The following is a 223969-nucleotide window of genomic DNA, read 5'->3' as shown; positions in this document are numbered from 1 at the left end:
CGGCGAGGTGGTTCGCCCACCCCTGGGCGACACCCTGCAGGTGGGTGTTGTACGCCACCGGAGGGAGACCGTTCGCCTGACGGAAGACGTTGAGCAGCGCGAACAGCGTGGTGCGGGCCGTCCCGGTGTCGCCGGCAGGCGGTGTCGGCGTCGGGGTGGGCGTCGGCGTCGGCCGCGGGGTGGGGGTCGGCGTCGGCGTGGGCTTCGGAGTCGGCGTCGCGGACGGCGTGGGGCTCGGCGTGGCGCTGGGCGAGGGGCTCGGCGCCGGCGTCGGGCTGGTCGAGGGGCTCGGGCTCGGCGACGGGCTGGTCGACGGGCTCGGGCTCGGCGTGCTGCCCTCCTCCGGAGAGGCGGGCTCCTCGGCCGACTCCTCCGGCGCGGGCTCCGGCTGCGACTCGGCCGGCATCTCCTGCACCGGCTCCTCGACCGGCTCCGGCTCGACGGGCTCTGCGGCCTCAGCCGGCTCCGTGGGCTCCTCGACCGGCTCGGCTGCCGGCTCCTCGGTCACCTCGGGCGCCGGTGCCGGCTCGGTGGTGGGCTCGGGCTCGGGGAGGGTCTCCTCACCGGCGTCGGGCACGAGGACGGGGCTGTCCCCGCCGGGCGTCGACACCGGGCTCTCGTTCATGACGACCGCGGGCGCGGCCTTCTCCGGGCGCTGCGCGCGCGAGGCGAGTGACTCCGTGCGGGCCTTGGAGACGTCGGCGGCCGCGGCCAGGGTGGCCTCGGCGGCGCGCTCCTGGGCGGCGTGGTCGGCGAGGGAGATCGTGATGTCCGCGCGCTCCGCCGTCGTCGTCACGATCGTGCCGCCGGTCATGTGCGCCGGCATGCCACTGGCCTCGAGCGGGAGGAGGACCCAGGCCGGCAGCGTCGGGGCTGCGGTGACCGTGCTCGCCAGCACCGTGAGGGTGAGGGTGAAGGAGGCGGCGACGGCGCCCACGCGTGAGGCGGTGCGGCGCGAACGGCGTGCGCCGGACCGTGCCTGTGCGTCAGATGCCACGACGGATCCTCCACCGCCTGCGCCCGACGGCGCCCCTGCCCATCACTAGCCGAGGCGTCGACGGAGGGAGGGTGCAGCGGGCCGTCGAGCCGTGTGTCCGCGCTCAGGGTAGTCCCGCCCGCCTCAGATGTCACATCAGTAACACGAGTAACACCCGTTGCGCCCGCTGCTGCACCCGCAATGCACTGTGCGCCCGCTCGGTGACCGTGCGCCCCGTAGACCGGGCGCACAGTGCACCGGACGGGCGCACAGTCGAGGATGGAGCGGGTCAGACCACGCCGTAGAGGCGGTCCCCGGCGTCGCCGAGACCCGGCACGATGTAGGCGTTCTCGTCCAGACGCTCGTCGACGGCGGCGGTGACGATCTTGACCTCACCGCGCGTGCCGACCGCCTGCTCCACGGTCCGCAGGCCCTCGGGCGCGACGAGCAGGCAGATGGCCGTGACGTCGCGGGCACCGCGCGCCAGGAGGTACTCGATCGCCGCGATGAGCGTGTTGCCGGTGGCGAGCATGGGGTCCAGGACGAACACCTGGCGGCCGCTGAGGTCCTCGGGCAGCCGGTTGGCGTAGGTGATGGCCTCGAGAGTCCGTTCGTCACGCTGCATGCCGAGGAAGCCGACCTCGGCCGTGGGCAGCAGGCGGGTCATGCCGTCGAGCATCCCCAGACCCGCGCGCAGGATCGGCACGACGAGCGGCCGCGGCGCCGCGAGGTGCGTTCCCGTGGTGCGCGCGACCGGCGTGGTGATCTCCACCTGCTCGGTCTGCACCTCGCGGGTCGCCTCGTAGGCGAGGAGGGTGACGAGCTCGTCGACGAGCAGCCGGAAGGTGGGCGACTCGGTGCGCTCGTCCCGCAGGACGGTGAGCTTGTGGGCGATGAGCGGGTGGTCCGCGACGTGCAGGCGCATGTGTAGAACGTACCGGTGCCTGGGCGAGGACGTGGAAGATGGGACCCATGGCACCGTGGACCGTGGCGATGAACACCGCCCTGGAGCTCGCCGAGCAGGCGCTCGCGGGCGGGGACGTGCCGGTCGGCGCCGTCGTCCTCGACCGTGACGGGCGCGTGCTCGCGACGGCGCACAACCGCTGCGAGGTCGACCGTGACCCCACCGCTCACGCCGAGGTCCTCGCCCTGCGTGCCGCGGCCGCCGCCACAGGGGACGTGCGGCTCGAGGGCTGCACGCTGGTCGTCACGCTCGAGCCGTGCACGATGTGCGCCGGCGCGGTGGTGCTCTCGCGGGTCGCGAGGGTCGTCCTCGGCGCCTGGGACCCCAAGGCCGGCGCGTGCGGCTCGGTGCGCGACGTCGTGCGGGACTCGCGGCTCAACCATCGCGCCGAGGTGGTCGGCGGCGTCGAGGAGGAGCGCTCGGCCCGCCTGCTCCGCGAGTTCTTCGCCGCCCGCCGCTGACCCCCGCCCGCCACCGGCAGTGACGAGGCCGTGGGCGACGGCTCAGCTGTCGAGGGGCAGGGGGCGCAGCGTCCGGGCGAGGTAGGGCAGCGCGACCGTCGTGCTCACCTCGACCTTCGCCGTCGCGAGGTCGTCGCCCCGGGTCGCGCCCCGGGTGAGGATGACCACGGGTTTGCCCGACTTGGCCGCCTGACGCACGAAGCGCAGCCCGGACATCACCGCGAGCGAGGATCCCGCGACGAGCAGGGCGTCGGCCTCCTCGACGATCGCCCGGGCGCGCTCCACCCGCTCCTTCGGCGTCGTCCCGCCGAAGAAGACGACGTCGGGCATGAGGGTGCCGCCGCAGCGGGGGCAGGGCGCGACCCGGAAGTCGGCGGTGCTCTCCAGGGCGGCGTCGGCGTCCGGGGCCACCTCGACGTCGTCGACGTGCCGCTCCCGCCAGCCCGGGTTGAGTGCGGACAGCGCCTGGTCGTGCGCCTCGCGGGAGAAGGTGCGCCCGCAGTCGCGGCACACCACCTGGTCGTAGCGGCCGTGGAGGTGGACGACGTTGCGCGAGCCGGCCTTGACGTGGAGCAGGTCGATGTTCTGGGTGACGATCCCGTTGACGGTGCCCTCGTACTCCATGAGCGCCAGGGCGGCGTGGCCGGCGTTGGGGGAGACGTCCCGCAGGTGGCGCCAGCCGAGGTGGTTGCGCGCCCAGTAGTGGCGGCGGTGGGCGTCCGTGGCGAGGAACTCCTGCAGCGTCATCGGGCGCCGCGGCGGCGAGCCGGGACTGCGGTAGTCGGGCACGCCGGAGTCGGTCGACAGCCCCGCACCGGTCAGCGCCGCGACCGTCGCCCCGGACAGGAGCTCGACGACGGGAGCCAGTGCGGCCGGGACGTCCGCCGGTTCGGGACGGGCGGCGTCGGCCGGTGGGGCGACGATGAGGGGGCGTTGCGAGTCCACCAGGCCGAGGCTAGCCCCGGCCCCACGGGTCCGCTCAGCCGGCGAAGGTGCCGATCTGCTCGCGCAACGACTGGACCATCGCCGCGAGCGTGGAGTGCTCGCCGGTGGCCGTCGTGATGGTGCCCACCTGCGTGTCCATCTCCCGCACCAGCTCGGCGATCCGGGCGATCGTCTCGCCGGCCTCGTGGGCGGACGCGATGGCGGCCTCCATCTGCGCGCCGATCCGCGCGGCGGACGTTGCCGTCTCGTCAGCCAGCGAGCGCACCTCGTGGGCGACGACGGCGAAGCCCCTGCCCGCGTCACCTGCCCGCGCCGCCTCGATGGTGGCGTTGAGGGCGAGCATCCGGGTCTGCGCGGCCACGGTGGTGATGAGGGTGACGGCCTCGGCGGTGGCGGCCGAGGCATCCTCGAGCTCGCGCATGGTGCCCAGGGCCGCATGCGCCTCACCGACGGCAACCGCCGTCGAGCTCGCCAGGCTGCTGGTCGAGGTCGCGACCTCACCGAGGTCGGCGGTGACCTGCGCCGACGCCGCGAGCGCGGAGTCGGCGAAGCGCGTCCGGGCGTCCACCTGCTCCGCGAGCCGGCGGGCACCGTCCTCCATCGACGCGCGGCCGGCATCGATCCGTGCGGCCCCCTCGCGGAAGCTGCCCGGCATGCCCTGCTGGAGGAAGCGGCGGTGGAAGCGACCGGACGCCGCGGCGGCGAGGGCCGCCTGCGACTCCCGGACGAAGGCGTCGGTGACGTCGAGGAGCCGGTTGACGCCGTCGCGCAGCGCACCGGTCTGGACACCGCCGCCCGGCACCCGGACCTCGAGGTCACCGGCCGCAGCGCGCTCGACGACCGCGATCACGGCGGCCTGGGCCGCGCGGCTGGCGGCGAGCTCCGCCTCCAGCTCGGCGATCCGTGCGGTGTCCTGCTTGCGGCTCATGCCTCTCCCTCCGCGACGAGCTCCCACACCAGCTCGTCGTAGGGTCGCCCGCCCAGCAGCTCCTCGAGCGCAGCCCGGGACGCCGCGGCCGCGTCCACGGCCCGCCGGTGCCCGGCCTCCGCCGCGCGCATGCGGGCGTAGAGGTGTTCGACCCGGGCCACGGCCGCGGGCGCGGGGGAGCGGCGGCTGGAGTGGTAGCCGACGACGGTGCCGCGCGTGTCGCGGGTGGGAGTGACGTGGGCCAGCACCCAGTAGTGGGCGCCGTCCTTGGCGAGGTTGTTGATGTAGGCGAAGATCTCGTCCCCGCCCTGGATGCTCTCCCAGAGCAGATGGAACAGGCCGCGGGGCGTCTCCGGGTGGCGGATGAGGCTGTGCGGCTGGCCGAGGACCTCGTCCTCCGCGTACGCCGAGACCCGGAGGAAGACGTCGTTGGCGTAGGTGATCCGCCCCCTGAGGTCGGTCTTGGAGACGATGATCTCGTCCTCGCCGAAGGTTCGCGCCACTCCCGTGGGCGTCGTCGCTCGCACTGGTCGGGCCTCCCTCTCCGGCGGACTGGTCCCCCGCCATGCCGAGACGATCGGACCGTCCGACCCCGTCCTGAGGGAAGCGACGTGAGGCGAGGCCCACAGGAGCCGACCTGCCGGGGATTCGTCGCATCGACGGGCGGGCCGGTACACTCGATCGCCGAGGTAGCGTGTCCGAGCGGCCGAAGGTGCAGCACTCGAAATGCTGTGTGGTGCAAGCCACCGTGGGTTCAAATCCCACCGCTACCGCCAGCGCGGCCCGGGTCCCCCAGCGGGGGCCCGGGCCGTTGCCGTTCCTCAGTGCGCGTAGCGCTGGACGAAGTTCGTCAGCACCTTCCCGGCGGCCGAGACGTCGGCGGCCGCGACCTCGCGGTGGACGGCGTCGAAGTCGTCGGGGTCGAAGTAGCCGGCGTGCCGGTAGACGGTCATCCGCTCGACCAGCGCCTCGAGGGTGAGCTCGGGGTGGAACTGGGTGCCGTAGAGGTTGGTGCGCACCCGGAACATCTGCACCGGGCAGTGCTCGGAGGTGGCGAGGATGACCGCGCTCTCCGGCAGGTGCGTGCAGGCCTCCTTGTGCCCGACGAAGGCCTGGAAGGACGTCGGCAGACCCTCGAGGACCGGGTCGGCGCGGCCCTCGTCGGTCAGCGTGATGACCGGCGCGCTGATCGGCTCGGCGTAGGTGCCGTCCAGGACGCCGCCGATGTGGCGCGCCAGTGTGCCGATGCCGTAGCAGGCACCGAAGAACGGGAAGTCCCGCTCGACGAGCACGTCGAGCAGCCCGCTCAGCTCGGCCTCCACACGGCGCTGGGTGTCGCTCTTGTGCTCGTCGGGGACCGAGCTGGTGAAGGGGCTGCCGCCGAGGATGATGCCGGAGTAGGCGTCGAGGTCGAGGTCCGGCAGCGGCTCCGACTCGAGCCGCAGCCACTCGAGCTCGCCCTCGGCGAGTCCGCCCAGCGCGAGCATCGACGCGTGCTCGGCGTCGGCGGCGTCGTCCTCGGAGCGGGTGGAGATGAGCAGGAACGGCTTCACGTCCGCAGGTTACCTGCGGGACGCGGCTCGCTCAGAGGAGTGTCCGCGCGGACAGGAACAGGAGGAACAGCCCTGTCCACACTGCGGTCATCGCGTAGCCGAGGGCCAGCGCGGCCACCGCCAGGCCGCGACCGCCGTCGTAGGAGGTCCGCAGCCGGTGCAGGCCCAGGTGCCCCAGGGCGATGGCGAACAGGCACAGCCCCGGCACGACCACCCCGAGGACCCCGAGCACCATCGCGGCGACCGCGACCCGGTCGTTGCGGTAGGCGGGGCTCTCGTACCCGGCTCCGCTCAGCACCCTGTCGCGGTGGCGCTCGCTCGTGCCGAACGCGGACGACGACGGCGTCACGGACGGCGACGGCGCCCGCGTGGCCCCGTAGGGATCGCCCCCCGGCCCCGCAGGACCGGCCGGGGCGTAGGGCTCCGCGCGGGGCGTGCCGTCGTCACGCCCGGGTGCGCGCCACTGACCGTCGTCCACGCGCCAAGGATTGCACGCTGGGACACGACCGGGGCGGGGGCCGCGGTGGCGCTAGTCTGCGCGGCGGCGTACACACCTGCGGAAGGGCACGGACATGGCGATCTGGACGGTTCACGGCGACGGGGTCCGAGTCGGGCCGGGCGAGGTGGTCGGCCCCCGCGAGCGGCTCAGCTGGCCGCGCACCATCGGGATCGGCGCCCAGCACGTCGTCGCGATGTTCGGCGCGACCTTTCTCGTCCCGCTCATCACGGGCTTCCCGCCGTCCACCACGCTGTTCTTCTCCGCCGTCGGCACCATCCTGTTCCTCGTCATCACCCGCAACCGCGTGCCCAGCTACCTCGGGTCGAGCTTCGCGTTCATCGCCCCCATCGGCGCGGCGACCGAGGTGGGCGGGATGTCGGCCGCGCTGGGCGGCATCCTCGTCGTCGGCGTGCTCCTCGCGCTCGTCGGGCTGCTCGTCCACGTCGCCGGGTCCCGGTGGATCGACGTCGTCATGCCCCCGATCGTCACGGGCACCGTCGTCGCCCTCATCGGCTTCAACCTCGCGCCGAGCGCCTGGAACAACGTGCAGCAGGCCCCGGCGACGGCGCTGGTGACCATCGCCGTCGTCGTCCTCGTCACGGTGCTGTTCCGCGGGATCCTCGGGCGGCTCGCCATCCTCGTCGGCGTGCTCGCCGGCTACGCCGTCGCCGTCCTGCGCGAGGAGGTCGACTTCACGCGCGTGGACGAGGCGGCCTGGTTCGGGCTGCCGACCTTCACCGCGCCGAGCTTCGACCTGTCCCTCATGGGCCTGTTCGTGCCCGTCGTCATCGTCCTCATCGCCGAGAACATCGGCCACGTGAAGTCCGTCGCCGCGATGACGGGCGAGAACCTCGATGACGTGACCGGCCGCGCGCTCCTCGCCGACGGCCTGGCCACGACGCTCGCCGGCGCCGGCGGCGGCTCGGGCACGACGACCTACGCCGAGAACATCGGCGTCATGGCCGCGACCCGCGTCTACTCGACCGCCGCCTACGGGGTGGCCGCCGTCGTCGCGCTCGTCCTCAGCATGTCCCCGAAGTTCGGCGAGCTCATCAACACCGTCCCCGCGGGTGTCCTCGGCGGCGCCGCGACCGTCCTGTACGGGATGATCGGCGTGCTCGGTGCGCGCATCTGGGTGCAGGCCAAGGTCGACTTCTCCGACCCCGTCAACCTCACGACGGCCGCCATCGCCCTCATCGTCGGCATCGCGAACTACACGTGGGTGGCCGGGGACCTGCGCTTCGAGGGCATCGCGCTCGGGACCGCCGCGGCTCTCGGGGTCTACCACGTCATGCGGGCCCTGGCCCGGTGGCGCGGCACCAGCGCGGAGCCGGCGAGCCCGGCCTCGGTGCCGGACGCCTCTCTCCGGGACTGAGCGGACGGACCGAGACCCGTCCCTGGCAGTGTCCTGATACGAAGTGCCGCAGGGTGGGGCTTGCCCGACACGTGTCCCGGCGTGTCGTGAGTGTGTCCCGGACTTCGGATCAGAACAGCGACGGCGGACGGCGGCGGGGGCTCAGCCCTCCTCCGGCGCCTCCTCGTCCTCGGCCGGGTCGCTCGGGACGGTGACGGGCGTGCAGCCCGGCGGCGGCGGGAGGGGCTGCTCGGGGTCGATGGCCGTCTCCTCGGGTGCCGGCACCTCGCTGAAGGACCCGCCGAGGACGACGTCGATGGTGGCGTCCTCGCGTCCGTCCAGCGTCACCGTGGAGCCGGGGACGATCTGGGCGACGGTGTAGGCGGCCTGCAGACCGCGCGGCCCGCTGACGATGTTGGCGACGCCCTCGAGGTCGCCGCCGTAGTTCGACTCCTGGGAGATGACGACGCCGTACTGGGCCAGGCCGCTGGCGGTGCGCGCGGCGAGACCGGTCTCGTCCGTCGCGTTGTAGACGTTCGCGGTGATCTCGCTGTAAGGCGCCGGGAGCGCGTCCGCGGGCGGGCAGGGCACGCTCGAGCGGGCCGCCTCGGTGGGCGCGGGGGAGCTGAAGGGGCGCGAGAAGGGGGAGGGGACCACGTTGCCCCACATCGCGGCGGCCACCAGCGCCACCGCGAGCATCGCGGTGATGAGGATCCCGAAGATCAGGGTCTGGCGCTGCTGGAGATGGCGGCGACGGGCGGCACGACGGCGCGCGGCCTCGGCTGGGTCAGTCGTCACAGAGGCCAAGGTAGTGCGTGGGGGCGTGGCGGCGTGAACCCGTCACGGCGCGGACGGCGCGTCCGGGAAGGTCAGCCGGTGGACAGGACCGTCCCGTCGACGTCCAGCTCGAGCACCCGGGCGTGGACGTGGAGGCGCTGCTGGAGGGCCGCGCGCAGGGCCCGGTGCAGGCCGTCCTCGAGGTAGAGGACGCCGCGCCAGGAGACCACGTGGGCGAAGAGGTCGCCGTAGAAGGTGGAGTCCTCCGCCAGGAGGTGGTGCAGGTCGAGCTCGCGCTTGGTGGTGACGAGCTCGTCCAGCCGGACCTGCCGCGGTGCCACCGCGGCCCAGTCCCGGGTGGTCTCCACACCGTGGTCCGGGTAGGGACGGCCGTCGCCGACTGCCTTGAAGATCACCAGTCGATAGTAGGGCGCGAGCGAGCCGGCCGGGAGAGGCGAACGGGCCCGCCGGCTCACCGGCGGGCCCGTTCCAGGGCGGAGGATGGGGGATTCGAACCCCCGAGGGCGTTAACCCAACACGCTTTCCAAGCGTGCGCCATAGGCCACTAGGCGAATCCTCCTGGCGGATCGAGGGTACCCGAGGACGGCCCCCGGATCGAACCGCCGGCGCCCAGGTGTGCGCCATCCCTCATCCGGGCCCTCGTCCGCGACCGCGGGTGGACCGGTCCGCGACGTCCGTTAGACTTGGCGGCGACCCCTCGTGCGGCGTCACCTCACTGAACTCCCCCAGGGCCGGAAGGCAGCAAGGGCAGGTGAGCTCTGGCGGGTGCGCGAGGGGTCCTCTCATGTCTGCACAGGGGGGCGCGAGGAAGGGTCCCGGGCGCCTAGAGTCGTCGGGTGAGCACCGCCCTGTACCGCCGCTACCGCCCCGAGACCTTTGCGGACGTCATCGGGCAGGAGCACGTCACCGACCCGCTGCGGGCCGCGCTGCGCTCGGACCGCATCACCCACGCCTACCTCTTCTCCGGCCCTCGCGGCTGCGGGAAGACGACGTCGGCCCGCATCTTCGCGCGCTGCCTCAACTGTGCCGAGGGGCCGACCGACTCCCCCTGCGGTGTCTGCCCCAGCTGTGTCGAGCTCGCGCGCGGCGGTGCCGGCTCGCTCGACGTCGTCGAGATGGACGCGGCGTCGCACGGCGGTGTCGACGACGCGCGCGAGCTGCGGGAGCGGGCAGCCTTCGCCCCCGCCCGCGACCGCTACAAGATCTTCATCATCGACGAGGCCCACATGGTCACCAGCCAGGGCTTCAACGCCCTGCTCAAGCTGGTCGAGGAGCCGCCGGCGCACGTGAAGTTCGTCTTCGCGACGACGGAGCCCGAGAAGGTCATCGGGACCATCCGCTCCCGCACCCACCACTACCCCTTCCGGCTCGTGCCTCCCGAGCGCCTGCAGTCCTACCTCGAGGAGCTGTGCACGGCCGAGGGTGTACGGGTGGCCACCGGCGTGCTGCCGCTCGTCGTCCGGGCGGGCGGCGGCTCGGTGCGTGACTCCCTGTCGGTGCTCGACCAGCTCATCGCCGGCGCCCAGGACGGCGAGGTCAGCTACGAGCGCGCCGTCGCCCTGCTCGGCTACACCCACGCGACCCTCCTCGACGACGTCGTGGACGCCCTGGCGGCCCGCGACGGCGCGAGCCTCTTCCGCGTGGTGGACCGGGTCATCGACTCGGGCCACGACCCGCGGCGCTTCGCCGAGGACCTGCTCGAGCGGATCCGCGACCTCGTCGTCATCGCCGTGTCCGGGGAGCACGCCGTCTCCGTGCTGCGCACGCTGCCCACGGACCAGTTCGAGCGCATGCGGGTCCAGTCCCAGCAGCTGGGTCCGGCCGAGCTCAGCCGCGCCGGTGACCTCGTCAACGACGCCCTCACCGAGATGAGCGGCGCGACCTCCCCTCGCCTGCAGCTCGAGCTCATGTGCGCGCGGCTGCTCCTGCCCGGCGCGGACGACGCCGCCCGCGGTCACGCCGCCCGCCTCGACCGCATCGAGCGCCACCTCTCCGGTGGTGGGGGAGCCCCGGCCGCTCAGCCGGCACCCGCTCCGGCCCCGCCCGTGCAGGCCGCGCCTGCTCCGGCGGCGCCCGTGCAGGCCGAGCCCGCGCAGCCCGCACCTGCTCCGGGGGCGCCTGCCGAGGCCGCGTCCTCTCCTGGGCGTGCCGCTCCGGCGCCCGCCGCCGCGCGACCGGCGCCCACCCCGGCGGCGGAGTCCGACCAGGGAGCGCCGAGCTCGGCTTCCACCGAGAGCGCCGCGGAGCCCGCGCCCCGGCCCGCGCAGGCGCCGGCCCGTCCGGAGCCCACCGACGGCTCCCACGAGGGCGACTCCCGGCAGGAGCCGAGGACCGGGGCCCAGGAGGCGCCGGCGCGTCAGGCTGGGGCCGAGCGCCCGCAGCAGGAGGAGCCCCGTGAGGCGGAGGGGTCCGCCCGTCCGGCTCCCGACCCCGCGCGCGAGCGGTCGGCGGCCACCGAGCAGCGGTCGGGACCCGCGCGGGAGCAGAGCCCTGCGCCCGAGAGTCCTGCCGCCTCCGCGCCTCAGCCTGACGAGCGCCACGAGCAGGCCGAGGCCCGGCCGGGCACGGGCTGGGGTGGCGCCGCGTCGGGTCCGCCCGCGACCCCCGCCCGCGGTGACGCGCCGAGCGCGAGCGCTGCGCCCGCTCCGGCCGGTGCGGACGCCGACCTCATCCGGCGCCGGTGGCCCGAGGTGCTCTCCACCCTCGCGCGCTTCAAGCGCACCACGTGGGCGCTCGTGTCCCAGAACGCCCAGGTCGGCGAGGTCTCCGGTGGGGTGCTCCACCTCGCCTTCGCCACCTCCGGCCTCGCGCACACCTTCGGCAGTGGTTCCCACAGCGAGCACCTCCAGCGCGCGCTGCTCGAGACGCTCGGCGTCCAGCTGCGCATCGAGCCGGTGCTCAGCCAGGCGGCCGAGGGCGGCAGGCAGGGGGAGGCGCCCTACTCCGCCCCCGCGCCCGTGGCCTCCACCGCGTGGGGTGCGCCCGAGCCGGACCCCGGCGCCGACGCATGGGCTGAGCCCGCGCCCGAGCCGCCGGCCTCCTCCTCCTGGGGAGGCGAGCCAGTCGCGGACACCCGGCCCCCAGCTGTCGGCCCCGACACCCGGGCCCCGCAGTCCGCCGCGTCCCCAGCCCCCACCGGCTCGCCGTCGCCGTCCGCTCCGCGTCGTGACGGGGCGAGCCCCGACGGGCGGCCGGCCGAGGCGCCGCGTGGTGCGCCGTCCTCGCCCAGCGCCCCCGACCCCGCGCCCGCCGCGCGGATCGCGCCCGCCGACGACGTCCCGAGCATGGACGACCCGGACGCCGAGCACTCCGGGCTCGTCGGGGCACCCCTCATCGAGCGCATGCTCGGCGGGACGATCATCCACGAGGAGTAGCCGCGCCGTCCCCCCGGTGTCACCGGGGGGACGTACGCTGTCCAGGTGTACGAAGGCGCGGTGCAGGACCTCATCGACGAGCTCGGTCGACTCCCCGGGATCGGGCCCAAGAGCGCCCAGCGGATCGCGTTCCACGTGCTCTCGGCAGAGGCCGCGGACGTCGAGCGGCTCGCGCACGTCCTCACGGAGGTCAAGAGCAAGGTCCGCTTCTGCGAGGTGTGCGGCAACGTGTCCGAGGGCACCCGCTGCCGGATCTGCCTGGACCCCCGCCGCAGCGACGACGTCCTGTGCGTCGTCGAGGAGGCCAAGGACGTCGTCGCCATCGAGCGGACCCGGGAGTTCCGCGGGAAGTACCACGTGCTCGGCGGCGCCATCAACCCGATCAACGGCATCGGCCCGGACAACCTCCGCATCCGCGAGCTCATGACCCGCCTGGCCGACGGCGAGGTCACCGAGGTCATCCTCGCCACGGACCCCAACATCGAGGGTGAGGCCACCGCCACCTACCTCGCGCGCATGCTCCGCGGCATGGGGATCCCCGTGTCCCGGCTCGCCTCCGGGCTGCCCGTGGGCGGGGACCTCGAGTACGCGGACGAGATCACCCTGGGCCGGGCCTTCGAGGGACGCAGGAGGATCGATGCCTGAGAACGAGACAGCGGAGGTCGCCGACCTCCACGCCCTGGCCGGCGCGATGGCGGCCGAGTCCGAGCGCTTCCTCGAGACGGTCACCCAGGTGGCCGCCGGCGGCCACCCGGACCTCGCCATCTCCCTGCTCCTCCTCGCGCTCTCCGACCTCAGCGCCGCCGGCGCCCGCCTCGGTGCCGTCACCGACGTCGTCCCGCCGCAGCGCTTCGAGCCCGACGACGGCGAGGAGCCCGACGCCGACCCGCTCCGGCTCGGTCTGGCGAACGTCTTCGAGGGCCTCGACGAGTACCGCGAGGTCCCCGACCCGCTCGTCGACAACGTCTCCGTCTCCGGCATGCTGTCCGCGGACGTCGCCGAGGTTGCCCTCGCGCTGCGCCGCGGCCTCATCCACCACCGCGCGGGGAACGTCATCGAGGCGCTGTGGTGGTGGCAGTTCTCCTACCTGTCCAACTGGGGTGACCGCGCGGCTGCCGCGCTGCGCGCCCTGCTGTCGGTGCTCTCCCACGTGCGTCTCGACGTGCCCGCCGACGTCGCCGCCGACGCCCAGTTCGACGCCCTCCACGCCGACGGCGAGGCCTGACCCCACGGTCCTCGCACGGGCCTCGCAGGCACCGTGCGGCAGGATGGGCGCGTGCCCCTCGAGCTGGACGTCCTCGGTCTCGTCCTCCTGATCCTCGCCGGCTTCACGGCCGGGTGGGTGGACGCCGTCGTCGGGGGCGGTGGCCTCATCCAGCTGCCGGCGCTCCTGCTCGTCCCCGGCATCAGCCCGGTCCAGGCGCTGGCGACCAACAAGGTCGGCTCGATCATGGGGACGTCGGTCAGCGCCCTCACCTACTACCGGCGAGTGGGCCCGGACCTGCGCACGGCGGCGCCCATGGCGCTGGCCGCGCTCGCCGGTGCCTTCGGCGGTGCGGTGCTCGCCGCGCAGATCCCCGGCGAGCTCTTCACCCCGATCATCCTCGTCGTCCTCCTCGGGGTGGCCGGCTGGACGATCGCCCGCCCGCGGATCGGCGCCCAGACGGACCTGCGGTGGAGCGGGCGGGGACACCACCTGGCGGCCGCGTCGCTCGGCCTGGGAATCGGCGCCTACGACGGGCTGCTCGGGCCCGGGACCGGCACGTTCCTCGTCATCAGCCTCGTCTCCGTGCTCGGGTACGCGTTCCTGCCGGCCTCCGCGCTGGCCAAGATCGTCAACTTCGCGACGAACGCGGGCGCGCTCATGTTCTTCGTGCCGCACGGTGCGGTGCTGTGGGGCCTGGGCCTGGCGCTGGGGGCAGCGAACCTCACCGGCGGGTACCTCGGCGCGCGGATGGCCGTGGCGCGGGGCAGCGGCTTCGTCCGGGTGGTCTTCCTCGTCGTCGTCCTCGCCCTCGTCGCGCGGCTGGGCTGGGACGTGCTCAGCGGGTGATCGTTGGCACAGTCTTTCCAGTCAGCGGACACGCAGATGACCGAGATCTGAGATCGATCTACACTGTGCTGCGTTCTCGGGGCCGCGCCCCTCCGGCCGGTTCCCCCTGTACCCAACCAGCGGAGCCCTCTCGTGCCCCTTGTCGTGCAGAAGTTCGGCGGATCCTCCGTCGCCGACGCCACCAGCATCAAGCGCGTCGCGAAACGGATCGTCGAGACCAAGGAGGCCGGCAACGACGTCGTCGTCGTCGTGTCGGCCATGGGTGACACGACCGACGAGCTGCTCGATCTCGCCGCGTCCGTCACCGCTAAGCCTGCCGAGCGTGAGCTGGACATCCTCCTCACCGCCGGCGAGCGCATCTCCATGGCGATCCTCGCGATGGCGATCTCCGAGCTCGGTGTCCCCGCCCGTTCCTACACCGGCCAGCAGGCCGGCGTGCTCACCGACGCCGCCCACGGCAAGGCCTCGATCGTCGGCGTCGTGCCCGAGCGCATCGCCCGCACCATCCAGGACGGCGGCGTCGCGATCGTCGCCGGCTTCCAGGGCGTCTCGGAGACCCAGGACGTCACCACCCTGGGCCGCGGCGGTTCCGACACCACCGCCGTCGCCCTCGCGGCGGCGCTGAACGCCGACGTCTGCGAGATCTACACCGACGTCGACGGCCTGTTCACGGCCGACCCGCGCATCGTGCCCTCCGCCCGCCAGATCACCTCGATCACCAGCGAGGAGACCCTGGAGATGGCGGCGCACGGCGCCAAGATCCTGCACCTGCGAGCGGTCGAGTACGCCCGCCGCTACGGGGTGCCCATCCACGTGCGATCCTCCTTCTCCTCCAAGAGGGGGACCTGGATCGGCCACGACGACTCCCAGAGCGAGGAGAGCAGCATGGAAGACCCGATCATCGCCGGGGTCGCCCACGACCGCAGCCAGGGCAAGATCACCGTCATCGGGGTCCCCGACGTCCCCGGTGCCGCGGCCCGCCTGTTCGCGGTGGTGGCCGGCGCCGGCGCGAACGTCGACATGATCGTCCAGAACGTGTCGTCCGCGGCCACCGGGCTCACCGACATCTCCTTCACGCTGCCCGAGGCCGACGGCGAGGCCACCATCGCCGCGCTGCGCGCCGCCGCCGGGGACCTCGGCTACGCCGACCTGCGCTACGACGACCAGATCGGCAAGGTGTCGCTCGTCGGTGCGGGCATGCGCTCCCACCCGGGTGTGTCCGCCAAGCTCTTCAACGCGCTCTTCGACGCCGGCATCAACATCGAGATGATCTCGACCTCGGAGATCCGCATCTCGGTCGTCACCCGCGCCGACGTGCTCGATGACGCCGTGCGCGCCGTCCACACCGCGTTCGACCTGGACAGCAGCGAGTCCGAGGCCGTGGTCTACGGAGGGACGGGGCGATGAGCACGCACGCAGCAGACCGCGCCGGCGTCACGCTGGCCGTCGTCGGCGCCACCGGTCAGGTCGGCGCCGTCATGCGCGACATCCTCGAGCAGCGCGACTTCCCGGTCGCGGCCATCCGCTACTTCGCCTCGGCGCGCTCGGCCGGCACGACCCTGCCCTGGAAGGGCCAGGACGTCGTCGTCGAGGACGTCGCGACGGCGGACCTCGGCGGCATCGACATCGCGGTGTTCTCCGCCGGCGGCGCCACCTCCAAGGAGCACGCGCCGCGGTTCGTCGCGGCCGGCGCGCTCGTCGTGGACAACTCCTCGGCGTACCGCAAGGACCCGCAGGTGCCGCTCGTCGTCTCCGAGGTCAACCCGCACGCGCTGGAGGAGATCCCCACGGGGATCGTCGCCAACCCCAACTGCACGACCATGGCGGCGATGCCCACGCTCAAGGTCCTCCACGAGGAGGCCGGCCTCAAGCGCCTCGTCGTCTCCACCTACCAGGCCGTGTCCGGCTCGGGCGTCGCCGGGGTGCGTGAGCTCGACACCCAGGTGCGTGCCGCCGTCGAGCAGGACACGACGGCGCTCGCGCAGGACGGCTCGGCCGTGACCCTTCCCGAGCCGCAGACCTACGTCGCCCCGATCGCCTTCGACGTCGTCGCCCTCGCGGGCAGCATCGTCGACGACGGGAGCGAGGAGACCGACGAGGAGCAGAAGCTCCGTAACGAGTCCCGCAAGATCCTCGACCTGCCCGGGCTCGCCGTCTCCGGCACCTGCGTGCGCGTGCCGGTGTTCTCCGGCCACTCGCTGTCGATCAACGCCGAGTTCGAGCGTCCGATCTCCGCCGAGCGTGCCCGCGAGCTCCTCGCGGACGCGCCGGGCGTCGAGCTCGCCGACGTCCCCACGCCGCTGGGGGCGACGGGCAAGGACGCGACCTTCGTCGGGCGCATCCGCCAGGACCAGAGCGTCGAGGACGGCCGCGGGCTGGCCCTCTTCGTCGTCGGGGACAACCTGCGCAAGGGCGCGGCGCTCAACACCATCCAGATCGCCGAGCTCCTCGCGGCGAAGCTCCTCGCCACCGCCTGACCCCACCCACCCCCACCCCCACCCCCACCCCACCCACCCGCCGAGTACGCACCAACGGTCACCAGCGGGCGCCTGTCGCGCCCGTGTGGTGACCGTTTGTGCGTACTCGGGAGGGCTAGGGCGAGAGGTGACGCTTCACGAAGTCGAGCTGGACTCGCATCTGGGCCACCCGCTCGGCCGTCACGTGGGAGCCGTGGCCGCCGCCGTACTGGTAGAGCTCGACGACCCCGCCCCGCTCCCGCAGGGCGCTCTCGTAGCGCTGCACCTGCCGCAGCGGGCAGCGCGGGTCATTAAGTCCTGCCAGCAGCAGCACGGGCGCCCGCACGGCGTCGACGTAGGTGATGGGGCTGGCGGCGGCGTAGGCCTCGGGCACCTCCTGCGGCGAGCCGCCGAGCAGCGCCCGGTCGACGGCCTGGAGGGTGGCCAGCTCGTCCTCGTAGGCGGCGACGTAGTCCGCCACGGGCACGTCGGCCAGGCCCAGCGCCCACCGTCCCGGCTGGGTCCCCACGCCCAGCAGGGTGAGGTAGCCGCCCCACGACGCCCCGGTCAGCACCGAGCGCCGCGGGTCCAGCGTCCCCTCGGCCACGAGGCGGTCGTGGACGGCCGCGATGTCGGCCAGCTCGGCCCGCCCGACGTCGCCCTCGATGGCGTCGCGCCACCGGGTGCCGTAGCCGGTCGAGCCGCGGAAGTTCACGCTGAGGACGGCGAAGCCGTGGTCCACCCACGCCGCCAGGGTGGGGGAGAAGGAGTCGGTGCGGTGGTCGGCCGGACCGCCGTGGACGTCGACGACCACCGGGTACGGCGCCGCGCCCGTCGAGGGCAGCCGCAGGAGCGCGTGGACGTCCCCGCCGGGCCCCGGCACGTCGACGTCGCGGACCCCGACGGAGGGGCGCGGACGAGGGCCCACCGGCGCGAGGAGGACGGCGCCGGTCCGGGTGGTGCGGACGCTGGGCGGCTCGGCGGCCGAGGACCACGAGTACCAGACCTCGCCGTCGGGGCGCGCCGTCGCGCCGTCGACGGTCCCGTCCGCCGGTCCGACGAGGGTGCTGCGCCCCGTGCGCAGGTCGTGGCGGTGCAGGCGTGTGCGCGCCCGGTGGTCGACGGCGAGCAGCACGGCGTCCCCGGACGGGAACCACGTGGCGTCGGCGACCTCGCCGTCGACGTCCAGGGCGAGCTCGCGCCACGCGCCGCTGAGCACGTCCCACACCGCCGCCCGCGGCGTGCCGGTGCGCTCGTGGAGGACGAGCAGGCGCGAGTCACCCGGCAGCGGCGGGAAGTCGAGCGCCCACAGCCCGCGCCCCGGGCCGTCGTCGAGCTCGGCGACGGTCGCGGCCGTGTCCGCCGACAGCACCCGCAACGCCGGGTGGCGGGGGTCGCCGCCCTCCGCGTGCCCGACGACGAGGAGGTTGCCGTCGTCGCTCAGCGCCGCCGCCTCGGCGTCGTGGTCCCCGGCGTACAGGAGCACCGGGGCGGAGGTCGCCGAGAAGGTGTCGAGGAAGACCTGGTGGATGGTCGTGCCGGCGTCCGGGTCGGTGCGCCCGACGACGCCCGTCCCGTCGCGCGAGAGGTGCAGGCCTGCCTGGTAGCCGGGCGGCAGGGGGATCGGTGTCTCGGTGAGCTGCCCGGGCGGGGAGCCGAAGGGCTGGCGCCGCCAGGTGCCCCACTCGTCGCCGTCGGTGTCGTCGAACCACCACAGCCACCGGCCGGCGGGGTCGATCGTCGCGTCGGTCGTCCCGGCCGCACGGTCCGTGGCCGCCACGAGACGGCCGGTGCTCGCCTCCCAGGAGTGCACCTGTGGGCGCCCGTCGACGGTCGCGACGACGCACGCGCGGTCCGGCGCGTCCGGCGCCCACTCGGGGACCTCGAGCTCGGGTGCGCGGAAGCGCTGCTCCCAGGCAGGGGGCGGCCACCCGCCCGGCGAGCTGCGCCCGGCGCGGGTGCGCGGGCCGCGGGAGCGTGACAACCTCGACATGCGCCCAGCGTAGGTCGGCGGCTCGCGCGTGAGACGGAATAGTTGACGGCGCCACGTGTTGACCCGCAGACAACCCCGATCGACAGGAGTGAGCATGGCAACCACCGACGTGACCGCGACGACCCTCGAGCAGACCATCACGGACAACGACATCGTCCTGGTGGACTTCTGGGCGGACTGGTGCGGCCCGTGCAAGCAGTTCGCGCCGGTCTACGAGAAGGCCTCCGAGAAGCACGAGGGGATCGTCTTCGCGAAGGTCGACACCGAGGCCGAGCAGCAGCTCGCCGCGCAGGCCGGCATCACCGCGATCCCCACGCTCATGGCCTTCCGTGAGGGCGTGCTCGTGTTCTCCCAGGCCGGCGCCCTGCCCGGCCCGCAGCTCGAGCAGCTCATCGACCAGGTCAAGGGCCTGGACATGGAGGAGGTCCGCGCCAAGGTCGCCGAGGCCCAGGCGGAGCAGCAGGCCTGAGACACCCCCGGCCGCGTCCGCGCCGTCGCCACCGGGCGGCGGCGGACGCTGCCACGTCCCCCGGTGAGGTGAGATGAGACGCGTGTCGTGGGCCGTGGCCTCGCTCGCGACGGTGGCCGCGCTGCTGGGGGCGGCCGCGCCGACTCCCATGCCGGAGCCCCGGGATCCCTGGGCGGCTCCCCGGATGCTCGGCGGAGCCCTCGTGCCGGGAAGCGGGAGCCAGGCCGGCCGCGGTAGCGAGGCCGACGGCGACCGCGAGCACTGGCGCCCGCCCGCCAAGTCCCCCACGCTCACCTTCCTCGCCGAGCAGGGTGGGCTGTGGCGCACCGAGGTGCCCCGCGACGCCGGCGGCCGCCTGCGCACCGTTCCCGGTGCCACCGCCGCCCCGCACGAGGCGGAGCGTGTCGTCAGCGTGCGCGTGGAGGTCGAGACCGGGCTGGGGGTGGACGGGCGCGAGTTCGCCCGCCAGGTCATGACCACGCTCAACGACCCCCGGGGGTGGGGCCACGACGGCTCGGTCGTCTTCGCCCGCACCGACGGCGAGGCGGACATCGACCTCACGCTCGCCTCACCGGCCACGACCGACGAGCTGTGCGCGCCCGTGGACACCGGCGGCACCGTCTCGTGCGGCCGGGTGGGCTACGCCGTCCTCAACGCGGTGCGCTGGGCGCAGGGCGCCGAGCCCTTCCTCGAGGCCGGTGGAACTGTTGCCGAGTACCGCCAGTACCTCGTCAACCACGAGGTCGGCCACGTGCTCGGCCACGGTCACGTCGGCTGCCCCGACCCCGGCGAGCGGGCCCCCGTCATGGTCCAGCAGACCCTCGACCTGGACGGCTGCCGGCCCAACGGTTGGCCCGCCGGCTGACGCCGCTGCATACGACGAAGGCCCGGAACCTTACGGTTCCGGGCCTTCTACCGGTCGGGGTGGCGGGATTCGAACCCACGACCTCCTCGTCCCGAACGAGGCGCGCTACCAAGCTGCGCCACACCCCGGTAAAGCCAGATCAGGATAGCGGAGCACGTGCCCGGGAGTGAAACCGCCAGCCCGCCGTGTGAGGCATGTCGCTATTCGCCGGCCACGAGCTGGAGGAGGCTGACCTCCGGCCGGCACGCGAAGCGCACCGGCGTGTACGGGGAGGTGCCCATCCCCGCCGAGACGTTGAGCCAGGCGGAGGACCCCCCGCCCGGCGCGTCGGGCCGCGGCCCGGGCCATCCGTGCAGACCGCTGGCGCGCTCCCGGTCGAGGTCGCAGTTGGTCACCAGCGCGCCGTAGCCGGGGACGCGGAGCTGGCCGCCGTGGGTGTGGCCCGCGAGGATGACCCCGCAGCCGTCGTCGGCCATCTGGTCCAGCACCCGCGTGTACGGCGCGTGCGAGACCCCGACGTGGAGGTCGCCGTGCTCGCCGTCGGGTGCGGGGAAGTGGTCGCGCTCGAGGTGGGGGTCGTCGACGCCGACGAAGGACAGCCGCTGCCCGGCGACGTCGAGACTCCCACGGGTGTTGGTGAGGTCGAGCCAGCCGCCCGAGCTCAGGACCTCGACGAGCTCGTCGGTGGGCAGCGTCTGCGGCTCGTCGCTCGTCGTGCTCCGCCGGGACGAGGGCATGAGGTAGCGGGCCGGGTTCTTCGGCTGGGGGGCGTAGTAGTCGTTGGAACCCAGGACGAACACGCCGGGGACGGTGAGCAGCTCACCCAGGGCGTGCGCCAGGGAGGGGACCGCGCGCTGGTGGGCGAGGTTGTCCCCGGTGGAGACGACGAGGTCCGGTTCGAGGTCCGCGAGCCGGCGCACCCACTCCTGCTTGAGCCGCTGCGTGGGCGTGAGGTGGAGGTCCGAGACGTGCAGGACCCGCAGCGGCCGGCTGCCGGGCGCGAGCACGGGCACCACGTGGGTGCGCACCGTGAACAGGCGCGTCTCCGTCACGGCCCAGGCGAGACCGCCGACGGCGGACAGCGCAGCGGTGCCCGCCAGTCGCCCGATCACGCTCAGCCCCGACCGCCACTCGTGTAGATGGTCACCGTCTCCCCGCGGCGGGCGCTGCTGCCCGCCTCGGGGACGGTGGCCACGGCCAGGCCCTCGGGCCAGCCGGAGTCGACCGGGTAGCCCATGGTGGTGTTGAAGCCGGCGTCCTCGAGCGTCTCGCGAGCGTCCTCGACCGTCTGCCCGCCGATGCTCGGCACGCGCAGGAACTCCCCGCGCACGACGCTGCTGTCAGCCTCGTCGAACTCCTCGATGGGCATGTCCTCGGTGGCCTCGAGCATGTAGTCCTGCCACGTCGGAGCGGCGATGAGTCCGCCGTAGACGCTCTCCACCCAGCGGCCGTTGATGATGATGTCGACCATGGGCTGGTCACCGTTCGCGTACCCCATCCACACGGCGCTGGAGATCTGCGGGGTGTACCCGACGAACCAGGCGTGCTTGGCGTCGTTCGCCGTGCCGGTCTTGCCCGCGGTCGGCCGGGGAGGGATGCGGGCGGGGGACCCGGTGGAGTCCCACTCCGGGCCCATGACCGCCTGCAGGGCGTGGGTGACGCCGTCGACGACGTCCTCCTCGAGCACCCGCTGGCAGTCCGAGGGCGGCACGGGGATCTCCTCGCCGTTGCGGTCCACCATGCTCGTGATGGCGACCGGCTCGCAGTAGACGCCCTCAGCGGCGAGGGTGGCGTAGGCGTTGGCCATCGACAGCGGGGTGACGGTGTTGGTCCCGAGCACCATGGCCGGGTTGGGCGTCAGCTCGGAGCCGTCACCGGTGCGCACCCCCATGTCGGCGGCGACGTCGGTGATGTCGCACAGGTCCATCTGCTGCGCCATGACGACGAAGGAGGTGTTGACCGACTTCCGCGTGGACTCGAGCACCGTCTCCACGCCGCCGCCGAAGCCCTCGAGGTTCTTCGGCTCGTAGTCCTCCGGGCCGGCGTAGTCCCCGCACGAGATGGTCCAGTCCTCGCGCGGGAACACGCGGTTCGCGGAGTTGACCCTGTCCATGAGGGAGTGGCCCTCGCGCAGCCACTGCACGAGGGTGAACACCTTGAAGGTGGAGCCCGACAGGAAGCCGGAGCCACCGCCGTGCGACTGGCCGACGTTGTAGTTCACCTGGGTGGCGCGGGGGTCGTCCTCGGAGGCCACCCCGTACCGGGTGTTCTGCGCCATCGCGTAGATCCGCCCGGTGCCCGGCTCGATCGAGGACAGCGCCATCGAGATGCCGGACTCGTCCTCGATGGGGATCGAGTCGGTGACGGCCTCGAAGGCCGCCTCCTGCTTGTCGGGGTCGAGGGTCGTGTGGATCTCCAGGCCGCCACGGTTGAGCAGCTGGCGACGGTCCTCCACCGACTCCCCGTAGGCCTCGTTCGTGAGGATCTCGTTGACGACGTACTGGCAGAAGTAGGCGGCGTTGCCGGCGACGGCGCAGCCGCGGGGTGTGTCCTGGACGTCGAGCATGTCCGCGATGGGGATCGCGACGGCCTCGTCGAACTGCTCCTGCGTGATGACGTCGAGGGAGCGCATCCGCGCGAGCACGGTGTTGCGGCGTTGCTCGGCGTTCTCCGGGTTGCTCACGGGGTCCCACTTGGCGGGGTTCTGGGTGATGCCGGCGAGCATCGCCGCCTCGGGGATGTTGAGGTCCGCGGCCGTCTTGTTGAAGTAGTGGTGCGCGGCGGACTCGATGCCGTACTGGGAGGGCCCGAACTGGGCGATGTTGAGGTAGCCGGTGAGGATCTCGTCCTTGGACCGCACCTTCTCCAGGGCGATGGCGAGCCGGGCCTCGCGCAGCTTGCGGGCGATGCCCGCGGCGCCGTCGGTCTCCGTGGCCGCCTGGTAGAGCTCCGGGTCGTTGGTGACCCGGCTCTCCTCGACCTGGATGTTCTTCACGTACTGCTGCGTGAGCGTCGAGGCCCCCTCGAGCTCGCCGCCACCCACGTTGCGGGCGACGGCGCGCATGATGCCCTCGGGGTCCACGCCGCCGTGGTCGTAGAAACGGTGGTCCTCGATGGCGACGACGGCGTCCTTGACGTGCTGCGAGATGTCCTCGAAGCCGACGACCACGCGGTTCTCCGCGAAGAAGACCGCCATCTCGTTGCCCTGGGCGTCGAACATGACGCTCTGCTCCGAGGGCTCGTCGATCTCGATCTCGGTGGGGATGTCGCTGAACAGGTCCGTGGTCGCGTTCCCCACGGCGCCGACGGAGCCGACGGCGGGCAGGAGAAGTCCTGCCGTCAGCACTCCTCCGGCCACGGCGATCAGCAGGAACGCGATCATCATGGCGACGAGCTGGACAGGGCGGACGGCGCGCCCGCGCGGCATGGGACGTGAGGCCATGGCTCCAGGGTACGGCGCCTGCCCCGAGCAGGGCCGTACGGTGGGGCAGGTCACGCGAGTTTGTCCAAGGATATGGACATCCGGCGTGCGACATGTGACGATCTCGCCAAGGTCACGATGACGTCATAGCTCTTCCAACTCTCCACAACGAGGGCTAGCGTCGGGACACAGACGAACGGCAATGATGCCGTGGGAACGCAGGAGGTGGGGCATGACCACTCACGAGGACCAGACGTGGGCCGCGCGCGCCGCGTGTCGGGCGATCGCGCCGGACGAGCTCTTCGTCCGCGGGGCGGCGCAGCGGGCCGCGCGGGAGCTGTGCTTCCGCTGTCCGGTGCGGATGGAGTGCCTGGCCGATGCACTGGACGCGCACGTCACCTTCGGGGTCTGGGGCGGGCTGACCGAGCGCGAGCGTCGCGCGCTGCTGCGCCGCTACCCCGAGGTGCACTCCTGGGCCGACCGTCTCAGGGACGAGGAGGACGAGATCATCGCCGAGCTCCGCGCCGACCGTGCGCCGCGCATCCTCGCCAAGATCCGGCAAGCCTAGGATGGCGGCATGACGACCTGGGAGTACGCGACCATTCCTCTGCTCATCCACAACACCAAGGCGATCCTCGACCAGTGGGGCGCCGACGGCTGGGAGCTCGTCCAGGTGGTGCCGGGTCCCACGCAGAACCCGGTCGCCTACCTCAAGCGCCCCAAGGCATGAGCGTCGCCCGGCGTCTCCAGGAGCTGGGTCTCTCGCTGCCGCCGGTCGTGCCGCCGGTCGCGAGCTACGTGCCTGCGGTCCGTCACGGTGACCTCGTGTGGACCTCGGGCCAGCTGCCCATGGTCGACGGCGCGCTGCCCGCGACCGGCAAGGTCGGTGACGGCGAGGGGCTCGTCCCGCCCGCACAGGCCACCGAGCTCGCGCGCGTGGCGGCGCTCAACGCCCTCGCGGCCGTCGCCGCGAAGGTCGGCAACCTCGACGCCGTCGTCCAGGTGGTCAAGGTGGTCGGCTACGTCGCCAGCGACCCGTCCTTCACCGGGCAGCCCGGCGTCGTCAACGGTGCCTCGGACCTCCTCGGCGAGATCTTCGGTGAGGCCGGGCGGCACGCGCGCAGCGCCGTCGGCGTCAGTGCCCTCCCGCTCGACGCGCCGGTCGAGATCGAGCTCGTCCTCGCCGTCGCCTGACACACGTCCGCACCCCCTCGCACACATACGCCGAGAGCTGAGTTGTTCCGCGGAACAGCTCAGCTCTCGGCGTATGGGGAGTGGGTGTGTGTCTGTACGTGTGCGGGGCGGGTCAGCGGGCGCGGCGCTTGAGGCGCTCGAGGTCGAGGATCTGCACGGCCCGGCCCTCGAGGCGGATCCAACCGCGGGAGATGAAGTCCGCCAGGGACTTGTTGACCGTCTCGCGGGAGGCGCCGACGAGCTGGGCCAGCTCCTCCTGGGTGAGGTCGTGGGCCACCCGCAGGCCGTCGGGGGTCTGCTCGCCGAAGCGGACCGACAGGTCGAGCAGCGCCTTGGCGACGCGGCCGGGGACGTCGGAGAACACGAGGTCCGCGAGGGCCTCGTTCGTGCGGCGCAGACGGCGGGCCAGCGCGCGCAGCATGTGCTTGGCCAGCTCGGGTCGCGTGTCGAGCAGGTGCATGAACGGGTCGTGCTGCAGCTCGAGCAGGCGGGCGGTGGCGACGGCGGTGGCCGTGGCGGTCCGCTCACCCGGCTCGAAGAGCGTGAGCTCACCGAGCAGCTCGCCCGGGCCGAGGATGGCCAGCAGGTTCTCCCGGCCGTCGGTCGAGCGGTGACCGAGCTTGATCTTGCCCTCGATGACGAGGAACAGGCGGTCGCCGGGGTCACCCTCGTGGAAGAGGGTCTCCCCGCGACGCAGGCTCACCTCGTGCATGGCCTCACGCAGGGCCGCTCGAGCGTCGTCGTCGAGGGAGGCAAAGAGGGGCACGGAGCTGATCGCGGAGTCGTCCACGTTTTGCTTCCTTTTCACGTCGGTGTCGGCGGCCGGGCCGGAGCCCATGGCGACCATCCTGCCACCGAGAGCAAGCTGCCGCCCGTAACCTGGGCCGGTGAGCACCGACCTGCCGCTCGCCGAGCGTGGCCCGGCACCCGCCGTCGAGGTCGACGACGTCCTCACCGCGGAGTGGCCCGACGCCCGCTGCGAGCTCGACTTCACCGCCCCCTTCGAGCTCCTCGTCGCCACCGTCCTGTCGGCCCAGACGACGGACGTGCGCGTCAACGCCGTGACTCCCACGCTGTTCCGGCGGTGGCCCGGACCGGCCGAGCTCGCGGCCGCGAGCCAGGAGGAGCTGGAGGAGGTGCTGCGGCCGCTGGGCTTCTTCCGGGCCAAGGCGACCTCGCTGCGCGGCCTCGCGGCGGCGCTGCTCGCCGACCACGGCGGGCAGGTGCCGGCCGACCTGGACGCGCTCGTCCGGCTGCCGGGGGTGGGCCGCAAGACCGCGAACGTCGTGCTCGGCAACGCCTTCGACGTCCCGGGCATCACGGTGGACACCCACGTCGGGCGGCTCGCCCGCCGCCTGGGCTGGACGGAGAACAAGGACCCGGTGAAGGTGGAGCGGGACATCGCCGACCTCGTGCCACCGGAGCGGTGGACCATGCTGTGCCACCGGCTGATCTTCCACGGGCGCCGCGTCTGCCACTCACGCCGGCCCGCCTGCGGCGCCTGCGTGTTCGCCGACGTGTGCCCGAGCTACGGGGTGGGGGAGACCGACCCGGAGCTCGCCGAGGGCCTGGTGCGCCGCCCGGGCTGACTCCGGTCAGTCCGGGAGGGCGGCGAGGAAGTCGAGGAGGAGGGCGGTGACGGCCTCGGGTGCCTCCTCGGGCAGCAGGTGCCCGGCGCCCGGGACGACGGCGGTGCGCAGCTGACCCCGCACGTGGGCCGGGTCCGCGGCATAGGCGGCGGCCGGGCTGAAGCGGTCGGCACCCCCGCGCACGCTCAGCACCGGCACGGTGACCGGGTGGGCCATGGCGGCGAGGTAGCGCCGGCCGTCCGGGCGCGGGGTCGAGCGCACGAGCCAGCGCAGGTGCTCGAGGCTCGTGTGGGCGACCGACGGGAGCCGGACCGCGGCCTGGTAGGCGCGCAGCTCCTCGGGCGGCAGCACGCGGCCGGGCGCCGAGAGGTCCGTGAGGACGCGGGAGACGAGGTCACCGCGGCGCAGCGCGTGCTCCGGGAACCACGGCACCTGGACGCGGGCGAGGAAGGCGCGGGCCCGCGGGCCGAGGTGGTTGCGCGGCCGCAGGAGCGGCACAGGGTGCGGGGCGCTGAGGACGGCGACGGCGCGGGTGACGCGGGGCTCGAGCACCGGCATCGACCACGCGAGCAGCCCGCCGAAGCTGTGACCCGCGACGACCGCCCGCTCGCGGCCCAGTGAGCGGATCACGCCGCCGACGTCGGCGGTGAGCACCGGCGTCGCGTGCCCGCCCGGCGGCTTGTCCGAGCCGCCGAAGCCGCGGACGTCCATCGCTGCGACGCGGTAGCCGGCGTCGGCCAGGGCCGTCAGCTGGTGGCGCCACGCCCACCAGAACTGGGGGAAGCCGTGGAGCAGGACGACGAGCTCACCGGCCTCCGGGCCGGCGAGGACGACGTGGAAGCGCGCCCCGTTCGCCGGCACGAACCGGTGCTCCCACGGTCCGTCCTGCCACACCACACCCTGCGCACTCGCCACGCGAGGAGCCTAGACGACGCTCCACCCCACCCCTGCGTCCCCCACACGTGAGCGCCGAGAGCTGAGTTGTTCCAGGAACAACTCAGCTCTCGGCGTGAGGGGGGTGGGGCTACTCGCGAGGGGCGGGGGGCTACTTCTGAGGGGCGGTGGGCTACTTCTGCATGCCGGCGCTGATCTGGGCCATGACTGTCGAGTCGGCCAGGGTCGTCACGTCGCCGACCTGGCGGTTCTCGGCGACGTCGCGCAGGAGACGGCGCATGATCTTGCCGGAGCGGGTCTTGGGGAGCTCGGGGACGACGAGGATCGAGCGCGGCTTGGCGATCGGCCCGATCTCCTTGGCCACGTGCGCCCGCAGCTCGGCGATGTGGTCCTCGGCGCTCGCCTCGCTGGCGGCTGCGGCCGCCTCGCCACGCAGGATGACGAAGGCGACGACGGCCTGGCCGGTCGTGTCGTCGCTGGCCCCGACGACGGCGGCCTCGGCCACCGTGGGGTGGGAGACGAGCGCGGACTCGATCTCCGTCGTCGAGAGGCGGTGGCCCGAGACGTTCATGACGTCGTCCACGCGGCCGAGGACCCACAGGTCGCCGTCCTCGTCCTTCTTGGCGCCGTCGCCGGCGAAGTAGATGCCGGGGAAGCGGGACCAGTACGTGTCGTGGAAGCGCTGCTCGTCTCCCCAGATGCCGCGCAGCATGGCCGGCCACGGCTCGGTGAGGACGAGGTAGCCGCCCGAGCCCGCGGGGACGGGCTCGCCCTGCTCGTCGACGACGTCGGCGCTGATGCCGGGCAGCGGCGTCTGGGCGGAGCCGGGCTTGGCGGCGGTGACGCCGGGCAGCGGGGAGATCATGATCGCGCCCGTCTCCGTCTGCCACCACGTGTCGACGACGGGGGTGCGGTCACCGCCGATGACGCGGCGGTACCAGACCCACGCCTCGGGGTTGATCGGCTCACCGACCGAGCCGAGCACGCGCAGGGAGGACAGGTCGAAGCGGCCCGGCTCCTCCTCGCCCCACTTCATGCACGTGCGGATCGCGGTGGGCGCGGTGTAGAGGAGCGTGACCTTGTACTTCTCGACGATCTCCCACCAGCGGCCCTTGTGCGGGGTGTCGGGCGTGCCCTCGTACATCACCTGGGTGGCGCCGTTGACGAGCGGGCCGTAGGTGACGTACGTGTGCCCGGTGACCCAGCCGATGTCCGCGGTGCACCAGTAGACGTCGGTCTCCGGCTTGAGGTCGAAGACGTTGCGGTGGGTGTACGCGGACTGGGCGAGGTACCCGCCGGTCGTGTGGAAGATGCCCTTGGGCTTCCCGGTGGTGCCGGAGGTGTAGAGGATGAACAGCGGGTGCTCGGCCTCGACGTCCACGGGCGCGAAGTCGGTGTCCTGGCGGGGGACGACCTCGTCCCACCACACGTCGCGGCCCTCGGTCCAGGCCACGTCCTGCCCGGTGCGCCGGACGACGAGGACCTTCTCCACCGGCGTGTCACCGCTGGCGAGGGCGTCGTCGACGGCGGGCTTGAGGGCGCTCGCCTTGCCGCGCCGGTAGCCGCCGTCGGCGGTGATGACGACCTTCGCCGACGCGTCGTTGATGCGGGTGTGCAGCGCCTCGGCGGAGAAGCCGCCGAAGACGACGGAGTGCGGGGCGCCGATGCGCGCGCAGGCGAGCATCGCGACGACGGCCTCGGGGATCATCGGCAGGTAGATCGCCACGCGGTCACCGGTCTGCACGCCGAGCTCGGCGAGGGCCGCGGCGGCGCGAGCCACCTCGTCGCGCAGCTGTGCGTAGGTGATCGTGCGGGTGTCGCCCTGCTCGCCCTCCCAGTGGATGGCCACGCGCTCGCCGTTGCCGGCCTCGACGTGCCGGTCCACGGCGTTGTAGGCGGCGTTGAGCCGGCCGTCACCGAACCAGCGCGCGCGTGGCGCGTCGGACCAGTCGAGGACCTCGGAGAAGTCCGTGGACCAGGTGAGCAGCTCGCGGGCCTGCTCGGCCCAGAACCCGAGGCGGTCGGCCGCGGCCCGGTCGTAGAGCTCCGCGGTCGCGTTCGCCTGGGCGGCGAACTCGGGGCTCGGCGGGAAGCGGCGCTCCTCGACGAGCAGGTTCTCCAGTCCGCCTGCCGCTGCGTCAGCGCTGGTGTGGTCAGCCATGATTCCTCCGGACGACGTCGTTCGTTGCCATTGCCGTGCCCCCGTATGGCCGGGATCACATCGGCGCACGTCCCCGAATGTACCGTCCGTGCGGCGTCGACGGGCGCGGCGACCAGGACGCCGGCGGCGGGCGGGACGGGCAGGCGTGGGGATGCTTCGGGGCACCCCACCGGGGGTCACGGGGCCGGGACCGGCGCGAGAGCGGGGCGCCGGCCGCCGACGGACGGAGCAACGGGCCGGTCGCGGGAGTCCCGTGGCCGGCCCGTTGACGTGCGCTCAGGCCTCGACGGCGGGGTGCACCTCGCGGCGGCCCTGACGGCGGGCGCCGTGGGAGACGACGCCGACGAGCACGAGGGCGACGCCGACGACGACGAGCCGACCCGTGCTGCCCGAGGCGACGAGGTGGTGGGCGACGTTGTCGCCGAAGTCGCCGAAGTCGCCGAGGTCCGCGAGCCACGACTCCACCGGCTCGAGGAGGTCCTGCGTCCACGCCGGCACGGCGAGGAAGGGCACCCCGACGACGATGACGAGCGCGCCGGTGACGATCGCGCCCACAGAGCTCCACCGGGCCGCGAGCAGGACGACGGCGAGGACGAGCAGGCCGCCGGCGAGCTCGAGCAGGGCCGCGACGTTGAGGTTCGCGGTGTCCCACGGGTTGCCCTGCGGGAGCGTGAGCCGTGCGCCGGCGTCGGCGAGGAGGTACCAGGCGACCGGCGTGAGGAGCAGGCTGAGCAGGATGGTGAGCACATGCGCCTTCGCCCGCGAGGGCGGGCGGGTGTGGGCGGTCGTGCCCTCCAGGAGGACGTCACGCTCCGGCCGGGCGCGCTCGTCCTCGGCCGGGTGCTCCGCGGGGCCGGCGGGGGGCGCCGGGGGAGCGGTGGCGCCGGCGGCGCCCGCACCCGCGGCCGCGCCCGTCAGCCACGGCGCGGGGGTGGTGGCCGTGCCGGTGTGCTCGGGCTCGGGCTCGGGCTCGGGCTCGACCGGACGGTCGCCCGTGAGGTAGGTGGCGCTGCGGTGCTCGGCGAGACCGGACCGCGGCACCGGACGCTCGGCCTGGTGCGTGCGCAGCACCTGCGTGCGGTCGGTGTCGCCGACGGCGGGAGGCTCCTCCCGGTCGGTGGTGGCGGTCGAGCCGGAGTGGCCGCCGGCCGCGTCGCCCGCGGCACGATGCTCGCCGTCCGCGGGGACCGGCTCGGCCGGGACCGGGTGGGGCTGGTCCTCCTCGCCCGGCGGCTCGGGCGTGGTCGAACCGGGGCGGGCGCCGTCGTCGGCGAGCCAGGCGGCGTCGTCGGCGGGCGGTGCGGGGTCTAGGCGCTGCGACCAGGGTGCGTCGGTCGGTGCTTGGACCGTGCTGCCGGCGTCCGCCGGTCCAGCGTCGGTGCTCGCCGGCTCGACCGGCTCGTCGGGGTTGTCGCGCTCATAGGGGTTGTCGGACACGTCGCCTCCTCGGGTCTGCGGTCCTCAACGTAGCGAGGCGTGAACGCCGGGCAGGGGGCGGCGCGCCGGTCAGCGCGCGGTGCGCCGCCACGTCCGCCACGCGAGGGCGGCGAGGAGGACGGTCCCCATGGCCACCGCCGCCGGCGCGCCCGGCCGGCGACGTGGTCGGACCGGCACCGGGCGGGTGAAGTCGCGCACGAGCCAGCCCTGGGCGATCGCGTGGCGGCGCAGGGCACGGTCCGGGTTGACGGCCACCGGGTTGCCCACCGCCTCGAGCATCGGCAGGTCGGTGACGGAGTCGCTGTAGGCGGTGCTGGCGGTGAGGTCGTAGCCGCGCTCGCGGGCGAGCTCGCGGATCGCCGTCGCCTTCGTCGGCCCGTAGGCGTAGAACTCGAGCTGGTCGGTGAAGCGGCCGTCGGTGACGACGGGCCGGGTGGCGATGACGTGGTCGGCACCGAGCAGCTCCCCGATCGGGCGCACGACGACCTCGCTCGACGCCGAGACGACGACGACGTCCTCACCCGCCGCCCGGTGCTCGGCGATGAGCTCGAGCGCCTCCCGGTAGACGACCGGACGCACGTGCGTGTCGACCGCCGCGGCAGCCACGGCCTCGGTGCGCGCCGCGTCCCAGCCGAGGGAGACACGTGCCAGGCGCTCCTTCATGCGCTCGGTCTGGTCGTGGTCGGCCCCGAAGGAGAGGTAGCCGAGCTGGGCGTACAGGCCGCGCAGCGCCCCGGCGCGGGTGAGCAGCCCGGCGGCGTAGAACGCCTTGGACAGCGCGAGGGACGAGGAGCCGGCGATGACGGTCTTGTCGAGGTCGAAGAACGCCGCCGGACGTCCCGGGGAAGTGTGTGGCACGAAGAACCTCCTGCCCCGACCCTAACGGCCCGGTCCGCGGGCGCCCCGAGGAGAGTCTGTCCGACAGGTGAGACGTGCGCTCGTCGTCGCCCGAGCGGGAGGGCTAGATTGCGCGGCACCACCGACGCCGGTGGCCTGACGACGAGGGGACCCGATGGCAGAGCGGACAGCGGCACCCGAACGTGAGCAGTGGACCGGCCAGTACGGCTTCATCCTGGCCGCGGTCGGATCGGCGGTCGGCCTGGGGAACATCTGGCGGTTCCCCGGTGTGGCCTACGAGAACGGCGGCGGCGCCTTCCTCGTCCCCTACCTCGTCGCCCTGCTCACGGCAGGTGTGCCGATCCTCCTGCTCGACTACTCCCTCGGGCACCGCTTCCGCGGCTCGGCGCCGGCGGTGTTCCGGCGGCTGGGGAAGGGCTTCGAGCCGCTCGGATGGTTCCAGGTGGCCATCTCCTTCATCATCGCCACCTACTACACCGTGATCGTCGTGTGGGCGATCAGGTACATCGGCTTCTCCGTCGACATGGCCTGGGGCGAGGACCCTGCGGCCTTCTTCACCGGTGACTTCCTCCGGTACAGCGGCGCCGGCCTGAGCACCGACTACGTCGGCGGGATCTTCTGGCCGATGCTCGTGCTGTGGCTCGTCGTCCTCGCCGTCCTCGCGCTCGGCGTCCAGCGCGGGCTGGAGCGGGCGAACAGGATCTTCATCCCGCTGCTCGCCGTCCTCTTCCTCATCATGGTCGTGCGGGCCCTGTTCCTCGAGGGCGCCGCCGACGGGCTCACCGCGTTCTTCACCCCGAACTGGGAGGCGCTGGGCGACCCGAACGTGTGGATCGCCGCCTACAGCCAGATCTTCTTCTCGCTGTCGATCGCCTTCGGCATCATGATCACGTACTCGAGCTACCTCAAGCGGCGGTCGAACGTCGCCCCCACCGGGTACGTCGTCGCCTTCGCGAACTCCTCCTTCGAGCTCCTCGCCGGCATCGGCGTCTTCGCGACCCTCGGCTTCATGGCCGCCCAGCAGGGCGTGGCGGTGGGCGAGCTGGAGAACCTCACCGGTCCGATGCTCAGCTTCGCGACCTTCCCGCAGATCGTCTCGATGATGCCCGGGGGACCGATCTTCGGGATCCTCTTCTTCACCTCGCTCGCGCTCGCGGGTTTCACCTCCCTCATCTCGATCCTCCAGGTCGTCTCGGCGGCCTTCCAGGAGAAGTTCGGGCTCAGCCGCGTCCAGGTCTCCCTGCTCATCGGTGGCCTCGCGGCGGTCATCTCGCTCGCGCTGTACTCCTCGACCTCCGGCCTGGCCGTGCTGGACACCGTGGACAAGTACACGAACGAGGTGGGCGTCGTCCTCTCCGCGATCGCCACCTGCGTCATCGTCACGCTGGGCGCCCGTAGGCTGCCCGAGCTGCGCGCCCACCTCAACGCCGTGTCGACCGGTCACGTGGGCCGCTGGTGGAGCGTGCTCGTCGGGGCGATCGTCCCCATCGCGCTGACCGTGATGCTCGTGACGAGCCTGAGCACCCTCCTCGGCGAGCGGTACGAGGACTACCCGTTGGCCTTCCTCAACATCGCCGGGTGGGGCACGCTCGCCCTCATGGCCGTCGCCGCTCTCGTGTACACCCTCATCCCGTGGCGCCGCCCCGTCGACGACTTCACCCCCGAACCGCTGTCAGCGTCCCAGGAGGCCCGGCGATGACCCCCCTCGCGATCGTCTTCATGCTGCTCGCCATGCTCATCATCTGGGGCGGTCTCACCGTCGCCATCGTCTTCCTCGCCAAGCACCCCCTCGAGGACGACGACGCTCCCGCGGGCAGGCCCGGCCCCTCCCGAGCGCCCCGGCGCTGAGCCACCGCCGGTCCCCAGGGCCGGCTCGCGGGCGACTCCTCCCCAGCCGAGGGCCGTGCCCGCCCCGACGTGCCCCGGCTTCGTCATCCTCGAGGTGAGAGGAGGGCGAGCATGGAGGCAGCGGTACGGGCGGTGCTCCGCTCGGGGGACCGGCACGTCATCGAGCGGGTGCGGCGACTGTGCGTCCTCGCGGGCGTGGAGCTGGACGTGCGCCCGCCCGGCAGCGATCCGCCGGCGGTGGCGGCGGTGCTCCTCGACGACCGCGGTGACGCAGCCGGCCCGGCCTGGCGTGGGACCGCGGCTGCCGGGGAGGTGCTCGAGCTCGGTGACGGCGGGCTGCACCTGCCCGCGGACGCCGAGGTGGTGCTCGACGCGCTCAGCCGCGCGGCCGCACCCCGCCGCGCTCGGGTGGTCGGGGTCGTGGGCGCCGTCGGCGGGGTGGGGACCTCCGCGCTCGGTGCCGTGCTCGCGCGGCTGGCGGTGGACGCCGGGCGGACGACGGCGCTGGTCGACCTCGACCCCGCGGGCGGAGGGCTCGAGGTGCTCCTCGGGGTCGAGCACGACCCCGGCCCGCGATGGTGCGACGTCCTCGCCGAGCGTGGCGGCTTCCCACCGGACCGGCTCATGGCCGCGCTGCCCCAGTGGCTCGGTGTGCGGGTGCTCTCCTCGGACGTCCGCGGGGGTGTGGCCGGCGGGCACCCGGTGGCGCTCGACGCCGTCGGCGCGCTGACCAGGGCGGCCGACGCCGTCCTCCTCGACCTGCCCCGCGCGGTGCTGGCGCCGGGCGCGGACCGGGAGTGGCTGGCGCTGTGCGACGAGACGGTCCTGCTCACCGCCTGCGACACCCGGGCGGCCGCTGCTGCCGCGGCGGCGGTGGGCGTCCTCGGTGAGGTACGGCTGGTGGTGCGCGGACCGGCGGCGGGCACCCTGCTGCCCGAGGACGTCGCCGACGTGTGCGGGCGCCCGCTCGCCGCGGTGCTCCGCCCCGAGCGGGCGTTCACCGCCGGTGTCGAGCGCGGCCTGTCCCCGGGCGACCAGCGACGGGGGCCGCTCCTCGCCACCGGGCGCCGCCTGCTGCGGACGGTGGGGCTGGGCCCGTGACCACGGTGGCCGACGTCCGCGCGGCCGTGGCCCGCGGCGGGGGCGAGGCCGACGGCGCGACGGTGAGCGCCGCCGTCGTCGCGGGCTCGGCTGTGCAGGGGTGGCGGGCGCTGCTCGAGCTCGACTCCCGCGCCCGGGCCGCGCTCGTGGGTGCCGGTGAGCTGCAGGACCTCCTCGAGGACCCGCTCGTGACGGACGTCCTCGTCAACGGGGCGCGGGGCGTGTGGGCCGACCGCGGCCGGGGGCTGGTGCCCGTGCTGCTCGAGCTCGGCGGTGAGGCCGAGGTCCGGGCGCTGGCCACGAGGCTGGCGGCGGCGTGCGGGCAGCGGCTCGACGAGGCGTGCCCGGTGGTCGACGGTGCGCTGCCCGACGGCACCCGCCTCCACGCGGTGCTGCCACCCGTCTCCGCCGACGGCACGCTCATCAGCCTGCGCACCCAGCGCGGGCGGGCGCTGACCGTCGAGGAGCTCGTCGCCGGTGGCACCGTCGCGCCGCCGCTCGCCGACGTCCTGCGGGGCCTGGTCACCACGCGCGCCAACGTCCTCGTCAGCGGCGCCGCCGGGGCGGGCAAGACGACGCTCCTTGCTGCGCTGCTGTCCACCGTGGGCCCGCACGAGCGCATCGTGTGCATCGAGGAGGCAGTCGAGCTGCGGCCGGACCACCCGCACGTGGTCCACCTCCAGGTGCGCCGGGCCAACGTCCAACGGGCCGGCGGCGTCGAGATGGCCGAGCTGGTCCGGGCGGCCATGCGGATGCGGCCCGACCGCCTCGTCCTCGGGGAGTGCCGCGGCGCCGAGGTGCGCGAGGTCCTCGGCGCCCTCAACACCGGGCACGACGGCGGCTGGGCCACCGTCCACGCCAACGCCCCGGCCGACGTGCCCGCCCGGCTCATCGCTCTGGGGTCCCTCGCCGGTCTCGGCGAGCACGCCGTCGCCGTCCAGGCGGTGAGCGCCCTGGACGCCGTCCTCCACGTCACCCGCACCGAGGGCGGGCGGAGGCTGACGGAGGTCGGCGTGCTCGCCCGCCGCGGGCCGGAGCTCGTGTGCGACACCGCGCTGCGCGTCACCGCCCGCGGGGAGGTGCGGGAGGGGCCCGCGTGGCCGGCGCTCGCGGACCGGCTCGACCAGCGGGAGCGGGCATGACCCTCCTCGTCCTCCTGGCCGTGCTCGTCGCCCTCGCGTGGGCTCCCGGACGACCGACCCCGCGCGTGCGGGACGGGCCGTGGGCGGGCCGGGTCCGGCGCCTGCTGCGCGGACGGCGGCGGGTGCGGCGGCTGGACCTCGCCGTCGTCGTCACCGAGGTGGCGAGCCGGCTGCGGACCGGCGCCACCCCGGAGGCTGCGTGGGCCACGACGGTAGGTCGGCTGCTCGGCCCGGCCGCGGTGGTCGACGGCGTCGGGCCGGGCGGCGCGGCCGGAGGCGAGGACGGCGTCCCGCCGGCGCTGGCCCGGCTCGTCACCCACTGCGCTGGCGATCCTGCGGCTGCCGCCGCGGTCCGGACCGTGGTCGCTGCCAGCCGGCTCACCCACACCCTCGGCTCCCCGCTGGCCGAGGTGCTCGACCGCTGCGCCGTGACGGTGACCGAGGCGGAGCAGGCACACGACGCCCGGAAGGTGGCCCTCGCCGGGCCACGCTCCACCGCGCGCATCCTGGCCGGGCTGCCGCTCCTGGGGCTGCTCCTCGGCGCCGGCCTCGGAGCCGACCCGCTCGGCTCCGCGACCGACGGTGGCTGGGGGACCGCCAGCGTGCTCACCGGGCTGCTCCTGCTCCTCGCGGGGCGGCGGTGGACCACCGCGCTCGTCACCGCCGCGGAGGCACCGGGGCACGCGGTGCGACGGCGCTCGCGGGCGGCGGCGCAGCGGTGAGCGCCGTTCTCGCGCTCGCGGCCGCGCTGGCCGTCGTGCCCTGGCTGCTGACGCGGCCCGGCGCCCCTCGCCCGGCACGCGGGAGACGACGGCGGCAGCAGCGCACCCCTGCCGTGGCCGACGCCGTGGTGCTCCTCGACCTCCTCGACGTCGCCCTCGCCTCCGGGGCCTCCGTCCCGGGGGCGCTGGCCGCCCTCGCCGTGGCGACGGCCCCCGACCCGGTCGCGGCGCAGCTGCGGTCCGCGGCCACGGCACTGCGCCTGGGAGCCACGTGGCAGGAGGCGTGGCAACCCTGCCCGCCGGTCCTCCGCCCCCTCGCGAGCGCCCTGGAGCCGGGCTGGACCGAGGGCGTGGACCCGTGCCCGCTCGTGCGCCAGGCCGCCGCCTCGATCCGCTCCCGCCGTCGCCAGGAGGCGCAGGAGGCCGCGGCGCGCCTCGGTGCGCGCCTCGTGCTGCCGCTGGGCCTGTGCTTCCTGCCGGCATTCGTCCTGCTCGCGATGGCTCCGGTGCTGCTCTCGGGCGTCGGGTCCCTGCTGGCGCGCTGAACCCCAGGTCCGGCTCACGAGAGCACCGTGCACAGAAGCGGGACCGGTCCAGACGGCGGGTGCGGGAGGCGACCCACAGTGGGTGGACCGGCTGACTCGCAGCCGGACCGACGAAAGGACAACCATCATGCGCTGGGCACGAACCGCACGTGTGTCGCTGCAGGCCCGCCTGCGGACACTTCGCCAGACGGCCGAGGCCGGTATGGCCACCGCCGAGTACGCCATCGCCACGCTTGCCGCGGCGGGCTTCGCCGGGCTGCTCCTCGTCATCCTGCGCAGCGCCGAGGTGCGGGGCTTCCTCCTCGGCATCATCCGCCAGGCCCTCCAGGTGGGATGACGTGGGCGGCGGGGCAGGACGTCTCCGGGTACGCCCCAGGGCCGAACGGGGCGCGGTGACGGCGGAGCTGGTGCTCGTCCTGCCCGCCGTCGTCATGGTGCTGCTCGTGTGCTGCACCCTGGGAGCGGCCGTCCTCGGGCAGGTGCGCTGCGCCGACGCCGCACGTGCTGCCGCCCGTGCGGCGGCGATCGGTGAGTCGGCGGCCGTCGTCTCGTCCGTCGCCCGTGAGCTCGCCGGCGCGGACGCCGAGGTGAGCGTCGAGACCGACGGCTCGTGGGTGGAGGTCGTCGTCTCCCGTGCGGTCGCCCCCGGGGTGCTGGGCGCCGGCACGCTGGAGGCGCGGGCCAGCGCCCGGGCCTGGGTGGAGCCGGGACCGTGAGCGGGCGGCGCCCCGGCTCCCCAGCGGCCGCAAGGCCGGGGGAGCGGGGATCGGGGACGGTCCTCGGGATCGGGGTGGTCGCCGTCGCGCTCGTCCTCCTGGTGGCCGTCGCGGCGCTCGGGCAGGTGGTCGCGGGCCGGGGGCTCGCCCAGGCCGCCGCCGACCTCGCCGCGCTGGCCGCGGCGGAGCGTCTGCACGTGCCCGGTGCGGGAGCCGGCGCCTGCGCCGTGGCCGCGAGGGTCGCGTCCGTGCACGGGACCACCCTGGCCGGCTGCGCCGTCGAGGGGACGGAGGTGACCGTCGAGGTCGCCCGTGACGTCGGCCCGGGGCTGGTGGCGCGGGCGGGCGCCCGTGCCGGACCTGCGCGGCGGGGTGGCCGGCCGTCCGCCGCTACTCGGGGCAGGCGGCGACGAGGAAGCGCAGCACGCGCACCGCCGCGGCCTTGTCGAGGGGGGAGTTGCCGTTGCCGCACTTGGGCGACTGCACGCAGCTCGGGCAGCCGTCGGCGCAGCCGCAGCCGGCCACCGCCCCGAGGGTGGCCTCCAGCCACTCCCGGGCGGCCCGGAAGCCGCGCTCGGCGAAGCCAGCGCCGCCGGGGTAGGCGTCGTGGACGAAGACCGTGGGCACGAGCGTGTCCTGGTGGACGGCGGTCGACAGACCGCCGAGGTCCCAGCGGTCGCAGGTGGCGACGATCGGCAGCAGCCCGATGGACGCGTGCTCGGCGGCGTGGAGAGCGCCGGGCAGCACGTCCGCGCCCACGCCGACCTCCGCCAGCGCCTCCGCGCTGACCGACCACCACACCGCGCTCGTCCGCAGGACGCGCTCGGGCAGGTCGAGGGGGTAGCTGCCGACGATCTCCAGGCCCGGCAGGCGCCGCCGGTCGAAGCCGGTCACCTGGGAGGTCACCTCCACCGCTCCGCGGGACCACCGCACGGTGGCTCCGCCGGGGTGGGGCCACCCGGCGTGCTCCTGCTCCTCGATGATCCGCACGGTCGTGGCGCTACGGGCCTTGGTCCGGTAGGACACCTCGGGCTCGGCGTGGACGAGGGCGACGTCGTCGGCGAGCGAGTCGACGACGAAGGTGCGGCCCTGGTGGACGTAGACGGCGCCCGGGTGAACCGTGCCGTCGGCACGCGCGCCGTCGACCGTGCCCAGCACCCGGCCGGTGCCGGCCTCGACCACCTGCACCGGCTGGCCGTGCCCACCGCGCAGGTCGGTGAGGGAGGAGGGCTGCTCGGGCCGGGCGAAGTTCCAGAACCAGCCGTTCGGGCGGCGGCGCAGGAACTCCTGGGCGGTGAGCAGCTGGAGCAGGGAGTCGTCGGTCAGCCCGAAGCGCGCCAGGTCCGCCTCGGTGAGCGGGACCTCCGAGGCTGCGGCGCACAGGTGCGGGGCCAGGACGTAGGGGTTCGCGGGGTCGAAGGTCGTCACCTCCACCGCCTGGCCGAAGACCGCCTCGGGGTGGTGGACGAGGTAGGCGTCCAGCGGGTCCTCCGAGGCGACGAGCACCGCGAGCCCGTCGCGCCCGGCGCGTCCGGAGCGGCCCGCCTGCTGCCACATCGACACGCGCGTGCCCGGCCAGCCGGTCATGACGACGGCGTCCAGGCCGGAGACGTCCACGCCCAGCTCGAGCGCGTTCGTCGTCGCCAGCGCGAGCAGGTCCCCCTCGCGCAGGGCACGCTCCAGGGAGCGGCGCTCCTCGGGCAGGTAGCCGCCGCGGTAGGCGGCCACGCGGTCGGACAGGCCGGTGCCGGCGAGCTGGTGCTGGATCTGCTCGGCCACCGCCTCGGCCCCGTAGCGGGAGCGGACGAAGGCGAGCGTCCGCGCGCCCGCCCGCACGAGACGGGCGACGAGGGCGGACGCCTCGCTCGAGGCGCTGCGCCGCGGGCCGGCGGCGTCGATCTCGGTCTGCTCCTCGGGCAGCGCGACGCCCTCGCCGGGCCACTGGCGCCCCTCCCGGGTGAAGCCGGGCTGCCACAGGACGATCGTGCGGGTGCCGCTGGGCGCCGTGTCCTCGACGACCGCGTGCACCTCGGCCGGGTCCACCCCGATGAGCCGCGCGCCGGTCGCGGCGGGGTCCCCCGTCGTCGCCGAGGCGAGGACCACCGTGGGCCGCGCGCCGTAGTGCTCGGCCACCCGCAGCAGGCGGCGCAGCACGAGGGCCACGTGCGCCCCCAGGACGCCCCGGTAGGCGTGGCACTCGTCGACGACGACGAAGCGCAGCCCGCGCAGCAGCCGCTGCCAGCGCCGGTGGCGGGGCAGCATCGAGAAGTGGAGGAAGTCGGGGTTGCTCAGCACGATGTCGGCGTGGTCGCGGGCCCAGTCGCGCTCGGCGAGCGGGGTGTCACCGTCGCACGTCGTGGCCCGCACCCCGCGCAGCGCCGCCGCGTCGAGGAGTCGCTCGAGCCCGGCGAGCTGGTCGGCGGCGAGCGCCTTCGTCGGTGAGAGGTACAGCGTCGTGGGGCGGCGGGCGTAGCCGGCGATCCGGCCGGAGCCCGGGCCCGCGGCCGCCTCGGCCCCTTCCCGCACGGCGCTGATCGCCGGCAGCCACGCCGCCAGCGACTTGCCCGAGCCGGTGGCCGTGGCGATGACGGTGTGCGTCCCCGACCAGACCGACTCGGCGGCCTCCACCTGGTGCTCCCAGGGCGCCTCGACCCCCATCCGGCGGTAGCCGGCGACGAGGTCGGCGTCCGCCCACACCGGCCAGCTGCCCGTGCGCCCCGGCCGGGCCGGGATGCGCTCGACATGGAGGAGCCGGTCGTCGCCCTCGCCGAGCTGGTGCAGGAGGGGGAGGAACTCGGTCACCCTGCCATCATCGCCCCGCGGGGGCCGCGAGGTGGAACGGGAACTGGACGGAGGGACGAGCGGGGTCGTCCGACAGCGCGATTCTCGCGTCCTCGCGGCCCGAAGTGCTCGGCAGGAGCCATACGACGTGCGTAGACTCCGGGCACGTCAAAGCGCGGCGGTTGCGCCGCATGAACGCCGCCGAGCGCTGACACTGCTGTGAGCGCCGGTGGGCACTGCCGAGGAGGGCGGATGCTCGAGCTGAGTGCATCAAGTCTGGTCATAGTCGGGGTCATCGCGGGCGTCGCGGTCATCGCGCTGGTCATCGCGGTGGTGCTGCGGGGGCAGGTGCTCGCGGCCGACGAGGGCTCGGTCCGGATGAGAGAGATCGCCCAGGCGATCCAGGAGGGCGCCCGGGCCTACCTCAACCGGCAGTTCCGGACGCTGGCGCTCTTCGTCGTCGTCGTCCTCGCCCTGCTGTTCCTGCTGCCCGGTGACGGCGGGATCAAGGTGGGGCGCGCCGTGGCGTTCGTCTTCGGTGCCGGGTTCTCGGCCGCGATCGGCTACCTCGGCATGTGGCTGGCCGTGCGCGCCAACCTGCGCGTGGCCGCCTCCGCCCAGCACCCGGGCGGCCGCCGGGAGGGCGCCCGGATCGCGTTCCGCACCGGCGGTGTCGTGGGCATGTCCGTCGTCGGCCTCGGCCTGCTCGGTGCGGCCGGCGTCGTGCTCATCTTCCAGGGTGACGCGCCGGCCGTGCTCGAGGGCTTCGGCTTCGGCGCCGCCCTGCTCGCGATGTTCATGCGGGTGGGTGGCGGCATCTTCACCAAGGCCGCCGACGTCGGAGCGGACCTCGTCGGCAAGGTCGAGCAGGGCATCCCCGAGGACGACCCCCGCAACGCCGCCACCATCGCCGACAACGTCGGCGACAACGTCGGTGACTGCGCCGGCATGGCCGCCGACCTCTTCGAGTCCTACGCCGTCACGCTCGTCGCCTCCCTCATCCTCGGCAAGGCAGCCTTCGGGGAGCAGGGCATCATCTTCCCGCTCATCGTCGCGGCCATCGGCGCCGTCGTCGCGGTGCTCGGCGTGGCCATCACCCGGGTGCGGGGCACGGAGGACGCGCTCACGACGATCTACCGCGGCTTCTACATCTCCGCGCTCGCCGGGGTGGCCCTCGCGGCGCTCGCGGCCTTCCTCTACCTGCCCTCCACCTTTGGCGCCATCACCGGGGTGAGTGAGGAGCTCGCCGACCACGCGGGCGACCCGCGGCTCATCGCCGCCGCCGCCGTGACGATCGGGGTCGTGCTCGCGGGCGTCATCCTGTGGCTGACCGGCTACTTCACCGGCACCACCTCCAAGCCCACCCTGCACGTGGCCAGCACCTCCCGGACCGGCGCCGCGACCGTCGTGCTGTCCGGCATCGGGGTCGGCTTCGAGTCGGCCGTCTACACCGCCGGCATCATCGCCGCCGCGATCTGCGGCGTGTTCCTCCTCGCGGGCGGCTCGGTGTGGCTCTCGCTCTTCCTCGTCGCGCTCGCCGGCTGCGGCCTGCTCACCACCGTCGGCGTCATCGTCGCGATGGACACCTTCGGGCCGGTGTCGGACAACGCCCAGGGCATCGCCGAGATGTCCGGGGAGGTCGACGAGGAGGGCGCGCAGATCCTCACCGACCTCGACGCCGCCGGGAACACGACCAAGGCCATCACCAAGGGCATCGCGATCGCCACGGCGGTCCTCGCCGCCACGGCGCTGTTCGGCTCCTACGCCGATGCGGTCGCCACCTCGCTGCAGGACATCGTGGACTCCGGCAAGGAGGTCGGCGGCGGGGTCATCACCTCGATGCTCGCCTACGACATCATCTCCCCGGTCACGCTCGTGGGCGTCATCCTCGGCGCCGCCACGGTCTTCCTCTTCTCGGGCCTGGCGATCGACGCCGTGACCCGCGCGGCCGGCGCGATCGTCTTCGAGGTCCGCCGCCAGTTCCGCGAGAACCCCGGCATCATGACCGGCCAGGTCCGGCCCGAGTACGGCCGCGTCGTGGACATCTGCACCCGCGACTCCCTGCGTGAGCTCGCCACTCCCGGGCTGCTGGCCGCCTTCGCCCCGATCGCGGTGGGCTTCGGTCTCGGCGTCGGTCCGCTCGCCGGCTTCCTCGGCGGGTCGATCGCCGCCGGCGTCCTCATGGCGGTGTTCCTCGCCAACGCCGGCGGGACGTGGGACAACGCGAAGAAGCTCGTCGAGGACGGTCGGTACGGTGGCAAGGGGTCCGAGGCGCACGCCGCCGTCGTCATCGGCGACACGGTCGGTGACCCCTTCAAGGACACCGCCGGCCCGGCCATCAACCCGCTCATCAAGGTGATGAACCTCGTCGCGCTGCTCATCGCGCCCGCCGTGGTCCAGCTCAGCGTGCCGGCCGACGCCAACCACGTCCTGCGGATCGGGATCGCCTCGGCGGCCGCCGCGGTGGCCTTCGGCGCCGTCATCGCCTCCCGGCTGCGGGCGGCGAAGGCGGACCAGGAGAACGAGGCCCGGGCCGAGGTCGCCTCCGCCCGGGCACGCTGACCGGGTGTCGCAGCCCGCACGCGCGCCCTTCCCGCACGCGTCGAGAGCCGGGTCTCTCCGGAGAACCCGGCTCTCGGCGTGGACCGGGGCCCGTCCCGCTGGGATCAGCTGTCGGCGGGAGGGGGGCCCAGTCGAGGGGACTCGCACCGGGCGAAGTCGCCGCTGCGACCCGCGTGGTAGGAGAACTCCCGGCCCTCGGCAGCGAGGACGAGACGGGCGCCGGGCACCTGGGCCTGGGTGTAGCTCATCCCCGGCTGCGGGCAGCCGAGCGCGCCGTCGGGCCAGGTGACGTCCTCGTGGCTCACCACGCTGACCGCGGCCGGGTCGAGGCCGAGGTGCTCGGCCAGGTCCGCGACAGCCGCCTCGACCTGCGGCGTGCGCTCCACGGCGGGGTCGGTGGTCGGCGGCGCGGTCGGGACCACGGTGGGCAGCTCGTGCGACGACGGCGTCTCCCCCGACGGCCCACCGGGCGAGGACTCGCCACCGCACGCGGCGAGGAGGAGGACGACGACGGCGAGGGCGGCGGTCCGCGCGCGGGTGGCCCTCACAGCCCCAGCCCCTCCCCGACGGCGACGAGCTGCTCACGCAGCGGCGCGGCCCGCTCGGCGAAGGCGCGCTGCGCGGCAACGTACTCCGCGCGGCCCTCGGCCGTCTCGATGGCGACCGGTCGGTATCCCAGGACCGTGACGTCGTAGGGGGAGGCCCGCATGTCGAGCACGCGGATGTCGCGGGCCAGCTCGACGCAGTCGAGGAGCAGCTCGCCGGGACAGGCGGGGCCGAGGGTGAGGGCCGCGCGCATGAGGTCCATGTTCGCGTGGAGGCAGCCGGGCTGCTCGAGCTGGGGCTGGGTCTCCCGGGTGGGCTGCAGCCGGTTGACCGGTCGCGCGGCGGGGGTGAAGAAGCGGAAGGCGTCGAAGTGGGTGCAGCGCACCGGGTGCGCCTCGACCACCTCGTCCGTCCCCCGGGGTCCCAGCCGCAGCGGGAGGTCGTGACGCCGTTCGGCCGCGGGCTGACGGTAGACCATCGCCCACTCGTGCAGGCCGAGGCAGCCGAGGTGGGCGGGCCGCGCGGCCGTGGCGCGCAGGATCGTGAGGAGCTGGCGCAGCGCCGCGCCGCGGTCGGCGACGAAGGCGTCCGCGTCGAGCCGCACCCCGCCGTCGGGCGTGCGCGCGTGCCAGCGCCACCCGGCCCGGGCGGCCAGCAGCTCGTCGTCGTCGGCGAGGAGGGTCACCCCGGTGCCGGGGTGCCAGCGGTCGAGCCGTCCGGCGCGGATGGCGTAGTAGTCGAAGAGGAAGTCCTCGACCGGGTGCTGCTCGCCGCGCGAGCGGCGTTCCCGGTGCGCGCCGGTGAGCGCCAGGGCGCGCTCCCGGTGGCGCGTCTCGCGCGTGAGCCACTCCGGCGCCGTGAGCGCCCGGGCCGCCACCGTCTGCACCGTCATGCCCCCAGCCTAGGCACCTCACCCCCGCGCGCCCCCCGCGCGCCCCTCCTGACGCCGAGAGCTGAGTTTTTCACCGGAACAACTCAGCTCTCGGCGGTGCAGGGGTGGTTACGGGGCCATCCGGCGGCGGTGGGCCAGGGCACCGGCACCACCGAGCACGGTGAGCAGGGCCAGGCCCGCCAGGGCCACCACCGGGGCACCGGTGGCGGGGAGCTGCCCGCCACCCGGTCCAGCGGTGGGCGGCGCGGTCGCGTCGGGGCTCGTGGGCGCCGTCGTCGGCGAGGGCTCCTCGGTCGGCTCCTCGCCGGGCGTCGTCGGCTCCGGCTCGGGCAGCGGCTCGGTGACGAGCCACCAGTTCTCGACGAAGAAGTCCGCCGGGTCGATGACACCGCGCTCCTGGGCCCACTCGATGAGGAGCTGACGGATCTCGAGCAGCTCGTCGTAGACGACGGGGGCGTCGGCCACGTGGGGGAAGGCACCGCCGCCGCTCTGCCGGTAGTTGTTCACCGCCATGACGAACACGTCGTCGTCGGCCACCGGGGTGCCGTCCGGGTGGGAGAGGCCGGTGATCCGCTCGCCGACGGGCTGGGAGATGTCGATGGAGTACTCCAGCCCGGAGATGACGTCGTAGTTGTAGTCCGGGACGCCCTCGGGACGGTCGGGGTAGACGGCGTTCGTCCCGGTCTCGGGGTCGAACTCAGCACCCTCCTCGACCTGATTGAAGTAGCGGGCCGAGTACTCGAGGTAGTCGCGCAGCTGCGCGCCGGTGAGCTCGACGGCACGCAGGGTGTTCTCGTAGATGTACAGGCCGGCGATGTCCCGGATCGTCACCTCTCCCTCGGGGAACACCGCGGTGCGCGAGAACGGGGACGCCTGCGAGATCACGGTCGCGTCCGCGTGCTCGGTGCCCTCCAGTGCGGCCTCGACGGTCGTCTGCTGGACGTGGTTGATGAAGTCGATGATCGGGGTGTCCTCGTAACGGGACGTGGCGGCGGGCAGCTCGGTGACCGACTGCGCGACGGGTGTGTTGACGTAGTCGACGGTGGCCGCGTGCTCGTCGGCCAGCAGCTCGACGAGCTCCGGGTCCTCCTCGGTCTTGGTGCCGTAGTGCGCGACGGCGGTCGGGGCCTGGCCCTCGGACCAGTCGACCTCCCAGCCGTCCTCACCCTCGGGAACGAGATTGAGCGTCGTCTCGGTGACCGACCGCGCCCAGGAGCTGGGCTGCGTCATGAGCACCGGCTCGCCGTCGACGTTCTCGAGCACCTGGGAGGGGATGTCCTGGTGGGTGTGGCCGGCGACGAGGACGTCGATGCCCGGCACGAAGTGAGCGATGTTGTTCGTGACGTCCTCGTGCAGCGCGGCGGGGTCGTAGTCCTCGTTCTCGACGTTGCCGAGCCCCGTGTGGGCGATGACGACGACGACGTCGGCCTGCTCCTCGACGACCGGCACCCACCGCTCGGCGGCGGTCACCATGTCCTGGAACTCCAGGACGCCCTCGACGTGCTGCTGGTCCCAGATCCGCACGCCCGGGGTCACCAGGCCGATGACGCCGACCGTGACGTTCTCGCCGTCGATGGTGCGCTCCACGAGCTCGTAGGGCTCGTGGTAGGGCTCGTCGGTGCCTGCGCGCAGGACGTTGGCACCAAGTAGCGGGAAGTCGAGGTCCTCCTCGTAGGCGTCGAGCATGTCGAGCCCGTAGTTGTACTCGTGGTTGCCGACCGTCTGGACGTCGTAACCGATGTGGTTGAAGGCCGCCGCCATCGGGTGCGTGCGCTCGTCGTCGAGCACCTCCTGGGCGCCGTCGCCCATGCCGTAGTAGTAGGTCAGCGGGGTGCCCTGGATGGCGTCGCCGTTGTCGACGACGACGACGGACTCCGCGCCCTTCTCCTCACGGACGTCGTCGACGACCGTCGAGACCCGGGTCAGCCCGAGCGAGTCGTCCTCGGGAAAGGGCTGGTTACGGAAGTAGTCCCAGTCGTAGACGTGACCGTGGACGTCGGTGGTGGCCAGCAGGGTGAGCTCGAGCCCGTCCGGCTCGACGGGCTGGCCGGCGGCGGGTGCGGCCGCCGCGGCCAGGAGGAGCGCCGCTGTCGTCGCGGCGGGAACTGCTCTGCGTGTGCGCAATGTGGTCCTTCCAGACGGGTGTGGACGTGTCCTGCCGCCGCACGGGCCGGTCGGGCACGCCACCGGCAGGCGCTCGAAGGCTAGCGCCCCGCTGTGACGCGGAACACCCCCGTACCCTCGGGTCCATGCCCAGCCCTCGCCCGCCCCGCCTGCCCGCCGCGCTCGCCTACGGCCTGCGCGCCGACCTCGCGGCCGGCTTCACCCGCGCCGCCGTCGACGACGCGCTCGGGCCGGTCGCCGCCGCGGCCCTGCAGCGGGAGGAGCCCGTCGCCGCCCGCCGCGCCACGGAGGGTGCGAGCGAGCCGGCGGCGGTCCTCGCCCGGCTCTTCCTCCTCGGCGTCCCCGTCACCCGGGCGGCACTGGACGCGGCCCTGCCGCGCACGACGACGGCGGGAGCCGCCGTCGTCGGTCTCGTCACCGCGGCGGGGGAGGCCCCCGACGACGAGGTGCGTGCCGCCGTCGACCTCCGGCCCTACGAGGCGAGCGACGCGGCCGGCGAGGCCCGCTGGTGGCTCGCCTCGGACCTCGGTGAGCTCGTGACCGGCCGCAGCCTCCACGCCGACCACGTCCTCGGGATCGGGGGCGCCTCCCTCACGCTGGCTCGTCTCACCGTGCGCGACCACCGGCCGCGGGTCCTGGACCTCGGCACCGGCTGCGGCGTCCAGGCGCTCCACGCGTCCCGGCACGCCGACCACGTCCTGGGCACCGACGTCTCGCGGCGCGCCCTCGACTTCGCCGCCTTCAACGCCGCGCTCGCCGGGACGCCGTTGGAGCTGCGCGAGGGCTCGCTGCTCGAACCGGTCGCCGGGGAGCGGTTCGACCTCGTCGTGTCCAACCCGCCCTTCGTCATCACCCCGCCGGCCGCCCACGCCGCGGGCCTGCCGGTCATGGAGTACCGCGACGGCGCGAAGCCCGGCGACTCGCTGGTCGCCGACCTCGTCTCCGGGGTCGGTGCGCACCTGGCGCCCGGGGGCGTGGCCCAGCTCCTGGGCAACTGGGAGCACCACGCCGGGGAGGACTGGCGCGAGCGGGTGGGCGGCTGGCTGGAGGCCGCGGGCACCGACGGGTGGGTGGTCCAGCGGGAGGTGCAGGACCCCGCCGAGTACGCCCACACCTGGCTGCGCGACGGTGGGCTACGGCCCGGCAGCGCGCTGTTCGACGCCGCGCTGTCCGCCTGGCTCGACGACTTCGCCGCCCGGGGCGTGGAGGCGGTCGGCTTCGGCTACCTCGTCCTGCGCCGCCCGGCCGAGGAGTCCCGCCCGCGCTGGCACCGCGTCGAGGACGTGACGACGCCGGTCCACGGCCCGCTCGGCGGGCACGTCGCGCACGTGCTCGCCACCCAGGAGTGGCTGGCCGCGCACGACGACGCGGCGCTCGCCGCGCAGCGCTTCCGCGTGCCCGACGACGTCACCGAGGAGCGCCACCTGCGCCCCGGTGAGCCGGACCCGCGCGTCCTCCTCCTGCGCCAGGGCGGCGGGTTCGGGCGCACCTACCAGCCGGGCACGCTCGTCGCCGGGGCCGTCGGGGCCTGCGACGGTGAGCTCACCCTCGGCCAGATCGTCGGCGGGCTCGCGGTCGTCCTGGACCAGCCGGCCGACGCCGTCGCCGCCGAGGTGCTCCCGGCCGCCCGCGACCTCCTCCTCGACGGCCTCCTCGTGCCCGCCGACGACTGACCGGGCGGCGGTGGACGCCGCCGGAGGGAGTACGTTCCCCGCATGGACCAGCAGGGCCCGTACACCTTCCGGGCGGTCAACCTCCAGGGGTGGCGCGACCTCACCTTCCTGCACTGGCCCTACGCGCCGGAGGTCGTGCAGGCGCTCCTGCCGGAGGAGCTGAGCGTCGAGACGGTCGACGGCCGCGCCTGGGTCGGCGTCGTCCCGTTCCGGATGGACCGCGTCCGGCTGCCGGGCCTGCCGCCGCTGCCGTACCTCTCCTCCTTCGCCGAGCTCAACTGCCGCACCTACGTGCGCCACGCCAACGGGACGAGCGGCGTCTGGTTCTTCTCCCTCGACGCGGCGCGGCTGTGGATCGTCGCGGCGGCGCGCGTCCTCGGGCTGCCGTACATGTGGTGCCGCGGCAGGGTCGACGGCGATGCGTCCGGCTCGGTCCGCTACCGCAGCGACCGCCTCCTGCCGGGGCGCGCGCCGGTCCGGGTGCGCGCCGAGGTCGAGGTCGGTGAGCCCGTCGGCGACGCCGACGACCTCGCCCTGTTCCTCAGCGCACGGTGGTGGGCCTTCAGCCGGCGGGCGGGCAGGCTGTGGCAGGTTCCCGTGGAGCACCCGGTCTGGCCGCTGCACGAGGCACGCGCCGTCGTCGTCGACGTCGACGAGCTCGTGCGCGCGGCGGGGCTGCCCGCGCCGACAGGTGCTCCGCTCGTCCACTTCTCCCCGGGGGTGGCCACCCGTCTGGGGCTGCCCCGAGCGAGCTGACCCCGGCACCCGCCAGTCCCATCGGGTACCGTCACCCCGACACGCCCCCTGTGGACAGAAGGAAGGTAGGCGGTGACAGGTTCCCGCAAGCTCGTGATCGTCGAGTCGCCCGCGAAGGCGCGCACCATCGGCGGATATCTCGGGCCGGAGTTCGACGTCGAGGCCAGCGTCGGACACATCCGCGACCTGCCTCAGCCCTCCGAGCTGCCCGCCGAGATGAAGAAGGGCCCCTTCGGCAAGTTCGCCATCGACGTCGAGGGCGACTTCGAGCCCTACTACGTCGTCGACGCGGACAAGAAGAAGAAGGTCACCGAGCTCAAGCGCGCACTCAAGGACGCCGACGAGCTCTACCTCGCCACCGATGAGGACCGCGAGGGGGAGGCCATCGCCTGGCACCTCCTCGACGTCCTCAAGCCGAAGGTGCCGGTCAAGCGGATGGTCTTCCACGAGATCACCAAGGAGGCCATCGCCCGCGCGCTGGAGAACACCCGCGAGCTCGACGAGCGCCTCGTCGACGCCCAGGAGGCCCGCCGCATCCTCGACCGCCTCGTCGGCTACGAGGTCTCCCCGCTCCTGTGGCGCAAGGTCCGCCCCCGCATCTCCGCCGGCCGCGTCCAGTCCGTCGCCACCCGGATGGTCGTCGAGCGGGAGCGCGAGCGCATGGCCTTCCGCGCCGCCTCCTACTGGGACGTCAAGGGCACCTTCACCGGCGACGACGGCGGTGGCACCCGTCCCTTCGAGGCACGTCTCGTCGCGCTCGACGGCGCGAAGGTCGCCACCGGCCGCGACTTCGGCGACGACGGCCTGCTCACCGCCGCGGCCCGCAAGAACCAGGTCGTCCACCTCGAGCAGGCCACCGCCACGGCGCTGGCCGAGGCGCTGGAGCAGGCACCCGCACGGGTCGCCTCGATGGAGACCAAGCCCTACACCCGTCGTCCCGCCGCGCCCTTCACCACCTCCACGCTGCAGCAGGAGGCGAGCCGCAAGCTGCGGATGAGCTCCCGGGAGACCATGCGCACCGCGCAGGGGCTCTACGAGAACGGCTTCATCACCTACATGCGTACCGACTCCTCGGCGCTGTCGCAGCAGGCGATCGCCGCGGCCCGGGCGCAGGCGACCGAGCTGTACGGCGCGGACTACGTCCCGGCCAAGCCCCGGTTCTACGCGCAGAAGTCCAAGGGCGCCCAGGAGGCGCACGAGGCGATCCGGCCCGCGGGCGACTCCTTCCGCACCCCCGCTCAGGTGGCCGGCCAGCTCACCGGGGCCCAGTTCCGCCTCTACGAGCTCATCTGGAAGCGCACCGTCGCCTCCCAGATGGCCGACGCCAGCGGCTCCACCGCCACCGTGCGGCTGCGTGCCGACGCCGCGCTGCCCGACGGCACCCGGAAGGCCGAGCTCAGCGCCTCCGGCACCGTCATCACCTTCCGCGGCTTCCTCGCCGCCTACGAGGAGGGCCGCGACGCCGAGCGCTACGCCGAGGCCGGCGCGCAGGACAAGGAGACCCGCCTGCCGCAGCTGTCCGAGGGGGACCCGGTCGGCACCGAGTCCGTCCGCGCCGAGGGGCACGAGACCACCCCGCCGCCGCGCTACACAGAGGCGAGCCTCGTCAAGGTGATGGAGGAGCGCGGCATCGGCCGTCCCTCCACCTACGCGGCGACGATCTCCGTCATCACCGACCGCGGCTACGTCGAGCGCCGCGGTCAGGCCCTGGTGCCCACGTGGCTCGCCTTCTCGGTGGTCCGCCTGCTCGAGGAGTACCTCCCGCGGCTCGTCGACTACGACTTCACCGCCTCGATGGAGTCCGACCTCGACCAGATCGCCGCCGGCCAGGAGGACCGGGTCGAGTGGCTCGCCCGGTTCTACCGCGGTGAAGGGGAGCGCGAGGGGCTGCGCACCCAGGTGGAGGGCCTCGTCGACATCGACGCCCGCGCCGTCAACAGCATCGACATCGGCGAGGGCATCACGCTGCGCGTGGGCCGCTACGGCCCCTACCTCGAGACCACCGAGGAGGAGGGCAAGCGCGCCTCCGTGCCCGACGACGTCGCCCCCGACGAGCTCACCGTGGACAAGGCCCGCGAGCTGCTGGCCGCCAGCGCCGAGGACGGGCGCGAGCTGGGGACCGACCCGGAGACCGGGCACACGATCATCGCCAGGACGGGCCGCTACGGCCCCTACGTCACCGAGGTGCTGCCCGAGCCGGAGGAGCCGGCGGCCGCCGAGGGCGCGAAGAAGCCCGCGAAGAAGAAGGCCGCCCCCAAGCCGCGCACGGCGTCGTTGTTCAAGACCATGCAGCTCGAGACGGTGAACCTGGAGGACGCGCTGCGGCTGCTGTCCCTGCCGCGCGTGGTCGGCACCGACCCGGAGTCCGGTGAGGAGATCACCGCACAGAACGGCCGCTACGGCGCCTACCTCAAGAAGGGCACCGACTCCCGCACGCTGCCCGAGGGCGAGGACCAGATCTTCGAGATCACCCTCGAGGAGGCTCTCGAGCTGTACAAGCAGCCCAAGCGGGGCCGTGGTGCCACCGCCAAGCCGCCGCTGCGCGAGCTCGGCGAGGACCCCGTCAGCGGCAAGCCCGTCGTCGTCAAGGACGGCCGCTTCGGCCCGTACGTCACCGACGGCACGACCAACGCCACCCTGCGCAAGGACGACGACGTCGAGACGGTCACGCCCGAGCGCGCCTACGACCTCCTCGCCGAGAAGCGGGCCAAGGCGCCGGCCAAGAAGACGACCACCCGCAAGACGCCCACCCGCAAGCCCGCCGCCAAGAAGGCGCCCGCGAAGAAGAAGGCCTGACATGGCGTCGTCCTCGCAGCCGACCGTCGACTCCCGGCACTTCGTCGTCATGGCGACGGTCAGCGGCCTCGTGCTCGCCGCCACCGTGCTGCTGTGGGTCGTCGACGTCGTGCCCTTCGGTGTCTTCCTGGGCGTGCTCGTCGCGGTCGCGGTGGCCCAGGCGGTCGTCGTCATGCTGCTCCTGCGGGGCGCGAGGGAGCGTGCGAGCCGCGCCGACCGCCTCCCCGGTGGCGCCTCGACCATCGGCCCGGACAGCCCGGGCGCCCGGTACGGCTACGACCCGATGGGTGACCTCGGCCAGGGCGGACGCCGCTAGCCTCCTCCCATGACCTCGACTCTCGAGCTGACCTCCGCCCCTGACCCCCTCGACGCGCCGCCGCTGCGCTGGGGCATCCTCGGCGCGGGCGGCATCGCCCGCACCTTCGCCCGGCAGGTGCCCGCTCACAGCAGTGGCCGCGTCGTCGCCGTCGGGTCCCGTGACGGCGCCCGGGCCGCCGCCTTCGCCGAGGAGCACGGGATCGACCGCTCCCACGCCGGCTACGACGAGCTGCTCGCGGACGGCGACGTCGACGCCGTCTACGTCGCCACACCGCACAGCGAGCACCGCGACCACGCGCTGCTCGCGATCGCCGCGGGCAAGCACGTGCTCGTCGAGAAGGCCTTCACCCGCAGCGCTGCCGAGGCCCGGGAGGTCTTCGCGGCCGCGGAGGAGCGGGGCGTCTTCGTCATGGAGGCCATGTGGACCCGCTTCCTGCCGCACGTCGTCGCCATCCGTGAGCTCGTGCGCAGCGGCGCCATCGGTGACGTCGTCGCGCTCCACGCCGACCACGGGCAGCGGCTGGACCAGGACCCGGTCGGGCGCCTGCTCAACCCCGCGCTCGCCGGCGGGGCCCTCCTCGACCTCGGCGTGTACCCGGTGTCCTTCGCCCACGACCTGCTCGGCACGCCGGACGGCGTCGTCGCCTCCGGCACGCTCACGGAGACCGGTGTCGACGGCCAGGAGACCGTGCTCCTGCAGTACGGCGCCCGGACGCAGGCCGTGTGCTCCTCGACGCTCTGGGCCGGCACCCCCTGCCGGGCCGCCATCAGCGGGTCCGAGGGCGTCATCACGATCGACGGGCCGTTCTACGGCGCGACGAGCTTCACCGTCACCCGAGGCGACGAGCAGGTCACCGTCCGCCCGCGCCACGAGGGCGGCTTCCAGTACGAGGCCGCCGAGGTCGCCCGGTGCGTCGCCGAGGGCCGCCGGCAGTCGGCGACGATGAGCTGGGACGACACGATCGCCGTCCTGGAGACGATGGACGAGGTCCGCCGCCAGCTCGGGGTCGTCTACCCCGGGGAGTAACAACTCAGCGCTCGGCGGGTGGGGGGCTGGTTCTCCCCGGGTGGGGGGCTGGTTCTCCCCCGGGTGGGGGCTGGTTCTCCCCGGGGTGTGGGCGGTGGGCCGGGGTGCCGGGGGCGCTCGTTAGGCTGAGGCGGTGACGACCCATGCACCGCCCCTGTTCATCGCCCTCGAGGGTGGGGACGGCTCGGGCAAGAGCACCCAGGCCCGGCTGCTGCGGGAGTGGCTCGAGGCCCGGGGGCGTGCGGTGGTCCTCACCCGGGAGCCTGGCGGCACGGACCTGGGTCGCACCCTGCGCCGTGAGGTGCTCCACGGCGAGGACCTCGACCCGCGCACCGAGGCCCTGCTCTACGCCGCCGACCGTGCCCACCACGTCCACACGCTCGTGCGGCCTGCCCTGGCGCGTGGCGCCGTCGTCGTCACCGACAGGTACATCGACTCCTCCGTCGCCTACCAGGGCGCCGGCCGCCGGCTCGGCCGCGAGGAGATCCGCGGGCTGTCGATGTGGGCCACCGGGGGCCTGCTGCCCGACCTCACCGTCGTCCTCGACCTCGACGCCGCCACGGCCGCCGCACGCCGCTCGGGCGAGCCTGACCGCCTGGAGCGGGAGCCGTCCGCCTTCCACGAGGAGGTGCGCGCCGGGTTCCTCGACCTGGCGGCCGCAGAGCCGGGCCGCTACGCGGTCGTCGACGCGTCCCTGCCGCCGCAGGACGTCCACCGCGCCGTCGTCGCGCGCCTCAGCCCGTTGCTGGGGGCCGACCGATGAGCGTGTGGGACGACGTCGTCGGCCAGCGTGAGGCGGTGCAGACCCTGCGCACGGCCGCCGAGGCGGCCCGCGGGATCGCCGCCGGGGGCGACTCGCGCGGGACGGGCATGACCCACGCCTGGCTCGTCACCGGCCCGCCCGGCTCGGGCCGGTCGGTCGCCGCTCGAGCCTTCGCCGCCGCCCTCGCCTGCACCGACCCCCTCGAGGTGGGCTGCGGACACTGCCACGGCTGCACGACCACCCTCGCCGGCACCCACGCCGACCTCCAGGTCATCGCCACCGAGCGGGTGAGCTTCCGCATCGAGGACATGCGCCCGATCGTCTCCGACGCCCAGCAGGCGCCCTCACAGGGGCGCTGGCGGGTCATGCTCATGGAGGACGCCGACCGCATGGTCGAGCGCACCTCCAACGTCCTGCTCAAGGCGATCGAGGAGCCGCCGCCCCGCACCGTGTGGCTGCTGTGCGCGCCGAGCCCGCAGGACCTCATCGCCACCATCCGGTCCCGCTGCCGGGCCGTCTCCCTGCGTGTCCCGGCCGCGGAGGACGTCGCCGAGCTGCTCGTGCGCCGCGACCGCATCGACCCGCGCATCGCCCTCATGGCCGCGCGCGCCGCCCAGAGCCACGTCGGGGTGGCCCGGCGGCTGGCCACCGACCCGCAGGCCCGGGAGCGGCGCCGCGCCATCCTCACCGTCCCGAGCCGCATCCGCGGCGTCGGTGACGCCGTCCTCGCTGCGGCGGACCTCGTCGAGCTCGCCCAGGCCGAGGGGAAGGCCGCCACGGAGGAGCGCGACGCCGCCGAGCGCGCCGAGCTGCTGCGCACGCTGGGCGCCGAGGGCGAGACCCGGCTGCCGCCCGCCGTGCGGTCCCAGGTCAAGCGCCTGGAGGACAACCAGAAGAGCCGTGCCACGCGCGCCCAGCGGGACGTCCTGGACCGTGCGATGGTCGACCTCCTCTCGCTCTACCGCGACGTCCTCGTCGTGCAGCTCGGCGCCGAGGTGCCCCTCGTCAACACCGACCTCGATGCGGAGGTGCGTGCCCTGGCCGGCGACTCCACCGCCGAGCAGACCGTGCAGCGGATGGACGCCGTGGGAACCGCTCGGACCCGCCTCGGGGCGAACGTCGCGCCCCTGCTGGCGGTCGAGGCGATGATGGTCGAGCTCCGTCCTCAGGCGGGCACGGCCCGCTTGTAGAGTGACGCCGGTGAGCCGGATCCTGCGCGCGAGCCTCGCGCTCGTCACCGTGACCGCCCTCGTCGCCTGCAGTGCGAGCGAGGACCCCGACGACGGCGCCACCGCCGAGGAGTCGCGCTCCCCGCGCACCGACGAGCCGATGCCGGAGGTGCCCGCCGGGCTCGAGGACGTCTACGGGCAGTCCCTCACCTGGGAGGAGTGCGGCAACGGCTTCGACTGCACCGACGTCACCGTGCCCCTCGACTGGGAGGAGCCCGACGGCGAGTCGATCACCCTCGCCGTCAAGCGTCGCGCAGCCGGTGACGAGCCGGTCGGCTCGCTCCTCGTCAACCCCGGCGGTCCCGGAGGCTCCGGGGTCCAGCTCGTCGAGTCCGCCCCGCTCATGTTCTCCGCCGACCTCCTCGACGGCTACGACATCGTGGGCTTCGACCCGCGCGGTGTGGGCGCCTCCACCCCGGTGGAGTGCGTGAGCGACGCTGAGCTCGACGAGATCCGCTCGGAGGACTTCGACACGAGCACCGAGGAGGGGCTCGCCGCGTTCACCGCGGCCGCCGACGAGCTCGCCGCGGCCTGCGAGGAGAACAGCGGCGAGCTGCTCGCCCACGTCGACACCGTCAGCGCCGCCCGCGACCTCGACGTCCTGCGCCACGTGCTCGAGGAGCCCCGCCTCGACTACCTCGGCTACTCCTACGGCACCCACCTCGGCGCCGTCTACGCCGACCTCTTCCCCGACAACGTGGGGCGGATGGTCCTCGACGGCGCGATGGACCCCTCGCTGGGCAGCGACGAGATCGTCCGGGGCCAGGCCAAGGGCTTCGAGCGCGCGATCCGCGCGTACGCCGAGGACTGCCTCGCCGGTGACGGCTGCCCCCTCAGCGGGGACGTCGACACCGCCGTCGGGCAGGTCCAGGACCTTCTCGAGCTGGCCTCCCACACACCGCTGGACACGGGAACCGACCGCGAGCTCACCGCCCCGCTCATGTTCTCCGGCATCATCATGCCGCTGTACGACGACGCGTACTGGATGCTCCTCACCTCCGCCCTGGACGCGGCGATGAACCAGCAGGACGGCTCCCAGCTGCTCCTCCTCGCGGACCTCGCCGCCGAGAGGGAGCAGGACGGCACGTACCTGACGAACTCGAACGAGGCGAACATCGCGATCAACTGCATCGACTACCCCGTCGAGGGCGGGACCGAGGACTGGCGCGAGCAGGCCGCCGAGCTGGAGGAGATCTCCCCCACCTTCGGGTCGGCCCTCGCCTACGGGGACGTCACCTGCTCCGCATGGCCGCACGAGCCGCGCGTCGAGCGGGCCCCGGTGGACGCGGCCGGCGCCGGGCCCATCGTCGTCATCGGCACGACCGGCGACCCGGCCACCCCGTACGCGTGGTCCGAGCAGCTCGCCGAGCAGCTGGAGTCCGGCGTGCTCGTCACCTACGAGGGTGAGGGGCACACGGCCTACGGGCGCGCCGGGGACTGCGTGACCGACGCCGTCGACCGCTTCCTGCTCGAGGGCACCGTGCCCGAGGACGGCCTCGTCTGCTGACTTTGGTTCACGGGGCTCACCCCGGTACAGTGGTCCGCGCTGCCCCGCGCGGGCTGCGCCGCCTTAGCTCAGTCGGCAGAGCGTCTCACTCGTAATGAGAAGGTCGTGGGTTCGATTCCCACAGGCGGCTCCACCCCCTCCGGCGGACGTACCATGACCATATGGACTACGTCGTGGCGCTGCTTCCCTCCATCGGACTGGCGATCATCTTCGTCGTCGTGCTGCGCGCCATTCTCTTCGCCGACCGTCGTGAACGAGCGGCAATTCGAGAACTCGAGAAGAAGATGGACAACTCGGCTTCACTCGTCGCACACGACGACATTCCCACGGAGCGTGACAATTCTGATTCGCGGAATTAGTGTGTGCGCATCGCTATTCGGCAGGGGGTAGCGGGAGCGAACATCGCTGCGGCCCTCAGGGGCTGAGAGGTACAGGAAGAGAATCAGATGGTGCAGAAGGTCATGGTCACTCTTATCGACGACGTGGACGGGACTCCGGCGGACGAGACGGTCCTCTTCAGCCTTGACGGTGTGAACTACGAGATCGACCTCACGACCGACAATGCCGCCAAGCTGCGTGACGCTCTCGCCCCCTGGGTGGGTCACGCCCGCCGGGCCGGCGGACGACGGACGAGCGGGGGCGCCCGCTCGGGGCGTCGCTCGAGCGGCGGCGGTGGGAGCAACGACGCCGCGAAGGTCCGCGAGTGGGCCCGCGCCAACGGTTACACGGTCTCCGACCGCGGCCGTATCCCGGCCGAGGTCACCGAGGCCTACGCCAAGGCGAACTGACGCGACAGGGCCACGGACCAGCCGGTCCGTGGCCCTCTCACGCGTCCACGGGACGAAAGGCACCGCGACGCTGCGGCCGCCATGGGTGATGATGGGGACATGACATACACCCTTGTGCTGCTCCGTCACGGCGAGAGCGACTGGAACGCGAAGAACCTGTTCACCGGTTGGGTGGACGTCCCGCTCTCGGAGAAGGGCACCGAGGAGGCGCTGCGCGGTGGCGACCTCCTCGTCGACGCCGGCATCGAGCCCGACGTCGTCCACACCTCCCTTCTCCGCCGGGCCATCATGACGGCGAACCTCGCGCTCGACCGCGCAAATCGTCACTGGATTCCGGTCAAGCGCCACTGGCGCCTCAACGAGCGTCACTACGGCGCTCTGCAGGGAAAGAACAAGAAGGAGATCCGCGAGGAGTACGGCGAGGAGCAGTTCATGCTCTGGCGCCGCTCCTATGACGTCCCGCCGCCGGCCATCGAGCCGGGCTCGGAGTTCTCCCAGGACACCGACCCGCGTTATGCCGGTGAGCCCATTCCGGCCAGTGAGTGCCTCAAGGACGTTCTCGAGCGCGCGCTGCCGTACTGGGAGTCCGACGTCGTCCCGGACCTCAAGGCCGGAAAGACCGTTCTCGTGGCCGCGCACGGCAACTCGCTGCGCGCGATCATCAAGCACCTCGACGGCATCGACGACGACACGATCTCCGGCCTCAACGTGCCCACCGGCATCCCGCTCCTGTACGAGCTGGACGAGGACTTCAAGCCGACCACCCCCGGTGGCCGCTACCTCGACCCGTCCGCTGCGGAGGCGGCGATCGCCGCGGTCGCCAACCAGGGCAAGTAGCACCAGGTACGACGAAGGGGGCCGGCCTCAGCCGGCCCCCTTCGTCGTACGTCAGCGCTCGCCGGCGGCGTCGTCGCGGGCGACGGAGTTCGTGAGGTCACCGGTGACGAGGTAGCTCGTGCGGCGGGCCACGGAGACGCCGTGGTCGCCGAAGCGCTCGAAGTAGCGGCCCAGGAGCACGCCGTCGACCATCTGCTGCTTGGTCATCTCGACCTCGGGGTCGAGGAGGATCGTGAAGGTCTGCTTGTGCAGGGCGTCCAGCGCGTCGTCGTCACGCTCGACGCCGGCGGCCAGCTCGAGGTCGCGGGTCGCGAGGAGGTCGCTGACCTGGTGGGCCACCTTCGTCGCGGCCTCGCCCATCTGGGCGAAGATCTCCTGCATGGCGGGGCTCGGCGCCACCTCGGGGTAGCGTCCACGGGCCACGTAGGCGATGTGGCGGGCGAGGTCGCCCATCCGCTCGATGGTCGCCGACATCCGCAGCGCCGCGATGACGACGCGCAGGTCGGTGGCGACCGGGGCCTGGCGGGCCAGCAACGAGATGCACTGCTCGTCCAGGCTGCGCTCGATCTCGTCGATCTGCTCGTCGGCACGGATGACCTGCTCGGCCAGCTGGAGGTCGGCGGTCTGCAGCGCGGTGGAGGCCTTCTCGATCGCGTCGATGACCAGCCGGCTCATCCGCTGGAGGTCCTCACCGACCTGGGCCAGCTCCTGCATGAAGATCTCGCGCACGTTCGCTCTCCTCGGTCTCGTCGTGATCCCACCGTAGCGTTCCAGGGGACGGTGAACGACAGGTGGCGTCTCGGTGAACGGCAGGGGGTCCGCCCGGACGGCGGGGCTCGCGGGCCCTGGAGGGGCTTACGCTCGGACACGTGGAGGGGATCTGGCCGATCGTCGTCGGCACACTGGTAGGGATCGCCGTCGGCGCCCTCGTCCGTGGCGTCCTCGCCGGGCGAGCACGCCGCGCGCCGGCCGTGGTGCCGAGCGCGGAGGGCGTGAGCAAGGACGCTCGGGAGATGCTGCGGGCGCTCACGTCCACGGTCCTCGTCCTCGACGCGAACGGTGGTGTCCTCCAGGCCAGCCCCTCGGCCTACAGCTACGGCCTCGTGCGCTCGGGACGCGTCGTCTCGCCGGCCGTCACCGAGCTCGTCGAACGCGTCCGCGCCGACGGTCTGCCGCACGAACGAGAGCTCAGCCTGCCGCGTGGGCCGCTCGCCGGCGCGGGGGAGATGATCTTCCAGCTGCGCGTCGTGCCGCTCAGCGAGGGCCGGGTCCTCGTCGTCGGGGACGACCACACCGCCTCCCGCCGGCTGGACCAGGTGCGGCGCGACTTCGTGGCCAACGTTTCCCACGAGCTCAAGACGCCCGTCGGGGCCCTCGCCCTGCTCAGCGAGACCGTGGAGGAGGCGGCCGACGACCCCGTGGCCGTGCGCCGCTTCACCGCCCAGATGCGGCGCGAGTCCCGGCGACTGACCGCGCTCGTCCAGGAGATCATCGACCTGTCCCGGCTCCAGGAGCCGGACGCTCTGGTGAACTCCGAGCTCGTCGACGTCGACGCCGTCGTCGCCGAGGCTGCCGACCGGGTGCGCGTCGAGGCGGAGTCGCGGCGCATCACCCTCGCCGTCGGCGGACAGGGCGGCCTGCACGTCTTCGGCGACGCCGATCTCCTCACCACGGCGGTGCGCAACCTGCTCGACAACGCGCTGCGCCACTCCGACCCGCTCGGACGCGTGTCCGTGGGCACCGCACGCGACGGCGACAAGGTGCGCATCGCCGTCGTCGACCAGGGCGAGGGGATCCCGGCCGCCCAGCAGGAGCGGATCTTCGAGCGCTTCTACCGCGGCGACCCGGCCCGCGCCCGCCGCACCGGCGGGACCGGCCTCGGCCTGAGCATCGTCAAGCACGTCGCCGCGGACCACGGCGGCGAGGCGGAGGTGTGGTCAAAGCCGGGTGCCGGCTCGACCTTCACCCTCGTCCTCCCGCTCGCCGACCCCCCGACGACGGCGTCCCCCACCGATCCCGCCCCGCCCCCTGCGACAGGAGTGCCGAGACAACCATGACCACGATCCTGCTCGTCGAGGACGAGGAGTCCTACCGCGAGCCGCTCACCTACCAGCTCGAGCGCGACGGGTACGAGGTCGTCGCCGTCGACAACGGCCTGGACGCGCTGTCCGCCTTCGACCGCGCGAGCCCCGACCTCGTCCTCCTCGACCTCATGCTGCCCGGCATGTCAGGGACGGAGGTGTGCCGCGAGCTGCGCCGGCAGGGCAACACGCCCGTCATCATGCTCACCGCCAAGGACGACGAGTTCGACAAGGTCCTCGGCCTCGAGCTGGGCGCCGACGACTACGTGACCAAGCCCTACTCCTACCGTGAGCTCGTCGCCCGCGTCCGGGCGGTGCTACGGCGGGGGAGCGAGGCCGGCAGCGAGGAGTCGGCGGGCGTGCTCGAGGTCGGTCGGGTGCGGATGGACGTGGGGCGCCACGAGCTCGTCGTCGACGGCGAACCGGTGCGGATGCCGCTGCGGGAGTTCGAGCTCCTCGAGGTGCTCATGCGCAACGCCGACCACGTCCTCACCCGCGGTCAGCTCATCGACCGCGTGTGGGGCGCGGACTACGTCGGGGACACCAAGACCCTCGACGTCCACGTCAAGCGGATCCGGGCGAAGATCGAGCGGGACTCGTCCTCGCCGGAGATGCTCCTCACCGTCCGCGGCCTGGGGTACAAGCTCGTCGCACCGGGGCAGACCCCGTAACCTGTCGTTCTGCTGCTGGACGCTCAGCGACACGACAGGGGACGGGATGATCAAGGGCACGGGACGACGACTCGCGGCCGGGGCGGCGGTCCTCGCGGTCGCCGCAACCGCGTGCGGCACGGACAGCACCTCGATCGCCGGTGCCGGCGCCTCCTCCCAGGAGATCGCGATGCAGGCCTGGCTGGCCGGCCTGCACGACCTGCGGCCCGAGATCCTCGCCTCCTACGACCCCACCGGCTCCGGTGCGGGCCGCGAGATGTTCATCACCGGTGCCGTCGACTTCGCCGGGACCGACGCCCACCTCGACGAGGAGGAGGCGGCGGAGGCCGAGGAGCGCTGTGAGGGCGGGGAGGTCCTGGAGCTGCCGCTGTACATCTCCCCGATCGCCGTCGCCTACCACCTGCCCGGGCTGGACGTGGAGCACCTCCAGCTCGCGCCCGAGACGATCGCCGGGCTGTTCGACGGCCGCATCGAGCGGTGGGACGACCCTGCCATCGCCGCGACCAACCCCGGCGTCGAGCTGCCCGACCTGCCGGTCGTGCCGGTCAACCGCTCCGACGACTCCGGCACCACCGAGAACTTCACCGAGTACCTCGCGCAGGCCGGCGGCGCGGCCTGGCCGCACGAGCCGAGCGGCACGTGGCCGCGCGCGGGCACCCACTCGGGGCAGCAGAACGTCGGCATGGTCTCGACGCTCGAGGCCGCCGAGGGGACCATCGGCTACGTCGACGCCTCCCAGGTGACCGAGGACCTCGGCACCGTCGCTGTGGGCGTGGGTGAGGAGTTCGTGCCGTTCTCCCCGGAGGCCGCGGCCGCCGTCGTCGACGCCTCCCCGCCCGCGGAGGGCGCGAGCGACACGCGGCTCATCATCGAGCTCGACCGCGCCACCGACGCCACGGGCGCCTACCCCGTCGTCCTCATCTCCTACACGATCGCCTGCACCCGCTACGACACCGAGGAGAAGGCCGAGTCGGTGCGCACCCTGCTCAGCTACATCGCCAGCGAGGAGGGTCAGGCGCGCGCCGCCTCACCGGAGGTGGCCGGTGCGGCGCCCATCTCCGCCGGCCTGCGGGAACGGGTCATGGCCGCCGTCGACCGGATCGAGGGACCGGCCGCCGGCTGACGCCGGTCACGGCACGTAGTCGGCGTACTGCGGGAGCGTCGAGTCGAGGACCGGCACGTTGGCCGAGACGGTGCCGTGGCCGGAGGCCTCGACGAGGCCCTCGGCGTTGGCGCCCGGCGGGACGGGGACGGACGGCACGACGACGATCTCGTCGACGCCCAGCACGACGTGGTCGGTGGCGGGGACGGGGACCTGGATGCCGCCGTCGCCGATGGTCAGCGACATGACGACGTCCTCCTCGGTGTCGTTGACGAGGCTGCCGAACACCTGGCCCTCGCCACCCTCCTCCTCGGACAGGACCATGAGGTTCTCGGCCCGGAGCTCCTCGGTGACCTCGACCCGCACACCGTCGCCCGCGTTGTACAGCTCGGCGGTCTGGATCGGGGTCATCACGCTGCAGCTGGCGACGAGCGCGGAGGCGCCGAGCAGTGCGGCGCCACGAAGCAGGTGGTGGAAGCGGGCCAAGACGGTCTCCTTCGTCGACGTGTCCCCCCAGGCTACCGGGCCGCAGGCCCCGTCCGCGCGGTCGCCCGCGCGATCCCGGCCACGCGCGGAGACCTGCCGGCCACGGGGCCGAGCCATTCCGCGGAACCCGCGGAATGGCGCCGTTTCCGCGTGCTAGAATAGGTACTCCTCGCGACCAAGGAGCATGACCACTATGACCTTCACCGTCGGTGAGACCGTCGTTTATCCCCACCACGGAGCCGCCCTCATCGAGGCGATCTCGAAGAAGGTCATCAGGGGCGAGGAGAAGCTCTACCTCAAGCTCCGGGTGGCCCAGGGTGATCTCACGATCGAGGTTCCCGCGGACAACGTCGACCTCGTCGGGGTCCGCGACGTCGTCGGCAAGGAGGGCCTGGAGCGGGTCTTCGAGGTGCTGCGCGCGCCCTACACCGAGGAACCGACGAACTGGTCGCGCCGCTACAAGGCGAACGTCGAGAAGATCGCGTCCGGTGACGTCATCAAGGTCGCCGAGGTCGTGCGCGACCTGTCCCGCCGCGACCAGGACCGCGGCCTGTCGGCCGGGGAGAAGCGCATGCTCGCCAAGGCCCGCCAGATCCTCGTCTCCGAGCTGGCCCTCGCCGAGCGCACCGAGGAGGACAAGGCCGAGGCCATGCTCGACGACGTCCTCGCCTCCTGACCCAGGTGCGTTGCGCCGCGGTCCTCACGGCTGCCGGCTCGGGCACCCGGCTGGGGCACGCCCTGCCCAAGGCCCTCGTCCCGCTCGGCGGGACCCCGCTCCTCGTCCACGCCGCGCGTGGGCTGGTCGCCTCCGGGGTGGTCGACGGCCTCGTCGTCACCGCCCCTGACGGTCATCTCGGGGAGGTGGCGTCCCTCTTCCCGGGGGGTCGCGTGCCGGGCAGCGACGTCCCCGTCCGGGTGGTTCGCGGTGGCGCGACCCGGCAGGCCTCCGTCGCCGCCGGCCTCGCCGCGCTCGACGACGTCGCCCCCGGCTGTGACGCCGTCCTCGTCCACGACGCCGCCCGCTGCCTCGCCGGGCCCGACCTCGTGCGCCGTGTCGTCGCGGCGCTGGAGGCGGGCCACCGCGCCGTCGTGCCGGGCGTGCCCGTGACCGACACCGTCAAGCGGGTGGTGGACCTGCCGGGAGGCGGTGCACGCGTCGTCGAGACGCCCGAGCGGTCCGCGCTGCGTGCGGTGCAGACGCCGCAGGGCTTCACCCGCGAGCTGCTCGAGCGGGCGCACCGGCTCGGTGCCGAGCGCGCCGCTGACGAGACCCGCGCCGTCTCGGACGACGCGGGTCTCGTGGAGTCGCTGGGCGAGGAGGTCCACCTCGTGCCCGGTGAGGCGGCGGCGCTGAAGATCACGACGGCCGCCGACCTCGAGCTGGCGGAGCGGTTGCTCAGCTCGTCCTGACGACCCGGGTTCCGCCGGCGAAGTTGTCGTGCCAGCCCTGCCGGGTGGCGGTGTTGTTGCTGATCGTCACGAGGATGGTGATGACAGCGGCCAGGGAGAGCAGGGTGCCCACCCACCCGAGCGCCGGGACGACGCCGATGATGCCGACGGCGGTCCACAGGTTTCGCTTGAGCGCCTCGGTCGTCGTGGGGTTGCCGCCGCCGGGTCCGACGGTCCTCACCTTGACGAGCATCTTGCCCAGCGTCTGCCCCCGGGCGGACTCGAGGAGCACGAAGTACCCGAGGGTGACCGCGGTGGTGACGACGGTGACGAGCGCCAACGTGCCGTAGTCGACCTGGCCGGTCATGAGGACGTTCGCGAAGGCGTCGGCGCCGAGGAGCCAGCCGATGATCCCGTTGACGACGGTGAGGATGATGTTGTCGATCAGCCGCGCGATGACGCGGGTGCCGAGATCGGCCGGCTGACCGGCGGTGGAGAAGTCCGGCACCTGCGGCGCGTAGTACGGCTGCTGGCCCTGCGGCTGCTGGCCGTGCGGTGGCTGCTGGCCGGAGTGCTGCTGCCCGTACGGGGTCTGCTGGCCGGAGGGCTGTTGCCCGGCCGGCGGCTGCTGACCGTAGGGCGGCTGCTGACCGTAGGGCTGCTGACCGTGGGGAGGTTGGCCGGCGGGCGGCTGCTGGCCGTAGAGGCCACCGCCCTGTCCGGGCGGCGGCGGGGGCGGCGGCGGGATGGAGCCCGGGCGCGGGGGGTTCTCGCCGGAGGAGGGGCCTCCGGTGGACGACTCGCTCATGTCAGGCCTTTCGCTGGATCGGGTCCCTGCCATGCTAGTGACCGGCGGCACACCGGTGGCCGTGTTGCTCGGCTACGGGAGCGCCCTTCCGTCACTCAGCGGGCGACGAGAGCGGTGGCGACGGCGAGCAGGCCCTCGCCGCGGCCGGTGAAGCCGAGCCCGTCCGTCGTCGTCGCCGACAGGCTGACGGGTGCCCCGACGGCGCGGGACATCGCCTCGGCGGCCTCCTCCCGGCGGCGGCCGATCCGCGGCCGGTTGCCGACGACCTGGACGGCGACGTTGCCGATCTCGAAACCCGCCTCGCGGACGAGGGCCGCGGTGGCGGTGAGGAGCTCGGCGCCGGACGCCCCCGCCCAGCGCGGGTCGGACGTGCCGAAGCGGGACCCGAGGTCGCCCAGGCCCGCTGCCGACAGGAGCGCGTCGCAGGCCGCGTGCGCGGCGACGTCGCCGTCGGAGTGTCCCTCCAGGCCGACCTCACCGGGCCACTCGAGGCACGCGACGTGGAGTGGACGGTCGCTGCCCTCGCGGGCGAAGGCGTGGACGTCGGTCCCGATCCCGGTGCGCGGCAGCATGGTCGCCAGGGTAGCGAGGCTCAGGCGGGCATCGGCTCGTGCAGGGCGCTCTCGCTGCGCACCTTCACGCGCACGGGCAGGAGCAGCAGCAGCCCGACGCTGAGCACCGCGACGATGCCGAGGATGCCCCAGTGCTCCGCGTCCGCCGCGCTCCGGCCGGTGACCGCGGCACCGACGGAGATCGCCAGCGCGAAGGACGCGGGCGCCAGGAAGCTCACCGCGCGGCCGGTGGTGGCGTACAGCCCGAAGAGCTCGCCCTCCTTGCCCTTGGGGATGAGCCGCGCGAGGAAGGTGCGGGAGGCCGACTGCGCCGGTCCGACGAAGATGCACAGCACGAGGCCGAGGGACCAGAAGACGACGGCACCGTGGTCGTGGAGGAGGAAGACGCCGATGCCGGCGAGGATCATGGCGACGAGCGAGCCGACGATGACCCGCTTGGGGCCGAGCCTGTCGTCGAGGGCGCCGAAGGCGATCGTGGCGACCCCCGCGACGAGGTTCGCCGCGACGCCGAAGACGATGACCTCGCCGCCGTCGAAGCCGAAGACCGTGGCCGCGACGACGCCACCGAAGGTGAAGACGCCGGCCAGGCCGTCGCGGAAGATCGCGCTGGCGCCGAGGAAGAACACGGTGTGGTGGTCCTGGCGCCACACGTTCCGCACCGAGCTGAGGAGCAGGCGGTAGGAGCCGACGACGCCGAGTCGGGGCAGTGTTCCGCGGGAGGAGCGGTCGTCACGGATGGTGAAGATGACCGGCAGGGAGAACAGCAGGGTCCAGCCGGCACAGATGAGCATCGCGACGCGCACGTCCATGCCGTTGTCCGACGTGATGCCGAAGAGGCCGACCTCCGGGCTGATGAGCCCGAAGTAGATGACGAGGAGGAGGACGATCCCGCCGATGTAGCCCAGCCCCCAGCCGAGACCCGAGATCCGGCCGATGGTCCGCGGCGTCGAGATCCCGTTGAGCATGGCGTAGTAGTTCACCGAGGCGAGCTCGAAGAAGATGTTGCCGACCGCGAGGAGCACCAGGCCGAGCCACAGGTTGCTCGGGTCCGGCGCGACGAGGAAGAGCGACGCGGAGATGACGACGACGACCATCGTGTTGACGGCCAGCCAGAAGGTCCGCCGTCCCGACCGGTCCGAGCGGAGGCCCGCCACCGGTGCGCACACCGCGATGAGCGCGCCCGCGGCGGCCAGCGCCCAGCCCAGCTTCTGCGAGGCGCCGGGCCCGAAGAGGTCGGCGTCGGTGATGTACACGGTGAAGACGAAGGTGGTGATGACGGCGTTGAAGGCCGCCGACCCCCAGTCCCACAGGCTCCAGGCGTAGACGGGCCAACCGAAGCCCTGGCGGCGCTGCGTGGGACGTGGTGTCACGGGCCGGGTGGTCACGGGACTGACGTTAGCGCCCCACGGTGACGTCCGGCACCGCACCGCGGCGTCCAGGCCCTGCGCCGGTAGCCTGGGGCACGTGAGCCTGCGACTTCATGACTCCGCCACCCGGTCGGACCGCGAGCTGGTGCCCCTCGTCCCCGGACGGGTGAGCATCTACCTCTGTGGCGCCACCGTCCAGGGGGCACCGCACGTGGGTCACCTGCGCTCGGGGATCGCCTTCGACGTGCTCGCCCGGTGGCTGCGCCGTCGGGGCCTGGAGGTCACCCTCGTCCGCAACGTCACCGACATCGACGACAAGATCCTCACCAAGTCCACCGAGGCCGGGGTGCCGTGGTGGGCCTGGGCCTACCGTTTCGAGCAGGAGTTCACCGCCGCGTACGACGCCGTCGGGGTCGGCCGTCCCACCTACGAGCCGCGTGCGACCGGGCACGTGACCGAGATGGTCGCTCTCGTCGACCGGCTCGTCGAGCGCGGGCACGCCTACCGGGGCGAGGGCGCCAACGTCTACTTCGACGTCCGCTCCTTCCCCGAGTACGGCGGTCTGACCCGCCAGCTGCTCGAGAACATGTCGACCCTCGACGAGGAGGAGGCCGGCGACAAGCGCGACCCCCGCGACTTCGCCCTGTGGAAGACCCCCAAGGACGGCGAGCCCGCCTCCGCCGCCTGGGACACCCCCTACGGGCGCGGGCGCCCCGGTTGGCACCTGGAGTGCTCCGCCATGGCGCACCGCTACCTCGGGGAGAGCTTCGACATCCACGGCGGCGGCATCGACCTGCGCTTCCCCCACCACGAGAACGAGGTGGCCCAGTCCCGTGCGGCCGGGTACGGCTTCGCGCAGCACTGGATGCACAACGCCTGGGTGACCGTGGGCGGGGAGAAGATGAGCAAGTCGCTGGGCAACTCGCTCGTCGTCTCCGCCGTCCTCGAGCGCGTGCCGGCGGTCGTGCTGCGCTTCGCGCTCGGCACCGTCCACTACCGCTCGACGGTCGAGTTCTCCGAGGACTCCCTCGCCGAGGCGACGAGCACGTGGGAGCGGCTCAGCGGCTTCGTCACCCGCGCCGTCGAGCGCGTGGGGCAGGTGCCCGCCGAGGAGGTGACGGGCCGGCCGATCTCCGCGCTGCCGCCCGCATTCGTCGCCGCGATGGACGACGACCTCAACGTGTCCGCCGCGCTCGCCGCCGTGCACGAGCAGGTGCGTACGGGCAACAACGCCCTGACCGCCGGTGAGGACAGCGTCGTGTGGCAGGCCCAGCTCCAGGTGCGCTCGATGCTCGACGTGCTGGGGCTGGACCCGCTCGCGGCGCCGTGGGCCACGGCCGCCGGCGCCGACGACGCCGCCCGCGAGGCGCTGGACGTGCTCGTGCCCGTCGTGCTCGCCGAGCGCGCGGACGCCCGCAGGACCAAGGACTGGGCCCGCGCCGACGCGCTGCGGGACCAGCTGCAGGCGGCGGGCATCATCATCGAAGATTCACCCGACGGTGCCAGATGGCAGCTGGGGACGAGAGGAGGCCGTTGATGGCCGGGAACTCCAAGCGCCGAGGCGCAGTACGCAAGGCCGGGTCGAAGAAGGGGGCGACCGTCGGCAGCGGCGGCAAGAACCGCCGGGGCCTCGAGGGGCGCGGGCCCACGCCCAAGGCCTCCGACCGGCCCTACCACCCGGCGGCAGCCCGCAAGGCGGCCGCCGAGAAGCGGGAGGGCCGCGGGGCGTCGGCGCGCAAGCCGGCGGCACGCCCGAGCAGCGGGCGCGAGCTCGTCGCCGGCCGTAACGCGGTTCTCGAGGCGGTGCGGGCCGGTATCCCGATCGACCACGTCTACCTCGCCGCCCGCGTCGACTCCGACGAGCGCCTGGGCGAGGTGCTGCGCACCGTCACCGCCCGCAACACCCCGCTCCTCGAGGCGAGCAAGAGCGACCTCGACAAGCTCACCGACGGCGGCAACCACCAGGGCATCGCCATCCAGGTGCCCCCCTACGAGTACGCCGACCCGGCCGACCTCCTCGGCCGCTTCCCGGGCAGCGCGCCGCTCATCGTCGCCCTCGACGGTGTCACCGACCCGCACAACCTCGGTGCGGTCCTCCGCTCCGCCGGGGCCTTCGGGGTGGACGGCGTGCTGGTCCCCGAGCGTCGCTCGGCCGGCGTCACCGCCACCGTGTGGCGGGTGTCCGCCGGCGCCGCCGCACGCGTGCCGGTGGCGCGGGCGACGAACCTCGTGCGGGCGCTGCAGGACTACAAGAAGGCCGGCTGCTTCGTCGTCGGGCTCGACGGGGAGGCGCCCACGACGGTGGCCGAGCTCGAGCTCGCCACCGAGCCGCTCGTCGTCGTGGTCGGGTCCGAGGGCAACGGGCTGTCGCGGCTCGTGCGCGAGACGTGCGACGCGATCGCCGGCATCGAGATCTCCTCGAGCGTGGAGTCCCTCAACGCCGCCGTGGCCACGGGCATCAGCCTCTACGAGATCGCCCGCATCCGCGCCACCCGCTGAGCCGCGCACGGCGGCCTGCCCGCAGACCGCCGCTGATCTGATCCGAAGTCCGCGACACGCGGACGACACGCCGGGACACCCGTCGCCCAGGCCGGGCACCTCCGGACCTTGGATCAGGTCAGCAACACCTCGGTTCCCTCACAGGAGCCGGTGGCGTGCGGTGCATCCACCGCCAGGGCTCCGGCTGCCGCGCGGTACGTCGGGCGAGGGCCACCGTTTGCCGGGTGGACGTGGTCGATCGGCTGTGGACGTACGGCGGGGCGGGCAAACGCTCGCAGGTCGCCCGCTCGCGGCCGGAGCAGCGTGCCGTCGCGGCGGCGGTCGCGGCCGGCGAGGTGCGTGAGCTCGGCGGGGGATGGCTGGCCGTGCCGCAGGCCGAGCCGTCCGTGGTCATCGCCCGATGCCTCGGGGCGGCGGTGACGTGCGTGAGCATCGCGCCCTTCTACGACCTGCCCGTCCTCTCCGATCCGGATCGCCCGCACGTCTCGCTGCCCCGCGGTCGCGGCATGCGGGAGGCCCGCCTGCCCGTGCGTGTGCACCGCGAGAGCGGCTGGACGGCGCCTCCGCCGACGGGCTCTCCGCTGGCGCCGCTGGCGGACGCCCTGGCGCGTGTGCTGCGCTGCAGGCCGGTCGAGGAAGCGGTGGTCGTCGTGGACGCTGCCCTGCGCAAGCACCTCGTGACGAGGCAGGAGGTCCGCCGCACGCTCGTCGGTCCCGGCAGCCCTGCGGCGCTGGCGACCCTGGAGCGCTGCAGCCCCCGGAGCAGGTCCGCGATCGAGAGCCTCGCACGGCTCGCCCTCGAGGACGCCGGGCTGGAGGTGTCCCCGGGCGTGGACATCGACGAGGTGGGCGAGGTCGACCTCCTGGTCGAGGGGCGCGTCGTCGTGGAGTGCGACGGCTTCGCCTACCACTCCGGGCGCAAGGCCTACCGGGAGGACCGGAGGCGCGACAGGGTGCTCGTCGCCAAGGGCTACCTCCCCCTGCGCTTCACCTGGGAGGACATCATGAACGATCCCACCGTCGTGGTGACCGGCGTGCTCCGCGCGCTCGGCAGGGCGTGACGCTGTGCTGATCCGAAGTCGGCCGAGACGCCGCCTGGGCGCCAGGTGTCCCGGCGTGTCGTGCGCGTGTTGCGGACTTCGGTGCGAAACGGCGACAGGCCCGCGGCGCGGCGGCCGTGCTAGAAGTCGTCGGGGCGGGGGACATCGGCGCCGAGGAAGGCGCGCTCGTCGGGGCGGTGGCGCAGGACGGCCTCGACGTAGGACTTCACCGCCTCGGGCAGCGGGACGTCACGCTGCTGCTGCTCGGAGATGAACCACCGGTGCTCGAGGACCTCGTGGAAGATCTCGGCGGGCTCGAGCTTCCCGCGCAGCTCGCGCGGGATGGCGCGGACGGTGGGCTCGAAGACCTTGGCCAGCCAGTCGTGCGCGACGAACTCCTCCTCCTCGCCCTGCCGGTCGGTCGCGGCACGGTAGGCGTCGAGGTCGTTGAGCATGCGCCGGGCCTGGTTCTCCTGGACGTCCAGGCCGGTCAGCCGCATCATCCGGCGGTGGTGGTGGCCGGCGTCGACCACCTTCGGCTGGATCTGGACGCTCGTGCCGTCGACGTCGGTCGTGATCGACAGCTCCCCGACGTCGTAGCCGAGGTCGTTGAGGCGGTCGATGCGGGCGGCGACCCGCCAGCGCTCGCCGGTGTCGAAGGACTCGGAGTCGGTGAGCTCGCGCCACAGCGTGGTGTACCGCTCGGCGATTCGGTTGCCGACCTCGATGGTGTCGACGTCCTCGTCGAGGATCTCCCCGGCCTGAAGGTCCATGAGCTCGCCGATGATGTTCGTGCGGGCGATGTCGAGGTCGTACTCGCGCTGGCCGATCGTCAGCTCGGGCTGGAACTCGCCGGTCTCGGCGTCGACGAGGTAGGCGGCGAAGGCGCCGGCGTCACGCCGGAACAGCGTGTTCGACAGGGAGACGTCGCCCCAGTAGAAACCGAGCAGGTGGAGCCGCACGAGGAGCACCGCCGCGGCATCGATGAGGCGGGTGGCGGTGTCCGGGCGCAGGTACTGGGAGAACAGCGCGCGGTAGGGCAGCGAGAACTGGAGGTGCTCCGTGACGAGCACGGAGTCCAGCGGCTCACCCTGCGGCGTGGCGCGGCCGGTGATGACGGCGAGCGGCTGCACCGACGGCGCGTCGAGCCGGTTGAGGTTGCGGAGCATCTCGTACTCGTGGAACGCCACGGTCTCGCCGATCTCCTTGACGGCGATGACGCGCCCGGAGAGCCGCACGAAGCGCACGACGTGGCGGGAGATGCCGCGCGGCAGTGCGGCGAGCACCGACTCGGGCCACTCCTCGAGAGCCACCTCCCACGGGAGGTCGAGGAGGGCAGGGTCGAGCCGCGCAGCGGTGATCTCCAGGGACTGTGCCATCAGCTCCGACTCCTCGTGACGTGCCGCAGGGGCGAACCCGACCGTATCGGGTCCGCCCCTGCGATGCGCTGGCGCGTCAGTTGGGCAGACGCTCGCCCGTGGACACGGCGAAGTTGTGCTGCTCGCCCGCGCGGATGCGGGCGTGGATCGTGTCGCCCTTCATCGGCACGTCACGCGGGTCGATGCGCACGATGATCTGCGAGTCGCCCGCGCCCGAGGTGATGTGCGACGCGAGCTCCTGCGAACCGGCCAGGCGGCCGTAGACGAAGGCGTCCGAGCCGAGCTCCTCGACGAGGTCGACGGTCACCGGGATCGCGCCCTCGGTGCCGGCGGACACCCGGTCCAGCGACTCGGGGCGGAAGCCGACGACGATCTCGCCCTTCTCGTCGCCGCTCATCGCGCTGATGGTCTCGCGGCTCAGCGGCATGCGGACGTCACCGAGCACGGCGGCGCCGTCCTCGATGCGGAAGGTGCCGAGGTTCATCGCGGGGGAGCCGATGAAGCCGGCGACGAAGACGTTCGCGGGACGGTCGTACATGTCGCGCGGGGTGCCGACCTGCTGGAGGACGCCGTCCTTGAGGACCGCGATGCGGTCGCCCATGGTGAGGGCCTCGGTCTGGTCGTGGGTGACGTAGACCGTGGTGACGCCCAGGCGGCGCTGCAGCGAGGCGATCTGCGTGCGGGTCTGCACACGGAGCTTGGCGTCGAGGTTCGACAGCGGCTCGTCCATGAGGAACACCTGCGGCTGGCGGACGATCGCGCGGCCCATGGCCACACGCTGACGCTGACCACCGGAGAGGGCCTTGGGCTTGCGGTCGAGGTACTCGGACAGGTCGAGGATCTTGGCGGCCTCCTCGACGCGCTGGCGGATCTCGGCCTTCGGCTTGCCGGCGATCTTCAGCGCGAAGCCCATGTTGTCGGCCACCGACATGTGCGGGTACAGCGCGTAGTTCTGGAAGACCATCGCGATGTCGCGGTCCTTGGGCTGGACGTCGGTGACGTCGCGGTCACCGATGAGGATCCGGCCGGAGTTGACGTCCTCGAGGCCCGCCAGCATGCGCAGCGAGGTCGACTTGCCGCAGCCGGAGGGGCCGACGAGCACGAGGAACTCGCCGTCGGCGACGTCGAGGTTCAGTGCGTCCACGGCCGGGCGCTCCGTGCCCGGGTAGACGCGAGTGGCGTTGTCGAACGTGACTGATGCCATGGTGGTGTACATCCCTTCACCGGCAGGTACGTGCCGGACGATCCGTTGTGAAGAGTGCAAGGTGTCTGCCTTGACACTGGCCCGACCGCGGGGATCGGCGACCACCGAGGCTGGGCTGGGGCCAGTGTGACACAGGAGGGGTGTCGGGCGGCACAGCCGCAGGTCCCGGTGTGGCCGGGCTCACACGGCCTCGCGCAGCTCCAGGAGGCGCAGGAGGACGGCGGCCATCTCCTCCGGGTCGGCGACCCGGTAGCCGGCCGCGGTCGTTCCGCCGCCCACCTTGATCCCCACGTCCTGCGGCTCCAGGACGGCGAAGGCGTCCTCGTCGGTGACGTCGTCCCCGGCGAAGAGCACCGCCTGGGGGGCGACGTCGGCGCGCAGCTCGGCCACGGCGTCGCCCTTGGTCGCGTGGACGACCGCCAGCTCGACGACGGACTTGCCCTCCTGCACACGCAGGCCCGGGCGGGTGGCCGGTCCGGCGAGGACGGCGTCGGTGAGGGCGGCGGCGTCCTCGGGAGTGCACTGCCGCGAGTGCACGACGACGGACGCCGGCTTGGTCTCGACCCAGGCGCCCTCGTAGCGGGCGGCGAGGTCGGTGGTCTCGCGAAGGGTCTCGGCGCGCAGGGCCGCCTGCTCGTCGGTGAGGGCGAGCGGCTCGGTGACGAGCTCGGGCAGCTGGTTGGGGGACAGGCCCACGTGCCCGCGCTGCGCGCCGTGGCTGCCGACGATGCGCGTGCCGACCGGGACCTCGGCGAGGGAGACCAGCGAGGTGGCCTCGCGTCCGGAGATGAGGGCGACGTGGACGCCGGGCAGGGCGTCGAGCCGGGCGAGTGCCTCGACCGCGGCGGGCACGATCCGCGACTCGGCGGGGTCGTCGACGAGCGGCGCGAGCACGCCGTCGAAGTCGAGCGCGACGAGGATCGAGGGCTGGGCAGCGAGCTCGCGCAACGCCTGGTCGAGGATCTCCTCGACGTGCTGGACGAACAGGGGGACGTCGACCCCGGGGCCGGGGACGCCCGGGTCGTGGCTCTCGCTCATGCCTCGCTCCTTCCGGTGGACAGGGCACTGAGGAAGTCCTCGGCCCAGCGTTGGACGTCGTGCTCGACGACGCGGCGGCGCAGTGCCCGCATCCGCCGTCGCCGCTCACGCGGCTCCATGCCGATGGCCCGCATGATCGCGGTCTTGGTGCCGTCGATGTCGTGCGGGTTGATGAGCAGCGCCTGGCCGAGCTCGTCGGCGGCACCGGTGAACTCGCTGAGCACGAGGACGCCTCCGAGGTCGCGCCGGGCGGCGATGTACTCCTTGGCGACGAGGTTCATGCCGTCACGCAACGACGTGACGAGCATGACGTCGGCCGCGAGGTAGAGGGCAGCCATCTCCTCGGCGGGGTAGGAGTGGTGCATGTAGTGGACGGCCGGCTTGCCCAGGACGCCGTAGTCGCCGTTGATGCGCCCGACCGTCACCTCGATCTCGTCGCGCAGCTGGCGGTACTGGTCCACCCGCTCGCGGGAGGGGCTGGCGATCTGGACAAGGGTCGTCTCGGGCGGGTGGGCACGCCCGTCGGCGAGCAGCTCGCCGAAGGCCTTGAGCCGGTGCCGGATGCCCTTGGTGTAGTCGAGGCGGTCCACGCCGAGGAGGAGGACGTCGGGGCTGCCGAGCTCCTGGCGGATCTCGACGGCGCGCTGCTGCACCGGCTCGCTCTGGGCGAGCTCGTCGAACGCCGCGGTGTCGATGGAGATCGGAAAGACGCCGGCGCGCACCCGGCGCTCGGGCCGCGACCACCGGGCGCCGACCGTGACGGCGCGGCCCTTGGTGGTGAGCGGCGTGAGGCGACGTACGGCACGCATGAAGTTCGAGGCGTCCGAGGAGCGCTGGAAGCCGATGAGGTCGGCACCGAGAAGCCCCTCGACCACCTGCCGCCGCCAGGGAAGCTGGCTGAAGATCTCGACCGGCGGGAACGGGATGTGGTTGAAGAAGCCGATGCGCACGTCGGGCCGCAGCATCCGGAGCACGGACGGGACCAGCTGAAGCTGGTAGTCGTGGACCCACACGGTGCCGCCCTCGGCCACCGCCTCGGCCGCGGCGGCAGCGAAGCGGCGGTTGACGGCGACGTAGGCGTTCCACCACTTGCGGTGGTACTCCGGCGGCACGATGACGTCGTGGTAGAGCGGCCACAGCGTGCCGTTGGAGAAGCCCTCGTAGTAGTCCGCGATCTCCTGCTCGCTCAGCGTGACGGGCCACACGCGGATGCCGTCGGCCTCGAAGGGGTCGAGGGACAGGTCGGGGCTGCCCGCCCAGCCCACCCAGGCCCCCTCGTGCTGCCGCATGACGGGCGCGAGCGCCGTGACGAGGCCGCCGGGGGAGCGGGACCAGTCGACGGCGCCGTCGGCGTCGAGGGTGATGTCGACGGGAAGGCGGTTGGCGACGACGACGATCGAGTGCTCACCGGCAGGCATCAGGTGCTCAGTCCTCCTAGGGAATCCTGCTGCCGAGGCTACCCGGGGCCGCGCGCAGCGGCATGGGGAGGACGGTGCCGGCGGCCGGCTGGGTAAGTTGTCGCCATGCAGGGGATCGACGGCTACCACCTCGTGCGGCGCATCGGCGCCGGCGGGATGGGCACGGTCCACGAGGCCCTCGACGCCGAGGGCAACCGGGTGGCGGTCAAGGTGCTCCACGAGTCGATCGCGGCCGACCCCGCGGCCCGCGACCGCCTGCGCCGGGAGGTCGAGCTCCTCCACCGCGTCCGCGGGCAGGGGGTGGCCCGGGTGCTGGACGCGGAGGTCGACGGCGTCACCGCCTTCGTCGTCACCGAGCTCGTCGACGGGCCCACCCTCGAGGACGACGTCCGCGAGCACGGGCCGCTGGACGCCGAGGAGCTCGGCGGGCTCGCCCACGGGCTCGCCGCAGGCCTGCGCTCCATCCACGCCGCCGGCGTCACCCACCGCGACCTCAAGCCGGGCAACGTCATGCTCGCCCCCGACGGCCCCGTCATCATCGACTTCGGCATCGCGCAGGTGGCCGACGACGTGCGCCTCACCCAGACGGGCATGGTCACCGGAACCCCGGGATACCTCGACCCGGAGGTCCTCGCCGGTGCCGACCCGGGGCCCGACGGCGACTGGTGGGCGTGGGCCGCCGTCCTCACCTTCGCGGCCACCGGGCGTCCCCCCTTCGGCCGCGGGACGATGCAGGCGGTGCTCGGCCGAGTGAGCACCGGCATCGTCGACACCGCCGGGCTGCCCGACGACGTCGCCGCGGCGCTCGCGGCAGCGCTGGACCCCGCGCCGGAGCGCCGCCTCCCGCCGGAGGAGCTGCTCGCCGCGGTCGACGGGGACTGGGACCGGCCCGCTCTCACCGCCCTGCTCGCCCCGCCGCCCCCGTCCGTCCCGCGGACCTCCGTGCTTCCCTCCCCTCGTCCGCCGTCGTCCGAGACGCGGGTGCTCCCGCCCGTGGTCGACGAGCCCTACCCGGGGATGCAGCAGCCGTGGCAGGCGGCGCCGCAGCAGGCGTGGCAGCCGGAGTCGCAGCGCCCCTGGCAGCCCGAGCCGCAGTACCCGGCGCCCGTGCAGCAGCACCCGCCGGTGCAGGCCCCGCCGGGATGGGGCTCCGCCGCGCCGCTCGAGCCCCCGGAGTGGGCCCGGCCGCCGCGGCGACGGACCGGCGCGGTGGCCGCGCTCGGCCTCGGGCTCAGCGCGCTCGCGCTCGTCGCGCCGGGATCGTGGCTGGTCGGGCTGGCAGCGCTCCTCGTCGTCCTCGGTGCGGTGGGACGGGGGACCCGGCGGCTGCGGGCGGGCCGGCTGCGGCGCGGCCCGCGGCGCTCCGACGCTGCGCGGGCCTGGCTCGGCGCGCCCGCCCACCTGCTGTGGGCGGCCGGCGCGGCGCTCCCGGGAGTGCTGCTCGCCGTCGTCGTCGCCGGTGGGGGCTGGTGGGCGGCGCACGGCATCGGCGTCGCCAGCGGCTCGGCCACGCCGGCGCTGACCTGGGCCGCAGCGGCGGCCGGGCTCGCGCTCGCGTGGGTCGCCCCGCCGTCCGCGTCCGCACGGGAGGGGGCGCGTGCGGTCCTCGGCGGGCTGCCGGTGCCGGCGGTGCGAGCGGTCGTCCTGGCGGCGCTCACGACGGCGGCGGTGCTGGGCGTCGTCGTCCTCGCCGGGAACGCACCCGACCCGGTGTGGTCCCCGCTTCCCGAGCCGGCCTGAGGCCGTCATCCGAGATCGTCACCGTGATGATCGCCACGCGGCGGGCGCGGCACGTACGCTGACCCGGTGCCCCACACCCGTCCGCTCGCGCGTCATGGCCTCGTCCTGGCCGTGGCCGCGCTGCTGCCTGCGCTCGCGGCGCTGCTCAGCGGCACGGTGCACGTCGCCCGGTGCGTGAGCGTGCCCGGCGGGATCGCGCACGTGGGCCTCAACCTCGCCCTGCTGCGCCCCGCGGCGGAGTGCCCGACGACGGGTGTCGCGCTGGGCGGGGAGGGCGAGCAGGTGCTCACCGCCGTCGTGCTGCTCACCGTGCCGATGCTGCTGCTCCACGCCGGCGTGCTCGCCGGCAGCTGGGGAGCGGGCGCCGTCGTGCGGCGGTCGCTGGCGCGGCTCGCCCGGCTCACGCCGTGGCGCCGACAGCCGGTGCCACGGCCGGTCGTCGTGCCCGCCCGCCTGAGCACCGCCGTCGGGACCCTCACGGTCCCCGCGTGGCGCACGCCCGCGGCCGTCCCGCTGCTGCGCGGACCGCCGGCCGGCCTGCCGGCCTGAGCTCTCCCTCCCGCCGCGGGGACGAGCGCGGCCGCACGGCGGACCGCCACACCCACGGGCGCAGCACGCCCACCCCAGACCAGGAGATCCCATGTCCAACGCCAAGGTGAACAAGCAGCAGGAGCGCCGCGACGCCGCGCGCGAGCAGGCCCGCAAGCTCCGCGAGGCGCAGCAGCGTCGCGAGAAGCGCAACCGCCTGCTCATCATCGCCGGCGTCGTCGTCTTCATCGCGATCGTCGCCGCCGCTCTCTTCGCCATCATCAACTCCCGCAACGCCGACCCGCTCGAGGGGGTCGACTCCCAGCCCGCCGGCGCCATCGAGAGCGGTGCGATCCAGGTCGGTGCCGACGGCGTCGGCTCGGTGAGCGAGGGCGCGCCCGTCGTCGACGTCTACCTCGACTACCTGTGCACCCACTGCTGGACCTTCGAGAACGTCAACGAGGGTGTCCTGGAGGAGCTCGCCGCGAACGGCGAGGCCACGGTGAACTACCACCCGATCGCCTACATCAGCGGCTCCGACTTCAACGTCCGCGGTGCGAGTGCCCTCGCGGAGGTGGCGACCCAGTCCCCCGAGCACTTCGGGGAGTTCAACAACCAGCTCTTCGCCGCCCAGCCCGAGGGGGGCGCGACCCCGCTGAGCAACGAGCAGATCGCCGACGCCGCCCGCGAGGTGGGCGTCCCGGAGGAGGTCATCGAGACCTTCGACGACGTCCGCTACAGCGACTGGGTCCAGGGCGCCACCGAGCAGGCGCGCCGCGACGAGATCGGCGGCACGCCCACCGTGCTCATCGACGGTGAGCCCTTCACCGGCTGGCAGCAGCCGGGCGGGCTGGCCCAGGCCGTCACCGACGCCGGAGCCTGACCCTGGCACCACGTCTGGCAGACTTCTCGGGGCGGGGCCCGTGCGGCCCCGCCCCGGTGGGCAGGTCCCGTCCCGTGGACGGGCCCCGCCCCCGCCGCCTTAGCTCAGCTGGTAGAGCACCCGCCTTGTAAGCGGACGGTCGTCGGTTCGATTCCGACAGGCGGCTCAGGACGTGACGTCAGATCCGCGTCGATGGTGTCTGGTGCCGTGCGCAGGTGGACGAGGAGCGACGTCGCACGGCGTGAATCCCGAGCACGGTGAGAGTCCTGGCTCCCACACGGTCGGGATCCGTCGGCCCTGACCGGCGTGAGAAGGCCCTCGCTGACAGCCCCGTGGCTGCCGCGAGGGCCTTCCTGCTCACGTGCACAGCAGCCGTGTTCTCAGGCCGCGGCGCGAGTACGGCGAGTCGCAGGTCGGCGCGTGTCGCGGCACGCGCGGAGGTCGCGACCGAGGTCCAGCGACGTTGGGGGAGGATGGGGGGGCCGCCAACCGAAGGGACTCATCCGTGGCCGCATGGTCGACACAGACCCAGCTGGGCAAGCAGCTCGGGCTGGACGCCCGCCAGGTGGGGACGAGGCTCACCGAGCTCGGGCTGAAGTCCGGCTCGACGGCCACGGAGTCCGCCGTGTCCCGGGGCCTGGCGAAGAAGACGGCCATGCGGGACGGCACGGAGTTCTACGTCTGGTCCACCGCGGAGGTCCTCGCCCTTCTCGGCGGCCCGCGGGAGACGGCGACGACCGTCACGCCGGCGACGACGGACCACTCGGCCTTCGACCTCGTCTACGCGACCGACGGCTCGGCCATCCGCAACCCCGGGCCCACGGGCTGGGCCTGGGTCAACCAGCGCACCGGGGAGACCGGCGCCGGCGGCCTGAGCCACGGCACCAACAACATCGGCGAGCTGCTCGCGCTGCGCTACGCACTCGAGCACGCCGGGCCCGACGGTGACCTGCTCGTCCGCGCGGACTCCAAGTACGTCATCAACATCGCCACCACGTGGGGACGCGGATGGCAGCGCCGCGGCTGGAAGAAGGCCGACGGCAAGGTCCCCGAGAACCTCGAGATCGTCCAGACGATCATCGCGCTCATCGACGCCCGCACCGGGCGCACCGAGCTCGAGTGGGTCAAGGGCCACGCCGGGGACCACTTCAACGAGATCGTCGACCAGCTCGCCAACGCGGAGGCGCGCGCGGCCGGGTGACACCCGCCAAGGCCTGCGGGTCACCCTCACGTGGGCATGGACCGGCCACGTCGCTTCTGCCGGGAGCCGTCCTGATCGTCCTGGCGCCCGCTGCACGCGGGGACACCGCCGGTGCCGGGTCTCGTCACAACCGCCACAGCATCATCGTCGACCAGTGCCGCTCGAGTGCGCTGAGGAAACCGGCACCCCAGCCCGTGGACCGGGCCTGTCGAGGCTCGCCGCCGCTCGGGGGCGGACCGGCTGGTGGTGGGTCCGGTGTCTCGGGTGGCAGCGGCGGTGCCACATCGGGCCGCTGGGTCATCACCATGCGGTTCACCCCTCTTGATCACACCGGCAAAACGGTATTGCCGGTGTAACACTGTGGTCCCACTCACGCACACCTGTCAAGCGCGTACGCTGGTGTACCTGGAGGTGTTTCCATGGACGACGAACAGGCTGTCCCGGCCGCGGTGCGGCTCGTACGCGACTTCGTCAACACGCGCGAGCCGCAGACCGACGAGGAGCAGCTGTCGACGCCCGGCAACGTGGCCGCCTGGTTCGCCGGCCGCGGCCTCCTCCCTCCGGGCGCGGGCATGACGACGACGGACCTGGACCGTGCCGTGGCCGTCCGTGAGGGCCTGCGGCAGGTCCTGCTCGAACATGCCGGGCACGACCCCGAGCGCATGCGCCTGGATCGGCTGGAGCACGAGCTGGCCGCCGTTCCGGTGCGCGTCACGATCGGTGTGGGCGGCCCCCGGCTCGTCGGCTCCACATCCGAACCATGGCACCTCGCGCTCGCCGGGCTCCTCGACGCCATCCGCTGCAGCGCCCAGGACGGCACCTGGCCCAGGCTCAAGGTCTGCGCGCGAGACACCTGCCGGTGGGCGTTCTACGACGCCTCCCGCAACCAGGCGCGGCGCTGGTGCTCCATGGCCGGTTGCGGCAACCACGTCAAGATGAAGCGCGCGTACGCGGTCCGCAAGCAGCGAACTGCCGGGGCCGCCTGACGATCCCCGCGCGGCGCGTCAGGCGGCCGCCCTCCTCGACGAGGTCTGTGATTCCCTGCGGCACACTGCGTCCGGTACCGGTGACCAGCCCGTGAACTCTTGCGGGCGGGTTCCTGAACGACGGCTCCTGGTCCCGTCCGGGCTCATAGCGTGGGTGGTGGCTCATCGGCACCGCACCCCGGAGACACGCATGACGGCCTTCCGCAAGGGGCACCTTGGCACCCCGCTCGCCTCTGACCTCGGCCGGAACCGCGACCGGGTGGAGCTCTCACGGTGAGGGTCGTCGCGCACCGCGGCAACTCGGCCGTCGCACCGGAGAACACCCTCGCAGCGATCGCCTCGGCGATGGCGTGCGGGGCGGACAGCGTGGAGATCGACGTCCGGCTCACCCTCGACGGCGTGCCCGTCGTCATCCACGACGAGACGCTCGACCGCACGACCGACGGGTCCGGACCCGTCTCGGCCACCCTCGCTGCCGAGGTCACCGCCCTGGACGCGGGCGCGTGGTTCGGGGAGACGTTCGCCGGCGAGCCCGTTCCCGTGCTCACCGACGTCCTCGACATGCTCGCCGCGGCCGGGGACGTCGAGCTACTCCTGGAGGTCAAGGGCGCCTGGGACGCCGACGACGTACGCCGGGTCACCGCCGCCGTCGCCGACCGCGGGCTCGGTGAGCGTGTGGTGGCGCAGAGCTTCTCGGTCGCGACAGTCGCGGCGCTCGCGGCCGTCGCCCCGGGACTGCGTCGCGGACTGCTCGTCACCGAGGCGGACGACGGCGTGGTCGGCCTGTGCCGGCAGCTCCGGGCGAGCGCCTGCAACCCGCACGGGGCGGCGCTGCGGGCGTGGCCCGAGCTCGTGGACCGGGCCCGTGCCGCGGGCCTCACGGTGACACCGTGGACGCTCAACCAGCCCGCGGACTGGGCCGCGGCCCGGGACTGGGGGGTGGACGGGATCATCACCGACCGCCCCTCGGAGCTTCTCGCCTGGACAGCCGCGCCGGCCGCCTGAGACGCACACGGGACGCGCCCGCCCAGCACCTTCGCATCTGGTCGGTCCGCCGACACTGCAGGCGCTCACGGTCGTACCCGAGGTCACCAGCTGCGACGTTCGGTGACGGTGGAGGCCGAGGCCGAGTTCGTCAGTCGCCGCTGCGGGCGGTGAGGACGAGGGGACCGCTGGGGGTGACGGCGATGGTGTGCTCGCTGTGGGCGCCGCGGGAGCCGTCGGTGCTGCGCAGCGTCCACCCGTCGGGGTCGGTGCGCAGCTCGTCGGTGCCCGCCATGAACCACGGCTCGATGGCGACGACGAGCCCGGGCCGCAGCCGCAGGCCGCGGCCCGCCCGGCCGTCGTTGGCGATGTGCGGCTCCCCGTGCATCGTCCGGCCGACGCCGTGGCCGCCGAACTGCACGTTGACGCTGTACCCGTAGTCGGCGGCGACGGCGCCGATGGCGGCGGAGATGTCCCCGATCTTGTTGTCGACGACGGCAGCCGAGATGCCCGCCTCGAGCGCCACCTGCGTCGCCTCGATGATCCGCAGGTCCTCGGGCTGCGGCGTGCCGACCACCACGCTCAGCGCGGAGTCGGCCACCCACCCGTCGACGCTCGCGGCGAAGTCCACCGACAGGAGGTCACCGTCGCGCAGGCGGTAGTCGTGGGGCAGGCCGTGGAGGACGGCGTCGTTGACCGACGTGCACAGCACGTAGCCGAAGGGCCGCGCCCCGAAGGAGGGGTGGTAGTCGATGTAGCAGGACTCCGCGCCCGCCTTGCGGATCATCTCGTGCGCCAGGGCGTCGAGGTCGAGGAGGTTGACACCGACGTCCGCGTGGCGGCGCAGCTCCTCGAGCACCGAGGCGACGAAACGGCCGGCCGGGCGCATGGCCTCGACCTCGGAGGGGCTCTTGAGCTCGATCACCGCCTCAGCGTACGACCAGGCCCCGGGGTGGGACGGTGGTGGGCGCGCGGGGAGGATGGGGTCATGCGCACCCTGGGGCTGGACGTGGGGACGACGAACGTCAAGGCGGTCCTCGTCGAGGTCGCCGGGCGACGGGCCACCGTCGTCGCCCAGGCGTCCGCGCCCACCCCGGCCGGCGGGGTCGCGCTCCTGCAGACCGTCGCGCGACTCGTCGGCGAGGTGGGCGCGGACGCCGCCGCCGCCGTCGGCGTGGCGTCGATGGCGGAGACCGGGGTGCCCCTCGACGACGACGGCGTCCCCGTGGGCGACCTCGTCCGCTGGGACCCGTCGCGCGCGCGGGACCACGCGTCCGCGCTGGCAGCGACACACGGTGCCGACGCGCTCTTCGCCGCCACCGGCGTGCGGCCCAGCGGCAAGGCGCCGCTCGCGGTGTGGGCGCAGCTGCGGGCCGAGGACCCCGACCGCTGGGCGGCCATGGCGCGCTGGGCGGGCGCCGCGGACCTCGTCGTCCTCGCCCTGACCGGCCGGCTGGCCACCGACCACACGCTCGCGGGCCGCACCATGGCCTACCGGCTCCCCGGCCCCGGGGAGCCGGTCCCCGAGACCTTCGACGCCGACCTCCTCGCGGCCGTCGGTCTGCGCCCCGAGCAGCTGCCCGACGTCGTCGCGCCCGGTGAGGCCGCCGGCCGTGTCCGCGCCGGCGGCATCTGGGGGCTGCGGGCCGGGACGCCCGTCGTCGTCGCCGGCCACGACCACCCCGTCGGGGCGTGGGCGGCCGGGGTGCGGGCGCCGGGGGACGTCGCCGACTCCGTCGGCACGGCCGAGTCGGTCGTCCGGGTCCTCGCCGCGCGCCCCGCCCCGGCCGAGGTGGCCGCGGCAGGGATGAGCCTCGTGCGCACGATCGAGGGCCGGTACGAGGCGCTCGTCGCGGGCTCGGCGACGGCGGGCGCGGTCCTGGCGTGGTGGGCCGAGCGCGTGGGCGGCTTCCCCGCCCTGGCGCCCCTCCTCGACGACGCCGCCGTCCGCCCCCGTGACGCGGGGTCGCCGTTTCTCCTGCCCTACCTGCGCGGGCGGCAGGCACCGAGCCCCGACCCGCGTGCCCGCGCCGTCGTCGTCGGCCCGGCGCACGACGACGTCGAGGCCACCGCCGCCGTCCTCGACGGCCTGGCGCTGCAGGCCCGGTGGATGCTTACCGCGCAGGCGCAGCTGGCCGGCGCGGACCCGGCCGCGGGGCAGGTGCACGTGCTCGGCTCAGCCACGGCGGGCGGCTCAGCCTGGCTGCGCGCGAAGGCGGCGGCCGGTCCGGCGACGCTCCGGGCGGTCGGGGAGCGGGAGGCGGTGGCCGTCGGGGCGGCCGTGCTCGCCGCCCACCGCGCCGGTCTGGGCGAGCCGCTCGTCCTCGCCTCCGACCCCGTGGCCGTTGACCGTGACTCGGTCTACGACGCCCTGCACGCCCGTTTCGTCACTGCCGCCCTGGGCGGTGCCTGAGCTCAGGCGAGGAACTCGAGCAGTCCCTGGTGCAGGGCAGTGCCACGGTTGTCGGCGGCGGTGCGACCGAGCCGCTCGAGCTCGAGCTCGATGACGGCGTCGGTGAGCTCGGCGTCCGCCTGGGCCATCGTGCCCATGTCCATGCCGCCGACCCTGGTGGTGCTCGTGCGGCGCCGCCCGTCGTCGAGGGCGATGATCTGGTCGACGAGCTCCCGCATGGCGGCGCGGTGGTCGAGGAAGATGTCCCCCCACGGGACGGGCGCGGTTCCCGCGATGGCGCGCAGGGAGGAGGTGGCGGGCAGACCGAGCACCTGGGTGGCGGCGGCGGCCTCCGCGGCGCGCGCGAGCTCGGCCGTCTGCAGCTGAGTGAGCGCGGTGTCGATCTCGCGGGCCGCGCGGGGCAGCTGCCTCGTGCGGCCCGTCTCCAGCAGGGCACGCTCGGTCTCCAGCCGGTGCAGCAGGAGCTCGAGCACGTCACGCTCGTGCCAGAGGAACTCGGAAAGCGCGCGCATGGTCACGCCCTTCTGATTCGGTATGAGCACGTCCGTCGGAGGGGACGTGCCCACGGAGGCGGAGGGTCTCCGGTGGTTGTCGAGGATATCCGCCGCCGCCGACACCGTCCTAGGGACGGCGTCGGTCGAGTCAGCGGGGGAGCGGCGCGCGCAGCGGCTCGTCGCTGTTCTCGAGGATGGTCTGCACCGCGGCCCCGGTCGCCAGGTCGACGAGCACCGGTGCGAGGAGGTTCGCCGTGGGGGCCTGCCCCTCACCGGGGCGCACGACGACGAGGACGGCGGGGTCCGTCGTCCCGAGCTCCTCGAGGACCTCCTCGGACACGCGCGGGGCGTACTCCGGGAAGTAGGGCCGCGGGTCGACGAGAAACAGGCGGACGCCGTCGGCGTCGACCGCCCGCAGCGAGTACAGCTCCTCGGTGACGGCGCTGAGCGCGAACTCGGTGAGCGGGCTCAGCCCCGGCGGCGGGGTGACGAAGTGGAGGGCGGCCTCGGTCTCGAGGGCCGTGGTCGTGGTCGTGGTCATGGTGTCCTCGCTCATCGCAGGAAGTCCAACAGGCTGGGCTGCAGCACCCGGGAGGTCGCCCCGAGTGCCGCCTGGTAGCCGACCTCCTGGAGCTCGAGGTCGACGATCGTCTTGGCGAGGTCCGCGTCCTCGACGGAGGACAGCTGGTTGGTCAGCGCGATCTCGCGCGTCTCGAGGGCATCCTTCGCCTGGAGGACCTGGTTGTGGCGGGTCCCGACGCTGCCGACCTCACCGAGGAAGGCGTTCATCCGGGTGTCGATCTCGGTGACGAACCGGCCGACGTCCGGGTCGCCGGCCTCCACCTTCGCCGCCACCTCACGCAGGAGGGTGAACACGGACATGCCGACCGGCTCCCCCGTGGCGGCGTCGCGGACCAGCTCGCCGTCGGCGTCCACGACGTCGACACCGAAGACCTCAGAGCCGGGGGAGTCGACCCGCACCTTCGTCGTGTCCGAGACCTGGCGCAGCACCTCCGCGCCGGGCCGGCCGCTGTAGGTGACGGTCCCGGTGTCGGTCAGCGTGAAGGCCGCCTCGGTCGAGGTGCCGGCGAAGACGGAGCGGTTGAGGTAGGTGGTGTTGGCGACCTCGAGCATGCTGTCCGCGGTCGCGCGCAGCTCGGAGGCGAGGGCGCTGCGGGACGCGGCGCCCTGGGACCCGGTGCTCGCGCCCTGGAGGGTGAGGTCCCGGGCGCGGCGCAGCTGGGTGAGGGCGTCGCCGAGGGCGCCGTCCACCGTGGTGAGCCAGCTGTCGCCGTCGGCGGTGTTGCGCGCGTGCTGCGCCGTCGTCCGCTGGTCCGAGCGCAGCCGCATGGCGTCCACGGTGCCCGCGGGATCGTCGGAGGGCTTGGTGATGACCTTGCCCGTGGTGAGGCGCTCCTGGAGTCGCGCGAGCTCGGAGAGGTTGGTCTGGAGCTGGTTGAGGGACGCTCGCTGGAGCCCCTGCTGGGTGACGCGGCCGATCATCGGATTACCTTCCCACCACGCCGGTGCGGTTGATCAGGGTGTCGAGCATCTGGTCGATGGTCGTGATGACCCGGGCCGAGGCCTCGTAGGCTCGCTGGTACATCACGAGGTTGACGCTCTCCTCGTCGAGGTCGACGGCCGTCTGTGAGAGCAGCTGCGACTCGGCGGTGGTCCGCGTGCTCTCGGCGGCCTGCGCCCGACGGTAGGCGGCCCCGCTGCTCACGCCGATCTGGGTCACGGCACTGGCCCACTGCTCGCGGGCGCTGCCGAGCTCGGCGATCCGCGCGGCCAGCGTGCCGTCGATCTCGCCCGGGTTGCCCGCGACCACCTGGTCGCGGGTGACGGCGACGCTCAGGGACAGGGCGGGCGGCGTGCCGGCGGGGGAGAGCGCGAAGAAGTCGCGCGAGCTGCCGTCGGCGCCGGGCACGGAGGAGTGCAGGGCGTTGACCTCGGTCGCCAGGGTGGTGGCGACCTCGTCGTAGGTCCGCGCGAGACCGGTGACGGGACCGTCGGGCGCGATCGAGTCGATGAGGCCGACGACGCGTCCTCCGGAGGAGGCGGCCGAGTTGCCGGTCGCGGCCCACACGAGGCGTGCCGGTCCGTCCTGGCTGCCCCAGCCCTCGGCGGGCTCGGTCCCCGCGGAGGTGAGGTTCGCAAGCGTGGCGCTGCCGTGGACGGCGACGGCGTAGGAGCGGTCACCGCGCACGAGCGCGTTGCCGCTGATCATCACGTCGACGCTCCCGTCGGCGCGCTCGCGGACCTCGCCGCCGACCATGGCGGCGAGCCCGTCGAGGAGCACGCCGCGCTGATCGATGAGGGCGTTGGCGTTGTTGCCCGACACCTGGGCGTCCCGGATGCGGCCGTTGAGGTCGGCGACGGCCACGGCGGCGGTGTTGACGTCCACGGCCATGGCGTCGGCCTGTGCGCGGGTGCTGTCCCACTGGTTGGCCGCGGCGCGGTAGCCGTTGGCGAGGGACGACGCCAGGGCGGTGGCGTTCCCGAGCAGCACCGACCGGGCCGCGGCGTCGTCGGGCCGGTTGGCGACGTCGTCCCACGAGGTGAAGAACGTGTCGAGGCCGGCCGCGAGGCCGTTCTCGCCGGGCTCCTTGAGCGTCGTCTCCACGAGCGACCAGCTCTGGGCCACGACCTCGAGCCGGGCGGTGGAGGAGGTCTGGGTGCGCAGCTTGGTCTCGAGGAAGATGTCACCCAGCCGGTCGATCGACGTGATGCGGACGCCGGTGCCCTGGGCGCCGGACGTCGCGAACATCGTCGGGCCGGTCGTGCCGGTGATGGCCTCCATGCCCGCGCGCTGGCGCGTGTAGCCGGCGGTGTTGACGTTGGAGATGTTCTGCCCGGTCACCTCGAGCGCGACGCGCTGGGCGGTGAGGGCGGTGAAAGCACCGTTGAGTGCGGAGAAGGAGCTCATGGGTGACCTCTCACAGAGACTTGTCGACGAGGTGGGCGTCGGCCATGCCGCGCGACGTGCCGCCGCGCTCGTCGTAGACGTCGACGCTCTCGTGGAGGGACATGAGCGTCTCCTGCGTCGCGTGGTGGCTGGCCATGAGGAAGTCGCGGTTCGTCTCGGCGACGGTGGCGATCTCCGTGGTGAGGGTGAGGAAGGCGACACGGTGCTCGAGGAGGATCCCGTCCCACGGCGCCGGGGCCGCGGTGGCGAGGTCGAGCAGGCTTGCGCCGTCGGCCAGGCCGAGCGCCGTGACCGCCGCCGCGACCTCGGCCGCACGGGCCAGCTCGGCCGTGCGGATGAGGGCGAGGACGTCGTCGACCTCCCGGACCGCGACCGGCAGCAGCTCGGTGCGCCCGGCGGCAAGGAGCAGGTGCTCGACCTCCAGCCGGTATCGCAGCGACTCCAGCAGGTCGCGCTCGCGCCAGAGGAGGTCGGAGAGGGAGCCGAGCATTGTCACTTCTCCGTTCGGGGCCGTTGCGTTCACCATCACGGTCCTGTCCATCGGCAGGGCCGTGGTCGGTGTGAGCGTTGGGGGCACAGTTCCTCCTTGCGACAACGACTCCTTCCTTGGGATGAGACGACCGTCACAGGGTGCGCAACGCGACTGCGGGACCTCTGACCTACTCGTGCGTCGATGCAGCGGGGCAGGACCGCTTCACGGGACGGGATGTGAGCCACATCACAATATCAACGCCTTGTACTTTCGTAGGAGCAGCCACCATGCTGACCGAGTAGTCGTCACCTGTCGGGGCAATCTCGCACCGAGATCGACAGGACGACCACATTCAACGATCACAACTGCAGGGGCCCGTTCGCATTGCGGCGGGTCCCGACCTGGGGGTACGACCATGGCGCTTGAGCGTCGCGAGCAGGACGAACTCATCGAGCAGCACCTCGCGCTCGTGGGTTACCACGTGAGTGAGATGATTCGACGGGTTCCGACCCACGTGCAGCGCGACGAGCTCGCCGCTGCCGGGTCCCTGGCGCTGGTCCAGGCCGCCCGAGGCTTCAACGCCGACCTCGGTGTCCCGTTCGCGCGGTACGCCTCCACCCGTATCCGCGGCGCGATCCTCGACGAGCTGCGCGGCATGGACTGGGCCTCCCGCGGCACCCGGCAGCGCGCCCGTCGCCTGGCCGAGCTGACCGAGCGCCTCACCGGCGACCTCGGTCGCGCCCCGCGCCCGGACGAGCTGGCGCAGGCGATGGGCGTGGGTGTCGACGAGCTGCGCTCGATCCGCGACGACGCGCAGCGCCGGGTGGTCTCCCTGGACGCCGACACCACCGACGCCACGGGCAGCATCAGCGACAAGGCCCCGAACCCGGAGGAGCGCATCGTCGTCGACGAGCGCCTCCGCTACCTCACCGCCGGCGTCGGCGAGCTGCCGGAGAACCTGAGGGCCGTCGTCCAGGGGATCTTCTTCGAGGAGCGCCCCGTCGCCGAGCTCGCTGCCGAGCTCGGCGTCACCCAGTCACGGATCAGCCAGCTGCGGACCCAGGCCCTGGGCATGCTGCGCGACGCGATGAACACGGCACTGGACCCGGAGCTCGCTCCGGTCGCTTCCGACGTGCCGGGTGTCGCCGAGAAGCGCCGTCAGGCCTACTACGCCGCCGTGGCCCAGCGGGCCAGCGCGACGGCGCTGCGGACGGTGGTCGAGGTCGCCACCCCTCCGGTGATCAGCGAAGCGGTCTGAGATCGGCTCAGGATCGCGCCACGCTGGTCGATGAGACGGAGGAGACCTCCCTCCAACCGTCGAGGAGACCCGCGTGGCGCGACAGCCTGACCCGACCATCTCTGCCGTCCTCATCGTCAAGGACGAGGAGGACTATCTCGCGCGCTGCCTCGCGTCGGTGCGGTGGGCGGACGAGATCGTCGTCTACGACACCGGCTCGACCGACCGGACCGTCGAGATAGCCCGGCAGTTCACCGACGCGGTGGTCGAGGGGTACTGGAACGACAACTTCGGCGAGGCACGCAACCGGGCGCTCGAGCACGCGACGAGCGACTGGGTGCTCATCATCGACGCCGACGAGACCTTCGAGGCGAGCGCCCGCTCCGTCCGCCGGGCCCTTCGTGAGGCGCAGGCCAACTTCCTCACCGTGACGATTGCGGCGCGGGTCCTCGCGCCCGGCGCCGCGGACTCCCCGGTTGCCTCGATCCGGCTGTTCCGACGTGCCGACGGGACCTATGCCGGCGCCCTCCACGAGCAGGTCGTCAATCGTCCCGGCCGTCCGATGGTGATCCGCCCGCTGGCCGGAGCGTCCATCCGGCACGCCGGCTACGCGGAGGGGCCAGAGGCGATGGCCGAGCGCGCCTACCGCAACCTCGAGCTCGCGCAGCAGGAGCTCGCGGACGCCAGACCGAGCCGTGACGAGCGCCCCGCCGAGTACGCCATCAAGCAGGCCAACCTGGCACGCTCGCTGAGCGCCGTGGGGAGAGCGGACGAGGCACTTGAGCTTGCTGAGGAGATCCACGAGGGCGGAGCGCTCGCCGACATCGCCATGGAGCTCCTCGCGGGAGCCATGGCCCTGGCGGCGGCACGCAAGTGCGGCAAGCCCGAGCTCGCGCGGACCTGGGTCGACCGCCTCGTGGCGGTCACGGGCAACCGGGTCTGGGCCGACATCGTCCTCATGCAGCTCGCCGTGACCGAGGGCTCCGCGGAGCGCACCCTCGATGCCCTGGACTGCATCCCGACCACGATGGTCGACGCCCTCGGTCGGCGCGTGCGGCGGGTCGACTACGCCCAGTACGAGGTGTGGGCGCTGTGGAAGCTAGGACGCCGCGCTGAGGCGCTGAGTGCGGCGGAACGTGCCGCACGGGCGGGAGTGCTGCCCGGTGGACCGCGGGAGCTCGTGACCTGGCTGGGCGAGGAGGGCGTGCGCGCCTTCGCCGGTGCGCTGCCGGACGACGTGTGGCAGGTGCTGGCCGTCGTGTGCACCCAGGACACCGGCGCGGAGGGGCGTGCCGTGCTCGACGCGATGGCGCAGGTGCGCCCCACCGACCTGGCCACCCTCCTGTGCGGGAGCCGGTTGAGCTTCCCGCACGACCTCGCCGGCCTCGAGGAGGCGGCGACATGGTCCGCCCGCCTGCGCAGTGCCGGCATGGCGGAGTACTGCCCGCTCGCCGCCACAGCGACGGACGCGGACGTGCCGGCGCTTCAGCGGGCACGGGCGGCCGCGCTGGCGCTCTTCGCGTATGACGACGCGCGCGCGCTCCCGGCGCTGGAGGCCGCCCTTGGCGCGGTCGCACCGGAGGACGAGGCCGAGCTCGCGGTCCAGCTCGACGTGCTCGCTCCCGGGCTCGTCTCCCACGCCTGAGAAACTCCCCGCTCGAAACTTCTCATCACCGCTGAGGGGCGTCCGATGAGTACGTGTGATCGCCCATGGAAGGGCGATCGAGACACCACACTTCAGGAAGAAGAGGAACAACCATGGCACTCTCCGTGCAGAACAACGTCGCCGCGATGAACTCGTACCGCAACCTGGCGAACACGCAGAACGACCTCAGCTCCTCCCTCGAGAAGCTGAGCAGCGGCTTCCGCATCAACCGCGCGGCCGACGACGCCGCGGGCCTGGCGATCTCGGAGGGCCTGCGCTCCCAGATCGGTGGCCTCAACGTCGCCGTCCGCAACGCTCAGGACGGCATCTCCGTCGTCCAGACCGCTGAGGGTGCGCTCACCGAGACGCACGCCATCCTCCAGCGGATGCGTGACCTGTCCGTCCAGGCGTCCAACACCGGTGCGCTCAGTGACACCGCCAAGACCAACATCCAGGCGGAGGTCGACGAGCTCGCCGCTGGTCTGGACGACATCGCCTCGCAGACCCAGTTCAACGGTCGCGCCCTGCTCGACGGCACCTACACCGACCAGACGTTCCAGGTCGGCGCCAACGCCGGCGAGGTCATCACCGTGAACATCGCCACCGCGATGAGCTCCACGGGCCTCGGCGTGGACGCCCTCGACGTCGTGACGAACGCCAGCACCGCCATCACGACGCTCGACACCGCCATCGACACGGTCTCCAAGGTCCGTGCCGAGCTCGGTGCGAAGCAGAACCGCCTCGACCACACCATCAACAACCTGCAGGTCTCGGTCGAGAACCTCACCGCGTCGGAGTCCCGTATCCGCGACACCGACATGGCCAACGAGATGGTCAGCTACACCAGCGCGAACATCCTCCAGCAGGCCGGCACCTCCATGCTGGCTCAGGCCAACCAGATGCCGCAGTCGATCCTCTCGCTGCTGCGCTGACCGCCGCCGGGCCTGGCCCGGTAGCACTGCACGACTGACCGGCGGCCCGCTCACTCCTGGGCGGGCCGCCGGCCGCATGCCCACCACACACGCACGGGAGGTCGCCGGATGACGATCGGCATCGACGGCATGGCCAGCGGTCTGGACACGACCGCCATCATCGACGGTCTGGTCAAGATCCAGGCGAACCAGCAGGTCCTGCTCAAGAACAAGTCGACGGTCGCCTCCACGCTGGTCCAGGCCCTCCAGGGGCTCAACAGCAGGGTGGCCTCCCTCGCCACGGCAGCCACCAAGGTCGCGGATCCCGCGTCCTGGGCGGTCACCAAGGCCTCGTCGTCGTCCGACACCGTCACCGTCGCCGGCTCCGAGTCCGCCAGGGCCGGCACCGTCGCACTCGAGGTCACCCAGCTCGCCTCCGGCCAGGTCTCGCTCCTCGACCCCACGAAGCTCCAGGCGGTCTTCACGCTCGGCACCGGTGGACAGACCTACGACATCACGCCGTCCTCGCCGAACCCGGAAGACGTCGCCGCCGCGATCAACGCGCTGGCCGACAAGACCGGCATCACTGCGACGCGGGTCCGTACCGGCGGGACCGACTCCAGCCCCACCTACAGCCTGCAGCTCACCGGGAAGACCGGTGAGGCCAACAGCTTCACCGTGCACGCCGGCACCGACACGTCCGTACCGGCCCTCGCCTCGGCCGACAACGCCATCGCCACGGCCAAGGACGCCACGATCGCGATGTGGCCGGGCTCGTCCGGCAGCTATGAGCTGAGCAGCGCGACCAACACCTTCACCGACGTCCTCGAGGGCGTCGACCTCACCGTCAGCACGGTGTCCTCGGACCCCGTGACGATCACCGTCACGACCGACGCCGACGCCCAGCGCAAGCTCGCCGACGAGCTCGTCGCCAACGTGTCCGTCGTGCTGTCCGAGATCGCCTCCCGCACGCGCACGACGACGGAGACCGACAGCTCCGGCAACACCGTCGTCACCGGCGGCCTGTTCTCCGGTGACTCCGCCATCCGCTTCCTCACCAACGACATCCAGGCGGCGATGACCAACCCGGTGAACGGGCGGTCCCCGGCCGCGGTCGGCATCACCATGGACCGCTACGGCGCGGTCACTCTCGACAAGGTGACCTTCGACAAGGCGATGGCGGAGGACCCCAAGGCGACGATGGAGACGATCCAGGCCCTCGCGACGCGGGTGGGCGAGGTGGCGGAACGCGCGTCCGACAAGACCGAGGGCTCCCTCACCGGGAAGATCACCTCCCAGGAGTCAGTCGTCCGGGACCTGGGGACCCAGATCGCCAAGTGGGACGAGCGGCTCAGCGCCCGGCGCGCGCAGCTCGTCGCGCAGTTCAGCTCGATGGAGGTCCGGCTCTCGCAGCTCAACTCCACGCAGAGCTGGCTGACCAACCAGATCGCCGGCCTCAACGCCAGCAAGCAGTAGGAGACATCGATGAACCAGGCTGCCCTGCTCGCCAAGTTCCGCCGAGAGTCGCTGTCCACCGCGTCCCCGGCGCAGCTTCTCACGATGCTCTACGACCGGCTGCTCCTCGACCTCGACCGAGCTGTCGTCGCCCTCGAGTCCGGCGATCGCGCCGCAGTCAACGAGCAGCTCGGGCACGCCCAGCAGATCATCCACGAGCTGCGCTGCAGCCTGGACGTCGACGCCTGGGACGGAGGTCCGCAGCTCCTGGAGATCTACAACTACCTCTACGCGGAGCTCGTCACCGCCAACGTCGCGCACGACGCCGCCAAGGTCACCGCCTGCCGCGCGCTCATCGTCCCTCTCCGCGACGCCTGGCACCAGGCTGCTGCCATGCCCGGTACCGCCACCGCCGCCGCCGTCGCCGTCGGCTGATGGACGTCACCGCCGTGGCGCCGGACGCCTTCCGTGCCCGCTGGGAGGCCGCGCTCACCGAGCTCGAGCTCGACGTCGCCGAGACCGAGGCGATGCTCGCGGGGGACCACGTCGCCCGGCCCGCCTCGCCCTGGACCCCGCCGTCCGACCTCGGGCCGCTGCCCGAGCCGCTGCGCGCGCGTGCCGAGCTGCTCCTCGAGCGTCAGGCGGAGGTTGCCCAGCGGCTGAGCGAGGCGCTCGTCCTCAGCCGACGCCAGGCGCGGCTCACCGAGGTGCTCAGGGCCGGCGGGCCCCGCCGCCCGGTCTACCTCGACGCCGCCGGCTGACCAGCGTCCGACAAGCACCGTGTGTCTTTTCGGGTTCTCATAGGACCCGAAAGACACACGGTGTTCTGGCATGCCCGCGGGCGGGCACGACAGGAGCGCCGACCGCCGGTGTCCCGGGGGCAGCGGGAGGCACCGGCCGTCGGCGTCCGGGGGCGTGCCCAGTCAGCCAGAGAGTCCGGTCGCGCTCAATGGGGAGAACTCCCCATCAATCCCTCACACGTCCCCGACGGCTGCCGATCAGGGATGGGTGAGCACGGATAGCTCGCCACCAGGCCACGGATCGGCCGCACGTACCGCAGTTTCACTAAGGGGTTAGACCCACGTGTTCGATTCAGTGACCTCCGTGGCGATGAAGAGCGCCCTCGACGCGCTCTCGCTGCGCCAGCGAGTCATCGCCGACAACATCGCCAACGTCAACACCCCCGGCTTCCTCGCCGGGCGGGTGCAGTTCGAGGACGCCCTCGCCAACGCGGTCCGTACCGGCCGCGACGCCGGCGTCGAGGCGAGCGTCGACCGCTCCCTCGAGCCGACGCGCGAGAACGGCAACAACGTCAACCTCGACACCGAGACGCTGGCGAACATCGACGCGAACCTGCGCTACCAGGTGGCGACCCGCTCCATCGACGGCGGGTTCACCGCCATCCGTACCGCACTCAGGAGCGCCTGATGACCTTCGACGCCATCGGCATCGCCTCGACCGGCATGACCGTCCACCGCAAGTGGCTGGACGCCGTCAGCGACAACCTCGCCAACGCCAACAACGCCAGCCCGACCGACGGCGCCGCCTTCCAGGCCCGCTACGTCGTCGCCACCGCGATGAGCTACGGCGAGCCCGCCGGCGCGCAGGTGGCCGGCATCGAGCTCGGCAACGCCGAGGGCCGCATGGTCCACGAGCCCGACCACCCCCTCGCCGACGAGGAGGGGTACGTGCGCTACCCCGACGTCGACATGTCCAGCCAGATGACCCAGCTCATCATGGCCCAGCGCGGCTACCAGGCCAGCGCGGCGGTCGTGGACCGAGCCCGGGAGAGCTACCAGTCCGCACTTCAGATCGGGAAAAACTGATGTCCGTCCCCGCGATCGAAGCCCTCACCAGCGTCGCGCCCACCGGCTACCTCGACGGCCTCGAGGCCGTCGACCCGGCCGCGAGCGACGGCAGCGCCTTCGGCTCTGCGCTCGCCTCGGCCATCGACGGCGTCAGCCAGAAGCAGGAGGTCTCCTCCGACCTCGCGCTCAAGGCCGTCACCGGTGACCTCGAGGACGTCCACGACTACACGATCGCCGCCACCGAGGCCGCGGTCGCCCTGGAGCTCACCGTCGCGCTGCGCAACAAGGCTGTCGACGCGTTCAACGAGATCATGCGGATGCAGGCCTGATGCCCGCCGCCGTCACCGGCGCGTTCGCGCGCCTGAAGGAGCGGGTGGGGGAGTTCAGCCTCCCCCAGAAGACGCTCGCCCTCATCGGGATCGCCGCCCTCGTCCTGGGCATCGTCGTCGCCACGTCGTGGGCCAACCGGCCGACGATGAGCCCGCTGTTCAGCGGCCTCTCCGGCGAGGACGCCTCCGCCGTCGTCGACCAGCTCACGGCCGCCGGCGTCACCTACGAGCTCACCGACGGCGGCGCCACGGTCCTCGTGCCCGCCGAGTCGGTCTACGACCAGCGCATCGCGCTCGCCGCCGAGGGGCTGCCCACCGAGGAGGGTGGTTACAGCCTCCTCGACGACATGGGCATGACGAGCTCGGACTTCCAGCAGCAGGTCAGCTACCAGCGCGCCCTCGAGGGCGAGCTCGCCAAGACGGTGCGCGCGCTCGACGGCGTGTCCACCGCGACGGTCCACCTCGCCCTGCCCGAGGAGAGCGTCTTCACCGAGACCGCCCCCGAGCCCACCGCCTCCGTCTTCGTCCAGGCGGAGACGGGCAAGACGATCGACTCCGGCTCCGTGCAGGCGGTCGTCAACCTCGTCTCCTCCGCCGTCGCGGGAATGGACCCGCTCAACGTGTCGGTCATCGACGCCGAGGGCGCCGTCCTCACCGCCTCCCCGGGCGGTGGCGGGCCCGACGGCGCCACCGAGTACGAGGAACGCGTCGCCGGACAGGTGCAGACCATGCTCAACCGGGTGGTCGGCGCCGGCAACGCCGTCGTGTCGGTCAACGCCGAGCTCGGCCGCGACCAGACCCAGCGCACGAGCGAGACCTTCACTCCCGCGGACGGCACCCCGCCGCTGAGCGAGTCCCGCAGCACCGAGGAGTACGAGGGCGGCGGCCAGGCCGTCGGCGGCGTGCTCGGCCCGGACAACATCGCCGTGCCCAACGGTGGGGAGGCCGGCACCTACACCCGCGAGGACGCGACGACGAACAACGCCGTCAACAAGGTCACCGAGCTGACGACCGTCAACCCCGGTGGTGTCACCCGCCAGTCCGTGTCCGTCGTCGTCGACTCCGTCGCCGCCGCCGGCATCACCGTCGAGGAGCTCGAGGACATCGTCGCCGTGGCGGCGGGCGTCGACGTGGCGCGTGGTGACCAGGTGGCCGTCGCGCAGATGGCCTTCGACACCTCGACGGCCGACGCCGCCCAGCAGGCGCTCGACGCCCAGGCGGACGCCGAGGCCGCTGCCGCTGCCGCGGCCCAGCGCGACGCCCTCATCCGCGGCGGGATCATCGCCGTCGTCCTCCTCGTCGTCCTCCTCGCCGTCCTGCGCCGCGCACGACGCGGTCGGGACCGTGAGGACATCGACCTCGGCGAGCTCGAGGTCAGCCAGCTGCCCGAGCCCGAGCCCCTCGAGCCGGACACCAGCTTCCTCGAGCCCGCCCCGGAGGTGCGCGCCATCGAGCCCGACGCCACCGAGGCAGCCCGCCTGGGCGTCGTCGCCATGGCCGACGAGGACCCGAGCGCGGTCGCCGACCGGCTGCGCCAGTGGATGGCGGTCAAGCAGTGAACCTCACCAGCCCGCAGAAGGCCGCCGTCGTGCTGCTCCAGCTCGGCCACGAGCGCGCCACCAAGGTGCTCGCCCTGCTCGAGGAGCAGGAGGTCGAGGAGATCTCCGCCGAGATCGCGCGGATGGAGACGGTGCCCTCCGCCATCGCCGACCAGGTCCTCGTCGAGTTCTACGACCAGGCCAACGGCGGCGCGCCCGTCGCCGGCCACGGGGGCCTCGAGTACGCCCAGCGCCTCCTCGAGGACTCCCTCGGCGCCGAGCGCGCCAGCCTCGTCATGGGTCGGCTCACCACCCTGCTGGCCGGCCAGCCCTTCGACTTCCTCCAGCAGGCCGAGCCCCGTCAGGTCCTGTCCCTCATCAACGGCGAGCACCCCCAGACCATGGCCGTGGTCCTCGCCCACCTGCGCCCCGAGCGGGCCTCGGCCATCATGGCCGGCCTCCCGCCGGCCGAGCGTGCCGACGTCGCGATGCGCATCGGCACGATGGAGCAGGCGAGCCCGGACGCCGTGATGACCATCGCCGACAGCCTCCAGCGGCGCGCCGGCCACGTGCTGACCGCCGGTGAGCCGACGACGGCGGTGGGCGGCATCCAGCCCCTCGTCGAGATCCTCAACCGCGCCGACCCGAGCACCGAGAAGCAGATCCTCGAGGAGCTCGGCCAGCGCGACGAGGCCCTCGCCGAGCAGGTCCGCAGCCTCATGTTCACCTTCGAGGACGTCATCCACCTCGACGACCGCGCCGTCCAGCTCGTCCTGCGCCAGACCGACACGAGCGGTCTCGCGCTCGCGCTCAAGGGCACCTCCGCGGAGCTCACCGAGAAGATCAAGCGCAACCTCTCCGAGCGCGCCCGCCTGGACCTCGTCGACGAGATGGAGATCGCCGGTGCGGTGCGCGTCTCGGAGGTCCACGACGCCCGCGGCGCCATCGTCAAGGTCATCCGCACGCTCGAGGAGTCCGGCCAGATCGTCGTGCGCCGGGACGCGGAGGACGAGTATGTCTCTTGAGGTCACCCAGGGTCCCGTGTTCACCCCGCTCCACGCCTCCCGGCCCGAGGCGGCGTCCGTGGCGGCCGGCTACTCCAGCGGGTACACCGCCGGCTGGTCCGCCGGTGCCCGGGCCGCCGCCCAGGACGCCGAGGAGCAGCGCCGCCGTGCCGCCGAGGAGCTGGCCGTCCGCGCCCAGCAGGCCGCGACCGCGGCCCAGGAGGCACTGAGCGTGCTGGCCCGGGCAGCCGAGGCCGCCCGCCACCGCGCCGCCCCCGTCCTCAGCGAGGCCCAGGGTGCGCTGACCCGCGCTGCCGTCGACCTCGCCGAGACCGTGCTGGGTGCCGAGCTCGGCGACGGCGACGCCTCCGCGCGGTCCGCGCTGCGCCGCGCGCTGTCGGTGCGCGACGAAGGCCTGGTCCGCGTCCGCCTCAACCCCGAGGACCTCGCCCACCTCACGGCGACCCTCGACTCCCTCCCGGCCGAGCTGGGCCTCCCCGCCGGCGTCGAGCTCGTCGCGGACCCCGCCCTCGGGCGCGGGGACGCGGTGAGCGAGCTCGAGGAGGGCTACCTCGACGCGCGCGTCGGTGCCGCTGTCTCCCGCGTCCGCGACGCCCTGGAGGTCACGGAGTGACCGTCCAGCTCGCCACGCCCACCGCCCGGCCCGCCGGACGCTGGCAGCGCGCCCTCACCGTCGCCCGCCCCCAGCGGGTGGGTGTGGTCCGCTCCGTCGTCGGGCTCACCGTCGAGGTGACCGGCCTGCCCCTCGCCGTCGGGGACCTCGTCGACATCGACGCCGGCGGCTGGACCGTGGGCGCCGAGGTCGTCGGCCTGGGCCGTGACTCCAGCCGCTGCATGCCGCTCGGACCGGTCGACGGGTTGCGCATCGGCGCCCCCGCCCGCTCCACCGGCCACCCGCTCACCATCGGCGTGGGCCAGGGGCTGCTCGGGCGCGTGCTCGACGGCCTGGGCCGGCCCATCGACGGCAAGGGTCCGCTGCGCGTGGAGGACTCCGTGCCCGTCACCGCGCAGGCCCCCTCCGCCCTCGAGCGTGCCCGCGTCGACCAGCCGCTGTCCCTCGGCGTGCGGGTCCTCGACACGCTCGTCACCGCCGGCCGCGGCCAGCGGCTGGGCCTCTTCGCCGGCTCCGGCGTGGGCAAGTCCTCCCTGCTGTCGATGATCGCCCGCGGCACCGACGCGACCGTCAACGTCATCGCTCTCGTCGGCGAGCGCGGCCGCGAGGTCCGCGAGTTCCTCGAGGACGACCTCGGCCCCGAGGGGCTGGCCCGCTCCGTCGTCGTCGTCGCGACGTCGGACGAGCCGCCGGTGGTCCGTCTGCGGGCCGCGTTCACCGCCACCCGCGTGGCCGAGTACTTCCGCGACCAGGGCACCGACGTCGTCCTCATGATGGACTCCCTCACCCGCGCCGCCATGGCCCAGCGCGAGATCGGCCTCTCCGTCGGTGAGCCGCCCGCCACCCGCGGCTACCCGCCGTCGACCTTCTCGATGCTCGCCCAGCTCCTCGAGCGCGCGGGGACCGGCTCGACCGGTTCCGTGACCGGCATCTACACCGTCCTCGTCGACGGCGACGACCACAACGAGCCGATCGCCGACGCCGCCCGCTCCATCCTCGACGGCCACGTCGTCCTGGACCGCAAGCTCGCCGTCACCGGCCACTTCCCCAGCGTGGACGCGATCGCCTCCATCTCGCGCGTCGCCTCCCGGGTGACGACGGCGGAGCAGCGGGCCGCGGCCACCGCCCTGCGCTCGGTCCTGGCGGCCCGCCGCCAGGCGCAGGACCTCATCGATGTCGGCGCCTACGTCGCCGGCTCCAACCCCCGGGTCGACGCCGCGGTCGCACATGCCGACGCGATCGACGCCTTCCTCCGCCAGGACGTCGCCGACACGGTCGACGCGGAGCAGTCCTGGGGCCACCTGAGCGCGCTCGTCGCGGGAATGGGAGTGATGTCATGAGGCCGTTCCGGCTGCAGAGCGTGGCCCGGCTGCGCCAGATGGAGGAGGACCGCGCGACGGCCGCCCTCGTGCAGCGCCGCGAGTTCCGACGGACCGCCGACTCCCGCACCGCCCAGGCGCTGGCTGCTCTCGACACCGCGCACCTGCCCACCGAGGTGGACGTCCTCAGCTGGCAGGCCGCCGTCGCCGCACGCGCCGCGGCCAGCGCGTCGGCCGTCGAGGCCGCGACCGTGGCCGAGCTCGCGCAGGCCGACGAGCAGACAGCGCAGGGGGAGTGGTCGGCGGCCCGCCGCCGCAGCACGACCATCGCCAAGCTCGCCGAGCGCCACCGCCTGGCCGAGCAGGACGAGGAGAACCACGCTGAGCAGGTCACGCTCGACGAGGTCGCCTCCCAGCGCATGCGCTCCCGGGAGGCCACCCGATGAGCATCGCCGCCGTGCAGGCCCGGATGGTCGAGCTGCAGAGCGCCATCAGCGCCGTCAGCCAGCCGCCCGCCACGCCCGCGACCACCCGGCCCGCCACCGACTTCGGCGGCGCGCTCGCGGCCGCGCTCACCAGCGAGACCACCACCGGCGTCTCCGCCTCGTCCGTCGCCTCGGCCCTCACGGGCGGGACGACGACGGCGGCCGCCCCCGCTGCCGCGGCCGGTGGCGTCGCGACCACAGCCGCGCCCGGCACGGGTGCCGCCCTCGTGGAGTCGGCCAAGAAGTACCTCGGCGTGCCCTACGTGTGGGGCGGGGAGAGCCTGTCCGAGGGTGGTCTGGACTGCTCCGGGCTCGTCCAGCTCGCGATGAAGGACCTCGGTGTGGACGTGCCCCGCGTGGCCCGCGACCAGATGAAGATCGGCACCGAGGTGCCCTCGATCGACCAGGCACGGCCCGGTGACCTCGTCGTCACCCGCGGCGGCGGCCACATCGGCATCTACGCCGGTGACAACAAGTGGATCCACGCCCCCTACCCGGGGGAGAAGGTCAAGCTCGCCGAGATGACGACTCCGCCCACGACCATCCGCCGCGTCCTGCCGACGGGGGCCTGATGAGCATCGCCATTCCCACCGCGCCCGCTCCGGCCCCGGCGGCCACCGGCCGTCCCGCGGCCGGCCGCAGCGGCAGCGGCGACGCCTTCGCCGCCAGCCTCGCGGCGGCGACCCTGCCCGACGACGCGGCTGGTGCCGACGCGCCCGGCGTCGAGCCCGCCACGGCGGTGCCGGGGGAGAGCAGCGAGGGCACCGAGGGCGCCGAGAGCACCTCGCTCCCGGTGCTCCCCGGGTGGACGGTCGGGACGGCGCAGGCCGAGGGCAGCACCGACAGTGTCGCCACCGCCACCGCCACCGCCACCGCCACCGCCGTGCCGGGGGCCACGACGGCCCCCACGGTCCCGGTGACTGCGACCGAGGCCCTCACCACCCAGGTGCCCGCCGGTGAGACTGCCGCACCTGCCGCACCTGCCGCTCCTGCCGCTCCTGCCGCTCCTGCCGCTCCTGCCGCTCCTGCCGCACCTGCCGCACCTGCCGCACCGGCCGATCCTGCCGCGCCTGCTGCACCCGCCACCGCCTCGGCCGCAGCCCCGGCAGCCGTCGAGGCCGTCGAGTCCGCTTCCGGCCCGCGCCCCGCGCACGGCGCCACCCCGGCCGTCCCCGGAGAGGTGCGCGCCATCGGCACCCTCCTGACGGACCCCCAGCCCTCAGCGGGCGCGGCGCAGGTGACCTCCGGCCCTCCCGCCGTCGTCGCCGCGCCCGCCGAGCCCGTGGCAGTCGCGTCCACGCCGACCGCCGTGCCGACTGCCGTCGCACCGGCCGCGGTCGTGCCGCCCGCGGCCGGCGAACAGCCGCGGACGGCGCCCGAGGGGCCCACGCTCGCCGTCGAGGGCACCCTCCGGGTCGACCAGCCGGCGCGGACGGAGGGGGGCACCCGTGCCGAGCAGCCCGCCGCGCCCGCGCCTGCTGCCCCGCCGCAGCAGCCGCTCGGCACGCAGCTGGCCTCTGCCCTGTCCCGCCTGCGCACGGCACCCGAGGGGCACCACACCCTTCATGTGCGCGTCGACCCCGAGGACCTCGGGCCCGTCCGGGTCTCGGCCCACATCGGCGCCGACGGCGTGCGCATCGAGCTGCACGGCATGACCGACGCCGCCAAGGACGCCCTGCGCGGGGCCCTGCACGACCTGCGCCGTGAGCTGGCCGCCACCGGCCTGCGGGCCGAGCTCGACCTCGGGTCCGAGAGTGACCAGCGCAACCCCGCCGAGCGACCCGCCGCCCCCGCGCGGGACGGCGAGCGTCTCGCCGCCGCCACCGCCACCGCCACGGCCGACCCGGCCCCCGCCCCCACCACGCCCGTCCGCCACGGCGGCCTGGACCTCCTCGCCTAAGGAGCACGACCATGCCCATCGACCCCGTCTCCGCGGGCTACACCCCGACCCCGACCAGCCCGGCCGCGTCCGCGCCGGCGGCGAGCGGCCTGAAGAAGGACGACTTCCTCCAGCTGCTCGTCACCTCCCTGCGCTACCAGGACCCCTCCGAGCCGCTCTCCACGAGCGAGCTCATGGCCCAGACGACCCAGCTGTCGACGATGGAGCAGCTCACCGAGCTCACCACGCTCACGCAGGAGGCCTTCCACCTGCAGATGCGCAGCTCGGCGACCGAGCTCGTCGGCAAGGACGTCAGCTACCTCGACGGTGACGGCGTGCGCCACAGCGGCGTGGTCAGTGCCGTCGACTTCTCCAGCACCCCTCCCGGCGCCGTCATCGGCGACGCCGTCGTCCCGATGAACCTGCTCGCCACGGTCGGTGCCCTGCCGTCCGCCACCCCGCCCGCCGGCGGGACCCCCACCGACCCCGCTGCCTGACCCGAAGGACACCAGACCATGCTTCGCTCACTCTTCTCCGGCATCTCCAGCCTCCGCTCCCACCAGACGATGCTCGACGTCACCGGCAACAACATCGCCAACGCGAACACCACGGGCTTCAAGGCCTCCCAGACGCGCTTCGAGGACACCCTGTCCCAGATGCTCAACGCGCCGGGCGCCCCGCAGGCCGACAACGGCGGCACCAACCCGGCGCAGGTGGGCCTCGGTGTGCGCGTGGCCGGGATCAGCACGAACTTCACGCCCGGCGCCGCCCAGCAGACCGGCCGCAGCCTCGACATGATGCTCAACGGTGACGGGTTCTTCGTCGTCAGCTCGGGCGGCGAGCAGCTCTACACCCGCGCCGGGGCCTTCACCCTCGACGGCCTGGGCCGGCTCGTCACCTCCTCCGGCGCCCAGGTCATGGGCTGGGCGGCTGACGCCGACGGCGTCGTCAACGCGAACGGACCGCTGTCCAACCTCTCGCTGCCCGTGTCGACGACGATGGGCGCCCGTGCGACGAGCACCGTCACCTTCACGGGCAACCTGCCCTCCGACGCGGAGGTCGGCACGAGCCTGCTGCGCAGCATCGACGTCCACGCCGCCGACGGCGCCGCCACCTCTCTCGACGTGCGCTACACCCTGCGCGCCAGCACGCCCGGCGCGACATGGGACGTCCAGGTCATGGACGGCGACACCGAGCTCGGTACCGGCAGCATCGCCTTCGACGCCCGGGGCGGCCTGCAGGACGTCACGGTCCCGCGCGTGACCGTCGCCGGCGCTCCGATGGACCTCGACATGAGCGGGCTCACCGGGTTCGCCTCCCTCACCACCGTGGAGGCCGCGAGCCAGGACGGTCAGGGCGCCGGCGTCCTGCAGTCCTTCTCGATGAACGCCGACGGCACCCTCATGGGCTCCTTCTCCAACGGCCTCAAGCGGGCCGTCGGCATGGTCGCCGTGGGTAGCTTCGCCAACGCCGAGGGCCTGGAGAAGGTCGGCGGCTCGATGCTGCGCGCCAGCGTCAACTCCGGTGACGTGGCGGTGGGCGCCGCCGGCGACGGCGGCCGGGGCACGCTGACCGGTGGCGCGCTGGAGATGTCGAACGTCGACCTCTCCCAGGAGTTCACCAACCTCATCATCGCCCAGCGCGGCTTCCAGGCCGGCTCCCGCATCATCACCACCTCCGACGAGCTCCTCCAGGAGCTCGTCAACCTCAAGCGCTGACGTCCGACGGGCCCGGACCCCTCAAGGTCCGGGCCCGGTGGCCGATAGGCAGTGTGCAGGGCTCATGGATGGGCCCGAAGTAACCAGGATGGAACCGACCCGTGATCACCGTGACCCGTCTGACCGGACAACCGTTCGCGATCAACCCTGATCTCATCGAACGGATCGAGTGCACTCCCGACACGATCCTCGTGCTGATGGACGGCACGCGCTACCTCGTGGCGGAGACGATGCCGGACGTCGTCGCGATGGTCCAGGAGTACCGCGCCGGAGTCATCTCCCGTGCGCTGCAGCCGGCGGAGCAGCCCCCCGCGGCCCGCCCCGAGCTGCGTCCCGTCGTTCCCCTGCCGACTCGACCCCAGGGAGAATGATGGATCCGGCAACTCTTCTCGGGCTCGCCATCGCGTTCGGTGGCGTGTTCGTGCTCATGAGCGCCGAGGGCGTCCACCTCTCGGCCATCCTCCTGCCCGGCCCGCTGGCGATCGTGTTCGTCGGCAGTCTCGGCGCCGGGATCGCCGGCGGCGCGCTGCGCGACGCCGTGCACGCCTTCAAGACGCTGCCCAAGGCCTTCACCGCCAAGGCGCCCAAGCGCGGGGCCACCATCGCCGCCGTCGTCACCCTGTCCGACCGGGCCCGACGCGAGGGCCTGCTGGCCCTGGAGGACGCGGCTCAGGACGTCGAGGACGAGTTCCTCCGCGACGGGCTGATGGCCGCCATCGACGGCGCGGACCCCGAGGACCTGCGCACCATGCTCGAGGACCGCATCGACACCAAGCGCGCCCAGGACCGCGTCGCCTCCGGCTTCTTCAACTCCCTGGGCGGGTACGCGCCGACCATCGGGATCATCGGCACGGTCATCTCGCTGGTGCACGTGCTCGAGAACCTCTCCGACCCCAGCCACCTGGGCCCGATGATCGCGGCGGCCTTCGTCGCGACGCTGTGGGGCATCCTCTCCGCGAACCTCATCTTCCTGCCGATCGGCAGCCGCCTCAAGCGCATCTCGGACCTCGAGTGCGCCCAGATGGAGATCAGCCTCGAGGGGCTCCTCGCCCTCCAGGCGGGCGCCAACCCGCGCACCGTCGGTGAGCGCCTGCGCAGCATGGTCCCGGCCAGTGAGCTGGTCGACGACGACGCCGGGCAGGCGGCGTGAGCTCGCGCCGCCGCCGGGGCGGCCACGAGGAGGAAGAGGAGGAGAACTCCGAGCGCTGGACCGTGAGCTACATGGACATGGTCACGGTGATGATGTGCCTCTTCATCGTCCTGTTCGCCATCAGCCAGGTCGACCAGGTGAAGTTCAACGAGCTGCGGGAGTCCCTCGCCGCCGGTTTCGGGGACGCGTCCGCCTCCGTCTCCGTCGTCGACGGCTCGAGCGGAGTGCTCGACGGCGCGGACACCCCGTCGGTCGACGTCGCCCCGGTCGACGGCGCGGCCGGCATCTCCCCGCTGGACGGCAACCCCCAGCAGCTGGCGCAGGCGGAGGCCCGAAACCTCGACGCGGTCCGCGAGAGCATCCGCACCGAGCTGGAGAGGGCAGGGCTGGAGGACGAGGTCCGCTTCGCGATCACCGAGCGCGGCCTCGTCATCGGCCTCGTCAGCGAGAACACCTTCTTCTCCCCGGCGAGCGCGGCCATGCCGCGTACGTCTCTCGAGGTCGTCGACACGATCGCCGCGACCCTGCGGCCGCTGGACAACGACATCCTCCTCGAGGGCCACGCCAACCCGCTGCCCTACACCGAGCCCTACGAGACCAACTGGGAGCTCTCCGCGGACCGCGCCACCAAGGTGCTGCGCCGGATGGTCGAGCACGAGGGGATCGCCCCCACCCGGGTGCGCGCCATCGGCTACGGCGACGCCTACCCGGCGGCGGAGGGCCCCGACGCCCTCGACCTCAACCGGCGCGTCGACGTCGTCGTCCTGAGCAACGAGCCCGAGACGGTCCGCACCCTGCTGCCCGAGGCCGCACACGACATGGAAGGAGCCTGACATGGCCGAGAAGCGCGTGATCGGGGCCCAGTCCCGCAAGATCGGAGGTGGGCAGGCCGCTGCGGCGCCCGCACCTCCGGAGCCGGAGGCAGCCCCCCGCCGGGGGCGCGGCCGGCTGCTCATCGTCCTGGCGGCCGTCCTCGCCGTCCTCGCCGCCGGGGCCTTCGTCTTCCTCCGCCCCACCGAACCGGCCGTGCCCGCGGAGCCCGAGGTGGGTGACACGGTCACCATCGAGCCACGGAACATCAACCTCGCCGACGGCCACTACCTGCGGCTCGGCTTCGCGATCGAGCTCGTCGCGGAGGTCGAGGAGGTCGCGACGGCGCACGCGACGGACATCGCCATCGCCCTGTTCACCGGCCGGACCATCGCCGAGGTCAACGACCCCGAGCGGCGCGAGGAGCTGAAGTCCGAGCTGTCGGAGCGGCTCGTCGAGGCCTACGACGGAGAGGTGCTCACGGTCTACTTCACCGACTTCGTCACGCAGTGACACCCCGCGCGCCCGGCGGCTGACGCCGGGCGCGCGGTGACTCCTCAACATCGGCTGGGCGCCGCCGATGGGGACATACGTGACGGTTCCCCACTCTCCCCACGCCGACGGTACGGTCGTCTACGACTTCCGCCGGCCGATGACACTGGCGCGCGAGCACGCGCGCACCCTCGAGGTCGCGCTCGGCACCTTCGCGCGCCAGTGGTCCAACCAGCTGATGGCGCGCCTGCGTGTGCCCACCCAGGTGTCCCTCGACACGGTGAGCCTGAGCACGTACGACGACTACGTCAGCGGCCTGCCCTCGCTCACGACGCTCGTCGTGTGCGCCGTCGGCCCCAACCGGCGCCCGGCCATCATGCAGTTCCCGCTGGAGACCGCGCTCACCTGGGTCGACCAGATGCTCGGCGGCCCCGGGAAGCCCGGCGCCGTCCCCACCCGGGAGCTCACCGAGATCGAGCAGGCGCTCCTCGGTGACCTCATGCTCCGTGTGCTGGGCGACCTCAACTACGCCTTCGAGGGGATCATCCCCATCGACGTGCAGCTGCGTCACATCCAGCACTCCCCGCAGGTCCTCCAGCTGATGACGGCGACGACGACCGTCATCTCCGCGCGCTTCGACATCTCCGCCGGTGAGCAGCACGCCACGGCGTCCCTCATGGCCCCGGCCGAGGGCATCATCGCGGCGCTGCGCGAGAGCAACGCCCCCGACCAGCGCAGTGCCGCGCAGGAGGTCGCCGAGCAGCAGCAGCGCGAGCTCCTCGACCGCGCCGTGCAGAACGCGCCCGTCGAGGTCGCCGTCCGTCTGGCCGCCGTGCCCGTCCACCCCAGGGAGGTCGTCCACCTCGCCGTGGGCGACCTCCTCCCGCTTCACCACCCCCGTACCCAGCCCATGGACGTCGTGGTCGGTGACCGCGTCCTCGCCCAGGCCGTCGCAGGGACCAACGGCTCCCGCCTCGCCGGGCTGGTAGTCAACGTCAAGGAGAACTCATGAGCACCACCACCGTCGACACCCACGCCGTCGCCGAGGAGCTCGCGCGGCTGCTGCCCTCGTCGCAGCCGCTCGTCGCCCGCCCCGCCGAGGCCGGTGAGCGCCCGGCCCCCGAGGCCGTCGCGGTCGTCGCCAGCTTCGTCGGGCAGGGCAGCGCCGAGCTCGTCGTCGTCGCCGAGGAGGCCGTCGCGGAGGCGATGGCCGGCGCTGCGGCGCTGACCCTCGCCGAGGCGCTGCGTCCCGCCCTCGAGGCCGCCTCCCAGCAGCTCGGCGCGGGCGTGCTCAGCGCCGCCGAGGAGCGCCCCGCCGGGGACGCGCTCACCGGTCGTGACGTCCAGCTCTTCGCCCTCACCTCGGGCAGCGGTGTCCAGGCCTGGTTCGGGATCCGCACCGTCTCCACCGTCGCCCCGGTGAGCAGCGCCCCGCTCACGCCGGGCAGCATGCGCGTCCTGTACGACGTCGAGCTCACGCTCACCACCGAGATCGGCCGCACCCGTATGCCGCTGCGTGACGTCCTGGCCCTCACCCCCGGGACCGTCCTCGAGCTCGACCGGGCCGCCGGCAGCCCCGCCGACGTCATGGTCAACGGCCGCCTCGTCGCCCGCGGTGACGTCGTCGTCGTGGACGAGGACTACGCGGTGCGCATCACCGAGATCGTGTCGGAGACCGCGGCCCAGTGAGCGACACGCTCGAGCTCGCGCTGCGGGTCACGGTCTCGCTGGGACTCGTCCTCGCGCTGCTGTGGTTCCTCGCCCGGCGGATGGGCGCCGGTGGGGGCGCCGTCCGTCGGCTGCCGATCACCGTCCTCGGCCGGCAGAACCTCGGACGCCGTTCCGGCATCACCGTCGTCGACGTCGCCGGGCGGACCCTCGTCCTCGGTGTCAGCGACACCGAGGTCCGCCTCCTCACCGAGCTCGAGTCCGCCCCCTTCGTCCTCGAGGACGACGGCGTCCAGGGCCCGGAGTCCTCCGTGCCCGCGCCGATCTCCACCCCGCCCTCCGCCCTCGGCGGCTCCGTCCTGTCCCCGACGGCGTGGCGCACCTCGTGGCAGGTCCTGCGCAGCCGGGTGCGCCGATGAGCGCCGCGGTCTCCCGCCCCCGCGCGGCCTGGCTGCCGCGGGTCCTGGCGGTCCTCGTCCTCGTCGCGGCCGCGCTCGTCCTCGGCACCTCCCTCGCGCACGGCGCCCCGCTGCCGCCCGACGACCCCACCGCGCCGGCAGAGCCGACCGAGCCGGGCCTGGGCATCGACGTCGACGTCGCCGGGAGCACCCCCTCCACGTCGATCATCGCGCTCCTCGCGCTCACCCTGCTCGGTGTCGCGCCGTCGCTGCTCCTCATGATGACGAGCTTCACGAAGATCTTCGTCGTGCTCGCCCTCACCAGGAACGCGCTGGGGCTCCAGGGCGTGCCCCCCAACCAGGTGCTCGCCGGGCTCGCGCTGTTCCTCTCGATCTTCATCATGTCCCCCGTGCTGGGTGACGTGAACGGCGCCGCGGTCCAGCCCTACCTCGACGGGCAGATCGACTTCGCCGCCGCCCTCGAGGCGGCCCAGGTGCCGCTGCGGGAGTTCATGGTCGGCCTCACCCGGGAGGAGGACCTCGCGCTGCTCACGCGCGCCGCGGACATGCCCAACCCGGAGAGCGCCGAGACCGTGCCCATGCAGACGCTCATCCCCGCGTTCATGCTCTCCGAGCTGCGCGCCGCCTTCATCATCGGCTTCGTCGTCTTCGTGCCCTTCCTCGTCATCGACCTCGTCGTCGCCTCCGCGCTCATGGCGATGGGCATGATGATGCTGCCGCCCTCGATGATCTCGCTGCCCTTCAAGATCCTGCTGTTCGTCCTCGTCGACGGCTGGGGCCTCATCATCACGCAGCTGGTGGGGAGCTACTAGTGGACACCGCAGGCGTCATCGACATCGCCACCCTCGCGCTCGGGCTGGCCGCCAAGCTCGCCGCCCCGCTCCTCGTCACCGCGCTCGTCGTCGGCTTCGCCGTCTCCCTCCTCCAGTCGGTCACCCAGATCCAGGAGATCACCCTGAGCTTCGTGCCCAAGGCGATCGGCGTCGCCGTCGCGATCGTCGTGTGCGGCAACTGGATGATCTCCGAGCTGGTCGTCACCACCCACGAGCTCTTCGACCGGATCCCCGGTCTGCTGGGCGGCTGAGGCGTGGACGCGGCACTCGTGGTGCTCCCCGTCATCCTCGCGGCCGTGCGGGTGACCGTCTTCCTCGTCATCGCCCCGCCCTTCAACCACCGGGCGATCCCCGGGACCGTCAAGGCGATGCTCGGGGTGGGGCTGGCCCTGGCGCTCGCCTCCTCCATGACCGTGCCGGTCGAGGTGACCGCCGCGACGCTCATCGCGATGGCGCTGTCGGAGGCCGTCACCGGCGCCGGGCTCGGCGTCCTCGTCTCGCTCGTCTTCTCGGCGGTCCAGTCCGCCGGGCGCCTCATCGACATGCTCGGCGGCTTCGAGCTCGGCCAGGCGCTGGACCCCATGACGATGACCAGCAGCGGCCCCTTCGGCCGCTTCTACCAGCTCATCGCCGTCGTCCTCCTCTTCGTCTCCGACGGCTACCAGCTCGTCGTCGGTGGGCTGGCCCGCAGCTTCGACGCGCTGCCCCTCGGCGCCATGCTGGATCTCGGCGCCCTCGCCGGTCAGCTCACCGAGGGCGTGAGCCAGCTCTTCCTCGCCGCCATCCAGGTCGCCGGGCCGCTCATCGCCGTCCTCTTCCTCGCCGACGTCGGACTGGGCCTGCTCACCCGCGTCGCCCCGGCCCTCAACGCCTTCGCCCTCGGCTTCCCGCTCAAGATCCTCATCACCCTCACGCTCGGCTCGATCACGCTCGCGGCGCTGCCCGGCGTCGTCGACTGGCTCACCGACCAGGCCATCCGTGGCATCGGGGAGGTCGTGCGATGAGCAAGACCGCCGGTGAGAAGAGCGAGAAGGCCACTCCGGAACGGATGAAGAAGGCCCGCAAGGACGGGAGCCTGGGCAAGTCCCAGGACCTCACCGCGTGGGTCGTCGTCGGGGCGGGCGTCCTCACCATGCCCATGGTCGTCGCGCGCGGGTCGGACGCCGCCGCAGGTCACGTGCTCGGGCTGCGCGAGGTCATCGCGGCGCCGGAGCCGGCCCTCGCCGTGCGCGCGCTGGGGGAGGGGCTGCTCAGCGCCATCATGGCCGTCGCGCCGCTCCTCGCCGTCGCCGCGCTCGCGGCCGTCGCCGCGGGCGTCGCGCAGGGCGGGGTGCACATCTCCACCAAGAAGCTCAAGCCCCGCTTCGAGCAGTTCAACCTCGCCAAGGGGGCCAAGCGGCTCTTCGGCCCGCAGGCGTGGTGGCAGGGCGTCAAGGCGTTCCTCAAGACGCTCGTCGTCGGCGCCGTCCTGTACTCCGCCGTCGTCGGCCTCATCCCGATCGTCGCGCAGTCCGGCCAGCTGTCGGTCATGCAGATCCTCGGCGAGGTCGGCTCCCGGATCCAGACCCTCCTCACGTGGGGCGTGGCCGCTGGCCTGGCGCTCGCCGCCGTCGACCTCCTCGTGGTCATGCGCCGCAACCGCAAGACCACGCGCATGTCCAAGCAGGAGGTCAAGGACGAGCACAAGCGCTCCGAGGGCGACCCGATGATCAAGGGCCAGCGCCTGGCCAAGGCCCGCGCGATGAGCCGCAACCGCATGCTCGCCGCCGTGGCCGACGCCGACGTCGTCGTCGTCAACCCCACGCACGTCGCCGTCGCGCTGCGCTACGAGCCCGGCAAGGGCGCCCCACGCGTCGTCGCCAAGGGCCAGGGCCACCTGGCCGCCAAGATCCGTGAACGCGCGGCCCAGCACCGGGTCGCCGTCGTCCAGGACATCACGCTGGCCCGCACGCTCAACGCGATGTGCGAGGTCGGCCACGAGGTCCCCGACTACCTCTACGAGGCCGTCGCACGCGTCCTCGCCTTCGTCATGTCCCTGCGCCGTCGTGGCGCCGCCACCGGGACCCACCGCATGCCCCAGTCCAGGAAGGACAGCCGATGAAGAACGGCAAGGTCACCCAGTTCGCCGCCCCGGCCGCCGTCGTCGGGATCATCATGCTGCTCGTCATCCCGCTGCCGGCGCCGCTGCTCGACCTCCTCATCGCGGTCAACATCATGGGCGCGATGCTCGTGCTGCTCACGACGATGTACATCAAGAAGTCCCTCGACTTCTCGATCTTCCCGGCGCTCGTGCTCGTCATGACGCTGTTCCGGCTCGGACTCAACGTCGCCTCCACCCGCCTCGTGCTGCGTGACGGCTACGCGGGTGAGGTCATCAACGCCTTCGGGCACATCATCGTCGGCGGCTCGATCGTCATCGGCCTGGTCATCTTCCTCATCCTCGTCGTCATCCAGTTCGTCGTCATCACCAACGGCGCCGGGCGCGCGGCGGAGGTCGGGGCACGGTTCACCCTCGACGCCATGCCCGGCAAGCAGATGGCTATCGACGCCGACCTCAACGCCGGCGCCATCGACGACGACGAGGCCCGCCGCCGCCGCGCGGAGGTGGCCTCCGAGGCCGACTTCTACGGCGCGATGGACGGCTCCGCGAAGTTCGTCAAGGGCGACGCGATCGCCGGCATCATCACCACGGTCATCAACCTCGTCGGCGGGTTCGTCATCGGCATGGTCCAGCTCGGCATGAGCGCCGGCGAGGCCATCGAGACCTACTCCCTCCTCACCGTCGGTGACGGCCTCGTCACCCAGATCCCCGCCCTCCTCATGTCGGTGGCCACCGGCCTGGTCGTCACGCGGGCGACGTCGGACTCCGACATGGGCACGATGGCCACCTCCCAGCTCGCCCAGTCGCGCACGGCCCTGATGATCGCCGGGGGCGCTGCCGTGGTCCTCGCGCTCGTGCCCGGCATCCCCAAGATCCCCTTCATCCTCGTCGGTGCGGCCCTGCTCCTCCTCGCCCAGCGGATCAAGGCCAAGGAGACGGAGGTCGCCGACGCCGAGACCGCCACCGAGACCGCCGCGGCGCTGCAGCCCGTTGCGGAGACGCCCGAGGCGCTCATCGAGCAGATGCGCGTCCACGCGCTCGAGGTGCTGCTCGCCCCCGACCTCGTCGACATGGTCGGCGGGTCGGCCGACCAGGACCTGCTCGGGCGGGTCCGGGCGCTGCGCCGCAAGACCGCCCTGGAGATGGGGTACGTGCTGCCCCCGGTGCGCACCCGGGACTCGGTCGACCTGCCCGCCGGCACCTACGCCATCCGGCTCTCCGGAGTCGAGGTCGCGCGCGGCACGGCACCGCGCGGGCGCGTCCTCGCCCTCGGCGAGGGCCTCGAGGGGCTGCCCGGCAGCACCGTCGTCGAACCGGTCTTCGGCCTGCCCGGCAAGTGGATCCCCACCGAGCTGCGGCACAGCGCCGAGATGGCCGGGGCTACGGTGGTCGACCGCGTGTCCGTCCTCATCACCCACCTCTCCTCGGTGGCCTCCACCCACGCCGACCGGCTGCTCGGCCGCGAGGACGTGCGGGTGCTCGTCGAGGGGCTCAAGCAGACCAACCCCTCGGTGGTCGAGGAGCTTGTTCCCGCCGTGCTCAGCCTCGGTGAGGTGCAGCGGGTCCTCCAGGGGCTGCTCGCCGAGCAGGTGCCGATCCTCGACCTGGGCCGCATCCTCGAGGCGCTCACCCTGCGGGCGAAGGTCTCCACCGACGCGGAGGGACTCGTCGAGGCGGCGCGCCAGGCGGTCGCGGACGTCATCGTCGACCGGCAGCGCGAGGGCGGCGTGCTGCGCGTCCTCACCCTCGAGCCGGCCACCGAGCAGCTGCTCCTGGAGTCCCTGCGGCCGGGGGAGGGCGGCACGCAGATCTCGCTCGCGCCGGACCGGGTCGAGGGCCTGCTGGCCTCGCTCCGTGCCCAGGTGGAGACGCTCGAGGCGACCGGCCGCCAGGCGGTCCTCGTGTGCTCGCCGGCGATCCGCCCGGCGCTGCGCCGGGTGGCGGGACTGGCGGTCCCGCGCCTTCCCGTGCTGTCCTACACCGAGGTGACGGGCACGTCGCTGACCATCGAGACCGTGGGAGCCGTGGGTGTCGGACAGGCGATTGCTGCTTGACGGTCCCGACCTGACCGAGCTCCTCGCGCGCGCGGGGCAGCTCGGCGGCCGGGTGGTGCGCGCCCAACGGCTGCGCAAGGGCCTGCTCATGCGCCAGTGGTACGAGGTGACCGTGGCGGTGCCCGACCCGCAGGTCGCCCCGCCCACCCGGCTGGCGGCCCGTCGGGCACCCGCGCCGGCGCGGCCGGTGGCACCTCCCGCGGGCATCGGCGACCTGCTCGGCGCCGCCGAGGCGGCCGAGCGGATGGAGTCGGAGGCCAGCAGGGCGGCACGCGCGGCGGGCGCCAGGTCGGCCAAGAGCCAGCGCGGACGGTAAGGTCGAGCGCGTGCTGGTACTGAGCCGCAAGGTCGGCGAGCAGATCGTCATCGGCGAGGACATCGTCCTCACCGTCGTCGATGTGCGCGGCGACACGGTCCGGCTGGGCATCGCCGCCCCGCGGCACGTGACGGTCAACCGGGCCGAGGTGCTCCGCGCCGTCGAGGAGGCCAACCGCGACGCGGCCCGCGCAGGCGACGAGGACCTCGATGCACTCCGTTCCCTGCGCCCGCCCACGACCGAGGGCTGAGCGCCAGGCTGCCCGTCGGCCGAGCCGAGTGAGGTTGCCGGCAACCGCTCAACACCGGGCGTGTCCTGCCGAAGGTTCTTGGGTGTGCGCAGGAAGCGCACGAAGCGCTGCGTGGCACCGGCGAGATCGTCAGGACGGGCACTGGTCGACGATGGCCGGACCGGGTCGGTGAGGTCGCCGACGGCTTCCTGACGGGTTCTCGGTGGTGCCGGGCCGCCCGGACGCAAGGACACCCGCATGGTCGCGTTGGCTGCCGAACGCTCGAGCACTCCCCACGAGCACGCCTCCCGTCACCCCTCGGTGCCCGCGGCGCCGACGCCACGGCGGCGTCGCCGCTTCGCCGACACACGCATCGGCACCAAGTTCGCCGTGCTCGTCGGGGTGGTCGTCCTCTCCCTCGGCGGGCTCCTCACCGCGACGGTCGTCGGCAACGCCAGCGTCGAGCGCGCCAGCGCCCGGGTGGCCCTCGAGGAACGCATCCAGGAGAGCGTGCTGCTGCTCGACACCCGCGCCAGCGAGCTCAAGGTCAGCGCCTACATGGTGCTGGTTCGTGACGACCCCGAGGAGCAGGTCGTCGCGCTCGAGGAGGACACCGCCACGGTCGAGGAGCTCCTCGGTCGGCTGACGGCTCTGCCGCTCGAGGGGGCGCGTGCGGCGGAGGTGAGGGACCTGGAGACCGCCTTCCGCGAGTACCTCGCGACGACGGCGGCGTTCATCGACGACGCCATCGCCGACTCGGCGGGCACGGCATCACGCTGGGAGGAGATCCAGGCGGCCAACGCCCTGACCGACGACGCCGTGGCGGCCGTAGCCGACGGGGCCGCGGCCGACACGGCCGCCGCGGGGGAGGACCTCTCCGACGCGATGGTGACGGCACGGTCCGTCAGCCTCGCCGTCGCAGTTGTCGGTCTGGCCCTCGTCCTCGGTATCAGCTGGCTCACCCAACGCTCGGTGACCCGCCCCGTGGGCCGGATGCACACGGCGCTCCAGGCGATGGCGGCCGGGGACCTGACCGTGCGCGCGGGGGTCGACAGCGCCGACGAGGTCGGTCAGATGGCGCAGGCACTGGACACCGCACAGTCGAACCTCCGGGCGCTCGTCGGTGAGGTCTCCGGGACGGCGCAGGCGGTGGCAGCGGCCGCTGAGGAGCTGTCGGCCGGCGGGAGCCAGCTCGGCTCGACCTCGGAGGAGACCTCGACCCAGGCAGGTGTGGTGGCAGCCGCCGCCGGGCAGGTGTCGAGCAACGTGCAGACGGTCGCGGCTGGGGCCGAGCAGATGGGAGCCTCCATCCGGGAGATCGCGCAGAGCTCGAACGACGCGGCCCGGGTCGCCCACCAGGCGACCGGGGTGGCGGCGGCCACGAACGAGACGGTGGCCAAGCTGGGAGTGAGCTCCCAGGAGATCGGGGACGTCGTCAAGGTCATCACCTCGATCGCCGAGCAGACCAACCTGCTGGCGCTCAACGCCACGATCGAGGCCGCGCGCGCCGGCGAGGCCGGCAAGGGCTTCGCGGTGGTGGCCGGGGAGGTCAAGGACCTCGCTCAGGAGACGGCCAGGGCCACCGAGGACATCGCCCGGCGGGTGGCCGCGATCCAGGTCGACACCGCCGGCGCGGTGGACGCGATCGAGGACATCTCGCGCATCGTCGGACAGATCAACGACTACCAGCTCACCATCGCCTCGGCGGTGGAGGAGCAGACGGCGACGACCAACGAGATGGCGCGCAGCGTGACTGAGGCCGCGACGGGCTCCGGGGAGATCGCGACGAGCATCACGGGGGTGGCCACCGCCGCGGTGACGACGACCGAGGTCCTCGGCCAGCTCAACGGAGCGGCCGACGAGCTCGCCCGGATGTCAGCCGACCTGCAGGCCCGCGTCGCGCAGTTCACGCACTGAGCCGGAGACGTTCCTCGGGACGGACGTCTCACAACGGCGGCGCCCCTGCCGACGGGTGGGGTGTGCGCAGGATGCGCACGGCCGTCCCGCGTCACCGCGACTGCCCGGCGCCGTGGGCCGAGCCCACGGACCGCCGGTGCCCCCTGCAGGACGGCCACGGACCCACAAGGAAGACCGATGTCCACAGAATCCCTCGCCCCCGCCACGAGCCGCCGCTCCCTCCGGGACGCCTCCGTCCGCGTGAAGATCGCTGCTGCCGTGGGCGTCGTCGCCCTCGTCGCCCTCGTCATCGGGGTTCTCGGTATCGCCCAGGTGCGCAACCTGGCCACGGCACAGACCGAGATGTACGAGCAGCGGGTGGAGCCGCTCAACCACCTGTCCGATGCTCGAGCGACCTTCCAGGGCACGCGGGTGCGGGTCAACGCGCTCCCTCTGCGGGATGACAACGAGTTGGAGGCCCAGCTCGTCGAGATCGCCGAGCGTGAGGCGGAGGCCATCGGGTCCCTGGAGGCCTACGGTCACTTCTTCGAGGACCGGGGTGACCTCGACGCCATGATCGCCGGAGTGCAGGCATTTCACGACGAGGTCGGCGGACCGTGGGCCGACGTCGTGCGGACGGGTGATCCCGCCGCCATGAACGCGTACTACAACGAGACGCTCGAGGTCGTCGGAGCGGACACGGCGAACCTGATGGCCGCCGCGGCCGACGACCAGGTCGAGCGCGCCGCCGCGGACCAGAGGGCCGCAGACGCGCGCGCGGCGACCACCCAGACGCTCCTCGTCGTCGTCCTCCTTGTCGGGCTGGCCCTCGGCATCGCCGTCGCCCTCGGCGTCATCCGCCAGATCATGCGGACCGTCGAGACGGTCCGCGCCGCGGTCGAGGCGCTCGGCAACGGCGACCTCACCGCCGAGCCCCAGGTGCGCACCCGCGACGAGCTCGGCCAGATGGCCGAGCACCTCGCCCGCTCGATGCGCCAGCTGCGCGGCACCGTCGGCGCGGTCAACGAGGCCGCCGTGACCATCGCCTCCGGCGCCGAGGAGCTGGCGGCGTCGACCACGCAGGTGGTCGCCGCGTCCGAGGAGACCTCTGCCCAGTCCGGCGTCGTCGCCTCCGCTGCCGAGCAGGTCAGCCAGAACGTCCACACCGTGGCGGCCGGTGCGGAGCAGATGGGCGCCTCGATCCGCGAGATCGCCCAGAGCTCCAGCGAGGCGGCCGCCGTGGCCGCCCGGGCCACCACCCAGGCCGCGGTGACGAACGAGACGGTGCAGAAGCTGGGCGCCTCGTCGATCGAGATCGGCAACGTCGTCAAGGTCATCACGACCATCGCCGAGCAGACGAACCTGCTCGCGCTCAACGCGACCATCGAGGCCGCGCGGGCCGGTGAGGCGGGCAAGGGCTTCGCCGTCGTCGCCGGGGAGGTCAAGGAGCTGGCCCAGGAGACGGCCAAGGCCACCGACGACATCGCCCGCCGTATCGAGGCGATCCAGCACGACACCGAAGGAGCCGTCGGCGCCATCGGGGAGATCACCGAGATCATCGGCCAGATCAACGACTACCAGATGACGATCGCCTCGGCCGTCGAGGAGCAGACCGCGACGACCAACGAGATGTCCCGCAGCGTGACCGAGGCCGCGACCGGGTCCACCGAGATCGCGGGCAACATCACCGGCATCGCGTCCGCCGCGGCCGACAACAGCGGCACGATGACGCAGATGAGCACCGCTGTCGCGGAGCTCGCGAGCATCTCCGAGGGCCTGCGCGCCCAGGTGTCCCAGTTCCGCGTCTGAGTCACCCCTCCGCCACGGGCGGGCCCGCCACCGGCGGGCCCGCCCGTGGCATTTCACGCCGACGTCTCACAAACGCCGCGTGGGCACCGATGGAGAGGGAGTGCGCAGGAAGCGCACAGACCGACACGGATGCATGGAGGTCCGCCGGTGGATGGCATGGATGAGATCGTCCACGAGTTCCTCGTCGAAAGCTACGAGAACCTCGACCAGCTCGACCAGGACCTGGTCGCGCTCGAAGGCGCCCCGACCTCGCGCGAGCTGCTGAGCAGCATCTTTCGCACGGTCCACACGATCAAGGGAACGAGCGGCTTCCTCGGCTACTCGAACCTCGAGAGGGTCTCCCACACGGGTGAGAGCCTGCTCGCCGAGCTCCGCGACGGCGCCCGCCGCATGGACCAGGCGACCACCGACGTGCTCCTCGCGCTCGTCGACACGCTCCGCGCGATCCTCGCCTCCATCGAGGCCGGCCGCGGCGACGACCACGACGTCGAGCCCACGATCGCGCGCATCGTCGCGGTCCAGGAGGGGCAGACGCCGCCCGAGCCGGAGCCGGTCGCCGTCGTCGAGCCGGAGCCGGTCGCCGTCGTCGAGCCGGAGCCGGTCGCCGTCGTCGAGCCGGAGCCGTCCGCCGTCGTCGAGCCCGAGCCGGTCACGCCGGAGCCGGAGCCGGAGCCCGCCGCGGAGCCGGCCCGCAAGGTCATCGGCAAGCGCCGCGCCACCGAGGCGCCCGCTGCCACCCCCGCGCAGCCGGCCCCCGCCGTCCCGGCCCCCGAGCAGGCCGAGGCCCAGCCCGAGCCCGAGCACCACCGCAACGCGGCCGAGAGCTCCATCCGCGTCGACGTCGAGCTGCTCGACAGCCTCATGCGCCAGGTCGGCGAGCTCGTGCTCGTCCGCAACCAGTTCGACCGCCTCTCCGACCGCGGCGAGGACGCCGAGCTCGCCCGCTCCGCCCAGCGGCTCAGCCTCATCGCCACCGAGCTGCAGGAAGGCGTCATGAAGACGCGCATGCAGCCCATCGAGCACGTGTGGAACAAGATGCCGCGCGTCGTGCGCGACCTCGCCTCCATGCTCGGCCGCAAGGTGTCGCTGTCCATGCTGGGCGGGGAGACCGAGCTCGACCGCTCGCTCCTCGAGGCCGTCAAGGACCCGCTCACCCACCTCGTGCGCAACGCCGTCGACCACGGCATCGAGGCGCCCGCCGAACGCGTCGCCGCGGGGAAGCCCGAGAAGGGCCAGGTCACGCTGCGCGCCTACCACGCCGGTGGGCAGGTCATCGTCGAGATCGCCGACGACGGCCACGGGATCGACCCCGACGCCGTCGCGGCCAGCGCCGTCCGGAAGGGGGTGCGCACCGAGGAGCAGGTGCGGGCGATGAGCCCGCAGGAGATCTACGAGCTGCTCTTCCTGCCCGGCTTCTCCACCGCCAAGGCGGTGACCAACGTGTCCGGCCGCGGCGTCGGCATGGACGTCGTGCGCACGAAGATCGAGGCCATCGGCGGCTCCGTGGACGTCGACTCCCAGCCCGGGGCCGGCACGACCTGGCGCCTGCGCATCCCGCTCACCCTGGCGATCATGCCCGCGCTCACCGTCACCTGCGGTGCCCGCACCTTCGCCATCGCCCAGACGAACCTCCTCGAGCTCGTCGCCGTCGAGTCCAGCCAGCTCGAGTACGTCGGCACCGCGCCGGTCTACCGGCTGCGCGGTGCGCTCCTGCCCCTGCTCTCGCTCGCCGAGGTCCTCGGCATGGAGCAGCAGGAGCAGGCCTCGCACACCATCGCCGTCCTCCAGGCCGACGAGCAGCGCTTCGGCCTCCTCGTCGACCGGGTCCTCAACAACGAGGAGATCGTCGTCAAGGCGCTGTCCTCGCGGATCAAGCAGATCGGCCTGTACTCCGGTGCCACGGTGCTGGGCGACGGCGACATCGCCCTCATCCTCGACATCCAGGCCATCGCCCGCCGCGCCCTCATCGGTGAGCTGGGCCAGCTGGTGCGCGCGAGCAGGGGCCCGGAGGTCCGCGCGAGCGGCACGGAGCAGCAGCTGCTCGTCGTCGCCATCGGCGAGGGCCGGCGCGTGGCCATCCCGCTCGCGGACGTCACCCGCCTCGAGCGGATGCCCGCCGACCGCCTCGAGCGCGTCGGGAGCCGCGAGGTCGTCCAGTACCGCGGCGACCTCCTGCCCGTCGCCCGTCTCGACCGCGTGCTGGGCGCCATGAGCTACGACCAGCCCGAGGAGCTCCTCGTCATCGTGCTCACCTCCGGTGGTGTGACGGTCGCCGTCGTCGTCGGCGAGATCGTCGACATCGTCACCGACGACCCGGCCAGCCACAGCGGGCTCGAGGACACCGGGCTCACCGGCTCCACCGTCGTCAAGGACCGGGTCACCGAGCTCCTCGACGTCAGCGACCTGCTCCACGCCGTGGGCATCGCCCCCTTCGACACCTCCGCTCTCGACGAGGACCTGGTGAGGATCTGATGAGCACCCAGTACGTGACCTTCACCCTCGGTGACAACCTCTACGGCATCGGCGTCGGGCAGGTGCAGGAGGTGCTGCCCTACCGGGCGACCGCCAGCGTGCCCCTCGCCTCCGAGGAGGTCGCGGGCCTCGTCAACCTCCGCGGCCAGGTGGTCCTCGCCCTGGACCTGCGCACGCGGCTGGGCCTGGCGCCCCGCGAGGCGAGCGAACCGATGATGGTCGTCGTCAAGCTCGGCGGGGAGCCCGTCTCGCTCCTCGTCGACGCGATCGGCGACGTCGCCGAGGTCGACGACGCCCAGTTCGAGGCCCCGCCCCAGACGCTCACGCCCGAGCTCCGCGAGGTCATCCGCGGCGCCTACAAGCTCGACGGCCGCCTCCTGCTCGCCCTCGACGTCGACGCCGTCACCGCGGCCTGACACCGACCCCCCACTTCTGGAGACTTCCATGGCCCTCCTCGCCCCCGAGCGGACGCGACCCGCACCGGCTCCGTCGCCGGTACCGGTCCAGCGCCCCACCGAGCCCCTCCCCGCCCCCAGCCGTCGACGCCGCATCAGCGACGTCTCGCTGCGCAAGAAGATCATCGGCAGCTCCCTCGGAGCCGCCGCGCTCGTCCTCAGCCTCGCCGGCGTCGCGGTCTGGGGCACCCTCAGTGCCGCGGACTTCGCGACCGAGACGCTGGAGCGTGACGTGCGCTCCGAGGAGGTCACCGGGCAGATGCGCCTGGCCTTCTCCCAGGCCCAGTTCCTCGGGGCGGCGAGCCTCCTCGTCGCCACCCCGCAGGACGCCCAGTCCGTGCTGGAGGAGCGCGATGCGCACCTCGCCGAGCTCACCACCCTCGCCGAGGAGTACCGTGCCGAGCTCGCCCCGAACGCCGAGGCGGCAACCCTCGTGGCCGACGTCGAGACCGCGGTCGAGGACTACCTCGCTGCGGCAGCGGCCACCGGTGAGCTGATCAGCAGCGGTGGCGGTCCCGGGGTCGACGAGCTGGTGGCCGAGATGGACGCGCAGGCTGCGCTCATCGCGGAGGACCTTGCCCGCGTCGCCACCATCCACGAGACGACGTCCGCGGCCGGCCTCGAGGAGATGGAGTCCACGGCGACGACCGCCATCGTCTCGGCCGTGCTGTGGGCGGCCATCGGTGCGGTCGTCATGGTGACCGGTGGCGTGCTCATCGGCCGCCGCGTCTCCCGCAACGCCCTCCAGCTCGTCCGGACGTCGACGGCGATGGCGGCCGGAGACCTGACGACCGCGACCGACATCACCGACCGGGACGAGCTCGGCCAGGTCGCCGAGGCGCTCGACGCGGCACAGCACAAGCTGCGCGAGCTCGTCGCCGAGGCCTCCGGCACCGCGCAGGCGGTCGCCGCCGCCGCGGAGCAGCTCTCGGCGAGCAGCGGCACGCTGCGGGCCACCACCGAGGGGACCTCCTCGCAGGCCGGCGTCGTCGCCGCCGCGGCCGAACAGGTCTCCGGCAACGTCCGGACCGTCGCGGCCGGCGCGGACGAGATGGGCGCCTCCATCCGCGAGATCGCCCAGAACGCCGCCGAGGCTGCCGACGTCGCCGCCCAGGCCACCGGCGTGGCCGAGACGACCAACGAGACGGTCGCCAAGCTCGGCACGTCCTCCCGCGAGATCGGTGAGGTCGTCAAGGTCATCACGACCATCGCCGAGCAGACGAACCTGCTCGCGCTCAACGCGACCATCGAGGCCGCGCGGGCCGGTGAGGCGGGCAAGGGCTTCGCCGTCGTCGCCGGGGAGGTCAAGGAGCTGGCGCAGGAGACCGCGCGGGCCACCGAGGACATCGCCCGCCGGGTGGACGCGATCCAGGTCGACACGGCCGGGGCGGTCGACGCCATCGCCGAGATCTCCCGGATCATCGGCGCCATCAACGACTACCAGCTGACGATCGCCTCCGCCGTCGAGGAGCAGAACGCCACGACCGACGAGATGTCCCGCAGCATCACCGAGGCCGCCACCGGCTCCGGGGAGATCGCCGGCAACATCACCGCCGTCGCCGCCTCCAGTGCCGCGGCCAACGACACCCTCGTCCAGCTGACGGCTGCGGCCCAGGAGCTCGCGGGGATGTCCGCCAGCCTCCAGAACCGCCTCGCCCAGTTCAGCTTCTGATCGGAGCTCCCATGTCCACCGCCCCCGTGCCCGCGCCTTCCGTGCGGCTGCGTCGCACCGGCGTCGCGACCCGGCTGTACGTCGCCTTCGGCGTCGTCGCGCTGTTCGTCCTCATCGCGGCCGGCATCGGCTACGGCGCCGTCTCGCAGCAGCGCGAGCAGTCGGAAGAGCTGGCGCGTGCCGAGTCGATCGCCCAGCTCGCCGAGGAGGCGCGTTTCCAGATCGCCGACGCGACCGGCTGGCAGGGGCTCTACCTCAGCGACGTGGCCGTCCTCGGCACCGAGGTCGGCCTCGCCGCCGACTCCTTCAACAGGGCGGGCATGGCCGAGTCGCGGCGGGCCGTGGAGGCCTGGCTCGACGAGCTCGACACCGTGGACCTGCGTCCCGCGGAGCAGGAGATCTTCGGTGGGCTCCGCCCGGCCTGGGACGACTTCTTCTCCTGGGACGCCCAGGTGGTCGAGTGGCTCGCCCTCGACACGCAGGAGGGCCGCGAGACGGCGCTCCAGTCGATCAACGACGGAGAGGCGGGCGCGGCCTACTCCACCGTGCTCACCATCGCCGACGAGGCGCAGGCGCTCGCGGAGGAGCAGGTCGCCGCTGCCCAAGACGCGCAGGCCGAGGGTCAGGCGACCGCGGTCAAGCGGCTGGTGGCCACCGGTGCCATCGGCATCGTCCTCGCGGCGCTCTTCGCCGGTCGCACCACCCGGCTCCTGCTGCGCCGGATCGCGCGCCTGCGGCACGTCGCCGACCGGCTGCGGGCGGGGGACCTCACCGCGCGCAGCGAGCTCACCCGCACCGACGAGCTCGGTGACGTCGGTGCCGCCCTCGACGAGGGGGTGGCCGCCGTCCGTGACCTCGTGAGTGCGGTCGGGGACTCCGCGCACCGGGTCTCCGGGTCCACCGGGGAGCTGGAGGCGCGCACGCAGCGCGTGGCCGGCGAGGTCGCCCAGACCTCCGCCCAGAGCGCCGCCGCCGCGGCCGCCGCCGAGCAGGTCTCCGCCAGCGTGCAGACCGTCGCGGCCGGGGCCGAGCAGATGGGTGCCTCCATCCGCGAGATCGCCCGGACCGCGGGGGAGGCGGCCTCCGTCGCCTCCCGCGCCAGCACCGTCGCGCAGTCGACGAACCGTACCGTCGGCAAGCTCGGCACCTCCTCCCAGGAGATCGGCGACGTCGTCAAGGTCATCACCTCGATCGCCGAGCAGACGAACCTGCTCGCGCTCAACGCGACCATCGAGGCCGCGCGGGCCGGTGAGGCGGGCAAGGGCTTCGCCGTCGTCGCCGGGGAGGTCAAGGAGCTGGCGCAGGAGACCGCGCGGGCCACCGAGGACATCGCCCGCCGGATCGAGACGATCCAGGGCGACGCGGGCGCCGCCGTCGGCGAGATCGACGAGATCGCCCGCATCGTCGGGGCCATCAACGACCTGCAGCTCACCATCGCCTCGGCGGTGGAGGAGCAGACGGCGACGACGAACGAGATGGGCCGAGGGCTGTCCGAGGCGGCCGCCGGCTCGGGAGAGATCGCCCAGAACGTCACCGTCCTCGCGTCCGCCGCCGAGACCCTCGACTCCGTCCTCGGCGGGATGAGCGCGGAGGTCGGCGACCTCGCGGGCATGTCCACCGAGCTGCGCGACCGCGTCGCCAGATTCGCCTACTGAGCACCGGCCGTGCCCACCACACCCACCCGCGTCGCCGCTCCGGCGCCGCGCCCGACGACCGAGAGGGGGAACCCCGCGTGAGCGTGCGAGTTCTCGTTGTCGACGACTCCGTCGTCATCCGCCGCCTCGTCACCCAGGCGCTCGCCGCCGACCCCACGATCGAGGTCGTCGGGGTCGCTGCCAACGGACGCCTGGCCCTCGGCAAGGTCGAGCAGCTCGCGCCCGACCTCGTCACCATGGACATCGAGATGCCCGAGCTCGACGGCATCTCCACGGTCCGTGCGCTGCGGGCCGCCGGCCAGCGGATGCCGATCATCATGTTCTCCACGCTGACCGAGCGCGGCGCTGCCGCCACCCTGGAGGCGCTCGCGGCCGGCGCGACGGACTACGTCGCCAAGCCGTCCGGCGTGGGAGGCCTCCAGGAGGGGCTGCGGCGGGTGGCCGAGGAGCTGGTCCCCAAGATCCATGCCCTCGTCCCGGGCCGGCGCCGCACCGAGCAGCTCACCGCGGCCCGGACCACGACGGCGGCGACCGCGACGGCGGCGCCCACCCTGACCGGCCGCGGACCCGTCCGCCTGCGCGCCCTCACCCCGCGGACCACGCCGGTGCGCGCCGTCGTCATCGGGTCCTCCACGGGCGGGCCCGCCGCCCTGGCCGAGCTCGTCGGCGGGCTGGGCGAGGCGCCGCCGGTGCCGGTGGCCGTCGTCCAGCACATGCCTGCCGTCTTCACCCGCCAGCTCGCCGACCGGCTCGACCGGATCGGGCCCGCGACGGTCGTCGAGGCCACCGACGGCGAGGCACTGCTGCCCGGGCACGTCTACGTCGCTCCCGGTGGACGCCACCTCCTCGTGGCATCCGAACGAGGCGGCCTGCGGGCCCGGCTCACCGACACCCCGCCCGTCAACTACAGCCGACCCTCCGTGGACGTGCTCTTCCGCTCCGCCGTCGCCGCGCTCGGCGGGGAGCTGCTCGCCGTCGTCCTCACCGGTATGGGTGCCGACGGCGCGGCCGGCTCCGGCCAGGTGGCCGACGCCGGTGGCACCGTCCTCGTCCAGGACGAGGCGACGTCCGTGGTGTGGGGGATGCCCGGAGCGACTGCGGTCGCCGGGCACGCCCACGCCGTCCTTCCACTACCGGAGATCGCCAGCGCAATGAGACGAGTCATGGGGGAGGCACGACGATGAGCGTGTCAGCAGAGACCTTCGGGTACGTCGCGGACCTCGTGCGCACCCACAGTGCGATCCAGCTCGCGCCCGGCAAGGAGTACCTCGTCGAGAGCCGGCTGCTGCCGCTCGCGCGGGCGAAGGGCCTGACCGGGCCGGCGGCCGTGGACAGCTACGTGCGCGACGTGCGTCGCAGCCCCGACCGTGGTGAGGTCACGCGCGTCGTCGAGGCGCTCACGACCAACGAGACCTCCTGGTTCCGGGACTCCTCGCCGTTCGCGGCCCTGCGTCAGCACATCGCGCCGGCCGCACGGGCCCAGAACGCCGGGCCGCTGCGGATCTGGTCCGCGGCCTGCTCCACCGGCCAGGAGCCCTACAGCATCGCGATGACCCTGCTCGAGTCCGGCGAGCGCCGGTTCTCGGTGCTCGCGACGGACCTGTCGAACGCCGTCCTCGCGCAGGCGCGGAGCGGGCAGTACAGCCAGCTCGAGATGAACCGTGGCCTGCCCGCGGCCATGCTCGTGCGCTACTTCGAGCGTGCGGGTGCCGGCTGGGGTGTCAAGGACGAGCTGCGCCGCGCCATCACCTTCACCCAGCACAACCTCCTCCAGCCGCCGCCGGCCGGTGGCCCGTTCGACGTCGTCTTCCTCCGCAACGTCCTCATCTACTTCGACGCCGCGACCAAGCGGGACATCCTCTCCCGCACCCGCCGGGCTATGCGGCCAGGCGCATTCCTCGTGCTCGGTGCCGCCGAGTCCATGGTGGGCATCGACGACGCGTGGGAGCGCGTCCCGACCGCTCAAGGTTCCGTCTACCGAGTGCCAGGAGGCATCTCATGAGAGCTCTCGTCATCGACGACTCGCGCGCGATGCGCCGGATCGTCTCACGCCTGCTGCAGGACCTCGGGTACACCACCGACGAGGCGGGCGACGGTGCCGAGGCGCTGGCCCTCCTGGAGGCCGACAGCGACTACGACCTCGCCTGCGTGGACTGGAACATGCCCGTCATGGACGGCCTGTCCTTCGTCTACGCCGTCCGCCAGCGCCGTGAGTGGCGCGGCATCACGCTCATGATGGTGACGACGGAGTCGGAGCACGGCCAGATCGTGCGTGCCCTCGCCGCCGGCGCCCACGAGTACCTCATCAAGCCGTTCACCCCGGACGCGCTCAAGGGCAAGCTGGAGATGCTCGGGCTCGTCCCCGCCAAGGAGACCGCATGACCGCCACGATGGCAGACCACGTCGTCACGATCGCGCAGGACATGTTCACCGCGATGATCGACGGAGAACCGGGCCTGCTCACCGACCGGGCGGACGACGTCGTCGTCCTCACCGAGCCCGTCCGCGCCTGGGTGGAGATCGAGGGCGAGCTGCCCGTGCGCACCGTCGTGGCCACCGGCCGCGACACCGCCGACCGGATCGCCCGTGCCCTGCTCGACATGGGGCCCGGTGAGCCCGTCGCCGTCCAGGACCTGCGCGACGCCCTCGGGGAGATCGCCAACGTCATCGGCGGCAACCTCAAGGGGCTCATGACAGGCAGCAACGCGCTGAGCCTGCCCGTCGTCAGCCTCGACGACACCCAGCCGGCTGGGGACCTCGTGTGGGAGCGCTCGCTCCGCTGGCACGAGGCACCCCTCGTCATCTCCGTCTGGGAACCCGACACCACCACCGACGCAAAGGAGGACACGCAGTGAGTCTGCGAGTCATCGTCGCCGACGACAGCAAGGTCATGCGGCAGATCGTCATCCGTACGCTCCGGCAGGCCGGGTACGGCGACTGGGAGGTGACCGAGGCGACCAACGGTGCCGAGGCGCTCGAGCTCGCGCTCGCCCAGCAGCCCGACCTCGTGCTCTCGGACTGGAACATGCCCGAGATGACCGGCATCGAGCTGCTCCGGGGGCTCAACGCCTCCGGGAGCGAGGTCCCGCTCGGCTTCGTCACCTCCGAGGGCTCCCCGCAGATGCGGGAGCTGGCCGAGAGCGAGGGCGCGCTGTTCCTCATCGCCAAGCCCTTCACGCCCGACGCGTTCCGCTCGACCATCGACCCCCTCCTCGCATGAGCGCCACGACTCCGCTCCCGCCGCTCAAGGAGCTGCGCGACCTCTTCACCATGCTCGTGGGGCGCGACTGCGAGATCGCCCTGGCCGAGGAGTCGGTCACCCCGGCGACCGAGCCGGGCGTCGTCGTCGGCGTCTACGTCACCGAGTTCCTCCGCGGTGAGGCGCTCGTGGCCGTGGACACGCACCTCGCGGCGGCCCTCGGTGGAGCCATCGCGCTCATCCCCGCCGCGGCCGCGCAGGCGTCCCTCGGCCCGCTGCAGGAGACCCTCCTCGAGAACGTCACCGAGGTCCTCAACGTGACCTCGGCGCTCTTCAACGTCGGCAGCGCGCCGCACCTGCGCCTGGAGTCCGTCCACGACTCCGGTGCCGGGCCGCTCCCGGCCGACGTCGCCACCTGGCTGCGCAGCTACGGCCCCCGGCTCGACACCACCGTCGAGGTACAGGGCTACGGCGGCGGTCTGCTGTCGGTGGTGCTGCGGTAGCGAGCCTGCGCTAGGAGGTCTCGACGGTGACCGGCTCCGGGTACTTCGCCCGGCGCAGGTCACCGGAGGACTGTCGGCGCAGGCGGCGCTGCACCCAGGGCAGCGCGTAGGCCTGGGCCCAGCGCGCGTTCCCCCGCCACCGGTCGGCCCGCGCCTCGGGCGGCAGCGGCGAGAGCGGGTCGTCCCACGCGTCGTGGTCGGGCGTGAGGCCCAGGCCCACGAGGGCGGCCTGGGCCACACGCTCGTGGCCCGCCGTCGACAGGTGGATGCGGTCCTCGGCCCACATGCGCCAGTCCTGGATGGCCCGCATCCCCCACAGGTCGAGCACGTGCGCGCCGTGGCGGTGGGCGATCGACCAGAGCCCCGTGTTGAGGACGGCCACCTTCGCCCGGGTGAGCCGGATGACCGGGGCACCTGCGGGATCCGAACCGGTGACGAGCAGGACGTCGGTGCCGGCCGCGCGCAGCCCCGCGACAGTGTCCTCGAGCGACCGGAGGAGGGCGTCGACGTCCGCCCCCGGGCGCAGGATGTCGTTGCCGCCCCCGGTGATCGACACGAGGTCCGGGCGCAGGTCACGCGCCGTGGGCAGCTGCTCGCTGAGGATCTGTCTGAGCAGCCGGCCGCGGACGGCGAGGTTGGCGTACTCCAGCGGAGGCTGCCCTGCTGCGGTGCGGCGGCGCGAGAGCGCGCTCGCGAGCAGGTCGGCCCAGCCGCGGTGGCGGCCAGGGTCGGTGGGGTCGGGGTCGACCATGCCCTCGGTGAGGGAGTCCCCGACGGCGACGTAGCGGGCCCAGGGCGGGGCAGTGGTGTCCTGCGTGCTCACGTCTCGATCCTGCCACCACGGGCGCGCGGCGTCAGGGCAGCGCCCAGCGGACCGGGCGGCCGCCCTGCTCCTCGAGCAGCGCGTTGGCACGCGAGAAGGGGCGCGAGCCGAAGAAGCCGCGCGACGCCGACAGCGGGCTCGGGTGCGCCGAGGCGACGACGGGCACGTCACCCAGCAGCGGACGCAGCGTCTGGGCCTGGTTGCCCCACAGGACCGCCACGAGCGGTGTCCCGCGCCCCACGAGCGCCCTGATCGCGTGCTCGGTCACCTCCTCCCAGCCCTTGCCGCGGTGGGACGCGGGCTGTCCCGGCTGCACGGTGAGCACGCGGTTGAGGAGGAGCACGCCGTCGTCCGCCCACGGGGAGAGGTCACCCGTCGACGGCGGGGGCGTGCCGACGTCGTCGACGAGCTCGCGGAAGACGTTGACGAGGCTGCGCGGGATCGGGCGGACGTCGGGCTGCACGGAGAAGGACAGACCCATCGGGTGGCCGGGGGTGGGGTAGGGGTCCTGGCCGACGATGATGACGCGCACGTCCGCGAAGGGCCGGGTGAAGGCCCGCAGCACGTCCGAGCCGGCCGGCAGGTAGCCGCGGCCGGCGGCAACCTCCGCGCGGAGGAAGCCGCCCATGGCGTGGACCCGGTCCTCCACGGGCGCCAGCGCCCGGGCCCAGCCGGGGTCGAGGATGTCGGCGAGCGGAGTCACGCCGGCAGCCTAACCGGGTGGCCGGCTCCACCCCGTGGGAGTAATGACACGGGTGTCATTCCGCCCTAGCATGGGGTGGTCGCGGCGCCGACTCGACGCGCCGGACAGGAGGAGGAGACATGGACACCGCTTACGCGCTGGGTCCGCAGGCCGCGCTCGGGGACACCGAGCGCGAGATCCTCGCCTTCGAGCGGCAGTGGTGGAAGTACGGCGGCGCCAAGGAGACGGCGATCCGTGAGCTCTTCGGGATGAGCGCCACCCGCTACTACCAGGTGCTCAACTCCCTCATCGACACCGAGGCCGCCCTGGCGACCGACCCCATGCTCGTCAAGCGGCTCCGCCGGATGCGCGACGCCCGCCAGCGCGAGCGGTCCGGGCGCCGCCTGAGCCCCTCCAGCTGAGCGTCCCGCCGCGGGCCGCGTCCGCGAACGGTTAGCCTGCTCGCGTGAGTCAGTATCCCGAGGACGAGTTCGACGTCGCCGGCCGTGATCGCGGCCCCCAGGGCGTGCACCGCGAGCCGCGGTCCCTCCTGCGCACGCTGGCGCCCTTCCTTGCCGTCATCGTCATCGTCCCGCTCCTCGCGTGGGGTGCGGTGAGCCTGCTCGGCGGTGGTGACGCCGGCCCCGGGGCCGACCCCGCGCCGGTCGAGACCACGACCGAGTCCGCCGAGCCCTCCGAGGAGCCCACCTCCGAGGAGTCGACCGACGAGGAGACCTCGCCCGAGGAGCCCACCTCCGAGGAACCCGGCGACGAGGAGACGACGCCGGAGGAGGAGACGACCGAGCCCGACGACGATCCCGTCCTCACGACGTCGATCTCCGTGCTGAACGGCGCGGGCATCAACGGCCTGGCGGGCGACGTGGCCGCCGAGCTGGGCGAGGCCGGCTTCACCACGGTGGGCGCTGCCGACTACGGCGCAGGCTCCCCGGACGTCACGACCCTCTACTACCGCAACGCCGACCTCGCCCCGACGGCGGAGGCCGTCGGTGAGCTCCTCGGCATCGACAACCTCCTCGAGGCGCCCTCCGCGACGCAGAACGTCGAGATCGCCATCGTGCTGCGGGGCGACTTCGCCGGCCGTTGACCTCCGTCTCACCGGACATTGACCGTGAGGAGCCTCACACCTAGGGTGGGGGCCGTTCCTCCACAGCGTTGTGGGGATCGCCGGGCCGGCGGTTCTCGCGACCGCCGGCCCGGCCACCTCGGCAGCGAGCCGCCCGAGTGCTTGCACTCTCGGGTGGAGAGTGCCAAGATCGAGTTAGCACTCTCGTGCTGAGAGTGACAACTGACTCGGGCCGCTCAGTGAGGTCCGCGGGCCGGCGGGACGTGACCGCCCGGCGCGCAGGCCGTCCGTCGCGGGCACTGGCCGACCCAGCCACGCTACAAGCGGAGGATCTATCCCCATGGCAAAGATCATTGCCTTTGACGAGGAGGCCCGTCGCGGTATGGAGCGCGGGCTGAACCAGCTCGCCGACACCGTGAAGGTCACGCTCGGCCCCAAGGGCCGCAACGTCGTGCTCGAGAAGAAGTGGGGCGCCCCCACGATCACCAACGACGGCGTGTCCATCGCCAAGGAGATCGAGCTCGAGGAGCCCTTCGAGAAGATCGGCGCCGAGCTGGTCAAGGAGGTCGCGAAGAAGACCGACGACGTCGCCGGAGACGGCACGACGACGGCGACCGTCCTCGCCCAGGCGCTCGTCCGCGAGGGCCTGCGCAACGTGGCCGCCGGCGCAAACCCCATCGCGCTGCGCCGCGGCATCGACAAGGCCGTCCAGGCCGTGACCGAGCAGCTCTTCGCCCAGGCGAAGCCGGTTGACTCCAAGGACCAGATCGCCGCCACCGCCGCGATCTCCGCCGGCGACCCGGCCATCGGCGAGCTCATCGCCGAGGCCATCGACAAGGTCGGCGCCGAGGGTGTCATCACCGTCGAGGAGTCCCAGACCTTCGGCCTCGAGCTCGAGCTCACCGAGGGCATGCGCTTCGACAAGGGTTACATCTCGCCCTACTTCGTCACCGACGCGGAGCGCCAGGAGGCCGTCCTCGAGGACGCCTACGTGCTGCTCGTGGAGTCCAAGATCTCCAACGTCAAGGACCTCCTGCCGCTCCTGGAGAAGGTCATCCAGTCCGGCAAGCCGCTCGCGATCATCTCCGAGGACGTCGAGGGCGAGGCCCTGGCCACGCTCGTCGTCAACAAGATCCGCGGCACCTTCAAGTCCGTCGCCGTCAAGGCCCCGGGCTTCGGCGACCGCCGCAAGGCGATGCTGCAGGACATGGCCATCCTCACCGGTGGCCAGGTCATCTCCGAGACCGTCGGCCTCAAGCTCGAGACCGCCGACCTCGACCTCCTGGGCCAGGCCCGCAAGGTCGTCGTCACCAAGGACGAGACCACCATCGTCGAGGGCGCGGGCAACCCCGAGCAGATCGAGGGCCGGGTCGCGCAGATCCGCGCCGAGATCGAGAACTCCGACTCGGACTACGACCGCGAGAAGCTCCAGGAGCGCCTCGCCAAGCTCGCCGGCGGCGTCGCCGTCCTCAAGGCGGGCGCGGCCACCGAGGTCGAGCTCAAGGAGCGCAAGCACCGCATCGAGGACGCGGTCCGCAACGCCAAGGCCGCCCAGGAGGAGGGGATCGTCGCCGGTGGTGGCGTCGCCCTCATCCAGGCCGCCAAGGACGCCTTCGAGGGTCTTGAGCTCGACGGCGACGAGGCGACCGGCGCGAACATCGTCAAGGTGGCCGTCGACGCCCCGCTCAAGCAGATCGCGGTCAACGCCGGCCTCGAGGGCGGCGTCGTGGCGGAGAAGGTGCGCCACCTGCCCGCGGGCCAGGGCCTCAACGCCGCCACCGGTGAGTACGAGGACCTGCTGGCCGCCGGCATCGCCGACCCGGTCAAGGTGACGCGCTCCGCGCTGGAGAACGCCGCCTCGATCGCGGGCCTGTTCCTCACCACCGAGGCCATCGTGGCCGACAAGCCGGAGAAGGCCTCGGCCGCTCCGGCCGGCGGTGACGACATGGGTGGCATGGGCGGGTTCTGATCCCACCCGGAGGCTGACTGGCCACGCCGGTCCGGTCACCGCCCAAGCAGAGCGCCGAGAGCCGGGCCCCTCCTCGGAGGGGTCCGGCTCTCGGCGTCCTTGGGGGCGGGCGGGCTCGGGGTGACAATGAGGGCGGGCGGTGCACCGGCACCACCCGCGAGGACGGAGGCGGAGCGTGGCGGTCCTGGTCGACACCCCGCGCTGGCCCGCGCACGGCACCCTGTGGGCGCACCTCGTCTCGGACACCAGCCTCGCCGAGCTCCACGCCTTCGCCGCCCGCTGCGGCGTGCCGCGACGCTCCTTCGACCTCGACCACTACGACGTCCCAGCCGCCCGGCACGCCGAGCTCGTCGCCGCCGGCGCGCAGCACGTCGAGGGGCGCGAGCTCGTCCGTCGCCTGCGCGCCAGCGGGCTACGCGTGCGCGCCACCGAGCGTCCTGCCCGCACCGAGCTCGCCCGGCGCTGGGCCGAGCTGCTGCCCGCCCACCCCGCGGTGGGGGAGGAGCTCGCCGTCCGCTGGAGCGAGCCGCACCGGGTGTACCACGGGGTGGAGCACCTGCTCGCCGTCCTCGACCGCCTCCGGCTCCTCGCCGATGGCGGTGAGCGGGTGAGTCGCGCCGTCGTGCTGGCGGCGTGGTGCCACGACGCCGTCCACGACGGCACCACGCCCGCCGACGAGGAGGCCTCCGCCGCGCTCGCCGCCAGGCTGCTCGGCCCCGTCGTCGGTGCCGACGACGCCGTCGAGGTGGCCCGCCTCGTCCGGGTCACCGCCGACCACGTCCCCAGCCCTGACGACGCACCCGGCCGGGTGCTGTGCGACGCCGACCTCGGGGTGCTCGGCGGCGCGCCCGAGGACTACCGCCGCTACGCCGAGCAGGTCCGCGCCGAGTACCGCCACGTGCCCGAGCCGGACTTCCGGCGCGGGCGCGCGGCCGTGCTCTCGTCCCTGCTCGACCGTCCGCGCCTCTACGTCACGCCCACCGGGGCGCGGCTGTGGGAGGAAGCCGCGCGCCGCAACGTCGGCGCCGAGCTCGCCCGGCTGCGGGCGGGGTGACTCAGCGGGCGAAGAGTCCGTGGGCGCTGGTCTCGGCGTCCGCGTAGGTGCGGGCCGCCAGGTCCAGGGCCTCGGTGATCTGGGCGAGGGACTGCTCGACCACCTGCTGGGTGGCGCGCCACTCCTGAGCCACACCGGCGAAGCTCTCGGCGGCCGCGCCGCTCCAGGTGCTCTGCAGGTCCAGCAGCTGCGTCATCATCCCCGCGACCTCCGCGTGGATGGTGCCGGCGCTGGTCCGGGCGCGTGCGGCCGCCGCCTCCACCTCGACACTGTCGACCTCGAACCGGGTCATGGTGCTCTCCCTCCGTCGGCCGCACCCTCGTGGTGCGGCGCTGAGGACGACGCTAGGAGCGCGGCGGCTTGGGCGGTGGCCGGAAGAGCGCGCTTGGGGACGGCGCCGCCTCGTCCGGGTGCTGTGCGGCAGCGCGCTCGCGCCGCTTGCGCCGGATGCGGCGCCGCAGCTCGAACTCCGGATCGCGCTCGATGCCGGACCGTCCCCGCTCGCCGTCCCCGGGCGGGTCCGCCTCGTCCGGGGTGGCAGCGGAGCGGGGAGTGCCGCCACCCGGCGCGGCGCCCGGGGCAGGTGGGGCGGCCGGCTGCGGCGCGGGGGCCGGCGCATCGCGCGGGTCCGTCGTCGCCCCGGCCGGACGGGCCGCGGGGGCGGCGGGGGAGGCAGGCGCCGCGGGGCCGCGGCTCGGCCAGCTCGTCGCGGTCCCCGAGCGGGGGGAGCACTCCTCGGCCGGGTACTCCGTGCCGCCCAGCTCGGCGAGCCGGGTGCGCAGGTGGCTGAGCTCGGCCGTGAGGTTCTCCCGCGCCGGCTCCTCCCACGCCAGGCTGAACGGGCTGACGAAGAGTCGCCGCCGGCGCAGCAACCGGGTGAGGATCGCCAGCCGCGAGGCGACGTAGTCGGGCTCGGGGATGTGGGCGTACTCCTCGCGGATCGCACGCTTGTAGGCGGCGTAGCGCTGCGGCTCGACGGCCAGCGTGCCGAGGTCGGCGTCGCACAGGGCGAGCGCGTCGACGTCGTGCTCGTCGGCGTCGTGCCGGGCGAGGGCGCGGACCAGCTCCTCGACCCGCTCGGTCACGGCGTCGGGGACACCCAGTTCAGTCAGCTGCTCCCGGGCCAGCTCGGCACTCGCCACCTCGTCCTCCCCACCGCGGCGCGCGTAGGCGACCTGGGCGGAGCTGTTGAAGACCGCGCCGTGGTACCAGGCCGCCAGACGGACGACGTCGGGCACGTGCGTCTCCTCGGCGAGCTCCTCGACCCGGGCGAGCACGTCGATGAGGTGGCGAAGGTTGTGGAAGCGGCGCTCCGGCTCCTGCCAGCGCTCCACGAGCTCACGCGCGGTGCGCTGGATCTGCTCGCGCGGGGCGGTCGCCCCGACGGCGACGGCGCTGCGCACGAACGCGGAGACGAGCCACTGTGGCGCGTCGGCGAGGCTCACCCGGCCCTCCCCTCATCGACTGGTCATCGTAGACCCGTCCGCGGGGTGCGTCAGCCCGGACCCGGGTACGAGTGCCGACGGGCGGGGATCACGTAGCCTGGCGGGATGCTGGACAACGTGCCCGCGACGGTCCTCACCGTCTCCACCCGGTGCAGCCGGGGGGAGCGCGCGGACGAGTCGGGCCCCCTCGCGGTGCGCCTCCTGGCCGACCTGGGCTGCGCCGTCGGGCCGGCGCGGATCGTCCCGGACGGCGAGGAACCGGTCCGCGAGGCGCTGCAGGCGGCGCTGGCCGACGGCGCGCGCGTCGTCCTCACCACCGGCGGCACGGGCGTGAGCCCCACCGACAGGACACCCGAGGCCACCGGCCCGCTGCTCGAGCGCGAGCTCGCCGGCGTCGCCGAGGCCGTGCGCCGCCACGGCACCACCCCCGCCGCCGTCCTCAGCCGCGGGCTGGTCGGGACCGTGGGCGGCGCCGTCGTCGTCAACGCGCCGGGCAGCACGGGTGGGGTGACGGACACGGTCGCCGTCGTCGGCCCCCTCCTCGGCCACATCCTCGACCAGCTGGACGGGGGCGACCACTGATGGGGGAGGTCGTGCTCACGGCGATGAGCGCGGAGCCGCTCGACCTGGCCGCGCACCTCGCCGCCGTGTCCACCTCCGCCACGGGCGCCGTCGCCACCTTCACCGGGCAGGTCCGCGACCACAGCCCCGACGCCGCCGGCCCGGTCGTCCGGTTGGAGTACAGCGCCCACCCGGACGCCGCCCGGGCGCTCGCCGAGATCGCCGGTGAGGTCGCCGCCGCCCACGACGACGTCCGCGTGGCCGTCACCCACCGCGTCGGTGTCCTCGACGTCGGGGACGTCGCCATCCTCGCGTGTGCCGCCAGCTCCCACCGCGACCTCGCCTTCACCGTCTGCCGCGAGCTCGTCGAGCAGGTCAAGGCGCGCCTGCCCGTGTGGAAGAAGCAGGTCCTGGACGACGGCAGCCACACCTGGGTGGGATCGGCATGAGCGTGACGATCTCCCCCGAGCTGCGTCGGCCGCTGGTCGACCGCTTCGGCCGCGTCCACACCGACCTGCGCATCTCCCTCACCGACAAGTGCTCGCTGCGGTGCACGTACTGCATGCCCGCCGAGGGGGTGCCGTGGCTGCACCGCGACTCCATCCTCACCACCGACGAGCTCGTCCGGGTGGCGGAGGCCGCCGCGGCGCTCGGGATCGCCACCGTCCGGCTCACCGGTGGGGAGCCGCTGCTGCGCAAGGACGTCGTCGACGTCGTCGCCCGGCTGGCGCGGATCACCGGGCCGGACGGGCCGCTCGAGCTGTCGATGACGACGAACGGCCTGCTGCTGCCCAAGCTCGCACCTGGGCTGGCGGCCGCGGGGCTGCGGCGCGTGAACATCAGCCTCGACACGCTGCGCGCGGAGCGCTTCCACGAGCTCACCCGGCGCGACCGCTTCACCGACGTCCTCGACGGCATCGAGGCCGCCCGTGACGCCGGCCTGGCGCCGCTCAAGATCAACACCGTGGCGATGCGCGACGTCAACGACGACGAGATCGTCGACCTCGTCCGCTTCGCCGCCGAGCGGGAGCTCGAGCTGCGCTTTATCGAGCAGATGCCCCTGGACGCCGGTCACGTGTGGTCGCGGGTGCGGATGGTGACGGGGGAGGAGATCCTCGAGCAGCTCGCCACCGAGTTCACCCTCACGCCGCTGCCCGGCCGCGCCTCCGCGCCCGCCGAGCGTTTCCTCGTCGACGACGGGCCCACCACCGTGGGGGTCATCCGCTCGGTGACCAAGCCCTTCTGCGGCACCTGCGACCGCGTGCGCATCACCGCCGACGGTCAGCTCCGCAACTGCCTGTTCTCCCGTGAGGAGTCCGACCTGCTCACCCCGCTGCGCGAGGGTGGCACCGACGACGACCTCGCGCGCGTCCTCCACCGCTGCATCGCCGGCAAGCTGCCGGGTCACGGCATCAACGACCCTGGCTTCCTCCAGCCCGACCGTCCCATGAGCGCCATCGGCGGCTGACCGCCGCCGCGACCGCCATCCTTGCGCCCCCTGGGTGCACCGTGCGCCCCGTAGACCGGGCGCACGGTGGACAGGGAGGCGCAAGGTGCGAGAGAGGTGGCGTCCGCCGCCCGACCCAGCGCCGTCCGCCGCCCGGCCCAGCGGCGTCCGCCGCCCGGCCCAGCGCCGACCTTGCGCCTCTTGGGTGCACTGTGCGCCCGGTAGACCGGGCGCACAGTGGACGAAGAGGCGCACAGTGCGAGGAAGGGGGCGGTCAGCCGCCGGCGAAGGGGGGCAGGACGTCGACGACGTCGCCCGCGCCGACCTGGGCGTCGTTGTCGCTCCGCACGCCGTTGACGAGGACCGAGCAGCGCTCCATCACCCGGGCCAGGCGCTCGCCGTGCCGCTCGGCCAGCGCGGCCCGCAGCTCGCCCACGCTCGCCGGCTCGACCGGCTCCTGCTCGCGTCCGGCCGCCTCGGCGGCCGCCGCGAAGTACCGCACCGTGCTCATCGTCCGTCCTCCTCGCGGTGCCACTCGCCCGAGCGGCCACCGGACTTCGACACGAGCCGGACGTCGGTGATCGTCACCGAGCGGTCCAGCCCCTTGACCATGTCGACGACGTTGAGCGCCGCGACGCTCACCGCCGTCAGCGCCTCCATCTCCACCCCGGTGCGGTCGGCCGTGCGGACGGTGGCGGTGATCGCCACCCCCTCGTCGTCGATCTCGACGTCCACGGCGACGCCGTGCACGCCGATGACGTGCGCCAGCGGCAGCAGCTCGGGGGTGCGCTTGGCGGCTGCGATGCCGGCGACCCGCGCGACGGCGAGGACGTCGCCCTTGGGGGCCGTCCCCTCACGCAGCGTCCGCACCAGCTCGGGGGAGCAGCGCACCCGGCCGGCCGCCGTGGCGGCGCGGACCGTCGGGCTCTTCTCGGTGACGTCGACCATGTGCGCGTGCCCGCGCGCGTCGAGGTGGGTGAGACTCATGTGCCCAGCGTCTCACCGTTCCCCGCGACGGGGCACGGGACGCTCGACGCGCCCGCGGCGTGCCGCACCCTCCTACAGTGGGGCCCATGCCCCTTCCGCCGCTCGTCCCGCCGGGCCCGCCGCTGGAGCGGGAGCAGGTGCTGCGCTACTCGCGCCACCTGCTCCTCGAGCAGCTGGGCGAGACCGGGCAGCGTCGGCTGCGGGCGGCCCGGGTGCTCGTCATGGGCGCCGGCGGGCTCGGCTCCCCGATCCTCCACTACCTCGCGGCCGCCGGTGTCGGCCACCTCGGGATCGTCGACGACGACGTCGTGGAGGCGACGAACCTGCAGCGCCAGGTCCTCCACACCACGGCGGACGTCGGGCGACCGAAGGTGGACTCGGCCGCCGAGCACGTCCGGGCCCTCAACGCCGACGTCGCCGTGACCCGCCACCACCTGCGGCTGGACGCGACGAACGCGCGCGAGGTGATCGCCGGCTACGACCTCGTGCTCGACGGCACGGACAACTTCCCGACCCGCTACCTCGTCGCCGACGTCTGCGCCGACCTCGGCCTGCCGCTCGTGTGGGGCTCGATCCTGCGCTTCGACGCGCAGGTCGCGGTGTTCTGGTCACGCCCGCCCCGCGAGGCCGGCTACCCCGCGGTGACGCTGCGGGACCTCTTCCCGGCGCCGCCGCCACCGGGTGCGACGCCGTCGTGCGGGCAGGCGGGCGTGCTCGGGGCGATGTGCGGGCAGGTCGGCTCGCTCATGGCGGCCGAGGCCGTCAAGCTCGTCACCGGCGCCGGGGAGCCGCTGCTGGGAAGGGTCGCCGTCCTCGACGTCCTCGCCGCCCGCTGGAGCGAGCTGCCGCTGCGCCCACGGCCCCGTCCCAGTGCCCCGTCCTCGCGCGCCGAGCTCGGCTACGACCCCCTCGGGCTTCCCGTGACCGCCCACGCCGCCGCCGTCCTCGCCGCCGAGCCCGCGCCCGCCGTCGACGACGACGGTCCCACGCTCACCGCCCGCGAGCTGGCCGAGCGGCTCGCCGCTCGGGAGCGCGGGGAGGACGACTTCGTCCTCCTCGACGTCCGCGAGCCCACCGAGCGGGCGATCGTCCAGATCCCCGGCGCGGTCACCGTCCCCCTCGAGCGGCTCGTCGCAGACCCGCGGGCGGCGGAGGCGGCCGGGGTCGGGCCGGGAGCCGCCGTCGTCGTCCACTGCCTGTCCGGTGGCCGCTCCGCGCAGGCTCAAGGCATCCTGCGCGGGGCCGGGTACGCCGACGTCACCAACCTCGCCGGCGGTGTCCGCGCGTGGGTGGCGGACGTCGACCCGAGCCTGCCGGTCTACTGAAGGGGCTGCCCGTGATCACCGTCGAGGAGTACCAGGAGCATGTGCTCGGCCGGGTCGAGCCGCTCGCCCCGCGGCGCGTGCCCGTCACCGAGGCCCACGGGCTGCGCCTGGCGGAGGACGTCATCGCCGTGCTGGCGGTCCCGCCCTTCGACAACTCCGCGATGGACGGCTTCGCCGTGCGGGCCGCCGACCTCGTCGGCGCGAGCGGGACCGCACCGGTCGCGCTGCCGGTCGACGGGGACGTCCCGGCCGGGACGACACGGCCCGTCACGGTCGGCCCGGGACGGGCCGCGCGGATCATGACCGGTGCGCCGCTGCCGCCCGGCGCGGACGCCGTCGTGCCCGTCGAGCTCAGCGACCAGCCGCCGGGCGCCGCCGCGCTCCCCGCGCGGGTGCTGCTGCGCCGCGCGCCCGAGGCCGGCGCGCACGTGCGCCGCCGCGGGGAGGACGTCCGCCCCGGTGACGTCGTCCTCGGGGCCGGCACGGTGCTGGGTGCCACCCACCTGTCCGCCGCCGTCTCCGCCGGCCACGGCGAGCTGCTCGTGCGGCCGCGCCCCCGGGTGGGGGTCCTGGCCACCGGGGACGAGCTGTGCCCGCCGGGCGTCGACCCTGGCCCGGGCCGGATCCCCGACTCCAACAGTGTGCTCGTCGCCGGCCTCGTGCGGGAGGCGGGCGGCGAGCCGGTGCCGCTCGGGTCGGTGGGCGACGACCCCGAGGCGCTGCGCGCCGTGGTCGCGGCCGCACTGCCCCGCCTCGACGCGCTCGTGACGTCCGGCGGCGTCAGCGTGGGCACCAAGGACGTCGTCAAGGCCGCCCTGTCCGGCGAGCTCGACTTCACCACCGTGGCGATGCAGCCGGGCAAGCCGCAGGGCTTCGGGCTGCTCGAGGGCCGGGTCCCGGTCTTCGCGCTGCCCGGGAACCCGGTGAGCGTCATGGTCTCCTTCCACGTCCACGTGGCTCCCGCGCTGCGGCAGCTCGTGGGCCGGCCAGCCCGCGTGCCGCTCGGGACCGCGCGCGCCGCCGTGGGTTGGCGTTGCCCGCCCGGCCGGCGCCAGTACCTGCCGGTGCTCGTCGACGACGGGCCGGTGGCGTCCGTCCGTCCCGCCGCCGCGGGCGGCTCGGGCTCCCACCTCGTCGCCTCGCTCGCGGCCGCCCAGGCGCTCGCCGTCGTCGCCGAGGACGTCGACGCCGTCGCCCCCGGGGACGAGGTCGGACTGCTGCAGTGGCCCTAGACCACGACGCCGTCGTGCTGGCCGGGGGAACCGGCCGGCGGTTGGGTGGGGCGCTCAAGCCGCAGGTCGAGGTGCTCGGACGGCGCCTGCTCGACCACGTGCTCGACGCGACGGGGGACGCGAGCCGCGTCGTCGTCGTCGCCCCGGAGGCGGTGCCGGTGCCCGACGGCGTGGCCCGCACCCTCGAGGACCCGCCCCACGGCGGGCCCGTCGCCGGGATCGTCGCCGGTCTGCGGGCGCTCGGGAGCGGAGCCCCGCTCGTCCTCCTCCTCGCCTGCGACCTGCCCGGTGCCTCGGCCGCCGTGCCCCGTCTGCTCGCCGCGGCGGAGGAGAGTGGCGCCACGGACGCGGACGGGTTGGTGCTCAGTGACGACGGGGGGCGCGAGCAGTGGTTGCTCGGGCTCTACGTGCGCTCCGCGCTCGAGGCCGCGGTCGCGTCCGTCGCCGCCGCTGGCGGGGTGCGCGGCGCGCCCGTGCGGGACCTGGTGGCTCCGCTGCGGCTCCTCGCGATCCCGGCCGCCACGGGTGAGGTGCGCGACATCGACACGTGGGCGGACCGCGACGACTACCTCCGGGAAAATACCGGGACAAATACCACCGGCCACCCGGACGAATGAACCTTAAAGTCATGCCCGTATTGCACAAGTAGAACCCTCGGCAATCCCGGCGGCAACACTCGACGAACCTGTGCATAATCGGCTCGGGGGCAGGGTCGCGCGGCCCGCCCGGACGGGAGGGCACGTGAGCAGGGACGACGTCGCAACGGAGCCGACGACGGGTGGCGCCCGCTCACCGGCGCTCATGCTCGCCCTGGCCACGGGCGGCTTCCTGGTGAACTTCTGGGCCTGGAACCTCATCGCACCGCTGGGCAACACCTACGGTGGGGAGCTGGACCTCACGGCCTTCCAGGTGTCGGTCGTCGTCGCCGTCCCGGTCATCGTGGGCTCGTTGGGACGAATTCCCGTCGGTGCCCTCACCGACCGTTTCGGTGCGCGGGTGATGTTCCCCGCCGTCAGCCTCGTGACGATTGTCCCGACGCTATTCGTCGGTTTCGTCGCGAACAGCTTCGCCATGCTCATCATCGGCGGGTTCTTCCTCGGGATCGGCGGCACGGCCTTCGCCGTCGGGGTCCCCTTCGTCAACGCCTGGTACCCACCGGCGCGTCGCGGCCTGGCCCTAGGGATCTTCGGGACGGGGACCGCGGGCACCGCCGTCGCCGCCTTCACCACCGTCGGCATCGCCGACAGCTACGGCCGTCCCGCGCCCTACGTGCTCGTCGCGGTCGTCCTCGCCTTGTACGCCGCCGTCGCCTGGGTCGTGCTGCGCGACTCGCCCGCCCGCCCGCCGGCCGCCACGGGCTCGATGCTCCGCCGGACGTGGACCACCCTCAAGATCCCCGCCACGCTCCAGCTCTCGCTCATCTACGCCATGGGATTCGGCGGGTTCGTCGCCTTCAGCGTCTACCTGCCCACGTACCTCATCAACGACTTCGGCCTCGACCGCTCCGACGCCTCCTTCCGGACTGCCGGCTTCATCGTGCTCGCCGTCGTCGCCCGGCCCGTCGGCGGCTGGCTGTCCGACCGCTTCCACCCGGTCCCGGTCCTCACCACGTGCTTCGTCGTCGCCGGCGCGATGGCGGTGCTGGCCGCCCTGCGCCTGGAGCTGCTCCCGGCGGGCACCGTCGCCTTCCTCACCATGGCCGCCACCCTGGGCGCGGCCTCCGGGGCGTGCTTCGCCCTCGTCGCGCAGGTCGCACCTCCCGGCACCGTCGGCTCGGTGACCGGCATCGTCGGTGCGGCCGGTGGCCTCGGCGGCTTCTTCCCGCCGCTCGTCATGGGCGCCGTCTACGGCGCCACCGACGCCTACACCCTCGGCTTCGTCCTCCTCGCCATCAGCGCGCTGGGCGTGGCCGCCTTCTGCTGGTGGCCCGTTCGTCGAGCCTCCCGACAGACCACGGAAAGGACCACGCGATGACGACGACGAGACCGGAGAAGCCGCAGACGGCCGCCACCGACGCGCTGCTCAGGCTCGGGACCTTCCTGCGGCGCGGGGAGGCCTCGGAGGACCTGTCCCGGCTCTTCCTCAAGGGCGGTCGGCAGGGGGACTCCTTCTACCGGGACCGCTGGAGCCACGACAAGGTCGTCCGCTCCACCCACGGCGTCAACTGCACCGGCTCCTGCTCGTGGAAGGTCTACGTCAAGGACGGGATCATCACGTGGGAGGCGCAGCAGACCGACTACCCGACGACCGGGCCGGACAAGCCGGAGTACGAGCCCCGCGGCTGCCCCCGCGGCGCCGCGTTCAGCTGGTACACCTACTCGCCCACCCGGGTGCGCTACCCCTACGTGCGCGGCGCGCTGCTCGGCATGTACCGCGAGGCCAAGGCGCGCCTCGGTGACCCGGTGCTCGCCTGGGCCGACGTCGTCGAGGACCCCGAGCGCTCGCGCCGCTACAAGCGCGCCCGCGGTCGCGGCGGCCTCGTGCGCGCCCAGTGGGAGGAGGTCATGGAGATCATGGCCGCCGCCCACGTGTACACGACCAAGCAGTACGGGCCGGACCGGCTGGCCGGCTTCACCGTCATCCCCGCGATGTCGCAGGTCTCCTACGGCGCCGGCACCCGGTTCCTGTCCCTCATGGGCGGCAACATCCTGTCCTTCTACGACTGGTACGCCGACCTGCCGATGGCCTCCCCGCAGATCTTCGGGGACCAGACCGACGTCCCGGAGTCCGCCGACTGGTTCGACGCCGGCTACCTCATCATGTGGGGCTCGAACATCCCCGTGACCCGCACCCCGGACGCCCACTTCATGGTCGAGGCCCGGTACAGGGGCCAGAAGGTCGTGGGCATCTCCCCGGACTACGCGGACAACACGAAGTTTGCCGACGAGTGGCTCGCCGTCCACCCCGGCACCGACGGCGCCCTGGCGATGGGGATGGGGCACGTCATCCTGCGCGAGTTCCACGTCGAGCGGCCCGAGCCGTACTTCACCGACTACGTCAAGCGCTACACCGACTCCGCGTTCCTCGTCTCCCTCGAGGAGCGCGACGGCGCCTACGTCCCGGGCAAGTTCCTCACCGCGGCCGACCTTCCCGAGCACGCCGACGCCGAGAACGCCGCGTTCAAGACGGTCATGCTCGACGACGGCGGCACCCCCTTCGTCCCGAACGGCACCCTGGGGGACCGCTTCGGGGAGGCAGGCAAGGGTCGCTGGAACCTCGACCTCGGCGGCCGGGACCCGGTGCTCTCCGTGCACGACGGCGACGGCGGGCGTGCCGTCGAGGTGCTTCTCCCGCGTTTCGACGTCGTCCCCGGCGCGGAGAGCGGCGACACCGGCCTCCACGTCGGAGGCACCGGCGTGCTGCGCCGCGGGGTGCCGGTCCGTGAGGTCGGCGGCCGCCTGGTCACCACCGTCTTCGACCTGCTCCTCGCCCAGTACGGCGTGGACCGTCCCGGCCTCCCCGGCGAGTGGCCGGCCGGCTACGAGGACGCGACACAGCCCGGGACCCCGGCGTGGGCGGCGGAGCACTCGGGCGTCCCGATCGCCGCGATCATCCGGATCGGGCGGGAGTTCGCGGACAACGCGCGCCGCTCCAAGGGCCGCTCGATGATCGTCATGGGCGCCGGCACCAACCACTACTTCCACTCCGACACGATCTACCGGGCGATGATCGCTCTCGTGCAGCTCACCGGCTGCCAGGGCGTCAACGGTGGGGGCTGGGCGCACTACGTGGGCCAGGAGAAGGTCCGCCCGATCACCGGCTTCCAGCAGTACGCCTTCGGCCTGGACTGGCAGCGTCCCACCCGCCACATGATCTCGACCGCCTTCTGGTACCTCGGGACCGAGCAGTGGCGCTACGACGGCCTGCCCGCACAGACGCTCACCTCACCGCTCGCCTCCGGCAAGCTCGAGGGGATGACGACGGCGGACACGCTCGTCGAAGCGACCAAGCGCGGCTGGGTGCCGAGCTTCCCCACCTTCAACCGCAACTCCCTCGACCTCACGGACGAGGCACGGGCCGCGGGCAAGGAGGTCGCAGAGCACATCGTCGACGAGCTGCGCGAGGGACGGCTGAAGTACGCCGTCGAGGACCCCGGCGCCCCGGAGAACTTCCCGCGGGTGCTCACCGTGTGGCGCTCCAACATCCTCGGCTCCTCCGGCAAGGGCAACGAGTACTTCATCAAGCACCTCCTCGGTGCGGAGTCCGCGGTCCGCAACGAGCAGTCCCCGCCCGGGCGCCGGCCGGCGTCGATGGTCTGGCGCGACGAGGCCGCCGAGGGGAAGCTCGACCTCCTCACGACGATCGACTTCCGCAACACCTCGACGACGATCTACTCCGACATCGTCCTGCCGGCCGCCACCTGGTACGAGAAGCACGACATCTCGACGACGGACATGCACCCCTTCGTCAACTCCTTCAACCCGGCCATCTCCCCGCCCTGGCAGACCCGGACCGACTTCCGGATCTTCCAGGACCTCGCCGCGAAGGTCTCCGAGCTCAGCGTCGGGCACCTCGGGGCCCGGCGCGACGTCATCGCCGCGCCGCTCAACCACGACACCGCCGACGCCCTGGCCACCCCCCACGGTGCCGTCGCGCCGCTGGAGGAGACGCCGCTCGTGCCGGGCGTGACGATGCCCAAGCTCATCACCGTCGAGCGCGACTACACCAAGACCCTGGCGAAGTTCAACGCTCTCGGCCCGCTCACCGACACCCTCGGCATGCAGACCAAGGGGGTGAAGTTCATGCCCGACAAGGAGGTCGCCGAGCTCGCCGCCCGTAACGGGCGCGTGGTCTCCGGGATCGCCAAGGGCCGCCCGTCGCTGGACAAGGACACCAAGGCGATCGAGGCGATCCTCGCGCTGTCCGGCACGACGAACGGGCGCCTGGCCACCCAGGGTTTCGAGGACATGGAGAAGCGCACCGGGACGAGGCTGGCGGACCTCGCCGCGGAGTCGGAGTCGGTCCGGGTGACCTTCACCGACGCCCAGACCCGGCCCACGAGCGTCGTCACCTCCCCGGAGTGGTCCGGCTCGGAGACCGGCGGCCGGCGGTACACCGCGTTCTCGACGAACGTCGAGCGGCTCAAGCCCTGGCACACGCTCACCGGGCGCATGCACTTCTACCTCGACCACGACTGGATGGAGGAGATGGGCGAGACTCTGCCGGTCTACCGCCCGCCCCTCGACATGCACCGGCTCTACGGTGACGCCGTCCCCGGGGACACCACCCCCACCGGGGACCCGGCGGCCGCCGGGCACGCGGAGGTCGCCGTCCGCTACCTCACGCCGCACTCGAAGTGGTCGATCCACTCCGAGTACCAGGACAACCTCTTCATGCTGTCCCTCTCCCGCGGCGGCTCGAACATCTGGATGTCCCCGCAGGACGCCGACAAGATCGGCGTGCGGGACAACGAGTGGATCGAGGCCTACAACCGCAACGGCGTCGTCGTCGCCCGCGCCGTCGTCTCCCACCGCATGCCCGAGGGCACGGTCTACATGCACCACGCGACCGAGCGCGTCGTCGACGTCCCGGTTGCCGAGACGTCCGGGCAGCGCGGCGGCATCCACAACTCCCTCACCCGGGTGCTCATGAAGCCCAGCCACCTCATCGGTGGCTACGCCCAGCTGGCGTACGCGTTCAACTACACCGGGCCCACCGGCAACCAGCGGGACGAGGTGACGGTCATCCGCCGTCGCAGCCAGGAGGTGCAGTACTGATGAAGGTCATGGCGCAGATGTCGATGGTGATGAACCTCGACAAGTGCATCGGGTGCCACACGTGCTCGGTCACCTGCAAGCAGGCGTGGACGAACCGGACCGGCACCGAGTACGTGTGGTTCAACAACGTCGAGACCCGTCCGGGCCTCGGGTATCCCCGCACCTACGAGGACCAGGAGGTCTGGGAGGGCGGCTGGACGCTCAACCGTCGCGGGAAGCTCAAGCTCAAGGCCGGTGGCCGGGCGAAGAAGCTCGCGACGATCTTCTCCAACCCGAAGATGCCGACCATCCACGACTACTACGAGCCGTGGACCTATGAGTACGACATGCTGCTCAACGCGCCCGCGGACTCGCGGCACACGCCCGTGGCGCGTCCGAAGTCGCTGCTCACCGGCGAGAACATGGACATCAAGTGGTCGGCCAACTGGGACGACATGCTCGGCGGCTCGACCGAGACGATGGCCGACGACCCCGTGCTCAAGAAGATGAACACGCAGGTGAAGGCCGAGTTCGAAGAGACCTTCATGTTCTACCTGCCGCGGATCTGCGAGCACTGCCTCAACCCCTCGTGCGTGGCCTCCTGCCCGTCGGGCGCGATGTACAAGCGCGCTGAGGACGGCATCGTGCTCGTCGACCAGGACCAGTGCCGCGGCTGGCGGATGTGCGTGACCGGCTGCCCGTACAAGAAGGTCTACTTCAACCACCAGACCGGCAAGGCCGAGAAGTGCACCATGTGCTACCCGCGCATCGAGGCCGGCCTGCCCACCGTGTGCGCGGAGACCTGCGTGGGCCGGCTGCGCTACATCGGCCTCGTCCTCTACGACGCCGACCGCGTCGCCGAGGCCGCCGCCACCCCGAACGAGCACGACCTCCTCGCCGCCCAGCGCGGCGTGTTCCTCGACCCCTTCGACCCCGAGGTCGTCGCCGCCGCCCGCCGTGAGGGCATGCCGGAGGACTGGATCGAGGCCGCCCAGAACTCCCCGATCTGGAAGCTCATCACGGACTACGAGGTCGCGCTGCCGCTCCACCCGGAGTACCGCACGCTGCCGATGGTCTGGTACATCCCGCCGCTGAGCCCCGTCGTCGACGTCGTCACCGCCTCCGGCAACGACGGCGAGGACGCGGCGACCCTGCTCACGGCGCTGTCGACGATGCGCATCCCGCTCGAGTACCTCGCCGAGCTCTTCACGGCCGGGGACCCCGCCCCGGTCGAGCGGGTCCTCCGGCGGCTGGCCGCGATGCGCTCCTACATGCGCGACATCAACCTGGGCGAGGAACCGAACGAGGGGATCGCCGCCGCCGTCGGGATGACGGGCGAGGAGATCGAGGCGATGTACCGCCTCCTGGCGATCGCCAAGTACGAGGACCGCTACGTCATCCCGTCCGCCCACGCCGAGATCAGCCGTGAGCTCGAGGAGATGGCCTGCTCGCTCGACGTCCACGGCGGACCCGGGATGGGGGGCGGCGGACCGTTCGGCACAGGCTCCGGACCCGACGTGCCCGCCACCGTGGAGAACTTCCACGCGCTCAAGGACCGCCAGACCTCGCCCTACTCGCCCTCGACGCCGGGGCGGACCAACCTGCTCAACTGGGACGGCCGCGGCGCGAGCGGGCTGTTCCCGCCTCGCGCCGACGAGAGCGAGGACGAGGTGAGCGGCTCCGCGAACGTCGCCGTCGCCATCGACGACGCGCCGTCGGAGGGCGGGGAGGACCTCCACTCCGGCGACATCGACTCCGGTCCCGCCGTGTACGACGAGGACCCGTACCCGGCGGGTGACCCCGGCCCGGAGGCGGGCGGCACCGACCGGGTGCGTGGCCGGACGCCCGGCGACGAGCCGCGACCGGGGGAGGGCCCGCGATGAGCGGCTTCATCCGTGCCCCCGAGCTCACTCCCCTCACGCCGGTGCGGCTGGGCGACCGGGACCGCGCCGTCGCGCACATGGCCGCCTCGATCCTCCTCGACTACCCGACGGCGGGGCGGCTGGCCGCGTACGCCACGGTGCGCGAGGCCGTGGCCGGGCTCCCGCAGCCTGTGCGGCAGCGGCTGTGGGGGTTCCTGGACCACGCGGCCACCGCGGGGGACGAGGCGCTGGCGCAGGACTACGTCGCGACCTTCGACCTCAAGCGCAAGTGCTCGATGTACCTGTCCTACTTCCTCACCGGGGACACCCGGAAGCGGGGGACGGCGCTCGTGCGGTTCGTCGAGGCCTACCGGGCCGCCGGCTGGGAGGTCGACCGGCCCGAGCTGCCCGACTTCCTGCCGCTCGTCCTGGAGTTCTCCGCCCGGGGCGACGCCGAGATCGCCGGCGGCCTGCTCGGCTCCCACCGGCAAGGGATCGAGGTGCTGCGCTCGGCGCTCACCTCCATGAGCAGCCCGTGGGCCGCCGTCGTCGAGGCCGTGTGCCTCACCCTGCCGCCGGTCACCGACGAGGTCCGCGACCGGTACCTCGAGCTCATCACGTCCGGACCGCCGACCGAGATGGTCGGCCTCAACGCGCTCGGGCCGCTCGAGCCCTACTCACCCGGCGGCGCCGCACAGAAGGAGGTCAGGGCATGAACGGGCTCAGCACGATCGCGTGGGTGGTCTTCCCCTACGTGTCGATGGCGGTCTTCGTCGTCGGCCTGCTGTGGCGCTACCGCTACGACAAGTTCGGCTGGACCACCCGGTCCTCCGAGCTCTACGAGCATGCGCTGCTGCGGCTCGGCTCGCCGCTGTTCCACTTCGGCATCCTCTTCGTCGCGGCCGGTCACTTCATGGGCCTGCTCATCCCCAAGAGCTGGACCGAGGCCGTGGGGATCGGGCAGGACTTCTACCACTTCATCGCCACGTACATGGGGGCGCTGGCCGGGATCATGACGATCGTCGGCCTGTCGATCCTCATCTACCGGCGCCGCAAGACCGGGCCGGTGTTCCTCGCGACCACTCGCATGGACAAGTTCATGTACGTCCTGCTCGCCCTGCCGATCCTGCTGGGTATGTGGGCGACGGTGCAGAACCAGATCGTCGCCGGCGGTCACGGCTACGACTACCGCGAGACGATCTCGCCGTGGCTGCGCTCGCTGTTCTACTTCCAGCCGCAGCCCGAGCTCATGGCCGACGTGCCCGTCCAGTTCAAGCTTCACATCGTCGCGGCCTTCCTGCTCTTCCTCGTGTGGCCCTTCACCCGGCTCGTCCACGCCTTCTCCGCACCCGTCGGGTACTCGACCCGGCCGCTCGTGGTGTACCGCTCGCGTGGCTCCGTGGCCCGCGGCACGCGCGAGCCGGGCCGTGGCTGGGAGCCCGTGGGCACCCCGCAGGACCGCAAGCGCCGCAGCAGCCCCACGAGCACCGAGCTCTGAGCCAGTAAAAACTCAGCGCTCGGCGCAGAGGGCGGCAGCCCCTCCGCCCCCCCCCCCCCCCCCCCCCCCCCTTTCGCCGAGCGCTGAGTTGTTACCCCCGCCCCCTTCCGCCGAGCGCTGAGTTGTTACCCCCGCCCCCTTCCGCCGAGCGCTGAGTTGTTACGGAGACAGGCTGGAACGTGTGGTGGCTTGCAGTCGCAGATGCGGCGGTATGCTCGCAAACATGCCGCAGTATCGGATCGGTTCCGCCGCCTCGCTGCTCGGCGTCAGTGACGACACGGTGCGCCGGTGGGTCGAGGACGGACACCTCGCCGCCGGCACCGACGATGCCGGGCGCAAGGTCGTCGACGGCGCCGAGCTGGCCCGCTACGCCCAGGAGCTCGCCGAACGACGCCAGCTGCCGGACGTCGGCGGGGTGACCAGCTCCGCTCGCAACCGCTTCACCGGGCTCGTCACCAGGGTCCGGGCCGACGGTGTCATGGCGCAGGTCGACCTCCAGTGCGGGCCCTTCCGGGTGGTGTCCCTCATGAGCGCCGAGGCGGTCGAGGAGCTCGGACTCGAGCCCGGATCGCTCGCCTCCGCCGTCGTCAAGGCCACGACCGTCATCGTGGAAGCACCCCGGGAGAACCGGTGACCCGCGGACGGGGCCTCGCCGCCGCCGTCGTCGTCGCGCTGGGCCTGGGCGCCTGTGGAGGGGCGGACGCGGGGAGCGCCGCAGCGCCGGACGAGCGCCTCACCGTCCTCGCCGCGGCATCCCTCCACGGCGTGTTCGAGGACCTCGCCGAGGTCTTCACCGAGCAGCACCCCGGCGCCGAGGTGGCCTTCTCCTTCGCGGGCTCCTCCGACCTCGTCGCGCAGCTCGACGCCGGTGTTCCCGCGGACGTGCTCGCCACCGCGGACGAGACAACGATGGCACGGGCCGTCGCGTCGGGGACCGTCGCCGAGGAGCCGGAGATCTTCGCGCGCAACGTGCTCACGCTCGTCGTCCCGAGCGGAAACCCGGCCGACGTGACCGGGTTGGACGGAAGCCTCGAGGACGTCGCCCTCGTCGTCTGCGCGCCGCAGGTGCCCTGCGGCGCCGCCACCGCCACGCTGGCCGGCCTGCACGGCGTCTCGCTCGCACCGGTGAGCGAGGAGGGCAGCGTGACGGACGTGCTCGGCAAGGTGACGAGCGGGGAGGCGGACGCCGGGCTCGTCTACCGGACCGACGCAGCCGCCGCGGGGAACGCCGTCGAGGCGGTCCCCGTCGCCCGGGCTGGAGAGGTGCTCAACCGGTACCCGGTGGCCGTCACCGCCGACGCCGCCGACCCGGAGCTGGCCGCTGCCTGGGTCGACCTCCTCCTCGGCCGGGAGGCCCAGCAGGTGCTCGACGAGGCCGGGTTCCTCGCGCCATGACCGTCACGCGGGACCGGCCCTCCGTCCGCCGGGTGCCGGGTGACCTCACCGGCGGCCTGCCGCGCTGGGCCCTCGTGCCCGCCGCCGTCGGCGTCCTGCTCATCGCCCTGCCGGTGCTCGGCCTGGTGCTGCGCGTGCCGTGGGGGCAGCTGCCCGAGCTCCTCACCTCCGAGGCCTCCCTCGCGGCGCTCGGTCTCAGCCTGCGGACCTCGGCCGCCGCCACCCTCCTCGCCGTCGTGCTCGGGGTGCCGCTCGCCCTCGTGCTCGCCTGGTCACGCCTGCCCGGTGCCCGGGTGGTACGCACCGTCGTCCTCCTGCCGCTCGTCCTGCCGCCGGTGGTGTCCGGCCTCGCGCTGCTCACCACCTTCGGCCGCCGCGGCCTGCTCGGGCAGTGCCTCGAGGTGCTCGGCATCGACATCGCGTTCTCGACGACGGCGGTCGTGCTCGCCCAGGCCTTCGTCGCCCTGCCCTTCCTCGTCATCGCCGTCGAGGGCGCCGCGCGGACGGCCGGGCGTCGGCACGAGGTCGTGGCCGCCACCCTCGGCGCCCGACCGACGACCGTGCTGCGCCGCGTGACGATCCCGCTGCTCATGCCCGCCCTCGGCTCGGGGACGGCGCTGGCCTTTGCCCGCTGCCTCGGGGAGTTCGGCGCCACGCTCACCTTCGCCGGCTCCCTCCAGGGTGTCACCCGGACCCTGCCGCTGGAGATCTACCTCCAGCGCGAGACCGACCCCGACGCCGCGATAGCCCTCTCGCTCGTGCTCGTCGTCGTCGCGGCGGGCATCGTCCTGCTCACCCAGCGCCCGCGGCGCGGTGGGGCGGCCTCGTGAGCGCGCCGGCGCTCAGCGTCCGCGCGGCCGTCCCGGAGCGGGACGTGGAGATCGAGCTCACCGTCCCGGCGGGCCGGGTCCTCGCGCTGCTCGGGCCCAACGGCGCGGGCAAGTCCACGGTGCTCGGGCTCGCGGCGGGCACGGTGCGGCCGGCCGACGGCGAGGTCCACGTCGCCGGGCGGCGGGTGGCGGGGGAGGGGGCCTGGGTGCCGCCGCACGGCCGCCGGATCTCGCTCCTCGCGCAGGAGCCGCTCCTCCTGCCCCACCTCGACGTCCTCGCCAACGTCGCCTTCGGGCCCCGGGCCCGCGGAGTGGCACGTCGCGCGGCCGACGAGGTGGCACGGACCCGGCTGGCGGAGGTGGGCGCGGAGGCGCTCGCCGAGCGGCGGGTGCACCGGCTCTCCGGCGGGCAGGCGCAGCGTGTGGCCCTCGCCCGGGCGCTCGCACCGGACCCGCACCTCCTGCTGCTCGACGAGCCCCTCTCCGCCCTCGACGTCGACGCCGCGGCCCAGCTGCGCCAGGTCCTGCGCGCGGCGCTGCGCGGCTCCGGACGGGCCGCCGTCGTCGTCACCCACGACCTGCTCGACGTCCTCGCCCTCGCCGACGACGTCGTCGTGCTCGAGGCCGGCCGTGTCGTCGAGCAGGGGACGACGGCGGAGGTGCTCGGCCGGCCGCGGTCCGGCTTCGGCGCGCGGCTCGCGGGGGTCAACCTGCTCCTCGGTGAGCGGGTGGCGGCGGACGCTGTGCGCGCCGGCGACGAGGTCGTCCACGGGCTCGCGAGCGCGCAGCCGGCGGCGAGGACCGGGCGCGCCGCCGCCGCGTTCTCCCCGCGCGCGGTGGCTGTCCACCGGACCGCCCCGGGCGGCAGCCCACGCAACGTGCTGCCGGTGCGGGTGACGGGTCTGGAGCAGCAGGGAGCCCTCGTCCGGGTGCGCGGGGAGACGGCGTCGGGCACCCGCCTGGCTGCGGACGTGACCCCGGCGTCCCTCAGCGTCCTGCGGGTCGGGGTGGGCGACGACGTCGTCCTCGTCGTCAAGGCGGCCGAGGTGGAGATCTACGACGCCTAGCCACTCGGTTCGCGAATCGCGCCACAAAGGGACTCATCAGGCAGTGAGCGAGCGCGAGGCTTCGCGTGATGCCGGCGATCCACGGCCCGTCCGGCCGTGGTTGTGGCGCGATCCGCGCGGCCCGTCTCTAGCGTGCCGATTGCCTCCGCTCGAGGACGGCCCTGACGGCAGCGACGACCACCCCCGGATCATTCATGATGTCCTCCCAGGTGAACCGCAGGGTGACGTAGCCCAGTGCGGCGAGAGCTCGGTCGCGGCGGCGATCCTCCCGGTACTCGTGCCGGCCCGAGTGGTAGCTGAACCCGTCACACTCGACGACCACCTTCCCGGCCACGACCAGGTCGACCTCGCCGACGCCCCGGATCGGGACACCTGCCTCGACGCTGTACCCCGCGGCACGCAGGGCGAGCCGCGCCAGCGTCTCGATCGCCGAGCGGCTGCGACCGTCACAGCGGTGGAGCGCCGTCCGTGCCCGGAGACTGCCGGGCCCTCCAGACTGCGGTCGATCTCCTCCACGGTGATCAGTCCGCGGTTCAGCGCGGAGTCGACCACGGTGACGGCCTCGTCCTCCGGGCAGCAGCGTAGGACCCGGGCGAGGACCTCGACCAGTGGTGCTACGGGCGGAACACGGCCGGACGGGCGGGTCCAGCTCGTCTCGCGGTGCACGACGACCGCGCGGCGGAGAGGGACTGGACGCGCGCCTCTGGCGCGCGGAACGGCCATGTGGACGCGCTCGGGAACTCTGAGCTGCTGCAGCGCGTAGAAGGGTGCCGCGCTGACACAGGTGATGGTGCCGTTGAACCGGCGGGCGGCAACGACGGCCGCATCGGCGTCCACGGCGGCGACCCAGCCACCTCCGAGGTCACGCAGCGTCTCGAGGGCCACAGCCTCCGCGAGCGCGCGTCGGTCTGCTGCCGAGCCGACCAGCTCTGAGCGGCGCGCGACGCCGCCCAGTTCCAGAAGCCTGGTGACGACGTCCATGGGGGAATGGTCGGTCTGGCGCCGACGACAGGTCGGGGGCGAGCGGCGGACTGTGGGTGGCGTCGACATGGGTGCTCACTGTGGACGGGCGACCCACGGTCCGGTCCAGGGCCCGGCGCCGACTTCCGAATCCCGCCACAAAGGCGGACCGAACGCCCGCAGGAACGAGCTCACCACGGCGTGTCGTCGGCGTGTCGCGCTGATGCCAGGACCGTTTGTGGCGGGATCTGTCAGGCGACCCGTCAGGACGGGATCGTGTCGGCTGCCGGGAGGGTGATGCGGACGGTCGTGCCGCCCCCGGGGGTGGGCAGCACCCGCGCGGTGCCGCCGTGCGCGGCGACGAGGGCCGAGACGATCGCCAGGCCGAGGCCCGAGCCGCCGGAGGAGCGGGCCCGGGAGTCGTCGAGGCGGTAGAAGCGCTCGAAGACGCGCTCGGCGTGCTCGGGCGAGATGCCCGGACCGTGGTCGCGGACCTCGACGACGACGTCGCCGCCCTGGCGCCCGGCCGCCACCTCCACGGACGTGCCGGCCGGGGTGTGCCGCACGACGTTGCCGGTGAGGTTGGACAGCACCTGGCGCAGGGCGTTCTCGTCGCCGAGGACGACCATCGCGTCCGGGCTGGGGATGCCGTCCGCCAGCGGGACGAGCGTCGCGGTGCGCCCGGGATCGAGGGCGCGCAGGTCGGCGACGGCGTCGTGGGCGAGGACGGCGAGGTCGACGGGCTCGCGGGCGAGGCGGCGGCCCTCGTCGAGGCGGGCGAGCTGGAGGAGGTCGGTGACGAGCCCGCCCATGCGGCGAGCCTCACCCTCGATGCGGGCCATCGCGGCGGGCAGCTCGGCCTCGGGGATGGCACCCATCCGGTAGAGCTCGCCGTAGCCGCGGACGGTGGCGAGCGGGGTGCGCAGCTCGTGGCTGGCGTCGGAGACGAAGCGCCGCATCCGGCTCTCGGAGGCGGCCTGGGCGGCGAAGGCCTGCTCGATCTGCGCGAGCATCGTGTTGAGCGAGTGCGACAGGCGCCCGACCTCCGTGTGCGGGTCGGTCGCGGGCACCCGCTGGGAGAGGTCCCCGGCCGCGATGGCGCCGGCGGTCTGCTCGATCTGCCGCAGCGGGCGCAGGGCCCGCTCGACGGCGAACCAGCTGAGCGCGGCCCCGAGCAGGATGATGAGCACGCCCGAGACGACGATCGTCCGCGCCACCTGGTAGGCGGTCTCGTCGGCACCCTCGAGCGGGAGGGCGACGGTGAGGGTCGTGCCGGCAGGGGCGTCCTGGACGCCGTAGGTGACGGCGCGCCACCGCTGGCCGGGCTCGTCGCTGCGCACGGTGTAGGCCTCCCCGAGGGTCGACACCGTGTCGGGGAGCTCGGGCCTGCCGAAACGGGGCAGGGTCCACTCGGCGACGATGGTGACCGGCGTGGCGCCGGGGAAGCCCAGGCTGAGGAAGTAGTCGGACGGCATGACGGATCCGGCGTCCGGGTTCGCGGCAAGCTGCTCGAGGGTGTCGATGTTGACGTTCCGTGCCGCCGTCGCGATCTGCTCATCTGTCTGCTCGAGGAGGTAGGCGCGCAGCAGCGTGCCGGTGGTCGCGCCCGCGACGGTGAGTCCCAGCCCGAGCACGACGACGACGATGAGCACGAGCCGGCCGCGGATCGGGACCGCGCTCAGGCGCTCGTGCAGGGTCATCCGGTGGGCTCGCGGAGCATGTACCCGACGCCGCGGCGGGTGTGGATGAGGGGGACCGGCTTCTCGCCGTCGGTGCCGCGGCCGTCGACCTTGCGGCGCAGGTAGGAGATGTAGGACTCGACGATCGCGCCGTCGCCGCCCCAGTCGTACTCCCACACGTGGTCGAGGATCTGCGCCTTCGACAGCACCCGGCCGGCGTTGACCATGAGGTAGCGCAGGAGCTTGAACTCGGTGGGGGACAGCTCGATGACGTGCCCGGCGCGGCGTACCTCGTGGGCGTCCTCGTCGAGCTCGAGGTCGGCGTAGCGCAGCACGCCCTCGTCCGGCTCCTGCTGCTGGGTGCGCCGCAGGATCGCCCGGATGCGGGCGACGACCTCCTCGAGGCTGAAGGGCTTGGTCACGTAGTCGTCACCGCCCACGGTGAGGCCGGTGACCTTGTCGGACATGTCGTCGCGGGCGGTGAGGAAGAGGACCGGGGTGTGGTGTCCACGCTCGCGCAGGCGGCGGGTGACGGTGAAGCCGTCCATGTCGGGGAGCATGACGTCCAGGACGATGAGGTCCGGCTCGGCCTCCACCGCGAGGTGGATCGCCTCGTTGCCGTCCGCGGCGGCGACGACCTCGAAGCCCGCGAAGCGCAGCGACGTCGTGAGGAGCTCACGGATGTTCGGCTCGTCGTCGACGACGAGCAGGCGCGCCTGGTCCCCGGTCATGCCCCAAGTCTGCCGCCCTTCCCTGGAACTTTCCTGAAAGCCCCATGAACACCCCCATCCCGCCGAGCGCTGAGTTGTTACGCCTCCCCATCTCGCCGAGCGCTGAGTTGTTATGCCTCCCCATCCCGCCGAGCGCTGAGTTGTTACGCCTGCAGACCCCAGTCCTGGCGGCGGAAGTCGATCGAGATGCCGAGCAGCTCCATGACAGCGCCCTCGAGCTGGGGAGAGCGTCCGAGGATGTCCGCCGCGGTGGCGGGGAGGACGCGCCAACGCCAGCGTCTGCGTATGTCCTTTCTGCGCGCCTCGTCGCGCTCGCGGTCGGCTACTGTCCGGAGGTGGTGCTCGGCGCCGTCGTACTCGATGCCAACGAGTGCCTCGAGGATCCCCATGTCGAGTCGATAGACCTCCCTGCCGTCCGCGTCCCGAAGACTGACCTGGACGGCTGGTCGGGGGAGGCCGGCCTCGATGAGGCGCAGGCGGCACCACGACTCAGGGACTGACTCCGTTGCGGGTTCGCACAGGTCGATGACCTCACGTGCCCGCCGGATGAAGCGGTGACCAGCCAAGCGGCCCGCCGCCTCGGCGAGCTCAGTGACGGTCGTCAGTCCGGCATGGGCCAGCGCATCGACCGCGCCGAGCCCGATGAAGCGAGGACGCCAGCGAGCGAGGTCCAGGCCTGTCCGAGTCGCCGTGGTACAGGCGATGCCGTTGATGACGACGATGTCGTCCGGGGGCAGCGCGCTGATGAAGGCGTTGACGCCGGGGTGGCGAGGCCGTATCCCGTCGAGGGGCACGAGGCACTCGAGCTTGGGGGCGCTCCGCCACCGCTCGGGCGGGCGGACGTCGAGGCCGAGCATCCAGGCCGCAGACTCGCGGGCGACCGCAGCGCCCCGGGGAAGAAGAAGGCCGACGGCGACCACGCGAGCATCGAGGTCGTCGACCAGGTGAGCTGGCAGGTAGACGCCGCGATGTGGGCGCACGAGCTCCCCTGCACGGCAGCGCTCGACGAGGTCGTTGGCCGTCAGGCCGTGTCGTCGGGCGTGTTCGTAGGTGAATGGTTCAGAGATGACGTCCATCGGTGAACGGTGGCAGCAACCGTCGAACCGGTCTCCGCCGTCTGTGAGGACGCGGGGACTTCGGGCGTGAGGCGCGAACTGTGGAGCACTGCTCCCGACACGTCGTCCCCGCGGAGTGGTTCAAGGAGTAACAACTCAGCGCTCGGCGGGTGAGGGGGAGGAACGTGGGGGCGGAGGAGTAACAAGTCAGCGCTCGGCGGGTGAGGGGGCGGGCACGTGGGGGCGGAGGAGTAACAAGTCAGCGCTCGGCGGGTGAGGGGTCGGGCACGTGGGGGCGGAGGAGTAACAACTCAGCGCTCGGCGGGTGAGGGGAGGGCGCGAGGGGGGCGGGAGGAACAGCTCAGCGCTCGCGAGAGGGAGGGCGCCGGGGGTCAGCGGGCGTCGTGGGTGAGGCGGCCGGCGAGGAGGGTGGCGGCGACGGGGACGGTACGCAGGTCGGTCGTCAGGGGGTCGGCGTCGAGGAGGACGAGGTCGCCGGGGTGGCCGGGGGCCACGGTGCCCCAGCCGTCGGTGCTCGCGGCCAGCGCCTCGGCGGGCGTGAGGCACTGGGCGGGGGTCCACGCCGGGCGCTCGTCGGCCGTGCGGGTGACGGCGGCGGCCATGGCGAGCCACGGGTCGAGCGGCGCGACGGGGGCGTCGGAGCCGAAGCGCAGCTCCGCGGCGGCGTCGAGCAGGTCGCGCAGCGGGAAGGTCCGCTTCGCGCGTCCGGGCCAGGCGGCCTCGACGAGGTCGCGGTCGTCGAGCAGGTGCGCCGGCTGCACGCTGGCGGCCACCCCGAGGGACGCGAATCGCGGCACGTCGGCCGCGGCGACCAGCTGGGCGTGCTCGACGGTCCCGCGGGCGCCCGTCGCCTCGTAGGCGTCCAGGACGATCGTCACGGCTGCGTCGCCGATCGCGTGGACCGCCGTGCTGAGACCCGCCCCGGAGGCGCGCGCCATGAGCTCGCGCAGCTCGCGTGCCGGGACCGTCTGCTCCCCGTGCCCCGCGTCGGTCCCGGCGTCGGCGCCGACGGCGGTGTAGGGCTCGTGGCAGAAGGCGGTGCGGGTGTTGAGCGCGCCGTCGGAGATGACCTTGAGGGGGCCCATGGTGAGCAGGCCCGGGCCGCCGGGCAGCGGGTCGCCGGTGCGCAGGCCGGTGGCGAGGACGTCGTCGAGGTCGTCGACGTAGACGCCCGTGCGGACCCGCAGCGAGTCGAGGCCCGCCGCCACCCGCTCGGGCCACACGCGGTGGTTGGCCGCGAACTCCATGTCGACGACGCCGACGACCCCGCGTCCCGCCGCCGCCTCCATCGCCGCGCGCAGCCCACCGTCACCGGACTGCGGCAGCCGGCCGATGGCGGCGAGGACGTCGAACCACTCGTGCTCGCGGATGAGCCCGTCACGCGGGGTCAGCCCGAGCTGGCGCATCGCCGCGCTGCTCAGCCACCCGCAGTGGACGTCACCCGAGACGAGGACCACCGGCACACCCGGTGCCGCCCGGTCCAGCGCCGTCGTCGTCGGCAGGTCGGGCCACAGCGCGTCACGGAAGCCGTAGCCCTCGACGAGCGCACCCGGGGAGGGCGGTCGGGCGGCGACGGCCGCACGCACCGTCTCGACGGCCTCGGCCGCGCTGCGCGCCGTCGTGAGGTCGATCCGGGTGAAGGACCGTGCCCACTGGCTGCTGTGGACGTGCTGGTCCCACAGCCCGGGCGCGAGCCACCGGCCGTCCGCGTCGAGCTCCTCACCCCCGGGCGCGAGGTCCGGCCCGACCTCGACCACACGCCCGTCCACGACGCGCACGTCGACGACGGCGCTGCCCGGGGAGGAGGCGCCGCGGCGGGAGGCGACCGGCACGAGCCGCGCCCGCCGCACGAGCAGGCTCCTCACGGTCAGAGGTAGCGGCTCGGGTCGAAGCTCCCCAGCGGGATGATCCGCACGCGGGGCAGCGGCGTCTGAAAGGCGCCGAGGTCGTCCTCGAGGTCGAAGATCCGCAGGCCGCGTGCGGTGAGCTCGGTGAGCTGGTGGTTGACGAACTCGCGGAAGCAGATGACGCCCACCTGGCGGCCGGCGTCGACGAGCCGCTCCACCTGGGGGAGGAAGTCGCCGTCGTGGCTGGCGAGGAGGATGTCGCCCTCGGGCAGGTCCGCGATCGCCTCGAGGGTGCGCTGGATACCGATGTCGACGACCTTCTCCGAGGAGAGGCCGGACAGCGGGATCGGGTGGAAGCTCATGGCGAGCAGCGCCTGGACGAAGCTCATCGGCATCTGCCCCGAGCTCGCGTTGAGGAAGAACAGGCCCTTGGCCGGCTGGTCGAAGGCGGCGTGGGCGAAGTCGAGGATGCGGTCCCAGCGCGGGCGCTCCTCGGGCGCCGGGCGCCGGCCGAGGACGCTCATCCCCAGGGTGGCGTCGATGTTCTCACCGTCGATGAGCAGGTACGTGCGCGGCGCGTCGGGCATGGGGTCACCTTAGCGACGAGTGGACGACGACGGCGGCTGCCGGGCCGCGTCACGGCCGAAAACGGACGTGGGGGCCCGGGTCCGTCACGGACCCGGGCCCCTACGCGGTGGTGCGGCCGGTGCGTCAGGCCTCGATCTGGCCCGTCGTCCTGCCCTGCTTGAGGGCGGCGAGGCGCAGCTCGACCTCGCTCTTGGTGCCGTAGTCCTCGAGCTCGGCGAACTGCGACTCGAGGGAGCCGGCGTTGAGCTCGGCGTGGCCGGCGACGCGCGCCTCCTCCTTGCGGACCTGCTCCTCGAAGCGGGAGATCTCCGTCGTGGGGTCCAGGACGTTGATCGAGGAGATGGCGCTCTGCACCTTGCCCTGGGCCTCGGCGGTCTTGGCGCGGGCGACGAGCTGGTCGCGCTTGGACTTCAGCTCCTCGAGCTTGCCGCGCATCTGGGTGAGGCCGGTCTTGAGCTTGTCGACCACCTCGTTCTGCGAGGCGATCATCGGCTCGGCGTCACGGGCCTCCTGCTCGGCGGCGATCTGCTTGGTGATGGCGATCTTGGCGAGGTCGTCGAAGCGCTGGGCCTCGGCGGCGTTGCCGGCGGTCCGCATCTCGTCGGCCTTGTTCGACGCGGCGAGGGCCTTGTTGCCCCAGTCGCGGGCCTCCTCGAGGTCGGCAGCGTGGTCCTGCTCGGCGAGGCGCAGGTTGCCGATCGTCACGGCCACCGCCTCCTCGGCCTCGACGATGGAGTTCGTGAAGTCGCGCACGAGCTGGTCGAGCATCTTCTGCGGGTCCTCAGCGCGGTCGATGAGCGCGTTGATGTTCGCCCGCGTCAGCTGGGCGATGCGCCCCAGGATGCTCTGCTTCTCGGTCATGGTGCTGCCCTTCGTCGTGTGGTCCTGATGGATTCTTGCAAAAGCCTGCCGTGCCGGGCGCGCGTTCAGAAGCGGCCGCCGCCTCCGCCGAAGCCGCCGCCTCCGCCGAAGCCGCCCCCACCTCCGCCGAAGCCGCCCCCACCGCCGAAGCCTCCGCCCCCGCCGAAGCCGCCGCCGCCCCAGCCGCTGTGCCTGTTGCCGCCGCCGAGGAGGATGCCGCCGAGGATGAGGGAGCCGACGTCGACGCCGCCTCGCTGCCCGCCGTAGCCACCGCCGAAGCCCCCACCGAACCCGCCGAAGGAGTTGATGTCCCGCTCGGCGAGCTGCTGGGCGGCCGCGATGCGCTGCTCGGCCTGCTGGACGAGGGCGAGGGCGCGCTCGGGGTCGCTGTCGGCGAGGTCGGCGGCCTGCTCGGCGAGCCGGGTGGCCTCGGACAGCCGCGTCCGGGCCTCGCTGCCGACGGCGCCGCGGCGGGTGCGGACGAAGTCGGAGACCGCTCCGATGCGGGCGTTGACGGCGTCGAGGCGGTGGGCGAGCTGGGTGCGGGCGCGCTCGCGGCGCTCGTCCAGCTGCCGGGATGGCGCCAGTGCGGCGTCGAGCGCGTCCTCGGCGGCGGTGAGCCGCTCGAGGGCGGCGAGCGGGTCCCCGCCCTGCCGGGCCTGGTTGCCCTGCTCGATCGCGGCGCGGGCCTCCGCCACGCGGGGCGCGACGACGCCGTCGTCGGGCGCGAGACGGGCGGCGTCCTGGATGTCGGAGCCGATGGACGCGAGGGCGGCGTCCAGGCGCTGGCCGGCCTGGGCGAGGTCGTCGCCGGCGCGGTCGACGGCGTCGAGGAGGGAGGCGGCCTGCCCGATCGCCTCCTGGGCGGTGTAGGCGGCGGCGACAGCGGCCGCCCGGTCACCGGCGTCGACGTGGCGGCGCCCCTCGGCGATGGCCTCCCGCGCCCCCTCGAGCAGGCCGGTGGCCTGCTGCGGGTTCTGCGAGATCGAGGTGAGCGCGGAGGCGGGGTAACGGGCGGCGAGCCCGTCGAGGACGACGCGCGCGGTGGGCAGGCGGCCCTCGACCTCCCCGGCGCGGATCTCCATCTCCCCGAGCACTTGCGGCGCCCGGGACTGCATGTCGCGCAGCTCGGCGAAGTGTTCCGCCTGCTCCTGGAGGGTGGTGGCGACGTCGTCGCAGAGGGTGAGGATCTCGGCCATCATCGTGCGGGCCTGGGGCTCGGTCTCGGGCTGGTCGTCGTCGAGGAGCTGGCGCACGTGGAAGGCCCGCGCGGCCTTCGTCCTGGCCTCGGCGAGCGCGTTGCTGAAGGGGTCGGTGGCCTGCAGCCCGAACTGGGCGCGGGCGAAGCCGAGCTCCTCCTCCGAGGACCGGATCGCGTCGTCGACGGCGACGAGCGCCGAGCCGGCCCGCTTGTTGAGCTCCTCGGTGGGCAGGCGCAGCGGGTGGTCGGCCGGCAGCTCCTGGCCGCGCGGACCGCGCGGGGCCCCGTCCCGCTTGCCACGGCCGCGCACCCAGGAGAAGAGCGCGATGGCCGCGATGACGAGCAGACCGATGAGGAAGATCGTGCCGAAGCCGATCCCACCGCCGCTGCTGCCGCCCGTGTCACCGACCTCGCCGCCGTCCTGCCAGTCACGCAGTCCCTCGGCGGCCGCCACGGCCGCACCGGCCCAGTTGTCCTGGCCGAGCTCGGGCTCGACCAGCTGGGAGCGGATCTGGGCGTAGCCCTCCTCCGACACCACCGCGGTGCCCCCGCCCAGGAAGTAGGCGCGGTCATCGACGGCGACGGCGAGCAAGGAGTCGTCGCTGCCCATGGTCGAGGTCTCGAAGGTCTCCTGCGCCCAGCTGTCGGCGCTCATCCCGTCGAACTCGTCGACGAAGACGACGAAGAGGGAGATGCCCGTGTCCTGCTGCAGCTCGGCGACGGCGTCCTCAACCTCCCCGGCCTCGCCACCGAGCACACCGGCGTTGTCGGTGACCCGCTCCTCGAGGTAGAGCGGCGGCTCGGCGGCCGCCGGCCCGGCGACGAGGCCGAGGAGGACGAGGAGGGGCGCGACGAGGGCGGCGCGCAGGCGCCGGGAGGAGGTCTGGCTCACCCTGCGATCTTCGCTGCACCGTCGGCGCAGCGCAATGTCCTCACCTGGGCCGGGCGATCGGGAGCTTGGTCCCCACGGCCTCACGCTCGTCCAGGACGGCGCGGCGGAAGCGGACGAGCTTGGCCGGGCGACCACCGGTGGACGTGTCCACCTCACCGGTCTCCTCGACGAGTTCCTGCTGCTCGACGAGCCGGCGGAAGTTCTGCTTGTGCAGCGGCTGCCCGGCCACCGCCTCGACCGTCGTCTGCAGCCGGCCGAGCGTGAAGCTCTCCGGCAGCATCTCGAAGACGACCGGCCGGTACTGGATCTTGGCGCGCAGGCGGCTGATGCCCGTGGCGAGGATCCGGCGGTGGTCGCGCTGCATCGGCAGGCCCGGCGCGCCGGCGCCGCCGTCCGCCTCGGGCACGAGGCCGGCCTCGTAGAGGAGCTCGTAGCGCTGGAGGGCCAGCTCGGGCAGCCACGGGTGGTCCTCGAGGCCGAAGGTCACGGCCGCGCGGAGGCGGCGCCGCTGGGCCAGCTTGTCGTCCGCCGTCGTCGTGGCCCACCGCTCCAGGGCGGGGGCGAGGACCTCCCCGATCACGCCGTCGCCCACCCGCTGGTCCTCCCAGGGGAAGTACTCGAGCCAGCTGCGCCAGCCCGGGGTGACCGCGGAGACGGTGGTGAGGCCGAGGTAGGAGATCGCGAGGACGGAGCCCGGCCCGCGGCTGCGGTCGGTGAAGGTGTAGAGCTGCTCGACGTAGCCGAGCTCGTACCCGGTCTGGCGGGTGACCCACGAGCGCATGCCGGCCTGCATGGACCCGCCGCCGGGCTCGAGCGGGCCGGAGGGCAGCAGCCGGCCGTCGGCGGTCGTGAGGACCAGCGGGACGTCGTTCTGGACCGCCGTGATGACGGCGACGAGCTCGGCGCTCACGCGCTCCTCGTCCACCTGGCCTCCCGTCGTCGTCATGTCGGCCCCCATCATGCCGGGTCGGAGGAGGACGACGTCGGTCGAGCGGGTGGGTCGGTGCGTCGCGCTAGCCTGACCGCAGCCCGTGACTGGAGGAGGAGCTCGATGGTGGACGTGGTGCGGTGGGGCGTGCTCGGTGCGGCACGGATCGCGGAGAAGGCGGTCATCCCCGCCATCCGGCGGGCCGGTGCCGGTGAGGTCGTGGCGGTGAGCTCGGCCAGCGGCCGGGCGCAGGACTACGCCGAGCGGCTGGGGATCGAGCGCCACTACGGCAGCCACGAGGAGCTCCTCGCCGACCCGGACGTCGACGCCGTCTACGTCCCGCTGCCCAACACCGAGCACGCGCGGTGGACGATCGCGGCCGTCGAGGCCGGCAAGCACGTGCTGTGCGAGAAGCCCATCGTCCAGGGCGTGGCCGAGCTCGACGCCGTCGAGGGGGCCGCCCGGCGGGCGGGCGTGCAGGTCGCCGAGGCCTTCATGTACCGCTACCACCCGCAGCTGCAGCGGGTGCGCGAGATGCTCGAGGCAGGCGAGATCGGTGAGCTCGTCACCGTCGAGTCCTCCTTCCACTTCGTCCAGGCGCGCACCGAGCCGCTCGACATCCGGTTGCGCCGCGACCTGGGCGGCGGCGCCCACAACGACATCGGCTGCTACCCGGTGGACCTCCTCGGTTGGCTCACCGGCGCCGAGCCGGACGACCTCGGCGTGGTCGCGACGGTCGAGGAGCCGGGCGGGGCGGCCACCCGGGTGTCGGTCGCCGCGCGGTACGGGGCGGTGACGGCGAACCTCCACTGCTCCTTCGACGCGGCCTTCCGCGCGGAGGCGAGGCTCATCGGCAGCGCGGGCGCCATCCACCTGCCGGACGTGTTCCGGGCGGACCAGCGGGGAGGTGTCGCGCGGATCGTCGTCGAGCGCGACGGGGCCGCGCCCGCCGTCGTCGAGGTCGAAGGGGACCAGTACGGCACGGAGGTCGCGCGCTTCGCCGAGCGGGTGCGTACCGGTACGACCGACCCGGACGACGCCGCCCTCTCCCGCCGCACCGCCGCCACCCTCGAGCGCATCACCCAACTCGCCTACACCTGACCGCCCCCGGTCGCCCCGCCCCCTCTATCGCCGAGCGCTGAGTTGTTACGGCCTCTCCGTCGCCGAGCGCTGAGTTGTTACGGCCTCTCCGTCGCCGAGCGCTGAGTTGTTACGGCCTCTCTATCGCCGAGCGCTGAGTTGTTACTCAGGGCCCAATTCCCTCGGGCGCCCATCTCGCGACCGAGTGGATGGGGCGCTTCGTGGTCCCGCGGCGGTCGTAACAACTCAGCGCTCGGCGGAATGGGGGAGTGACTCTGCTGGCGGTGTGTCGTAACAACTCAGCGCTCGGCGGATGGGGGATGACTCGCCTCGGCTGGTGGGCGGGCGTAACAACTCAGCGCTCGGCGAAGGGGGTGGGTCAGCTGTCGGCGGGCAGCGCGGTGTCGGTGAGGTCCTCGGCGTCGACGATCCGGTAGGAGTAGCCCTGCTCGGCGAGGAACCGCTGCCGGTGCGCGGCGAACTCCTGGTCGACGGTGTCGCGCGTGACGACGGTGTAGAAGTGCGCCGTCTTGCCGTCGGCCTTGGGCCGCAGCAGGCGCCCCAGCCGCTGCGCCTCCTCCTGCCGGGAGCCGAAGGACCCGGACACCTGCACCGCGACCGAGGCCTCGGGCAGGTCGATGGAGAAGTTCGCGACCTTGGAGACGACGAGCACCGGCAGCTCACCGGCGCGGAACTGCGCGAACAGCTGCTCGCGCTGGTTGACGCTCGTCGCGCCGGTGATGACGGGGGCGTCCAGGCGTGCGGACAGGTCCTCGAGCTGGTCGAGGTACTGCCCGATCACGAGCACCTGCTCCCCGGGGTGCCGGCGCACGATGTCCTCCACGACCCGCTCCTTGCCGCCGGCGGTGGCCGCCAGCCGGTAGCGGTCCTCCGCCTCGGCGGTCGCGTAGACCATCCGCTCGCTGTCGGGCAGGGTGAGCCGCACCTCGGTGCACTCGGCCGGCGCGATGTAGCCCTGCGCCTCGATGTCCTTCCACGGCGCGTCGTAGCGCTTGGGGCCGATGAGCGAGAAGACCTCGTCCTCCCGGCCGTCCTCGCGCACGAGCGTGGCGGTGAGCCCGAGCCGGCGGCGGGCCTGGAGGTCCGCCGTCATGCGGAAGATCGGCGCCGGGAGCAGGTGGACCTCGTCGTAGAGGATGAGGCCCCAGTCGCGGGCGTCGAGCAGCTCGAGGTGCGGGTAGAGGCCCTTCCGCTTCGTCGTCAGCACCTGATAGGTCGCGATCGTCACCGGCCGCACCTCCTTGCGTGCCCCGGAGTACTCCCCGATCTCGTCCTCGGTGAGGGTGGTGCGGCGCAGCAGCTCGTCGCGCCACTGGCGGGCCGAGACGGTGTTGGTGACGAGGATGAGCGTCGTCGTCGCCGATCGGGCCATCGCACCTGCGCCGACGAGGGTCTTGCCCGCCCCGCAGGGGAGGACGACGACGCCGGAGCCGCCGTGCCAGAAGGTGTCCACGGCCTCCTCCTGGTAGGGCCGCAGCGCCCACCCGTCCTGTTCGAGGGCGATCGGGTGCGCCTCGCCGTCGACGTACCCGGCGAGGTCCTCCGCCGGCCAGCCGAGCTTGACGAGCACCTGCTTGACCTGGCCGCGCTCGCTCGCGTGGACGACGACGGTGCTCGGGTCGAGCCGCTCACCGACGAGACCGGCCATCTTCCTGGACCGCAGCACCTCCTCGAGCACGGCGTCGTCCGTGCTCTCCAGGACCAGCCCGTGGGCCGGGTGAGCGACGAGACGCAGGCGCCCGTAGCGGTCCATCGTCTCGGCGACGTCGACGAGCAGGGAGTGCGGCACGGGGTAGCGCGAGAAGTCGATGAGCGCGCTCACCACCTGCTCGGCGTCATGCCCCGCGGCGCGCGCGTTCCACAGCCCCAGCGGCGTGAGCCGGTAGGTGTGGATGTGCTCCGGGGCGCGCTCGAGCTCGGCGAAGGGGGCGATCGCGCGGCGGGCGTCCCGGGAACGGGGATGGTCGACCTCGAGGAGCAGGGTCTTGTCGGACTGGACGATGAGCGGGCCATCAGGCATCCGACAATTGTCCCGCGGCCGTCGCCTCCCGTCACCCGGCCAGGTGGTGAGTTGACCGACGTTATGGCGCCCGAGAGCGTCACCGGACCTACCACTTGCGACGTTGAGGGGGGGGGTCAGTCGGAGACGGCGCTGATGCGGTGGATGGCGACGACGAGCTCGGACTCGCGGTCGAGGTCGATCATCCGGACGCGCCCGCCCTCCACGCTCACCGGGCGCACGCGTCTGCGCTCCGGCTTCCCGCTCGCGCCGATGAGGACGACGCGGACCGTGCTGCCGCTGCTCGCGGCCTCCCGGAGGGCCGCGACGGTGTGGACCGGGTCGGTCGCCGGGAGGTCGTCGCGCTGGTCGGCGCGCTCCTGACCGGAGCGCATCCGACCCACGAGCCGTTCGAGGGCGACGTCGTCGGGACCCTGCACCTGGACCTCACCGGCCCGCCGCACGCGCGGTGCCGTGCGGACACCGCGCCGGGCCTCGGTCCGCCCGGTCACCGCCGCGCCACCGGGCCCCTCGAGCACCGGGGCGGCCCCGGTGCGGCGCAGGGTCTCGAGCAGCTCCCCGGGCAGGGCGCGGCTGACGAGCGCCGTCGGTGCGATCTCCCGCAGGCCGAGGGTGGCCAGCCGCGGGTCGGCGAGGAGGGCTCGGGTGGTGGGCTCGTCGGGCGTGCGCAGGTAGCTGCCCGCACCGCCCACGCGCAGCCGCCCGTGCCGCCGGGCGGTGTCCCCCACGAGGTACTCCAGCGCCTGCGGCAGCGGGGTCCGCGAGACCGCGGCCAGCCGCTCGAGCAGGTCCGGCGCCTCCGTGCCCGCGTCCAGCGCCCGTCGCACCGACTCGGCGGTGAAGCGCACCGTGAGGGCCGCACCGCGGCTCTCGACGTCGGCCACCTGGTCGAGCAGCTCGGCGAGCTCACGCGTGGGGCGTCCGGGCACGACGGCGGTGAGGTCACCCTGGACGAGGATCTCGCCCACCGGCTCGGGCAGGTCGTGGGCCAGGGCGGCCGCGACCTCGGCCGGCTCCGCCCCGGCGGCCAGGGCACGGCCCGCCGAGCCGAGCGCCCCCGCGCCGGTGAGCCCGAGCAGCTCGGTCTCGGCGAGGACGGCCGCGACGCTCGCCTCGGGCGGCGTCGCGCGCGGCGCCTGCCAGCGCAGCACGGCGTGGACGTCGGTGGGGGCCGGTGCCGTCCCGGCGGGCAGGGAGGCGAGCACGGACAGCACCCGACGGCGCAGCCGCGCCGCCCAGCCCCGCTCCAGGCCCGGGCCGAGCGCCGCACGCAGCGTGCCGCGGTCGTCGCGGGTGCCCACGAGCCACGGCATGCGCGTGGAGGCCAGCCAGCCCTCGGCGAGCGCCACCCACCGGTCGGCGAGCTCGTCCTCGGCCCAGTCCGCTGCGGGGGCGGCGGGCCCGAGGACCGGGCGCTCGCCGTCGTCGTCGGGCCCGACGAGGCCCGCCATCGCGGCGATCTCGACGATCTCCGCCGCCTGCTCCGGGGTGGTGGCGAGGTCACCGGCGAGCCGGCGGAGCTCTCGCACCCCCAGACCGCCGCTGCGCAGCGCGGGCGCGGGCTCCTGCGTCCACTGCCGGACGACCACACCCACGAGCCGGACCAGCTCCTCGGCGGCACGCGTGGACTCGGCGGCGACGACGGCGGCCGGCCGGGTGGGTGCTTCGACCTGCGGCGGGTGCGGGTGGGGCTCGGGGTGGGTGCGCCCGGCCCGCGCGGCCAGCCCGGTCTCCAGCGGCAGTACCACCTGGGTGGCGCCGAGCCGCTGGAGGACGCCGTGGTCGAGGAGCCAGCGCGTGGCGCCGGCCGGCTCGCCGCTCGTCACGCCGACGGGCGTGCCGGTGACGAGCGCGTCGAGCACCCGGTGGGCGGCGGGAGGGGCGTCGGTGAGCACGGCGGTGAGCGCCTCGGGCGTCGTCACGGGCGTGTGCACCGTGTCGAGCGCCGCGAGCGGCGGCCCGAGCCGTGCCGGGTAGGGGCCGAGGGCCTCGTGCAGCGCGAGGACGGGCAGGCCGCCGACGACGAGCAGCAGACGCTCCAGACGCGCGTAGGCCTCGTCGACGCTCGCCGCCGCGGCCCGGTCCTCGGCACCCGTGGCGGCCCGCACGGCCGCCGCGTCCACCGGTCCCAGCCCACCGAGCGCGCACACCGACTCGGCGACCTCGAGGACGTGCTGGTCCAGACCCGCGAGCACCCGCTCGACCGAGGGCCGGGAGCAGGCGCGCGCGGCCAGGGCGGTGAGCGTCGTGGGCGGCGGCACGGGCAGGTCGGGGCGGTCGCGCAGGAGCGCGACGACGTCCGTGTCCTGCCGCCGGGCGAGCTCGGTGACGACGTCGGCCAGCCGGGCCGTCCCGCCGGTGGTCACGGGGTGGTGCCCTCGCTCTCGCCTGTGCCGGTCCCGCCGTCGTCGGCGGTGCCGGCGGGGGCCGGCGGGAGGTCGGGGTTGCCGAGCGCGTGCCACACCTGGGCGAGGGGGAGCACGCCCTGGGGACCGGACGGGTTGACCACGAGCGCCTTGGCGCGGTTGGCCACGACGAGCTGGAGCAGCGCCCCGGCCGGGAGCCGGCGGGCGCCGAAGTCGGGGTTGTAGGCGGCCACCTCGACGGGGGAGGTGAACGCGAGGAGCACGGGCTTGCCGTCGGTGCGGTCGCGCACGAGGACGGGCCCGGCGCGCCCGTCGGTCTCGGTGTGGGCGATGAACAGCTGGGTCCCCGGCTCACCCAGCGCGGTGACGAGCTCCTGGGCGGTGTGCGGGCCGGCGAGGAGGTCCTTGACGGCGCTCGCGCTCGGGGCGGCGAGGGCGAGCTCGACCTCCTTGCGGCCGATCGCGCAGGAGGGGCCGTTCGGGTCGATGAGGAACCAGCCCAGCTCCTCGGCCTTGCGGAACGTCTCGAGCAGCGCCACGCCGGACTGCGCGATGCCGGTGACCCGCTCGTCGGTCGGGGCGGCCTTGCCGCGGAACTCCGCGAGGGCCGCGTTGCTCGTGAACGCCGCGAGGGCACGGCTGCCGTCCGGCGCCGTCAGCGTGGTGAGACGCAGCTCGGGAGCCGGGGTGCCCGGCGCGGGCAGCTCCGACCCGGTCGCGTCCACGACGAGCTTCCCGCCGAGGGCCTGGCGCAGCACGTGGAGCATGCGCCGGGGGCCGGGGTCGGCGGCGAACTCGGCGACGGCGGTGCGCACGAGCGCGTTGTCCGGGGGCGTGGCCGGTGCCGGCGGGGGGACGACCTCCCCGAGCCGGGCGCTGTCGAGGACGACCTCCAGCTCCCCGGGCACCGAGCAGTAGTAGAGGAGCAGGCGCCCGTCCTCGTCGAGGAGGTCGGCGGGCTGCGCCTCGGTGAGGAGGTGGACGCGGGCGTCGGGGACCGCTCCGGTCGGGGCGCCCTGACCCTGCTCGACGACGGCGAGGACCTGACCCGCGTCGCGCGACTCGCCCAGGCGCACGATCCACGTGCCGCGGTCGTCGATGAAGGTGAGGGGGACGCCCACGGTCTCCAGCACGTCGAGGAGCCGCAGCGAGCCGCCCAGGCGGAGGCGCCGCCGTCCGGGTCGGGTGCCGTCGGCGAGCACCGGGCCGTCACGGTCGACGACGATGTCGAGGACCTCGGGGCGCGGACGGCCCCCGGGCTCGGCGATGCTCGCGACCGCCGCCCCCTCCTCCTCGGCGACGGCGGCGCCCGCACCGGCCGTCGTCCCCTCCGCGCCGCCCGGCCCGGGGACGGCGAGGCCGGCGTCGGTGATCCGCTGAGCCATCCAGCCGGGCACGGCGTCGGCGCGGCGCGGGTAGCGGGTGAGGTGGTGGACGAGGTCCGTCGCGTCGAGGGGCTCGTCGCCCTCCCGCCAGGGGGAGGGCTCGCCGTCGCGGTTGAAGCGCCCGGTCACGGTGAAGGTGGGCTCGGGCCAGCCGGTGGCGCTCAGGGTGAGCGCGGCCTCGATCCACGTGCCCTGCTCGGGCTGGGCGTTGAGGTCCTGCAGTCGTCGGGCCAGGGTGTAGGGCGGCTGGTCGGCGGTGAGGCGGCCGAGGCGGGCGGTGCGCTCCTCGCCGCGGACCTCGACGACCCGGAAGGACACGACGTCGCGCAGCGGTCGCAGCTGCATGTGCAGCTCGTCCCAGCCGGGCTCCGCGGGGAAGCTGTCGACCATCCAGCGGGCCAGCACGCTGAGGACCTCCTGCTGGACCGGGTCCGGGGACTGCTGGCTCATCTCTCGCCCTTCGCTCGCTCGGTGCGCCGGGACCTCCCGGCCCCGTCCTCCACGGTATAGCCCGGTGGCGCCCCGGCGATCGCCGGACGTGGATCGGGCCCTGCGGGGGCGCGGGGGCCGGTAAACTGGTGGTTCCTCCCGGCGGCACCGTGCCGCCTCCTCCGCCCCCTGCACCGCCCAGAGAGGTCCCATGCCCACCGGCAAGGTCAAGTGGTTCGACGCCGACCGTGGTTTCGGCTTCATCACCGCCGACGACGGCACCCAGGTCTTCCTCCACGCCTCGGCGCTGCCGGCGGACAACCCGAACCCCAAGCCCGGCACCAAGGTGGACTTCGGTCTCGCCGACGGCCGCAAGGGACCCTCCGCGCTCTCGGTGCGTCTGCTCGACCCGCCACCCTCGGTCGCCAAGGCGCACCGCCGCCCGGCCGAGGACATGGTGCCGATCGTCGAGGACCTCATCCGTGAGCTCGACCGTGCCTCCGGAGAGCTGCGCCGCGGCCGGTACCCCGAGAAGGGGCGTGGCGCGAAGCTCGCCCAGGTGCTGCGCGTCCTCGCGGACCAGTTCGACGCCTGAGCCACGGCAACTAGGATCAAGTCGTGACTGGACCCGCTGTGCTCGTGCCCCGCACCGCCCCGCCCGCCAAGGAGGCGGTGCTGGCCGGGGCCGTCGACCTCGCTCGCGACGCCGTCGTCGCCGACGTCGGTGAGGCGCAGGTCGGTGAGCACGCGGGCTACGTCGTCGAGGACTCCCGCCTCCTCACCCACGTCTTCGCCTCCCTGCTGCCCGGCTACCACGGCTGGTACTGGGCGGTGACGCTGTCGCGGCCGCCGCGCGCTCGCCGGGCCACGGTCGTGGAGGTCAACCACCTGCCCGGCTCGCAGGCTGTGCTCGCGCCCGGCTGGGTGCCGTGGTCGCAGCGGCTGCAGCCCAGCGACGTCGGCCCCACCGACGAGCTGCCCTACATCGGCGACGACGAACGGCTGGACGCCGCGTACGAGGCCACCGGCATCGACGCCGACGTCCTCGGTCCCGAGCTCGCCTACGAGGTGGGCCTGGGCCGGGAGCGGGTGCTGTCGGCCGAGGGCCGCAGCCGGGCCGCGACCCGCTGGTACGAGGGGGAGCACGGCCCCACCTCCAAGGGCGCCCGCGCCGCCGCGGCCCCGTGCTCCACCTGCGCCTTCTTCCTCCCCCTGGCCGGCTCCCTGCGCCAGGTCTTCGGGGTGTGCGCCAACGAGTGGTCCCCCGACGACGGCGGCGTCGTCAGCCTCGACCACGGCTGCGGCTCCCACTCCGAGACGGGCGAGCGCCACCGGCCCAGCGACTGGAACCCGACCGCGCCGGTCATCGACGAGCTCCAGCTCGACGTCGTCTCCGTCGCGCAGCCGCACGACCCGCCGGCCGGTGAGCCGCAGACGGGGACCACGCCCGACGCCTCGTGACCGCACGCGCGGCCGGGCGCGGGGAGCCCATGTTCCCCCTGCGTCCCGTGGTGCTGGGCGCGTTCGTGCCCTCCCTGGTCTTCGAGATCGGCATCGGCGCGATGCTGCCGATCGTCCCGCTCACCGCGACGGGGCTGGACGCCTCGCTCGCCGTCGCCGGCTTCATGGCTGCCCTCCTGCCGATCGGCCAGCTGCTCGCGGACGTGCCCGCCGGGGCGCTGTCCGCCCGGCTCGGTGACCGTGGCGCCATGCTGCTCGCGGGTCTGGTCGCCGCCGTCGGCTTCGTCGGTCTGGCGCTCGCGCCGAACCTCGCGCTCCTCGCCGTCAGCGTCCTCGTCATCGGCGCGGCCAACGCCGTGTTCAACCTCGCCCGGCACGCCTACCTCACCGAGATCACCCCGCCGCTGCGGCGCGCCCGCGTGCTGTCGACGCTCGCCGGTGTGCACCGCATCGGGCTGTTCATCGGGCCCTTCGCGGGGGCGGCCGTCATCCACGGCGCCGACGTGCGCGCCGGCTACTGGCTGGCGCTGGGCACCACGCTCGTCGCCACCGCCGTCATCGCGGCGGTGCGCCCCGAGAGGGCCGACGGCGCGGGTGCGCGACCGCGACGGGACGCACCGCCGCGGCGGTCGATGCGCTCGGTCCTCGTCGAGCACCGCCAGGTCTTCGCCACCCTGGGGGTGGCGGTGCTCCTCGTCGGTGCGGTGCGCGGGGCCCGCCAGACGGTGCTGCCGCTGTGGACCGAGCACCTCGGCCTGGACCCCGCCGTCACGAGCGTCGTCTTCGGCATCGCCGGCGCCGCCGACATGCTGCTCTTCTACCCGGCGGGCAAGGTCATGGACTCCTTCGGCCGGCTGTGGATCGGGGTGCCCGCCATGCTCACCATGGGCGTGGCGATGGCCCTGCTGCCGCTGACGACGACCCTCGGTCCCGTCGTCGCGGTGGCCGTGCTGCTCGGCCTGGGCAACGGGATGAGCTCGGGCATCCTCATGACGCTCGGGGCGGACACCGCCCCGCCCGGGGAGCGCGCCCAGTTCCTCGGGATCTGGCGTGTCTTCCAGGACGGCGGGGCAGCGCTGGGCCCGCTCGTCGTCTCCGGTGGTGCGGCGATCGGCTCCCTGGCCGCCGGCATCTGGGTGATGGCGGGCGGTGGCGGGCTCGCGACCGCCGCGCTGGCCCGGTGGGTCCCGCGCTGGTCGGTCCACGCCACCCGGACCACCCGCCGCCGCGCCGGCCTCCTGTAGCCCGGCCCGGCCCCCACCGCATCCCAGGCCCGCTACCCACGTCACCCCACCCGCGTCACCCCTACCCGCGCCGAGAGCTGAGTTGTTACTCGCCGGGCCCCGCCCCGTGGCGGGCAGCGGGGCGCTGGGGGAGTAACAACTCAGCTCTCGGCGACGGGGTGGGTCGCCGGAGGCGGGTTACCGGGTGATCTCGGTGCGGGTGAGGCGCGGGTCCTGCGGACGGACCTCGTGGACCCCGCCGACGAGCTCGACGGAGGACTCCGTCTCCCGCTCCGCGCAGCTCGGCCCGACCCACAGCTCGACGGTCCCCGGCTCCACGACCCGCACCATGCGGCGGTCGCTGAAGGCGAGGCGCGTCGTCGGGACGGTGAGGTGCACGGTGGCCTCCTCGCCGGGCTCGAGGTCGACGCGGCAGTAGCCGAGGAGCTGGGCGACCGGGCGGGTCACGGTGCCGACGACGTCGCGGCCGTACAGCTGGACCACGTCGGTCCCCGCTCGCTCGCCGGTGTTGCGCACCCGCACGGACACCTCGACGCTGCCGTCGGTCGCCACCTCGGGCGACGCCACCTCCAGCCCCGACCTGGTGAAGGTCGTGTACCCGAGCCCGTGGCCGAAGGGGAGGGCCGGGGTGGGGTCGAGGTTCGTCGTCGAGGACGGGCCGGTGAGCGCCGGGTGCAGGTAGGAGTAGGGCTGGGAGCCGGCCGACCGCGGCATGCTCACCGGGAGACGGCCGGAGGGGTTGACCCGACCGGTGAGGACGCCGGCCAGCGCGGCGCCGCCCGCCTCGCCCGGGAAGAAGCTCTGGACGACGGCGGCACACCGCTCCAGCGCCCAGTCGATGACGTAGGGGCGGCCGGTGAGCAGGACGAGCACCACCGGGGTGCCCGTGGCGAGCACCGCCTCGACGAGCTCACGCTGCACACCGGGCAGCTCGAGGTCGTCGCGGTCGCAGCCCTCCCCGACGGTCCCGCGCCCGAAGAGCCCGGACTGGTCCCCGACGACGACGACGGCGACCTCCGCCTCCGCGGCCAGCGCCACCGCCTCGGCGATGCCCGAGCGGTCGTCGTCGTCCACGGCGCACCCGGCGGCGTAGGCCGCCTCGACGCCCTCGGTGCGCAGCGCCTCGAGGACGGTGGGGGCGGGGATGCCGTCCTCCGTGCCGGGGTGCTGCGGGATGACGTGGTTGACGAAGGAGTAGCAGCCGAAGAGGGCCGGCACCCGGTGCGCGTTCGGGCCGACGACGGCGACGCGTGCCGGGGAGGCAAGCGGGAGGGTGCCGTCGTTGCTCAGGAGCACGACCGACTCCTCGGCGAGCCGCTGCGCGAGGGCGCGGTGGTGCGGCGGGTCGAGGTCGATGTCGTCCGCGGGGGCGTCGGCGGAGAAGTCCGCGTCGAGAAGGCCGAGCTCCTCCTTCTGGCGCAGCACGCGCAGCACCGCCCGGTCGACGAGCTCGACGGGCGTGCGGCCGTCCTCGATGCGTTCCCGCAGCGGCGCGAGGTAGGCGTTGCCGGTGGGCAGCTCGACGTCGATCCCGGCGGCGAGGGCCAGCTGGGCCGCGTGACCCGGGTTGGCCGCCACCCCGTGCAGGAGGTGGAGGAAGGCGACGCCGAAGTAGTCGGCGACGACGGTCCCGTCGAAGCCCCACTGCTCACGGAGAAGACCGGTGAGGATCTCCGGGTCGGCGGCGACGGGCACGCCGTCGATCTCCGTGTAGGCGTGCATGACCGAGCGGGCGCCGCCGTCGCGCACCGCCATCTCGAAGGGGGGCAGGAGGACGTCGGCGATCTCGCGGGGCCCGGCGTGGACCGGGGCGAGGTTGCGTCCGGCGCGGGAGGCGGAGTAGCCGACGAGGTGCTTGAGGGTGGCGTGGATGCCGGTGCTCTGCAGCCCGCGCACGTAGGCGGTGCCCACGGTGCCGACGAGGTAGGGGTCCTCACCGATGCACTCCTCGACCCGACCCCAGCGCGCGTCGCGCACGACGTCGAGCACCGGCGACAGGCCCTGGTGCACCCCGAGGGCCACCATCGACTCACCGATCGCGGCCGCCATCTCCTCCACGAGCGCGGGGTCGAAGGCCGCGCCCCACGCCAGCGGCGTCGGGAAGGTCGCCGCCCGCCAGGCGGCCACACCGGTGAGGCACTCCTCGTGCGCGATGGCGGGGATGCCGAGGCGGGTGTTCTCCACCAGCCAGCGCTGGGACTCCAGCAGGGCGCGGCGACCGACGGACGGCTCCACCGGGTGGGTGCCGAAGACCCGCGTGAGGTGGCCGAGCCCGTGGCGGGCGAACTCGGTGAAGCGGGGAGCCTCGTCGAGCATCGCGTCCTGGAGCGGGGCCACGACCTCGCCGTCCGCGCCGGCGCCCACCCACAGGCCGACGATCTGCGCGAGCTTCTCCTCGAGGGTCATCGAGGCGAGGAGCTCGCGCACGCGGGCGCTCGCGGGCTCCTGGTGGGCGCCGGGAGCCAGGGTGTCCGGCTGGGCGGGGACGGTGTCAGTCACAGGTGGTCCTTCGATCGGGCCCGGCTCGGCCGGGACGGGGTGGTGCCGGCCTCAGCCCTTGACGGCGCCCTGGAGGCCGTTGACGATCCGCTTCTCCGCCGCGAGGAAGAAGACGAGGGCGGGGATCATCGCCAGGGAGGTGAAGGCGAGGACACCGGCGGTGTCCTGCGCGTGCTCGGTGGAGAAGCTCGCCACACCGAGCGGCAGGGTCTGTGCCGCGGGGTCGTTGAGGACGAGGAGCGGCAGCAGGTAGGCGTTCCAGGACGCGACGAACGCGAGGACGCCGACGGTCACCATGCCGGGGCCGGACAGCGGCAGCAGGATGCGCCAGAAGAAGCCGATGCGGCTGGCGCCGTCGAGCAGCGCGGCCTCCTCCAGCTCCTTGGGCAGCGCCATGAGGAAGGGCCGCAGGATGACGACGGTCATCGGCAGCGCGAAGGCCGCCTGCGGCAGCGCCACGCCCCACACGCTGTTGGTCAGACCCAGGTCCCGCACCATGAGGAAGAGCGGGATGATCGCGACCGTCAGCGGGAAGAGCAGGCCCAGCACGAACACGAGGAAGAGCGCCTCGCGGCCCTTGAAGGTGTACCGGGCCAGCGGGTAGGCCGCCATGATCCCGAACACGGCGACGACCGCCGTCGTGATGAGCGAGACGATCGTGGAGTTGAGGGCGAAGCGCCAGAAGCTCGAGGACGTGACGACGTTCGTGTAGTTGGTCAGCACCCACGGGTCGGGCAGGCTCACCGGGTCGGCCGCGAGCTGCGCGTTGCTCCGGAACCCGCCGAGGACGGCGTAGACAACGGGGGCGAGCGTGGCGGCGACGACGACGAGCGCGATCGCGTAGACGAGCGGGTTGCCGCCGGCGAACGCGTTGCCGCGTCGGCGACGCCCGGGCTCGGCCTCGGTGGTCTCCTCCGGCGGGGAGACGGGGACCACGGCGGTCATCGGGTCACCTTCTTCCGGCTGGGACGGGGCACGTCGGTGTCGCGCCGCAGGATGAGGCGCTGGTAGGTGAGCGCGAGGACGAGGGAGATGACGAAGAGGAGGACGGCGACCGCCGAGGCGTAGCCGTACAGGCTCCGGTTGGTTCCCTGGTTGATGAGGTAGATCGCCATCGTGATCGTCGAGTTCGCCGGCCCGCCCTTGGTGAGGATCCACACCATGTCGAAGAGCTGGAGCGAGCCGATCATCGAGAGGAACCCCCAGGTGCGGATGGTCGGTCCGAGGAGGGGGACGGTGATGCGCCGCTGCACCTGCCACCACGAGGCGCCGTCGATCTGGGCGGCCTCGTAGAGCTCGGGCGGGACGCCCTGCAGACCGGCGAGGAAGAGGATGACGGCCAGGCCGAGGTACTTCCAGGTGAGGACGACCATGACGGTGTAGAGGGCGACCTCCGGGTCCCCGAGCCACACCTGGACGGCGCTGCCGAGCCCCACGGCCTCGAGAGCGGCGTCCACCGGTCCGTTCGGCTGCAGCAGCATGAACCACACGACGCCGGCGACGACCTCCGCCAGGACGTAGGGGACGAAGATGACCACCCGCAGGAAGGAGCGGCCCCACATCTCGCGGTTGAGCAGGAGCGCGACACCCAGCCCCAGGGGCAGCTGGATGAGGATCGACAGGACGACGATCGTGAGGTTGTGCATGACCGCGTCGGTGAAGATCTGGTCCTGCAGTGCGCGGGTGTAGTTCGCCAGGCCCACGAAGTCGTCGAGCGGTCCCAGGCCGTTCCAGCTGAATGCCGAGTAGCGCACCGCCTGGGCGACGGGCACGACGACGAACAGCGCGAACAGCGCCAGTGCCGGTCCGACGAAGAAGGCGATCTCCAGGCGCTTGCGCCACCGGCCGGAGAGGCGGGACGGGCCGCGCCCGTCCGGCCGTCCCGCCGGCCGTGCGGGGGCACGGCCGGCGGGACGGGGCTCCGGCAGCGTGGCAGCGGCGGCACCCGGTCGGGTCACGTCGTCTGCCACGTCACTCATCCCAGGTCTGCCGCGGCCTGGATGGCGTCGACGATGCCCTGCGCGGAGGACTGGCCGGCGAAGACGAGAGCGATCTCGTCGTTCATCGCGCCACCGACGTTCTCCCCGAAGGCGGTGTCGAAGTAGAGCTGGACGAAGGGGGCCTCGTCGCGGAAGGCGAGGAGGTCGGCCAGCGCCGGGTCGGACACGGAGTCGATCGCGGCCGGGTTGGTCGGCAGGCCCATGTCGTTCTCGGCGAAGGTCTGCTGGACCTCGTCGCTGAGCAGGTAGGTGATGAAGTCGACGCAGGCGTCGGGCGCGTCGTTCGAGCACGCCCACGCGTCACCGCCGCCCAGGGCGGCCTCCGGGTCGCCCTGACCGCCCTCGACGGCGGGGAAGGGGAACCAGCCGGTCTTGTCGCCCAGGCCCTCGTTGTCCTCGGTGAGGCCCTGCATGACGCCGGGCTCCCAGTGGCCGGCGAGCTCCATCGCGACCTGCTCGGTCGCGAGCAGGCCGGACGCGGAGGTCGGGCCGGTCTGGGCCGGGGTGGCGAGGAAGCCGGTGTTGAAGGGCTCCGTGGCCACGAGCTCCTCGAGGTCCTCGCCGGCCGCGACGAAGCACGGGTCGGAGAAGTCGAGGGAGGTGACCGCGTCGGTCAGCACGTCCTGGCTGCACTCGCGCAGCGCGAAGTAGTACCAGTAGTGCGCGGCGGGCCACTTGTCACCGGCGCCCACGGAGATCGGCTCGATGCCGGCACCCTTGAGAGCGTCGACGGCGGCGTCGAACTCCTCCATCGTCGCGGGCGGCTCGGTGATCCCGGCCTGCTCGAAGAGGTCCTTGTTGTACCAGAAGCCGACGACGCCGACCGAGAAGGGCAGGGCGTAGACGCGGTCGTCGTTGGTCCAGCCGTCGACCGACGAGCCGAGCTTGTCGATCGTGTCCGCGGCGACGTCGGTGAGGTCCTTGGTCAGGCCGGCCTCGACGTGCGAGGCCAGCTCGCCGCCGCCGCGTTCCATGTAGACGTCGGGCGTGTCCCCGGTCTGGAAGGCGGCGTCGAGGCGGGTGAGCATGTCCTCGTGCGCGAGGGGGGTGATCTCGATCGTGACCCCGGGGTTGTCCTCCTCGAAGTCCGCGGCAACCTGCTCGTAGACGCTGACACCGGGCTCGTTGTTGGAGTTGTGCCACCACGTGAGGGTGACCGAGTCGCCGTCGCCGCCGTTCCCGGTGGCATCGGGGTCCTCGCTCTCGCCACAGGCGGCGAGGAGGAGCGCGGCGCTGAGGCCAAGCGCGGTCATGCTGACTACTCGTCTGTGAAGCATGTGGAGAATCCTTCAGTCGTCGTCGACAGGGTGGCGCCAGCGTGGCAGGGGCGCGGCGGGCGTGTCAATCGTTATCGATAACGTTTTAGTAGCGGTAGAGTCTCCAGGGTGAGCGAACGGGTGACCATCACGGACGTGGCGCGCAGTGCCGGCGTCTCTGTCGCGACCGTGTCCAAGGTCATCAACGGCCGGTACGGCGTCGCCGCCGCGACGAGCGAGCGGGTGCAGGAGGTCATCTCCCGGCTCGGGTACGAGTCCTCGCTGGTGGCGCGCAGCCTGCGAAGCCGCCGCACCAACGTCATCGGGATCCTCGTCGCCGAGTTCGAGCCCTTCAGTGCCGAGATCCTCAAGGGTGTCTCGGCCGCCGTCGCGGCCACGGGCTACGACGTGCTGGCCTACTCCGGCACCGCCCACGCGGGAAGCGACGTCGGCTGGGAGCGACGCTCGCTGTCCCGGCTGAGCGGCACCCTCATCGACGGCGCCGTCATCGTCACCCCGACCGTCGTCGAGGTGCGTGATGACGTGCCCGTCGTCGCGATCGACCCGCACGAGGGCCCCGCCGGTATCGCGACCGTCGACGCGGACAACGACGCCGGTGCCGTCCTCGCCACCGAGCACCTCATCGCCCTCGGCCACCGCCGCATCGCTTTCCTCGGCGGCCGCACCGACCTGGAGAGCTCGCGGCTGCGCGAGGAGGGCTTCCGCAGCGCGATGGCGGCAGCCGGGCTGCCGGTCGACCCACGGCTCGTTCGCGTCGGTGGCTACCGGCGCGAGAGCGCCGACCAGCCCGCGCACGAGCTCCTCGGCCTGGCCGACCGTCCCACCGCCGTCTTCGCGGCCAACGACCTCATGGCGATCGCGACCATCGACGCCGCCCGCGACGTCGGGCTGCGGGTGCCGGAGGACCTGTCCGTCGTCGGCTTCGACGACGTCCCCGAGGCCGTCGCCGCCACGCCGCCCCTCACGACCGTGGCCCAGCCCATCCAGCAGATGGGTGCCGAGGCCGTCGGGCTGCTCGTGCGCCTCATCGCCGGCGACGACACCGCCCGTGCCCACGTGCGCCTGCCCACCCGGCTCGTCGAGCGCGGGAGCACCGCCCCCGCCCCGTAGCCGCGGGCGGCGCTACCGCCCGCGGCGGGCGGCGCGGCGCTGCTGGGCCACGCCCCAGAGCATGCCGAGGAGGCCCACGGCGATGCCGGTGAGGCAGATGGCCACCACGCCGTCGAGGTGGCGGCCGGTCGCCTCGAGGACGAGCACGACGACGAGCCCGACCGCCCACGCGATCGTGCCGGCGAGGAACATCGTCACCGTGTTGACGCGCATCGGCGGCAGGTCCTGCGAGCGGGTCTCCGGGATGCGCATGGCTCGATGGTAGGGGACCGGACGGCCGCGGACGGGCGCCGGGCAGCCGCCGAGCGGTCCGCCGTCGTCGCCTGCGGAGTGAGCACGCACGACGGCCGGCGGCGCGGTTCTGGCACCATGCGGCCCATGTCCACACCGGCGCCGGCGCGCACGCAGAACCCCAGCTGGATCGACCGATACTTCCGCATCTCCGAGCGCGGATCGACCATCGGCCAGGAGATCCGGGGAGGCATCGTCACCTTCTTCGCGATGTCCTACATCCTCGTCCTCAACCCCCTCATCCTCTCCACACCGGACTCCACCGGCGCCTACCTCGGCGGCGGCACCGACGAACCGAACTTCGCCGCGGTCGCCGCGGGCACCGCCCTCGTCGCGGGCCTCATGTCGATCCTCATGGGCTCGGTGGCGAAGTTCCCCCTCGCCGTGGCGGCGGGCCTCGGGATCAACGCCCTCCTCGCCTACACCGTCGTCGGCATGCCGGGGATGACGTGGGCCGACGCGATGGGGCTCATCGTCCTCGAGGGCATCCTCATCCTCGTGCTCGTCCTCACCGGGCTGCGCGAGGCCGTCTTCCGGGCCGTGCCGCAGCAGCTCAAGGTCGCGATCTCGGTCGGCATCGGCCTGTTCATCGCGCTCGTCGGCCTCGTCAACGCCGGCATCGTCCGGCCCGGCGGCACGCCGCTGCAGCTCGGCGTCGACGGCTCGCTCGTGGGCTGGCCCGCGGTCGTCTTCGTCGTCGGCCTCTTCCTCATCATCGTCCTCATGGCGCGGGGCGTGCGCGGCGCGATGCTCATCGGGATCGTCGCCGCCACCGTGCTGGCCGGCATCATCGAGGCCGTCGCGCACGTCGGGACGCAGGCGGAGGGGGCCGCGGGCGGCTGGGGGCTGACGGTTCCCGCGATCGAGGGCTCGGTCGTCGCGGCGCCGGACTTCGGCACGCTCGGCCAGTTCTCCCTCTTCGGCGCCTTCGGCAAGATCGGTGTCGTCGCCGCGCTGCTCCTCATCTTCTCGATCCTGCTCGCCGACTTCTTCGACACGATGGGCACGATGGTCGCCATCGGCGCCGAGGCCGACCTGCTCGACGAGAACGGCAACCCGCCCAGCACCCGGCAGATCCTCGTGGTCGACTCGGTGGCCGCCGTCGCCGGTGGCGCCGCGGGCGTCTCCTCCAACACGAGCTTCATCGAGTCCGCTGCGGGCGTGGGCGACGGCGCGCGCACCGGTCTGGCCTCGGTCGTCACCGGCGTCGCGTTCCTGCTCGCCGTCTTCCTCGCGCCGCTCGCCGAGTTCGTCCCCTACGAGGCGGCGACCCCGGCGCTCGTCATCGTCGGCTTCCTCATGATGCAGCAGGTCACCGAGATCAGCTGGCGGGACATGGCGATCGCCATCCCGGCCTTCCTCACCATCGTCCTCATGCCCTTCGCCTACTCCATCACCGTGGGCATCGGCGCCGGCTTCGTCGCCTACGTCGTCCTCGCCGCGGCGCGCAAGGGCGGGGCCCGCAAGGTCCACTGGCTCATGTGGGTGGTGGCGGCGCTCTTCGTCGTCTACTTCGCCCTCGGGCCCATCCAGCAGGTCCTCAGCGTCTGAGCCGTCCCTTCCTCCTCCACCTCTCCACCCTGCGCCTCTCGGTGCCACCGTGCTCCCGGTCTACCGGGAGCACGGTGGCGCGAGGGGCGCGCAGTGCGTGTGGGGAGCATCCGGCGCGCCTGGTCGCCTGTGGCACATGTCCGGAGCCGGCCCGGCGCTCGGAGAGCGCTCCTCATGACCATGCGCCCGCCGGTGCCACCATGCCGCCGATAGACCGGGCGCATGGTGGACCAGCGGGCGCAGGGTGCGAGGGTGGCCGCGGGGAGGGGCCGGCCTCAGCCCCAGAGGCGGCGGGTGGCGATCTCGGCACCCGCGGCGAGCGTCTCGAGCTTGGCCCAGGCGATCTGCGGGTGGATGCGGCCGCCCAGGCCGCAGTCCGTGGACGCGATGACGCGCTCGCGGCCCACCCCGGCGGCGAAGCGCTCGATCCGGTCGGCCACCAGCTCGGGGTGCTCGACGACGTTCGTCGCGTGGGACACGACGCCCGGCAGGATGAGCTTGCCCTCGGGCAGCTCGACGTCCTGCCACACCGTCCACTCGTGCTCGTGGCGCACGTTGCCCGCCTCGAAGGAGTAGGCGCCCGCGTTGATGTCGAGCATGGTGCTGACGATGTCGGCCATGGCGATGTCGGTGGTGTGCGGGCCGTGCCAGCTGCCCCAGCACAGGTGGAAGCGGATGCGGTCCTCGGGCAGGTCGCGCAGCGCGTAGTTGAGCGCCTCCACGCGTAGCCGGGTGAAGGCGACGTAGTCCTCGACGCTGGGCTCCGGGGTGATCTGGTCGAAGTTCTCCGCGATGGAGGGGTCGTCGATCTGGAGGACGAGCCCGGCGTCGATGATCGCGCGGTACTCCTCGCGCAGGACGTCGGCCCACGCGTAGACGAACTCCTCCTCGCTCGCGTAGTAGCGGTTGGTGATCCGGGAGGCGCTGCCGGGGGACAGGGCGGTGATGAACCCTTCCTCGGCGCCCGTGCGCTCCAGCGCTGCCGTGAGGTTGGCGATGTCCGCGGCGATCGCGTCCTGGCCGGTGTAGCTGAGCGGTCCGGTGCAGGAGGGGAAGGGGCTGGCCTTCGGGTCTCCGGTGAAGATCCCCGACGTCGGGTCCGCGTACGCCTCGGCGAACAGCGCCCGGTCGCGGCGGTGGAGGAAGCCGGTGAGGCGGGTGTCACCGGGCGCGGACCGGACGTCGGCCGTGGCCCACGAGGCGTCGTCGACGATCTCCAGGCCGCCGGTGCGCTGGAAGGAGTAGGACCACCACGCGCCGTAGTCGACCGGCGAGCTCATCGCCTTGCCGTACTCGCCGTCGCCCACGACGTCCACGCCGGCGGTCAGCTGTCGCTCGACCAGCCCGGTCACCTCGCCGCTGAGGAGCTCGGCGAAGTCGTCCGGGCCCTGGCCCGCCTGCCGGGCGGCGTTGGCCTCGAGAAGCTCGGGCGTGCGCGGCAGGCTGCCGGCGTGGGTGGTGAGAATGCGGTCGGCGCTGGAACGCACGGGTACCTCCGGGTCGTGGACGGGCGCTCCCATGCTCGCACCAGGGCCGCCCCGAGCGCCGCGTGTCCGCGTGCCGGGCGTCGTCGTCGCCGGTGTCTTGGCAGGTGAGAACGACGGCGTGGGCGACCTCACCGACGCTTCTGTTTCGTTCGCACAACTAACGATCTAGAATCGGACACATGCCAGACACCTCGCCCTCGACGACGACGGCGAGCCGCACCCGCCAGCACCCCGACCTCGCCACGGAGCTGCGCGTGACGGTCCTGCGACTGTCCCGCAAGATCCGTTCCGCCGCCGTCGTGGGGGAGCTGAGCGAGGCCCAGTACTGCGTGCTCGCCGGCCTGACCCACCACGGACCCTCGACCCCGCGTGCCCTCGCCGAGCGCGACGGCGTGCAGCCACCCACCATGACGCGCACCATCGCGGCGCTGGAGAGCGCCGGGCTCGTCGCGCGCAGCGCCCACCCCACCGACGGGCGGCAGGTGCACATCGAGCTCACCGAGGACGGTGTCGCCGTCGTCGACGAGACCCGCCGCCGCCGCACGGAGTGGATGGAGGAGATGCTGCGCCACCTCACGCCCGAGGAGCGCGCCACCGTGGAGGAGGCCGTCGCGATCCTGCGGCAGGTGGCCGACGTATGAGGTCCACCTTCGACTCGCTCAAGTTCTTCAACTACCGGCTGTGGTTCGCCGGTGCCCTCGTCGCGAACGTCGGCACCTGGATGCAGCGCGTGGCGCAGGACTGGCTCGTGCTCACCGTGCTGTCGAACGACTCCGGCCTGGCCGTCGGCATCGTCACCGGCCTGCAGTTCCTGCCGATGCTCCTGCTCAGCCCCTTCGGCGGCCTGCTCGCCGACCGGCTCCCGCGGCGACAGCTCCTCATCGGCACCCAGACGGCGCTCGGTGTGCTCGCCGCCGGCCTCGGTGTGCTCGTGCTCAGCGGCCACGCGGAGCTGTGGCACGTCTACGTCTTCGCGCTGCTCCTCGGCATCGTCACGGCCCTGGACAACCCGGTGCGCCAGACCTTCGTCGCCGAGATGGTGCCGCCGGCCAGCCTGCCCAACGCGGTGGGCCTCAACTCCGCGTCCTTCAACGCCGCCCGCCTCATCGGCCCGGGCATCTCGGGCCTGCTCATCGCCGTCGTCGGCCCGGGGTGGATCTTCATCATCAACGCGCTGAGCTTCGCCGCGACGATCTTGTCGCTCACGCTCATGCGGCGCGACGAGCTCAACGAGATGCCGCACACCTCACGCGGCAGGGGACAGATCCGCGAGGGGCTGCGCTACGTGCGGGGACGCAGCGACATCGTGACGATCATGGTCGTCGTCGGGGTCGTGGGAGCGCTGGGACTCAACTTCCAGCTCACCAGCGCCGTCATGGCCCGGGAGGTCTTCGGCAAGGGTGCCGGCGAGTACGGCGTGCTCGGCTCCATCCTGGCGATCGGCTCGCTGGGCGGGGCGCTGCTCGCGGCGCGCCGCAAGCGGCCCCGCGTGCGTCTCGTGCTCGGCGCCGCGTTCGCCTTCGGTGTCGCTTCCGGGCTCATGGCCATCATGCCGACCTACGAGCTGTACGCGCTCATGACCATCCCGGTGGGCTTCGCCTCCCTCACGATGATGACGGCGGCCAACGCCACCGTGCAGATGTCGACCGACCCGGCCATGCGGGGGCGGGTCATGAGCCTGTACATGATGGTCTTCCTCGGCACGACCCCGATCGGCGCGCCCATCGTCGGCTGGGTCGCCGAGACCTTCAGCGCCCGGTGGGCGATCGGCGTCGGGGCGATCTCGGCGATCGCCGTGTCGATGGCCGCAGCGGTGTGGGCCAAGCGGCACTGGGACGTGGAGGTGCACTACCGGCTGCGCCACCGTCCGCACCTGCGGATGGTCGGCCCCTCCGAGCGTGCCCGCTCCCGCGAGGAGGCCAAGGCCCGGCTCGGTGCCCAGGACGCCCAGAACGCCACCGGCCTCGCCTGACCGCGCCCCCCACACTCCGCAACTGGTGGGCCTTCCGACATCGAACGCGCGTGCGCCGTCGTCGACGTCACCACTCGCGACGTTGGGGGGCGGGTGAGGTCAGGACTGGTAGGCGCCCTGCCAGACACTGTCGAACGGGGTCTTGGCGCTGACGCGGGCGTGGATGCCCGCCGTGACCAGGGCCTTGGCGGTGCGGACGGCGTCAGGGACGCTCGCGCCCTTCGCCAGCTCCGCGGCGGTCGCGGCGGCGAGGGTGCAGCCGGCGCCGGAGACACGCTCCTGGCCGACCTTCGGCTCCGACAGGATCGTCACCTCCTCGCCGTCGAAGAGGACGTCGACGGCGTCGTCCCCGGGCAGCTCGACGCCGCCCTTGGCGAGCACGTACCGCGGCCCGAGGGCGTGGATCCGGCGTGCGGCCTCGACGAGGTCGTCGACCGCGGCGATCTCGTCCATGCCGGACAGCGTGCGCGCCTCGAACATGTTCGGGGTGACGACGGTGGCCAGCGGGAGCACCTGCTCACGCAGCGCGGTGTCGGTGTCGAGGGCGGCGCCGGGCTCCTGGCCCTTGCAGATGAGCACCGGGTCCAGGACGACGTGGCGCCACGGCTGGGCGCGCAGCGCCTCGGAGACGACCTTGATCGTCGCCGGGGTGCCGAGCATCCCGATCTTGACGACGTCGAGGTCGTGGGTGGCGGTGGCGGCCTCGATCTGGTCGGCGATCACCGCGGGGTCGACGGGCACGAAGCGGTGAGCCCAGTCGTTCTTCGGGTCGAAGGAGACGATGCAGGTGATCGTCCCGACCCCGTAGACGCCGAGCTGCTGGTAGGTCCGGATGTCGGCCTGGATACCTGCACCGCCGGTGGCCTCGGATCCGGCGATGACGAGGGCGAGCTGGGTCACGTTCTGCTCCCGTACGTGAGGAAAAGGACCGACCCAGGGTATGCCGCCGCGCGACGCGGCGGCACCCCGTGTCAGGCCTTTGCCCGGTACCGCCGCAGGGCCAGGCCGGAACCGAGGAGGGCGAGAGCCGCGAGCACCGCGACGCCCACCGGCGCTCCCGTGCTCGGCAGGCGACCGGGGCCCGGAGCGGCGGACGGGCTGGGCCGGGGGGTCTCCTCGTCGCCCGCGCCGCCCGTGCCGTCACCCTCCGGCGGAGCGGTGGGCGACACGGAGGGCTCGGGGGTCGGCGTGGGCGTGGGCGTCGGCTCCTCGGTCGGGTCCGGTGTGGGCTCGGGCTCGGGCTCGTCGGTCACGACAGTCCCGTCCTCCCCGAGGGTGAGGACGACCTCGTCGTCGTAGGTGCGCCGTTCCGTCCCGAGCACCGACAGGTCCTCGTCGAGCAGCGGGAAGGAGTAGACGGGGGTGAGGGTCATCGTCGCCGCGACGCCCGGCTCCGCGCTGCGCTCGAGGTTGACCTCGAGGTGCCCGTAGTGCTTGCCGCCGTCGACGAGCCGCTCACCGTCCCAGACCTCCGGCTCGGACTGGTCGGCGGACCAGACCCGGTAGGGGTTGTAGCCGAGCAGCGGCTCGGACAGCAGGTTGCCGTTCTCGTGCCGCTCACCGCGCAGCCCGTCCCCGGCGACGCCGACGTCGTAGTAGTGGATCCCCTGGCCGTCACCGTCGACGTCCACCCAGGAGCGCTCGAACATCTCCGAGTGGCCCGAGATCACGGCGGCGACCCCGTACTCCTCGAACATCTCGCTGTAGACCCGCATGGGCGTGCCGCCCTGCCCCGAGGACTCCTCGTGGTTCATCGGCAGTCCGTGCTCACCGGAGGAGTACGGGGCGTGGTGGAACTGGATGACGACCACCTGGCCACGCTCGCGCGCGTCCGCGAGCTGTTCCTGCGCCCAGTCCCACTGCACCTCGCCGGGGTTGTAGGGCGACAGGTCCGTGCCGCCGCCGGCCTCGTAGGCGGTGGAGGTGTAGCTCGACTGCGTGTCGGTGCCGGGCCCGGTGAACTCCTGGCCGGTCAGGCGCTCCTCCTCGGGGTAGTTGTCCCGGTGGTCGTCCGGCAGCCCCTTGGTGGAGTCGAGGGTGAGCACGGTGAGCGGGCCGTAGTCGAGGCGGTGGTAGTTGCTCTGGTGCTCGGGGGTGCCGTTGGCGGGCGGCGTGAAGTAGCTCCGGTAGGACGCCCGGCCGTCGATGACGGCCGGGATGGTGTACCCGCCGTCGGAGGCGCCGTAGGGCTCCCAGTTGCCCAGCGCGGTGACGACCGGCCGGCTCTGGGCGGTCTGGCCGACGTCCCCGCTGAGGTGGCGGAACCACTCGTCCCAGGCGGGCTGGAAGCCGCCGCCCTGGACGAGGTCGCCGGCGAAGAGCATGAGGTCGGGGTCGCGCTCGGCGACGATGCCCATGTTGTAGGCGAAGCCCTCGTCCTCGGTGAGCGCGTAGCGCAGGATCCGTTCCCCTTGGCGGTCCTCGGCACCGAAGGTCTGCGCCCACCGCGAGTCGGTGGCCGAGGGGCGCTCGCCGCCCTCGGCGACGGCGCCGGGAACCCACTCCCGGTGGGTCACCCGCCCCGCGGGCTCGGTCTCCGAGTCCGACATCGCCGTGAAGCGGATGTGGTCCCAGTCCTCGCGGGTGGGGGCCGTGGTCAGGGTGCTGCGGACCTCCGAGTCCCCCTGCCGCACCGTGTACTCGTACTCCGTTCCCGCCTCGAGGTCCTCGACGAGCACCTGGTGGCGGTAGCTGCGGCCCTCACGGAACCACTCACCCCACTCCGGGTTGTCGACCGCCTGCTGCCGGTTGTTGTCGGTCCAGTCGAGGTGCTCCTGGAGCTGGGGCGTGGAGGTGACCGCCTCGCGGCCGGGCAGCAGGAGCTCCCCGGGCTCCTCCTCCCAGGAGAACCAGGTGACGAGCATCGAGCCCGGCGTGGGGTTCTGGAGGTAGGGCTGGACGCGGAAGTCGTCGGTGGCGGCGCTCGCGGGCACGGCGAGGGCCGACACCGCGAGGGCGGCTGCGGCACCGAGGGCGCACGCGCGGGCGAGGCGGGACTGTCGGACTGTGACCATGGGCACATCGAAGCAGACGGGACCGACATCCACGTGTCGGGACGGTGGACGCACGGTGTCTGGCCCCGGTGGGAGATCTTGAGGGAGTCCTGAGGTGACCAGGAGGTGAGCGCAAGGACCCGTTGAGGTCACCGGCAGACAGTGGCTGCAGCGCCGGACAACCCGGCCCCCAGACCGGAAGGACGCCACCATGGCCCGCAGCACCACCACCTCCCGCCTCGCCTCCACCACGTGGAAGGCCGTCGCGGCCACCGCCGCCGGTGTCGTCCTGCTCGGCGCGGGCGGCGCGACCTTCGCCGAGTGGTCCGACTCCGAGGCCGCCGCGACCGACACCGCGATCACCTCCGGTGTCCTCGACCTCGCCGCCGGTGAGGGCCGCTGGACCAACGTCGTCGGCGCCGACGTCACGGCCGCCGTCGCGGACGGCAGCTACCTCGTCGTCCCGGGCGATGCCCTGACCTACCGCGAGACGATGACCGTCGACGCCCGCGGCGACCTTCTGCGCGGCACCGTCGCCCACAACCTCACGGGCCTCACCGGCGATGCCGAGCTGCTCGCCCAGCTCGACGCGAACGCCACCATGAGCCTCAACGGCCAGCCCGTCGAGGGCAGCTCGACCACCGTCGTCGCTGAGGACGAGAAGCAGGACCTCGACGTCGCCGTCACCGTCTCCTTCGACGAGAGCACCGCCGGACTCATTGGCCAGGGCCAGAGCGTCACGCTCGGTGGCCTGGACATCACCCTCACCCAGGCGCGCGTCACCGGCGAGTGACCCGGCTCCACCACCCGCACCGCCCCGCCCCACCAGCGACCAGGAGACCTCGATGAGCACCGCCACCGCCACTCCCGCCCGGCACCGTGTCGAGCCAGCCCCCCGCCGTCCCGGCGTCGTGCTCACGCTCGTCACCCGGGTGCTGCCCGGCGTGCTGCTCGTCGCGCTCCTCGCCCTGCTCGGGGCGCTCATCCTGGTCCCCCGGCTGCTGGGGTGGGCACCGCTCACCGTCCTCAGCGGCTCCATGGAGCCGACCATCCCGACCGGCAGCCAGGTCGTCATCTCCCCGGTCGCCGACGTCGAGTCGCTCGAGGTGGGGGACGTCGTCACCGTCATGCCCTACCCCGACGACCCCACCCTCGTCACCCACCGCATCGTCGCGCGCGCCGAGACCCCGGCGGGCCCGACCTTCACCACCCAGGGCGACGCGAACGACGTCGTCGACCCGTGGGAGGTCACCGAGACGCAGCTGCGCGGCGAGGTCCGCTACTGGGTGCCCGCCGCCGGCTACCTCGCCACCGCGCTGTCCGCCCACACCAAGGCGATCGGCACGGCCGTCATCGCCGCCGCACTCTTCGCCTACGCCGCCCTCCAGGTGGTGCGCGCCGGGCGCGAGCGCCGCACCGACGAGGACGCCGTCCTCGGCCCCGTCGTCGACCGTGAGCGCCTCACCCGCCTGGAGGACGAGGTCGGCCACGAGGCCGCCGTCGGGATGGTCGAGCGCTTCGTCGACATGCTCCCCACCCGCGTCGCCCGTCTCCACGAGGCCGTCACAGCCGGTGAGGCCCCCGAGCTGCGCGACGCCTCCCTCAGCCTGGGTGGCACGGCGTCGATGCTCGGCGCCGACAAGCTCGCCGAGGTGGCTGCCACGTGCCGCGCCGCGGACGCCGCCATGGCCCGCGAGGTCCTCGCCGAGCTCGACCGGCTCGCCGACGCGACCGGGCGCGAGCTCGTCGCCGCGCAGCGGGCCTAGCGCCGGGCGAGGATGATCGGCGCGGCCGTGCGGGGGTGGGGCAGGACCTCGACGGCGTGCTGGTAGACGCTGGACAGCAGCTCCGGCTGCAGCACCTCACCCGGAGCGCCGACCGCGGCCACCCGGCCGCGGTCGAGCACGGCCACGCGGTCCGCGTACCCCGCGGCCAGGTTGAGGTCGTGGAGGACGACGACGACGGCGTCACCCGCCGCCGCACGGTCCCTCGCCAGGCGAAGGACGAGCTCCTGGTGGTGGAGGTCGAGGGCGGCGGTCGGCTCGTCGAGGAGGACGACGCCGGCGGACTGGGCGAGGACGCGGGCCAGGGAGACCCGGGCCTGCTCACCGCCGGACAGGGAGCTGAAGGTGCGGTGGGCCAGCGCCGTCGTCTCGGTCAGCCCCATCGCGTGGGCGACGGTGGCGGCGTCGTCGTCCTCGCGGGGGGTGCGCGACCACGGGGCGCGGCCCATCTCCACCACCTGCCGGCAGGTGAAGGGGAAGGAGAGTGTGCCGCGCTGGACGAGGACGGCGCGGCGCATGGCGGCCTCCGTCGTCGTCCACCGGTCGAGGGGGCGGCCCGCGAGCGTGACGGTGCCGCCGGCCGCGACGTCGCCGCTGAGGACCCCCAGCAGCGTGGACTTGCCGGCCCCGTTGGGGCCGACGAGGGCCACGACCTCGCCGGCGCGGACGCTCAGGCTCACGTCGTCGAGGATGGTGGCGCCGCCGAGGGCGACGCGGGCGCCGTCGACGGCGAGGGCGACCTCGCCCCGCTCGAGCGGCTGGGGCAGGCGCGGACGGCGCGGGAGGAGCCTCATGCCCACCCTCCCTGGGTGCTGCGCATGCGGCGCATGAGCCACAGGAAGAACGGTCCGCCGACGACCGAGGTGAGCATGCCGAGCGGCAGGTCGGCGAAGGGGATGGCGGTGCGCGCGACGAGGTCCGCCACCGTGAGGAGCAGCGCGCCGCCGATCGCGCTGGCCGGCAGCAGCAGACGGTGGCCCGGCCCGGCGACGAGCCGTACGAGGTGCGGGACGACGAGCCCGACGAAGGCGATGACGCCGGCGAAGGCGACGCCCGCGCCGACGAGGAGCGCGATGACGACGATCGCCACGACCCGCAGCCGCTCCACGTTGACGCCGAGGTGCCGGGCCGAGCGGTCCCCGAGCGCGAGGAGGTCGAGCCGGCGTGCGAGGAGGAGCGCGACGACGATCCCGACGACGACGAAGGGCGTGACGACGGCGACCGCCTGCCACCGGGCACCGCCCAGGCTGCCGAGCTGCCAGAAGACGATCTGCTCGCGGGCGGTGGGGCTGGCGATGAAGGTGTTGAACGCGACGACCGCCGAGGCGATCGCCGTGACGGCAACACCGGTGAGGATGAGGGTGAGGGCCTCGGTGCGCCCGCCCGAGCGGGACAGGCCGTAGACGAGGAGCGTGGTGACGAGCGCGGCCAGGAAGGCCGCGAGCGGCACCGTCCACGTCCCGAGGACGTCCAGCCCGGTGACGATCGCGAGGCTCGCACCGACGGCCGCGCCGGGGGAGACACCGATGATGGCGGGCTCGGCCAGCGGGTTGCCGAACACGCCCTGCATGAGGGCACCGGCCACCGCGAGCGCCGCCCCGACGGCCACGGCGAGCGCGATGCGGGGGAAGCGCACCTGCCACAGCGCGGCGTCGCCCTGCGGGTGGCGCGGGCCGGTGACGGAGTCGAGCGGGAGGTCGACGTGGAGGCCGATGCCGCCGAGGAGCCACTCGAGGGCGCCGTCGAGGCGGTGGAGGACCGAGCCGGCGACCTCGCCCGGGGGGATGGCGAGCTGCCCCGCACCCGCGGCGACGACGCACACGGCGACGAGCGCGAGCGCGGTCCCGGTGAGGAGCCACCAGCCGCGGCCGCGGCCGACGGGCGCGGTGGGGGCCGCGGGGGCGGCGACGGCCGCGCTCACTCGTAGACCGCCTCGGCCAGGGCGGTGACGACCCGGCCGGTGCGCGGTCCGAAGCTGAGGAGGACGGTGTCGTCCATGTCGACGACCCGGCCGTCGGCCACGGCCTCGGTCTGCGCCAGGCCGGGGACGAGCGTGAGGCCCTCGGCGCCGCCCACGGACTCGAGGCCGGCGCTCATGAGGAGGAGGACGTCGGGCTGGACACCGATCATCGTCTCGGCGCTGATCTGGGTGAAGGGCCGCTCCAGGCCCGCCTCGGTGCCGACGTCGCGGGCACCGATCGCGCGGATGAGGGAGTCGGCGCCGGAGCCCGGCCCGCCGAGGAGCTGGACCATGCCGCCGCGCAGGTAGAGGAAGGCGACGGCGGGGGACCGGGCGCCCGTCGGGGCGTCGTCGAGCGCGGCGGTGATCTCCTGCTGGGTGCGCTCGACGAGCTCCTCACCGGCGTCCGGGACGCCGAGGGCGCCGGCGACGGCGCGGATGTGGGTGGGGATCGTGTCCATCGAGCGGGTGTCGTCGAAGAAGATCACCGGGATGCCGGCGTCACGCAGCTGGAGCTGGACGTCGGTGGGGCCGATGGTCCTGTCGGTGAGGACGACGCTCGGGTCGAGCGCGAGGATGGCCTCGGCGTTGAGGTCGTGCGCCCCCGGCGTGACCACGGGCAGGTCCGCGGCCTCGGGGAAGCCGGTCGAGGTGTCGCGCCCGACGACGCTGTCCCCCAGCCCGAGGGAGAAGACGATCTCGGCGAGCGTGCCGTAGAGGTCGAGGGCGAGGACCCGACTGGTGTCGGTGACCTCGACGACGGCCCCGTCGCAGGACTCGACCGTGACCGGCAGCTGCGGCGGGACGCCAGTGGTCACCGGGTCGATGGTGTCGTCGGCCACGACGGCGCTGGTCGGCGCGGTGAGCAGGTCTGCGTCACCGCTGCCGGTGCGCTCGGGCAGCGGCTCGCCGTCGTGGTCGTGGGTGACGGCGAAACCCTCGACCGGGTCCCCACAGGCCACCACGGGCTCGCCGGCGGGCGCTTCGCTCACCGCCGGAGCTGTGACCTCCGCCACGGGCGTCTCCCCGGTCGGCTGCGCCCCGCAGGCCGTCAAGGCCAGTGCGGTGGCGGCAACGGCGAGCGCGAGGCGCGCGGGAAGGCGAGTCATGTGGTTCCTCGTGAAGGGCTTGTGGCACGGATGCGGTGAAGCGGTGGTGGACAATTTACGTGACGCACCCGTAGCGTAATCGCTCGTTAGGGTTGCCTAACCTAAGTGTGCCACGAGGAGAGAGATGTCACGGACACCTGAACGTGCTGGCCAGGGCCAGATCGGCGGCCGCGCCCGCGGCCGTCTGCTCGCCGTCACGACGGCCGGGAGCGCCCTCGTGGGCGCCCTGTTCGTCGCCGCGCCGGCCGCCGCCGGCACCGCCAGCGGCCCCGACGGTCAGCAGGTGACCGTCCAGCCCTCGAGCGGTCTGGACCCCAGCGGCCAGCAGGTGAGCGTGAGCGGCTCCGGCTTCGACACCTCCAAGGGCATCTACGTCGCGCTCTGCGTCGACAACGGCGCCGGTCAGCAGCCCGGGCCGTGCCTCGGAGGCGTGGACATGGAGGGCGCCGGCGGCGCCTCGGCGTGGATCTCCTCCAACCCGCCCGCGTACGGCGAGGGGCTTGCCCAGCCGTTCACCGGGTCCGGGGGTCGCGGTTCCTTCTCCGTGACCCTCTCCGTGTCCGCCGCGGACTCCTTCACCGACTGCCTCGACCCGGCCGTCGCCCCCAACGGGTGCGTCATCGGCACACGGGCCGACCACACCCGTGGTGGTGACCGCTCGGCCGACGTCCGTGTCCCGGTGACCTTCGCCACGGGCGGCCCCGCCACGGGCGCCGACGCCGCAACCACCGGGAACGCCTCGGGCTCGGGCTCGGGTGGCGCCGCCGCCACCGAGGCGGACTCCGACGGCTCGCTCGCCACCACCGGCGTCACGGTCGGCGTGATCGCCGGCGCCGCCGCGCTCCTCCTCGCCGCGGGTGTCGCGGCACTCCGCCTCCGCCGTCGTCACTCCGCCTAGACAGGACCCCGATGAGCACCACGACCTGGCGCGCCCGCGCGCGCCGCACCCTCGCCGTCGCCACGACGACGGCGCTCGCCGCCGGCGCCGTCGTCGTCGGCACCGGCACGACGGCGCTCGCCGCCGAGCCCGCCGCGACCGTCGAGTCCGGCAGCGCCCAGTGGGGCGTGAAGGAGTCCTTCCGTCGATACCTCACCTCCCCCATCGCCCACGGCGCGGTGACGCCCGTCGCGCCGGCCGAGCAGCTCACCGACGGTCGTCTCGCCCTCGTCGCGGAGAGCGGCACCGTCGAGGGGACGTCGGCACAGGTCGACCTCGCCGGTGGGGTGTCCTTCGCCGGCCACGACATGGGCGAGGGGCCGGTCCTGGAGATCCACCTCTCCGACGTGCAGGTCGTCATCGACGGCGACGAGGGCGCGCTCCTCGCCGACGTCACGTCTCGGGAGTTCATCGACACGAGCACGCGCGGCGAGCTCGTCGAGTACGCGGACGTCGAGCTCGGCGCCATCGACCTCAGTGCCGCCCCGCTCACCGTCTCGGGCACCACGGCGTCGGTGTCCGGTGCCGCCGTGACGATGACGGAGGCGGGCGCGCCCGCGTTCGGCAACTTCTACCCCGCGGGCACCGCTCTGGACCCGCTGAGCTTCAGCGTGGAGCTCGAGCCCGCCACCGTGGCCCCGCGGGTGACGGTGCAGCCGCAGGACGTCTCGGTGGAGGCCGGCGAGGACGCCGTCTTCAGCGCGGCCGCGACCGGCGCGCCGGAGCCCACCGTCCAGTGGCAGACCCGCGCCGGCGCGGACGCCGAGTGGCAGGACGTCGCGGACGCGACCACCACCGACCTCACTCTTCCCGCCGTCACCGCGGAGCAGGACGGCACCCAGGTGCGCGCCGTCTTCAGCAACGGCACCGAGCCGGACGCCGTCACCGACACCGCCACCCTCACCGTCGCCGCGGCACCGGGGGAGCCCGAGGAGCCGGTCGAGTGGGAGCCGGCGGTCGAGGTCCTCGCCGCCGACGGCGTCACCCCGGTCGGTGACGCGGAGCTGACGTACGGGGACACGGTCGTCGTCCGAGGCAGGGGCTTCGACCCGGCGGCCAACGTCCCGGGGGCCCACCCCCCGCTCCCGCAGGACGCCCCGCAGGGCGTGTACGTGGTCTTCGGCAGCTTCGCGGACCAGTGGCAGCCCTCGCAGGGCGTCGCGAGCTCGGCTCGCGTCATCGGTGACCAGCGCTGGGCACTGACCGATGAGGTGTTCGACGGTCTCTCGGACGGCATCCAGGGTGCTCTCACGTCCCAGCGGGTCGTCATGGGCACGGACGGCTCGTTCACGGCCACGCTGACGATCAAGGAGTCCACCACCCGGCAGGGCGAGGCCGTGGACTGGCCGGAGGACGGCACCTTCGGTGTCTACACCTACCCGGCCGGTGGCGCGGTCAACCCCGACCAGGAGCTCGCGGTGCCGCTCACCGTCGTCGAGGAGCCCACCGAGCCGGAGCAGCCGGTGGAGTGGGAGCCGGCGATCGAGGTGTTCGCCGGCGACGGCGTCACCCCCGTCGGCGAGACCGAGCTGACCTACGGGGACGCCGTCGTCGTCAAGGGCACGGGCTTCGACCCGGCCGGCAACGTCGGCGGGCGCGGTGTGCCGATCCCGAGCACCCTGCCGCAGGGCGCCTACGTCGTCTTCGGCAGCTTCGCCGACGAGTGGCGCCCCTCGCAGGACGCGCCGAGCACCAACCGCGTGGTCGGAGCCCAGAAGTGGGCGCTCGCCGAGGGCGTGCTCGACCAGGTGCCTGCGAACTACCAGGGAGCGATCCGCAGCCAGTGGGTCGACATCGCCGAGGACGGCTCGTTCACTGCCGAGCTGACCCTGGGCGGCCTGGGCAAGGCCTGGCCCGAGGACGGCACCTTCGGTGTGTACACCTACGGCGCCGGCGGTGTGAAGAACGCCGACCAGGAGCTCAGCGTCCCGCTCAACTTCATCCCCGAGCCGCAGCTCGAGGTCCTCACGGCCGCCGGCACGCCCGTCGCCGACTCCCAGCTGGTCGAGGGAGACACCGTCGTCGTCAAGGGGACCGGGTTCGACCCCGCCGGGAACGTCGGTGGGCGCGGCGTCCCCATCCCGGCGGACCTGCCGCAGGGCACGTACGTGGTCCTCGGGAAGTTCGCCGAGCAGTGGCAGCCGTCGCTGGACGCGCCGACCTCCGCGCGCGTCGTCGGTGACCAGCGCTGGGCGCTGGCCGAGGACGTGCTCGACCAGGTGCCGGCGAACTACCAGGGCGCGATCCGCCGCCAGTGGGTCGACATCGCCGAGGACGGCTCCTTCACCGCCGAGCTCACGGTCACCGAGCCGGACGCCGGCTGGCCCGACTCGGGCGCCTTCGGCGTCTACACCTACGCCGCCGGCGGTGCCAAGAACCCCGCGCAGGAGCTCTCCGTGCCCCTCGACGTCGTCGCGGAGCGGACTCCGACCCTCGAGGTGACGCCCACCGAGGACATCACCGTGGGGACGGTCGTCACGGTCGAGGGCACGGGCTACGCACCGAACCGCATGATCTCCGTCGCGTTCACCCCCGACGAGACGAAGAACGCGGAGTTCGGGTGGCCCGAGGGCTGGCTGCAGCACGAGACGGTCAGCACGGACGCGCTCGGCAGCTTCAGCCACGAGGTCACCGTCCACGGCTGGGTCACCGGTACCGGCGACGACTGCAGCGAGGTCCGGTGCTACCTGGCCACCTTCAGCTCCGCCCAGCTGGCGGATGCCACGCCCGTCGACCACCGCGCCGACCGCAGCCAGGACGTCTTCGTCCCGGTCACCTTCGTCGCCGGTGCGGTCGAGCCGCAGCCGCAGCCGGACGCGCCGTCCGTCAGCGCCACCCCCGACCCCGTCCGCCTCGGTGAGAACCTCGGCATCGCCGGCGCCAACCTGCCCGCGGGCGACGTGACGGTCCAGCTCGCGCCGAGCACCGTGCCGGCCGCCGGCCACCTCGACTGGGGCGTCAAGGAGTCCTTCCGTTCCTACGTCTCCAGCCCCGTCGCCGACGGGGAGGTCACCACGGGCGGCGGCGTCACCGAGAACGACGACGAGACGTTCCGCTTCCCCGCCGCCCTCGCCGCGCAGGACGCGGCGGCCGGGACCGCGCTCGTGAGCTTCGACGGCAGCGTCGGGTTCCAGGGCCACGAGATCGACGGCGTTCCCGCCCTCGACGTCCTGCTCGAGAACCTTCGCGTCCAGGTCACCCCGGACTCGGCGGTCCTGCTCGCCGACGCGACCTCGCGCGAGTTCGCCGGTACGTCGAGCACGGGTGAGCTCGTCGAGCACGCCGACGTCGTCCTCGCGACCCTCGACCCGGACGCCTTCTCCGTCGAGGGCAGCACGGTCGCCGCGGACGGGGCCGCAGCGACGCTGACAGCCGCGGGGGTCCCCGCGTTCGGGGGCTTCTACCCGGCCGGCGAGGTGCTCGACCCCGTGAGCGCCGCCGTCGAGGTCGGCGGTGCCGTGCGGGCGGCACTCTCGCTCAGCACGGCCGAGCCGACCGAGATCGGGGTCGTCGAGGTCGGTGAGGACGGCGTCCTCGAGGCCGGGTGGTACGTCCCGAACGACTTCCCGGTGGGTGGCTATGCCGTCGTGCTGCGTGACTCGGCGGGTGCCGTCCTCGCCGCGGAGCAGCTCACCGTCCTGGCCCCCGAGCCGGGGGAGCAGCCCGGTCCCGACCAGCCGGGCGAACCGGAGGAGCCCGCACAAGGGGGTGTCGTCGTCGAGCCGGACCCGGTGGTCCAGGGCGCGACCGCCCGGATCTCGGGCAGCGGCCTCGAGCCCGGCACCCGCGTGGGCGCCGTCGTCGACGCCGCCGGAGCCCCCGGCAGCCTCGAGTGGGGGGTCAAGGAGTCCTTCCGGTCCTACATCACCGGCCCCATCGCCCACGGCTCGGTGACCGTCACGGCACCGGCCGCCGAGACCGGGAGCGGCTACGCCTTCGGTGACGGCCGGGGCAACGGGGACGCGACCGACGGCACCGCCCACTTCGGCGGCCAGGTGACCTTCGCCGGGCACGAGATCGGCGGCACGTCCCAGCTCCAGATGACGATCACCGACCCGTCGGTCGTCATCGAGGGCGGCGAGGGCTACCTCGTCGCGGACGTCACCAGCCGCGCGCTCGAGGGTGACGGCGTGGTCGACTACCCGCGGGTGCGCCTCGCCCAGCTGGATCTCGACGGCGTCGCGGTGAGCGGTGGTCGGCTCGTCGGCACGGACGTGCCCGCGCGGCTGACGGCCGAGGGTGTCCCGGCCTTCGCCGACTTCTACGAGGCCGGCGACGCGCTCGACCCGCTGACCTTCAGCGTCCCGGTCTCGGAGGGCGAGCTCGACCTCCGCGAGCTCGACGTCGCCGAGGGCGTCGTCGGGGAGGACGGCACGGTCGAGCTCACCTGGACGGCCCCCGCGGACCTCGCCCTCGGTACGCACCGCGTCGACCTCGTGACCGACGGCGAGTCGGTGGCCGACACGACCTTCACGGTCGTGGCCGCCGGTGCCGGCACGGACACCGACGACGACGGCGCAGGCCCCGGCACCACCGCCGGTGGTCCCCGTGGCGACAACCTCGCCCGGACCGGCGCGGAAGCGGCGGCCCTGACGGCCCTGGCCGCCGCCGTCGTGCTCACCGGCCTCGTGCTCGCCACCCGCAGGCAGCGCGCCTGACCCGACGGGGCCGCACCCGGGTGCGGCCCCGTCGCTCGGAGCCGAGCACGACCGAGCCCCGCGTGGTCATCCACGCGGGGCTCTGCCGTGGGGTCGGAGGCTAGGCGGAGTGCCGGCCGCCGAGGGCGGCGAAGAGGGCCGTGCTCAGCTCGAAGGCGACGTTCGACTCGTCCACGGCCGTCTCGATCTCCAGCGGGCTGAGCGCGAGGGCGTCGAGCTGCTCGCGGTACTCGTCCTTGAAGACCTTGGGCTTGGCGATCCCGGTGAAGGTGTAGAACGCCACGCCCTCCTCACCCAGCCCGTAGTGGCGCTGGACGAGCCGCTTGATGGCCTGGCCGCCCGACAGGTCACCGAGGTAGCGGGTGTAGGCGTGTGCGGCGTAGCGCGGCAGGTCTCCGGCGACCTGCGCGATGCGCTCGGCGTACGCGCGCGCCGCGGGGAGCACGTCGATGCGCTCGCGCCAGTGCCCGCCGTACAGGTAGGCGAGGTCGGCCTCGATGGAGGGGGTACGGGTGAGGTCGGCGAAGACGAGGTTGGAGCCGCGCGGTGCGCCGACGAGCTCGGCACCGGCCGCCTCGAGAGCGACGTAGATGCCGTACTGCTGGGCAGCGAGGTCGGCGTAGGCGCCCCGGTCGAGGCGCCCGTGCATGAGGTCGGTGATGAAGGGGACCGACTCGGCGCGCTCGTGGGCGGCGCGCGTGCGCTCCCGCAGCTGCGCGGAGAGGGAGTCGGTGACGAGGGACGGCGCGCTCATGGAGGGCTCCTTCGATGTCGCGCGGTGAGGTGAGCCTTACCTTAGCCGACTTTCGTTACACCCATGTTGCGCAATTCATCTGACGAAGGGATGGCGGAGCCCAGGTGGCCGAAGGAGCGGGCGAGGGAGGGTCAGAGGGCGGCGACGACGTGGTCGACGCACGCGGTCAGGGCGCGCACGTCGTCGGGGTCGACGGCGGGGAACATGCCCACGCGCAGCTGGTTGCGACCGAGCTTGCGGTACGGCTCGACGTCGACGACGCCGTTCTCCCGCAGCACCGAGGCGACCTTCGCGGCGTCGATCTGCTCGGCGAGGTCGATCGTGCCGACGACGGGGGAGCGGTGCTCGGGCACCGTGACGAAGGGGGTGGCCCAGTCCCGCTCGGCCGCCCAGCCGTAGACGATCTCGGCCGAGCGTGCGCTGCGTCCGGCTGCCCACTGCAGCCCGCCCTGGTCGCGCATCCAGTCCAGCTGCTCGGCCATGAGGACGAGCGTGGCGATCGCCGGGGTGTTGAGCGTCTGGTCCTTGCGGGAGTTCTCCACCGCGGCGGGCAGGGACAGGAACTCCGGCACCCAGCGGCCGCTCGCCGCGACCTCCTCCACCCGGGCCAGCGCCGCGGGCGACATGACGGCGAACCAGAGCCCGCCGTCGGAGCCGAAGCTCTTCTGGGGGGCGAAGTAGTACACGTCGGTCTGGTCCAGGTCGACGGGCACCCCGCCCGCTGCGGAGGTGGCATCGACGCAGACGAGGGCGCCGTAGTCGGGCACCCGCTCCACCGGGGCGAGGACGCCGGTGGAGGTCTCGTTCTGCGGCCACGCGTACAGGTCCACGCCGTCGACCGGGCCGAGGGTGGCGAGCGCGCCGGGCTCGGCGGTCTCGACGTGCGGGTCGGCGAGGAAGGGGGCACGGCGGGTGACCGCCGCGAACTTCTGCCCGAACTCTCCGAAGGCGGCGTGGGCGGCGCGCTCACGGACCAGGCCGAGGCTCGCGGCGTCCCAGAAGGCGGTCGACCCACCGTTGCCAAGGATCACCTCGTAGCCGTCTGGCGCCCCGAGCAGGTCGGCCACACCCTCGCGGACCCGGCCCACGAGCGAGCGCACCGGCGCCTGCCGGTGGGAGGTGCCGAGGAGCGTCTCACCGACGGCGGCGAGCGCCGCGACGTGCGAGGGGCGGACCTTGCTCGGGCCGCAGCCGAAGCGGCCGTCCGCGGGCAGGAGCTCGGCGGGGATCTGGATCGTCATGGCCAGATCCTCCCATCGCGCGGCCCGTCACCGCCCCCGTCGTCCATCGTCGTCGTCCACCTTCGCAGTTGGTGACTTCGAGGACGCCAGGCAAGCGCTTGCTGCAGCGCTCGACTCACCACGTGCGCGGATTCTCCGGGGGTCAGGGGGCGGGGTGGAGGGAGCGCTGGGCCTCGAGGATGTGGGCGGACCAGCCGGCGGTGCGGCCACAGATGATGAGGGCGTTGAAGAGCCGGGCCTCGAAGCCGACGTGGTCGAGCAGGAGGGCGCCCCAGAAGTTGACGTCGGCCGTGGCGGGACGTCCGGTGGTCTCGGCGATGAGCTCGCGCCCGGCCGCCTCGATGGCGAGCCCGGCGGTGAAGAGACGCACGTCGAGCTGGCGGCACACCTCCCGCAGCATGGCCGCCCGTGGGTCCTCGTGCCGCGCGCCCAGACCGGGCACCAACGCCTGCTCGCGCAGGGCGTCCGCGACCGCCGTCGTCGGTGCCACGCCATCGTGGACGCGGACCGCCACCCGGCGAGCGCGCGCGGCGGCACCGGCCTCCAGAGGACCACTGACTCCCGCGACCGCGCCCGCGAGGCAGGCGCCGACGTCCGCGCCCGTGCCCGCGGCTGTCGCAGCGATCCGGGTCGAGGGGGAGTCGGGGCCGTCCTCCGCGACGATCGTCCACAGCGCGTCCAGCGCCCGGGCGTGGTCGGCCTGGGCGTGCCCGCTCCACCGGATGAGGAAGCGCTCGGCCACCGAACGGCCCTGCTCGACCTCCCGCTGCGGGACCATCGCCAGGTCCGGCCCGCGTGCCGACTGGGCGACGAAGGACAGGGCGAGGACGGACGCGCGGGCGAGGTCCTCGCGGGCGCGCGCGGGGCTGATGTCGAGCAGGGGGCGGAAGCCCCACACCGGCGCGAGCTGGGCGATGGCGCTCTGGACGTCCACCCGGGTGTCTCCGGTGCGCACGGGCAGGGGGAAGGGCTCCGCCGGTGGCAGCGCGGGGGACTCCTCGCCGTCGACCAGCAGTCCCCACACGGACTCGAGGTGCCGGTCGAGCAGCCCGGAGACGGGGCGGCCGCGGTAGAGCGGCTCGCCGCCGGGTCCCAGGGAGTAGATCGGCGGGTTCGGCGTGGTGTGCATCACGCCGATCGTAGGCGCTCCGTGCTCATGCCCCGTCCGGGTCCTCCCCCGAGGGCAGGTCGGTGAGCATCCGGAGGAGCAGGACGCGCAGCTGGGTGGTCTCCGAGGCGGTCAGCGAGCTGCCGATGAGCGCTTCCACCGACTGCGTCCGGTCCAGCGCCGAGAGCGCGTCGCGCCCCGACGGCGTCAGGGTGACGACGTGCCGTCGGCGGTCCTCCGGGTGCGGTGCGCGGGTGATGTGGCCACTGGCCTGCAGGCCGCGCAGGACCCGGCCGATGGTCTGCTCGGTGACGTGCATCTGAGCGGCGATCTCGCGCTGGGACAGCGAGCCGCGCGCGAGGACCACGAGCACCGGCACCGACGCGTGGCTCAGGCCCCACTGGCCGAGGTAGGCGTCCCACGCGCGCTCGACGCGACGGGCGGCCGCGGACAGCAGCCGGCCCGTGGGCCACGTCTCCGGCGGCGGGAACGCGGCCCCGTCGCTGCGCGTCGGCTCCTCCTGCACTCCGGGTGAGCGGTCCGGCTCTCGGTCGGTCACGGCGTCCTTCCGTCTCGGGTTGCGCGCCTGGGGCTGCTCGATCATATTGCTAAGCGTGCTTAGTGTTAAGGGTGGGCGGCAGGCCCCCAGTCACCGTAGGTCCGACGGTCGTCGTGGCGCGGTGCTGCGCGCGCTCCTCACCGTTCTCGTCCTCCTCGCCTGGCTCGCCGTCGGTGGGCTCGGCGGCATGGCGCAGGGCTCGCTCTCGGAGGTGCAGACCAACGACCAGGCGGCCTTCCTCCCCTCGAGCGCCGAGTCCACCCGCGCCGACGAGCTCGCCGAGGAGTTCGCGGGGGACCAGCCGCTGCCGGCGCTGCTCGTCGCGACGCCCTCCGACGGCGGCGACCTCACCCCCGAGCAGCTCGCGGCGGCGGAGGAGCTCGCCCAGCAGGTGCCCGAGCTCGAGCTCGGGGACGGCCGGACGCTCGGTGACGTCCTCGAGGGGCCGATCCCGGTCGTCCCCGCCGAGGACGGCCAGGCCCTCCTCCTGCCCGTCTCGATCAACGGGGACGAGGCCGAGGAGAACGTCGGGGACACGGGGGAGCGGACGGGCAACGTCGTCGTCACGGAGCTGCGCACCCTGGCCGCCGACACGCTCGTCGACGCGGACCTCGACACGTGGGTGACCGGGCCCGCGGGCTTCGTCGCGGACCTCGGTGCCGCGTTCGGCGGTATCGACGGTGTCCTGCTCCTCGTCGCGCTCGTCGTCGTGCTCGTCATCCTCGTCGTCGTCTACCGCTCCCCGCTGCTGCCCTTCACCGTGCTGCTCACCGCGGTCTTCTCCCTGTGCGCCGCCGCCCTCGTCATCAAGCCGCTCGCGGGCAGCGGCGCCCTCCTGCTCAACGGTCAGAGCCAGGGCATCCTCTCGATCCTCGTCATCGGCGCGGCCACCGACTACTCCCTGCTCCTCGTCGCCCGCTACCGCGAGGAGCTCACCCGCAACGCCGAGCCCCGCCAGGCGATGGCCAGGGCGTGGCGCGCCTCGGTCCCGCCCGTCCTCGCGTCCGCCGGCACCGTCATCGCCGGCCTGCTGTGCCTGCTCCTGTCGGACCTCGGCTCCAACGCGAGCCTCGGGCCGGTCGGCTCGATCGGCATCGCCGCCGCCGTCCTCGGCGCGCTCACCCTCCTGCCGGCGCTGCTCCTCGTCGCCGGCCACCGCTCGCGCGCACTCTTCTGGCCGCGCAAGCCGCAGTACCGCCCGGACGCCGCGCCGGCCTCGGAGGACTCCTCGCGCCTGTGGGGCCGCATCGCCGCGGCGGTCGGTCGCCGCCCGCGCGTCATCTGGGGCACGACCGCCGTCGCCCTCCTCGCGCTCGCCGCCTTCCTGCCGACCCTGCAGGCCGAGGGCACCGGCGAGGGTGAGGTCTTCCTCAACCCGACGGAGGCGGTCGAGGGCCAGGACGTGCTCGTCGAGCACTTCGACGCCGGCCAGGTCCAGCCGCTCGTCGTCATCACCGCCGAGGACACCGCCGAGGACGCCGTCGAGGCGGTCGAGGGAGTCGAGGGCGTCGAGAGCGCACAGGTCGTGGCCGACGACGACGGCGCCCCCGTCGTCGTCGACGGACGGGTCGAGATCCAGGCCGCGACCACCGCGACGTCCGAGAGCCAGGAGGCCACGGTCGCGGCCGGCGAGGTCCGTCAGGCGGTCCGCGACGTCGACCCCGACGCGCTCGTCGGTGGGGCGGCGGCCCAGCGCCTGGACACCCAGGAGACGGCGGAGCAGGACCTGCGCACCATCGTCCCGCTCGTCCTCGCGGTCATCTTCGTCATGCTCGTCATCCTGCTGCGCGCGATCGTCGCGCCGCTGCTCATCCTCGCCGTCAACGTCCTGTCCTTCGCGGCCACGCTGGGACTGTCGGCGATCTTCTTCAACCACGTCCTCGACTTCCCGGGCGCCGACGCCTCCGTCCCGCTCTTCGGCTTCGTCTTCCTCGTGGCGCTGAGCATCGACTACTCCATCTTCCTCATGACCCGCGTGCGCGAGGAGTCGCTGGAGCACGGCACCCGCAGCGGCGTGCGCCGAGGCCTGACGATGACCGGCGGCGTCATCACCTCCGCCGGCCTCGTGCTCGCCGCCACCTTCGGTGCGCTCGTCGTCATCCCGCTGCTCTTCCTCGTCCAGCTCGCCTTCATCGTCGCCGTCGGCGTCCTCATCGACACCTTCATCGTCCGCAGCCTCCTCGTCTCCGGGCTCGTCCACGACATCGGCCGGACCGTATGGTGGCCCTGGAAGGCGCGCGTGCCCGAGGACGAGGACGACTCGACGGCGACCGCGAAGGACACGACGGCGGTGGGGAGCAGCGCATGAGTGAGGACCGGTCGGCGCTCGTGCGCCACATCGTGGTCACCGTCGCCTACGTCGTGTGCGTGGCCGGCTCGCTCGTCGGGGTCGGACTCTTCGGTGGCACCCCCATCGCCGAGGCCGCCGGCGGCGTGCTCGCCGCCGACTCCACGCACCTGGCCCCCGCCTCCTCGGCGTTCTCCGTGTGGAGCGTCATCTACGGCGGCCTGGGCCTGTACACGGTGTGGCAGTGGTGGGACCGCACCGACCCACGCCGGATCGCCTGGCTCGTCGTGGCCTCCCTCGTGCTCAACGCCGCCTGGATCCTTGCCGTGCAGGCCGGCCAGGTGTGGCTGAGCGTCGTCGTCATCGTCGCCCTGCTGGGCGTGCTCGCGCTGACCTTCCAGCGGCTGCTCGCGGTGCCGCCGCGCAGCCGGGTGGAGGCGGTGGTCGCGGACGGCACCCTCGGCCTCTACCTGGGCTGGGTGAGTGTGGCGACCTGCGCGAACACCGCCGCCGCGCTGCTCGACAGCGGCTTCACCGGTGGCGGCGCCCCCGAGTGGTGGGCCGTCGGCGTGCTCGCCGTCGTCGCCGTGGTCGGGGTCGCGCTGGCCCTGGTCGGCCGCGGACGGCTCGCGCCCGCCGCCACCATCGTGTGGGGACTGGGCTGGATCGCCGTGGCCCGCACCTCCGGCGCGCCGGAGTCCACCACCACTGCTGTCGCGGCGGTGACGGCGGCCGCCGTCGTCGCCGTCGTCACGATCGTCGTGCGGCTGCGCACGGGACTGGACACTCGAGTGGGAAGACAGGAGACCGCCACATGACCGCCTCGACCGACGACCTCGTGACGCTGCTCGCGGAGGACGGCACGGCCATCGGCACCGCCCCGCGGCCGACCGTGCACACCACGGAGACCCCCCTCCACCTCGCCTTCTCCTGCTACCTCACCGACGCCAGCGGCCGCCTCCTGCTCACCCGCCGGGCACTGAGCAAGAAGACGTGGCCCGGGGTGTGGACCAACTCCTTCTGCGGGCACCCGCGGCCGGGCGAGGACCTCACCGAGGCGATCACCCGCCACGCCCGCCACGAGCTCGGCCTCGAGGTCACCGACGTGCGCCCCGCCGTCCCGGACTTCCGGTACCGCGCCGTCGACGCGTCCGGCGTCGTGGAGAACGAGATCTGCCCCGTCTTCGTCGCGACGACCACCCAGGAGCCGGAGCCGAACCCGGAGGAGGTCGCCGAGCACCGGTGGGTCGACCCCCGCGAGGCCGTGCAGACGGTCGAGATCGCGCCGTGGGCCGTGAGCCCGTGGATGGTCGAGCAGGTCGAGCGTCTCGTGGCCGCCGGTCACCTGCCTGAGAGCGCCTCCGGATGAGCGCCCCACCGCGCGAGACGGTGGACACCGCCCCGGTGGACGCCGCGCTCGCCGGCTTCTTCGCCGACGGCACCCGCCACCTCGTGGGCGCGGAGCACACGCAGCTGTGGGCGGCGCTCCGGGACGCCTCCGCGGGCGGCAAGCGCCTGCGGCCCATGCTCTTCCACAGCGTCTACCTCGCCCTGGGCGGGCGGCAGACGGACGTCGCCGCCCGGGTGGGGGCCTCGCTCGAGCTGCTCCACACCGCGCTCGTGGTCCACGACGACGTCATCGACGGCGACACGGTCCGCCGCGGCCGGCCCAACGTCGTCGGCACCTTCGCCGCCGACGCGCGCGAACGCGGCCACGACGCCGAGCGTGCCACCCACTACGGGCAGAGCGCGGCCATCCTCGCGGGCGACCTCGCCCTCGCCGGTGCCGTGCGCGGCATCGCGCTGTGTGGTGCGCCCCCGGACACCGTCGAGCGGATGCTCGACCTCCTCGACCGCGCCCTGCACCTGAGCGCCGCCGGGGAGCTCACCGACGTGCGCCTGAGCCTCGACGGCGAGGCCGACATCCCCGCCGTCATCTCGATGGAGCACCAGAAGACGGCGGTGTACTCCTTCGAGCTGCCGCTCCAGCTGGCCGCCGTGCTCGGCGGGGCGGACGCCGAGCACGAGTCCGCGCTCACCCGGTTCGCCCGCCTGCTCGGCATCGGCTACCAGCTGCGCGACGACCTCGACGGCATGTTCGGGGAGGAGTCGGCCACCGGGAAGAGCACGGTCTCCGACCTGCGCGAGGGCAAGTGCACCCCGCTCATCGCCTTCGCCCGGACGACGCCCGCCTGGGCCCACATCCACCCCTACCTCGTCTCCGGCGTGATCGACGACGCCGACGCCGCCCGGGTGCGCACGCTCCTGGAGGAGTGCGGGGCGCGCGCCTACGTCGAGGGCCTCGCCGCAGACCTCGACCGGGAGGCGCGTGAGGCGGTCGCGCACCTGCCCGAGGCCCGGCTCCTGGACGAGTGGGCGCGAACCGTCTCCCGCGGCGCGAGGGCGGCGTGAGCCGTCCGTCCCGCCGGCCGGCCGCGGCCTCCCGGTACGACGACGTCGCCAGCCGCAGCGCCGCCGTCGTCATCGACGCGTACTCCACGTCCTTCGGCTGGGCGTGCCGCCTGCTCGCTCCCGGCGACCGCGAGCACGTGCGCAACATCTACGCGCTCGTGCGGGTGGCCGACGAGATCGTCGACGACCCCGACCAGTCCTGGTCCGCCGCCGACCGCGGCGCCATGCTGGACGCCCTCGAGGAGGACACCGGCCAGGCGCTGGCCAGCGGTCGCAGCGCCAACCTCGTCGTCCACGCCTTCGCCCGCACCGCCCGCCGCTACGGCATCGGGCCCGAGCTCATCACCCCGTTCTTCGCCTCGATGCGAGCGGACCTGTCCGTCGACGAGCACGACGAGGCGAGCCTGGCCGAGTACGTCCACGGCTCGGCGGAGGTCGTCGGACTCATGTGCCTGCGTGTCTTCGTCGACGGCGACGACGCCACCTACGAGCGCCTCGCCCCCGGTGCCGGCCGCCTGGGCGCCGCCTTCCAGAAGGTGAACTTCCTGCGCGACCTCGGCCAGGACCACGACGCGCTGGGACGCACGTACTTCCCGGGCCTGGACCCGGCGGCCTTCAGCGACGCGCACCGCGACGCGCTCCTCGACGACATCGACGCGGACCTGGACGCGGCGGAGCTGGCCCTGGTCCAGCTGCCCGCGAGCAGCCGCCGGGCCGTGCGCGTGGCCCACGGCCTGTTCAGCGAGCTGTCCCGGCGGCTGCGGGAGACCCCCGCGGCGCAGATCCGGACCGAGCGTGTGCGGGTCCCCGACCCGGTCAAGGCCCGCATCGTGCTGCGCGGGACCCTCACGGGAGGACGTCGATGACCACCGCGCCGGGGACGCGGGCCGACGCGCCCACGGCCGTCGTCGTCGGGGGCGGGATCTCCGGGCTGGCGACGGCCGCGCTGCTGGCCCGCGACGGCTTCCGCGTCGACCTCCTCGAGCAGCGCGAGGAGGTGGGCGGTCGCGCGGGCAGCTGGAGCGCGGAGGGCTTCCGTTTCGACACCGGCCCGTCCTGGTACCTCATGCCCGAGGTCTTCGACCGGTTCTTCCGGCTGCTCGGCAGCTCCAGCGCCGAGCAGCTCGACCTCGTCACCCTCGACCCGGCCTACCGGGTCTTCTACGAGGGGCACAGCGAGGCGCTGGACGTGCTGCCGGACCGCGAGGCGAACCTTGCCGCGTTCGAACGGGTCGAGCCGGGGGCCGGGCGCCGCCTGGCGCAGTACCTCGACACGGCGCAGGAGACCTACGACATGGCGCTGCGCCACTTCCTCTACACGAGCTTCACCTCGTGGCGGGACCTGGCCGTGCCGGACGTGATGCGCCGGGTGCACCGGCTGCTGCCACTCCTGGGCCGCTCGCTCAAGGCGCACGTCGCCGCCAGCTTCACCGACCGCCGGCTGCGCCAGATCCTGGGCTACCCCGCGGTGTTCCTCGGCTCCTCGCCCGACCGCACGCCGAGCATGTACCACCTCATGAGCGCCCTCGACCTCACCGGCGGCGTCCAGTACCCCCAGGGCGGCTTCACCCGGCTCGTCGAGGCCGTCGCCGGGCTCGCCGAGCAGCAGGACGTCACCGTCCGCACCGGCGCCACCGTCACCGCCGTGACGACGGAGTCCGGCCCCACGGGCAGGCGCCGCCCACGGGCCCGCGTGACGGGGGTCCGCTACCGCGACGCCGCCGGCATCGAGCGCCGCCTGCGGGCCGACGTCGTCGTCGCTGCGGCCGACCTCCACCACGTGGAGACCGAGCTGCTCCCGCCCGCCGTGCGCGAGCGCCCCGCCCGCTGGTGGGCGCGCCGGGACCCCGGCCCCGGCGGCGTGCTCGTCTACCTCGGGGTGGACGGCCGCCTGCCCCAGCTGCCCCACCACACCCTGCTCTTCACCGAGGACTGGGACCGCAACTTCCGCGACATCCGCGAGGGCCGGGTCCCGCGGCCGGCCTCCGCCTACGTGTGCACCCCCTCGCGCACCGACCCGGGTGTCGCGCCCGAGGGTGCGGAGAACGTCTTCATCCTCGTCCCGGTCCCGGCCGACCCCTCCCTCGGGCGCGGCGGGATCGACGGCGGCGGTGACCGCGCCGTCGAGGAGATCGCCGACGCCGCCATCGACCAGCTCGCCTCGTGGACCGGCATCCCGGACCTGCGCGAGCGCATCCGGGTGCGCCGGACGGTGGGACCCGGCGACTTCGCCGCGGACCTCAACTCCTGGCGCGGGGGCATGCTCGGGCCGGCCCACACGCTGCGGCAGAGCGCCTTCTTCCGGCCGGGCAACGCCTCGCGGACGGTGAGCGGCCTGTACTACGCCGGGGCGAGCACCATCCCCGGCATCGGCCTGCCGATGTGCCTCATCAGCGCGGAGATCGTGCGCGACCGGGTGCACGCCGAGATGGCACTGTGGGACTCGTGATCGCTCTCGCCTACCTCGCGGCGCTGCTCGTCCCGCTCGGCTGCATGGCCCTGCTCGACGCCCGCTTCCGCCTCGTCCTGTGGGCCGACGCCCGGCGTGGTGCCCTCGTCCTCGCCGTCGGCGTCGCGTTCTTCCTCCTGTGGGACGTCGCCGCGATCGTCTCCGGCTTCTACCACCGCGGGGAGAGCGAGGCGATGACCGGGATCATGCTCGCCCCTGAGCTTCCCCTGGAGGAGCTCGTCTTCGTCACCTTCCTCTGCTACCTCACCCTCGTGCTCCACGGCCTGGTCCTCCTGCTCCTGCGCTCGCGCCGGCGACGGACGGCGGAGGTGGGCTGAGTGAGCTACCTCCTGCTGGCGGGCCTCTTCCTCGTGCCCGTCCTCGCCACCGCCGTCGTCGCCACCCGGGTGCGGCGGCTGGGCCGGCGCTGGTGGGCGGCGACGGCGATCACGCTCGTCGCCCTCGGTGTGCTCACGGTCGTCTTCGACAGCCTGATGATCGCCGCCGACCTGTTCCGCTACGACGAGTCCCAGCTCACCGGCGTCCGGCTCCTCCTCGCGCCCGTGGAGGACCTCGCCTGGCCGCTCGCCTCGGTGCTCTTCCTCCCGGCGCTGTGGGAGCTGCTGCGCCCCCACCGGGCCGAGGAGGAGCGGGCATGACCGCCACCTCCACCGGCGCCCTGCGTCAGCTCCTCGGCTCGTCGCGGCCGGTCAGCTGGATCAACACCGCCTACCCCTTCGCGGCGGCCTACCTCATGGCGGGCGGCGGCGTGGACCTCGCGCTCGTCGTCGGCACGCTGTACTTCCTCATCCCGTACAACCTCCTCATGTACGGGGTCAACGACGTCTTCGACTACGAGTCCGACCTCCGCAACCCCCGCAAGGGCAGCATCGAGGGGATCGTCCTCGACCGCCGCTGGCACCGCACGACCATCTGGGCGTCGGTGCTGAGCAACCTGCCCTTCGTACTCGCCCTCGTCCTCCTCGGGTCGGCGGCCTCGACGGCGGTGCTCACCGTGAGCGTGCTCGCCGTCATCGCCTACTCGGCCCCCGTGCTGCGGTTCAAGGAGCGGCCCGTCCTCGACTCGCTCACCTCGAGCACCCACTTCGTCAGCCCGGCGGTCTTCGGGCTGGTCCTCGCGGGCGGCTCCCCGGTGGGTGGCGCGCTCGCCGCACTCGTCGCGTTCTTCCTGTGGGGCATGGCGTCCCACGCCTTCGGGGCCGTCCAGGACGTCACCGCGGACCGGGAGGCAGGCATCGCCTCCGTCGCGACCTGGCTCGGCGCCGCCCGCACCACCCGCCTGGCCATCGCGCTGTACGCGGCGGCCGGTGTGGTGGTGCTGGGGACCGGGTGGCCCGGCGCGCTGGCCGCCGTGCTCGTCGTCCCGTACGTCATCTCCATCTGGCCGTTCCGCTCCCTGCCCGACGAGCGCTGCGAGGAGGCCAACGCCGGCTGGCGCCGGTTCATCTGGTTCAACCTCGGCACCGGGTTCCTCATCACCCAGCTGCTCATCGCCATCGCGTGGACCCGCTGATGCCCGACGAGCACCAGCCCCGCCCCGCCACGCCGGCCGGCGTGCTCCTCACCGTCCCGGGTCCGCGTCCCGCGCGGGTCGCGGCGCAGACCGTCGCGGTCCTCGCCGTCCTCAGCGTCCCGGCGGCGCTCGCCGTCGACGTCGTCGCCGCGGCGGTGGCCCTCCTCGTGCTGGGCGGCGTCACCGTCGCGCGGGTGCTCCTCCTGCCCGCCACCCTCCAGGCGCTGCTCGGGGCCGCGCTCGTCGCCGCCGGCTGGGCCAGCGCCGTCGGGCTCTACGAGACGGTGCGCTGGGTCGACGTGCCCGCGCACCTGTTCGTCAACGGACTCATCGCCGCCACCCTCGGCATCGTCATCCTGCGCGGCGGGCTGCTCGCCGATCCCGCCACCCGCGCCGGCCGCGCCGGCATCGCGCTCACGACGGCGAGCGTGGGCGTGACGCTCGGCGTGCTGTGGGAGATCGCCGAGTGGGCCGGGTACACGTACGTCGACGAGTCGGTCTACGTGGCCTACGGCGACACGATCGGTGACCTCACCGCCGGCGGGGTGGGCTCGGTCGTCGCGGGGCTGCTCGTGGCCCGGTGGGCACGGTGAGCCCGCTGAGCGTGAGCGTCGTCATCCCGGCACGGGACGACGCGCCGGCCCTCGAGCGCTGCCTGGACGCCCTGGAGCGGCAGACGCTCGCGCCGCTGGAGGTGGTCGTCGTCGACAACGGCTCCCGCGACGCGACGGCGGAGGTCGCCCGCCGGCACGGCGCACGCGTCGTCACCGAGCCGCGGGCGGGGATCCCGATGGCCGCCGCCGCCGGCTACGACGCCGCACGCGGGGACCTCATCGCCCGTCTCGACGCCGACTCCCTGCCCGGCCCCGACTGGCTCGAGCGCGTCACCGCCGCGATGACCGACCCCCGCCGGGACGCCGTCACCGGCGTCGGGAGCTTCTACGAGCTGCCCCGCGGCGGCCGGCTCGTCTCCGCCGTCTACCTCGGCGCCTACTACGGGTTGTGCTACCTCGCGCTCGGCCACCACGCGCTGTGGGGGTCGAGCATGGCGGTGCGCCGCTCCAGCTGGCTCGCCGTGCGCGCCGCCGTGCACGACGACGACGCCGAGCTCCACGACGACCTCGACCTCGCCTTCGCGCTCGGTCCGCGCCGCCGGGTGTGCCTGGACCGGACGATCGTCGTCGGCGTCTCGGCGCGCAGCCTCGTGGGCCTGGCCCAGCTGCGGCGCCGCTTCCGGCGGGCCTTCCGCACGCTGGCCGTCAACTGGCGGGTGGCGCCGCCGTGGACCCGGTGGGCGGTGCGCCTCGGGCTGCCCGCCAAGGACGGGACGGCATGAGGGTCTGGTCGGTCCATCCGCGGTACCTCGACCGGCAGGGGCTGGTCGCGTGCTGGCGCGAGACGCTGCTGGCGCAGGCGGTGCTCGCCGGGCGGACCAAGGGCTACCTCAACCACAGCCAGCTCGTCCGTTTCCGGGCGACGGCGGACCCGGTCGCGTCGGTCTGCGCCTACCTCGGCGTGCTCGCCGTCGAGGCCGACGAGCGGGGCTACCGCTTCGACCGCAGCCGGATCGACCGGCCCGTGGCGCTCGACGCCGTCGTCCCGCTGCCGGTGACCGAGGGGCAGGTCGCCTACGAGTGGGCCCACCTGCTCGCCAAGCTCGCCGAGCGCAGCCCGGACCGCTACGCCCTCGTCCGTGACGTCACCGACGTCGCGGTCCACCCCCTCTTCGTCCCCGTCCCCGGCCCCGTCGAACCCTGGGAGAAGACCTGAGCCGGCTTCCCCCTCCCGCCCCCTCTCGCTCGGCGAGAGGAGTGGCTGGGAGGGGCACCCGTCCCCGCCCCCTCTCCCTCCCGCCCCCCTCTCCCTCCCGCCGAGCGCTGAGTTGTTACCCGTAACAACTCAGCGCTCGGCGGGAAGGGGGTGGGGGAGTGGGCGCCGCTGTCTCAGGACGGCCACGGGGGTCAGCGGGGCGGCCTATCCTCATGAGGAGGAGCGAGAGATGGGCAGCGACGTATGAGTGACCTGATCGACACCACCGAGATGTACCTCAAGACGGTCTACGAGCTGGAGGAGGAGAGCGTCGTGCCCATGCGGGCGCGCATCGCCGAGCGCCTCGGACACTCCGGCCCGACGGTGTCCCAGACGGTCGCCCGCATGGAGCGCGACGGGCTGCTCCACCTCGAGGAGGGCCGGCGCATCCGCCTGTCCGAGCTCGGCCACGAGCGGGCCACCCAGGTCATGCGCAAGCACCGCCTCGCCGAGCGCCTCCTCACCGACGTCATCGGCCTGGACTGGGAGTACGTCCACGAGGAGGCGTGCCGCTGGGAGCACGTGATGAGCGAGCAGGTGGAGCACCGCCTGGTCGCGCTCCTCGACCACCCCCACCACGACCCCTACGGCAACCCCATCCCCGGCCTGGCCGAGCTCGGGGAGCACAGCCTCGCGCCCGTCGACCCGCCCCTGCAGCCGCTGGCGGCGGTTGCGTCGGAGAGCCAGGTCGTCCTGCGGCGTATCGGGGAGCCGCTCCAGGTGGACGTCGAGCTCCTCGCCCGCTTCGCCGAGGCGGGGGTGCGTCCCGGTTCCCTGCTCAGCGTCCAGCGTGGCGCCGGCTTCGTCTCCCTCCAGGCCGAGGGCTCCGACCTCGTCCTCGACGTCGCCGAGGACGTCACCAGGCACCTCTTCGTCGACGACTGAGAAGCCCGGATTTCCGCGGTATTCGCTGCCCCACAGGTGTGAGTCGCGACACGACGGTCACATGCGTCGTAACCAGAACGTGACAATTGGCGACGCGCTCGGGTAGTGTCCGACTCGCTCCTCACGCCCTCCAGTGATGAGCCCATGGACGGAGCCCAACCCTGCCGCCGCCCGTGGTCCCAGAGAGTGACCGTCGGCAGGGGCGGGGGAACCACGTAGTGGCGGTCGGCTCCGGTCGGCCCCTAGGGGTGAAGCCCGTCCGAGAGGACGGGCCGGGTGAACTCCCATCCGAACCCGACAGCTCACCTCGTCGGCAACACAGGAGAGGCAGTTCGTGACCGCAACTATGCCTGGGGCGCGCCACCGCGCAGCGTGCCGTCCCACCACCCCCTTCACCACCATCGGCCAGGCCGTCGCCGGCCCGGCAGCTCGCCGCGGCATGCTCGTCGCCGCGTCCTCGGGGCTGGCGCTGACCATGGCGGCCAGCACCGCCGTCGCCGCGCCGGAGGGCTCCTCCCTCCCGCAGGTCGACGTCTCGGCGCTCTCGAGCCAGGCCCGCACGGCCCTGACGGTCAACCCGACCGTCTCCGTGCCCGCCGACGTCGAGTTCGCCGTCGCCGACGTGGCCGTGGCCGCGACGCCCCCGAAGACCACGGTCGCCGAGGACTCCGACCCCATCGCCGAGCACGTCGCCGCGGAGGAGGCCGCCGAGGCCGCCGCCACCGCCGCCGCCGAGGCGGAGGCGCTCGCCGCCGCCCGCTCCACGGAGACGGCCTCCCGCAGCGGTGCGTCCTCGACCTCTGCCTCCACCGCCGCCGTCGCGGAGGAGAGCGCCACCCAGGCCGCCCCCGCGCCGGCCGCCTCGGGCAACGCCATCGTCGACATCGCCTACCGGTACGTCGGCACCCCGTACGTGTGGGGTGGCGCCAGCCCGTCCGGCTTCGACTGCTCCGGCTTCACCTGGTACGTCTTCCAGCAGGCCGGCATCAGCATCCCGCGCAGCTCCAGCGCGCAGGCCGGGGCCGGCACCGTCGTCTCGGCCGCCGAGGCCCGGCCCGGTGACCTCGTGTGGTGGCCCGGACACATCGGCATCTACCTGGGCGACGGCCAGCACATCGCCGCCCGCAACCCCTCCAAGCCCCTGCAGGCCGGTCCGATCTCGCACGTCGGCCGCGGCGCCCCCACCTTCATCCGGGTGGGCTGAGCCCAGCACGCTTGCCCCGACGGGCCCGCACCGACTCGGTGCGGGCCCGTCGTCGTCCCTGCCGAAGCGCCGACACGCCGCGCCTGAGAGAGCACAATGGGGACAACGACTCCCGATCTGGAGGGTGACATGCCCCGCGAGAACGTCGTCATCGTCGGTGTGGACGGATCCGAGACCAGCACGGCAGCACTGGACTGGGCCGCGGCCGAGGCCCACCGGCTCGGGTGGCGTCTGCACGTCGTGTGCGCCTACGCGGTGCCCGCCTTCACCGTCGCGTCCCTCGACGGCGGCTTCGCGGCCGTCGACGACTCGGCCATCCAGGCCGGCGCGCAAGCGGTCCTCGACGAAGCGGTCGAGCGGGTCGGCGACGAGCTGGAGGTCACCTGCGCCCTCGAGCTCGGGGACCCGACGGGCGTGCTCGTCGAGCTCTCCCGGCAGGCGGGTCTCGCCGTCGTCGGCACCCGCGGCGGCGGCGGCTTCACCGACCGCCTGCTCGGCAACGTGTCCTCCTCACTGCCCGCCCACGCGCACTGCCCCACCGTCGTCGTGCCCCGCACACCCGAGGGGCAGCCGGGCTTCACCCCGGTGCGCCGGATGGTCGTCGGCGTCGACGGCTCGGAGTCGGCGACGATCGCCCTGCGTCGCGCCGTCGACGAGGCCGCCCTGTGGGACGCCCACCTCACCGCCGTCGCCGCCGTCCCCATCGGTGGCGGCTCGGGGTCCCTCGCCTGGCTGCCCGCCGCCGTCGACCGTGACGACGTCCTCGCCGACGTCAAGGTCGGCCTCAGCGTCGCCGTCGAACGGGCCGTCGACGGCCGTGAGGTCCGCATCAGCCAGCACGCCCTGGACGGCAACGCCGCCGCCCTGCTCGCCGAGTTCTCGACGGCGGTCGACCTCGTCGTCGTCGGCTCTCGCGGCCGTGGCGGTTTCGCGGGGCTCCTCATGGGCTCGACCAGCCAGGCCGTGCTCCACCACGCCGTGTGCCCCGTCATGGTCGTGCCCGCCCGCTCCGCCCGCGAGGAGGCCGGCCCGGCCGACGTCCCCTGGCGCCGCCGGTGACGTGTCGAGGGTCACGCGTGCCGCGCCGCCCGTGACCTCGGGCCTGCTTAGGCTCTAGGCACACCCGAGACGAAAGGGGCTGCCGTGCGGCCATCCCGCCACGCCACGCCTCGGCACTTCCTCATGTGCCGACCGACGCACTTCACCGTCAGCTACGAGATCAACCCGTGGATGCACCCCACCGTGCCGACCGACACGGATCTGGCGGTCGCGCAGTGGCAGGAGCTCCACGACACCTACGTCCGCCTCGGGCACCGCATCGAGCTCATCGACCCGGTCGAGGGCCTGCCGGACATGGTGTACGCCGCGAACGGCGGGCTGGTGAGCGACGGTGTCATGTACACCGCGAAGTTCACCTACCCGCAGCGCATGCCCGAGGGGCCCGCCTACGCGCAGTGGTTCACCGACCACGGCTACCGCGTGCACACGGCGACAGAGACGAACGAGGGCGAGGGCGACATCCTCACCGTCGGTGACTACGTCCTCGCCGGCACGGGCTTCCGCACCTCCACCGCCTCGCACACCGAGCTGCAGGAGGTCATCGGCAAGCCCGTCATCACACTGCGCCTGGTGGACCCGCGGTTCTACCACCTCGACACCGCGCTCATGGTCCTCTCGGACACGGAGATCGCCTACTACCCCGAGGCCTTCAGCGAGGGCAGCCGCCGGGTGCTGGAGCGGCTCTTCCCCGACGCCATCGTCGCGACCGAGGCCGACGCCGTCGTCCTCGGGCTCAACGGGGTCAGCGACGGCCGCCACGTCATCCACAACCCGCGGGCCACCGACCTCGCCGCGGCGCTGTCCGAGCGGGGCTTCGAGCCCATCGGCATCGACACCTCCGAGCTCCTCAAGGGCGGCGGCGGGGCCAAGTGCTGCACGCTGGAGATCCGCGCCTGAGTCGTCGCGCCCGTCAGCCCGGCCAACCGGCCTGACGGGCGCGCTCGAGCCACCCGGGGTCGAGGGGCGAGGACGGCGCGTCGGCGACGACGTCGAGCACGCGCCTCGCGTCCTCCGCGTCGACGACGCCGTCCCACAGGGTGGCGAGCACCGAGCGGGCCTCCTCGGCGGCGGACAGGAGAAAGCTGCGGGCCGCCTCGATCGCGGCCAGGGTCTGCGCCGCGCCGTCGGCGTGCTCGCGCAGCGCCCGGGCGACGTCGTCGACCCGGTCCGCGCCCCGGGTCGTCGTCGCGGCGTGGTCGAGCAGCGTGGCCTGGTACTCCTCGGCGGCGGGCGAGCGCCAGCCGATGGTCTCCCGCAGGGCGAGGAGGTCAGCACCCAGCTCGCGTGCCTGCACGCCGACGTCGTCCATCTGCCCGGCGAGCGCGTGCAGCTCCTCCGGGGTCTCAGCCGGTCCCACGGTGCTCCTTCCGGTCGGTCACGGTCGCCAGCCCGGGTCCGCGGCGGGCGGCCCGAAGCGCTCGAAGAGGCCGGAGGGGCCGGCCCCCTGGTGGGTGAAGCCGAGGTCGCGGGCGTCCAGGGCGACGCCGTCGGGCGCGGTGAGGACCGTGCTGACGTCGGTCGGGACGAAGGCCGCGGTGTCCCACCCCGCGTGGACGATGGCGTCGAGGACCGTGAGCCGCTCGCCCGGGTCCGTGCTCGACGTCGTCGCGTCGATCACGACCTGCCGTCCCCACGTGGGCCCCGAGCGCACCTGGACCCGCGCGGAGGTGACCGTGTCGAGGGCGGTGAGCTCCTCGGTCAGCCGCTCACCCTCCTCGGCGAGGTCCGGGCCGGGGTCGGGGGCCGCGGTGTCGGCGCCACCGTCGTCGGCGCAGGCGGGGGTGAGGAGCAGGAGCGCGAGGGCGCCGCAGGTCAGCAGCCGCCTCACCGGTGCTCCTGGCGCACGTCGTACTGGAAGACCTGCGCGTGACCGCCGCGCACCTGGGCGAACTGCTCCTCCAACCCCTGCAGCGCGAGCGCGAGGGCGGGGTCCTCGGCCGCCTGCGCGCTGACGAGCGCGGCGGTGTCGGCGTAGACGCGGCCGCCGTGGGCGGAGATCGGTGAGCCCGCGGTGACCCCCTCCGCGCCGTCGACGTCGCGGGTCACGGTGGTCCAGCCCGGGACACCCGGGTTGGGGCTGCCGTCGAGGCGAGGGACCGGGTCCTGGACGTGCTCGATGGACAGGACGGCGACGTCGTCGGGGATGTTCGTGCCGGCGATCGGTGACCCGCCGGTGACGACCTGCGTCACGTGCAGCCCGGTGCCCGGGTCCGCCGCGAGCGCGGCGGCGACGATCCCGCCCTGGCTGTGCCCCGCGAGGGTGACCGGTTGGGCCTGCAGCTCGGCGAGCGGGACGCCCTGCTGGGCAGCGACCTCGCTCATCGCCTGGTGCACCGCCTCGAGCACGGCCGCCTCCATCGCGGTGTCGTGGCCCGCCATGAGGCTGAGGTTCGTCCCGAGGTTGGAGGGGTTGCTCCCGGACTCCGGCGCCCAGTCCTGGGTGCCGGGGATCTCGACGATCCAGCTGTGGCCGCCCCCGCCGTCGGGCACGGCGGTGACCCGGACCTCCGAGGCGTCACCGTCACCGAGCCGGCCGATGGTGCCGAAGAGCGCGGCGAGGCTGTCTGCTGCGGCGCCGTCCGGTGCCGGGTCCGGGGTCACCACCGGGTCGCCGTCGGCGAAGAGGCCGAGCAGCCCACCGGCGCCGATGACGCCGGCCACCATCTGCTCGTAGCTCAGCGGCACCGGGGGAAAGGTCCACGGCGTGAGGACGCTGAGGACGAGCGGCACCTCGGTGCCGAGCATCCACGGGAGGCCGGCGATGATCGAGTCGGTCACCCACGGCTCGTCGTAGAGCCCACCGAGCACCGTCTCCGCGGGGTCCTCACCGACCTCGTCCAGCCACGCGGCGAAGGCGTCAAGGGTGAGCGCGTCGGCCAGGGCCTCGGGCAGCGCGTCGAGGAGGAGGGAGGTCACCGCGATCCCGCCGGCGGTGAGCAGGCCCGCGTGGAGGACGACGACGCCCGTCACGCCTCGTCCCAGGTCGGCCAGCCGTGCGAGGGCGGCATCGACCTCCTCGTAGGCGGTCGCCGAGCCGCGCAGGAAGACCGCGGCGGCCTCGTACTCCAGGGCGACCCACGCCAGCCCCTCGGGCGGCAGCTGTGCCTGGGCCACCTCGGCGAGCACTCGCCCGCCGGTCACCGGCGAGAGCACCTGGGAGGACAGCACGGCCTCGTGGGTGGCCACCGCGGCCACCCGCCATGCCAGCTCCCGGGCGGCGTCGCCCTTGTCGTCCAGCACGTCGGCCGTGGCGCGCATGTCCTCCACGCGCGCGAGGATGCCCGCCGCCCCTCCGGTGACCGTGAGGGTCACAGCACCTCCTCGGCGTGGAGAAGGCCGGTCAGTGCGGTGAGCAGGCCGTTGCGGACACGCAGGAGGTCGGTCCGGCGCAGCGTGACGCCGTGCGTCGTCGCGTCGACGAGCTCGACGACGTCCGCCTCCGTCCACAGCCACACGCCGTGGAAGGCGAGTGCGCCGTCGTCGTGACGGCGGGCCGCACTGACGCAGGCACCTCCGGTGAGCTCGGTGGAGACGGCGCCGAGCACGGACAGGGCAGAGGCCGGCAGGCCCGACAGGTGCAGGGCGACGTCCTCGCGGCCCAGCCGCAGCGCCTGCGCGATGGCGGCGGACTCGGGCCAGCCGACACGCACGGGCGAGCGGTCGGCGGGCGGACCGCCCACGTGGTGGGGCAGCGCGTGCATGACCTGCGCCAGCAACCCCCCGGCCGCGGACAGGGAGACCTCGACGACAGGTTCCTGCTCGAGCACCGTCCCCCCACCCGGGGTGCGCACCCGGCGGCGACGGCGGGCGAGGGCGGCCGTGCGCCCGGCGCTCCACGCGACGGACTCGTTGACGACGACGTCCCCGGACCAGGAGGAGACGTCGACGCGGACGTCGGACTCGAGCAGCATGAGCATCCCGAGCACGCACGACGGCGTGAGCGCGGTGACGTCGTCCCGGCGGGGAGTGTGGGTGGCCAGGCCGCGCAGCTGGAGGCTGGCCCAGGCGCGTGCCCGCTCGTCCGCGGTGAGCGGCTCGTCGGGATCGAGGCCGAAGGCCTCGGGCGCGAAGCCCACGGGCGTCACCGCAGCGGGCACGCGTGAGAGGAGGGCCCGGCGCAGCACCGTCCACTCGGCCACGTCGAGGCGGAAGTGGGCCACCCTGCTGCGAGCCTGGCGCCCCTGCTGGACCGTCTGCGCGGACATCGCGTCCCCCCTTCTCGCGCCGGGTGAGCCGCCGGCGCCTCACGCTCATCCTCACGGGCCGGGACGCCCGTGAACATGGGGAGAAGTGCCCATCGCGGCCGCCATCGGGATGATCCCTACGGTGCGCGGTCCTGCGAAGGGGGGAGCCCACGAGTCTCATCCCACGGCGGTGCGCTCGGCCGGTCGTCCGGGTGGTGGGACGGGCCCCTGGGCGGCGGGACCGGGTGCGCGCTGCGTGGTTAGCATCGCCGGGAACCATCCAGAGCAGCCGAGAGACCTGGCTCGTCGACGCTGCAGCAACCCGGCCCACGGGTGCTCCCGCCAGGACCGATGGAGGAGCCATGACGACGTCCACCACCCGCCCCGCCTGTCCCGGCCCCGGGGGGTACCCGGAACCGGACCCCACGTGGGGCAGCGCGACCCACGCCGTCCACGCCGGGCACGAGCGCACGGAGTTCCACGAGACCTCCGAGGCGCTCTTCCTCACCCAGGGCTTCGTCTACGCGGCCGCGGCCGACGCCGAGGCGGCCTTCGAGGGGGAGGCGGACCGCTTCACCTACAGCCGCTACGAGAACCCCACGGTGCGCACCTTCGAGGAGCGGCTGCGTGCCCTCGAGGGCGCCGAGGCCTGCGCCGCCACGGCCACCGGGATGTCCGCCATCTTCTCCACGCTCGCGGCGCTCGTGCGCAGCGGCTCGCGGGTGGTCGTGGGCCGGGCCGTGTTCGGCTCGACGATCACGCTCCTCGAGGACATCCTCGGCGGCTGGGGTGTGGTCACCGACTACGTCGACGCGCACGACCTGGAGGACTGGCGCCGCGCGCTGGCCACCCCCGCCGACGTCGTGCTCTTCGAGACGCCGTCCAACCCGATGCAGGACATCGTCGACGTCGCCGGGGTGAGCGCACTCGCCCACGCGGCGGGCGCCGTCGTCGTCGTCGACAACGTCTTCGCCACCCCGGTGCTGCAGCGCGTGCTGCCCCAGGGGGCCGACATCGTCGTCTACTCGGCGACCAAGCACATCGACGGCCAGGGACGGACGATGGGGGGCGCGGTCCTCGGCAGCCGGGAGTTCGTCGAGGGGCCGCTGCGACTCATCCTGCGCAACACCGGTCCGACGCTCAGCCCCTTCAACGCCTGGGTGCTGCTCAAGGGGCTGGAGACCATGCCGCTGCGGGTGCGAGCCCAGAGCGACGCGGCCCTCGAGCTGGCGCGCTGGCTGGAGACGCTGCCGCGGGTGGGCTGCGTGCGCCACCCCTTCCTCGACTCCCACCCGCAGGCGGCGCTCGCCCGCGCGCAGATGAGCGGCGGGGGCAGCGTCGTCACCTTCGACGTCTCCGTCGGCGGCAGGCCCGCGACCCGTGAGGAGACCTTCACCTTTCTCGACGCGCTGCGACTCGTCCTCATCTCCAACAACCTCGGCGACGCAAAGTCCATGGTCACGCACCCGGCGACGACGACGCACCGCCGGCTCGGTCCTGACGGCCGGGCCCGCGTGGGCATCAGTGACGCGACGGTGCGGCTGTCGGTGGGGCTGGAGGAGCCGGCAGACCTGCGCGCCGACCTCGCCCAGGCGCTCGCCGCGGTCCCAGCGGCCTGAGGGCGGCGCCGTCCCGGACCGCGCTGCGCCACCCGCCCGCTGCCGCGCTGCGCCGCCCACCCGCGGAGTGCGTGGGGTACGGGCGTGGCATGCGGGCGTGAGGCGGCCGGCGAGGGCTGGGGAGAGCGTCAGCTGCGCCGGCGGCGCTCGCGCCGGACGGACCGGTCGATGCGCCACAGCGCCAGGGCGGTCATCGCCTCGAGGGAGGGGCGCAGCAGCGCCGCCGTGAACCGGCGGGGGAGCGGCCCGCGCAGGTGGACGCCCTCCTCGGCCCAGTCGACGACGGCACGCGAGGGGCCGTCCGGCCGCACCGTGATGACGACCTCCCCGAGCAGCAGCGGCCCGGTCTTGACCAGTCGCAGCTCCCGGGGCGGGTCGGCGTGGGTGACCCGCATCCGGTCGACGAGCACGAGCGCGGAGCGGCCCACCACGTCGTCACCCGCGCGCAGCGCCCGGGCCGGGGCGTCCACGCGGGTGAGCGGGATCCAGCGGCCGTGGTGCCGCACCGCGGTGACGACGGCATAGGCCCACTCCTGCGGCAGGTCGAGCGTGCGGCTGGCCATGCGCCGAGCCTATGTGCGTCCGGCCCGGCCCGCCGAGTACGCTGGACCAGCCCCGCCTCCGTAGCTCAGGGGATAGAGCACCGCTCTCCTAAAGCGGGTGTCGGCAGTTCGAATCTGCCCGGAGGCACCGCTCCACCACGATGTCAGGCTCCCCCTTGGGCGTGAGGCAGATCACACGGAACTGTACGGAGGTCGGGTCTTGCGCTCCGACCAAAGGTGGAGCAGGATACTGCTCATAGGGCGTGACGCCTGCCCCCCGTGTGCGTCACGCCCTATCTCTATGCCCAGGCAGATCCCGCCGCTCCGGCGGGTCGTACGGACCGGCGGCGTGGCGCTGGTTAGCGTGGGGTGATGACCCCTTCACCGCTCTTCGCCCGGCCTCCCGCGGGGCCCCGCCGCAGCGGCGGACCGGGTCCCGTCGGCGTCGTCGGCGGCCGCTCCGAGAGCGGCGAGCCCGACGCCGGCACCAGTGACCGGGCGCGCACCGTCGAGGACGCCGCCCAGCAGTGGCGCGAGCGTCTCGTCGCGCTCAGCGGTGCCAGCGCCCTCTCGGACGTCACCATGCTCGGCGAGGCGGTCATCGACCTCACCGCCGCCCACCCCTCCGGGATCGCCCAGCTCTACTCCGGCCGCGCCACCCGGCTGTCCAACCTCGTGCGCGAGGGCGGGGCGCTCGTCGCTGCCCGCCGGTCGGCCCGCACCGTCGTCGCCCGCACCGACGAGCTCGCCCAGCGCTACGGGGTGGCCCCCACCTACCTCGCCGCCGGCATCGCCACGTGGACCGAGCTGCCGCCGCCCGCCCCCGTCACGGACGACGACGACGGCGGGGAAGACCCTGCCGAGGAGGCCCCCGCGACCGCCGAGCCGCGTACCGTCCGGGCGCCGGTGCTGCTGCGCCCCGTGCGCCTGGCCCCGCGCGGCGGGCAGGTCGCCGACCTCGACCTCGAGCTCGAGCCGGCCGTCGACCTCAACACCGTCCTCGTGCGCGCGCTCCGCTCGCGGGGCGTGAGCGCCGACCTCCACGCCATCGCCGCCGGCGCCCTCACCACCGACGGCTTCTCCCCGCGCGCCGCGCTGGGGCGGATCTCCTTGCTCGGCGAGGAGCACCTGCCCGACTTCACCCTCGAGGAGCGGATCCTCATCGGCCCCTTCGTCCACCCGGGCCAGGTGCTCGTCGAGGACCTCGAGGCCATGCACGACGACCTCGTCGGTCACGACGTCGTTGCCGCGCTCGCCGGGGACGAGGAGGCGCGCGCCGCTCTCGACCGGGCCCTGCCCGAGCGGGCCGGCGCCGACCGTCAGCCCCAGGCCGAGCGCGGCGTCGGGGACCTGGACCCCGACCAGCAGCGGGTCATCGAGGCCGTCGCCGCCGGTACCGACGTCTTCATCGACGCGCCCCCCGGCGCCGACGTGCCGGCGACCCTCGCCGCCGTCGTCGCGGACGCCGTCGCCTCGGGTCGCCGGGTGCTCTACGTGCCCGGCACGCGGCGCGTGGGGCGGGCGCTCGTCGAGGAGCTCGACCGGCTCGGCCTGCGCGAGCTCGTCCTGGACCTGTCCACCGACACCGGGTGGCGTGCCACCGCCCCGCAGGAGCTGCGCGCCGGGCTCGCCGCCGAGGAGCCCCCGAGCGAGGTCGACACGGTCCGCGCGGTGC

The 223969-nt window shown here is 73.5% G+C and carries 216 protein-coding genes, 6 tRNA genes, 1 other RNA gene, 1 pseudogene and 1 riboswitch (2 of these 225 only partly in view); of the genes and pseudogenes, 148 read left to right on the top strand and 76 right to left on the bottom strand.

Features of this window, described 5'->3' with window-relative positions:
• Together DSZ44_RS05785 and upp are read right to left on the bottom strand one after the other, a co-directional pair.
• Positions 1-997, bottom strand: the 5' portion of a protein-coding gene (locus tag DSZ44_RS05785; RefSeq protein WP_146237484.1) for a CAP domain-containing protein. 296 nt of this gene lie to the left of the window's left edge; only the first 997 of its 1293 coding nucleotides appear in the window; its start codon is at positions 995-997; its stop codon lies off the left edge, out of view.
• Positions 998-1265: 268 nt separating this feature from the next.
• Positions 1266-1901 (bottom strand): uracil phosphoribosyltransferase, encoded by a 636-nt coding sequence (gene upp, locus DSZ44_RS05780; protein WP_110851637.1) that lies wholly within the window; start codon positions 1899-1901, stop codon positions 1266-1268.
• 38 nt (positions 1902-1939) lie between these two features.
• On the opposite strand from upp, the gene DSZ44_RS05775 reads away from it, so the two are divergent.
• Positions 1940-2401 carry a nucleoside deaminase gene (locus DSZ44_RS05775; RefSeq protein WP_373681229.1) on the top strand — a complete coding sequence of 154 codons (462 nt, stop codon included), beginning with the start codon at positions 1940-1942 and terminating at the stop codon, positions 2399-2401.
• 42 nt (positions 2402-2443) lie between these two features.
• Here the strand turns inward: DSZ44_RS05775 and DSZ44_RS05770 are convergent, their stop codons facing one another.
• From DSZ44_RS05770 to DSZ44_RS05760, 3 genes are read right to left on the bottom strand one after another with little or no spacing between them, the layout of a single operon-like run.
• Positions 2444-3346 carry a Sir2 family NAD-dependent protein deacetylase gene (locus DSZ44_RS05770; RefSeq protein WP_373681228.1) on the bottom strand — a complete coding sequence of 301 codons (903 nt, stop codon included), beginning with the start codon at positions 3344-3346 and terminating at the stop codon, positions 2444-2446.
• A 34-nt stretch (positions 3347-3380) separates the two neighbouring features.
• A complete protein-coding gene (locus DSZ44_RS05765; protein WP_110851636.1) occupies positions 3381-4274 on the bottom strand; it encodes a methyl-accepting chemotaxis protein in 894 nt (297 codons plus the stop codon).
• A complete protein-coding gene (locus DSZ44_RS05760; RefSeq protein WP_110851635.1) occupies positions 4271-4801 on the bottom strand; it encodes a PAS domain-containing protein in 531 nt (176 codons plus the stop codon). Before DSZ44_RS05760 ends, DSZ44_RS05765 begins: the two co-directional genes overlap by 4 nt.
• Before the next feature lie 161 nt (positions 4802-4962).
• Here DSZ44_RS05760 and DSZ44_RS05755 point away from each other — a divergent pair.
• Positions 4963-5050 (top strand) — tRNA-Ser (locus DSZ44_RS05755).
• Positions 5051-5095: 45 nt separating this feature from the next.
• On the opposite strand, the gene DSZ44_RS05750 is transcribed toward DSZ44_RS05755, so the two are convergent.
• Positions 5096-5827, bottom strand: coding sequence for a glutamine amidotransferase (locus DSZ44_RS05750; RefSeq protein ID WP_110851634.1), 732 nt, complete (start codon positions 5825-5827; stop codon positions 5096-5098).
• 31 nt (positions 5828-5858) lie between these two features.
• Positions 5859-6305 (bottom strand): DUF4190 domain-containing protein, encoded by a 447-nt coding sequence (locus tag DSZ44_RS05745; RefSeq protein WP_110851633.1) that lies wholly within the window; start codon positions 6303-6305, stop codon positions 5859-5861.
• Positions 6306-6399: 94 nt separating this feature from the next.
• On the opposite strand from DSZ44_RS05745, the gene DSZ44_RS05740 reads away from it, so the two are divergent.
• A complete protein-coding gene (locus tag DSZ44_RS05740; RefSeq protein ID WP_110851632.1) occupies positions 6400-7701 on the top strand; it encodes a uracil-xanthine permease family protein in 1302 nt (433 codons plus the stop codon).
• A gap of 141 nt (positions 7702-7842) precedes the next feature.
• Here DSZ44_RS05740 and DSZ44_RS05735 read toward each other — a convergent pair whose 3' ends face one another.
• The 3 genes from DSZ44_RS05735 to DSZ44_RS05725 all read right to left on the bottom strand — a co-directional run bounded on the left by DSZ44_RS05735 (position 7843) and on the right by DSZ44_RS05725 (position 9037).
• The gene (locus DSZ44_RS05735; RefSeq protein WP_110851631.1) at positions 7843-8478 is read right to left on the bottom strand and encodes a LytR C-terminal domain-containing protein; all 636 of its coding nucleotides are present in this window, start codon (positions 8476-8478) and stop codon (positions 7843-7845) included.
• Positions 8479-8549: 71 nt separating this feature from the next.
• The gene (locus DSZ44_RS05730; RefSeq protein WP_110851630.1) at positions 8550-8873 is read right to left on the bottom strand and encodes a type II toxin-antitoxin system VapB family antitoxin; all 324 of its coding nucleotides are present in this window, start codon (positions 8871-8873) and stop codon (positions 8550-8552) included.
• Positions 8874-8952: 79 nt separating this feature from the next.
• A tRNA-Ser gene (locus DSZ44_RS05725) sits at positions 8953-9037 on the bottom strand.
• 129 nt (positions 9038-9166) lie between these two features.
• On the opposite strand from DSZ44_RS05725, the gene ffs reads away from it, so the two are divergent.
• From ffs to DSZ44_RS05690, 7 genes are all read left to right on the top strand, one after another.
• An RNA gene (gene ffs, locus DSZ44_RS05720) (signal recognition particle sRNA small type) lies at positions 9167-9263 on the top strand.
• A gap of 51 nt (positions 9264-9314) precedes the next feature.
• Positions 9315-11852 (top strand): DNA polymerase III subunit gamma and tau, encoded by a 2538-nt coding sequence (locus DSZ44_RS05715; RefSeq protein WP_110851629.1) that lies wholly within the window; start codon positions 9315-9317, stop codon positions 11850-11852.
• 45 nt (positions 11853-11897) lie between these two features.
• On the top strand, positions 11898-12497 hold the full coding sequence (recR, locus tag DSZ44_RS05710; RefSeq protein ID WP_110851628.1) for a recombination mediator RecR: 600 nt from the start codon (positions 11898-11900) through the stop codon (positions 12495-12497).
• Positions 12490-13077: a DUF5063 domain-containing protein gene (locus DSZ44_RS05705; RefSeq protein ID WP_110851627.1), complete on the top strand. Its 588-nt coding sequence runs from the start codon at positions 12490-12492 to the stop codon at positions 13075-13077. The genes recR and DSZ44_RS05705 overlap by 8 nt, the downstream gene beginning before the upstream one ends.
• Positions 13078-13128: 51 nt before the next feature.
• Positions 13129-13905, top strand: a complete 777-nt coding sequence (locus DSZ44_RS05700) for a TSUP family transporter (RefSeq protein ID WP_110851626.1) — start codon at positions 13129-13131, stop codon at positions 13903-13905.
• A gap of 132 nt (positions 13906-14037) precedes the next feature.
• Positions 14038-15312: an aspartate kinase gene (locus tag DSZ44_RS05695; protein ID WP_110851625.1), complete on the top strand. Its 1275-nt coding sequence runs from the start codon at positions 14038-14040 to the stop codon at positions 15310-15312.
• Positions 15309-16382 (top strand): aspartate-semialdehyde dehydrogenase, encoded by a 1074-nt coding sequence (locus DSZ44_RS05690; protein ID WP_110851624.1) that lies wholly within the window; start codon positions 15309-15311, stop codon positions 16380-16382. The genes DSZ44_RS05695 and DSZ44_RS05690 overlap by 4 nt, the downstream gene beginning before the upstream one ends.
• A 115-nt stretch (positions 16383-16497) precedes the next feature.
• Here DSZ44_RS05690 and DSZ44_RS05685 read toward each other — a convergent pair whose 3' ends face one another.
• Positions 16498-18354: a S9 family peptidase gene (locus DSZ44_RS05685; RefSeq protein WP_110851623.1), complete on the bottom strand. Its 1857-nt coding sequence runs from the start codon at positions 18352-18354 to the stop codon at positions 16498-16500.
• A 94-nt stretch (positions 18355-18448) separates the two neighbouring features.
• Here DSZ44_RS05685 and trxA point away from each other — a divergent pair, with 94 nt between their 5' ends.
• Entirely contained in the window at positions 18449-18823 is a 375-nt protein-coding gene (gene trxA / locus DSZ44_RS05680; RefSeq protein ID WP_110851622.1) for a thioredoxin, read from the top strand.
• Between the two features lie 73 nt (positions 18824-18896).
• Positions 18897-19688, top strand: coding sequence for a DUF3152 domain-containing protein (locus DSZ44_RS05675; RefSeq protein ID WP_110851621.1), 792 nt, complete (start codon positions 18897-18899; stop codon positions 19686-19688).
• Positions 19689-19742: 54 nt separating this feature from the next.
• Here DSZ44_RS05675 and DSZ44_RS05670 read toward each other — a convergent pair.
• From DSZ44_RS05670 to DSZ44_RS05660, 3 genes are all read right to left on the bottom strand, one after another.
• Positions 19743-19816: transfer RNA gene (locus DSZ44_RS05670), tRNA-Pro, on the bottom strand.
• Positions 19817-19888: 72 nt separating this feature from the next.
• Positions 19889-20800 (bottom strand): metallophosphoesterase, encoded by a 912-nt coding sequence (locus DSZ44_RS05665; protein WP_258369253.1) that lies wholly within the window; start codon positions 20798-20800, stop codon positions 19889-19891.
• 2 nt (positions 20801-20802) lie between these two features.
• Positions 20803-23130: a transglycosylase domain-containing protein gene (locus DSZ44_RS05660; protein WP_110851619.1), complete on the bottom strand. Its 2328-nt coding sequence runs from the start codon at positions 23128-23130 to the stop codon at positions 20803-20805.
• A 211-nt stretch (positions 23131-23341) separates the two neighbouring features.
• On the opposite strand from DSZ44_RS05660, the gene DSZ44_RS05655 reads away from it, so the two are divergent.
• From DSZ44_RS05655 to DSZ44_RS05645, 3 genes are read left to right on the top strand one after another with little or no spacing between them, the layout of a single operon-like run.
• On the top strand, positions 23342-23677 hold the full coding sequence (locus DSZ44_RS05655) for a WhiB family transcriptional regulator (protein ID WP_110851618.1): 336 nt from the start codon (positions 23342-23344) through the stop codon (positions 23675-23677).
• Between the two features lie 9 nt (positions 23678-23686).
• Positions 23687-23839, top strand: a complete 153-nt coding sequence (sp36, locus tag DSZ44_RS05650; RefSeq protein ID WP_110851617.1) for a Sp36 family protein — start codon at positions 23687-23689, stop codon at positions 23837-23839.
• Entirely contained in the window at positions 23836-24303 is a 468-nt protein-coding gene (locus DSZ44_RS05645) for a RidA family protein (protein WP_110851616.1), read from the top strand. Before sp36 ends, DSZ44_RS05645 begins: the two co-directional genes overlap by 4 nt.
• Positions 24304-24415: 112 nt before the next feature.
• On the opposite strand, the gene DSZ44_RS05640 is transcribed toward DSZ44_RS05645, so the two are convergent.
• The gene (locus DSZ44_RS05640) at positions 24416-25093 is read right to left on the bottom strand and encodes a Crp/Fnr family transcriptional regulator (protein WP_307784954.1); all 678 of its coding nucleotides are present in this window, start codon (positions 25091-25093) and stop codon (positions 24416-24418) included.
• A 97-nt stretch (positions 25094-25190) separates the two neighbouring features.
• Here DSZ44_RS05640 and nth point away from each other — a divergent pair, with 97 nt between their 5' ends.
• Positions 25191-25892 carry an endonuclease III gene (nth, locus tag DSZ44_RS05635; protein ID WP_181424542.1) on the top strand — a complete coding sequence of 234 codons (702 nt, stop codon included), beginning with the start codon at positions 25191-25193 and terminating at the stop codon, positions 25890-25892.
• 6 nt (positions 25893-25898) lie between these two features.
• Here the strand turns inward: nth and DSZ44_RS05630 are convergent, their stop codons facing one another.
• The 4 genes from DSZ44_RS05630 to DSZ44_RS05615 form a co-directional block, all read right to left on the bottom strand.
• Positions 25899-26807 (bottom strand): alpha/beta fold hydrolase, encoded by a 909-nt coding sequence (locus DSZ44_RS05630; protein WP_110851614.1) that lies wholly within the window; start codon positions 26805-26807, stop codon positions 25899-25901.
• Positions 26808-26958: 151 nt separating this feature from the next.
• Complete coding sequence (gene acs / locus DSZ44_RS05625) at positions 26959-28947, bottom strand: acetate--CoA ligase (RefSeq protein WP_110851613.1); 1989 nt, start codon at positions 28945-28947, stop codon at positions 26959-26961.
• Positions 28948-29223: 276 nt separating this feature from the next.
• Positions 29224-30384, bottom strand: coding sequence for a hypothetical protein (locus tag DSZ44_RS05620; protein WP_110851612.1), 1161 nt, complete (start codon positions 30382-30384; stop codon positions 29224-29226).
• Between the two features lie 69 nt (positions 30385-30453).
• Positions 30454-31242 carry an HAD family hydrolase gene (locus tag DSZ44_RS05615; RefSeq protein ID WP_110851611.1) on the bottom strand — a complete coding sequence of 263 codons (789 nt, stop codon included), beginning with the start codon at positions 31240-31242 and terminating at the stop codon, positions 30454-30456.
• A 154-nt stretch (positions 31243-31396) separates the two neighbouring features.
• Between DSZ44_RS05615 and DSZ44_RS05610 the strand changes: the two genes are divergently transcribed.
• From DSZ44_RS05610 to DSZ44_RS05570, 9 genes and pseudogenes are all read left to right on the top strand, one after another.
• Positions 31397-32941 (top strand): sodium-dependent transporter, encoded by a 1545-nt coding sequence (locus DSZ44_RS05610; protein ID WP_110851610.1) that lies wholly within the window; start codon positions 31397-31399, stop codon positions 32939-32941.
• The gene (locus DSZ44_RS05605; RefSeq protein ID WP_110851609.1) at positions 32938-33090 is read left to right on the top strand and encodes a methionine/alanine import family NSS transporter small subunit; all 153 of its coding nucleotides are present in this window, start codon (positions 32938-32940) and stop codon (positions 33088-33090) included. Before DSZ44_RS05610 ends, DSZ44_RS05605 begins: the two co-directional genes overlap by 4 nt.
• A gap of 111 nt (positions 33091-33201) precedes the next feature.
• On the top strand, positions 33202-34191 hold the full coding sequence (locus DSZ44_RS05600) for a CpaE-like family protein (RefSeq protein WP_110851608.1): 990 nt from the start codon (positions 33202-33204) through the stop codon (positions 34189-34191).
• Positions 34188-35333, top strand: coding sequence for a TadA family conjugal transfer-associated ATPase (locus tag DSZ44_RS05595; protein ID WP_110851607.1), 1146 nt, complete (start codon positions 34188-34190; stop codon positions 35331-35333). Before DSZ44_RS05600 ends, DSZ44_RS05595 begins: the two co-directional genes overlap by 4 nt.
• A complete protein-coding gene (locus DSZ44_RS05590) occupies positions 35330-36055 on the top strand; it encodes a hypothetical protein (protein WP_110851606.1) in 726 nt (241 codons plus the stop codon). Before DSZ44_RS05595 ends, DSZ44_RS05590 begins: the two co-directional genes overlap by 4 nt.
• The gene (locus DSZ44_RS05585; RefSeq protein ID WP_181424541.1) at positions 36052-36600 is read left to right on the top strand and encodes a type II secretion system F family protein; all 549 of its coding nucleotides are present in this window, start codon (positions 36052-36054) and stop codon (positions 36598-36600) included. The genes DSZ44_RS05590 and DSZ44_RS05585 overlap by 4 nt, the downstream gene beginning before the upstream one ends.
• 91 nt (positions 36601-36691) lie before the next feature.
• A complete protein-coding gene (locus DSZ44_RS19080) occupies positions 36692-36937 on the top strand; it encodes a DUF4244 domain-containing protein (protein ID WP_502530279.1) in 246 nt (81 codons plus the stop codon).
• Positions 36938-36992: 55 nt separating this feature from the next.
• Positions 36993-37316 carry a TadE family type IV pilus minor pilin gene (locus DSZ44_RS05575; RefSeq protein ID WP_258369251.1) on the top strand — a complete coding sequence of 108 codons (324 nt, stop codon included), beginning with the start codon at positions 36993-36995 and terminating at the stop codon, positions 37314-37316.
• Positions 37211-37618: pseudogene (locus tag DSZ44_RS05570) on the top strand (Rv3654c family TadE-like protein); the annotation flags it as partial. The gene DSZ44_RS05575 and the pseudogene DSZ44_RS05570, both read left to right, overlap by 106 nt.
• An 88-nt stretch (positions 37619-37706) precedes the next feature.
• On the opposite strand, the gene sftH reads toward DSZ44_RS05570, so the two are convergent.
• On the bottom strand, positions 37707-40118 hold the full coding sequence (sftH, locus tag DSZ44_RS05565; protein ID WP_110851604.1) for a DEAD/DEAH box helicase: 2412 nt from the start codon (positions 40116-40118) through the stop codon (positions 37707-37709).
• 231 nt (positions 40119-40349) lie between these two features.
• Between sftH and DSZ44_RS05560 the strand changes: the two genes are divergently transcribed.
• Entirely contained in the window at positions 40350-42659 is a 2310-nt protein-coding gene (locus DSZ44_RS05560; RefSeq protein WP_110851603.1) for a sodium-translocating pyrophosphatase, read from the top strand.
• A gap of 104 nt (positions 42660-42763) precedes the next feature.
• Here DSZ44_RS05560 and DSZ44_RS05555 read toward each other — a convergent pair whose 3' ends face one another.
• The 3 genes from DSZ44_RS05555 to DSZ44_RS05545 form a co-directional block, all read right to left on the bottom strand.
• Positions 42764-43207, bottom strand: coding sequence for a DUF8738 domain-containing protein (locus DSZ44_RS05555; RefSeq protein ID WP_110851602.1), 444 nt, complete (start codon positions 43205-43207; stop codon positions 42764-42766).
• Entirely contained in the window at positions 43204-44097 is an 894-nt protein-coding gene (locus tag DSZ44_RS05550; RefSeq protein ID WP_220035100.1) for a 3-methyladenine DNA glycosylase, read from the bottom strand. The genes DSZ44_RS05555 and DSZ44_RS05550 overlap by 4 nt, the downstream gene beginning before the upstream one ends.
• A gap of 108 nt (positions 44098-44205) precedes the next feature.
• Positions 44206-46221: a bifunctional metallophosphatase/5'-nucleotidase gene (locus DSZ44_RS05545; protein ID WP_110851601.1), complete on the bottom strand. Its 2016-nt coding sequence runs from the start codon at positions 46219-46221 to the stop codon at positions 44206-44208.
• A gap of 125 nt (positions 46222-46346) precedes the next feature.
• Between DSZ44_RS05545 and DSZ44_RS05540 the strand changes: the two genes are divergently transcribed.
• From DSZ44_RS05540 to DSZ44_RS05485, 12 genes are all read left to right on the top strand, one after another.
• Positions 46347-47894 carry a DUF7059 domain-containing protein gene (locus DSZ44_RS05540; protein ID WP_110851600.1) on the top strand — a complete coding sequence of 516 codons (1548 nt, stop codon included), beginning with the start codon at positions 46347-46349 and terminating at the stop codon, positions 47892-47894.
• 42 nt (positions 47895-47936) lie between these two features.
• Positions 47937-48650 (top strand): YqjF family protein, encoded by a 714-nt coding sequence (locus tag DSZ44_RS05535; protein ID WP_110851599.1) that lies wholly within the window; start codon positions 47937-47939, stop codon positions 48648-48650.
• 72 nt (positions 48651-48722) lie between these two features.
• Positions 48723-51446, top strand: a complete 2724-nt coding sequence (gene topA, locus DSZ44_RS05530; RefSeq protein ID WP_110851598.1) for a type I DNA topoisomerase — start codon at positions 48723-48725, stop codon at positions 51444-51446.
• Between the two features lies 1 nt (position 51447).
• On the top strand, positions 51448-51762 hold the full coding sequence (locus DSZ44_RS18055) for a hypothetical protein (protein WP_146237483.1): 315 nt from the start codon (positions 51448-51450) through the stop codon (positions 51760-51762).
• Positions 51763-51771: 9 nt separating this feature from the next.
• On the top strand, positions 51772-52791 hold the full coding sequence (locus tag DSZ44_RS05520) for a Gfo/Idh/MocA family protein (protein WP_110851596.1): 1020 nt from the start codon (positions 51772-51774) through the stop codon (positions 52789-52791).
• 133 nt (positions 52792-52924) lie between these two features.
• The gene (tmk, locus tag DSZ44_RS05515; RefSeq protein WP_110851595.1) at positions 52925-53554 is read left to right on the top strand and encodes a dTMP kinase; all 630 of its coding nucleotides are present in this window, start codon (positions 52925-52927) and stop codon (positions 53552-53554) included.
• On the top strand, positions 53551-54744 hold the full coding sequence (locus tag DSZ44_RS05510) for a DNA polymerase III subunit delta' (protein WP_110851594.1): 1194 nt from the start codon (positions 53551-53553) through the stop codon (positions 54742-54744). Before tmk ends, DSZ44_RS05510 begins: the two co-directional genes overlap by 4 nt.
• A 10-nt stretch (positions 54745-54754) precedes the next feature.
• Complete coding sequence (locus DSZ44_RS05505) at positions 54755-56290, top strand: alpha/beta hydrolase (protein WP_258369249.1); 1536 nt, start codon at positions 54755-54757, stop codon at positions 56288-56290.
• A 57-nt stretch (positions 56291-56347) separates the two neighbouring features.
• Positions 56348-56423 (top strand) — tRNA-Thr (locus tag DSZ44_RS05500).
• A 28-nt stretch (positions 56424-56451) separates the two neighbouring features.
• Entirely contained in the window at positions 56452-56649 is a 198-nt protein-coding gene (locus DSZ44_RS05495; protein ID WP_110851593.1) for a hypothetical protein, read from the top strand.
• 87 nt (positions 56650-56736) lie between these two features.
• Positions 56737-57078 carry a histone-like nucleoid-structuring protein Lsr2 gene (locus DSZ44_RS05490; protein ID WP_110851592.1) on the top strand — a complete coding sequence of 114 codons (342 nt, stop codon included), beginning with the start codon at positions 56737-56739 and terminating at the stop codon, positions 57076-57078.
• A 99-nt stretch (positions 57079-57177) separates the two neighbouring features.
• On the top strand, positions 57178-57915 hold the full coding sequence (locus DSZ44_RS05485) for a phosphoglyceromutase (RefSeq protein ID WP_110851591.1): 738 nt from the start codon (positions 57178-57180) through the stop codon (positions 57913-57915).
• 51 nt (positions 57916-57966) lie between these two features.
• On the opposite strand, the gene phoU is transcribed toward DSZ44_RS05485, so the two are convergent.
• Complete coding sequence (gene phoU / locus DSZ44_RS05480) at positions 57967-58644, bottom strand: phosphate signaling complex protein PhoU (RefSeq protein ID WP_110851590.1); 678 nt, start codon at positions 58642-58644, stop codon at positions 57967-57969.
• A gap of 140 nt (positions 58645-58784) precedes the next feature.
• Between phoU and DSZ44_RS05475 the strand changes: the two genes are divergently transcribed.
• Genes DSZ44_RS05475 through DSZ44_RS05465 form a run of 3 tightly spaced genes read left to right on the top strand, consistent with a single transcriptional unit; the run spans position 58785 to position 61790 of the window.
• Positions 58785-59972 carry a sensor histidine kinase gene (locus DSZ44_RS05475; protein WP_220035098.1) on the top strand — a complete coding sequence of 396 codons (1188 nt, stop codon included), beginning with the start codon at positions 58785-58787 and terminating at the stop codon, positions 59970-59972.
• On the top strand, positions 59969-60667 hold the full coding sequence (locus DSZ44_RS05470; RefSeq protein ID WP_110851589.1) for a response regulator: 699 nt from the start codon (positions 59969-59971) through the stop codon (positions 60665-60667). Before DSZ44_RS05475 ends, DSZ44_RS05470 begins: the two co-directional genes overlap by 4 nt.
• 46 nt (positions 60668-60713) lie before the next feature.
• Positions 60714-61790, top strand: coding sequence for a phosphate ABC transporter substrate-binding protein PstS (locus DSZ44_RS05465; protein WP_110851588.1), 1077 nt, complete (start codon positions 60714-60716; stop codon positions 61788-61790).
• A 6-nt stretch (positions 61791-61796) separates the two neighbouring features.
• Here DSZ44_RS05465 and DSZ44_RS05460 read toward each other — a convergent pair whose 3' ends face one another.
• Positions 61797-62255: a hypothetical protein gene (locus DSZ44_RS05460; protein ID WP_110851587.1), complete on the bottom strand. Its 459-nt coding sequence runs from the start codon at positions 62253-62255 to the stop codon at positions 61797-61799.
• 193 nt (positions 62256-62448) lie between these two features.
• Here DSZ44_RS05460 and DSZ44_RS05455 point away from each other — a divergent pair, with 193 nt between their 5' ends.
• Positions 62449-62931 (top strand): CarD family transcriptional regulator, encoded by a 483-nt coding sequence (locus tag DSZ44_RS05455; protein ID WP_110851586.1) that lies wholly within the window; start codon positions 62449-62451, stop codon positions 62929-62931.
• A 5-nt stretch (positions 62932-62936) separates the two neighbouring features.
• Positions 62937-63665: a 2-C-methyl-D-erythritol 4-phosphate cytidylyltransferase gene (gene ispD, locus DSZ44_RS05450; RefSeq protein WP_110851585.1), complete on the top strand. Its 729-nt coding sequence runs from the start codon at positions 62937-62939 to the stop codon at positions 63663-63665.
• On the opposite strand, the gene DSZ44_RS05445 is transcribed toward ispD, so the two are convergent.
• The 3 genes from DSZ44_RS05445 to DSZ44_RS05435 all read right to left on the bottom strand — a co-directional run bounded on the left by DSZ44_RS05445 (position 63652) and on the right by DSZ44_RS05435 (position 66409).
• Positions 63652-64452: an RDD family protein gene (locus DSZ44_RS05445; RefSeq protein ID WP_110851584.1), complete on the bottom strand. Its 801-nt coding sequence runs from the start codon at positions 64450-64452 to the stop codon at positions 63652-63654. The two genes, ispD and DSZ44_RS05445, sit on opposite strands and share 14 nt — an antisense overlap.
• 95 nt (positions 64453-64547) lie before the next feature.
• Positions 64548-65024, bottom strand: coding sequence for a 2-C-methyl-D-erythritol 2,4-cyclodiphosphate synthase (ispF, locus tag DSZ44_RS05440; protein WP_110851583.1), 477 nt, complete (start codon positions 65022-65024; stop codon positions 64548-64550).
• Between the two features lie 20 nt (positions 65025-65044).
• Complete coding sequence (locus DSZ44_RS05435; RefSeq protein WP_110851582.1) at positions 65045-66409, bottom strand: MFS transporter; 1365 nt, start codon at positions 66407-66409, stop codon at positions 65045-65047.
• 79 nt (positions 66410-66488) lie between these two features.
• Between DSZ44_RS05435 and cysS the strand changes: the two genes are divergently transcribed.
• The 3 genes from cysS to DSZ44_RS05420 all read left to right on the top strand — a co-directional run bounded on the left by cysS (position 66489) and on the right by DSZ44_RS05420 (position 69951).
• Positions 66489-67928: a cysteine--tRNA ligase gene (gene cysS / locus DSZ44_RS05430; protein ID WP_110851581.1), complete on the top strand. Its 1440-nt coding sequence runs from the start codon at positions 66489-66491 to the stop codon at positions 67926-67928.
• Positions 67928-68890 carry a 23S rRNA (guanosine(2251)-2'-O)-methyltransferase RlmB gene (rlmB, locus tag DSZ44_RS05425; RefSeq protein ID WP_110851580.1) on the top strand — a complete coding sequence of 321 codons (963 nt, stop codon included), beginning with the start codon at positions 67928-67930 and terminating at the stop codon, positions 68888-68890. Before cysS ends, rlmB begins: the two co-directional genes overlap by 1 nt.
• Before the next feature lie 224 nt (positions 68891-69114).
• Entirely contained in the window at positions 69115-69951 is an 837-nt protein-coding gene (locus DSZ44_RS05420; protein WP_110851579.1) for an endonuclease domain-containing protein, read from the top strand.
• Between the two features lie 119 nt (positions 69952-70070).
• Here DSZ44_RS05420 and DSZ44_RS05415 read toward each other — a convergent pair whose 3' ends face one another.
• The 4 genes from DSZ44_RS05415 to DSZ44_RS05400 form a co-directional block, all read right to left on the bottom strand.
• Positions 70071-71309: a DUF4032 domain-containing protein gene (locus tag DSZ44_RS05415; protein WP_110851578.1), complete on the bottom strand. Its 1239-nt coding sequence runs from the start codon at positions 71307-71309 to the stop codon at positions 70071-70073.
• Positions 71310-71385: 76 nt separating this feature from the next.
• The gene (locus tag DSZ44_RS05410) at positions 71386-72513 is read right to left on the bottom strand and encodes an ABC transporter ATP-binding protein (protein ID WP_110851679.1); all 1128 of its coding nucleotides are present in this window, start codon (positions 72511-72513) and stop codon (positions 71386-71388) included.
• 180 nt (positions 72514-72693) lie between these two features.
• Positions 72694-73551, bottom strand: coding sequence for a trehalose-phosphatase (gene otsB / locus DSZ44_RS05405; RefSeq protein WP_110851577.1), 858 nt, complete (start codon positions 73549-73551; stop codon positions 72694-72696).
• On the bottom strand, positions 73548-74969 hold the full coding sequence (locus DSZ44_RS05400) for an alpha,alpha-trehalose-phosphate synthase (UDP-forming) (RefSeq protein ID WP_110851576.1): 1422 nt from the start codon (positions 74967-74969) through the stop codon (positions 73548-73550). Before DSZ44_RS05400 ends, otsB begins: the two co-directional genes overlap by 4 nt.
• A gap of 105 nt (positions 74970-75074) precedes the next feature.
• Here DSZ44_RS05400 and DSZ44_RS05395 point away from each other — a divergent pair, with 105 nt between their 5' ends.
• The 7 genes from DSZ44_RS05395 (at position 75075) to DSZ44_RS05365 (ending at position 81312) form a co-directional block, all read left to right on the top strand.
• The gene (locus DSZ44_RS05395; protein ID WP_110851575.1) at positions 75075-76709 is read left to right on the top strand and encodes a protein kinase domain-containing protein; all 1635 of its coding nucleotides are present in this window, start codon (positions 75075-75077) and stop codon (positions 76707-76709) included.
• A gap of 66 nt (positions 76710-76775) precedes the next feature.
• Positions 76776-77258: a hypothetical protein gene (locus DSZ44_RS05390; RefSeq protein WP_110851574.1), complete on the top strand. Its 483-nt coding sequence runs from the start codon at positions 76776-76778 to the stop codon at positions 77256-77258.
• Between the two features lie 91 nt (positions 77259-77349).
• The gene (locus DSZ44_RS05385) at positions 77350-78120 is read left to right on the top strand and encodes a DsbA family protein (RefSeq protein ID WP_110851573.1); all 771 of its coding nucleotides are present in this window, start codon (positions 77350-77352) and stop codon (positions 78118-78120) included.
• Between the two features lie 93 nt (positions 78121-78213).
• A tRNA-Thr gene (locus tag DSZ44_RS05380) sits at positions 78214-78286 on the top strand.
• A gap of 339 nt (positions 78287-78625) precedes the next feature.
• Positions 78626-79321, top strand: a complete 696-nt coding sequence (locus DSZ44_RS05375) for a ribonuclease H family protein (RefSeq protein WP_110851572.1) — start codon at positions 78626-78628, stop codon at positions 79319-79321.
• Positions 79322-79740: 419 nt separating this feature from the next.
• Positions 79741-80307 carry a CGNR zinc finger domain-containing protein gene (locus DSZ44_RS05370; protein ID WP_110851571.1) on the top strand — a complete coding sequence of 189 codons (567 nt, stop codon included), beginning with the start codon at positions 79741-79743 and terminating at the stop codon, positions 80305-80307.
• Positions 80308-80580: 273 nt separating this feature from the next.
• Positions 80581-81312, top strand: a complete 732-nt coding sequence (locus DSZ44_RS05365; protein ID WP_110851570.1) for a glycerophosphodiester phosphodiesterase — start codon at positions 80581-80583, stop codon at positions 81310-81312.
• Positions 81313-81442: 130 nt separating this feature from the next.
• On the opposite strand, the gene map is transcribed toward DSZ44_RS05365, so the two are convergent.
• The gene (map, locus tag DSZ44_RS05360; protein ID WP_110851569.1) at positions 81443-82216 is read right to left on the bottom strand and encodes a type I methionyl aminopeptidase; all 774 of its coding nucleotides are present in this window, start codon (positions 82214-82216) and stop codon (positions 81443-81445) included.
• 63 nt (positions 82217-82279) lie between these two features.
• On the opposite strand from map, the gene DSZ44_RS05355 reads away from it, so the two are divergent.
• On the top strand, positions 82280-83704 hold the full coding sequence (locus DSZ44_RS05355) for an FGGY-family carbohydrate kinase (RefSeq protein WP_110851568.1): 1425 nt from the start codon (positions 82280-82282) through the stop codon (positions 83702-83704).
• A 2-nt stretch (positions 83705-83706) separates the two neighbouring features.
• On the opposite strand, the gene flgN (DSZ44_RS05350) is transcribed toward DSZ44_RS05355, so the two are convergent.
• The 5 genes from flgN (DSZ44_RS05350) to flgN (DSZ44_RS05330) form a co-directional block, all read right to left on the bottom strand.
• A complete protein-coding gene (gene flgN, locus DSZ44_RS05350) occupies positions 83707-84216 on the bottom strand; it encodes a flagellar export chaperone FlgN (protein ID WP_146237482.1) in 510 nt (169 codons plus the stop codon).
• Between the two features lie 130 nt (positions 84217-84346).
• Positions 84347-84754 (bottom strand): flagellar assembly protein FliW, encoded by a 408-nt coding sequence (locus tag DSZ44_RS05345; protein WP_258369247.1) that lies wholly within the window; start codon positions 84752-84754, stop codon positions 84347-84349.
• On the bottom strand, positions 84751-85701 hold the full coding sequence (gene flgL / locus DSZ44_RS05340) for a flagellar hook-associated protein FlgL (RefSeq protein WP_110851566.1): 951 nt from the start codon (positions 85699-85701) through the stop codon (positions 84751-84753). The genes DSZ44_RS05345 and flgL overlap by 4 nt, the downstream gene beginning before the upstream one ends.
• Before the next feature lie 4 nt (positions 85702-85705).
• Positions 85706-87127, bottom strand: coding sequence for a flagellar hook-associated protein FlgK (gene flgK, locus DSZ44_RS05335; protein ID WP_110851565.1), 1422 nt, complete (start codon positions 87125-87127; stop codon positions 85706-85708).
• Positions 87128-87137: 10 nt separating this feature from the next.
• Entirely contained in the window at positions 87138-87617 is a 480-nt protein-coding gene (flgN, locus tag DSZ44_RS05330; protein ID WP_110851564.1) for a flagellar export chaperone FlgN, read from the bottom strand.
• A 397-nt stretch (positions 87618-88014) separates the two neighbouring features.
• Between flgN (DSZ44_RS05330) and DSZ44_RS05325 the strand changes: the two genes are divergently transcribed.
• The 44 genes from DSZ44_RS05325 (at position 88015) to DSZ44_RS05105 (ending at position 127294) form a co-directional block, all read left to right on the top strand.
• Positions 88015-88857, top strand: a complete 843-nt coding sequence (locus tag DSZ44_RS05325; RefSeq protein WP_110851563.1) for a sigma-70 family RNA polymerase sigma factor — start codon at positions 88015-88017, stop codon at positions 88855-88857.
• A gap of 73 nt (positions 88858-88930) precedes the next feature.
• Positions 88931-90481: a glycosyltransferase family 2 protein gene (locus DSZ44_RS05320; protein ID WP_181424540.1), complete on the top strand. Its 1551-nt coding sequence runs from the start codon at positions 88931-88933 to the stop codon at positions 90479-90481.
• Between the two features lie 113 nt (positions 90482-90594).
• A complete protein-coding gene (locus DSZ44_RS05315; protein ID WP_110851562.1) occupies positions 90595-91413 on the top strand; it encodes a flagellin N-terminal helical domain-containing protein in 819 nt (272 codons plus the stop codon).
• Positions 91414-91521: 108 nt separating this feature from the next.
• Positions 91522-92868 (top strand): flagellar filament capping protein FliD, encoded by a 1347-nt coding sequence (gene fliD, locus DSZ44_RS05310; RefSeq protein ID WP_110851561.1) that lies wholly within the window; start codon positions 91522-91524, stop codon positions 92866-92868.
• Between the two features lie 9 nt (positions 92869-92877).
• On the top strand, positions 92878-93282 hold the full coding sequence (gene fliS, locus DSZ44_RS05305) for a flagellar export chaperone FliS (RefSeq protein ID WP_110851560.1): 405 nt from the start codon (positions 92878-92880) through the stop codon (positions 93280-93282).
• Positions 93282-93608: a hypothetical protein gene (locus DSZ44_RS05300; RefSeq protein ID WP_110851559.1), complete on the top strand. Its 327-nt coding sequence runs from the start codon at positions 93282-93284 to the stop codon at positions 93606-93608. The genes fliS and DSZ44_RS05300 overlap by 1 nt, the downstream gene beginning before the upstream one ends.
• 322 nt (positions 93609-93930) lie before the next feature.
• Complete coding sequence (locus DSZ44_RS05295) at positions 93931-94275, top strand: flagellar basal body rod protein FlgB (protein ID WP_110851558.1); 345 nt, start codon at positions 93931-93933, stop codon at positions 94273-94275.
• The gene (locus DSZ44_RS05290) at positions 94275-94673 is read left to right on the top strand and encodes a flagellar basal body rod protein FlgC (protein WP_110851557.1); all 399 of its coding nucleotides are present in this window, start codon (positions 94275-94277) and stop codon (positions 94671-94673) included. The genes DSZ44_RS05295 and DSZ44_RS05290 overlap by 1 nt, the downstream gene beginning before the upstream one ends.
• Positions 94673-94984, top strand: a complete 312-nt coding sequence (fliE, locus tag DSZ44_RS05285; protein WP_110851556.1) for a flagellar hook-basal body complex protein FliE — start codon at positions 94673-94675, stop codon at positions 94982-94984. Before DSZ44_RS05290 ends, fliE begins: the two co-directional genes overlap by 1 nt.
• A complete protein-coding gene (fliF, locus tag DSZ44_RS05280; protein WP_110851555.1) occupies positions 94984-96543 on the top strand; it encodes a flagellar basal-body MS-ring/collar protein FliF in 1560 nt (519 codons plus the stop codon). The genes fliE and fliF overlap by 1 nt, the downstream gene beginning before the upstream one ends.
• Positions 96540-97547 carry a flagellar motor switch protein FliG gene (fliG, locus tag DSZ44_RS05275; RefSeq protein WP_220035097.1) on the top strand — a complete coding sequence of 336 codons (1008 nt, stop codon included), beginning with the start codon at positions 96540-96542 and terminating at the stop codon, positions 97545-97547. The genes fliF and fliG overlap by 4 nt, the downstream gene beginning before the upstream one ends.
• Positions 97537-98160 (top strand): FliH/SctL family protein, encoded by a 624-nt coding sequence (locus DSZ44_RS05270; RefSeq protein WP_110851553.1) that lies wholly within the window; start codon positions 97537-97539, stop codon positions 98158-98160. The genes fliG and DSZ44_RS05270 overlap by 11 nt, the downstream gene beginning before the upstream one ends.
• Positions 98157-99500 carry a FliI/YscN family ATPase gene (locus DSZ44_RS05265; protein WP_110851552.1) on the top strand — a complete coding sequence of 448 codons (1344 nt, stop codon included), beginning with the start codon at positions 98157-98159 and terminating at the stop codon, positions 99498-99500. Before DSZ44_RS05270 ends, DSZ44_RS05265 begins: the two co-directional genes overlap by 4 nt.
• Entirely contained in the window at positions 99497-99925 is a 429-nt protein-coding gene (locus tag DSZ44_RS05260; protein ID WP_110851551.1) for a flagellar FliJ family protein, read from the top strand. The genes DSZ44_RS05265 and DSZ44_RS05260 overlap by 4 nt, the downstream gene beginning before the upstream one ends.
• Positions 99922-100536: a C40 family peptidase gene (locus DSZ44_RS05255; protein WP_258369246.1), complete on the top strand. Its 615-nt coding sequence runs from the start codon at positions 99922-99924 to the stop codon at positions 100534-100536. Before DSZ44_RS05260 ends, DSZ44_RS05255 begins: the two co-directional genes overlap by 4 nt.
• Entirely contained in the window at positions 100536-101864 is a 1329-nt protein-coding gene (locus DSZ44_RS18210; protein WP_181424539.1) for a flagellar hook-length control protein FliK, read from the top strand. The genes DSZ44_RS05255 and DSZ44_RS18210 overlap by 1 nt, the downstream gene beginning before the upstream one ends.
• A gap of 11 nt (positions 101865-101875) precedes the next feature.
• Positions 101876-102340: a flagellar hook capping FlgD N-terminal domain-containing protein gene (locus tag DSZ44_RS05240; protein WP_110851549.1), complete on the top strand. Its 465-nt coding sequence runs from the start codon at positions 101876-101878 to the stop codon at positions 102338-102340.
• 18 nt (positions 102341-102358) lie between these two features.
• On the top strand, positions 102359-103561 hold the full coding sequence (locus tag DSZ44_RS05235) for a flagellar hook protein FlgE (RefSeq protein WP_110851548.1): 1203 nt from the start codon (positions 102359-102361) through the stop codon (positions 103559-103561).
• Positions 103562-103662: 101 nt separating this feature from the next.
• Entirely contained in the window at positions 103663-103932 is a 270-nt protein-coding gene (locus tag DSZ44_RS05230) for a flagellar FlbD family protein (protein WP_110851547.1), read from the top strand.
• Positions 103932-104711, top strand: a complete 780-nt coding sequence (locus DSZ44_RS05225; RefSeq protein ID WP_110851546.1) for a motility protein A — start codon at positions 103932-103934, stop codon at positions 104709-104711. Before DSZ44_RS05230 ends, DSZ44_RS05225 begins: the two co-directional genes overlap by 1 nt.
• Positions 104708-105544 (top strand): OmpA/MotB family protein, encoded by an 837-nt coding sequence (locus tag DSZ44_RS05220; RefSeq protein ID WP_258369244.1) that lies wholly within the window; start codon positions 104708-104710, stop codon positions 105542-105544. The genes DSZ44_RS05225 and DSZ44_RS05220 overlap by 4 nt, the downstream gene beginning before the upstream one ends.
• 1 nt (position 105545) lies before the next feature.
• Positions 105546-106034, top strand: coding sequence for a flagellar basal body-associated FliL family protein (locus DSZ44_RS05215; protein ID WP_110851545.1), 489 nt, complete (start codon positions 105546-105548; stop codon positions 106032-106034).
• A gap of 79 nt (positions 106035-106113) precedes the next feature.
• Complete coding sequence (locus DSZ44_RS05210; protein WP_181424538.1) at positions 106114-107025, top strand: flagellar motor switch protein FliM; 912 nt, start codon at positions 106114-106116, stop codon at positions 107023-107025.
• Complete coding sequence (gene fliN, locus DSZ44_RS05205) at positions 107022-107702, top strand: flagellar motor switch protein FliN (protein WP_110851543.1); 681 nt, start codon at positions 107022-107024, stop codon at positions 107700-107702. The genes DSZ44_RS05210 and fliN overlap by 4 nt, the downstream gene beginning before the upstream one ends.
• Positions 107699-108100 (top strand): FliO/MopB family protein, encoded by a 402-nt coding sequence (locus DSZ44_RS05200; protein ID WP_110851542.1) that lies wholly within the window; start codon positions 107699-107701, stop codon positions 108098-108100. Before fliN ends, DSZ44_RS05200 begins: the two co-directional genes overlap by 4 nt.
• The gene (gene fliP / locus DSZ44_RS05195; protein WP_110851541.1) at positions 108097-108912 is read left to right on the top strand and encodes a flagellar type III secretion system pore protein FliP; all 816 of its coding nucleotides are present in this window, start codon (positions 108097-108099) and stop codon (positions 108910-108912) included. Before DSZ44_RS05200 ends, fliP begins: the two co-directional genes overlap by 4 nt.
• Positions 108912-109184 carry a flagellar biosynthetic protein FliQ gene (locus tag DSZ44_RS05190; protein ID WP_110851540.1) on the top strand — a complete coding sequence of 91 codons (273 nt, stop codon included), beginning with the start codon at positions 108912-108914 and terminating at the stop codon, positions 109182-109184. Before fliP ends, DSZ44_RS05190 begins: the two co-directional genes overlap by 1 nt.
• Before the next feature lie 3 nt (positions 109185-109187).
• Positions 109188-109937, top strand: coding sequence for a flagellar biosynthetic protein FliR (locus DSZ44_RS05185; protein WP_110851539.1), 750 nt, complete (start codon positions 109188-109190; stop codon positions 109935-109937).
• On the top strand, positions 109934-111034 hold the full coding sequence (locus tag DSZ44_RS05180; protein ID WP_110851538.1) for an EscU/YscU/HrcU family type III secretion system export apparatus switch protein: 1101 nt from the start codon (positions 109934-109936) through the stop codon (positions 111032-111034). The genes DSZ44_RS05185 and DSZ44_RS05180 overlap by 4 nt, the downstream gene beginning before the upstream one ends.
• Positions 111031-113088, top strand: a complete 2058-nt coding sequence (locus DSZ44_RS05175) for a flagellar biosynthesis protein FlhA (RefSeq protein WP_110851537.1) — start codon at positions 111031-111033, stop codon at positions 113086-113088. Before DSZ44_RS05180 ends, DSZ44_RS05175 begins: the two co-directional genes overlap by 4 nt.
• Positions 113078-113404 carry a hypothetical protein gene (locus tag DSZ44_RS05170; protein WP_110851536.1) on the top strand — a complete coding sequence of 109 codons (327 nt, stop codon included), beginning with the start codon at positions 113078-113080 and terminating at the stop codon, positions 113402-113404. Before DSZ44_RS05175 ends, DSZ44_RS05170 begins: the two co-directional genes overlap by 11 nt.
• A 10-nt stretch (positions 113405-113414) precedes the next feature.
• The gene (gene csrA / locus DSZ44_RS05165) at positions 113415-113654 is read left to right on the top strand and encodes a carbon storage regulator CsrA (protein WP_110851535.1); all 240 of its coding nucleotides are present in this window, start codon (positions 113415-113417) and stop codon (positions 113652-113654) included.
• 237 nt (positions 113655-113891) lie between these two features.
• Positions 113892-115550 carry a methyl-accepting chemotaxis protein gene (locus DSZ44_RS18205; RefSeq protein WP_110851534.1) on the top strand — a complete coding sequence of 553 codons (1659 nt, stop codon included), beginning with the start codon at positions 113892-113894 and terminating at the stop codon, positions 115548-115550.
• Between the two features lie 177 nt (positions 115551-115727).
• Positions 115728-117338 carry a methyl-accepting chemotaxis protein gene (locus tag DSZ44_RS05155; protein ID WP_110851533.1) on the top strand — a complete coding sequence of 537 codons (1611 nt, stop codon included), beginning with the start codon at positions 115728-115730 and terminating at the stop codon, positions 117336-117338.
• Positions 117339-117494: 156 nt separating this feature from the next.
• Positions 117495-119810 (top strand): chemotaxis protein CheA, encoded by a 2316-nt coding sequence (locus DSZ44_RS05150; protein ID WP_258369241.1) that lies wholly within the window; start codon positions 117495-117497, stop codon positions 119808-119810.
• Positions 119810-120226: a chemotaxis protein CheW gene (locus DSZ44_RS05145; RefSeq protein ID WP_110851531.1), complete on the top strand. Its 417-nt coding sequence runs from the start codon at positions 119810-119812 to the stop codon at positions 120224-120226. Before DSZ44_RS05150 ends, DSZ44_RS05145 begins: the two co-directional genes overlap by 1 nt.
• Before the next feature lie 28 nt (positions 120227-120254).
• Positions 120255-121937: a methyl-accepting chemotaxis protein gene (locus DSZ44_RS05140; protein ID WP_110851530.1), complete on the top strand. Its 1683-nt coding sequence runs from the start codon at positions 120255-120257 to the stop codon at positions 121935-121937.
• Positions 121938-121948: 11 nt separating this feature from the next.
• The gene (locus DSZ44_RS05135; protein WP_110851529.1) at positions 121949-123592 is read left to right on the top strand and encodes a methyl-accepting chemotaxis protein; all 1644 of its coding nucleotides are present in this window, start codon (positions 121949-121951) and stop codon (positions 123590-123592) included.
• 77 nt (positions 123593-123669) lie between these two features.
• On the top strand, positions 123670-124776 hold the full coding sequence (locus tag DSZ44_RS05130) for a protein-glutamate methylesterase/protein-glutamine glutaminase (RefSeq protein WP_110851528.1): 1107 nt from the start codon (positions 123670-123672) through the stop codon (positions 124774-124776).
• Positions 124773-125594 carry a CheR family methyltransferase gene (locus DSZ44_RS05125; protein WP_110851527.1) on the top strand — a complete coding sequence of 274 codons (822 nt, stop codon included), beginning with the start codon at positions 124773-124775 and terminating at the stop codon, positions 125592-125594. The genes DSZ44_RS05130 and DSZ44_RS05125 overlap by 4 nt, the downstream gene beginning before the upstream one ends.
• Positions 125591-125974, top strand: coding sequence for a response regulator (locus DSZ44_RS05120; protein ID WP_110851526.1), 384 nt, complete (start codon positions 125591-125593; stop codon positions 125972-125974). The genes DSZ44_RS05125 and DSZ44_RS05120 overlap by 4 nt, the downstream gene beginning before the upstream one ends.
• Positions 125971-126447 (top strand): chemotaxis protein CheX, encoded by a 477-nt coding sequence (locus tag DSZ44_RS05115; RefSeq protein WP_110851525.1) that lies wholly within the window; start codon positions 125971-125973, stop codon positions 126445-126447. The genes DSZ44_RS05120 and DSZ44_RS05115 overlap by 4 nt, the downstream gene beginning before the upstream one ends.
• A 2-nt stretch (positions 126448-126449) precedes the next feature.
• Positions 126450-126812 carry a response regulator gene (locus DSZ44_RS05110; protein ID WP_110851675.1) on the top strand — a complete coding sequence of 121 codons (363 nt, stop codon included), beginning with the start codon at positions 126450-126452 and terminating at the stop codon, positions 126810-126812.
• Positions 126809-127294, top strand: coding sequence for a hypothetical protein (locus DSZ44_RS05105; RefSeq protein WP_110851524.1), 486 nt, complete (start codon positions 126809-126811; stop codon positions 127292-127294). The genes DSZ44_RS05110 and DSZ44_RS05105 overlap by 4 nt, the downstream gene beginning before the upstream one ends.
• Positions 127295-127304: 10 nt before the next feature.
• Here DSZ44_RS05105 and DSZ44_RS05100 read toward each other — a convergent pair whose 3' ends face one another.
• Positions 127305-128117, bottom strand: a complete 813-nt coding sequence (locus tag DSZ44_RS05100; protein WP_110851523.1) for an SGNH/GDSL hydrolase family protein — start codon at positions 128115-128117, stop codon at positions 127305-127307.
• A 31-nt stretch (positions 128118-128148) separates the two neighbouring features.
• Entirely contained in the window at positions 128149-128820 is a 672-nt protein-coding gene (locus DSZ44_RS05095; RefSeq protein ID WP_110851522.1) for a uracil-DNA glycosylase, read from the bottom strand.
• A 119-nt stretch (positions 128821-128939) separates the two neighbouring features.
• Here DSZ44_RS05095 and DSZ44_RS05090 point away from each other — a divergent pair, with 119 nt between their 5' ends.
• The 4 genes from DSZ44_RS05090 to DSZ44_RS05075 all read left to right on the top strand — a co-directional run bounded on the left by DSZ44_RS05090 (position 128940) and on the right by DSZ44_RS05075 (position 132906).
• Positions 128940-129221 carry a DUF3263 domain-containing protein gene (locus DSZ44_RS05090; protein WP_110851521.1) on the top strand — a complete coding sequence of 94 codons (282 nt, stop codon included), beginning with the start codon at positions 128940-128942 and terminating at the stop codon, positions 129219-129221.
• A 44-nt stretch (positions 129222-129265) separates the two neighbouring features.
• On the top strand, positions 129266-129904 hold the full coding sequence (locus DSZ44_RS05085; RefSeq protein ID WP_110851520.1) for a LytR C-terminal domain-containing protein: 639 nt from the start codon (positions 129266-129268) through the stop codon (positions 129902-129904).
• 319 nt (positions 129905-130223) lie between these two features.
• Entirely contained in the window at positions 130224-131852 is a 1629-nt protein-coding gene (gene groL, locus DSZ44_RS05080; protein WP_110851519.1) for a chaperonin GroEL, read from the top strand.
• Positions 131853-132027: 175 nt separating this feature from the next.
• Positions 132028-132906 carry a DUF4031 domain-containing protein gene (locus tag DSZ44_RS05075; RefSeq protein WP_110851518.1) on the top strand — a complete coding sequence of 293 codons (879 nt, stop codon included), beginning with the start codon at positions 132028-132030 and terminating at the stop codon, positions 132904-132906.
• A 1-nt stretch (position 132907) separates the two neighbouring features.
• On the opposite strand, the gene DSZ44_RS05070 is transcribed toward DSZ44_RS05075, so the two are convergent.
• Together DSZ44_RS05070 and DSZ44_RS05065 are read right to left on the bottom strand one after the other, a co-directional pair.
• A complete protein-coding gene (locus DSZ44_RS05070; RefSeq protein WP_110851517.1) occupies positions 132908-133198 on the bottom strand; it encodes a WXG100 family type VII secretion target in 291 nt (96 codons plus the stop codon).
• Positions 133199-133250: 52 nt separating this feature from the next.
• Positions 133251-134351 (bottom strand): HD domain-containing protein, encoded by a 1101-nt coding sequence (locus tag DSZ44_RS05065; protein ID WP_110851516.1) that lies wholly within the window; start codon positions 134349-134351, stop codon positions 133251-133253.
• Positions 134352-134456: 105 nt separating this feature from the next.
• Between DSZ44_RS05065 and DSZ44_RS05060 the strand changes: the two genes are divergently transcribed.
• Genes DSZ44_RS05060 through moaA form a run of 3 tightly spaced genes read left to right on the top strand, consistent with a single transcriptional unit; the run spans position 134457 to position 136380 of the window.
• Positions 134457-134933 carry a MogA/MoaB family molybdenum cofactor biosynthesis protein gene (locus tag DSZ44_RS05060; RefSeq protein ID WP_110851515.1) on the top strand — a complete coding sequence of 159 codons (477 nt, stop codon included), beginning with the start codon at positions 134457-134459 and terminating at the stop codon, positions 134931-134933.
• Complete coding sequence (locus DSZ44_RS05055) at positions 134933-135361, top strand: molybdenum cofactor biosynthesis protein MoaE (RefSeq protein WP_110851514.1); 429 nt, start codon at positions 134933-134935, stop codon at positions 135359-135361. Before DSZ44_RS05060 ends, DSZ44_RS05055 begins: the two co-directional genes overlap by 1 nt.
• Complete coding sequence (gene moaA / locus DSZ44_RS05050; RefSeq protein ID WP_110851513.1) at positions 135358-136380, top strand: GTP 3',8-cyclase MoaA; 1023 nt, start codon at positions 135358-135360, stop codon at positions 136378-136380. Before DSZ44_RS05055 ends, moaA begins: the two co-directional genes overlap by 4 nt.
• Positions 136381-136633: 253 nt before the next feature.
• Here moaA and DSZ44_RS05045 read toward each other — a convergent pair whose 3' ends face one another.
• Both DSZ44_RS05045 and moaC read right to left on the bottom strand, forming a co-directional pair.
• Positions 136634-136870, bottom strand: coding sequence for a MoaD/ThiS family protein (locus DSZ44_RS05045; RefSeq protein WP_110851512.1), 237 nt, complete (start codon positions 136868-136870; stop codon positions 136634-136636).
• On the bottom strand, positions 136867-137346 hold the full coding sequence (moaC, locus tag DSZ44_RS05040; RefSeq protein ID WP_110851511.1) for a cyclic pyranopterin monophosphate synthase MoaC: 480 nt from the start codon (positions 137344-137346) through the stop codon (positions 136867-136869). Before moaC ends, DSZ44_RS05045 begins: the two co-directional genes overlap by 4 nt.
• Positions 137347-137432: 86 nt before the next feature.
• Here moaC and DSZ44_RS18720 point away from each other — a divergent pair, with 86 nt between their 5' ends.
• The 12 genes from DSZ44_RS18720 (at position 137433) to DSZ44_RS04985 (ending at position 152251) form a co-directional block, all read left to right on the top strand.
• Complete coding sequence (locus tag DSZ44_RS18720) at positions 137433-138671, top strand: ThiF family adenylyltransferase (protein WP_110851510.1); 1239 nt, start codon at positions 137433-137435, stop codon at positions 138669-138671.
• Between the two features lie 11 nt (positions 138672-138682).
• A complete protein-coding gene (locus DSZ44_RS18715; protein ID WP_110851509.1) occupies positions 138683-139903 on the top strand; it encodes a molybdopterin molybdotransferase MoeA in 1221 nt (406 codons plus the stop codon).
• Entirely contained in the window at positions 139894-140520 is a 627-nt protein-coding gene (gene mobA, locus DSZ44_RS05030; RefSeq protein ID WP_258369237.1) for a molybdenum cofactor guanylyltransferase, read from the top strand. Before DSZ44_RS18715 ends, mobA begins: the two co-directional genes overlap by 10 nt.
• A gap of 184 nt (positions 140521-140704) precedes the next feature.
• Positions 140705-141877, top strand: a complete 1173-nt coding sequence (locus tag DSZ44_RS05025) for an MFS transporter (RefSeq protein ID WP_110851673.1) — start codon at positions 140705-140707, stop codon at positions 141875-141877.
• Positions 141874-145620, top strand: coding sequence for a nitrate reductase subunit alpha (locus tag DSZ44_RS05020; RefSeq protein ID WP_110851508.1), 3747 nt, complete (start codon positions 141874-141876; stop codon positions 145618-145620). The genes DSZ44_RS05025 and DSZ44_RS05020 overlap by 4 nt, the downstream gene beginning before the upstream one ends.
• The gene (gene narH / locus DSZ44_RS05015; RefSeq protein WP_309146701.1) at positions 145620-147482 is read left to right on the top strand and encodes a nitrate reductase subunit beta; all 1863 of its coding nucleotides are present in this window, start codon (positions 145620-145622) and stop codon (positions 147480-147482) included. The genes DSZ44_RS05020 and narH overlap by 1 nt, the downstream gene beginning before the upstream one ends.
• Complete coding sequence (gene narJ / locus DSZ44_RS05010; RefSeq protein ID WP_110851507.1) at positions 147479-148177, top strand: nitrate reductase molybdenum cofactor assembly chaperone; 699 nt, start codon at positions 147479-147481, stop codon at positions 148175-148177. The genes narH and narJ overlap by 4 nt, the downstream gene beginning before the upstream one ends.
• Positions 148174-148959 carry a respiratory nitrate reductase subunit gamma gene (narI, locus tag DSZ44_RS05005; RefSeq protein WP_110851506.1) on the top strand — a complete coding sequence of 262 codons (786 nt, stop codon included), beginning with the start codon at positions 148174-148176 and terminating at the stop codon, positions 148957-148959. Before narJ ends, narI begins: the two co-directional genes overlap by 4 nt.
• A 223-nt stretch (positions 148960-149182) precedes the next feature.
• Positions 149183-149593: a TOBE domain-containing protein gene (locus DSZ44_RS05000; RefSeq protein WP_110851672.1), complete on the top strand. Its 411-nt coding sequence runs from the start codon at positions 149183-149185 to the stop codon at positions 149591-149593.
• Positions 149590-150354, top strand: coding sequence for a molybdate ABC transporter substrate-binding protein (gene modA, locus DSZ44_RS04995; RefSeq protein ID WP_110851505.1), 765 nt, complete (start codon positions 149590-149592; stop codon positions 150352-150354). The genes DSZ44_RS05000 and modA overlap by 4 nt, the downstream gene beginning before the upstream one ends.
• Positions 150351-151184, top strand: a complete 834-nt coding sequence (locus DSZ44_RS04990; protein WP_110851504.1) for an ABC transporter permease — start codon at positions 150351-150353, stop codon at positions 151182-151184. Before modA ends, DSZ44_RS04990 begins: the two co-directional genes overlap by 4 nt.
• Positions 151181-152251, top strand: a complete 1071-nt coding sequence (locus DSZ44_RS04985; protein ID WP_110851503.1) for a sulfate/molybdate ABC transporter ATP-binding protein — start codon at positions 151181-151183, stop codon at positions 152249-152251. The genes DSZ44_RS04990 and DSZ44_RS04985 overlap by 4 nt, the downstream gene beginning before the upstream one ends.
• 127 nt (positions 152252-152378) lie before the next feature.
• Here the strand turns inward: DSZ44_RS04985 and DSZ44_RS18710 are convergent, their stop codons facing one another.
• The 9 genes from DSZ44_RS18710 to DSZ44_RS04940 all read right to left on the bottom strand — a co-directional run bounded on the left by DSZ44_RS18710 (position 152379) and on the right by DSZ44_RS04940 (position 163032).
• On the bottom strand, positions 152379-152654 hold the full coding sequence (locus DSZ44_RS18710; RefSeq protein ID WP_258369257.1) for a PDDEXK-like endonuclease domain-containing protein: 276 nt from the start codon (positions 152652-152654) through the stop codon (positions 152379-152381).
• 820 nt (positions 152655-153474) lie between these two features.
• Positions 153475-154911 (bottom strand): sensor histidine kinase, encoded by a 1437-nt coding sequence (locus DSZ44_RS04975; RefSeq protein ID WP_110851501.1) that lies wholly within the window; start codon positions 154909-154911, stop codon positions 153475-153477.
• On the bottom strand, positions 154908-155621 hold the full coding sequence (locus DSZ44_RS04970; protein ID WP_110851500.1) for a response regulator transcription factor: 714 nt from the start codon (positions 155619-155621) through the stop codon (positions 154908-154910). The genes DSZ44_RS04975 and DSZ44_RS04970 overlap by 4 nt, the downstream gene beginning before the upstream one ends.
• A 143-nt stretch (positions 155622-155764) precedes the next feature.
• Positions 155765-156697, bottom strand: a complete 933-nt coding sequence (locus tag DSZ44_RS04965) for a type IV toxin-antitoxin system AbiEi family antitoxin domain-containing protein (protein WP_110851499.1) — start codon at positions 156695-156697, stop codon at positions 155765-155767.
• A gap of 371 nt (positions 156698-157068) precedes the next feature.
• Positions 157069-158562, bottom strand: coding sequence for an amidohydrolase (locus DSZ44_RS04960; RefSeq protein ID WP_110851498.1), 1494 nt, complete (start codon positions 158560-158562; stop codon positions 157069-157071).
• A gap of 2 nt (positions 158563-158564) precedes the next feature.
• Complete coding sequence (locus tag DSZ44_RS04955; RefSeq protein ID WP_110851497.1) at positions 158565-159131, bottom strand: NYN domain-containing protein; 567 nt, start codon at positions 159129-159131, stop codon at positions 158565-158567.
• A gap of 124 nt (positions 159132-159255) precedes the next feature.
• Positions 159256-159993: a PspA/IM30 family protein gene (locus DSZ44_RS04950; protein ID WP_110851496.1), complete on the bottom strand. Its 738-nt coding sequence runs from the start codon at positions 159991-159993 to the stop codon at positions 159256-159258.
• Positions 159994-160058: 65 nt separating this feature from the next.
• Positions 160059-162086 (bottom strand): TPM domain-containing protein, encoded by a 2028-nt coding sequence (locus tag DSZ44_RS04945; protein WP_110851495.1) that lies wholly within the window; start codon positions 162084-162086, stop codon positions 160059-160061.
• Between the two features lie 40 nt (positions 162087-162126).
• On the bottom strand, positions 162127-163032 hold the full coding sequence (locus DSZ44_RS04940; RefSeq protein ID WP_110851671.1) for an NUDIX hydrolase: 906 nt from the start codon (positions 163030-163032) through the stop codon (positions 162127-162129).
• Between the two features lie 105 nt (positions 163033-163137).
• Between DSZ44_RS04940 and DSZ44_RS04935 the strand changes: the two genes are divergently transcribed.
• On the top strand, positions 163138-164115 hold the full coding sequence (locus DSZ44_RS04935; protein WP_110851494.1) for a Gfo/Idh/MocA family protein: 978 nt from the start codon (positions 163138-163140) through the stop codon (positions 164113-164115).
• 358 nt (positions 164116-164473) lie between these two features.
• Here the strand turns inward: DSZ44_RS04935 and DSZ44_RS04930 are convergent, their stop codons facing one another.
• From DSZ44_RS04930 to DSZ44_RS04920, 3 genes are all read right to left on the bottom strand, one after another.
• Positions 164474-166135, bottom strand: coding sequence for a DNA repair helicase XPB (locus tag DSZ44_RS04930; RefSeq protein WP_110851493.1), 1662 nt, complete (start codon positions 166133-166135; stop codon positions 164474-164476).
• Positions 166136-166251: 116 nt separating this feature from the next.
• Positions 166252-168501: a helicase-associated domain-containing protein gene (locus tag DSZ44_RS04925; RefSeq protein WP_258369233.1), complete on the bottom strand. Its 2250-nt coding sequence runs from the start codon at positions 168499-168501 to the stop codon at positions 166252-166254.
• The gene (locus tag DSZ44_RS04920) at positions 168498-170336 is read right to left on the bottom strand and encodes an SseB family protein (protein WP_110851492.1); all 1839 of its coding nucleotides are present in this window, start codon (positions 170334-170336) and stop codon (positions 168498-168500) included. Before DSZ44_RS04920 ends, DSZ44_RS04925 begins: the two co-directional genes overlap by 4 nt.
• 190 nt (positions 170337-170526) lie before the next feature.
• Between DSZ44_RS04920 and DSZ44_RS04915 the strand changes: the two genes are divergently transcribed.
• From DSZ44_RS04915 to DSZ44_RS04905, 3 genes are read left to right on the top strand one after another with little or no spacing between them, the layout of a single operon-like run.
• Complete coding sequence (locus DSZ44_RS04915) at positions 170527-170910, top strand: cold-shock protein (protein ID WP_110851491.1); 384 nt, start codon at positions 170527-170529, stop codon at positions 170908-170910.
• Between the two features lie 23 nt (positions 170911-170933).
• Positions 170934-171776, top strand: a complete 843-nt coding sequence (locus tag DSZ44_RS04910) for a DUF3027 domain-containing protein (protein WP_110851490.1) — start codon at positions 170934-170936, stop codon at positions 171774-171776.
• A 29-nt stretch (positions 171777-171805) separates the two neighbouring features.
• Entirely contained in the window at positions 171806-173020 is a 1215-nt protein-coding gene (locus tag DSZ44_RS04905; RefSeq protein WP_110851669.1) for an MFS transporter, read from the top strand.
• A 177-nt stretch (positions 173021-173197) separates the two neighbouring features.
• Here the strand turns inward: DSZ44_RS04905 and DSZ44_RS04900 are convergent, their stop codons facing one another.
• The 4 genes from DSZ44_RS04900 to DSZ44_RS04885 are packed head-to-tail and all read right to left on the bottom strand — an operon-like array spanning position 173198 to position 178772.
• Positions 173198-175519: a beta-xylosidase/alpha-l-arabinosidase gene (locus tag DSZ44_RS04900; protein ID WP_373681227.1), complete on the bottom strand. Its 2322-nt coding sequence runs from the start codon at positions 175517-175519 to the stop codon at positions 173198-173200.
• 51 nt (positions 175520-175570) lie between these two features.
• Positions 175571-176464 carry a carbohydrate ABC transporter permease gene (locus tag DSZ44_RS04895; protein ID WP_110851489.1) on the bottom strand — a complete coding sequence of 298 codons (894 nt, stop codon included), beginning with the start codon at positions 176462-176464 and terminating at the stop codon, positions 175571-175573.
• The gene (locus DSZ44_RS04890) at positions 176461-177498 is read right to left on the bottom strand and encodes a carbohydrate ABC transporter permease (RefSeq protein WP_110851488.1); all 1038 of its coding nucleotides are present in this window, start codon (positions 177496-177498) and stop codon (positions 176461-176463) included. Before DSZ44_RS04890 ends, DSZ44_RS04895 begins: the two co-directional genes overlap by 4 nt.
• Positions 177495-178772 (bottom strand): extracellular solute-binding protein, encoded by a 1278-nt coding sequence (locus DSZ44_RS04885; protein ID WP_258369232.1) that lies wholly within the window; start codon positions 178770-178772, stop codon positions 177495-177497. The genes DSZ44_RS04890 and DSZ44_RS04885 overlap by 4 nt, the downstream gene beginning before the upstream one ends.
• 132 nt (positions 178773-178904) lie before the next feature.
• On the opposite strand from DSZ44_RS04885, the gene DSZ44_RS04880 reads away from it, so the two are divergent.
• Positions 178905-179906 (top strand): LacI family DNA-binding transcriptional regulator, encoded by a 1002-nt coding sequence (locus DSZ44_RS04880; protein ID WP_258369231.1) that lies wholly within the window; start codon positions 178905-178907, stop codon positions 179904-179906.
• 12 nt (positions 179907-179918) lie between these two features.
• Here the strand turns inward: DSZ44_RS04880 and DSZ44_RS04875 are convergent, their stop codons facing one another.
• A complete protein-coding gene (locus DSZ44_RS04875) occupies positions 179919-180158 on the bottom strand; it encodes a DUF2530 domain-containing protein (RefSeq protein ID WP_110851486.1) in 240 nt (79 codons plus the stop codon).
• Positions 180159-180284: 126 nt separating this feature from the next.
• Between DSZ44_RS04875 and DSZ44_RS04870 the strand changes: the two genes are divergently transcribed.
• The gene (locus tag DSZ44_RS04870; protein WP_110851485.1) at positions 180285-181748 is read left to right on the top strand and encodes an NCS2 family permease; all 1464 of its coding nucleotides are present in this window, start codon (positions 180285-180287) and stop codon (positions 181746-181748) included.
• Between the two features lie 275 nt (positions 181749-182023).
• On the opposite strand, the gene DSZ44_RS04865 is transcribed toward DSZ44_RS04870, so the two are convergent.
• Entirely contained in the window at positions 182024-183268 is a 1245-nt protein-coding gene (locus DSZ44_RS04865) for a cobalamin-independent methionine synthase II family protein (protein ID WP_110851484.1), read from the bottom strand.
• Between the two features lie 146 nt (positions 183269-183414).
• On the opposite strand from DSZ44_RS04865, the gene DSZ44_RS04860 reads away from it, so the two are divergent.
• Together DSZ44_RS04860 and DSZ44_RS04855 are read left to right on the top strand one after the other, a co-directional pair.
• Complete coding sequence (locus DSZ44_RS04860) at positions 183415-183876, top strand: MarR family winged helix-turn-helix transcriptional regulator (protein ID WP_110851483.1); 462 nt, start codon at positions 183415-183417, stop codon at positions 183874-183876.
• Complete coding sequence (locus DSZ44_RS04855) at positions 183873-185207, top strand: MFS transporter (protein ID WP_110851482.1); 1335 nt, start codon at positions 183873-183875, stop codon at positions 185205-185207. The genes DSZ44_RS04860 and DSZ44_RS04855 overlap by 4 nt, the downstream gene beginning before the upstream one ends.
• Positions 185208-185306: 99 nt before the next feature.
• Here the strand turns inward: DSZ44_RS04855 and thiD are convergent, their stop codons facing one another.
• On the bottom strand, positions 185307-186107 hold the full coding sequence (gene thiD / locus DSZ44_RS04850) for a bifunctional hydroxymethylpyrimidine kinase/phosphomethylpyrimidine kinase (protein WP_110851481.1): 801 nt from the start codon (positions 186105-186107) through the stop codon (positions 185307-185309).
• Positions 186108-186178: 71 nt separating this feature from the next.
• Positions 186179-188221 (bottom strand): purple acid phosphatase family protein, encoded by a 2043-nt coding sequence (locus tag DSZ44_RS04845; RefSeq protein ID WP_110851480.1) that lies wholly within the window; start codon positions 188219-188221, stop codon positions 186179-186181.
• A gap of 190 nt (positions 188222-188411) precedes the next feature.
• Here DSZ44_RS04845 and DSZ44_RS04840 point away from each other — a divergent pair, with 190 nt between their 5' ends.
• Together DSZ44_RS04840 and DSZ44_RS04835 are read left to right on the top strand one after the other, a co-directional pair.
• Positions 188412-188993: an alternate-type signal peptide domain-containing protein gene (locus DSZ44_RS04840; protein WP_110851479.1), complete on the top strand. Its 582-nt coding sequence runs from the start codon at positions 188412-188414 to the stop codon at positions 188991-188993.
• Between the two features lie 52 nt (positions 188994-189045).
• Positions 189046-189966, top strand: coding sequence for a signal peptidase I (locus DSZ44_RS04835; RefSeq protein ID WP_110851478.1), 921 nt, complete (start codon positions 189046-189048; stop codon positions 189964-189966).
• Here DSZ44_RS04835 and DSZ44_RS04830 read toward each other — a convergent pair.
• Genes DSZ44_RS04830 through DSZ44_RS04820 form a run of 3 tightly spaced genes read right to left on the bottom strand, consistent with a single transcriptional unit; the run spans position 189963 to position 193053 of the window.
• Positions 189963-190778 (bottom strand): heme ABC transporter ATP-binding protein, encoded by an 816-nt coding sequence (locus DSZ44_RS04830; protein ID WP_110851477.1) that lies wholly within the window; start codon positions 190776-190778, stop codon positions 189963-189965. The two genes, DSZ44_RS04835 and DSZ44_RS04830, sit on opposite strands and share 4 nt — an antisense overlap.
• Complete coding sequence (locus tag DSZ44_RS04825) at positions 190775-191905, bottom strand: FecCD family ABC transporter permease (protein WP_110851476.1); 1131 nt, start codon at positions 191903-191905, stop codon at positions 190775-190777. The genes DSZ44_RS04830 and DSZ44_RS04825 overlap by 4 nt, the downstream gene beginning before the upstream one ends.
• Positions 191902-193053 (bottom strand): heme/hemin ABC transporter substrate-binding protein, encoded by a 1152-nt coding sequence (locus tag DSZ44_RS04820; protein WP_220035096.1) that lies wholly within the window; start codon positions 193051-193053, stop codon positions 191902-191904. The genes DSZ44_RS04825 and DSZ44_RS04820 overlap by 4 nt, the downstream gene beginning before the upstream one ends.
• Positions 193054-193177: 124 nt before the next feature.
• On the opposite strand from DSZ44_RS04820, the gene DSZ44_RS04815 reads away from it, so the two are divergent.
• Both DSZ44_RS04815 and DSZ44_RS04810 read left to right on the top strand, forming a co-directional pair.
• Positions 193178-193951, top strand: a complete 774-nt coding sequence (locus tag DSZ44_RS04815) for a neocarzinostatin apoprotein domain-containing protein (RefSeq protein ID WP_220035095.1) — start codon at positions 193178-193180, stop codon at positions 193949-193951.
• Positions 193952-193962: 11 nt separating this feature from the next.
• Positions 193963-198648, top strand: a complete 4686-nt coding sequence (locus DSZ44_RS04810) for an HtaA domain-containing protein (protein WP_110851475.1) — start codon at positions 193963-193965, stop codon at positions 198646-198648.
• A gap of 100 nt (positions 198649-198748) precedes the next feature.
• Here the strand turns inward: DSZ44_RS04810 and DSZ44_RS04805 are convergent, their stop codons facing one another.
• The 4 genes from DSZ44_RS04805 to DSZ44_RS04790 form a co-directional block, all read right to left on the bottom strand.
• Positions 198749-199402: a biliverdin-producing heme oxygenase gene (locus DSZ44_RS04805; protein WP_110851474.1), complete on the bottom strand. Its 654-nt coding sequence runs from the start codon at positions 199400-199402 to the stop codon at positions 198749-198751.
• A gap of 131 nt (positions 199403-199533) precedes the next feature.
• Complete coding sequence (gene serC / locus DSZ44_RS04800) at positions 199534-200643, bottom strand: phosphoserine transaminase (protein ID WP_181424537.1); 1110 nt, start codon at positions 200641-200643, stop codon at positions 199534-199536.
• Positions 200644-200785: 142 nt separating this feature from the next.
• Complete coding sequence (locus tag DSZ44_RS04795; protein WP_110851472.1) at positions 200786-201772, bottom strand: citrate/2-methylcitrate synthase; 987 nt, start codon at positions 201770-201772, stop codon at positions 200786-200788.
• A 25-nt stretch (positions 201773-201797) separates the two neighbouring features.
• Entirely contained in the window at positions 201798-202355 is a 558-nt protein-coding gene (locus DSZ44_RS04790; protein ID WP_110851471.1) for a MarR family winged helix-turn-helix transcriptional regulator, read from the bottom strand.
• 76 nt (positions 202356-202431) lie between these two features.
• Here DSZ44_RS04790 and DSZ44_RS04785 point away from each other — a divergent pair, with 76 nt between their 5' ends.
• The 16 genes from DSZ44_RS04785 to ddaH all read left to right on the top strand — a co-directional run bounded on the left by DSZ44_RS04785 (position 202432) and on the right by ddaH (position 216846).
• The gene (locus DSZ44_RS04785; RefSeq protein ID WP_258369229.1) at positions 202432-204618 is read left to right on the top strand and encodes an MMPL family transporter; all 2187 of its coding nucleotides are present in this window, start codon (positions 202432-202434) and stop codon (positions 204616-204618) included.
• A complete protein-coding gene (locus DSZ44_RS04780; protein WP_110851470.1) occupies positions 204615-205415 on the top strand; it encodes a TspO/MBR family protein in 801 nt (266 codons plus the stop codon). Before DSZ44_RS04785 ends, DSZ44_RS04780 begins: the two co-directional genes overlap by 4 nt.
• On the top strand, positions 205412-205966 hold the full coding sequence (gene idi / locus DSZ44_RS04775) for an isopentenyl-diphosphate Delta-isomerase (RefSeq protein ID WP_110851469.1): 555 nt from the start codon (positions 205412-205414) through the stop codon (positions 205964-205966). Before DSZ44_RS04780 ends, idi begins: the two co-directional genes overlap by 4 nt.
• On the top strand, positions 205963-207009 hold the full coding sequence (locus DSZ44_RS04770; protein WP_110851468.1) for a polyprenyl synthetase family protein: 1047 nt from the start codon (positions 205963-205965) through the stop codon (positions 207007-207009). The genes idi and DSZ44_RS04770 overlap by 4 nt, the downstream gene beginning before the upstream one ends.
• The gene (locus DSZ44_RS04765) at positions 207006-207875 is read left to right on the top strand and encodes a phytoene/squalene synthase family protein (protein ID WP_110851664.1); all 870 of its coding nucleotides are present in this window, start codon (positions 207006-207008) and stop codon (positions 207873-207875) included. Before DSZ44_RS04770 ends, DSZ44_RS04765 begins: the two co-directional genes overlap by 4 nt.
• Entirely contained in the window at positions 207872-209458 is a 1587-nt protein-coding gene (gene crtI, locus DSZ44_RS04760; protein ID WP_110851467.1) for a phytoene desaturase family protein, read from the top strand. Before DSZ44_RS04765 ends, crtI begins: the two co-directional genes overlap by 4 nt.
• The gene (locus DSZ44_RS04755; RefSeq protein ID WP_181424536.1) at positions 209455-209796 is read left to right on the top strand and encodes a lycopene cyclase domain-containing protein; all 342 of its coding nucleotides are present in this window, start codon (positions 209455-209457) and stop codon (positions 209794-209796) included. Before crtI ends, DSZ44_RS04755 begins: the two co-directional genes overlap by 4 nt.
• A complete protein-coding gene (locus tag DSZ44_RS04750; RefSeq protein WP_110851466.1) occupies positions 209797-210117 on the top strand; it encodes a lycopene cyclase domain-containing protein in 321 nt (106 codons plus the stop codon). It begins immediately after the preceding gene.
• A complete protein-coding gene (locus DSZ44_RS04745) occupies positions 210114-210992 on the top strand; it encodes a prenyltransferase (protein WP_110851465.1) in 879 nt (292 codons plus the stop codon). Before DSZ44_RS04750 ends, DSZ44_RS04745 begins: the two co-directional genes overlap by 4 nt.
• The gene (locus DSZ44_RS04740) at positions 210992-211585 is read left to right on the top strand and encodes a DUF2238 domain-containing protein (RefSeq protein ID WP_110851464.1); all 594 of its coding nucleotides are present in this window, start codon (positions 210992-210994) and stop codon (positions 211583-211585) included. Before DSZ44_RS04745 ends, DSZ44_RS04740 begins: the two co-directional genes overlap by 1 nt.
• Positions 211582-212328: a glycosyltransferase family 2 protein gene (locus tag DSZ44_RS04735; RefSeq protein ID WP_220035094.1), complete on the top strand. Its 747-nt coding sequence runs from the start codon at positions 211582-211584 to the stop codon at positions 212326-212328. Before DSZ44_RS04740 ends, DSZ44_RS04735 begins: the two co-directional genes overlap by 4 nt.
• The gene (locus DSZ44_RS04730) at positions 212325-212762 is read left to right on the top strand and encodes a pyrimidine dimer DNA glycosylase/endonuclease V (protein ID WP_110851463.1); all 438 of its coding nucleotides are present in this window, start codon (positions 212325-212327) and stop codon (positions 212760-212762) included. Before DSZ44_RS04735 ends, DSZ44_RS04730 begins: the two co-directional genes overlap by 4 nt.
• A 243-nt stretch (positions 212763-213005) precedes the next feature.
• Positions 213006-213686 carry an iron-dependent transcriptional repressor DtxR gene (locus DSZ44_RS04725; RefSeq protein ID WP_110851462.1) on the top strand — a complete coding sequence of 227 codons (681 nt, stop codon included), beginning with the start codon at positions 213006-213008 and terminating at the stop codon, positions 213684-213686.
• A 152-nt stretch (positions 213687-213838) separates the two neighbouring features.
• Positions 213839-214018, top strand: a riboswitch (cyclic di-AMP (ydaO/yuaA leader).
• A 2-nt stretch (positions 214019-214020) separates the two neighbouring features.
• Positions 214021-214890: a C40 family peptidase gene (locus DSZ44_RS04720; protein WP_110851461.1), complete on the top strand. Its 870-nt coding sequence runs from the start codon at positions 214021-214023 to the stop codon at positions 214888-214890.
• Positions 214891-215019: 129 nt separating this feature from the next.
• A complete protein-coding gene (locus tag DSZ44_RS04715) occupies positions 215020-215949 on the top strand; it encodes a universal stress protein (protein ID WP_110851460.1) in 930 nt (309 codons plus the stop codon).
• 84 nt (positions 215950-216033) lie between these two features.
• Positions 216034-216846 (top strand): dimethylargininase, encoded by an 813-nt coding sequence (ddaH, locus tag DSZ44_RS04710; protein ID WP_373681226.1) that lies wholly within the window; start codon positions 216034-216036, stop codon positions 216844-216846.
• Between the two features lie 13 nt (positions 216847-216859).
• On the opposite strand, the gene DSZ44_RS04705 is transcribed toward ddaH, so the two are convergent.
• The 4 genes from DSZ44_RS04705 to DSZ44_RS04690 are packed head-to-tail and all read right to left on the bottom strand — an operon-like array spanning position 216860 to position 220154.
• A complete protein-coding gene (locus DSZ44_RS04705; protein ID WP_110851459.1) occupies positions 216860-217306 on the bottom strand; it encodes a hypothetical protein in 447 nt (148 codons plus the stop codon).
• An 18-nt stretch (positions 217307-217324) separates the two neighbouring features.
• Complete coding sequence (locus DSZ44_RS04700) at positions 217325-217777, bottom strand: hypothetical protein (RefSeq protein WP_110851458.1); 453 nt, start codon at positions 217775-217777, stop codon at positions 217325-217327.
• The gene (locus DSZ44_RS04695) at positions 217774-219261 is read right to left on the bottom strand and encodes a PGAP1-like alpha/beta domain-containing protein (protein ID WP_110851457.1); all 1488 of its coding nucleotides are present in this window, start codon (positions 219259-219261) and stop codon (positions 217774-217776) included. The genes DSZ44_RS04700 and DSZ44_RS04695 overlap by 4 nt, the downstream gene beginning before the upstream one ends.
• Positions 219258-220154 (bottom strand): type 2 periplasmic-binding domain-containing protein, encoded by an 897-nt coding sequence (locus tag DSZ44_RS04690; protein ID WP_110851456.1) that lies wholly within the window; start codon positions 220152-220154, stop codon positions 219258-219260. The genes DSZ44_RS04695 and DSZ44_RS04690 overlap by 4 nt, the downstream gene beginning before the upstream one ends.
• A 341-nt stretch (positions 220155-220495) precedes the next feature.
• On the opposite strand from DSZ44_RS04690, the gene DSZ44_RS04685 reads away from it, so the two are divergent.
• A complete protein-coding gene (locus DSZ44_RS04685) occupies positions 220496-221752 on the top strand; it encodes an O-succinylhomoserine sulfhydrylase (protein ID WP_110851455.1) in 1257 nt (418 codons plus the stop codon).
• A gap of 128 nt (positions 221753-221880) precedes the next feature.
• Here DSZ44_RS04685 and DSZ44_RS04680 read toward each other — a convergent pair whose 3' ends face one another.
• Positions 221881-222315, bottom strand: coding sequence for a hypothetical protein (locus DSZ44_RS04680; protein ID WP_110851454.1), 435 nt, complete (start codon positions 222313-222315; stop codon positions 221881-221883).
• 54 nt (positions 222316-222369) lie between these two features.
• Here DSZ44_RS04680 and DSZ44_RS04675 point away from each other — a divergent pair.
• Both DSZ44_RS04675 and DSZ44_RS04670 read left to right on the top strand, forming a co-directional pair.
• A tRNA-Arg gene (locus DSZ44_RS04675) sits at positions 222370-222442 on the top strand.
• Between the two features lie 224 nt (positions 222443-222666).
• On the top strand, positions 222667-223969 hold the beginning of the coding sequence (locus tag DSZ44_RS04670) for a PDDEXK-like endonuclease domain-containing protein (RefSeq protein ID WP_181424535.1). 2921 nt of this gene lie beyond the right edge of the window; only the first 1303 of its 4224 coding nucleotides appear in the window; it begins with the start codon at positions 222667-222669; the stop codon falls past the right edge of the window.

The organism is Georgenia satyanarayanai (assembly GCF_900116375.1).
Lineage (GTDB): Bacteria > Actinomycetota > Actinomycetes > Actinomycetales > Actinomycetaceae > Oceanitalea > Oceanitalea nanhaiensis.
This window is presented reverse-complemented; position numbering and strand designations above follow the sequence as displayed.

Excerpts from the sequence above, each read along its gene's own strand:
- DSZ44_RS05140 (WP_110851530.1), top strand. The coding sequence starts at position 120,255 with ATGGCCCTCCTCGCCCCCGAGCGGACGCGACCCGCACCGGCTCCGTCG.
- DSZ44_RS05610 (WP_110851610.1), top strand. The coding sequence starts at position 31,397 with ATGGCAGAGCGGACAGCGGCACCCGAACGTGAGCAGTGGACCGGCCAG.
- DSZ44_RS18055 (WP_146237483.1), top strand. The coding sequence starts at position 51,448 with ATGGCGTCGTCCTCGCAGCCGACCGTCGACTCCCGGCACTTCGTCGTC.
- fliF (WP_110851555.1), top strand. The coding sequence starts at position 94,984 with ATGCCCGCCGCCGTCACCGGCGCGTTCGCGCGCCTGAAGGAGCGGGTG.
- DSZ44_RS04885 (WP_258369232.1), bottom strand. The coding sequence starts at position 178,772 with ATGACCGCGCTTGGCCTCAGCGCCGCGCTCCTCCTCGCCGCCTGTGGC.
- DSZ44_RS04895 (WP_110851489.1), bottom strand. The coding sequence starts at position 176,464 with ATGACCGCCGTGGTCCCCGTCTCCCCGCCGGAGGAGACCACCGAGGCC.
- DSZ44_RS05090 (WP_110851521.1), top strand. The coding sequence starts at position 128,940 with ATGGACACCGCTTACGCGCTGGGTCCGCAGGCCGCGCTCGGGGACACC.
- DSZ44_RS05355 (WP_110851568.1), top strand. The coding sequence starts at position 82,280 with ATGCGCACCCTGGGGCTGGACGTGGGGACGACGAACGTCAAGGCGGTC.
- DSZ44_RS04905 (WP_110851669.1), top strand. The coding sequence starts at position 171,806 with ATGTTCCCCCTGCGTCCCGTGGTGCTGGGCGCGTTCGTGCCCTCCCTG.
- DSZ44_RS05345 (WP_258369247.1), bottom strand. The coding sequence starts at position 84,754 with ATGAGCGAGGACACCATGACCACGACCACGACCACGGCCCTCGAGACC.
- DSZ44_RS05055 (WP_110851514.1), top strand. The coding sequence starts at position 134,933 with ATGGGGGAGGTCGTGCTCACGGCGATGAGCGCGGAGCCGCTCGACCTG.
- DSZ44_RS04865 (WP_110851484.1), bottom strand. The coding sequence starts at position 183,268 with ATGGGAGCGCCCGTCCACGACCCGGAGGTACCCGTGCGTTCCAGCGCC.
- DSZ44_RS05000 (WP_110851672.1), top strand. The coding sequence starts at position 149,183 with ATGCCGCAGTATCGGATCGGTTCCGCCGCCTCGCTGCTCGGCGTCAGT.
- DSZ44_RS05660 (WP_110851619.1), bottom strand. The coding sequence starts at position 23,130 with ATGGCCTCACGTCCCATGCCGCGCGGGCGCGCCGTCCGCCCTGTCCAG.
- DSZ44_RS05690 (WP_110851624.1), top strand. The coding sequence starts at position 15,309 with ATGAGCACGCACGCAGCAGACCGCGCCGGCGTCACGCTGGCCGTCGTC.
- DSZ44_RS04970 (WP_110851500.1), bottom strand. The coding sequence starts at position 155,621 with ATGACCGGGGACCAGGCGCGCCTGCTCGTCGTCGACGACGAGCCGAAC.
- DSZ44_RS04930 (WP_110851493.1), bottom strand. The coding sequence starts at position 166,135 with ATGCCTGATGGCCCGCTCATCGTCCAGTCCGACAAGACCCTGCTCCTC.
- serC (WP_181424537.1), bottom strand. The coding sequence starts at position 200,643 with ATGACGATCCAGATCCCCGCCGAGCTCCTGCCCGCGGACGGCCGCTTC.
- DSZ44_RS05645 (WP_110851616.1), top strand. The coding sequence starts at position 23,836 with ATGAGCGTCGCCCGGCGTCTCCAGGAGCTGGGTCTCTCGCTGCCGCCG.
- DSZ44_RS05045 (WP_110851512.1), bottom strand. The coding sequence starts at position 136,870 with ATGAGCACGGTGCGGTACTTCGCGGCGGCCGCCGAGGCGGCCGGACGC.
- DSZ44_RS05775 (WP_373681229.1), top strand. The coding sequence starts at position 1,940 with ATGGGACCCATGGCACCGTGGACCGTGGCGATGAACACCGCCCTGGAG.
- DSZ44_RS05175 (WP_110851537.1), top strand. The coding sequence starts at position 111,031 with ATGAAGAACGGCAAGGTCACCCAGTTCGCCGCCCCGGCCGCCGTCGTC.
- DSZ44_RS04950 (WP_110851496.1), bottom strand. The coding sequence starts at position 159,993 with ATGACCGAGAAGCAGAGCATCCTGGGGCGCATCGCCCAGCTGACGCGG.
- DSZ44_RS05740 (WP_110851632.1), top strand. The coding sequence starts at position 6,400 with ATGGCGATCTGGACGGTTCACGGCGACGGGGTCCGAGTCGGGCCGGGC.
- DSZ44_RS05470 (WP_110851589.1), top strand. The coding sequence starts at position 59,969 with ATGACCACGATCCTGCTCGTCGAGGACGAGGAGTCCTACCGCGAGCCG.
- narI (WP_110851506.1), top strand. The coding sequence starts at position 148,174 with ATGAACGGGCTCAGCACGATCGCGTGGGTGGTCTTCCCCTACGTGTCG.
- DSZ44_RS04955 (WP_110851497.1), bottom strand. The coding sequence starts at position 159,131 with ATGCCCGACGCGCCGCGCACGTACCTGCTCATCGACGGTGAGAACATC.
- DSZ44_RS05465 (WP_110851588.1), top strand. The coding sequence starts at position 60,714 with ATGATCAAGGGCACGGGACGACGACTCGCGGCCGGGGCGGCGGTCCTC.
- DSZ44_RS05115 (WP_110851525.1), top strand. The coding sequence starts at position 125,971 with ATGACCGCCACGATGGCAGACCACGTCGTCACGATCGCGCAGGACATG.
- fliD (WP_110851561.1), top strand. The coding sequence starts at position 91,522 with ATGACGATCGGCATCGACGGCATGGCCAGCGGTCTGGACACGACCGCC.
- groL (WP_110851519.1), top strand. The coding sequence starts at position 130,224 with ATGGCAAAGATCATTGCCTTTGACGAGGAGGCCCGTCGCGGTATGGAG.
- DSZ44_RS05485 (WP_110851591.1), top strand. The coding sequence starts at position 57,178 with ATGACATACACCCTTGTGCTGCTCCGTCACGGCGAGAGCGACTGGAAC.
- DSZ44_RS05400 (WP_110851576.1), bottom strand. The coding sequence starts at position 74,969 with ATGCCTGCCGGTGAGCACTCGATCGTCGTCGTCGCCAACCGCCTTCCC.
- DSZ44_RS05520 (WP_110851596.1), top strand. The coding sequence starts at position 51,772 with ATGACCTCGACTCTCGAGCTGACCTCCGCCCCTGACCCCCTCGACGCG.
- DSZ44_RS05070 (WP_110851517.1), bottom strand. The coding sequence starts at position 133,198 with ATGACCCGGTTCGAGGTCGACAGTGTCGAGGTGGAGGCGGCGGCCGCA.
- DSZ44_RS05535 (WP_110851599.1), top strand. The coding sequence starts at position 47,937 with ATGGACCAGCAGGGCCCGTACACCTTCCGGGCGGTCAACCTCCAGGGG.
- DSZ44_RS05270 (WP_110851553.1), top strand. The coding sequence starts at position 97,537 with ATGTCTCTTGAGGTCACCCAGGGTCCCGTGTTCACCCCGCTCCACGCC.
- DSZ44_RS05590 (WP_110851606.1), top strand. The coding sequence starts at position 35,330 with ATGACCCTCCTCGTCCTCCTGGCCGTGCTCGTCGCCCTCGCGTGGGCT.
- flgN (WP_110851564.1), bottom strand. The coding sequence starts at position 87,617 with ATGCTCGGCTCCCTCTCCGACCTCCTCTGGCGCGAGCGCGACCTGCTG.
- DSZ44_RS04920 (WP_110851492.1), bottom strand. The coding sequence starts at position 170,336 with ATGAGCCAGCAGTCCCCGGACCCGGTCCAGCAGGAGGTCCTCAGCGTG.
- DSZ44_RS05455 (WP_110851586.1), top strand. The coding sequence starts at position 62,449 with ATGACCTTCACCGTCGGTGAGACCGTCGTTTATCCCCACCACGGAGCC.
- DSZ44_RS05125 (WP_110851527.1), top strand. The coding sequence starts at position 124,773 with ATGAGCGTGTCAGCAGAGACCTTCGGGTACGTCGCGGACCTCGTGCGC.
- DSZ44_RS05705 (WP_110851627.1), top strand. The coding sequence starts at position 12,490 with ATGCCTGAGAACGAGACAGCGGAGGTCGCCGACCTCCACGCCCTGGCC.
- DSZ44_RS05415 (WP_110851578.1), bottom strand. The coding sequence starts at position 71,309 with ATGGCACAGTCCCTGGAGATCACCGCTGCGCGGCTCGACCCTGCCCTC.
- DSZ44_RS04780 (WP_110851470.1), top strand. The coding sequence starts at position 204,615 with ATGAGTGAGGACCGGTCGGCGCTCGTGCGCCACATCGTGGTCACCGTC.
- DSZ44_RS04835 (WP_110851478.1), top strand. The coding sequence starts at position 189,046 with ATGAGCACCGCCACCGCCACTCCCGCCCGGCACCGTGTCGAGCCAGCC.
- DSZ44_RS04870 (WP_110851485.1), top strand. The coding sequence starts at position 180,285 with ATGTCCACACCGGCGCCGGCGCGCACGCAGAACCCCAGCTGGATCGAC.
- DSZ44_RS05020 (WP_110851508.1), top strand. The coding sequence starts at position 141,874 with ATGACGACGACGAGACCGGAGAAGCCGCAGACGGCCGCCACCGACGCG.
- DSZ44_RS05395 (WP_110851575.1), top strand. The coding sequence starts at position 75,075 with ATGCAGGGGATCGACGGCTACCACCTCGTGCGGCGCATCGGCGCCGGC.
- DSZ44_RS04855 (WP_110851482.1), top strand. The coding sequence starts at position 183,873 with ATGAGGTCCACCTTCGACTCGCTCAAGTTCTTCAACTACCGGCTGTGG.
- DSZ44_RS04805 (WP_110851474.1), bottom strand. The coding sequence starts at position 199,402 with ATGAGCGCGCCGTCCCTCGTCACCGACTCCCTCTCCGCGCAGCTGCGG.
- DSZ44_RS05370 (WP_110851571.1), top strand. The coding sequence starts at position 79,741 with ATGGACGACGAACAGGCTGTCCCGGCCGCGGTGCGGCTCGTACGCGAC.
- DSZ44_RS04740 (WP_110851464.1), top strand. The coding sequence starts at position 210,992 with ATGCCCGACGAGCACCAGCCCCGCCCCGCCACGCCGGCCGGCGTGCTC.
- crtI (WP_110851467.1), top strand. The coding sequence starts at position 207,872 with ATGACCACCGCGCCGGGGACGCGGGCCGACGCGCCCACGGCCGTCGTC.
- DSZ44_RS05225 (WP_110851546.1), top strand. The coding sequence starts at position 103,932 with ATGGATCCGGCAACTCTTCTCGGGCTCGCCATCGCGTTCGGTGGCGTG.
- DSZ44_RS04975 (WP_110851501.1), bottom strand. The coding sequence starts at position 154,911 with ATGACCCTGCACGAGCGCCTGAGCGCGGTCCCGATCCGCGGCCGGCTC.
- DSZ44_RS05315 (WP_110851562.1), top strand. The coding sequence starts at position 90,595 with ATGGCACTCTCCGTGCAGAACAACGTCGCCGCGATGAACTCGTACCGC.
- DSZ44_RS04845 (WP_110851480.1), bottom strand. The coding sequence starts at position 188,221 with ATGGTCACAGTCCGACAGTCCCGCCTCGCCCGCGCGTGCGCCCTCGGT.
- DSZ44_RS05105 (WP_110851524.1), top strand. The coding sequence starts at position 126,809 with ATGAGCGCCACGACTCCGCTCCCGCCGCTCAAGGAGCTGCGCGACCTC.
- rlmB (WP_110851580.1), top strand. The coding sequence starts at position 67,928 with ATGGCCGGGAACTCCAAGCGCCGAGGCGCAGTACGCAAGGCCGGGTCG.
- DSZ44_RS04820 (WP_220035096.1), bottom strand. The coding sequence starts at position 193,053 with ATGACTCGCCTTCCCGCGCGCCTCGCGCTCGCCGTTGCCGCCACCGCA.
- flgK (WP_110851565.1), bottom strand. The coding sequence starts at position 87,127 with ATGAGCTCCTTCTCCGCACTCAACGGTGCTTTCACCGCCCTCACCGCC.
- flgN (WP_146237482.1), bottom strand. The coding sequence starts at position 84,216 with ATGCGCGCGCTTTCCGAGTTCCTCTGGCACGAGCGTGACGTGCTCGAG.
- DSZ44_RS04915 (WP_110851491.1), top strand. The coding sequence starts at position 170,527 with ATGCCCACCGGCAAGGTCAAGTGGTTCGACGCCGACCGTGGTTTCGGC.
- DSZ44_RS05145 (WP_110851531.1), top strand. The coding sequence starts at position 119,810 with ATGAGCACCCAGTACGTGACCTTCACCCTCGGTGACAACCTCTACGGC.
- DSZ44_RS04745 (WP_110851465.1), top strand. The coding sequence starts at position 210,114 with ATGACCGCCACCTCCACCGGCGCCCTGCGTCAGCTCCTCGGCTCGTCG.
- DSZ44_RS05685 (WP_110851623.1), bottom strand. The coding sequence starts at position 18,354 with ATGTCGAGGTTGTCACGCTCCCGCGGCCCGCGCACCCGCGCCGGGCGC.
- DSZ44_RS04990 (WP_110851504.1), top strand. The coding sequence starts at position 150,351 with ATGACCGTCACGCGGGACCGGCCCTCCGTCCGCCGGGTGCCGGGTGAC.
- DSZ44_RS05325 (WP_110851563.1), top strand. The coding sequence starts at position 88,015 with ATGGCGCTTGAGCGTCGCGAGCAGGACGAACTCATCGAGCAGCACCTC.
- DSZ44_RS04815 (WP_220035095.1), top strand. The coding sequence starts at position 193,178 with ATGTCACGGACACCTGAACGTGCTGGCCAGGGCCAGATCGGCGGCCGC.
- DSZ44_RS05060 (WP_110851515.1), top strand. The coding sequence starts at position 134,457 with ATGCTGGACAACGTGCCCGCGACGGTCCTCACCGTCTCCACCCGGTGC.
- DSZ44_RS18720 (WP_110851510.1), top strand. The coding sequence starts at position 137,433 with ATGCCCCTTCCGCCGCTCGTCCCGCCGGGCCCGCCGCTGGAGCGGGAG.
- DSZ44_RS04830 (WP_110851477.1), bottom strand. The coding sequence starts at position 190,778 with ATGAGGCTCCTCCCGCGCCGTCCGCGCCTGCCCCAGCCGCTCGAGCGG.
- DSZ44_RS05385 (WP_110851573.1), top strand. The coding sequence starts at position 77,350 with ATGTCCAACGCCAAGGTGAACAAGCAGCAGGAGCGCCGCGACGCCGCG.
- DSZ44_RS04725 (WP_110851462.1), top strand. The coding sequence starts at position 213,006 with ATGAGTGACCTGATCGACACCACCGAGATGTACCTCAAGACGGTCTAC.
- DSZ44_RS04935 (WP_110851494.1), top strand. The coding sequence starts at position 163,138 with ATGGTGGACGTGGTGCGGTGGGGCGTGCTCGGTGCGGCACGGATCGCG.
- fliN (WP_110851543.1), top strand. The coding sequence starts at position 107,022 with ATGAGCACCACCACCGTCGACACCCACGCCGTCGCCGAGGAGCTCGCG.
- moaA (WP_110851513.1), top strand. The coding sequence starts at position 135,358 with ATGAGCGTGACGATCTCCCCCGAGCTGCGTCGGCCGCTGGTCGACCGC.
- idi (WP_110851469.1), top strand. The coding sequence starts at position 205,412 with ATGACCGCCTCGACCGACGACCTCGTGACGCTGCTCGCGGAGGACGGC.
- DSZ44_RS05235 (WP_110851548.1), top strand. The coding sequence starts at position 102,359 with ATGCTTCGCTCACTCTTCTCCGGCATCTCCAGCCTCCGCTCCCACCAG.
- DSZ44_RS05675 (WP_110851621.1), top strand. The coding sequence starts at position 18,897 with ATGAGACGCGTGTCGTGGGCCGTGGCCTCGCTCGCGACGGTGGCCGCG.
- DSZ44_RS04795 (WP_110851472.1), bottom strand. The coding sequence starts at position 201,772 with ATGCACACCACGCCGAACCCGCCGATCTACTCCCTGGGACCCGGCGGC.
- DSZ44_RS05490 (WP_110851592.1), top strand. The coding sequence starts at position 56,737 with ATGGTGCAGAAGGTCATGGTCACTCTTATCGACGACGTGGACGGGACT.
- DSZ44_RS04940 (WP_110851671.1), bottom strand. The coding sequence starts at position 163,032 with ATGACGACGACGGGAGGCCAGGTGGACGAGGAGCGCGTGAGCGCCGAG.
- DSZ44_RS04890 (WP_110851488.1), bottom strand. The coding sequence starts at position 177,498 with ATGAGTGACGTGGCAGACGACGTGACCCGACCGGGTGCCGCCGCTGCC.
- flgL (WP_110851566.1), bottom strand. The coding sequence starts at position 85,701 with ATGATCGGCCGCGTCACCCAGCAGGGGCTCCAGCGAGCGTCCCTCAAC.
- DSZ44_RS05600 (WP_110851608.1), top strand. The coding sequence starts at position 33,202 with ATGGAGGCAGCGGTACGGGCGGTGCTCCGCTCGGGGGACCGGCACGTC.
- DSZ44_RS04685 (WP_110851455.1), top strand. The coding sequence starts at position 220,496 with ATGACGACGTCCACCACCCGCCCCGCCTGTCCCGGCCCCGGGGGGTAC.
- DSZ44_RS04715 (WP_110851460.1), top strand. The coding sequence starts at position 215,020 with ATGCCCCGCGAGAACGTCGTCATCGTCGGTGTGGACGGATCCGAGACC.
- DSZ44_RS05135 (WP_110851529.1), top strand. The coding sequence starts at position 121,949 with ATGTCCACCGCCCCCGTGCCCGCGCCTTCCGTGCGGCTGCGTCGCACC.
- DSZ44_RS05605 (WP_110851609.1), top strand. The coding sequence starts at position 32,938 with ATGACCCCCCTCGCGATCGTCTTCATGCTGCTCGCCATGCTCATCATC.
- DSZ44_RS05155 (WP_110851533.1), top strand. The coding sequence starts at position 115,728 with ATGTCCACAGAATCCCTCGCCCCCGCCACGAGCCGCCGCTCCCTCCGG.
- DSZ44_RS18205 (WP_110851534.1), top strand. The coding sequence starts at position 113,892 with ATGGTCGCGTTGGCTGCCGAACGCTCGAGCACTCCCCACGAGCACGCC.
- DSZ44_RS05655 (WP_110851618.1), top strand. The coding sequence starts at position 23,342 with ATGACCACTCACGAGGACCAGACGTGGGCCGCGCGCGCCGCGTGTCGG.
- DSZ44_RS05550 (WP_220035100.1), bottom strand. The coding sequence starts at position 44,097 with ATGACGGTGCAGACGGTGGCGGCCCGGGCGCTCACGGCGCCGGAGTGG.
- DSZ44_RS05025 (WP_110851673.1), top strand. The coding sequence starts at position 140,705 with ATGCTCGCCCTGGCCACGGGCGGCTTCCTGGTGAACTTCTGGGCCTGG.
- fliS (WP_110851560.1), top strand. The coding sequence starts at position 92,878 with ATGAACCAGGCTGCCCTGCTCGCCAAGTTCCGCCGAGAGTCGCTGTCC.
- DSZ44_RS04875 (WP_110851486.1), bottom strand. The coding sequence starts at position 180,158 with ATGCGCATCCCGGAGACCCGCTCGCAGGACCTGCCGCCGATGCGCGTC.
- DSZ44_RS04860 (WP_110851483.1), top strand. The coding sequence starts at position 183,415 with ATGCCAGACACCTCGCCCTCGACGACGACGGCGAGCCGCACCCGCCAG.
- DSZ44_RS05410 (WP_110851679.1), bottom strand. The coding sequence starts at position 72,513 with ATGGCATCAGTCACGTTCGACAACGCCACTCGCGTCTACCCGGGCACG.
- DSZ44_RS18210 (WP_181424539.1), top strand. The coding sequence starts at position 100,536 with ATGAGCATCGCCATTCCCACCGCGCCCGCTCCGGCCCCGGCGGCCACC.
- DSZ44_RS05255 (WP_258369246.1), top strand. The coding sequence starts at position 99,922 with ATGAGCATCGCCGCCGTGCAGGCCCGGATGGTCGAGCTGCAGAGCGCC.
- acs (WP_110851613.1), bottom strand. The coding sequence starts at position 28,947 with ATGGCTGACCACACCAGCGCTGACGCAGCGGCAGGCGGACTGGAGAAC.
- DSZ44_RS04770 (WP_110851468.1), top strand. The coding sequence starts at position 205,963 with ATGAGCGCCCCACCGCGCGAGACGGTGGACACCGCCCCGGTGGACGCC.
- DSZ44_RS05180 (WP_110851538.1), top strand. The coding sequence starts at position 109,934 with ATGAGCAAGACCGCCGGTGAGAAGAGCGAGAAGGCCACTCCGGAACGG.
- DSZ44_RS05260 (WP_110851551.1), top strand. The coding sequence starts at position 99,497 with ATGAGGCCGTTCCGGCTGCAGAGCGTGGCCCGGCTGCGCCAGATGGAG.
- moaC (WP_110851511.1), bottom strand. The coding sequence starts at position 137,346 with ATGAGTCTCACCCACCTCGACGCGCGCGGGCACGCGCACATGGTCGAC.
- DSZ44_RS04840 (WP_110851479.1), top strand. The coding sequence starts at position 188,412 with ATGGCCCGCAGCACCACCACCTCCCGCCTCGCCTCCACCACGTGGAAG.
- DSZ44_RS05120 (WP_110851526.1), top strand. The coding sequence starts at position 125,591 with ATGAGAGCTCTCGTCATCGACGACTCGCGCGCGATGCGCCGGATCGTC.
- DSZ44_RS04790 (WP_110851471.1), bottom strand. The coding sequence starts at position 202,355 with ATGATCGAGCAGCCCCAGGCGCGCAACCCGAGACGGAAGGACGCCGTG.
- DSZ44_RS04690 (WP_110851456.1), bottom strand. The coding sequence starts at position 220,154 with ATGTCCGCGCAGACGGTCCAGCAGGGGCGCCAGGCTCGCAGCAGGGTG.
- narJ (WP_110851507.1), top strand. The coding sequence starts at position 147,479 with ATGAGCGGCTTCATCCGTGCCCCCGAGCTCACTCCCCTCACGCCGGTG.
- DSZ44_RS05560 (WP_110851603.1), top strand. The coding sequence starts at position 40,350 with ATGCTCGAGCTGAGTGCATCAAGTCTGGTCATAGTCGGGGTCATCGCG.
- fliP (WP_110851541.1), top strand. The coding sequence starts at position 108,097 with ATGAGCGCCGCGGTCTCCCGCCCCCGCGCGGCCTGGCTGCCGCGGGTC.
- otsB (WP_110851577.1), bottom strand. The coding sequence starts at position 73,551 with ATGAGCGAGAGCCACGACCCGGGCGTCCCCGGCCCCGGGGTCGACGTC.
- ispF (WP_110851583.1), bottom strand. The coding sequence starts at position 65,024 with ATGCTGCCGCGCACCGGGATCGGGACCGACGTCCACGCCTTCGCCCGC.
- DSZ44_RS05510 (WP_110851594.1), top strand. The coding sequence starts at position 53,551 with ATGAGCGTGTGGGACGACGTCGTCGGCCAGCGTGAGGCGGTGCAGACC.
- DSZ44_RS05300 (WP_110851559.1), top strand. The coding sequence starts at position 93,282 with ATGGACGTCACCGCCGTGGCGCCGGACGCCTTCCGTGCCCGCTGGGAG.
- DSZ44_RS04810 (WP_110851475.1), top strand. The coding sequence starts at position 193,963 with ATGAGCACCACGACCTGGCGCGCCCGCGCGCGCCGCACCCTCGCCGTC.
- DSZ44_RS05445 (WP_110851584.1), bottom strand. The coding sequence starts at position 64,452 with ATGAGCGAGTCGTCCACCGGAGGCCCCTCCTCCGGCGAGAACCCCCCG.
- DSZ44_RS04730 (WP_110851463.1), top strand. The coding sequence starts at position 212,325 with ATGAGGGTCTGGTCGGTCCATCCGCGGTACCTCGACCGGCAGGGGCTG.
- DSZ44_RS05290 (WP_110851557.1), top strand. The coding sequence starts at position 94,275 with ATGACCTTCGACGCCATCGGCATCGCCTCGACCGGCATGACCGTCCAC.
- sp36 (WP_110851617.1), top strand. The coding sequence starts at position 23,687 with ATGACGACCTGGGAGTACGCGACCATTCCTCTGCTCATCCACAACACC.
- narH (WP_309146701.1), top strand. The coding sequence starts at position 145,620 with ATGAAGGTCATGGCGCAGATGTCGATGGTGATGAACCTCGACAAGTGC.
- DSZ44_RS05150 (WP_258369241.1), top strand. The coding sequence starts at position 117,495 with ATGGATGAGATCGTCCACGAGTTCCTCGTCGAAAGCTACGAGAACCTC.
- DSZ44_RS05765 (WP_110851636.1), bottom strand. The coding sequence starts at position 4,274 with ATGAGCCGCAAGCAGGACACCGCACGGATCGCCGAGCTGGAGGCGGAG.
- DSZ44_RS04965 (WP_110851499.1), bottom strand. The coding sequence starts at position 156,697 with ATGGACGTCATCTCTGAACCATTCACCTACGAACACGCCCGACGACAC.
- upp (WP_110851637.1), bottom strand. The coding sequence starts at position 1,901 with ATGCGCCTGCACGTCGCGGACCACCCGCTCATCGCCCACAAGCTCACC.
- DSZ44_RS05495 (WP_110851593.1), top strand. The coding sequence starts at position 56,452 with ATGGACTACGTCGTGGCGCTGCTTCCCTCCATCGGACTGGCGATCATC.
- DSZ44_RS05215 (WP_110851545.1), top strand. The coding sequence starts at position 105,546 with ATGGCCGAGAAGCGCGTGATCGGGGCCCAGTCCCGCAAGATCGGAGGT.
- DSZ44_RS05240 (WP_110851549.1), top strand. The coding sequence starts at position 101,876 with ATGCCCATCGACCCCGTCTCCGCGGGCTACACCCCGACCCCGACCAGC.
- fliE (WP_110851556.1), top strand. The coding sequence starts at position 94,673 with ATGTCCGTCCCCGCGATCGAAGCCCTCACCAGCGTCGCGCCCACCGGC.
- DSZ44_RS04680 (WP_110851454.1), bottom strand. The coding sequence starts at position 222,315 with ATGGCCAGCCGCACGCTCGACCTGCCGCAGGAGTGGGCCTATGCCGTC.
- DSZ44_RS05540 (WP_110851600.1), top strand. The coding sequence starts at position 46,347 with ATGCCCAGCCCTCGCCCGCCCCGCCTGCCCGCCGCGCTCGCCTACGGC.
- trxA (WP_110851622.1), top strand. The coding sequence starts at position 18,449 with ATGGCAACCACCGACGTGACCGCGACGACCCTCGAGCAGACCATCACG.